The sequence below is a fragment of the Oribacterium sp. NK2B42 genome (assembly GCF_000424445.1).
In the GTDB taxonomy this organism is placed as follows: Bacteria; Bacillota; Clostridia; order Lachnospirales; family Lachnospiraceae; genus Oribacterium.
This window is the reverse complement of record NZ_AUJX01000004.1, coordinates 1-188,762: the sequence shown is the minus strand read 5'-3', so window position 1 is coordinate 188,762 and position 188,762 is coordinate 1. Positions and strand designations below refer to the sequence as shown.

Here is a 188,762-nt window from a genome sequence, read left to right as displayed (position 1 = left end):
TCCTGTTTTCCCATGACTGTTTCTCCTGAAAAAAGTATAGCAAAAAGCTCGATTTTACGCGAATTTCAAGGATTTGACATTCCGTCAAAATGACATGTGTATAAGCTTATGATTCGTCAGAAACCGAAAAAAATCGGACATGGATTTCCACATTTTCTGACATATGTACCAGAATAAACCGCGAATTGTGGATTACACAGATGATATAGGAGTTAATTTAAAAAATCCGAGAGGCTGTCCACAACAGCGTCTCGGATCCTTTGAAAAATATATTTTTAAATTCAGCGTTTTTAACAATATGAAATAGTAGGGGTGTGAACAGTAACACACAAAGCAGAGCGAAATAACTTCTTTTAAAAAGTGATTGACAAAACAGTCAATTATTTGTAGACTAAACGAGCATTAAAAATGCTTTGCACCTTTAGCTCAGTTGGTAGAGCAGCGGACTCTTAATCCGTTTGTCCAGGGTTCAAGTCCCTGAAGGTGCATTTTTTGTTACATTGTTTTAGAAGTCGTGTCTTGAAAGACATGACTTTTTTTGTATCGCATCACGGAGGAGACAGGGATGGAAAAGAAAAGCACGGTTCAGGATATGACCAGCGGCAACATAATAAAGCAGATAATATTCTTTGCCATGCCTTTGATGCTTGGAAATATATTTCAAATGCTTTATAACACCGTGGATTCCATAGTGGTGGGAAATTTTGTAGGTACCGAAGCGCTGGCAGCAGTCGGCGCCACAACCATGATAGTAAATATGCTGGTATTTTTCTTTAACGGTTTTGCAACCGGTGCCGGCGTTGTTATGGGTACCTATTTCGGTGCAAGGAATCTGGAAAGACTTCATTCCTCAGTGGAAACTACCATAGCCACAACATTTATACTCTCGGTGGTCTTTACCATAATAGGTGTTCTGGGAGTAACTCCCATGCTTCATTTCATGTCAACCCCGGAAGATGTAATGGGGGAAGCAACACTTTACCTGAGAGTTTATTTTGCCGGAATATCCGGACTTCTTATATATAACATAGGGAGCGGTATCCTGAGAGCGGTGGGAGATACCAAAAGGCCTTTGTATTTTCTTGTTTTGACCAGTATTATAAACACAATTCTGGATCTTCTTTTTGTAATTGTATTTAAAATGGGGATCATGGGAGTTGCTCTTGCAACCATCATAGCTCAGTTCATTTCTGCATTTTTAACCCTGAGATTACTGACAAAGACGGATGATATCTATAAGCTCACCTGGCATGACCTGAAGGTAGATATACCTATACTGAAGAAAATCATGCTGGTGGGACTTCCTGCAGGTATACAGTCAGTTATTACTGCATTTTCCAATGTTTTCGTCCAGGCTTATATCAACTTCTTCGGAGCAAGCTGCATGGCGGGATGGAGCTGCTATAACAAAATCGACCAGTTTATAATGCTTCCTATGCAGAGTATGGCCATGGCCTCCACCACCTTTGTAAGTCAGAACGTGGGAGCCGGAAAACTGAAGAGAGCAGATGAAGGTACCAACACAGCAGTCAGTATGAGTTTTGTGATCACCGGAGTTATAGCCACAGGAATCTTTGTTTTTGCATCACAGGCTGTAGGCATGTTCACTTCGGATAAAAGCGTTATAGATTATGGTGTTATGTTCCTTAGGACCAATGTTTACTTTCTGATGTTTAACTGTGTTAATCATGTGTTGGCCGGCGCCCTGAGAGGAAGAGGAGATTCAAAGGGACCCATGATGATCATGCTTGGAACATTTGTGGTTATCAGACAGATATATCTTTTTGTCGTAACTCATTTTGTTGCCAACACTCCCCGGATAGTAGCTCTTGGTTACCCGGTAGGCTGGGTATCCTGCTGTATTTTAGAGGTTGCATATTTCATAATAATCAGAAGAAAAAGGCTTAGAGAGCAGAATATTAAAAACTAACGGTATAAACACAAATTAAAATCTATATTTAATTGATTAATTTTAAGAAAAAGTCTTGCAATTTAAAAAATCTATAGTATAATTAGAATTGTAAAGAGGAGATGAGAAAAGAAAGGAACCAGAAAAAACGGTTCGCTTCTCTTTAAACTAAGATCCAACCTAGATTTTAGTTGGGCAAACCCGGAGAAATCCGGCGACGCAAAACTACAGGGGCCGAAAGGCCAGCCAGTTGCAATCTTCATGGAGCAGAGCTCCGAAGGTTAGTTCTCGAATCAGAATTAATTCAAGAAGGTTCTAGGTTAACTGGCACAGGGTACAAAACCCGGTGCCAATTTTTTTATCCCGATTCACTTAAATAGCAAACCCGGAGAAATCCGGCGACGCAAAGCTACAGGGACCGAAAGGTCAGCCAGCTGCACTTGAAAGGAAAAGAAAATGAGAAACCTTGTTAGAACAATATTCGTAGCAATCTTCTTCGCAGTAATGATGACACTTACATCTTTTGCACAGACTGACCTTGAGGCTCAGGCACTTGCAAAGGTTAATGAGATAAGAATGGCAAACGGACTTTCAGCAGTTCAGTACAGCGCATCACTTGAGACAACATCAGTAGTAAGAGCAAACGAGATCACAACTAAGTTCTCACACACAAGACCGGACGGAACAGACTGGTACACAGTAAATGCAGATCTTCAGTACGGCGAGAACCTTGCAGAAGGCTACAACACAGCAGACGACGTAGTTAACGCATGGATGGCATCACCTACACACAGAGCAAACATCTTAAAGCCTGATTTCACAACATGCGCAATCTCAACAACAACTCAGAACGGAAGAACATACTGGGCACAGGAATTCGGAATTTAATCTGATATAGAAGAAAAACATATAACAATAATTCTCATGATAAACATAATCCTACGCAAAAAAGACCCCGCCGGAAAAACCGGTGGGGTCTTTTTTGATATAAGTCTTTCATGTGCACCCTGTGCCTGCACAAAATCCAAATCCGCATTACCTGACAAGTGCGTGCTGTGCCTGCACGAAATTCAAATTCGCATTACCTGACAAGTAGTCGTTGTGCTTCATTTGTCAGAGCTTTCTTGTTTCAGGCAGGATACAGTCATAGCGTATTGCTTTTCCGGATAAAGAATAATCGGGCTTAACGCCTGCAAGAAAAGGACCCTTCAGAGGTCTTTTTATGATAATCTTATGAGGTTTTGTCTGAAGGGCAGCGTTAAACAGCTCGGTTTCATCCGAACAGGGACGTTCCAGCTGCTGAAGAAGCTGGAATTTCTTCTTTACCAGTGCGCTTTTTGTTCTGGCAGGAAACATTGGATCCAGAAGAACAGCATCAGGGGAATGATCCAGATGCTTCATTGCATCTATACTGCTTTCAATATGCAATTCCATGCGGGAAACTATTTCCTTCAGATCAGGATCCATTGCGGCACGGCGTAAGGAATCTTCAAGCAGGGAAGCTATGACCGGATCATATTCATAAAGGATAACCTTAAAGCCTGAGGCGGCAAGAAGCAGGGAATCCTCGCCCATACCTGCCGTTGCATCAATAATGACAGGTGTGTGGTCAAGACCCTTCATCTTGGCGCATTTCACAAGAAGCTCCCGCTCCAGGTTGCTCTTTTTTAATCTGGAAGCATTGTCGGTAAAATCACCTCGCAGGGAAAGATTTCCGTCCGTAAGTGATAATCCTGTTTCGTCCAGCTTTAAATACAGAGAACTATTCGGAGAAGCAGACTCAGGATGAGTCTCATTGGAGGCGTGCTTTGGATGATTATCTATAGAAGAAGGCTCATTATGATCCTCATTGGATTTCGGCATTTTAGAGTTATCTTCATATAAAAAGGCATCAAGCTCTGCTTTATCAAGTGTATAGGGAATCCGGAGCCTTTCGGACAGTATCCTTGCAGTATCAAGAAAAGCCTCAGATTCTGAATAGATCATCATTTTTGTTTCCATATATATTCCGTTCCGGGTGTAGAGCCGATCAGACTGACGTGTGTCAGATACATACGGCAAAAAACATGCATTTAAAGATGAGAATGATTTTCAACTGTTATAAGTTTAAGAAAAGATTGTATTTAAAGCAATCATATAATCATGAGTGATAAAAAGAGATAGGATTAATCAAAAATATGATGTATGTTATATTTGAATGAAAACAGGGGTTAAGTCAGGATTATTTTGAAAATCCGAAATGAAGCTCCGGTATTTAGAGGAAAATTTAAAAGGACCGGAGTTCCCGAAAGTGAGGAAAATTATGAAAAGAAAAATATCTGATGGAAGCATTAAACAAGTGATAAAGAGAGGCTCTGCAGCAGGACTCATCATGCTGCTTTTCGGAACAAGCATCGCCTGTGGAAAGAAACCAAAGGCTGAGGAAACTACTGCTGCGACTACTGCTGCTACCGAGGCTTCCACCGAAGCGGAAACTACCGAAGCAGCTAAAGACGAAAAAGAAATCACAGGAAAAGTAGTGGATGCCGCAATGCATTCTCTGGTACTTGAGGATAAGGATGGCAATACCTATGAGCTCAGCGAAGTGGACGGTGTAGACATTAGCATGCTCCAGGGGGGAGTTGAAGTCGGAATGGATGTTACCGTGGAGCTTGACAGCCATGGAGATGTTATATCCATAAGACCTGCCGGAACTGATCTTGTGGGTGAGACAGAGGAGGCTGAAAGCGAAGCAGCGGTCTCAAGTGATGAGGTTAAGCAGCTTCAGAGCGGAGTAAAGACTGTGGCAGACCTCAGCTATGACATTCAGAATGCCGGAGCCGTTAGCGGAGTTGTTATAGAAGTTTCCGGAGAAGACGGAACCATAGTGCAGACTGTTGAAGGTCCTGTTGAGTTCACTGTAAGCAAGGAAACCGATAAAAGTGCAGTAGGTGGGAAGGTTAATCCCGGTGACGGTGTCCGCGTATTCTTCAATGAAGACGGCGATGCACTTTCTCTGGAAAGTATGGATGTCTCCATAAACAATCCCGAGGCCGCAGTGGCAGCAGGTGAAGTAATACTTGATTTTGCGAATAATGATTTCAAGTCTTTTGCCGGAAAGGTACAGTATCCGATTCTTATTGACGGAAAGGAATACAAGGACGCAGAAGCTCTTGAAAAGGCTAAAGACAATATATGGACTCCCGGACTTATAAAAGCTGTGGTAACGGAGGATCTCCTTAAGACCGCGGCAAAGGATGCCGGCATATTTATAGGTAAGGATGACGGTCCTTATGTTCTTATAAATAATGACATGGTATTTGAGATATCCGGCATAGCTGTACGAAAGATCGTACAAAACTAAGATCTTGGTATCTGCAAAAAAACATGAACAAAATATAAGAATAAAAAGATTGTTAATTCTATAACGTCATAATAGTTTAAATGTATTAAGGATGTTATACTTAGCTCATCAGGCTGCATGAAAGTCAGGTTTCGTGCGGCTGCAAAGTCAAAACATTTTATTTTTCATTGGTCAGACATTTATAGTTTAACTGTTTTTTTACGATAGAACTGTATGTGGGCTATTTTCACGAACACTGTTATATAGCCTTTGATTGATGAGTATATGTATGTCTACACAGGAGGGTACGAATGGTAACAAATGATAAGGGGGCTATCGCGCTTAAACACGAAGTCATCGAAAGACTGTCCAGAGCCGCATGGGAGGACAGACTCGGCAGGGAAGCAGAGAATGAGACTATCATGGCTATTTCACCGGGGCCTCACTCAACATGGAGATGCTGTGTTTATAAAGAGAGGGAGATCCTGAGATGGCGTATCCGTCTCACAGAGAATCTTGATGCAAATCCTTATGCAACTGAGCCTAATCCAAACATTATCCAGGTTATAGATCCGGCTTGTGAGGAGTGTCCGCTTTCTTCCTATACAGTAACTGATAACTGCCGTTTGTGTTTAGGAAAGGCATGTCAGAACAGCTGTCGTTTTGGTGCCATCACCATGGGTGACCAGAGAGCACATATCGATCCCAACAAGTGTAAAGAGTGTGGTATGTGTGCCAATGCCTGCCCTTACGGAGCTATCGCTCACCTTGAGAGACCATGCCGTAAGCCCTGCCCTGTTAATGCAATTACCTATGATGAAAATGGCATTTGCAAGATAGATGACAAGAAGTGTATAAGATGCGGTCAGTGCATCCACAGCTGTCCTTTCGGAGCAATCGCATCAAAGCTTGATGTTCTCGATATCATAAAGGATATCAAGGAAGGCAAAGAGATTTATGCAATGTGTGCGCCTGCTATCGAAGGTCAGTTTGGTAAGGATATCACCATGGGCTCCATCAGAGAGGCACTTAAGAAGCTTGGCTTCACAGATATGGTTGAAGTTGGTCTCGGTGGAGATATGACTGCTGCATATGAGGCTGAGGAATGGTATGAGGCACGTCAGGAAGGAAAGAAGATGACAACCTCCTGCTGCCCAGCATTTATAAATATGCTGAGAATGCATTATCCTGATCAGTTTAAAGAGAATATGTCAGAGACAGTATCACCTATGTGTGCTATCTCCAGATATCTCAAGGCAACACATCCGGGATGCAAGACTGTATTTATCGGACCATGCATAGCCAAGAAGTCTGAGGCTCATGAGATGGGCATAAAGGATAATGCTGACTACGTACTTACCTTCGGTGAGATGCAGGCAATGATGAGATCAAAGAATGTTGAGATGGTGCCTGTAGTCGATCCATACCAGGAGTCTTCAATCTGGGGTAAGAGCTTCGCAAGCTCAGGCGGAGTTGCCAATGCTGTTCTTGAGTGTATGAGAGAGCGTAAGCAGGATTCAACAGGGATCCAGCTTCGTGCAGCAGCAGGCGGAAAAGAGTGTACAACCGCTCTTCAGCTCCTTAAGCTCGGAAAGCTTCCTGAAGACTTTATCGAAGGAATGGTTTGTGAAGGCGGCTGCGTAGGCGGACCTTCAAAGCACAAGACAGAGCTTGAGATAAGAAAGGCACGTCAGGATCTCCTTAACCAGGCGGATAATCGTAAGATCCTGGACAACCTTAAGAACTATCCTATGGACAAGTTCTCCATGATGAGAGGACCGATGAACGAGTTCAATTGTGATAAATAATCTGAAATCCAAAGATTGATACCAAAAAAGCCGGGAACCCCGTAATCAGCGGGTTTCCGGCTTTTTCGATTGTAGGTCGAGACCACGTGACACGCACTGCTTCAAGTTTTGCCGGCAGCAAAACTTAAAGCGTGCGGAACACAAAACCACCCGTTATGCGGGTGGTTGTTCAAGTTATATCCACCGGGGACGGTTCTCTCCGGCGAGAACCGTCCCTACCGGCGAGAACCGTCCCCGGTGGGGTTAGTTCGTATCTCAGAAAGGAAGCCTTAAGGATGGGACAGAGCTCAGGGCAGAATTGATGCTGTCAAGGTATGACTTAAGAGTCTCTATTGAATCGAAGAAGTCATCTATCTTCTGACTATAGTTGGAGTAATCGGCCTCCAGCTGTTCAACCATGCTATCCACTTTTTTCATGGTTTCTATGGCTGCATCAACCTCAGCTTTATAATCGATGACGATATTGTAAAGATAGAATCCTAAAATAACGAAAACTGCCACTGCCAGAAGCGTTATCACAAGAGTAGTGACCATCAGCTTGTGGTTCTGTTCAAGCTTTGCCATGATCTCGGCATTGGAGGGTTCTTTCTGAAACTCATTTAGTGAGTCCTGAAAATCCTTATAGGTATCATCGTTGTTGTCGGGATTTTCTTCATTAAAAGGGAGCATTTCTTTATCTCTTGGATCCATGATGGTATTTCTCCTGTGCTTAAATTTGTTTTCATTAATCTTTTTTACATATCGGGATTAAACCGATTTCTGAAAAGACATATTATAAATAAGTAGGATTATACCATATATAAGGTGATGTTTACACAGGTTTAAGGAAGGCAGGAATATGACAGGGGTATCGATGCTATTTAAAAAATTTAAGTACACACAAATTTTTTAAATAGCCATGTCGAAACAAACGACGTAATAGCGTCATGCGCTTTTATCTCCATTAGTCATAGTTTCAGAAACTACTTTTATTCGAAAATTTCTTTCATTGACTAAAGTTTAACCTTTAGGTATTATCAACAACAGCGAGAGGATAGTTAAAAGATTTTAATAAAAATTTTTTTTCTATCTGCTTGTAAATATCAACAAATAAAGAATTGAGATGTCGTTTTATCGACCAAAAGGAGAAAACATGGATTTCGAGAAAGTTAAGAGCATTATTGTTGACACACTTGCTTGTGACGAGGACAAGGTTACACCTGAGGCAAGATTCATTGAGGATCTTGAGGTAGATTCACTTTCACTCGTTGAACTTCACATGGCTCTTGAGGATGAGCTTGGACACTCAATCCCGGACGGTGAGATCGGAAAGCTTCAGACAGTCCAGGAGCTTGTAGATTACTGCAACAAATAATCAATTAAATCCGAAGAAATGATCTGCCTTCATCAGGTCAGGCAGGGGTCCTGCTCCTGCCGGGACTTATGAAGGCATGGATGTTTACTAATTAAAGCCAAAGCTCGTCTTTGGCTTTTTCAATGAAGTATGGAGGAATAAATGGAATCTCCAATTACAAAGATATACGAAATGTACAAGGACAGAGCCTTACGTAAAAAGGCTCTGGCGGACACCGTCGGACACAGCGGACTCAGGTTCAATTTCGGAAAAGATTCTCAGGATGCTAAATCCAAGAGTTCCGATAAGAAAACTGCTGCTCCCGAAAAAGGTGCAGAAGAAGTAAGAGACAAAAACGGTTTCCGTATTCCTGCGGTAATGATACCTTCAAGTTTTATTACCTGCAGATCCTGTGGAAGACGTGCTCTCAGAAAAAAGTGGGAAGACAGCTTCTTCGTTTGTCCTGAATGTGGAAAATATGCACCCATCGGAGCTTATTACAGATTAAGCCTCATTCTGGATAAAGGTTCTTTTGAAGAAATAGATACAGATATCAAGGCAGAAGACCCGCTGGATTTTCCGGGCTACAAAGAGAAGATTGAAAAGCAGGAAGAAAAAACAGGTTTAAACGAATCCGTTATTTCAGCAGTCGGAACCATTCAAGGTATCCGACTTGTAACAGTGGTTCTGGACAGCAGATTCTTTATGGGTTCAATGTCCCGTGCAGTGGGAGAAAAGGTTACCCGTGCCATAGAGTATGCAGACAGGGAAAAATTACCCTTAGTTATTTTCAGCGCAAGCGGCGGCGCCCGTATGCAGGAAGGGATTTACAGCCTGATGCAGATGGCCAAGACAACCTCAGCAGTTCAGACATTCAGTGAGCATGGCGGACTGTTTATCAGTTTCCTGACACATCCTACCACAGGCGGTGTAACAGCAAGCTTTGCCACACTTGGAGACATTACCCTGGCTGAACCCGGTGCGCTTATAGGATTTGCAGGTCCGAGAGTTATAGAGCAGACCATCAACCGTAAGCTGCCTAAGGGGTTCCAGCGTGCCGAATATCTTGAGAATCACGGCTTTGTGGACAGAATAGTAGAAAGATATGAAATGAGAGATGTACTCACGGATATACTGAAACTACATATGGATTCCGGAAAATTTCAGTCAAGAACAGATATAGCTTCGGAGAAATAAGGATGATAAAAGAGATAATACAGGAAACAGAACAGATTGAGGAAAAGATCAATGCTCTCTCTGAAAATGATGAATTGTTGGAACAGAACGCTGAAGAGATACGCGAGCTTGATAAAACAAGAAATGATCTTCTTTCAAAGTGCACAGATTTAAGTGCCGCTGACAGAGTGTATCTTGCAAGACATCCCAAGCGTCCTCACATAAAGGATTTTATCGAAAATCTATTTACCGATTTCTTTGAGCAGAAGGGAGATCATTTATATGATGAGGATCTTTCCATCTATGGTGGCATCGCCCGTTACAAAGGCTGTCCTGTAACAGTACTTGGACATCAGAAGGGCAGGACCATGGAAGAAAATCTTGCCTATAATTTCGGAATGCCAAGACCGGAAGGTTACAGAAAAGCTCTTCGTTTAATGCAGCAGGCAGAGAAGTTTGGACGTCCAATCATTACCTTTATCGATACTCCGGGTGCTTATCCGGGTCTTGAGGCTGAGGAGCATGGTCAGGGTGAAGCCATTGCCAGAAACCTTGCAGCCATGAGCAGCTTCCATGTACCGGTTATTTCCATAGTTACAGGTGAGGGAAATTCCGGCGGAGCTCTCGCCATCGGTGTTGCCAACAAGATCCTTATGCTGGAGAATGCAGTTTACTCAGTTCTCAGCCCCGAGGGATTCGCTTCTATTTTATGGAAGGATGCCGGACGTCACGAAGAAGCCTGCGAAGTAATGAAGCTTACAGCCCGTGACTTAAGAAAGACAGGTGTTGCGGATCATGTTATCCCTGAGCCTCTTGGAGGTGCACAGGAGGATCCGGAGAGACTTTATGCGAGTCTTGACATCGTTCTTGAGAAGACATTTACAGACCTGCTCAAACTGTCACCTGAAGAAGTTAGAAAGCAGAGACAGGAAAAGTACAGGAACATATAAAGAAGTGTAGCGTACACAGTTTAATATCAGGAGTATAGTTTTGAAGGGAATAAAAATCATCGGCCTGGGAGGAGCACTTCCAAGCAATACAGTCACAAACGATGCTCTGGGAGAGATCATGGATACATCGGATGCCTGGATATATCCCAGAACAGGAATCCATGAAAGAAAATTCTGCACGGAAGATGAAAGTGCATTGACACTTGCCATAGAAGCAGGAAGAAAAGCCATTGAAGATTCAGGAATACGGAAAGAATCCATAGGGGCCGTAATAGTTGCGTCCATGTCACCGGATCTTGCTACTCCCAGCATGGCAGCTCTTATACAGAGAGAGCTGGAGCTTCCGGAGGTACCTGCACTTGATCTCAATGCTGCCTGCAGCGGATTTATATATGCGCTGGAAGTTGCAAGAGGTCTTTTATCAGCCGGTCTCGATGTATGTGATATCTATCCTGATAAAAAAGAAGAGAGAGAGTCACGGAAGGCATCACAAAAGTGTGCCCTGGTAATAGGAACCGAACAGCTTTCAAGGCTTGTATCTATGGAAGACAGAACAACAGCCATTCTTTTCGGAGACGGTGCCGGTGCTGCGGTTATAGCATTGGACAGCGGGGAAGATGAGAATCTCTATGTGAGCCTTCTCGGTTCAAGAGGTTCCGGAGTCATAGAGGCACCCTCAATTTATACAGGGGCCTACGAGCAGAAGCTTAGAAAGAGTACTTCTGAGGATGGTCAGGAAAAGCCAAAGATCGATCACATGCTTATGGATGGTAAGGACGTATTTGTATTTGCCTGCGATATCATACCAAAGATCATAAACGGACTTCTGGATAAGACAGGACTGAGTCTTGAAGACGTGGACCATGTAGTTTGCCATCAGGCGAACGCAAGAATCATACGACATGTTATCAGAGCCATGCATGCTCCTGATGAGAAGTTCTTTATGAATATGGAAACTCTCGGAAATATCAGTGCAGCCTCAATCCCTATCGCTCTTTACGATATGAAGAACAAGGGACTGCTGCATGAAGGAGACAGGATGATCCTGGCCGGCTTTGGCGGCGGACTCACCTGGGGCGGATGTGTAATAAATTACAGATAAAGCATTAAACAAAACAATCAACAAAAACAGAGAAGGTATATCATGAAGTTATTAAATGAAATTTTAGGAACCCGTTACCCGGTTATTCAAGGTGGTATGGCAAATATCGCAACAGGACGTTTTGCGGCAGCCTGTGCCAATGCCGGCGCCGTAGGACTTATCGGAACAGGCGGAATCAGAACAGCAGACGAGCTTAGAAATGAGATCCGCACAGCCCGTGAGCTTGCACCGGAGACAGCAGACGGATATAAGCCGGTTATAGGTGTTAACCTGATGCTTATGAATCCTTCAACAGATGATTTTGTAAAGGTTTGTATCGAGGAAAAGATTCCTTTGGTTACAACAGGTGCGGGAAATCCCGGAAAATATATGGAGGATTTTAAGGCAGCAGGCATAAAGGTAATCCCTGTAATAGGTGCGCCTGTACTTGCACAGCACGTTGAGAGACTCGGAGCTGATGCTGTTATCGCAGAAGGTACTGAGAGCGGCGGTCACGTTGGTGAGATGACAACCATGACACTTGTTCCTCAGACAGTTGATGCTGTAAATATTCCTGTAATCGCAGCAGGCGGAATTGCAGATAACCGTCAGTTCAGAGCTGCCATGGCTCTCGGAGCCTGCGGTGTTCAGGTCGGTACTGTTCTTCTGGCATCACCTGAGTGTCCTATACATGATAACTATAAGGCAGCTCTTCTTAAGGCAAAGGGTACAGATGCCATCGTTACAGGCCGTATAGGCGGAACTCCTGTAAGAGTACTTAAGAATCAGATGACAGTTGAGTACTTAAAGCAGGAAAAGGCCGGAGCAGACAAGATGGAGCTTGAGAAGTACACACTCGGATCATTACGCCGTGCCGTATTTGAAGGTGACGTAAAGACCGGTTCTCTTATGTCAGGACAGGCCTGCGGACAGCTTAAGGAGATCCGTCCTTTGGCAGAAATACTTAAGGATTTGACACAGATGTAAATAGAGCATAGAGCCATCAGGCTCTGAGGCATCTGTTTTAAGACTAAAAGGAGAGTCAAACGGGCAGGAAAACTGTCCCGCTGACCCGGAGGAGAGAAATAAATGAAGACAGCATTTTTATATGCAGGACAGGGAAGCCAGCATGCCGGTATGGGTGCAGACCTTTACCGGGACTATCCTGAGTTCCGCAGAATATTTGATGGAGTTTCAGAGAAATTACAGAATCAGAATCCGGATGATAAGAACTATGATCTTTGTCGTCTTTGTTTTGAAGATCCTGATGGAGTGATCAATGAAACCAGATACACACAGCCGGCTATGGTAGCATTTGCCTGCGGTGTAACAGAAATACTTAAGGTTCATGGCATCCGTCCTGACTATGCTGCCGGGCTTTCCCTCGGTGAGTACTCTGCACTGGAGGCTGCCGAAGTCATGGATGCCGATACAGCGGTTGATATGGTGGCATATCGCGGAAAGAAGATGGCAGAAGCAAGCGAAGGTGTGGATTGCGGAATGACAGCCGTGCTTGGAATGGCGGAAGCTGACCTTGAGGAATGCTGTGAGAAGGTCAGAACAGAAACCGGAAAGGTTGTTTCCATCTGTAACTACAACTGTCCGGGACAGATCGTTATAGGCGGAGAGACAGAGGCTGTTGATAAGGTAACCGAGCTTGCAAAGGGTTATGACAAGGTTCGCTGCATTCCTCTCAAGGTATCAGGACCTTTCCACACAAGCTTTATGTCAAGTGCCGGAGATGCACTTCAGGAGTATTTCAAAAATATCCGTATGAACCGTCCTAAATGCACTGTTATGTTCAATTACCTTGGCGGTGAATCAGAGGCAGTTACCGAAGCCATAAACTCAACAACTGCAACAACCGCAGCAGCATTCCGTAAGGAAATTCCCGAGCTTCTTGTAATGCAGGTTCAGAAGCCTGTACGTATGGAAGCTATAATCAGAAATTTGTTTGAAAAGGGCGTTACGGATTTTGTTGAGATTGGTCCCGGACATACACTTGGCGGTTTTGTAAAGAAGGTTGCCAAGGATATGGAAATTAAGGATTTCAACATTTGCTCAGTGGAAACCTCTGAGGAAGTAGAAAAGCTTATTGCAGATAAAGAGAGTGTATGATGAATAATTTAAAGGATAAGACAGCTATAGTTACAGGTGCTTCAAGAGGTATCGGAAGAGCCATCGCTTTGGAGCTTGCCGGAAGAGGCTGTAACGTTGTTGTAAATTTCGCAGGTAATGAGGCAGCTGCCCTCGAAACAGTAAAGATGTGCGAGGAGGCAGGAGTAAAAGCCGTAGCCATGAAGGGAGATGTTTCCGATGAGGCAGCGGTTAACGAGATCGTTACTGCAGCACAGGAGCAGTTCGGAAGCATTGACATCCTGGTAAACAACGCAGGTATCACAAGAGACAATCTGATGCTTCGGATGAGTGCCGATGATTTTGATGAGGTTATCTCAAAGAATCTTCGCGGAGCCTTCCTTATGACAAAGTATGCCGGAAAGATCATGCTGAAGCAGAGATCCGGACGCATCGTAAATATCTCATCAATCGTAGGATTACATGGAAATGCCGGTCAGGCCAACTACTCGGCATCAAAGGCAGGAATCATCGGTCTTACAAAGACAACTGCCCTTGAGTATGCAAGCCGCGGTATTACGGCCAATGTTATCGCCCCAGGCTTCATCGATACGGATATGACAAAAGCATTACCGGATAAGGTAAAGGAATCAATGCTTACACGTATACCCGCCGGAAAGTTCGGTGAGCCTGAGGATATCGCAAAAGCCGTAGCCTTCCTTGCATCAGATGATGCCCGCTACATCACCGCCCAGGTGCTGGGTGTTGATGGGGGTATGGGAGCGTAGGAGTTTTGCATCGGCAAAACTCCGGAGCGAACTGGCCAGAGCGGAGCTCTGGTCCCGAAGGGATCAGAAACGGTCTACCCAAGACCGTTTCTGACCGGCGGAGCGCCAGCGGGTACGGCCAAGTAGAATATTTCACGAAGCAAATATAAATACAGAATGGAGTATGTCATGGAGAATAAGCGAAGAGTAGTTATAACAGGAGTAGGAACCGTAAACCCCACAGGAAATACTGTGGCAGAGTCATGGGATAATATCCGTCATGGAGTATGCGGAATCGCACCTATAACACATTTCGATACAACAGATTTCGTAGTAAAGCTTGCAGGAGAAGTAAAGGATTTTGACCCTTCACAGGTTATAGATCGCCGTGAACAGAAACATTTATCACGTTTCACTCAGTTCGCACTTATCGCTGCAGAAGAAGCAATTTTACAGAGCGGCATAAAGGATACCAATGAGTATGATGTATCCAGAATCGGTGTAATCATCTCTTCAGGTATCGGTGCACTTGATACCATCGAAGTAGAGCATAGCAGAGGTTTAAACCATGGCTATGAGAGAGTTTCACCTTTCTTTATCCCTATGTCCATTTCCAACATGGCAGCAGCCAATGTGGCCATACGCCACGGTTTCAAGGGAATGTGTACCTGTCCTGTAACAGCCTGTGCCGGTGGATCAAATGCCATCGGAGACGCCTTCCACAGAATAAGAGACGGATATGAGGATGTTATGGTTGCCGGTGGAACAGAGGCAAGTATTTCTCAGCTTGGAATAGGCGGATTCAGCAGCATGAGAGCCCTCAGCCAGGCAACAGATCCAAATCGTGCAAGTATTCCCTTTGATGCTGAAAGAGGCGGTTTCGTAATGGGAGAAGGCTCGGGAGTCCTTGTAATGGAGGAAAGAGAGCATGCATTAAACAGAGGGGCAAAGATACTTGCAGAGATCGTTGGATATGGTGCCAACTGTGATGCATTCCATATCACAAGCCCGAATCCGGAAGGAGAAGGCGGCGCAGAGTGTATGCGTCTTGCCATAAAGGATGCCGGAATTGATGCTTCGGAAATCTCTTATATCAATGCTCACGGTACCTCAACTCATCTTAACGATTCCTGCGAAACCAAGGCTATCAAGGCTGTATTTGGAGAGAATGCATACAAGATTCCTGTTTCTTCAACAAAATCCATGACAGGTCATCTTCTCGGAGGAGCAGGCGGAGTTGAAGCTGTATTCTGTGTAAAGGCTCTCGAAGAAGGATTCATTCCTGCAACAATTAACTACAAGACACCGGATCCGGAGTGTGACCTGGATATAGTTCCTAACGAGGGAAGAAATGCAGACCTTAAGTATGCATTAAGCAACTCACTCGGATTTGGCGGACACAATGCCTGCATCATTTTTGCAAAAGCTTAAGGCAGACTGAGAGTGTCAGGAGGAAATATGGCAGAAGAATTAAAAGCTGAGGAAAGAAAGCCTCAGGAATTAGGCATCGAAGAAATAAAGGATATAATACCTCACAGATATCCCTTCTTACTTATAGATCATGTTAATGATTATGAACCGGGAAAATTTGCTGATGCCACAAAATGTGTCACAGTAAATGAACCGTTTTTCCAGGGACATTTTCCTGAGTATCCTGTTATGCCGGGAGTGCTCATAATCGAGGCATTGGCCCAGACCGGAGCAGTAGCCCTTTTAAGTATTCCTGAAAACCGGGGAAAGATAGCCCTTTTCGGAGGTATCAAAAATGCACGTTTCAAGCGCCAGGTAAGACCCGGTGACGTACTGGAACTTCATTGTGAACTTACCAGGATGCACGGACCTGTGGGAATAGGTACCGCAAAGGCAACTGTTGGCGGCAAGGTAGCTGTAGTGGCTGAGCTTACATTTGCAATTAAGTGAGATTGTTATGAAAAGAAGCCTGACGGATTCTTTTGAACCGCTCTAATTTTGTATAAATATTTGTTATATTAAGGTGATTTGATATGCTTAGCAAGACGGTAGAAGAACTATATAATCGATTCAGAGTGCATTTTTATATTCAGGTATTTTCAAAAGGAAACACTTTGGATGATAACCTTACGTCAGTAGAGGCCTTCAGTCTGGAATGCATAAAGGCTCTTGGTGAGCCAACTGTGGCAGAATTTGCTAAAATGATGGGGATTTCTGCACCCAATGCCGCCTATAAGGTAAATGCCCTGGTGCAAAAGGGTTACATCGAAAAGGTTCAGTCTCAATCTGATCACAGAGAATACTTTTTGAGAACAACATCAAAACTTAATGAATACAATAAGAACAGCTATGAGTTTCTTAAGAAGCTGGTTGAAAGATGTGAAAGCAGATTTTCCAAGGAAGACATTGAAAAGTTCGATAATATGCTGGGAACCATCATTGAAGAAATGGTTCCGGAAGTAGACCCAAGTCACTTTAAGAAGAGCGACAGAAAATAGATTGATATTTTGATCGTAAGACCGTTTGGAACATTATGTTTCGGACGGTCTTTTTTCGTGATAATGCAGTCACCCTGAACCCGGAAGGATTTTTTTCGGGCTTGGATACCGTATGAGTCCGGTATCAGTACATATGTTACAAAAGAACCTTATTATAATATTTCAAAATTACTAATTGACATCCCAAGATAAACAGAATATATTAAATGTAAGCGCTTACAGAAACGACAAGAGCTTTATTTCAGGAACATGTAAGCTTTTACATCAAATTATAAATTATTTATCTGAAAGGGGATAAGTTCAAATGGAAAAATTAAACTATCAGGTACTTGAGAAATCCGGCTATCAGGGTTACATCCTTAAGGATGCACCGGTTAAGGTTATGCAGTTCGGAGAAGGAAACTTCCTCAGAGCATTTGTTGACTATTTCTTTGATATGTCCAATGAAAAGGTCGGCTGGAACGGCAAGGTGACTCTTGTACAGCCTATCGCCTCAGGTCTTACTGAACTTATCAATGAGCAGGAGGGTCTTTACACCCTTTATCTTCGCGGATCGGAGAATGGTCAGAAGGTAAATAACAAGAGAGTTATCTCTGTATGTAAGGATGCTGTCAACCCTTATACAAAGGAAGGCTTTGAGGCACTTCTTGAGCTTGCCAAGTCAGATGATCTTGAATATGTAGTATCAAATACAACAGAGGCAGGAATCGTTTACGATGCAGATACAAAGTTTGATCAGGAGCCTCCCGTATCCTTCCCCGGAAAGATGACAAGGATCCTCTTTGAGAGATTCAAGGCCGGAAAGGGCGGACTTGTGGTTCTTTCCTGCGAGCTTATCGACAATAACGGTCAGGAGCTCAAGAAGATCGTTAACCGTCACATCGATGAGTGGAATCTCGGAGAAGATTTCAAGAAGTGGGTAAATGACGAGGTACTTTTCTGCTCAACACTTGTTGACAGAATCGTTCCGGGCCGTATGCGTGATCCTAAGGAAGTTGAGGAGATCGAGAAGGAGAATGGCTACACAGATCCTCTTACAGATGTAGGTGAGGTATTCGGTGTCTGGTACATCGAAGGACCTAAGGAGCTTGAGGACAAGCTTCCGTTTAAGAAGGCCGGTGTAAATGTTCACGTTGTTCCTGAGGTTGCTCCATACAAGAAGAGAAAGGTTCGCATCCTTAACGGTGCACACACAGGTTTCGTACTTGGTGCTTATCTTGCAGGCTTTGACATCGTTCGTGACTGTATGCATGATGATGTGGTTAAGAACTATATGAACAAGATGCTTCAGGAGGAGATCATTCCTATCCTTCCTCTCGATAAGGAGGATTGCGAGAAATTTGCGGCAGCTGTTGAAGACAGATTCAATAACCCATTTGTAGATCACCAACTCATGAGCATTTCTCTTAACTCAACTTCAAAGTGGAAGGCAAGAAATATGCCGTCATTCCTTGAGTATGTTGAGAAGTTCGGAAAGCTTCCTGAGGTTCTTGCAATGAGCTTTGCAGCTTACATCGCTTTCTACAGCAATGAAGTACAGCGTCGTGAAGAGGATGGACTCGTATGCAAGCGTCCTGCAGGAAACGAGTACAAGATCCAGGATGACAAGGAAGTTCTCGATTTCTACGAAGCACACAAGGCAGATGATGTGAAGACACTTGTTCACGCAGTTATGTCCAATGTTGACTTCTGGGGACAGGATCTTACAGCAGTTAAGGACTTCGAAGAGACAACAGTTAAGAATCTTACTCTTATAAGAGAGCAGGGTGCCAAGGCTGCATACGCATCAGTACTGTAAAAGAAATTATCGGATGCGATCTTTTAAGGATCATCCTGAGAAGATGCGCCAGGATTTTAAATAAGTGATTTATACGACGTCAGTCTTTTGTGAAATGACATTTGCGAAAAGACTGACGTTTTTTAGAACAGGAGATATGAAATGTCAAAAGCAAAGGTAGTTCATATAAATGCAGAAGACAATGTTGTGGTTGCCATCGCTCCCATCAGTAAGGGCATGGAGATACAGGTTGATGACATTGACATAACTGCAGCTGAAGATATCCCTCAGGGACATAAGGTGGCTGTTAAGCCTATTAAAAAGGATGAGCAGGTCATTAAGTACGGTGTTTCCATTGGCCATGCAACTAAAGATATTGAGACAGGACAGTGGGTACATACTCATGATATGGCAACCAACTTAAGCGGTGAGGTGGTTTATACTTATAACCCCGCTGTACCGGAGAAAAAAGAAATGCCTGTTGAGACCTTTGAAGGTTTCGTTCGTCCTGACGGAAAAGTCGGAACACGTAATGAAATCTGGATCATTCCCACTGTAGGGTGCGTTAATGATGTGGCAAAGCACCTTGTGGAGATGAATCAGGATATTGTTAAAGGCTCCATAGAGGGGCTTTATACCTATACACATCCTTTCGGATGTTCTCAGACAGGCGGAGATCATGCCCAGACTCGTAAGGTGCTTGCAGACCTTGTACGTCACCCCAATGCGGGAGCTGTACTTGTACTTTCCCTTGGATGTGAGAATCTCACACATGAGCAGTTCCTTAAGGAGCTTGGTGAGTATGACCCCGAGAGAGTAAAGTTCCTTACCTGCCAGGAGGTTGAGGACGAATTTGAGGCAGGATCAGAGCTTTTACATGAGCTTGCGGAGTATGCAGGTAAGTTTAAGAGAGAGACTGTAGGTATAGATAAGCTTGTACTTGGTATGAAGTGCGGCGGATCGGATGGTCTTTCCGGCATAACTGCGAACCCGACTGTAGGAAGAGTATCCGATATGATCGTTGCTCAGGGCGGAACCACAATTCTTACAGAGGTGCCTGAGATGTTCGGGGCAGAGAGTATGCTCATGGACAGATGCATTAACAAAGAAGTCTTTGAGAAGGCATCAAATATGCTTAATGGCTTCAAGGATTACTTTATAAGCCATAATGAGGTGGTTTACGATAATCCGTCTCCCGGTAACAAGGAGGGTGGAATAACCACACTTGAGGATAAATCCTGCGGATGTGTACAGAAGGGCGGAAAGGCAGCGATTTCAGATGTTCTTTCCTATGCTGAACCGGTACATACCAAGGGACTTAACCTTCTTTACGGTCCGGGCAATGATCTTGTTTCCAGTACAAATCTTACTGCAGCAGGATGTACAGTTATCCTTTTTACAACAGGAAGAGGAACACCATTTGGAGCACCTGCACCGGTTGCCAAGATTGCTACAAATGACAGGCTTGCGGAAAAGAAAAAGAACTGGATAGATTTCAATGCAGGACCTGTGGCTTCAGAAGGTGAGTCAGTGGATGATGCCGGAAGAAGATTGTTTGACTTTGTTAAAGAGATTGCCTCAGGAAAACAGACTCAGGCGGAAAAGCATGGCTTCAGAGAGATATCTATATTTAAGGATGGGGTAGTCCTGTAAGAACCATTCACTGTGGGTTTGGTTCTGTAAAATAGAAAAGAGAACCTGAAACGGCAAAACCGTTTCGGGTTCTCTTTTATTATGCACAAATATTATAAATGATGTTCTTATCACAGTTGATCTGAACCACCTGACTGATGTCGATGGTACCGTTAGAGATCATTCCAAGAAAAGTATTTACAGAAGTGTTTGTCATCTCGATATCAAGATGGGAATTAACACGGTAAACGCTGATCTGATGATCTCCGTTAAGATGTGATAGAACTGAATGAATTCTATCCATATTATCCCCTCCTTATTCAGTTTTCAAAGTGCTGAATATGTTCCGGATGCAACCGGAATTATTGTGCAAACTCTATATACAGGTGAAAATTATAGCACATTATTCCAAAATGTCATAAAAAAATTTAAAAGTAAATAGATAATGCACAATGTATTATAGGATACACGAATTACGCATGACATTAAGAACAAAAAATCAGCGGGAGCCAAATGATGTTTTATTTAAAAAATTTAAATTATTGAGAGGCAAGGTAATTGTAAAATTAAATTCAAAATTATTTCATTGCAATTTAAGAATGAAGGTGTTATCATCGTGCAAACCGATTGACAGACAGCAGAGTGTAAGTATTTACTGAGATTTTAAGTGATTATTTGGGATTAGTTTTTATTTTTGCAGATTTCAGGAGGAAAAAGCGATGAGTGAATTAAACATTATGATTCCAAATCGTGAGGCAGTAGGAGATTTCGTAGCATTAACATCAAAGCTTCCATACGAGATGGATCTTGTTCAGGGGTCAAAAATCGTTGATGCAAAATCAGTACTTGGAATAATTTATATGGGCCTTGGAAAGGTTTTGAACCTTAAGGTCAGAACAGAGAATCTTGCGGATGCAAGGGTTTCTCTCAAGGACTATATTGTTGAGTGATCCGCTTAAATCGTTAAAAGCGCTCGGATTGGGAGAATTCCCGGTTCGGGCGTTTTTTGTATCCCTGCTCCATGATAAATTATGTTAATATAAAAACCGAGGTGTAAGGAAATGCAGATAGAAATACAGAGATGTAACAGAAAATCGGTGGTGATCACAGTCAACAGTAAGGCAGAAGTGATCATTAAAGCTCCATATAATACAACTAATGCTGAGATACAAGAGATTTTGCAAAAAAGGGCAAAATGGATCAAGGATCATGTGGATAAAGTCAGGAAAGAAAGAGAGCGGGCAAAGAGCGTTGAACCGCTCAGTAACGAAGAACTAAGCAAATTGGGAGACAAGGCTGTGGAGTACATACCAAAACGTGTGGAATACTTCGCACCCAAGGTTGGAGTTCAGTATGGCCGCATAACCATAAGGAACCAAAAGTCCAGATGGGGAAGCTGCAGCTCCAAAGGTAATCTGAATTTTAACTGCCTTCTTATGCTGACACCTCCGGAGATAATAGATTACGTAGTGGTACATGAGTTATGTCACAGAAAAGAAATGAATCATTCCTTTCAGTTCTGGGCACTTGTTGAAAAGGTTTTACCTGATTACAGGGAAAGACGAAAATGGCTTGATGAAAATGGCGGAGTGATAATCGGACGTATGGAATAAAAAAGGCACTGCAGAATCGCTTTGTTTAATGGATGCAAAACAATTCCGCAGTGCCTTTTAGTACCGAAAAAGTGCAGTTGTCAGGGGAGTGATCAGCTCTGACATCTGCATTTGTTTATATGTCCGGGATTTTCAATCCCGAAGGCCGTGAGGCTCTTTATTTTTTAGGATATTTTTTTCTTGAGCGGCTGTTTAAAAGCATATCTCTTCGTATCTTCTGTGCCTTTGAAAGATCTCTTGTATGCTTGAGCATCCGGGATCTTCGTCTGTTATTGGCATATTTTTCTCGTAGTTCAAACAGGAAGTAAACGAGAAAGATAATTCCTGCAATGAGAGCGATAGACCCGAGTATCAGCAGCAGTTGTTTGATGGGTTTGGATATTTCCAGGCGTCCGTCCTCGTTGTTTATCACTATAGGCGCATGTTTTTCCTGAGCCTCAGGATGTTCGGTTCCTGAGTTGGAAACCGCATCGGATTCATTACTGGTTATACTGATGGTTTCAGGAATTGTTTCTTCCTGCAGTTTCACAGCTCCTGTTTCTGAAGCTTCTTCTGCCAGCTGCCTGCTGAGTTTGGTCTTCAGAGAATTATCGCTTAATTTGATATATGCTTTTCCTACTTCCCTGTCGCCGTAACTATAGTCGATACGTGCGAAAGAACCATCACTTTTTTCTTCGTCACTAAGATCATAGGTAAGAGTATCCGTAACAGCATCGATGTTATCCCCTTTAGGGACTGTTATATGATATGAAGGAGAGATATCGAAGCCTATTGAGTCTATAAGCTGAATGCCATAAACCTTCATATTGCTGGAGAGCTTGTTCAGATTCTTATCATTGCTCCTGGCACTTATGGAATAGAAATTATCATAGCCAAAATCAAAGAGTTTTTTGGTATCTGAGTACTGTGCACTATGACCGTTAAGTATCACAGCGATAAGAGTCATGCCGTCTCTTTCACATGCCGTAACCAGGGTATTACCTGCCAATGTTGTATAGCCGGTCTTTCCTGCGAAAACTCCGGGATAGTAGTCCGAATAGCTTTTTCTCATCATATGATGGTGGGCGTAAACGGTATTCTCGCTGTCATCAACATTGGGATATTTTGTTATGGGTGCATGTGTATAGGCCTGGGTTGCATCAATGCTTCGGAAGGTATCATTTTTGATGGCATACTGCATGATCTTTGCATAATCGTAAGCGCAGGTATAATGCTCCGGATCGTTAAGTCCCGATGGATTGACAAAGTGAGAATTAACACATCCAAGCTCCGCGGCTTTTTCATTCATCAGATCTGCAAATTTTTCATTGGTTTTTGAAATATATTCGGCCAAAGCATTGGCACAGTCATTTGCTGAATGAAGCAGGAGGCCGTAAAGACAGTCACGCACAGAAAGCTTGTCACCCGGAACCGCACCGATGATGGTTGAATTGGGTTCCAGATTCGTATTTACCGCTGCATAGGAAAAGGTGACCTTGTCTTCCAGATTATCACAATTCTCAAGTACCAGGATCGCTGTAAGAACCTTTGTTATGGAAGCCGGATAATAGGCGGTGGTTGCATTCTTTTCATAAAGTACGGCACCGGAATCGGCATCAATCAGGATTGCACCGTCTGATACGATATCAAAGTCAGCCTGAGGCCATCCTTCGGCATAGCACCTTGAGGTGATAATGAAGACGGAGGCAAGGGTCATCAAAACCTGCTTACACAGCTTATTTTTGTTTATAAAGGATTTAATCTTTTGTATCATTTGCTTCTTTCACAGCCTTTTTCAGGACTACGGATGCTTTATAGAGATCTCCGTCAATGCTTATAACAAGCTCTCCGTTCATAAGCTTTGTCAGGCTCTTTGCTATGGAGAGTCCGAGACCCGAACCCTCGGTTGTACGGCTTACATCGCCTCTTACAAATCTCTCCGTGAGTTCTTCGGGAGAAATGTTAAGTGGTCTTGAGGAAATGTTTTTTATGGTGCAGGTTGCTGTATCCGAATCATCATCCTCGGTGATATCCACGTAAACTCTCGATTCACGAAGAGCATATTTACAGCAGTTATTTAAGAGATTCTCGATAACTCTCCAAAGATGTCTTCCGTCGGCAGAGATCATAACAGGATGCTCCGGGTAATTGAGTATCACTTCAAGCTTTGCGGCATGGGTCTTGTCTTCAAATTCTCCAAGTGCCTGTTCAACTATTTCGTTGTAATTGATATCCGCAAAGTCTATCTTGACATTTCCGGAGCTTGCCTTACTTGCTTCAACCAGATCCTCCGTCAGGGTTTTAAGTCTGGTGGATTTCTGGTCAAGAACCTTTATATACTCCTGAACTCTCGGGTTATCTATTTCCTCACGTTTAAGCAGGTCTACATAGCTTATTATGGAAGTCAGAGGTGTTTTCAGGTCATGGGAAACATTGGTGATAAGGTCTGCCTTTAAACGTTCGGACTTAACCTGCTCATCAACTGCATGACTCAGACCCGTTGCTATGTGCCAGGCATAAAAATCAATTGACAGAATGATGAGAAGTATCGCAAGGGCAAGCAGTAAAGCATTGAGACTTGCCATTTTATAGAAACGGACGAAAAGGAAAATTATCATTGCAAATGCCAAAAGGTTCGGCAGAACAAACAAGAGATAGCTGAAGAGCCTGGAGGTGGTTTTCTCGGCACTGAAGATGTAATGCCCGAAAAGATCACATATCTTTTTCAGCAACGATGATTTCCACAAGCGCTCTGCTTTATAATTTCTTATTAGCGAAAACAGCATCGGAACAAACACGATGTACTTCAGGAGAAAGCTTAATGCCGATGTCCAGAAATCCCAGTTGTTCAGAACACCGATAACATTTTCCAAAGACTCAAGAAACTGCGGCGATACCATTTCTGCGATAAAGCCCCAGATAAAGAATGCTGAAACAATTATCTCTGTGGGACAGTGATCAATCTTATAAAGATGGATCTTTTTATCTGCTTTGTCCTCGCTTTGTCCGGTTTTAAGGGCAAGATATACAAGAGATGAAATCGCCGCTATAGAGGACAGTGAAAGCACCAGGAGTCCTGATATACTTGAAATCCTTCGGCTGTTATAAATCTCTGCATTTTCTTTCAGGATATCATCATTGGGAAATGAGGTATCTATGCCAACAGAATAGTGGTATTGTGAGCTTTCTGACTGAAATGGATTTCTGGCCTGTAAAAGCGGGATAAGGTTTTGGGGAATGTTTCTGAAGCTTGTGGATACCTGGAGTGAGTTGGAATCCGCATAAGCAAAACTCGGCAGGGAACGTATATCATCTTCAGTCCGTTCGGTATCGTTTGTGAAAACCACTTCCTTACCCTTTGAGGTATACCGGATATTAAAGAAGAAGTTGGTTGCACTTTTATCGAACTCATTTTTTACCGCATAGTACCTGGCCAGATATGTTAATGCTTCTTCCGCGAGAGCTCCGAGAGACATCTGACCGTCTGTGGGGCTGGTTTGTTTATAATTGGGAAGATAAGCACGATATTGAACTATTATCTGATGATTGAGTTCATCATCTTCCTTTGATATGGTTCTGGATCCGTCATTTTTGAGACGATTCCAGGAATCAAAATAATAGCCCATGGATCTGGCATACTGTATGAGATAATCGAGGGAGTAGGATACATTCTGTCCCTGTATGTCAGCCTGAGCTATGATGAGACCAAGGTCCAGCTTTCCGTTTTTTTCAAAAATATCCGTGAGCTGAACATAGTCGAAAACATCCGTCATCATCTCATTTACCTGAGACTCGTAGGAGACGCTCTTAATATAATCCGGCTGACGTACATACTCCAGGGCTGATCCCTCCGCAGCACCGAAGGTTAAGACACCGATGCTGCAGATTATAAGGATTATCGAGACAAAATTAATTATTGTAAGGATGATTCGTTTCATGATTTGGCAGAGTCCTGTTTTTCGATTTTATAGCCTACACCCCAAACTACCTTAAGATATCTCGGTTCACGGGGATTTATCTCGATTTTTTCACGTATATGACGTATATGGACAGCTACAGTATTGTCTGCACCGATTGCTTCCTCATTCCAGATGGAAGTATAGATGTCATCAATAGAGAAAACCTTGCCGGCATTCTTTACCAGGAGAAGAAGGATGTTATATTCGATAGGTGTCAGCTTTACGGCATTGCCATCAACGGTAACCTCCTTTGTATCGTCATTCATCATGAGACCTCCGCAGGCATAAATGTTTCCGTTGTCAGCCTCTCCGATGTTTCCGAGCTGGGTATATCTGCGGAGCTGTGACTTTACTCTGGCAATAAGCTCAAGAGGGTTATAAGGTTTGGTGAGATAGTCATCTGCCCCCACATTAAGACCGAGGATCTTGTCATTGTCCTCACCCTTTGCGGAAAGCATGATGATAGGTATGGAACTGGTCTCCCTTATTTTTAAAACGGTATGAACTCCGTCAAGACCAGGCATCATTACGTCGATGATGAGAAGATCCACCCTGTGCTGTTCCATGATCTCCAGAACATCATAGCCGTCATAAGCTTTGAGGACGTTGAATCCTTCTCCGGTAAGATAGATGGAAATGGCTTCGACGATCTGCTTGTCGTCGTCGCATACAAGAATTGTCTGCATATAAAAACCTCCTGTTGGTAGGTGAAGTAGGTATCTGTAGATACTAATAAACTACATTATTATACATTATTGGTCTATTCAATGCAAAGAAAGTCAGAAGAAACTACCCGGGATTTTACGGGATTTTTAATCCCGGGAGCAACGATTCTTTGAAATCCAGCGGGGACGGTTCTCGCCGGAGAGAACCGTCCCCGCTGGATAACTCTGAAATATAAAAAGCTTCCGGCGAACCGGAAGCTTTCAATCGTTATAAAGAATTATGCTTCAGAGGCAACAGGCTGAACAAACTGCTTGTTAAGGTATGCATCGCGGCCATTGTAATCTATCATGATCCATTCGTCTCCGGCATCACCCTTATAAGTTACCTGAACGCCTGCGTCAAGAACATCCAGAACCTCACAATCTGTATTGGGCTCTGTACGAACCTTTACACCTGTGGTTGTTACCCAGACAGATGCAGCTGCTTCAGTCTCGGGAGCTGCAGTTTCCTCGGGAATAGCCTCAGCGGCAGCTGTTGTTTCCATAACTGCTTCTGTTGTTGCAGCAGGAGTTGTCTCGATTGTGGACTTATCGGAACCTCCCATTATTATCTTTATAAGGATAATAAGAAGTATGATACATGCGATAGGAATAGCAAACTTCATGATATTGTACATATCAAGAGAGCTGCTTCTTCTCTTAACTCTGCGTGAAGGCCTTCCGTCTCTGCCCGGAGACATCCGTCTTTCCTGATTTCTTGTGACACGTTCACTGTCACGAAGCGGTCTTGTGGGACGTGAAGTACGTTTCTGGGATGAGCCTCTTCCTGCGGAGCTGTTTGACAGAGGAATGTCTACATTACCAATGTTACTTACGAAGGAAGGTGTGCTTCCGGTGGATGTGCCGGATAAATCTTCGGGATTCCGGAAATTACTTTCCACTGCTGTTTCATCAAAGGCATCTGCATTATCTTTCGGGGCATCACCATATTCATCGGAAGCCTGTGCAGCCTCTCTTATGTTCTGGGTGTAGGAAGGAACAGACTGTCTGGAATCGGAAGCCGAATCCATGTAAACAGCAAGTTCATCACGGATGAGAGAAAAGGAATCATTGGCAGCCTGTGATGAGGCTTCACCGGATTCCGCACGCTCTCCATATAAACGTATGGTGTGATAGTTGTTTCTTGTTTCTTCGGAAATAAGATGATTGTTATAAAGCTGATCTATGTCGTTTTCAAGATTGTTGGATACCAGAACGGCTTTATCGATCTGTAAACGAACCAGAGTTTTAAGGATGCTCTTATCGAGGATCATAGCCTCGGAATACTGTCCATTCAGGATACTCTGCTGAGCCTTGTTAAGATCACTTCTTATATTGCCCCAAATACTGGTTTCTCTCGGTGTTGGCATAAAAACCTCCTTAACGGAAATTAAATCATATCTAGTATACTCAATTTCAAAAGTCACTTCAAGGGAAGCGGGTACAGACTTGATGAAAAAAAGAATCTATGTTAAACATAGTAAAAATATAAAATGAAAGGTATTTAAGATGAGATTAAGACATATAACGGGATCTGAAGATTTTGTGGCAAATTCGGAGTATGTAACACATGATCCGGAGCAGAATAAAGGAAAGTGGAAAGAGTATTTTGGAAACGATAATCCCATAAGGATCGAGATAGGAATGGGAAAAGGACAGTTTATCGAAAAGATGGCTGCAGAAAACAGGGATGTTAATTTTATAGGTATAGAAAGATATGACACAGTAATATTGAAAGCAATAAAAAAGAGGGAAGCTCTTGAGAGTGAAGGCGTAAAGCTTGATAATCTCACATTTATCTCAATTGATGCCAGGATGCTGGCAGAGGTTTTTGCTCCCGGTGAGGTAGACAGGATTTATCTTAATTTTTCAGACCCGTGGCCTAAGGACAGACAGGCTAACCGGCGTTTGACAAGCCCTGTTTTTATGAAGATATATAAGGAGTTCCTCAAGACAGACGGTCAGCTTGAATTTAAAACAGATAACATGGGACTCTTTGACTATTCTCTTTTATCTATTCCCGAATCGGGCTGGAAGCTTACTGCTGTAACGAGAAATCTTCATAATGACTCAACTATGAACGAAGGAAATATCATGACTGAGTACGAAGAGAAGTTTTCGGCAAAGGGTAATCCTATATATAAACTCATAGCTGTACAGTGATTTGAAAAGAAACGGTTCAGACGGTGGGCCATGGGGACTGTTACAACCGAACAAAAAAAACAGGATGAAAAAATTTTAAAAAGTTGTTGACAAGAACCGGCTGATTGTGTACTATAAACAAGCGCTCAAAAAGAGCGCAGTAAACATGCACCTTTAGCTCAGTTGGTAGAGCAGCGGACTCTTAATCCGTTTGTCCAGGGTTCAAGTCCCTGAAGGTGCATTTTTTGTTGCTTAAAACATATAGTGTCAGTATAAGGAAGCCGGAGCCCGTGAGGACTTCGGTTTTCTTTTTTGAGGTTATCCACCGGGGACGGTTCTCGCGGTTGAGAACCGTCCCCGGTGGATTTCTTTTGATTCTTATTGTTTTGTAAGAATAAAGTAACATGAATTTAGAATGCTGATGTTATAATCATATAGTTTAAGAAGTAGGATGATACAAAACTGCCCATAATTAATAATAGTGTGAGATACGCGCAAGGATTTTTCTTTTGGGTGAGTCACTACAGAAAGGAAATTTATGTTCAATCGCAGTTTTTTAAGGCTTACATCACTGGCATTGGCAGCAAGTATGCTGGTTATGACAGGATGTGAACAGCAGATAAGTGAATCTGTTATTGCAGAAAATGAATCGGAGATAGTGGTTACAACAGCACCGGAAACCGAGGCTGTTGAATATGTGGCTGCATTGGGAATCAATTCCAATGTATTGCCCTCTATAGCGGGAGTAACAGTAGACGATGCAGCTGAAGATCTGGCACCGGTTAACCTTACGGTCGGAGTCATTAACTCAGTTGTAAGGGATCTCCAGCAGAGACTCATGGATCTCGGATATATGGATCCCGATGAACCCACAACCTATTATGGTGATGCAACATCTCTTGCAGTACAGTATTTCCAGAGACAGGCCGGGATGGCTATGGATGGAATCTGCGGTGTGGAGACCTGGGATGCGATCATGTCTGACAGCGCTCCGCATTATGCATTAAAACTCGGTTTTCAGGGTAATGACGTAACTCATGCCCAGTACCGTTTATATAACCTCGGTTATCTCTACAATGCTTCCGATATAAACGGAACCTACGATGAAAAAACCATGGAGGCTGTAAAGAAATTACAGGAGATGAACGGACTTACCGTAGACGGCATTTACGGAACCAGCACATACAACCTGTTATATTCAGATGAAGTAAAGGCCAATATTGTTGCCTTGGGTGAGCAGTCCGAACTTGTTAAAAAGTATCAGCAGATTTTGATAAATCTCGGTTATCTTGAGGGTGAGGCAGACGGTAACTTCGGTCTGGGAACACAGAATGCCATCAAAGCATTCCAGTCAAGAAATGACCAGGTTGTGGACGGATATCTCGGTCCCGATACAAGAGCCGCTTTGGATGATCCCAATGCTATTCCATTTGCTATGCGTCTCGGAGAACAGTCCGATTCAGTTAAGGAATTGCAGGAATATCTGGTTAAGTACGGATATCTTGATTCGGATAAGGCTACAGGTTACTTTGGTGAACTTACAAAAACAGCGGTTGCCAATTTCCAGAGCAAGAACGGACTTACTGCAGACGGACTTGCGGGAGCCAAGACCATATCACTTCTTCACAGCGGAAATGTAAAGAAGAATACAAAGCAAAGCAGCACTTCACAGAGCTCCACAGGAAATACCGGAAACACGGCTGCAACTGTTCCTGCAAATACAGGAACCTCAGCTCCTGTTTCGATACCTCAGACTTCATATGTAGGAAACGGTGGAGCAACAGTTTCAGGCTCAGCGGCCAACCTCATTGCTATAGCATCCTCCAAGATCGGATGTCCTTATGTATGGGGAGCAAAGGGACCTAACAGCTTTGACTGTTCAGGATTCGTATACTGGTGTCTGAATCAGGCCGGTGTAGGTGTTTCCTACATGACATCCTCAGGATGGAGAAATCCCGGAAGATTTAAGCAGGTATCTTATAACGAGCTTCAGGCAGGAGACATAATTGTAGTTTCAGGCCACGTTGGTATCGTAGCCGGAGGCGGAACAATCATCGATGCTTCATCTTCAAACGGACGTGTAGTTCACAGAAATCTAGGAGCATGGTGGGCAAATCACTTTATCTGCGGCTGGAGAATCTTCAGCTGACAGGTAAATAACCGCTGAGTGCTTAGATATAACAAACATATAACACGAAAGGTCAGAAAGGCCGGTTTTTATTACGCTATACTGACTTAAAGACCCCGGTCACATCAGAAAAGATAATTCTGATGTGACCGGGGTCTTATTTTTTATTGTAAAAACTGTTGCTGCTAATGTCTGCTTATTTAAAATCGCTTCTTGAGAGTTGATGCTGCGTATCAATCTTACAGAAAATTGATACAGGATTTGAGCGGCTTTGGAATTACTGTTCTTTTTCAGGGGAGTAGGAGTGGAGAAGCTCCCTTCTGTTGGATTCACGGACAAAGGTTTCTATAAGCCTTATGGCAGCCGAAGAAAGGTTTCGGGAGCTGTCTATGGCAAGACAAAAAGTCCTTTCGGGAATGGGCTCCAATAAAGGAATCCTGTATACGAGTTTTCTCTCCAGTGCATCCGCGGCAAGAGCTTCAGGATAGAATCCGATTCCCAGATCGTTTTCCACCATGGGAAGGATCTGATCTGTGGATGAAGCTTCAAACTCAGGCTGAAAAGTAAGCTGATGATTCAGAAAATACTGTACATATAATTCTCTTGTTCCGGTATCACGTCCGACACTGATGAGGGGATAGGTGCTGAGCTCTCTCAGAGACATGGGTTTTTCTGATAGGTGCTTCAGAGATGGACCAACGATAGGTATCTCCCTGAAATTAAATAAAGGTTCCATAGTCAGAGGGGCACGAATGGTAAGAGGAGTGGTAATAAGTGCAAAATCCGCAATGCCATTCTGAAGAGATACTATGGCCTTGGGTGTGGCATGATTTGATATGCGAATGTTTATATCCGGAAATTTGGTTTTAAAATCTCTAAGTACTGGAAGCAGAACTATCCTGAGGGCATTCTCCGATGCCGCTATGGTTACCTGTCCGCATTCAAGATTGACATCTTTATTCAATTCCTTTTCGGCCTCATCTATCTGTTCAAATGCTATGGACACATGTTCAAAAAGCTTCTGGCCATTGGGGGTAAGTGTTATACCGCGTTTACCTCTTTGCATAAGCTTACATCCCAGGTTTTCTTCAAGATTATTCATGGCTCTGCTGACATTGGGCTGGTTTGAGCCAAGCATCCTTGCAGCCCTTGTAAAGCTTTTGTAGGTACCTACAAAGTAAAAGATTCTGTAGTAATCAAAAGAAATCATAATATTCTCCGATATTTTGCCGAACAAAGTAGAGTACAGGGTCGTGCTACAATTATGACGAAAAAATAATCATTCCGAACAAATATATATATAAAAACAAAATCGAAATACAGCTCTGTTTATGATGTAAAAGAAACAATTATTATAAAAAGATATATAAAATTATATAACAAAATTTACAATACATGTCAAATTGATATAGATGACATGCAAAAAATGCGGATTGAATATTAAAAATCCGGGAATATAATAAAAACCCGTGAGTGAAGTGAGTTAGTAAACATGTAAAAAATGTTTTACATCACATTTTTCACATGAACACAATAATAGAAATGGAGGTAGTCAAATGGAGCATTTTACCGAAGAACTCCAGGAACAGCTGCAGGTTTCTACAGTATTCAGTATCGGAGGAATCGGAGTTGCGGAATCAACGGTTGTAACATGGATCATCATGGCGATACTGGTCGGATTGTCAGTTTACCTCGGATCTGATCTGAAAGTCAGAAATCCGGGTAAGAAACAGCAGCTGGCAGAAATCATTGTTTCCTGGTTTGACAATTTCACGGGAGAGCTTCTGGGTGAACACGGAAAACAGTACAGTACCATAATTTCCGTTATCCTTATTTACATTGGAGTATCCAATCTAATTGGTCTTTTTGGCCTGAAGCCGCCGACAAAGGATCTCAATGTAACAGTGGGACTTTCTGTCATAAGCATCTTCCTCATAGAGATCGCGGGATTCAGAAGAAAGGGTGCCAAAGGCTGGATAAAGCATTTTTCAGAGCCTGTGGCCATTGTCACTCCTATCAATATTCTGGAGCTGGTTATCAGACCCCTGTCTCTTTGCATGAGATTGTTTGGTAATGTCCTCGGTGCGTTCATCATCATGGAGCTTATAAAGATGGTGGTTCCCGTAGGTGTTCCTGCGATCTTCAGCCTTTACTTTGATATATTTGACGGTCTTATCCAGGCCTATGTATTTGTTTTCCTGACATCTCTTTATATCCAGGATGCAACGGAATAAAGCTTCGGGAACAAAGGATGATATTTAAAACCATAAATCAGCTTATGGCAGCTTAGGTTCAGACCACAGTCCATGAGCAAAAAATATTTTTAACATTAAAGGAGAAAAAATATGAGCATGACAGCAATTGGTGTAGGTTTAGCAGCACTTGCCTGCCTGGGAGCAGGACTTTCAATCGGTATCGCAACAGGTAAAGCAGCAGAGGCTATTGCAAGACAGCCTGAAGCAGACGGAAAGATCATGAGAATCCTTCTTCTCGGATGTGCTCTTGCGGAGGCAACAGCTATTTACGGTTTCGTACTTGGTATCCTTTGCATTTTCTTCCTTAAATGATCATTCCGGAATTTCAAAATCATAATTCAAGATCATCAGGAGAGAAAGTATGTTAAGAGTAGATATCAACTTATTATTTACAGTCATTAATCTGTTGGTACTCGTCTATCTCATGAAAAAGTTTCTGTTCAAACCTGTTCGTGAGGTTATGGAGAAGCGTCAGGCAGAGATAGAAGAGTCCTATAAGAAGGCTGAACAGGTAAATGAAGATGCCAAGCATCTGAAAGAAAAATATGAGGAAAGCCTCGGAAATATCGAAGAAGAGCGAAAGAATACTATCAATAAAGCAAAAATCGATGCTTCAAAGGAATATGATGAGATAGTAAACAATGCAAACAAGAAGGCTGATAAGATTATAGCCGAAGCCAAGATCCAGGCAGAGAAGGAAGCAGAGACAAAGCAGCGTGAGATGCAGCAGCAGATGGCAGTTCTTGTTGCCGAAGCCGCTTACAAGATCGCAGCTTCCCAGGACAGCGAGGCTAATGACAGAAAGCTTTTCGATCAGTTCATAAACGGAGACAGTAATACAGTTAAACCAAGTAATCAGGAGGCATAATCGTGAGTCAGAATGCCAGAGAAATCGCAGAACGTCTGATTCAGTCACAGGTATCGGAAAGTGTAATGAGTTCAACCTCAAGAATTTTCAAGGTACTTCCCCAGACGGCTTCTCAGCTGAGTGATCCTACGATTCCCATTGAAAAGCGTTACGAGGTTATCGATAGTGTATTTCCTACAGAAGTAAGAAAGACTCTTAAGAGCCTCTGTGATGACAATGATCTGAAGAAATGGGATGAAATAGCCAAGCAGTACACAAATATACGTACTAGCAATGAAAGACAGATCCATGTACAGCTGAGATATGTGACCAGACCTTCTGAAAAACAGCTTATGGATATCCAAAAGTTTGTTTTTGATAAATATAATACCCATCACTTTGATTTTGATCTATGTGAGGATAAGAGCCTGGGCGGCGGATTTATCCTGGAAGTTGGAAATGATCAGTATGACTGGTCAACCATCGGAAGACGAAACCAGTTCCTGGAGCAGTTAAAAAATACCCGCTCGGAGTTAACCAGTGACGCCGACATCATTACCATACTTCAGCAGAGTGTAGGCAACTTCGACCTTAAGGCTGAAAAGAAGGAAATAGGCTTCATCGAGAGCATCGGTGACGGCATTGCCATAATGAATGGTCTTGACCATGCCATGTACGGCGAAGTTATCACCTTTGATAACGGAACCAAAGGTATGGTTCAGAATATCGAGAGAGACAGAATAGGCGTTATCCTGTTCGGAGACGAATCCGGGCTTTCGGAAGGAAGCAGAGGTATACGTACAGGACGAATGGCAGGTATCTCGGTTTCCGATGAGTACCTCGGAAGAGTTGTCAATGCTCTCGGAGAGCCTATTGACGGACTTGGTCCGGTAAACGGATCAGAATTCCGTGCCATCGAGCAGCCGGCCCCCGGAATCATTGACCGTTCACCGGTTAATGAACCTATGCAGACAGGAATCCTCGCCATAGATTCAATGTTTCCTATAGGAAGAGGCCAGCGTGAGCTTATTATCGGCGACCGCCAGACAGGAAAGACCTCTATTGCTATAGATACCATTCTTAATCAGCATGACAAAAACTGCATATGCATTTATGTAGCCATCGGCCAGAAGGAATCAACCGTAGCAGCTTTGGTTGAGACCTTAAAGAAGCATGAGGCTATGAGTTACACCTGTGTGGTAGCTGCTACAGCAGCAGATCCCGCACCGCTCCAGTATATAGCTCCCTACGCTGCTACATCACTGGCTGAATACTTTATGTATAAGGGTCAGGATGTTCTCATCGTATATGATGATCTTTCAAAGCATGCGGTTGCTTACAGAGCGCTTTCACTGCTTCTCGGGAGATCACCGGGACGTGAGGCATATCCGGGTGATGTATTCTATCTTCATTCAAGACTTTTGGAGCGCTCCTGCCACCTGAACAGTAAGCTTGGAGGCGGATCCATAACAGCTCTTCCTATCATAGAGACCATGGACGGTGATGTGTCTGCATACATTCCTACGAATGTTATTTCCATTACCGACGGACAGATATTCCTAGAGTCAAACCTTTTCTTTGAGGGTCAGAGACCTGCGGTGAATGTCGGACTTTCAGTATCCCGTGTGGGTGGAGCTGCCCAGACCAAGGCCATGAAGAAATCTTCAGGCTCTTTACGTATAGACCTTGCCCAGTTTAGAGAAATGGCTGTTTTCACCCAGTTCTCTTCGGATCTTGATCAGAACACAAAGGACCTTCTTACACAGGGTAATGTTTTGATGGAGCTTTTAAAGCAGCCATTATGCAATCCTTTGTCCCTGAGCGATCAGGTGATAACACTTGTGGTTGCTCTTAATCATAGCATGATGAGCATTGAGAAAAAGAAGGTCAAGGAGTTCCAGGGTAAGATGCTTTCATATTTTGCCCAGAGATATCCGGAGATAGGTAAGAATATCGAGATTTCCAAAATGATCGGAGAGGATGAAAAAAATCAGATCCTCACTGTGGCTGATGAATTCCTGAAGCTGTGGAAAGATAATGATGGAAATGTTGAGATTTCCGTAGAGAAATAATGTGGTTAAGCTGAGCTATACTTAAAAGGTATAGCTCATTTAGAATTATTGTATAGAGGAGTTAATTGTGGCAACAACAAGAGAACTGCGAGACAGAATCTCAAGCATCGATAATACTTTAAAGATCACAAATGCCATGTATCTTATCTCCAGTACCAAGCTGCGTAAAGCCAAGATAGAATTACAGCAGACTGAACCGTACTTCTACACACTTCAGACAATGATCCAGCGAATACTCAGGCATCTTCCTGAAGGCTTCACGCATCCCTATCTTGATCTGAGAGAGGATCTGAGAGAGCGATTCGATCCAAAGCATTACCGTACTGCCATAATATGTGTTACAGCAGATAAGGGACTTGCGGGAGCGTATAATCATAATGTGATCAAACGTACGGAGGAATTGCTTAAGGAACGGCCCGATCACAGATTATATATCGTAGGTGAGATGGGGAGAGTTTATTTCAGACAGGCCGGTGTGGATATAGAAGAGCATTTTCATTATACAGCTCAGAACCCTACATTGCATCGTGCACGTGTTATCACAGGTCGTATGCTAGATCTTTTTCAACAGGACAGGATAGATTCTGTTTACATAGTGTACACAAGAATGAAGAACTCTTTGGAGATGATCACAGAAACAGAGCAGTTGTTACCGATAGATAAGATCAATGGCGGTGCTTTGACTACTACCATACCTATGGTGGCCGGAATGGAGGAGTTCAGACTCAGACCTACTCCTAAGGCTATTATCGATAATGTAATCCCTGATTATATCAACGGTTTCATATATAGCGCTCTGGTTGAATCCTTCTGTTCTGAGCAGAATGCACGTATGACAGCTATGGACGCAGCCAACAGAAGCGGTAACAAGCTGAAGCAGGAACTTAGCATCCAGTATAACAGATCACGTCAGGCAGCTATCACCCAGGAGATTACAGAAATTGCTGCAGGTGCAAGAGCTCAAAAGATGCATTAGTATAGCATAATTTAAGAGGAGATATATATGCAGACAGGAAAAATTGTGCAGGTCATGGGACCGGTGGTGGATGTTTTGTTTGAGACCGGCTCTGTTCCCGAGATAAAGACTGCACTTATTGTAGATAATCATGGTACAAAATGTACCATGGAGGTTGCTCAGCAGCTTGGGCACAGTACAGTCAGGTGCATCATGCTTACTGCCAGCGAAGGCCTTGAAAGGGATATGGAAGTTATCGATACCGGAAAGGGAATTACGGTTCCGGTAGGAGAAAAAACTCTGGGAAGACTTTTCAATGTGCTTGGTGATGCTATAGACGGAAAGGAAGATCCTGAAACGGAAGAACGTTGGGAAATCCATAGAAAACCGCCTAAGTTTGAGGACCAGAATCCGGCACAAGAGATACTTGAGACCGGTATCAAAGTTATAGATCTTATTGCTCCCTATGCAAAAGGTGGAAAGATCGGACTTTTTGGAGGTGCCGGTGTAGGAAAAACAGTCCTTATACAGGAGCTCATAAGAAACATTGCTACTGAGCACGGTGGGTACTCCATATTTACAGGTGTAGGAGAACGTTCCCGTGAAGGAAACGATCTTTACAGTGAGATGACGGAAAGCGGAGTTATCAAAAATACAGCCCTCGTATTTGGACAGATGAATGAGGCCCCGGGTGCAAGAATGAGAGTTGCGGAGACCGGTCTCACCATGGCTGAGTATTTCCGTGATGTACAGCATAAGGATGTGCTTCTGTTTATTGATAACATATTCAGATTCGTACAGGCTGGTTCTGAAGTATCATCGCTTCTTGGCCGTATGCCTTCAGCGGTAGGATATCAGCCGACTCTTGCAACTGAGATGGGTCAGTTACAGGAAAGGATCGCATCAACAAAGAGCGGATCGGTCACATCGGTTCAGGCGGTATATGTACCTGCAGATGACCTGACAGACCCTGCTCCGGCAACAACATTTGCTCATCTTGATGCGACCACCGTACTTAGCCGTAAGGTAGTTGAACAGGGTATCTATCCGGCTGTAGATCCTCTTGAGTCATCATCAAGAATACTGACAGAGGATATAGTAGGTAAGGAACACTATGATACAGCGCAGAGTGTATTACGTATCCTCCAGAAATACAAAGAACTTCAGGATATCATCGCGATTCTCGGTATGGAAGAACTTTCAGAGGAAGATAAGATGACTGTATACCGTGCCAGAAAGATAAGAAACTTCCTTAGCCAGCCTTTCTTCGTAGGCGAACAGTTTACGGGTGTACCCGGAAGATATGTTCCGCTTCAGGAGACTGTCAGAGGATTCAAGGCCATAATCAACGGAGAAATGGATGAATATCCTGAGAATGCATTTTTTAATGTAGGTACTATCGATGATGTAAAGAAAAAGGCAGATGATATCGCGAGTGCCGAAAGTAAAAAGCTTTAAACATATAACATGATAGTGGTTAACAGTAAAATGTGAGGTTTATAGAATGGCAGATACACCAAGCTTCAGCTTAAAGGTAATAGCGTCCAATAAAGTCTTTTATGATGCTCAGGCAGAATATCTGCAGATAATCACGCTGACCGGTTCACGCGGGATCATGGCACATCACGCACCGTGTATAGTTGCAGTAGAAACCGGGCAGATGAGTATACTAAAGCCGGACGGAGAAAGAATTACGGTGGTAGTGAGCGGAGGAATCTGCTCAGTTGCCAATAACCGTGTAACTGTGCTTGTTGATACATGCGAGACTGCCGAAGAGATAGACATAAGAAGAGCAGAGGAAGCAAAAGAAAGAGCATTGGAACAGCTCAGACAGAAGCAGTCAGTCGGAGAATATAAGATGACACAGTCATCACTCGCAAGAGCCCTTACCCGACTTGAGTTTTCAAGCCATAAAAAGCACTATATTTGATGGATTAATAAGCAAAAAGCAGACTTATGGCATTTACGCTCATAGGTCTGTTTTTTTATCCGGCAAAAAAAGAAATGGCATTGGAGAGCATGAGAATATAAAATAAAAGAAGGATTACAGTGGATACAGAGTATTTATATGCATTAGATGGTTGGATTGTCGGGTATTGCAGATTATATTTTAAGCACAGACATTCAGAGAGAGGAGTTCCGGATGAATACAGCTGAAGAATTAAAAATTGGTTTTATTGGTTTTGGGAATATGGCGGGAGCAATAGCTGAAGGACTTATCAATTCAGGCTTTGCGGCCGAAAACTGCTATGCAGCAGCAGGTCACTTTGACAGGCTTAAGGAAAAGTGTGAGAAAATGGGCGGAATTAACCCTGTTGAAGATATATCGGATCTTATCGATGCTTCTGATATAATCTTTATCGCAGTGAAACCTGCTAAGATAAAAGAGGTTATCACACCTGTAAGAGCTCAGCTTTCTTTAAGCGGCAAGGTTATAGTGTCTGTTGTATGGGGATATAATTATGACCGATACTTTGATGAAGAGGTTCTCGTTAAGGGGACTCATGTCATATGTTCCTGCCCCAATACTCCGGTTGCCATAAATAAGGGGATTTTTGTTGTGGAGAATAAGAATTCCCTTTCAGAGGAAGAGTTTGAAAGCGTAAACGAACTTCTGGGAAGGATAGGCCTGGTTATTCCGGTAGAGACAAAGCTTCTGGGCATTTCCGGTACTGTCTGCGGATGCGGTCCTGCCTTTACGGATATGTTCATAGAATCACTTTCAGATGCAGCGGTAATGTACGGAATACCGAGAAAAACAGCTTATCAGATGGTGTCAAGGATGATAGAGGGTACCTCTGCACTGCAGCTCCACAGCGGAAAGCATCCCGGAGAGATGAAGGATGAAGTTTGTTCACCGGGCGGATCAACCATAAAGGGTGTTGCGGCCCTGGAGGAACATGGATTCAGGGGAGCTGTGATAGATGCCGTAAAGACAATACAGGGATGAACCTCTAAAATTATAAAAAACTTGTCAGTATTAAGTAAAAAGTGTATTATATAGAAAAATTGTTGGCATGGATTTTTGACGTTAGGTCATAGATGCCGGTTGAAACATTAATATAGAAGAGGTTTCAGGGAGACAGTATAGAGATGATGAATCCAAAAACAAAGAAAACCATATCAGCGGTTATTGTCATTGCTCTTGTATTTGCAATGGTGCTGACAATGGTTCTTCCTTATATTTTGAAATAAGAAAGAGAAATGCGAGGCGGCAGTCCATTGCGGACTGCCGCTTCTTTTATAGTGATAAGTCCGCCACATCACAGGCGCTTCATAACAGGTTCCTGTAGAAGCTGCCTCGATACAGGTGACGGTCTGCGAAGAATCGGGAAGGGATCTTCCTGATCTATTATGGTGACAGTATGGAACAAAGTATAATGCCGGGGCAGGATCTTGTTTTAGTAGGCGAGATAGGTACCCATGGGGCTGAGAAGCTTTTGGAATTGTATCCGGAAGAAATAAATAAAAGATTTTCAAGCTTCTATCTTTCCGAAGAAAAAAGAAAGCTCTCGGATCAGAAAGCTGTAATGGAGCAGTGGTATCATGCCGCCCGGGAGGCGCGAGCGGAGGAGGCTTCGGCAGATCCCGTTGAGTATGCCATGCCGGATTACAGGAAGATTTACGGAGTAACTGAAATACGAAAGGTTGAAAAGGGCGGAATACTTAAAGCATTGTGGGATTTTTGTGAGGCGGCTGCATTGGACCCGGAAACCGGAAGAAAAAAGGGATACGGGCTTGGATGTGAATTTAGATACGACAGCATACCTGTAAGCCAGTTTACCATGGAGATATGTGAGTTATTCGATGTTTTGCCATACAGACTTTGGTCCCGGGACTGTTTCCTCATGACCATGGAAAAGGGAGATCACTTTTGCCGTGATTTTCTGGAGATGCAGTTAAGAGCATCAAAAAAGCTGGCGGACGAGACATTTTTAAAGGGGTCAAGAGTGGGTTTTGACAGTGAACAGCATGCGAGAACCACGGAACCTGTAAAAGCATCTGTTTTCGGAAGGATAACAAAGGAAAAGAAGCGCATAAGGGTAGACGGTACAGAGATCGGATATCTGACAAGGGAAAGCTATGAAGAGCTTGACAGATTCCTTAAACAGTGACCGGTGGAAGTGACATTCCGGTTGCCGGTAAGGGTTCGGAGGATAAGATCGCGTTACCTTAATAGAGTCTTAAGTTGAATGAACAGTTACAGGATATTAAAATTAAAATAATGTTATAGGGAAGTTTAAAAAATGTAAGGAGTAAATCATGAGAGAAAAAATCTTAACCATCATAGAAAAGAATTCCCGACTTACAGTCAAGGATATCGCAAGTATCCTGGGTGAGTCTGACGCCAAGGTTGCCGCAGAGATAGAGGCAATGGAAAATGAACATATTATTTGCGGATATCATACTCTTATAAACTGGGACAAAACTCAGGATGAGAGAGTTGATGCTCTTATAGAAGTAAAGGTAACACCTCAGCGCGGACTTGGATTTGACTCCATAGCACAGCGCATCTATCAGTATGATGAGGTTGATGCGGTTTATCTTATGTCAGGTTCCTTTGATTTTACCGTGCTTATAAGCGGAAAAACCATGAAGGAGGTCGCTTCCTTCGTATCCAGCAAGCTTTCTCCCATGGATTCCGTGCTTTCCACAGCTACACATTTTGTACTTAAGAAATATAAAGATCATGGCACCGTTATAGAACAGCCAAGAGTTGACGAGAGAATGAAGGTATCACCATGAGAAATCCATTGAACAGTAAGATCACAGGGATTCAGCCCAGTGGTATAAGAAAATTTTTTGATATAGTTTCGGAGATGAAGGATGCCATATCCCTCGGAGTCGGTGAGCCTGATTTTGACACTCCCTGGCATATAAGAGAAGAGGGTATACATTCTCTCGAGAGAGGAAGAACCTTTTATACCTCCAATTCAGGCCTTAAGGAACTGAGAGATGAGATCACCAGGTATATAAAAAGAAAGTACAATGTGGACTATAATCCGGTGACAGAGACCCTGGTAACTGTAGGCGGATCAGAGGCCATAGATATGGCTCTCAGGGTAATGCTGGATCCCGGGGATGAAGTGCTGGTACCTCAGCCCAGTTACGTATCCTACGTTCCCTGCACCATTATGGCAGGCGGAACACCTGTGCCTATAGAGCTTGAGGAAAAGGATGAGTTCAGACTGACACCGGAGAAGCTTCAGGAAAAGATCACGCCGAAGACAAAGGTGCTGGTACTCCCCTTCCCCAACAATCCTACGGGAGCAATTATGGAGAAGGAGGATCTCGAGAAGATCATACCTATCATCGAAGAGCACGACCTCTTTGTTATTACGGATGAAATCTACAGTGAACTAAGCTACAAGGGAACTCCCTCCAGCATCATCGAGTTTCCGGGAATGCGTGAGAGAACTGTTTATATCAACGGTTTCTCCAAGGCTTATGCTATGACCGGATGGAGACTTGGATACTGCTGCGGACCTCAGATCATAATGCAGCAGATTCTCAAACTTCATCAGTTCGCTATCATGTGCGCTCCCACAACTTCACAGTATGCTGCTACTGAAGCCCTGAAAAACGGTGACGATGATGTAGCCAAGATGAGAGAGTCGTATAATGAGAGAAGAAGATATCTGGTGACACGTTTGAGAGAGATGGGCATGGAGTGTTTTGAGCCTTATGGGGCTTTCTATGTATTTCCGTCCATCAAACGCTTTAATATGAGTTCGGAGGAATTTGCAACGAGACTTCTTCAAGAAGAAAAGGTGGCTCTCGTTCCAGGTACCGCCTTCGGGGATTGCGGCGAAGGATTTTTGCGTATATCCTATGCATATTCGCTTCAGGATCTGAAGAAGGCTCTGGACAGGATAGAAAAATTTGTTAGCAGACTGAAATAAACAGATAATCCCCGGGGATTCTTTTGAGGTACTCAAAACTATATGGCTTACATGGTAAATTTTTGGTAGTAACGAAAGAATCCTTTATCGACTGATGACCATTGCGGAATTTTTTTTACATACGGAGGAAATATGGCCTGGTACGATAGTGCAATTTTTTATCATATGTATCCCCTTGGTATGGTGGGAGCCGAAAAAGTGAATGATGGCGGAAAAGTGAAACGCCGCTTTGATCAGCTTACGGCTTTTATCCCCTATCTTAAGGTACTTGGATGTGACGCCATATACATTGGCCCGCTCTTTGAGTCAGGAAGTCATGGGTATGACACCACTGATTACAAAACCGTAGACCGTAGACTGGGTACCAATGAAGACTTTCGGAAATTTGTGGATACGGCCCATAATTACGGCATCCACGTAATAGTTGATACAGTTTTTAATCACACAGGCAGAGACTTTTTTGCATTTAAAGATATAAGGGAAAAGGGACCGGACAGTCAGTATAAGGACTGGTACAAAGGCATCAATTTCGGAGGTCGTTCACCGAGAGGTGATAATTTCGGCTATTCCGCATGGCGCGGGGCATGGGAGCTTCCGGAGCTTAACTTCAACAATGAGCATATGCGAAAATATCTCATAGAAGTGGTACAGTATTGGGTAGATACCTTTGATATCGACGGATTGAGGCTTGACTGTGCTGATGTTCTGGATATCAACTTCCAAAAGTCCTTAAGATACTTCACGACCCAGATGAAGCCGGATTTCTGGCTTATGGGTGAGGTTATACATGGGGAGTATCCAAGATGGGTTAATGCTGAAACCCTGCATTCAGTCACAAACTATGAGCTTCATAAATCCATTTACAGCGGTTTCAACAGCCATAACTTTTTTGAGATTGCCCATAATCTCAATCGGAATATGAATATTGCGAGGGATCTGTATCTGTTCCTTGAGAATCATGATGTGGACAGGATCGCTTCAAAGCTTGAGAATAAAGATAACCTTAAGCCCTGTTACATGGCTCTTTTTACCATGCCGGGCAAGCCTTCAATCTACTATGGCGGTGAATTCGGACTTGAAGGCAGGAAGAAGGACGGTTGTGATGACAGTCCTCTGAGACCTTCCATCAATATTGACGAAATGAAGCCCAACAGCTTTACTTCCTTTGTCGCCAAGCTTGCGGAAATACACGGTAAGAATTCAGAGCTTCACATGGGACAGTATAAAGAGCTTTATCTCCAATGTAAGCAATGGGCATATGCCCGCGTAGATACTAACAGTGCGGTGATAACGGCATTAAACAATGCAGAAGAACCGGCTGTATTCTATGTAAGCCTGCCAGTGAAGGGTAATGTTGCCTTTGATCTTATTACGGAAGAAGAGATTGAGATCGAGCAGGATGACAGGATCATGATAAATCTTGAACCGAATTCGGGAAAGATTATAAAAATAAAATGAGATAAATGATTTTTTTAATGGAGGAAAAGAATGTCAGCTAGGTCATCAAGAAGAAAAAAAATAACTAAACCTAAGGTGGAAAAAAGTAACGTAGCGATAAAAAACACACCTGTGACCGCAGTTTCCGTTGATGCACCAAAAACCAAGAGGCAGAATATGGAAGAATTGGATCCCGTATTTTTAACGCAGTTAGACCGTTATCTTTTTGGAGAAGGCAGAAATTACAAGATTTATCAGAAGATGGGAGCACATCCTGCTGTACTCAACGGAAAGAAGGGAATGCATTTTGCTGTCTGGGCACCTCATGCCAAGGCTGTAGCCATCGTTTGCGACAGAAACGGATGGGATGTGGAAGCGAATTATATGCTTCCCCTGGAAGACAGCGGAATATATGAAGGCTTTATAGAAAACATGGGTTATGATGAGCTCTACAAATTCGCCATACATACCCAGAGAGGCGAAATATTATATAAAGCCGATCCCTATGCTTTTTCTGCAGAATACAGACCCGGAACCGCTTCAAAGACTGCTGATGTAGCCGGTTATCCATGGGGGGATGGTGAGTGGCTCAGCAAAAGAGCTGCAACTCCTACATTTGCACAGCCTATGGCCATTTACGAATGTCATATAGGTTCATGGCGTAAGAAAGACCGGGAAGAGAAGAACGGTTTCTATAATTACAGAGAGGCAGCAGATGAGCTTGCACAGTATTGTAATGATATGGGATACACCCATGTGGAGCTTATGGGAATAGCCGAGCATCCTCTGGACGCAAGCTGGGGTTATCAGGTTACAGGTTATTATGCACCTACCAGCAGATACGGTTCCCCCAAGGATTTTATGTACATGGTGGATCATCTGCACCAGAAGGGAATCGGAGTCATTCTTGACTGGGTTCCGGCACACTTCCCGAAGGATGCCCAGGGACTTGCGGATTTTGACGGTACCCCTACCTATGAATATCCGGATCCACGTATGGGAGAGCATCCTGACTGGGGCACAAAGATATTTAACTACAGCAAGAATGAGGTAAAGAATTTCCTGATCGGAAACGCTCTTTACTGGTATGACGAGTACCATATAGACGGACTCCGTGTGGATGCGGTTGCATCGATGTTATATCTTGACTATGGACGTAAGGATGGTCAGTGGTGTCCGAACAAGTTTGGAGGCAACGGAAATCTGGATGCCATGGAGTTCTTCAAGCATCTCAATTCCGTAATACGCGGCAGAAAAGACGGAACCATGATCATCGCAGAGGAGTCCACAGCCTGGCCGAAGGTAACAACTCCTCCCGAGGATGATGGTCTGGGATTTACCTATAAGTGGAATATGGGCTGGATGCATGACTTCCTTGATTACATGAAGCTGGATCCCTTATTCCGTAAGGGTGCACATAACCTTATGACCTTCGGTATGAGCTATGCCACTGCCGAAAAATTCATTCTTGTACTTTCACATGATGAGGTAGTGCATCTTAAGTGCTCCATGATAAACAAGATGCCCGGAATCTATGAGGACAAGTTCAGGAATCTGAAGTGCGGCTATCTGTTCATGTTTGGCCATGCCGGAAAGAAGCTTCTTTTCATGGGACAGGACTTTGCCCAGCTTCATGAGTGGAATGAGAATGTGGCTTTGGACTGGTATCTCATGGATGAACCATGGCATAAGAATGTACATGAATTTATGAGGGATCTCCTTCATATGTACAGAAAATATCCTGCTTTGTGGGAGCTTGATGACAGCTGGCAGGGATTTGAGTGGATCAATGCCGATGATAATGACAGATCCATTTTCAGCTTTATACGAAAGGACAAGACCGGAAAGAACAGCCTTCTCTTCGTTATCAATATGACTCCTATGGAAAGAAAGGACTACATGGTAGGAGCACCTGTAAAGACCAAATATACTTTGATCCTGGATGAAAACGGAAATACAAGAGCGGATGCAAAGAATGTTTATCTTGCAGAAAAAGGAGAATGTGACGGTAAACCATTCCGTATCAAATATTCATTACCGGCCTACGGATGCGCAGTATTCAGGTTCAATTATTGATAATAAAAAATTTGTTATTTTTTTAACGATTTTTGTTTCCTTTTGGAAAGCACTGTAGTATGATAGGTTTATCCAAAGAACGGATGGACATTTTTAGAACGACAGTGAATACATAAGGGTTATATGTAAAGGAGACAGGAACATGGCAAGAGAGTTATTATCACAAAAAGCAACTCAGAGTGTTTATCGCGACGGAGATAAAATCTTAAAGATATTTGCCAAAGATTTTGACAAGTCTGAAGTTTTCCATGAGGCATTTATCAATACTCGTGTTGAGAATATTGACGGGATAAACGTACCAAAGATAATCGGCATCAGAGTTGAAGATGGACAGTGGATCATCGAAAAAGAGTACATTGAAGGAAAGACTCTTCAGCAGCTTATGGATGAAAATCCGGACAAGCTTGACGAGTATATTGGAAAGATGGTAGACCTTCAGCTTCTTATTTTCACAAAGAAGGCACCTCTTCTCCAGAAGCTGAGAGACAAGCTGACCTATCAGATTAATGGATTAAACACCATTGATTCAAGCACAAGATATGAGCTTCTTACAAGACTTGAGTCTATGCCAAAGCACTTTAAGCTTGTGCATGGAGATTTCAGACCTTCAAACATCATCGTTAAGGATGACGGAAGTATGTATCTTATCGACTGGGTACATGCTTCACAGGGTAATGCAAGTGCGGATGTTGCAAGAACTTATATCATTTTGTACCTTAAGAATAAGGATGCAGCTGAGAAGTATTATGCTGATTTCTGTGCAAAGACAAATACAGATAAGAGCTATGTACATAAGTGGCTGCCTATCGTTGCAGCAGCAAATCTTACCAAGAACAGACCTGAGGAGAAAGAGATTCTCGAAAGCTGGCTTAACGTTGCAGATTTGATGTAAACAAAGTATGATGAAACCGTCGCCCCGGGGCGACGGTTTTTTAGTAAGCATGAAGATAGTGTTGACATAGGTAATGTACAGGACGGATACATGCTATGTGATTTGGGATTATTACAGGAGTTATCATGGAAACTACATTCAGCAGAACCGAGTTACTTCTAGGGAAAGAGGCTGTGGAAAGGCTTAAAAATAAAAGAGTGATAGTGTTTGGTGTAGGAGGCGTCGGGGGATATGTATGTGAAGTTCTGGCCAGAACCGGGGTAGGCAGCATTGACTTGGTGGATAATGACACAGTTAATGAATCCAATATCAACCGTCAGATCATAGCCACGAGAAAAACCATCGGAAGATATAAAGTTGATGTAATGGCAGAAAGGATCAACGACATAAATCCCGAGTGCAGAGTTAACGCACACAGGATGTTTTTTCTTCCCGAAAACAGTCATGAATTTGATTTTCGGGAATATGACTATGTTGTGGATGCTGTAGATACCGTTACAGCCAAGATACAGATAATAGCAGCCTGTAATGAAGCCGGGACTCCGGTGCTTAGCAGTATGGGGGCGGGAAATAAACTGGATCCTACAAAATTCCAGGTTGCTGACATTTATAAAACCTCCATAGATCCTCTGGCCAGAGTTATGCGTCATGAACTTAAAAAAAGAGGTATAAAGAAGCTTAAAGTCGTTTTCTCCACTGAATTACCTGTAAAACCGAAGGGAAATGTGGAAAAATCGCCTGAGGAGTCGGAAACTTCCGCTTATCACGATGTTGCTTCCGGAGCTTTCAAAAAGGCACCCCCCGGATCTGTGGCATTTGTACCATCTGTTGCAGGAATGATAATTGGTGGAGAAGTTATAAAGGATCTTATAAAAGACTGGTAAAAATCTCCGGGAATTATTAAAATAAAGAAAGAAATTTATTTATGCGTTGGCGAGGTGATTTTATGAAGAGATGGTATAGCGTAGAGAGGGTTGTATTACTTATAAAACAGGAAGAATTTCCATCCATATATCCCAGATACGTAAAAAGTAACATAAAGTATATCCAGGGTGAGTGGTTAAAGGATATGAGAGATCCCAACACACCCAGTGTTACCATGGAGCAATTTGTTAACCGGGAGATTGTTGGTTCAGTCAAATGGATAAGAGGCGAGTTCGCCGGAGGTAAGGGGGATGATGAATCCCAGTTTTTTGATCTTTATGCTGTTGACGGAAACAAGGAAGGGGTCAGCATAGTGTTTACTCCTTTTATTACCGTTGATGGCTTCGGAAATACAGGCTTTAACAATAAAAGAATAAAGACTGATCTTTCAGAAATGGAAAAGGTTTACTATATTCTTCCTAACAGACCGGAATTCAGTGATATGATAGGTGCTATTTCCGGAAAGGCTTATTCTGCCATTGCTATTAATCAGGAGTTCAGAAAAAAGCTTGGTAATTATCTTCCGGATGACTTTGCATTGGAAAAACATATCGGAATACTGAATTATACCTACGAAAGAGATCTGGATGCAGAAGAAAAAGCGGCAGAGAAAGCAGCGGAAGCCGGGGATAAGGAAGCAGCAGAGTAATACTGCGGATTTATAACTTCACATCACTATTTGTTCTGCCGTTTGATGGTGGAATGGAGATTAGTGTGAAAAATACTTTTCATCACTATTTGTGCCGTCGACCAAAGGCGGCGGAATGGGTATTAATATGTATTATGCAATTTGAGCCTCATCGGGCATTTTATGCATAATGAGGTCAATTGCAATCATGAGAGACAGGCCGGCTTCTAAAGCCAGGATCAGAGGGAGAGTTTTTCTAAAGATAAAAGCACCTTTCAGGAACCAGACCAGAGAGGGAATCGCGATCATAAGAAGAACAGAAAGCAAAATCTTTCCCCTCAGAGAATGATCCCCGGATTTAGAATCAAGCCTGTCTTTTATTGTTGCTTCATTCTGTAAAGCTTCGGTTTTTCTGCTTTCCTTTGACTTATGGATCTGCGGGAATGTAAAAATACCGAACAGCTTTGAATCCTCAGGTTCTGCCAGATTACGAACCTCCACATTTTGAGAAAGGTCATTAACAGGGTAGTTATTCTTGTCGTAATCTGAAGGGAAGGAAATACTGCCAGCACCGGTTTCGGGATACGGGGAGGCAGAAGACAGGGACATTATGCCGGAAGATATTCCGGGGACCGCCTCTTCCTTTTCGCTCTTGAGCTGAGCCTTCAGCTTCAAAAATTCTATATCTTCACTTGCTTCAGTACTGTCCATAAGAGCTTCAGAAGGAGCCTTACTGTTATTGTTCAGGATTATTCCGGCATCCACAGGTCTGAAAATTCCATCCCGGGAAATGAGACCCGGCTGCTTTTTTGTATTATCGGCAGAAACATTATTCAGCTCCTTCTCTTTTTCAATGTTTGTGCGCACGATTCGCATGAGGTCAGTTAATTGATAGAATTCCTTGCCTGTTTCCTGAAATAAGGAATAGCCGATGATGACGGCTCTGTCATCTTCATAATCAATATGCTTTAAAACATAGGTGAGAAGCTCTGTAAGTTCATCCCTGAAAACATTGTTATATGTCGGAATCAGCGTAAAAAGCCACTTGTTGCTGTCCGGATTGTAGAAAACGGAAGATGAGGAAAGAAATACGGAGTTTTCAGAGATCATATACTCTTCCAGGGAAGAAAGAAAATCATTGAGACATTCCATAAAGACCGAGATGTCCTGATGAGATAATGCTTTTGTATCGAAAAGCCTGTTCATGGGTTCAAGACCGGTGACATTGTAGCTTAAGATCGTACCTTCCGGTGAATGTTCATAAACCAAAGGTAAAGCACCGGGTACAGGGGTTTCCTTTAAAAGCTTTGTTTCATATGCTTCCGGTGATATATCCATATTCCTGATGTTCATAAAGCTATGTGTAAGTGAATGTTCAAAACTGATGTTGTTTTCCATGATTAGGACTCTCCTTCTTCTGCAGGATCGATGTCCTGCTCAAATATACTGATTTCCCGAATGAAATTTTCCGGTTTAAATATTTTTTCACCATCCGGTTTATGGCTGTCCAATTCCTCTTCGATGGCAGTTCTTGTGAAGTTGTTGATCTTTGATTGAAGGTGGACGGCTCCGTTTATCAAAGTGGCTATAACTAAAAAAGTAAAGCTTAGTACATAGGTGGCTTCAATTGTGTTCATAGTAACTCCGGGTTAGAGATTAAAGGTTAAGATTCATAAGAATTGGATAAAGCCCCGGCAGCATAAGGGGTATAAGGGGCAGTGACATATGTTGAAGATCCCTGTTTTTGATTTTTCCGTAAATCAGCATCACAGCACTTAAAACAAATGCCGAAAGAAAGCCGCTGATAAAGATGAAAAGTACGGATCTTACATTGATATAAAGTGCTGAAATGGTCATAAATACAGCATCTCCTATCCCGAGAGCTCCTCTTGAAACGAGACTGACAAAAAGCAACAGAAGACCCGGGATAAATCTTATGACAAGGTCATTCAATAAAGAGATGTCAAAAGCTGTTTTGGTAAAAATATTATGATACAGGAATAAAGGGAATCCTGTGAGGATAAAAATGAGATGTATCATATTCGGCACAGCTCTGTATCTGAGATCAAATACACAGGCCAGAAAAAAATAAAACAGAAATATAAAAAAACAGACTTTAGATAGAATAATAGTATTTAACATAGGGATTTTAACCGCAGCGGACGCAGCCATGTTTGCCCATAGCCTCTGCTTCGGATTTTTTAAAGGGTTGAATGTAACTTGATAAGGTTTTACAGGTGGGAGTACTGTGATAGCTTCTGGCCCCGCTGGTATAGTAAACAACTGACATTCTTGTATTTGGTCTGCAGGAGGCGCAGGGAGAAAATCGTCCACCGAACTTCGTGCGAAGGGTTTTCATTTCTTCCCCGGAAGCCTTATGTATCTCATGGGTTATATAGGTACAGTCCATGGTAGTATGATAAACATCGCTTTCCTTTGTACTTACATAAACCGTGATATCATCCTTTATTCCGGTGTTTCCGTTATCCTCCATCCAGCGGTTGCCGTCAGCACCTATCCAGGCTCTCCGGCTGCTTACTACCTGCTGCTCAATGCTGTTCAGTCCAAAAACCGAAAAAGGCAGTAAAGCATCATAATCAGCCACATACTTGATGTTTTTATCGGTTACCTCAGAATCCTTCAGCATATCGATATGCGCCATTCCGGGCTGCTCTATCTGGTGACCAAGAGCCAGAGCGGAAAGGGTGGTTTCAAAGCTGCTTACCATATCTTTATCCAGCTTCAGGGTTCCTTCTTTTCTTTTGTAGTATTCAATGTATTTTTCCTGAGCCACCATGCGGGAATTCTCTTCAAGGATCACAAGAGCATTACGCTGGTGGTTCAGGATCAACATGGGTGTCATGAGGACAACGCAGGCAAAAATGAGCAGTGTTAATGAGAGAGTTGCCTCCACCGTATATGAAGAACGGCATGACGAATGAAGAAAAGTATTAAGTTGTGTGATGTATTTGTTTTTATTTTTATTTTCTGATTGCGTTTGTTCGTACTTGGAGTTTTGAAATAAGCGCAATTTAGGTTTAAATACTTTCATGGTCATGTCGGGCTCACTTAATGTGTATCATTTTTATATTTGTAATAGGTCGAAACCCTGAAAGAGTAATCTTTTTCGGGAACATTTCCTGCTATGAGATTTAAAACTCCGATACCGTACATAACGTGTCTCGTGTCCGGCTGGAGGTCAATTTCCAGAGCATATAAACATTCGTCTATGGAAAAAGTGGATTCCGGATCCTTACCTATTGTTCGAAGATTTTTTTCTATCCGGCTAAGCATCCTTTTGTTGATCTGAGTCTGATCCATGATGCCCTGTCCAAGCAGAAAGGTTCTTAAGTAATCTCTGTAGGAAAGGCCTTTTTTTGCTGCATTGTCTGCTTCAATGGATCTGCTGCTTCCGAAATCCAGTAAACCGCCTATATCCATGGACCAGGTTTCCGAATTATGAAAAACAGGCACGCGTCCGTTTGAGAGCAATGTCTTTACGTCTTTTATAGACTGGGCAAGAGCCCAGACTCCAAGAACAAAGAAGGTGAAAACCGATATAAGGGCAGGGTTTGCGGTTACACACAAAAAGGAAGTAACAAACGCCCTGGCTTCATTTCTTTTGGCGGTATCCGTGTAGAGATATATGAGATTAAGCCCTTCTCTTAAGGTGACAAGCTTTGTGACAAATTCCGATAAATTATCATAGTCACTTTCCTTACCCTGAAGAAGGTACTCAAGCTCCAGACCTGTATTTCCGCTTGGGGGAAGAGACTTTTTATCCTGGGTACCCTGATGATAGTAGTTGAAATACTTCAGTGCATATTCTCCAATAAGAGCTATTTCCACCGGATTGGCTGTGGAATCCGTCATAAAATGTGGATTACTGTCATTGACTTTTGCTTTTGATGGAATTGCCTGACCATCGGGAAGCACCATGGACAGCAGATTACCCTCTATAAAGGTGATGATATTGTCGAGAAGCTGCTTGTTATGGCTGTTTATCTCCGATACCTCGCCGTTATAGGTCACAAGTGGAAAACTGTTCCAGTCTGATGCGGCACTGCTGTAGAAAGCGCTTATCTCGTCATCAAAATCCTCTTCCTCTTCATCCTCCTCGTCACATTCAGCCATTGCTTCCTGAAGCCAGTCTTCAAATTCTATTACTTCGTTTTCCACACGGTCAGCTTCGCTCCGAAGCTCAAGAGTCTTTGCAGGCATGGCTTCTATTTCGGATCTTACGGTTCCGGTTCCCGAAACATAGCTTTCGTATTCGGAAATCTCCGCATCTATGGCGGCGATGCCCTCTTCGGAAAGGGATGACTTACGGGATTCAAAGTCGCTCCTTAGTTCAGAGACTCTTAAAGCGAGAAGATCCGCTGCGTCTCTGTAATCGGAAACCGCTGAGTCTATTTTGTCAAGGGATCTCATAAAGCTGTCTTTCGAACTGTAGAACCCGTCAGGGGATTCATTACTCAAATCTGACCATGCATCATAGTGACAGGCCTTGGAGCTTTTGGCTGTGGCGTCAACATTAAAAATAGCATCCTCCACCGCCTTTAAATCCTTGGAATCAAGAGCATATTTCTTTTGGAGCTCCCTTATTTCAGAGGTTTCGGAGGTACGCTTAAAGATATTCTGCATTTCCTCCGAAAGATCGGCTTCGTTTTTCTCCGAACCTGCAAAACGGATCAGAGAATCAACCATTCCGTACTTCATGTATTCAAGAATTTCTTCCTGAAAACAGGTATCCTCGGTGATATGAAGATGATCGCTGAGGTCAATGTTTTCCTCCTTCAGATTTCCGGGAAAAAGATTATGGGCACTTCTGTATGGTTCGGAAAAATCAAAGAACTCTTCTATGAGATCTCCGTCTGTCCGGTACTGAAGACCGAGCAGACGATAGTTTTCCCATAGTCCCCGATGGTACTGTGAGAAAAGAGACTCCATGGAGGCATCTGCCGCAACCTGCCAGTAGAACCGTTCTCCGACAGTTCTGCAGGATTCTGTTATCGTCAGCAGTAAGGCGGCGATCATGGTGAAACTCAGTGCCATAAAGATGGTCACTGATGATTTTGAACTGCCTGTGGTTTTTAATGGTCGGAGCCACGCGGAACTGAATGCCGTAAAAGAATCCGTAAGGCTCCTTTCTTTGGTACTTCCGTTAAACATTAATAAACGCTTTGAGCAGAGCTGTCGATCTGATCGAAGATGTTGGTGAGGAGGTCATTGATTCTTCCCTTGAATACAAGAACAAGGGCGATCAACACTACCAGAATCAACACCATTTCGATGGTTCCGATTCCGGATTCTCCGTTTATAACGTAATCCATATGGGATCTTACGGCTCTCTTTGCCTTCTGATTGCAGCAGAAAACAGAGAATTGAAGTCTTCTGAAAAAATCCATAAGCTTTCTTGCCAGATCCTCAAGGGGACCGAAGGGGCCGAAAGCAAAAACAGATAAGGGTGAAAAAAGCATAGATGTTGTTGTGATATTCATTTTGATTCTCCTTCCGAGGATATTTCCTCGTTTAATGATTTTTAAGTGGCACTTTTGTGCCCGCGGTTAATGATTTGTCCGGATTATCCCGGACGGGAAAAAAAGGGATTGCCGGTCCTTTCAGATTAGGACCATGTTTTATGGTTGAACGGATATTACTCCGAAAAAAAGGGGTTTAAAATGTGAAGGTGAAGCATTATCTTATGGCTGTGAGAGCCGGAACGATAACTATGACCATCACTATGCCAAGCAGCAGGAACAAAGGAAGCAGCAGTTTGGTGCCGGCCTCTTCTCCCAGACGTTTGGCTGTGGTTTTCCGCTGCTCGAAAGCATCATTCATTTCGAGCTCCAGCATGGCTCTGAGATTTTTTGTTCCATTACGGCGGTTCTGCTCGATAAGAGATACAAGCTTTGTATAAGACTTGAGATTTATGCGTCGCCCAAGGTCTAGATAAACCTCGGATTCCGGCATATTTCTGTTGAACTGAAAACATAGGGTTCTGAGCTCCCGGTAAAGAGGCCGATCCGGTTTCAGCTTCCTCTGAACCAGATTGTCATAGCCTTTGGAAATGGTTATAAAGGCATTTTTTATGGTGAGCCCGGCTCCGGTATAGACCATGAGCTTCGATACGAGATCGGAATAATCAAGCATGAGAAGAATCTCTTTTTTCTTTTTTTCTTCCTTTGCAAGAGAACCCTGACGAAGATATAAAGCCATGGCGGCTATCACACCGAGAAGAGGCATAAAAAGATAGGTTTGATCTGAAGGCTCATGATAGCTTAGGGCTCTTCCCTCGTGTTCTGTGGGAAGAGTCAGGGAATCATCACCAAGAGCGGACATATCAGCTGCATTTATCTTTTCCTTAAGGCTTCTCAGAAGAAGCTCATATTCACTGAATTCGGGAGGGATGACATTAACATAGATCTTGTAGGGCTCGGAGTGATACTTGATCTTAGTGTAGTCTTTTGCGGTATCATCCAGGGAAGATTTCTCCTCCGGGACTATATAGGTACTCATGATAAGTGAAAGGTAGCCTGTAACAACCTCACCTTCAGGTATGCTGTCATTATGCACCTGACCGTTATCGTCGATAAGATGTCTGTATTTTCTGTAGGATTCCTGATCCTCCGTTTCCGGATAAAAATCCCATGAAAGATCGACACCTCTGTCTTTAAGCTTCGTTAAAAGGTTTAGATCACGACTTACAGCCGCAAGACTCTCACCCTCATCCTTTATGATTATGCCTTCGATATTTTCGACGATATCCTGAAATACCAGATCGGCTTCCTCCTTACTGTAACGCCTGGGACTTACCTTTATATCCAGGGACACGTCCGAGTCATCACGTAAACCGGAGACCTCCAAAGTGAGATTTCTGTCACTGCTTCCATAGCTGTTTCTTTCTATGAGGTTCCCGCCGGTGATAATGTTTCCGGACTGGGAACTCAGAAAAACCAGAACACTGAGGAGCAGCGATACGCCTATGCAAAGCATCTGTTCCTTCAGCAGCTTCCGTGGGATTTTACCGAGCTTTAATGAAAGCTGTTTTATCCTGTTTTCAAAAGAGGTAATAAATGTATTTTTAGCTTTCATTTGTTACACCTCTATATCCATAATGCGGTTTGCAAGATAAACTGCAAGACAATACAAAAGAAGACATACAGTCATGGTTACGCGGCCGAGAGTCTGGGTGTAAAGAGACCTGAAGAAGTCCGGGGAAGAAAAATTCATATAGATTATGATGACGAAAGGAATGAGATTCATTACCTTCTGTTCATACTGCTTTGACGCATTCAGAGTTTTGATATCCTCCATTATCTGAACCTTATCCCTTATGATACCGGAGGTATGTGCGATGATCTGCACAAGGTTTCCGCCGTTCTTTTTCGCGGCGATGAAGATCTCTGCGAAATTGGATACATCATCCAGTCCAGAACGGTAAGCAAAATCCGAAAGCATCTCCTCCAAAGGTTTGTTGAGATCCATACCCTTTGTGAAATGTTCAAATTCTCTCACTATGAGAGCGTCCTCGGAGTACATATGCTTAAGCTCCGGAACCGAAACCCTGAAGGCATTTTCCGTTGAATAACCTGCACTAAGGAATGAGGACAATGTAGATAAGGCCTCTTTAAACTGATCAAGCAATTGCTGGCGCCTTTTTTCCACCAAAGTTTTTCTGATTAGAAAAGGGTAAATGAGGCATACCGGAAGTGCTGCCAGAAATACAGTCCTGCTTTGGTAAAATGTATAGCTCACCAGTGCATCGGCTGCCACCGCTGTAAGAACATGCCGGAGATATTCCGGTATGGTGAAGCTGTAATCATTGTAATTTATTAATGAGTTTGTCTGTTTGTTTAAGGGCCGAAAGCTTCTGAAGCTTTTCACCGTCGAATTTATAAAGCGGGTTAAGGACGATTTCTCCGTTTTCAACTCCAAGTACCTCCGATATTTCTAAAACACGTCTTTTCCTGTCATTTGTCCTGCCCAGGTGAATGACTACATCTATGGCAGAAGCTATCATATTTCTTATGGCGGGAAGAGGCAGATCTGCAGCCTGAAGTATCATGACTTCCATACGTTTCAGCATGTCTTTTGCAGAATTTGCGTGACCCGTGCTTATGGAGCCGTCATGTCCCGTGTTCATGGCATTGAGCATATCCAGGGCCTCACCGCCTCTGACCTCACCGACGATGATACGGTTTGGAGACATTCGGAGAGAGGCCTTTATAAGGTCCGCCATACTGACCTGTCCTTCACCTTCGGAATTTGCATTTCTGGTTTCCATGGAAACAAGATTATGAACATTCCGGATCTGGAGCTCCGCGGAATCCTCGATGGTGATAACTCTTTCCTCAGCCGGTATGTACTGGCTTAAGGCATTAAGGAAGGTGGTCTTTCCACTGTTGGTACCGCCCGAGATAAAGATGTTGTAGCCGGCTCTGGTAAGATCCTTAACAAAGGCTGCAGCTTCTTCCGACAGGGATTTATAGCTTATAAGCTTATCCATGGTGATGGGCTCCGGGAATTTACGAATGGTAAGAGTGGGTCCCTTTAATGCTATGGGCGGGAGAACCACGTGGACTCTGGAGCCGTCTGAAAGACGGGCGTCAACGATGGGGTTTGAAGTATTAACGGTACGGTTAACCTTACTAACTATGGACTGAATGACTTCTTCAAGCTGATCCTCGGATTCAAAGCTTCTGTTCCACTTTTCCTGATGACCGAAACGTTCGATAAAGATTTCCCGGTGGGAATTGATCATGATCTCTGTTATGGTCGGATCATCCAAAAGCTCTGAAAGAACATCCAGACGCCGGAAGCTGTTAAAGATGGCAGAACGGAGATAGAGTCTGTTTTTGAGACTTATGTCATTTCGTGACAGTAACAGTTCATCGATCCTTCCGTAGAGCTCTTCATCCTGAAGGTTCTGCTCGTTTTTAAGATCCGAAAGAATCTCCTGTTTTAGTTCTTTTTTTATTTCATTTAAAGTGTTCATGTTTATTCATATATATAATTCTGTACTACAGCCTTTGCGAAATTAATAAGAGGGTCTGAGGGATTCTCCATGGCATCAATATAAGAGATGTCCCGATCTGTTTCCGGAACCACGATTTTTGATATGTGACTGAGAGCTTCCGGAGCCAGGTTTTTTGAGAGATAGTTTTCGAGCTTTGTTATCTTGGAGTTTCCCTTAATGTCATCTGTTACCGGCATAAAGGTCCAGTCGCAAAGCGGCAGCAGACCCTCAATACGGCTTAAAATGCTGTCGGTATCAAGTATGATGGCATCCCTTCCTGAAACAGTTCTCAGGTGTTCAATGAATCCGACTATTTCCTGGGGAGTGAGAGTGGTTATGTCTTCCGGTGTCCTTACGGGAAGGATGGAGTCCATCTGAGCATCATGAAGTATGAGCTCCTGAAGCCGATCCCCCGTAAGCTTCCCCTCTTTATAAAAGTACATTGCCTCAGACAAGGTGCCACGGCACATAACGTCATCATCGGCCAAATGATGAGAAGAAACCTCCTCAAGAGTCAGATACAGAGGTTTCATATCCTTTTGCAATACCCTGGTAAGAGCAAGTGCAAAACGGGTTTTTCCGGAACGCCCGATGGGACTGTATATAAGGTAGAGCTTTGAATGTCTGCCTGATGCTTTCCTTTTGGAAGCCGCAGTATTATGTCCGTAAAAGGTCATGATCTCACGAAGAATGTTTTCGCCGGACTGATACTTATATATCCGGTACTTTCCGTCAGAACCGGAATGATGTACTTCGGCATCCCCGGATTCAACCGGTGTCTCAGAAAGCTTAATGATGGATTTTGCAGGTATCTGATATAAAAGGTCAGGTTCCGAAACCAGGGATCTTCCCGTTTCAAAGGAATACTTCCTGTCATAAGAATCTCCCGAACCATCATGGACGGAGGCAAAAGCAGATCCTGAATAGGTCTTGGCTCCGGAAATTCCGGAATTGTAGCTTTTGGCTTCGCTTCCAACCAGCAATTCTATGGGATGGTCCTGGGAAAAGTTCCTAAGATCATGATAATTATCGAAAGAATAAACCGTAAACGGACAGTTGGAATGGTTGGAAGCAAATTTTCTGAACCTGTCACAGTAGGTTTTATCTTCATCAAAGAAAGCAAGAATATGATGCATAAAAACTCCTTATCTTTAGTATGTTCACTCCTAAGTCCACAAGGGACTCCGGAGTGAAGTAGTGATCAGTCCCGGAATTGCACCGAGAAAAACAGGGATCGCGAGGGGAAGAGTACCTCTTTCCGGGAGCCTCAGGCAGATTTCAAAAATCCTGAAATCTATAAGAAGGCACTTAAGCTCCGGAAAGAGAAACTTTAGCTTTTGTTTGTAGGGGTGATAAAAAGCTGTAGGGATCTTTGTGGGCATAAAAAAGCATTTAGGGGTAATGTTTACTTTTTTACATATAGAAGATGCGAAAACTGTTTCAGCTTTGCTGATCAGAATAAATGCAAGTGCCAGGATGAGACCGGGTAGTAACAAATGAAGACCTTCATAAAAACCGGTCCAAGAGATGATAAGAGCGATTAGTTTGGCGTCTCCTGCGCCTGCATTGGTCATAGCGGTGAGAACGGACAGGATCAGAACTGAGACCAGAAAAGTTACAAGAAAGCTGAGTGAGTATGAAAGGTTGAAAGTACCTGTCATATGAAGAAAAGAGATACACCGGAAATTGAGAAATAATCCGAGTAAAAGATACATACCTGTAAAAGTATTTGGTATGCGCCGGTCATAAAGATCGGTGAGTGCTGAACCGTAAAGGAACTGCAGAAGAACCAGATGAGATACTGTCATGTTGCCTCCGTATGAATTTGTGTGCTCAGTATATGACCGATCTTCAGATATGCCTATAGTCTAAATTGTGACAAGGTCTGAAAAGAGACTATGTGTTCTTGAAAAACGGAGCAAAAAAGTGAAAAAGAATGCTTTATAAATAACGGAAAAGGCAGGCAAATGTATAAAAAGTAAAATCTATGGTGAAAATGCACAAAACAAACAGTTTATAAACTTACTAAAAAAAGTCTAAAATTAGCACTCGACACTTGAAAGTGCTAACAATCGAGATATAATCATTACTATAAAAGGGAGACAGAGAGAATCGGATTTTATCCGGGGAACCCTGACCGGAACCAAAGTAAAAGACATTAACAAAGAAAAGGGTTTTTAAGGAGCCGGATAGATCTGTATCTGTATGTCAGAAATAAACGGCGAAAAACAAGCGTTTATAGGAGGATATTATGAATATTAACAAGTTTACACAGAAATCAGTTGAAGCCATAAATAAGTGTCAGGATATCATTACAGAGTATGGAAACCAGTATGTGGAGCAGGTGCATCTTCTGTACAGCCTTATAACTATAGATGATAGTCTCATCGCCCAGCTTCTTAAAAGAATGGGAGTTTCCGTGGATGGCTTTAAGTCATCCCTTGAAGCTGAAATCTCAAAGCTTCCCAAGGTATCCGGAAACGGTCAGATGTATATGTCACAGGCTGCAAACCTCGCTCTTACAAGGGCTGAAGACCATATGAAATCTATGGGAGATGATTATGTTGCGGTAGAGCACATCTTCCTGTCCATAATCAAGGAAGCGGATCCTACGGTTAAGAAGCTCCTTAAGGAATATGACATCACAAAGGATAAGTTCCTGAAGGCACTTTCGGAAGTAAGAGGAAATCAGAGAGTAACCACAGATAATCCTGAGAGCACCTATGATACCTTAAATAAGTATGGCTATGAAATGGTACAGAGCGCAAAGGACCAGAAGATTGACCCCATAATCGGAAGAGATGAGGAGATCAGAAACATTATCCGTATCCTCAGCAGAAAGACCAAGAACAACCCGGTTCTCATCGGTGAGCCCGGTGTAGGTAAAACCGCAGTTGTTGAAGGCCTTGCCCAGAGGATAGCTGCCGGTGAGGTACCTGAAAGTCTTAAAGATAAAAAGATATTTGCCCTTAACATGGGTTCCCTTGTGGCAGGTGCAAAGTACAGAGGAGAGTTTGAGGAGAGACTGAAGGCAGTTCTTGATGAAGTTAAGCAGTCCGACGGGCAGATACTTATGTTCATTGATGAGCTTCACACCATAGTAGGCGCCGGAAAAACCGATGGTGCCATGGATGCCGGAAACCTTCTTAAGCCTATGCTTGCAAGAGGTGAGCTCCACTGTATCGGTGCCACAACTCTTAATGAATACCATAAATATATAGAAAAAGATGCAGCCCTCGAGAGACGTTTCCAGCCGGTAATGATAGACGAGCCAACTGTAGAGGATACTATCTATATTTTAAGAGGTATTCAGGACAGCTATGAAAGATATCATGGCGTATCAATTACGGACAATGCTCTGGTGGCGGCGGCAATGCTTTCCGACAGATATATCTCCGACAGATTCCTTCCCGACAAGGCCATTGACCTTGTGGATGAAGCCTGCTCCATGGTAAAGACCCAGATGGAGTCAATGCCTGAGGAAATGGCTGCCATGAAGAGCCATATCACCCAGCTTAAGATGGAACAAAGCTCACTTAAAAAGGAGGATGACAAGCTTTCAAAGGAAAGAGTTCAGGAGATAGAAAAGGAGCTTGCTGAGCTTCAGGAGGAGTTTGACGCAAAATCCGCCCAGTGGGAAAACGAAAAGAACTCCGTCGGAAACCTTCAGCAGCTTCGTGAAAAGAGAGACCAGATACGTAAAGAAATCGAAAAGCTTATGCAGACAGGCGATTATGAAAAAGCTTCAATGCTTAAGTATCAGGATCTGGCGCAGGTTGAAAAACAGCTTTCAGATGCAGAGAACAGCGTCCACAATGAGGACAAGGCTCTCCTTCAGGAAACGGTAACCGAAGAAGAAATCGGAAAGATCGTAAGCCGCTGGACAGGAATCCCTGTATCAAAGCTTAATGAATCCGAGAGAAGCAAGGTTCTTCACCTTGATGAAGAGATCCACAAGAGACTCATAGGTCAGGATGAAGCCGTTGAAAAGGTGGTGGAAGCCATCCAGCGTTCAAAGGCCGGCATAAAGGATCCGGGAAGACCTATAGGTTCCTTCCTCTTTATGGGACCTACAGGTGTAGGTAAGACAGAGCTTGCAAAAGCATTGGCCCAGAACCTTTTTGACGACGAAAATGCCATGGTTCGAATCGACATGTCAGAGTACATGGAGAAATATTCCGTTTCCAGACTCATCGGTGCGGCTCCCGGATACGTTGGCTATGAAGAAGGCGGTCAGCTCACTGAAGCCGTTCGCCGTAAGCCCTACTCGGTAGTCCTTTTCGATGAGATAGAAAAGGCACATCCCGATGTCTTCAACATCCTTCTCCAGGTACTGGATGACGGACGTATCACAGACAGCCAGGGCAAGACCGTTGACTTCAAAAACACCATAATCATACTTACAAGCAACCTCGGTGCCCAGTATCTTCTCGATGGCATAGACTCAAACGGAAACATCACGGAAGCCGCCAGAAAGAACGTTAACGACGAACTCCGGAGAGCCTTCCGCCCCGAGTTTCTGAACCGTCTTGATGAGATCATAATGTTTAAGCCTCTCAGCAAGGACAACATCGGCCACATCACAGACCTCATGATAAAGTCCATCAACAAGAGACTCGAAGACAGACAGATCTCCATCGAGCTCACAGATTCTGCCAAGGAATACGTCGCAGACTACGGCTACGAACCACAGTTCGGTGCCCGTCCTCTCCGCCGTTTCATCCAGAAAAACGTCGAAACACTGGTAGCCCGCGCCATCCTCGAAGACCAAGTTCAGGAAGGCGACAAAATAGTAATAGACCAGCATCTCGGCAAACTTTCTACAGAAATAAAGCACTCTTAAATAAAACACTTCTACCCCCAAAAGCTATCGGATTTCCTCTGGAAATTCGATAGTCTTTTTTTGATGATAACTGTAAGGCCAGTGATGAGTAAGGTCAGAGCATGGGGGCAGCCGGTTAAAAACGTTGAGCGAGGACGAGAAAAATCAGAAACAGCCCCCTTAGCGGCTCTTGGTTCCCTTTTCCTTAGCCCCCTCGCCAAGTCAGAGTTTTCATAAGAGAAAATCTCTGACATTGGCGAGGGCCTAGAGCCGCTTAGGGGGCTGTTTCAGATTTTTCCGCCGCAGCGACCCGTTTTTAACCGGCTGCCCCCATGCTCTGACCGCCCCATTCCTCCGAATTGTATGATAAAGTTAAAAAATTTTTGAGACATCCAGCCACTTAGGGTGTAAAATAGAAAAAGTATGAATGAAAGGAGATCGTGGCATGAAGAAAATGAGTGAAATCAGGATCAACGGCGGAGATGAAAGCACCGAAGAAGCATTGAACGCAGTTGATAAATACATCAGAAGCAGAGCACTGGAAAACAAAAAGGCCATTCACTTGAGACTTGTTTGTGAAGAAACCTTAGGTATGGTGCGTGCCATGACCGGAGACTTTGAGGCCCTGTTCTGGATAGAAGAAGAAAACGGAGAATTCAGGGTAAGACTTCAGGCAGAAACCATCATGGACAAAGGAAAAAAGGAAGCATTGCTCTCCGTTTCCACAAGCCATGAAAACGCAGCGGCAAAAGGCTTTATGGGAAAAATAAGCGATATCATCCAAAACGGACTTTTGAGTTTTGATGAAAGCGCAAAGCTTCAGCAGGAGTACGGCGTAGGATATGATTTTATGTCCATGGGACTCATGGGAGAGTACCCCGCAGCAGGAGTCCCCATGATGTGGTCACTTGAGAACTACAGAGGTACGATTCAGGACTCTGAGGGAGAAGAAATGGAAGATGCCAGTGACGAACTGGAAAAGTCTATAGTTGCAAGTCTTGCAAAAGATGTTATAGTTGGTGTAAAGAATGATCATGTTGATCTGACTATAATATGTAAATAATTAAAACTATAAAAACAGAAAAGGAAGAAATAGTATGTTTAACATCACAAAGAAAAAAGAGGACAGCAAATTAGATCTCGTACTTGAGGGACGCCTTGATACAACAACAGCACCTCAGCTTGAGCAGGAGATCAATGCAGAAATCCAGGACGTAACTGAGCTTACATTTGACTTTGCAGCACTTGAGTATATCTCCAGTGCCGGACTTCGTGTTCTTCTTTCAGCTCAGAAGAAGATGAATAAGCAGGGAAAAATGGTTATCAGAAATGTTTCCGAGGAAATCGATGAGATATTCAATGTAACAGGTTTTTCAGACATTCTGACCATTGAATAAACCCTGTGATATACTCAAAAAATCACAGAGTATTTCAGGAGACAGTAATGAAGCTTAATAAAATAAGAAACACTGCCATTGCCGTTATGGCTCTTTCAATTTCTATGAGTATGACAGGTCTTTCCGACTGGCAGTATACTTTGTATGGTCCCATAGCCGTTTGGACCGATACAGCAACCGGAGTGCAGACCACTGTTTATGCAGGACAGCCGGCTCCCGACGGAACACCTGCTCCAAATCTTACTCTTACAACACAGGCAGTGACAAAAACTGATACGGCTGCAGCCATAGAGGCAGCCAATGCGGCTGCAGATGCAGCAAAAGCGGCAAGGGGAGGCAATACCACCAGTGAAAGTACTGCTGCTCTTAATGCAGCGGCAACCGCAGCAGCCAATATCGGTATGAACACCAATATGGTAACTGTTGTGGATCACGTTATTTCCAACAGTAAGGCAAGCTCCCTTACCAACAGCCAGCTTCCTACGATACAGACCTCTGATCAGACACTGGCAAACTCCACCGGAATAGCTGATGGAACCTATGTCGGTCCCGGAAACAGCGTAACAGCAAAGATATCCGGAACTCAGGGCGTACAGACCGGAACCTACAGCTACAGAGTCAGCGAAGGTCATCTGGTAACCAATGCAGCAAGCCCGGAAGTAGGAAAGTCACTTTCCACGGGAACTACAGCGGCAGCAAACACAAGCACTAAAGCTGCCACAACCCAGAATACAACATCCTCCGCACCGGCAACCACTAACAGCTCAGCCGTTGGTTACAACGGAACACTTCCATCCACCGGCAGCAGTAACATAGCTACATACCAGACACCGGGAGCCTAGAGCCGCTTAGTGGGCTGTTTAAGTTTTTTCTGCCGTAGCGACCCGTTTTAAAATGGATGTCCTCCGGATCTGGACTGCATATGTCTAGTCCGAACTGTGACCGGTGTGGCAAAACATGAAGAAATATGTTATTATATTCTCCAAATGTGCATACGCACATCTGGAGAATTTTTTTTATGGCAGATAATGAAATAAAAAACACAAGCGAAAAAGCCGGTGATAATGAAAGTATGGTGGACAGCGACTTTGTCATAGACGTAAAGGATGTGACAAAGATCTACAGGCTCTACGATCAGCCTATAGACAGACTTAAAGAGGCTGTCAGCCTGACCCATAAGAATTATCATCGTGATTTTTATGCTCTTAATCATATAAATTTCAAGGTCGGTAAAGGTGAGTCTGTGGGAATCATCGGAACAAACGGTTCCGGTAAATCCACTATCCTTAAGATCATAACCGGAGTCCTTACCCCGTCAGATGGTGAGGTGAACATAAAGGGTATAATATGTGCCCTTCTTGAGCTTGGTGCCGGGTTTAATCCGGATTATACCGGTATTGAGAATGTCTACATGAACGGAACCATGATGGGCTTCACAAAGGAGCAGATGGATGAGAAGCTTCAGGAAATCCTGGACTTTGCAGATATCGGGGACTTTGTGAACCAGCCTGTAAAAAGCTATTCCAGCGGTATGTTCGTAAGACTTGCTTTCGCCATGTATGTGGCCATGGATCCTGAGATACTCATTGTGGATGAGGCTCTGTCCGTAGGAGATGTTTTCTTCCAGGCCAAGTGCTATCACCGCATGGATGAGCTTCGCAGGAACGGAACCACCATTCTGATGGTTACTCATGATCTCGGATCCGTAATGAAATACTGTGACAGAGTTGTCCTTATAAATAAAGGTGAAAAAATCGCTGAGGGAAAGCCCGGAGAAATGGTGGATCTTTATAAAAAGATCCTTGCAGGAAGATTTACGGAAGAGGATAAAAAGAATATTGAGAAGAAACGGGATGCAGAGGCCGCTGTTTCTTTTATAGAGGGTCAGGATTTCGGAGTGGACAGCATTGGCGGAGCCGCTATGAGGGATGCGGAAGAATCATTCGGACCGGAAGAAGGTCGTAACGATCCAAAGGATGATATCCATCATAACAACGGACATCTGATGCAGGATGAACTTAATCTGAACCCTAATCTTCAGCATTATGGTGACGGAAGAGCTTCAATTTATGATCTCGGAATCCTTGATCAAAGAGGCAAGGTGACAAACGTTATAGTTAAGGGGGAGACCTTCTCCATAAAGGAAAAGATACGTTTCAATGCGCCTTTGGAAGCTCCGATTTTTACATTCACAATAAAAGACAAGAGGGGTGCGGATCTGACAGGCACCAATACAATGATCGAGGAGTGCAGCATAGATCCCGTAAAGGAAGGGGACGAATATGTCTGCACCTTCACACAGCGGATGACGCTGCAGGGAGGCGAGTACCTTCTAAGCATGTCCTGCACAGGTTTTGAGCAGGGAGAGCACGTAGTCTATGACAGAAAATATGATGTAGCATCCATTACGGTGCTCTCAAACAAAAACACAGTCGGTGTTTACGACATGGAGTCGAAGGTGACTCTGGAAAGGCATAACAAACAATGAGTTTCACACACCATATGACCAATTTGATAGAGTGGTTCTATTTTGACGATATGACCACAGGCATGGAGAGAGATGCCTCAGTTCTGGTACTGGGAGACAAGGAGTATACTGCTCCCTTCAGAGAACTTCTTGAAAAGAGAGTCCGTAATGTCTCAAGAAGACTTGATGAGACGGTATATGATTACATTATCATACCTGTTCTCACAGAAAGAGTACTTAAGATATTCAAGGGTGATCTCGAAGGTATGTTCAGGTCTCTCTCCGGCACCTGGCTTAAAGAGGGTGGCTGCATCATGCTTGGTATGCAGAATGCCCTGGACATCGACCGTCTCTCCTCCGGAGAAAAAGATGGAGACACCGTATATATGCGCTGGTCAGAGGTTAAGTCGCTTCGGGAAAGGTTAAAGGAGAGTGAGCCCGATTCAAAGGAGTGGATGTATTATCCCGTTCCCGAATTAAAGATGCCCCTTAATTTCTATACTGATGAGCGTTTGCCGGGACCCTCTGACGAAACCGAGAAGATAGGTCTTCTGGTAAAGGAAAACGAATTCCAGGAGTTCGCGCCTTCTTACTTCTACATTTTCCAGCCCCGGGGTTCACACAAAAGCCGGGCGAAGGATTACAGAAAGTATCGCCCCATATACATTAAATACAATTCAAGCCGTAAGCCGGAGTACGCCATAAAGACACTTATTTATAAGGACAGCAGGGATATAAAGCATGTGGCAAAGTCAGGCATTACACCTGAAGCCAATGCTCACATCGATTCTCTGACAGCAAAGGCTAAGGAGCAGCGTGAGGTTAATCCTACGCTGGAGGTACTAAAGGCTGAGGAGACAAGTCATGCTCTGGGAGATTTCCAGCGATTAAGCTACCAGATTTATCCCTATCTTGAAGGAAAGAATCTCGGAAGACTCCTTGCGGATCTCATAAAAGACGGAGTTGCTCCGGTAAAGGAGCTTGTGGAATCCGTTGATATGGTTATAGGCAAGAGAGACGGTGAGATAAAACCGGCAAATCTCGACTGCCTCTTTGATAATGTTATCATGGTTAACGGTAAGCCCACCCTCATAGACTGTGAGTGGGTACTGACCGAGGCTGTGGATGTAAGATTTTTACAGTTCAGAATACTTTATTACTGGTATCTTTCCTACAGAAATGAGCTCAGTTATGATGATCTCTTCGGATTTATGCGTAACTTTGGATTCACTACGCCGGAATGCAATGAGCTTCTTGATAAAGAGCAGGAATTCCAGGTTTATGTCCACGGAGACGGCCGGGACAGCAATATCAATGCTTACTACGAGAACAAGGTGACTGTCCACAGATTCAATGAGCTTAAGGGAAGACTTGCGGTAGCAGAGAATGACCTTATAGTACTAGGTCAGAGAAACGAAGAGAATAAGATCGCTCTTAAAAAGGAGCGTGAGGTTAACCGGCTGACTGCTGTTCACGTAGCGAACCTTACAAAGGTCATCGAGATCCATGAGAGAGACATTGAAACTCTCATAAAAGAACGGGAATACTATAGACTTCGTATGGGAATCAGGGGAAAGCTGTCTCAAAAGATAAGCAATGCCTATAACAGAAGATTCCCGGTGGGCTCCCGCAAACGTAAGGTGCTTTACTATATCGGGCAGAGCTTCAGACACCCGGTTAAAACATTACCGCTGTTTTTCACTGCGGAGGGCAAGAACCGTATAAGAGGCGACTTCAATATAGGATCTGCCTACAGTGAGTACGGAAAGGTAAGCTTTGAAAAAACAGATACTCCTCTGGTAAGCATCGTTATACCCTGCTACAACCAGATTAACTATACTTATCAGTGTCTCATAAGCATCAAGGAAAACACGGATTTTCAGAAGACTCCTTACGAGGTCATCATAGCAGATGACGTGTCAACGGATGCCACAAGAGAGATCGGTTTTTATGCAGACAATCTGGTTATCGCAAGAAACCGTGAGAATATGGGCTTCCTTAAGAACTGTAACCAGGCAGCCGAGATTGCCAAAGGTAAGTACATTTTCTTCCTTAACAATGATACCAAGGTTAATGCAGGCTGGCTTGATTCGTTGGTTTCGCTTATAGAAAGCGATGATTCCATCGGTATGGTGGGCTCCAAACTGGTATATCCCGACGGACGTCTCCAGGAGGCCGGCGGCATAATCTGGTCAGACGGCTCAGGCTGGAATTACGGAAGACTCCAGGATCCGGAGGAGCCGGAATACAATTATGTAAAGGAAGTTGACTACATTTCCGGTGCAGCCATCATGATCCGTACCGATCTCTGGAAGGAAATCGGCGGATTTGATGAGAGATTCGCTCCGGCTTATTATGAGGATACGGACCTTGCTTTTGAAGTGCGTAAGCATGGAAAGAAGGTTGTGTTCCAGCCGAAATCCGTTATCACTCACTTTGAGGGAGTGTCCAACGGAACGGATACCCAGGATACTTCGGGACTTAAGCATTATCAGGTTGTTAACCAGGAGAAGTTTAAGGAGAAGTGGGCTGAGGAACTGAAAAACCAGTCTGTTAATGATGGAAATCCCAATCCTTTTGCTGCCCGTGAAAGAGGACAGAACAGTAAGTATATCCTGGTGGTGGATCACTATGTGCCTACCTGGGATAAGGATGCGGGCTCCAAGCTTGACTATCAGTATATGAAGCTTTTCAAGAGCGTTGGCTACAAGGTTAAATTCCTCGGAGACAATTTTGCTCATGAAGAGCCTTACACTTCAGAGCTTCAGCAGATGGGCATCGAGGTACTGTACGGAAATACCATGCAGGCCGGCATCTGGGAGTGGATAGATAAGAATAAGAAGTTCCTTAATATCGCATATCTCAACAGACCGCACATTGCAACGAAATATATTGATTATTTCCGTGATAACACCGATGTAAAGGTTATCTACTTCGGTCATGACCTTCATTCTCTCCGTCTCATGAGAGAGTATGAGCTTAATCATGACGAGAATACCAGGGAGGATGCAGAGTACTGGCACAACATCGAGTATGGTGTTATGCGTAAGGCTGACGCAAGCTACTTCCCGTCAGAGGTTGAGGCTGAGATCGTGCGTAAAGAGGATCCTACCATCAATGTCAAAGGCATTACCGCCTATGTATATGATGAGCCGGCGGTGCTGGATGAGGATTATGCAAACAAGCAGGGACTTCTGTTTGTGGGTGGTTTCGGACATCCGCCAAACAAGGATGGTCTTCTCTGGTTTGCAAACGAGATCCTTCCGAAAATCAGAGCCCGTATTCCGGATGTAGTGCTTAATGTTGCCGGATCAAAGGCTGATGAAGAGGTGCTCGCTCTTAACAACCGTCCGGATATCAATGTTCTCGGCTTTGTTACCATCGAACAGCTGGATGAGCTTTACCGTAAGAACCGGGTTGTAGTGGTACCTCTCCGTTACGGAGCAGGTGTAAAGGGCAAGGTTGTCGAAGCTCTTCATGCAGGGGCTGCAGTGGTTACCACCTCCTGCGGAGCAGAGGGAATACCTGAGGCAGAAACCGCTCTCCACATTCAGGACACTGAAGATGGCTTTGCCGAAGATGTTATAAAGCTTTATAACAACAGCTATGATATTGAGAATATGTCCAGGAGGGCAGTACAGTTCATAAAGGATTATTACTCCCCTGAGGGAGCATGGAACAAGATCCGTGATGATTTTGAATCAGATTACAGGAAGTGAGAAGCTTTTGGATCAGATTTAAGGCTTCGTGACAGATATTAAAGAAAAACGGTATCTGTGGGAGGATACAGAGTGTGAAAAAGTATAAGCATTGCTTTGCGGTAGCTGCATATGGTGAATCCGAATATCTTCCTTACCTTCTTAACTCTCTGAAAAACCAGAGTGTGGAGAGTAAGGTTATCATCTGCACCTCCACTCCCAATAAGTTTATCACTGAATGCAGTGCCAGGTTCGGGTATCCCGTTTATGTAAGAAACGGGCATCACGGACTTAAGGAAGACTGGAATTTTGCATATGAAGAGGGGAGCCGTCTGGCTCCTCTCGTAACCATAGCCCACCAGGATGACCTGTATTTTCCGGACTATACCAAAGCTCTTTTAAATGCTTACCATGTATTTCCGGATATGTCTCTTTTCTGCTGCCGTTACGATACTATAGACGGCGAGGGAAATACTATCCCCGGAACTTCGGAGTGGGTAAAGAGAATCCTCAGATGGCGCTTAAGGGATCATTGTAAAGCCCATAAGAAAGGTGTAAAGCTGTCAGCATTAAAATACGGAAACGGCATAGGTTGCCCAACCTGCACCTACAATGTTTCCTACTGTCCTGCGCCTCTTTTCAGAAACGATTATAAGTTTGTGATAGACTGGGAGACTCTGGTAAGACTTGCAAAAGAGCCGGGAAGGTTCATAGTTATCGAGAAATCCCTTATGGCTTACCGCATCCATCCGGGAGCTGAGACCATGCGTAATATCGAGAACCATAACCGTGAGCTGGAGGAAGAGGAGATGTTCAAAAAGCTGCATCCTGCACCCATAGCGGCATTACTCATGCATTTCTATAAGAAAGCATACGGAGCATATGAAAATAAAAAAGATAACTAAACAACAAGTGCGAATGGTGCTTCCTGCACTTTTTGCACTTATTTTAATTGGCTTGTTTGTGAACCGTAACATTCAGATAAGGGGACTCTACGGAGATGATCTTTATCTCTGGTCCTATTACGGAGAGGAAAACTTCTGGGAGTACACCTTCCCTATGAAAACAAAGGGTAATTTCAGGCCTTTTTACTGGGCTCTCAGTTACCTTGAGTTTGTCATCGTGGGGCGGCATGTAAACTACTATGCCTTGTTCAATACGGTGATAAACATAGCTGTAGCCTTTATGATATATTTCTTTTCCCTGGGATTCACAAAGACCTTAAAGCTTAAAGGGAGGGAAATGGCAGCGGGACAGCTGGTATCGTTTTTTACTGCGGCCATGTATCTCTGTTCCCATTTTGCCGGATACCAGATAGGACAGGTTCTGGGACTTCTGGAGACTATGGCCCTCAGCCTTGCACTTTCCATACTTTACCTTCTTTACAGGTTTTCGGAGAGTGGACAGAGTATTTATTATGGACTTGCCTGCATTTGCTATTTTCTTGTGTTGTTCACCCACGAGAGGTTCCTGGCATTGTTTCCGCTGTTTTATCTTTCACTGCTCTTAAACAGAATTCGGGTAAAAAGCAGAAGTACAGGGAGCGTCTCGAAAAACAAGCTTTATAGTGATGAAAGTTTAAATGAGAAAGGTTTTGAGAAACAGCAAACATCCGTAGCTTTTGGAAATATGGATTTTGGAGAAGCAAAAGAACTGAAGGGATCAAAATCAGGTTCAGGAAAAAAATCTAATTCAGATGATGTTCTGAAAGCAGCCATTCCTCTTCTTGAAGTTATGTTTTTCTTCGGAATCAGGCGGATCATCGCCGGGCAGGCGATGCCGGTGGGTACGGCGGGAACAAAGGTTTCCGAAACCTTCGAGCTCGGACAGGCATTTATGTATGCCCTGCAGCAGGTGCAGTACATCTTCGGAGTTAATGCGGGGGCAGCTTATCTCTGCGGAATCAATTGGAGGGAAATGTCTCTGTGGGCGCACTTACTCGTATACGGAAGCTGGATCGTACTCTTTGTTATGATTTTTTACTACATAAGCGAGATTATAAAAACAAAGGATCCGCTATATGATATTTTACAAAACCTGTTGTTCATAAGCTTCATAGCCTTATGTATCGGCTGCAGCTCCATAACCGTAAGACTCGAAACACGGTGGATTTATGTAAGCTACACTGCAGCACTTCTCTATATTTGTTATATGTTCGGGAAGCTGGCAGAGGCAAAAACCGCGAAATCAGGCCGTTCCCAGGCAGTGGACAACCCGGAAGCCCATGTGGATAACCGCTCCCGACGGAGGAAAACAGAGAATTTTCCGGCCGGTAATGTTATATGTTTTGCGGTAATGTTTATTCTCTACTGTGGTCTCATGATCCCGGTGGAGCAGCTTTACAGAAGTAATTTCAGAAATATATTCTTCTTCACCGAGCTTGACAGAGTGAACTCTCTTGCGGATCAGACCATAGGAAAGTATCAGAATTTTCTGGGAGTCCGTCAGACCTATATTTTTTACAATAATTATGGTATGACTGATTTTTACGGGGAGTATTTCTATAAACCCTACGATCCGGAGAAAACCGGTCAGGGATCGGAAGTACATTTTATCAATGATGTGTCAGAGCTTCCGGAGCATGCAAGCTATGATAATTCCGTTATACTGCTTGAAAGCTCAGATCAAAGGGAATATATAGATATAACAGATCAGATATTCGGAAAGGCAGATTGGGATGCCATCACACAAAAGGGATAGCATAAAATTAAATTACGGTTCAGAGGGAAAAGCCCTTAACTACCATGAGGCAGTGAATGAAGCGAGGACACAAAGCCCTGTCTATAAAGTATGGAGCAGCACAGTGATGCTCCTCCCGTTTTTGGGGACAGTCTTTCTTTTATGGTATATAAAAGGAGCATCCATCGATGTGGTGTACTCTGATTATATTAGGCTTATAAACAGCTATCTCCCGGATACTCTGGCAAGAGAAAGCTTTATGGTGCCGGACATACTTACCCGTATCCCGGTCACCTACCTGATAAGATGGTTTAATGTCACCTTTTTATCTTATTCTGTGGACTTTGACAGAGTGCTGGGCATATTGGGAGTGCTCCTTATGATGATTTCCGTGAACCTCTATATTAGAAGAACGCGGCTCAATGTGTTTTCCGTACTTGCACTTATGGCAGTGGGCTTCAGCCTTAACAAGTGGGAGCTTCTCCTTAATGGTTCGGGCTACCCACATTTCCTGAGCTACGGACTCTTCTTTTATAACTACTATATTCTGGAAAGAGTTTTTACAGGTACCAAAAAGAAATATGACGATGTGCTTCTGACTGTGCTTCCCTATATAGCACTTCTGGTTTCGGGCCCCTATATTGTACAGTATTGTGCAGCCCTTATTACAGCAGCTTTCTACATGCTTATGATAAAAAACCGGAATGTGGACAGAAGCCGTATCCCTATATATGTTATAACCACAGCCATACCGGTGCTGATGTTTCTGTGGAGCAATTCCATGGCAAGATATGAATACGCAGGAGCAGCTGATGTGACACTTATGGAAGTGCTGACAGAGCAGACCGGATTCACGGTTCACTTTATACTTAACGGTTTTGCATCTGAAGTGATGGATGGTTCATGTCTTGAGTCAATGCTGGGACTCGGAGCCATAGACTACAGTGAGATATATCTCACCGGTGCACTTGTGGTTGCAACCTATTTAATAGCATTTATACTGTTCTTCAGGAAAGGCATTTACAGAAAAACAGTATTTCCCCTTATACTTATGGTCAGCGGACTTAGCAGCCATGCACTGGTATTTTTATCGAGGTATATTTTTCTTACAGAAATTTATGCCTGGCAGAGCAGATATTCGCTCCAGTATATGCCGGGAGTCCTTGGGCTCATAATGATCTATGGCCTTCTGTTTACGGACTGGTATGAAAAATATCTTATATACAGGCATAAAGAGAAAAGACTGGAGCCCGGAAGCAGAAAGAGACGGAGAAGTAATCCCGGAATCCTTTCGCTTGTGTCCCTGTTTTTTGCATTGGCAATCCCGGTTTTGTTTATAGCAGGAACCCTTGTCACCAACAGGGTAGAGATAAACAATATGCCCTATAGGAAGATATACTTTGAATCCATAAGGGAAGCTGCATTAAATGCTGACGATTACACCGATGATGAACTTAATGCGATTTTTGAGTATAATCATGGTGCCAATAAGGTTAGACACGCCATATCCGTTCTTCAGGATAATAAGCTTAATGTCTTTAGTGGGAGATAGAAAATGAAAGTATTGATTTTAGCAGGTGGATTCGGAACACGTATTTCAGAGGAATCACATTTAAAGCCAAAGCCCATGATAGAGATAGGCGAGATGCCCATACTCTGGCATATCATGAAATACTATTCAAGCTACGGCTATAATGATTTCATCATACTGGCGGGCTATAAGCAGTATGTCATAAAAGAGTTTTTTGCGAATTACTTCCTGCATAACTCGGATGTCACCTTTGATCTCAGTAATAACAGTATGGAAGTCCATAACAACATGAATGAGCCCTGGAAGGTTACCATAGTTGATACGGGACTCAATACCATGACCGGAGGACGTATCAAGAGAGTGCAGAAGTATGTGGGGGATGAGCCCTTCATGCTTACCTATGGTGACGGAGTGTCCGATGTAGACATTAGCGCTCTTGAAAAGTTCCATAGAAGCCACGGAAAGATCGCAACCATTACTACAGTATCTCTCGCCCAGCAGAAGGGCGTTCTGGATATAGATGACAACAACAGGATAAAGTCCTTCAGGGAAAAACAGAATGAAGACGGAGCCATCATAAACGGAGGTTTCATGATCTTTAATCCAAAGGTCTTTGATTATCTGACCGGTGACAAATGTGTCCTTGAGCGGGAGCCAATGCATAAGCTTGCAGCTGATGGAGAGCTTATGAGCTTCTATCACCCGGGCTTCTGGCAGTGCATGGATACCCAGAGAGAAAAGAAGCTCCTTGAAACCCTTTGGGAAGAGGACAGAGCTCCCTGGAAAAGATGGAAGTAAAACATCCCGAATTGTATTGCTGGTTCGTCGATAGCGATATACCGGCTTCGCATACCGGAAACCCATAAGCGGGTAGGGTAAAAACCCCTATTTGATTCAGGGTGAGCTGTGAGTATTGAAGGGTCCCAAATTTCCCCGGGATTTATGAGATCGCTTTGGAGAAGAATAAATGTCGAAATTTACAGAATTAAAAAACTATTACAGCGGAAAAAGGGTGCTGGTCACCGGGCATACCGGGTTTAAGGGCAGCTGGCTGTCCCTGATGCTGAGGATGCTTGGTGCAGAGGTCTGCGGCTATGCATTGGAGCCCCCTACCGAGCCATCCCTTTTCAGGATACTCGGTCTCGAAAAAATTATGGCCTCTGAGACCGGAGATATCAGGGATTATCAGCATTTAAGCTCCTTCTTTGAGAAGGTAAAACCTCAGGTGGTTCTTCACCTTGCGGCCCAGCCCATAGTGAGAACTTCCTATGAGATACCGAGAGAAACCTATGAGATAAATGTTATGGGTACCGTCAACATACTTGAGTGTGTGAGAAAAAGCCGTGAATTTGGGGATGACAGGGTAAAGACCTTCCTGAATGTCACCACCGATAAGGTTTATGAAAACAGCGACCTCATGGATCATCCATTTAAGGAAGAAGAAAAGCTTGACGGTTACGATCCCTACAGTAATTCAAAGTCCTGTTCCGAGCTTGTGACCCACAGCTACACAAAATCATTTTTCGGTGATAAGGATCCGGTTACCCCTATCTCCACAGCCCGTGCCGGTAATGTTATCGGCGGAGGTGATTTTGCAAGAGACCGTATCATCCCCGACTGCGTAAGAGATACAGTTTCGGGAAACAGCATTCATGTGAGAAATCCCTACAGCACGAGACCCTATCAGCATGTCCTGGAGCCCCTTTACGTATACCTGCTCATCGCCATGAGACAGGCTGAGAACCCGGAGGTTTCCGATTGTTATAATGTTGGTCCCGACGAGTCGGATGCCATCACAACAGGAAATTTGGCGGATAAATTTGTGGCCTCCTGGGGTGAGGGCGCAAGGTGGCATACAGAAGCAGAGAGCAACGCTCCCCACGAAGCATCATTCCTGATGCTTGATACCGGGAAGATCAAGAAGACCTTGGGCTGGGCTCCCGTATGGCACGTGGATGAAGCTGTCCGTGAAACCGTTAAGTGGTACCGGGCATGGCATGACAAAGAGGACATGCTGAAATATACTGAAGAGCAGATTAAAGGATTTCTGGCGGATTAATAAAATTATTAACTTGATTCATGATTTCATAAAATATGCTATATGATATTGCATTATCTATGATCATTTGAAAAGAAAAAAGTCGGAATGAGACTAACACGAATTTAAAGCCTGAATCAGGTAAATATAACATTTAGAAAGAGAATTATTATGGAAAAAACAGAGCAGCAGGCAAGACAGGAGATACTGGATCTTGTATCTGAATATGCAAAAAAATATAAAGTACCGGCAAAGCCCTATGAGGAGGGGGACCGAATCCCTTACGCAAGCCGTGTATATGATGACAAAGAAATGGTTAACCTTGTGGACAGTGCTTTGGAGTTCTGGCTCACGGCAGGAAGATTCACGGATAAGTTTGAGCATGAATTCGGAAAGTACCTGGGAGTTAAGTATGTGAGTCTCGTGAACTCCGGTTCCAGTGCCAATCTTCTCGCCTTCAGTACATTAACAAGTCCTCTTCTTAAGGAGAGACAGGTGAGACGCGGAGATGAAGTCATCACAGTTGCGGCGGGATTCCCCACAACCGTAACCCCTGTAATCCAGTACGGGGCAGTGCCTGTTTTTGTGGACGTGACATTACCCACCTGTGACATAGATGTTACAAAGCTTGAGGATGCCTTAAGCAAAAAAACCAAAGCGGTTATGATAGCCCACACTCTGGGAAATCCTTTTAATCTAAAGGCTGTAAAGGAATTTTGTGATAAGCATGATCTCTGGCTTGTGGAGGACAACTGCGATGCACTGGGCTCCACCTACACAATTGACGGAGAGACAAAGCTTACCGGCACCATCGGTGATATCGGAACCTCCAGCTTCTACCCTCCTCATCATATGACAATGGGTGAGGGCGGAGCCTGCTACACCAACAACCCGCTGCTTCATCGTATCATGAGAAGCATCAGAGACTGGGGAAGAGACTGCTGGTGTGCGCCCGGAAAGGACAATACCTGCGGCCATCGTTTCGACGGACAGTACGGCGAGCTTCCAAAGGGATATGACCATAAGTACGTTTACTCTCATTTCGGATATAACCTGAAGGCAACAGACATGCAGGCTGCTGTGGGAGTTGCACAGCTTGAAAAGTTCCCGGGATTTGTTGAGAAGAGAAAGCATAATTTTACTTATTTAAAGGAGCTTCTCATAAAGGGCGGTGCTGAAGAAAAGCTGATACTTCCTGAGGCAGAGCCGGATTCGGATCCAAGCTGGTTCGGTTTCCTTATGACCTGTAAAGAAGGTGTTGAAAGAGAGCAGGTTGTGAGATATGTGGAGGATCACGGGGTTCAGACCAGAATGCTTTTTGCGGGAAATCTCATAAAGCATCCATGCTTTGATGAAATGAGAAAAACCGGCGAAGGATACCGCGTTGTTGGAAGCCTGGAAATTACAGACAGGATCATGAAGGATACCTTCTGGGTAGGCTTATATCCCGGTATGACTGACGAAAAGCTCAGCTACATGGCAAAAATCCTGCTGGAAGCATTAAGATAAAGTTTGAAAGTAAAGCTTCTTACTTTATTGGTGAGTCAGGTGCGGATCCGGATAAATCCGGTTTATGCCTGACTCATGGGAGTAATAATGGAAAACACTAGTAAAAATACTGACTTTGAATTTGACCTCGAAAAAATCCATAAGGCAAATCTTGAAATATTAAAAGCAGTAAGAGAAATCTGCATAAGACATAACATTACCTATCTTATCGATTCCGGGACCCTTCTGGGAGCTGTAAGACACCGAGGCTTCATTCCCTGGGATGATGATGTGGATCTCTGCTTCAGACGGGAGGAGTTTGAAAAGTTCAAGGTTATAGCAAATCTTGAGCTTCCGAAAAACATGGAACTGATAATGCCGGATGAGTACCGGAAAGGTGAAGCCTTCTACGATTTCGTCCCCAGGGTAATATATAAGAATTCCCGCAGGCACTCAGAGGATGACGCGGATATGGAGTTTTACGAAGGAAAGCTTAATCACCTTTGGGTGGATCTTTTCATTATCGACAGACTGCCCAAGGGAAAGCTTTCATCTAAGCTTATGCGTTTAAAGCAGCAGATATTTTTCGGTATGGGCATGGCCCACAGACGAAAGCTTGACTGGTCAAAATACAAAGGTTTCCAGAAACTTGAGGTATCGGTACTTGTCGGTCTTGGGAAACTGGTTCCCATGAAGACCATATTCAGGTGGCAGGATAACAGCGCAGGAAAATACACAGAGCTTTATAAAAAGGATAAAAATGTTTCTGCCGGAGAATCCTTTTTCTCAAACTATCAGCCGGATTTTCAGTACTGCGTGGTGAAGGACAGCTGGGAGGAACCGGTTTCCTTTGAATTTGAAGGTGAAAGATTTACAGGTCCCAGAGAGTGGGACAAGGTTCTCAAAATGCTTTACGGAAATTATATGAAGCTTCCGCCTGTTGAGAAGCGTCAGCCCTCCCACAGCGGAAGAGAGCTTGAGATACTATAGGAGATACAATGAAACTGCTTAGCATCGTCGTTTCCGCCTACAATGAAGAGGCAGGAGTAAAGGAATTCTACAGAGTCACAAAGGAATATGGTGAGAAGCTCCGTGAAAAGGGCTGGAATTACGAGTTTATATTTGTAAATGACGGCTCAAAGGACAGAACCGGTGAGATACTTTCGGAGCTGGCTGATACCGACAAAGAGCACATTAAGCTTATAAGCTTTTCCAGAAATTTCGGTCATGAAGCGGCGATGATAGCAGGTCTTGACTATGCATCGGGAGACGGACTGGTGTTTATGGATGCAGATCTTCAGCATCCCCCTGAATATCTCGATGCCATAACGCGGGCTTTTGATGATGGATACCAGGTTATCTCAATGGTAAGAACCAGCAATGAAACAGCGGGACTTATCAAAAAGATAACCTCCGGAGGCTTTTACTGGCTCATCAATAAGCTGTCTGATATCTATCTTGAACCGAATGCTTCGGATTTCTTTGCCATCACAAGTACGGTTCAGAAGGTACTTATGAAAAACTACCGGGAGAAGGTAAGATTCCTTCGTGGCTATGTACAGAATGTGGGATTCAGAAAAACCACCATAGAGTATAAGGCGGCTCCGAGAATTGCGGGAAAGAGTCATTATTCCATAAAAAAGCTCTTTACCTTTGCCATGAATACTATCATGTGCTTTTCCAATGTTCCGCTGAAGCTCGGCATCTTCGCAGGCTTAAGCAGCGGATTCCTGGGGCTTGTACTTCTTATATATACCCTGTGCACCCATGACGGGGCACCATCCGGATATGCCACAATTGTTGTTCTTCTGTGCTTTATGTTTGCGGTTCTTTTTATAGTAATCGGCATCATCGGAGAGTATATAGCCGTGCTTTTCGAAGAGCTTAAAGACAGGCCTCTGTACATTATCGAAGATAAGAAGAATTTTCAAGATTAAAAGAAGAATAATCTATTCTTTCAAAAGATGTTGCTTGTTATTATTTAAACAACAAATCGCGGTGAACACCGCAAAACACAACAAAATCTAGGAGGATTGGATTATTATGAAGAAAGCACTTAGCTTACTTACAGTATCAGCAATGGCAGTATCAATGCTTGCAGGTTGTGGATCATCTAACACAGCAGCTACAACAGCAGCAGCTACAACAGCAGCCGCAACAGAGGCAGCAGCTCCTGCAGAGACAACAGCAGCCGCAACAGAGGCAGCCGCAGCCGCAACAGAGGCAGCTACAGAGGCCGCAGCAGAAGCCGGCTCAGCAGACCTTGCTGACAAGAAGGTTGGTGTATGTATCTATCAGTTCTCTGATAACTTCATGACACTCTTCAGAAATGAGTTACAGTCATATCTCGAGTCTCTCGGATTCAAACCTGAGAATATTTCTATCGTAGACGGTGCTAATGACCAGGCTACTCAGACAAACCAGATCCAGAACTTCATCACATCAGGTGTAGACGTTCTCATCATCAACCCTGTTAACTCTTCATCAGCAGCTACAATCACAGATATGGTAACTGAGGCTAACATTCCTCTCGTTTACATCAACCGTGAGCCGGATGCTCAGGAAGAGGAAAGATGGAAGACAGAGAACATGAACGTAACATACGTTGGATGTGATGCCCGTCAGTCAGGTACAATGCAGGGCGAGATCGTATTAGATCTTGAGAACAAGGGCGATATCAACGGCGATGGTAAGGTTTCTTACATCATGATCGAGGGTGACCCTGAGAACGTTGATGCTCAGTACAGAACAGAGTTCTCAGTTAAGGCTCTTACAGATGCAGGTGTTGAGGTTGAGTGCCTCGATGATCAGGTAGGTAACTGGGATCAGGCTCAGGCACAGTCACTTGTAGCTAACTCTCTTGCACAGCACGGCAAGGATATCGAAGTTGTATTCTGTAACAACGACGCTATGGCTCTTGGTGCTCTTCAGGCTATCGAGGCAGCAGGCGAGACAGTTGGAACAGATGTATACCTTCTTGGTGTAGATGCTCTTCAGGAGGCTTGCGACAACGTTAAGTCCGGAAAGCAGACAGGTACAGTATTTAACGATCACATCTCACAGTCTCACTCAGCAGCAGATGCAGCTGTAAGATATCTCACAGGTGAGGGCAATGAGCACTACATCGGATGCGATTACGTTAAGGTTACAACTGCAAATGTAGATGACATCCTTGCATCTCTTGGCTAATTCATAAGGAATCAGACAAATTAAATCAGAAACATCAAAAGAGTGCGGGTGCGACATCGCACCTGTACTCTTTCTTTAACATCAGATTAGGTGTATAATAAAGGTTTTGTTTTGACCGATGCACCTGGGCAGCGAATGGGAGAAGATTCTCCATCCTGCACGATAAAGAAAATTTACTGGAGGACAAAATGGCGGAGTATAAGCTGGAACTTAGAGGAGTATCTAAGTCATTTCCAGGTGTAAAAGCGCTGGATAAAGTCAATCTTGCTGTTCGTCCGGGTTCGGTTCTCGCTCTCATGGGTGAAAACGGTGCCGGAAAGTCCACACTTATGAAGTGTCTTTTCGGAATTTACCACATGGACGAAGGTGAGATATATCTGGATGGAAAGAAAGTAGTTATCGATAACCCTGATGAGGCTGCAAAGCGTGGCATAGCCATGGTGCATCAGGAGCTTCAGCCCATACCGGCCAGAAGCATCGGTGAAAACATGTATCTGGGACGTTTCCCGTTAAAAGAGTATGGTCCCATCAAGATTATAGACCACAAGACCATGTACGACGAGACAGAAAAGTGGTTGAAGGAACTTGGTCTTGAATATAATCCGAGGGCTCTTCTCAGCACCCTGTCCATCGGACAGATGCAGCTGGTTGAGATCGCAAAGGCGGTTTCCCACGAAGCAAAGGTTATCATTTTCGATGAGCCTACATCTTCTCTTTCCGATAATGAGGTAGAATTCCTCTTCAAGATCATGAACCAGCTTCGTGACAGAGGCGTTGCCATGATCTATATCTCCCATAAGATGGATGAGATCAAGAGAATAGCAGATGATATCCAGGTAATGCGAGACGGAACCTATGTCGGTACCTGGCCCGCAGCAGAGTTGTCAACAGAAGATATCATTTCCAAGATGGTAGGACGTGAGCTTACCCAGATCTATCCTGAGCATGACCATGAGATAGGTGAGGTTATTCTTGAAGCAGAGCATTTAAGCTCCATACATGAGAAATCCTTCAGAGATTGTACCTTCAATGTACGAAAGGGAGAGATCCTTGGATTCGGAGGACTTGTAGGAGCCCAGAGAACAGAGCTTATGGAAGGTCTCTTCGGAATCAGACATCTGGCAGAAGGAACCATAAAGATCCATGGAAAAGAAGTTAAGATAACAAAATCAAAGGACGCCATGGACGCAAAGCTTGGAATGATCACGGAAGATCGTCGTGGAAACGGTATTTTCGGATGCCTTTCCATCAAGGATAACGTAGGTATTTCTATCTACAACAAACACCTGAAGGGTGGTTTTGTTCTGGATCATCCGACAATTAATAAGATAGTTGATGATAGCATCACACAGCTTTCTATAAAAACACCAAGCATGAATCAGCACATCGCTAACCTTTCGGGTGGAAATCAGCAGAAGGTTATAGTTTCAAGATGGCTTGCAAACGATCCTGACATCCTTATCATGGATGAGCCTACAAGAGGTATAGATATCGGAGCCAAGCATGAGATTTATGAAATTATGGAAAACCTTGCAAAGCAGGGTAAGGCCATCATCATGATCTCTTCCGAAATGCCTGAACTTCTCGGTATGGCGGATCGGGTTTATGTTATGTGTAACGGAAAAATCACAGGAGAGATAGATCAGAGAGAAGAAATGACACAGGAAAATGTCATGAGATATGCAACACAGTTCTGATCGATTAAAGATTTAAAGGGGAAAGAAAAATGCAAAAAACACAGAAACAGAAAATCATAGATTTTCTTATCAATAACGGTGTTATCATCGTAATGTTCATCCTCGTTATTTATACAGGACTTACAACCAATAACTTCCTGACAAAAAATAACTTTATGAACCTTCTTGCCAATATGTCATACAGACTGGTTATCGCTCTTGGTATCTCAGGTGCAGTTATCACCGGCGGATGCGATCTCTCCGGTGGACGTATGGTTGGATTTGGTGCCTGTATCGCAGGTACACTTTTACAGAAGGTAGAGTACGGCGGACGTTTCTTCAAGGAAGGCTTCATGGCAAGCATCACACCGCTTAACCCGTTTGTGGTTCTTATCCTTGTTATGATCATCTGCGGCTGCTTTGGTGCCGTAACCGGATGGTTTATCGCATTCCTTCATGTGCCTCCATTCATTTCAACACTTGCAATGATGGAAATCATCTATGGCCTTGGTCTTATCTATACAGGAGCTACACCTCTCGGCGGATATATCGAAGGATACACAAACTTCGCTAAGCCCGGTCTCCTTGGTATCAACTGGCTGGTTTGGATGGCACTTTTGATGGCAGGTATCACCTGGTTCATTTACAACATGACCCGTCACGGAAAGTACATGTATGCCATCGGCGGAAACAAGCAGGCAGCAGAGGTTGCCGGTGTTCCTGTAAAGCTTACAATGATTCTTATCTATGCCAAGGCGTCAGCATTCTTCGCAATGGCAGGTTTCATGCTCGGAGCAAAGGCAGGCGGTGCTTCTATCAATACCGGTCTTTCATATGAGATGGAAGGTATCGCAGCCTGTGCACTTGGCGGTGTATCCGTAACAGGTGGACGTGGTAAGGTTTCATCTGCTATCATCGGTGTTGCCGTACTTGAGCTTTTGAAGGTTGCTCTCCAGTTCCTCGGAGTAGATGCAAACTCTCAGTACATCGCCATCGGTATCGTTATCTTCGTAGCTATTTCTCTCGATATCAGAAAGTACGTTCAGAAGAAGTAATTGAGCGAAATAATTCAATCGATTATAATGGGGTCTGTGGTTTTTCCACAGACCCTTTTTGATATCGCAGACTACCGGAAAAAGTCTTCTTTCAGGACCCGTGATCCGGAGGACAGGTACAGAAAATATAATATCTCTATCTGATATAAAAGAACAAAAGGAGAAAATAATGGGATTTTCAAATATTGCATTTTCAGGCATGGTACTTCTGACAGAAACTCAGAGTCCGGTTACCGTGTTTTTTGCCCAGCATGGCATACAGGTGGTGCTTGCGGTAATGACGATTTACTATGCTGTGAAGCTTTTGGTTTTTAAGGATGTGGATTCCGTAAGACCGAAGGAGTGGAAAAAGCTTAAAGAAGAAAATGTTGAGCCCTATGCAAGGGAAGCGGGAATCCTTGCACTGGGATTCGCTGCCTGCCTTATCTTTATGGAGATAGTCTCTATGTATGATGGGTTCATGGCTTTACTTTTTATGATACTTGCCGTTTCTCTGATGTTTTTCAGATTCAAGAAGATTGAAGAGAAGTACGGAGAAAAGAATCCAAAATAAAGATTCCAAAATAAGAAGCTTAGACAAACAGGATTTCATGAATAAAAGAAATAACTTTAGACGTAGCTATAAGGAGCAGTGAATTTGAAGAATTATTCGGTAATGCTGGTAGATGACGAAGAGGATGTTATCAATGTCATAATCCATAAGATAGATTGGGAAGCCCTGGGCTTTTCGGTACAGGGATATGCTCATAACGGTCTTGAAGCCCTGGAGATGGCGGAAGAGGAACAGCCGGATGTGGTCATGACAGACATAAAGATGCCCTATATGGACGGATTGGAGCTTGCCAAAAGACTTAAGCAGCAGTATCCAACCATAAAGATCATCATTTTTTCCGGCTTTGATGAATTTGAATATGCAAAGGAAGCCATCAGGCTTGAAGCTGAAGAGTATATACTTAAGCCCATCGATGCAACAGAGCTGAGCGAGGTCTTTAAGCGCATAAAATCCGCCCTTGATAAAGAGTTTGATGAAAAGCAGAACATCAACATGCTTAAAACCTACTATCAGGAAAGTCTTCCCATACTTCAGGAGAATTTTTATACCTCCCTTATCGAAGGCCGTGTGGCAGAGGAAAACCTTTTGAGAGACATGATGGATTATCAGGTAAGTCTGGATGGTCCGGTTTATGATGTTGTCATACTTCATAACAGCATTTCCCTTGCGCCCGAAGGAATTAACCCCGTGCTTATCACCATGTCAGTAAGAAAGCTTTGGGAAGAGCAGATGGAAGAAAGATGGAAGGCAAAGTTTTTTTCCTACCTCGGAAACATTGTGATCATTGTTCAGATGGAAAGAGAGAGCGATGTTACTCAGCTAACGGATGCCTGCCAGGTCCTTTGCAGACTCAGTAAGCGTGTGTCCAATGCTACCATAACCGCCGGTATCGGCAAGCCTGTTTCAGGTATAATGTCTCTGCCGAAGGCCTACGAAGGAGCCAGAGAGGCCATCTCCTATAGAGTCATCTATGGAAGAGGCCAGGCCATAAACATTTCCGAGATAGCTCCCGAAAGAAACAAGACCCCGGATAACCTGAAGGCTGAGCCTGTGGATCAGAAGCTTTATGCTGTATTTAAGGCAATCAAAATGGATTCCGTGGATAATCTTGATATGGAAGTGGAAAGGTATATTTCGGAAGAAATGCCGGTGAATCCTTCCATACAGGATTACAGATTCTTTGTTATGGATATGGTGTCCGAAATATATCGCTTTATCAAGTCCAATCATATCGATACAACAGAGATCTTTGAAAGGGATGAGGATCCTTATGAAAAGGTTCAACACATGGATAAGCAGGAGCTTACAGAATGGCTCAGGTCTGTTACTCATGAAATAAGGGAGATACTTCGCACAAGCCGTCAGGATACAACAAAGGGCTTCGTGTCAAAGGCCATTGATTATGTAAGGGATAATTACAGCAATAAGGACCTTACTGTAGAAAGCATGTGTTCCTACCTTGGCATCAGCTCAGCGTATTTTTCCACGGTATTTAAGAAGGAGACGGGAAAAACCTTTATAAACTATCTTACTGACATGCGTATGGAAATGGCTGTGCGTATGCTTTTGGATGAGAATGAGAAAACCTATGTTATAGCTGAGGCTGTGGGCTACAGTGACCCGAACTATTTCAGTTATGCATTCAAAAAGAAGTTTGGCGTTTCGCCATCAAGATATAAATCTCAGCAAAATGGATGATCAGGGAAATAAAAAGGAATTGAATAAGGCTTCAGGGGTAGAAAAGATTGTTGAAGCAAGAGAGTCCGGAGAGGAGCTTCTGAACAAAATGGTTTCCGAGGTTAATGAAAGAATCAGGAAATATTTGCCCCACACCATACAGAGTACCATTCTTATGGCTTTTACGGTGGTATCCTTTACCCTTCTTTTGATCCTCGGGTTAATGCTGTACACCCTGTTTGCCCGCCGTATGAGAAGCGGTACCATAGAGGCCACGCAGCAGCTCATGGAGCAGTCGGTTGTAAACCTTGAGGACTATCTTGTGAGTATGCGGCGTATCTCTGATGCCATGTACTATGATGTCATCAAAAATGCTGATTTTGAAAGAGATTCGGTTGATAATGAGATGAATATCATATATGAGGCTCACAAGGATAATCTGGTGAGTCTTTCCTTGTTTATGCAGGATGGCACCCTGGTTTCGGCATCCCCCATCTCAAGCCTAAAGACCGATCTTCAGGTAACAACCCAGAAGTGGTTCACCTCGGCCTTTGATAAAATGGAGAACCTTCATTTCTCAACCCCTCATGTGGAAAACCTGTTTCTGGATCCCGCTTACAAGTACAGCTGGGTCATATCCCTTAGCCGGGTGGTGGAGCTTACCGAAAACGGAAGCCCGTCTCTCGGAGTCCTTCTGGTAGATATGAACTACTCCACCATCAAGCAGATGATGGAGCGTATCAATACGGACAGCACCGGTCAGTATATCTATCTTACGGATTCCAGCGGAAATATCATATATCATCCGAAGCAGATGCAGATAAACTATGAGATCATCAAAGAGAATAATGTCAACAATGCCCATTATGCGGATGGTATACATGATGAGATCTTCGGGGGTGAAAAAAGACAGGTCATAGTTGACAGCATTTCCTATACGGGCTGGAAAATGATAGCTGTACTTCCGGAAAAAGCTTACCAGATAGACATCAGCAATATGCGTTTACTGGTAATACTTCTTATAGCCTGCGGACTTCTCATCATGATCTTCATAAACAAAATGATCTCAAGCCTCATCTCAAGACCTCTTAATCTTCTGAACAGATCCATAAGAAATATGGAAAACGGAGATATTTATCCTGAAGATATTTATGTTGGGGGAACCCGGGAGGTTGAGCATCTGGGAAAGACTCTGAGACATTCCCTGGGACGTATCAATCAGCTTATGGATGATATCGTTATAGAGCAGGAGGAAAAACGAAAGACTGAGATGGACGCCCTCCAGTCTCAGATAAATCCACACTTTCTTTACAATACCCTGGATTCCATTGTATGGATGATAGAGGGTGAGAAAAATAAAGATGCAGTGTTCATGGTGACACAGCTTGCCAGCCTCTTCAGAATAAGTCTCAGCAGGGGAAAAAACATCATTCCTGTGGAGCAGGAGATACGCCACGCAGAGAACTATATGAATATTCAGAAGGTAAGGTATAAGAATAATTTCAAGGTGACCTTCGACGTTCAGGAGGAGGTGAAAAAATTTGCAACCGTAAAGCTTATCATTCAGCCCATCCTGGAAAATGCCATATATTACGGAGTTGGTGATATGGATCCTGATGATGAGGGAGAGATAAAAATCATTGCAAAATTTGAGCCTTATGGTGATGACATGGCCATATCGAAGGGGATCGATGATATATCGAAAAAACCGGATGAAACAAATTTGCGAAATTCCGGCAGGGTTGGTGAAGCCGGAATGGAGAATGATATTTCAATGGGAGATATTTACATTGAGGTGAGAGATAACGGATTTGGTATGCCTCCGGAGGTTCTGGAAAATCTCCTAAACGATCAGGAAGGGGTAAAACGTGCTCCAAAGCACGGATCCGGGGTAGGACTTGTTAATGTTCATAAGAGAATCAAGCTCAGATTCGGTGAGCAGTATGGTTTAAAGGTGGAATCGGAACCCGACGAGGGAACCTGCATTACCATACACCTTCCGGCGGTACTGTTTAATGAGGAAAATCAGAAGCTGCTGGAAAGCGGACATTATAAATCCCTGAGAAATAAATCTGTCCATGGTTTTTAATCCCGGGAGCCATGCGGCTTCGGGCAGTTCAAAAGAATCCGTAAGGATTCTATCTTTAAACAGGTAATGGTTAGAAATAATGAACGAAGATAAAGAATTTCTGCTGCCTGTGGTGGTGGCGACCCTTATAGTTATTATGTTCTGCCTTGTTATGCTCACAAAGGGCATAAACTCGGAGAACTATAAGATTTCCGTGATAGTCAGCAACTCCTCCGAAGGAAGATGGGTACCTTTTAAGGCAGGTCTTGAACAGGCTGCAAAGGATAACGGCATCGAGCTTGACTATGTGTATACAGATTATATAGACAATATCCAGGAAGAAGCATCCATGATCAATTCAAGGATCTCTCAGGGAGCTGACGGTGTCATAGTGGAATTCTGCCTTAGTGAGGGAATACATGAAATGGTTTCTTCCATAAGTGCCAGGGTACCGGTTGAATTTGTGGTTACAAACGTTGACGCGGATGTGGATGTCAGAGGCAATCATGCAACCGTTGCCCCCAACAATTATGCCGTGGGAAGAGCCATAGGTAATGAGCTTGCCATAGATTTAAAGGGCAGGACAGAAGAGGGAAGAGTTAAAATAGGAATAGTTTCAGGTAATCAGAAACAGTCCGGGATGCAGCAGAGGCTCCGGGGATTTATGGATGCAACGGAGAATCTTGATCCGGAGATAGTCTGGAGTGTTTCAGAATCCCGTTACACCAGCGAGGATTTGGAAAAGGCGGATACAAAAAATCCGGCAGAGATAATCGTATGCCTTGATAATAACAGCATGGAGAAAGCGGTAGATTACTGCACAAAGGGAGATTCGGGTGACAAAAGGCTCTACGGATCGGGGTGCAGCGAAAAGCTTGTGTACTATATCGATTCCGGGCTGATCGACTCCATGATACTTACCAACGATTTCAGTATGGGGTATCAAAGCCTGTCAGACCTTGCATTAAAGCTTCAGAACCGAACCTCGGTTCTTGAGGACAGGGAGATCGGTTTCGGTGTTGTGAACAAAGAGAATCTTTTCGGAGAGGATAACCAGCAGATACTGTTCCCTATAGTCCGTTGAAATCAAAGACCGGGGTTGGATGACTGAAAAAAAGCATTGTTGCTCCTTTGTGAATATAGAGCCCGTTAGATATGCAGCTGTGTAAGATTAAGGCTCTAAAAAGCTTCGTTAATAGATGGGAGGTTGTTATTCCGATGTTCAGGAAGAAGCGTATAAAAAAGCAAATCATAATGCTTATGGCGGTGGCACTCCTGACTCTGCCGGGTTGCGGAGTCGGAGCTGTGCCTGAAAAGCCGGACAATGAAATAAAGATCGGCATCACAGTTTATGACAGGTATGATACCTTTATCGCTGAGATCCTCAAGGATCTGAATGAAGATGTCCTTTCGGCAAGGGCCGAAGCAGGGCAGGAGATAACATTGGAAATATATAACTCTTCCCAGAGCCAGTCCGCACAGGATGATCAGGTTGAGGAAATGATAAAACACGGCTGCGATGTTATATGTGTAAATCTTGTTGACCGCACGGCACCTTCCAATATCATAGATGCGGCAAGAAATGCCGATATCCCCATAGTATTCTTTAACCGGGAGCTGGTGGATGAGGATATGCTGAGGTGGAATAAGCTCTATTATGTGGGGGCGGATGCATTTGAATCCGGAATCATGCAGGGAGAGCTGGCGGTTGACATTATAAAGAACGAAAACGTTGACAGAAACAATGACGGCGAGATCCAGTACGTTATCCTGGAAGGCGAGGCAGGTCATCAGGACGCCATAGTCCGCTCAGAGAACTGTGTAAACCGGATACGGGAGCTGGGAGTGAAGCTTGATAAGCTGGGATATGCCATTGCCAACTGGAATCGGGCTCAGGCTTCAAACCAGATGGAAAAGCTTATAAAAAACCATGGAGATAAAATAGAGTTTGTATTCGCCAATAATGACGATATGGCCCTTGGGGTTATAGATGCCTATAATGTTTCGGATATTCCCGAGTACAAGTGGCCCTATGTCATAGGTATAGACGGAACGGAACCGGGAAGAGCAGCCGTTAAGGAAGGCAGCATGGCTGCAACGGTCTATAATGATGCCCGTGGTCAGGCCGACGCCATCTTTAACCTTTCGAAAAGACTTGCTGCCGGTGAGAACCTCGAAGGTCTGGGACTTCAGGGAGACAAATATATCAGACTCCCATATCAGAAGATCACAAAGGAAAATGTTGACGACTTTGATTAGTCGGAGAACCTGGTGGGACGGAGTTAGTGTTTCATTTTTTAAAAATGAACCACTAACTCCGTCCCACGGTCCATTTTCGGATGATTTTTGTAAGAAAAACAAACTTGACGAATAGGGACTCTGATGCTATCATGTTCAAAACTTAGGAAAGGGCGTATAAAAATGAACAAGAAATCTTCTTTTGACAAAAACAGAATAGACTGGTTTATAACATTGGTTCCGTTCCTTCTTATCGGAATGATGTGCGTGTTCTTCTTTGTGGTGCCTCAGGAGTCCAATGTCATCATTAACAATATAAGAAGTTTTCTTGGTGACAGCTTCGGAGTTTATTATCTTTTCATAGGACTTGCCTTTGCGGTGATATCCATCTATATCGCCTGCTCGGATATAGGAAATATAGTACTGGGTGAGCAGGATGAGAAGCCCAAATACAGCTTTTTTGTCTGGGGCTCAATGATGTTCACCTGTGGTCTTGCGGCAGATATACTGTTTTATTCGCTCTGTGAGTGGATACTTTACTGGGTGGATCCTCATACTAAAGAAATGGGTGACCTTATGGACTGGTCAAGTACCTTTACACTTTTCCACTGGGGTCCCATCCCCTGGGCTTTCTATCTGGTACTTGCCGTGTCCTTTGGTTTTATGCTTCATGTACGTAAGCGTAAGAGACAGAAATATTCAGAAGCATGCAGATCATTGCTCGGAAGCTATACTGACAGATTACCGGGAAAGCTCATCGATCTTCTCGCGGTATTTGCCCTCCTTGCGGGAACAGCAACAACCTTTTCCGTTGCCACTCCGTTACTCAGTCAGGTTATAAAATCACTTACAGGCCTTAATATCTCGGAAAGATCCATAACCATATTCATACTTGTTGTGACCTGTATCATCTACACCTACTCGGTAATGAAAGGAATGCTTGGCATATCGATACTTGCCAATGTCTGCACCTACCTTTTTTATGGCCTGCTGGTTTACGTTCTTCTCTTCGGAGGTCAGAGCAAATTCATCATCGAGACAGGATTTGCGGCAATGGGAAGACTTACCCAGAACTTTATAGGTCTTTCAACCTACACGGATCCACTCAGGACCACAGGTTTTGCCGAAAACTGGACCATTTTCTACTGGGCTTACTGGATGGTATGGTGCGTTGCGGCTCCCTTCTTTATCGGAAGCATCTCAAGAGGACGGACAGTCCGCCAGACAATTCTCGGTGGATATGTTTTCGGAATGGGCAGTACCTTTGTGAGCTTTATAATACTCGGAAACTACGGGCTGGGACTTCAGGTAACGGGAAAGCTTGATTCTGTGGCTGTCTATGAAGCAACCGGTGACCTTTACATCACTATCATAGAAATACTTAAGCAGCTTCCGTTGTCAGCTTTGGTAATGGTGGTTCTGGTTGTGGCCATGATAGCATTTTACGCAACCTCCTTTGACTCCATAACTCTTGTAGCCGCACAGTACAGCTACAAAGATCTGAAGGAAGATGAAGAACCAAAGGATATCATCAAAGCCTTCTGGTCGGTAATGCTGATACTTCTTCCGGTTGCACTGGTGTTTTCGGAAAGCTCCATGGCCAATATACAGTCGGTAAGTATCATTGCGGCATTCCCCATAGGACTTGTGATCGTACTCATAACTGCAGCATTTATGAAAGATGCAAGAGTATTTATAAGGGAACTCAGAGGAGAATGCGTAGAGCCGGTGGAAACTACCGAACAGACAGTGCCCACTGAGAAAGCATTTGCACAAAAGGATGATGACGATTTATCAGATGAGAAAATTGAAGAAATCATCGGTAACTGGGAATATATCTATGGTGATAGATAAATATATGTGATAGAATGCTCGTGTTGCGACCACCGCGGCACGGGTTTTTTATGGTAAGTTTAATAGGAGAAGGATTATGCTTCAGGGCTTTTTTAATTACGATAATCCCATCTGGCGCTTCGTCGGAAGACTGGGAGATATGATATTACTTAATATACTGTGGATTTTATGTTCACTCCCCATAGTAACCATAGGGGCATCAACAACAGCATTGTATTACTGTACATTAAAGATAGTGAGAAACGAGGATGACGGAGACATTAAAATGTTTTTCAGATCCTTCAAGCTGAATTTCAAGCAGGCCACAATCATATGGATTCCAATGCTTCTGCTCATCATGCTTCTTGTCTTTGACTTTAACTTCTTCGGAAGTGTTCTTGCCGGTGCAGGAGTCACAAGAATACTGCTGCAGGGAATCACCATAGCCATGATGGTCATCTGGATATTTGTATTCACCTATGTATGGCCCCTCCTCAGCAGATTTGACAACACTGTAAAAAACACCGTCACAAATGCAGCCTACATGTCCATACGATACCTGGGATCCACCCTGTCAATGCTGATTAGTGATGTCATCATCATCGCCATCGGCTACGTGGCTCTCTTCTACATGGCCTGGATAACCGCCTTCATGGTACTTATGGGCTACCCACTCCTCGCCTGGATAAATTCCACCATGCTTGACCACATCTTCGAAAAATACATGCCGAAACAAGATCCCTCGAGGGATAAAGAAGTCCGCCCCATCCTACAGGACCTGAACCTCGACGGCACCCTGAAAGAAGGTTCTTCTTCTGAAACAGAACGTGATTTGGAGAATTTAAAAAACAAGGATGAATAGTAGAGTAGAGCGGTCGGGCATCCATTTAAAATCGTAAAGCCGAGCCGCCTCGATTTTAAATGGATGCCCGACCGCTCGACCGGATTACATCGTTCATATCCCGTTCACAATTGTTTACAAATTATTCAAAAGATTAACATAGTTTGTTCATTGATGATTTTTATAGTAAAGACATGATAACGAAATGGGTTATCAATAGTTAATAAGATTTTTTTCATAATACTCGGGCAGGGACCAATGGTCACCTGCCCTCCTCCCTTTTATAGAAAAAATAAAACGTCATGAAGTTCATATCCCGATCCTTGGCGGTCGGGTGAGACTTTATGACGTTTTTTATTTTATTTTTAATTTATTTTATTGTTGCCGGACTGTCTTCCGTTTTTAAATAGACAGGGGCTGCAACAGGGGCAAAATCTGAGAAAGTTACGACAGGATCCGTAAAGGATGTCGCATCCTGCTTTCTATATTCCCTGGGAGATAAACCGAAAGACTTGTGAAAGGCATCCTTAAAATAGTTGGCATCACTAAAGCCGTTATTGAGGGCAACCTCCGTAATGGTATGATCCGTATGGGCAAGCTCGATGGCAGCCTTATTGAGACGGATAAAGGTAAGATATTCATGTACTCCGATACCGGTGTCTTCCTTAAACTTTCTTGAGAGATAATTCGGACTGAAACCGCTGGCCTCCGCAATATCATTAAGGCTTATCTTTTGATTGTAATTTTTCTTGATGAAAGTGGCAGCCAGGCTAAGCTGACGGTTAGTTGTATGGAGTTCATCCAAAAGACTTGTGTCTATATCTGTGGAGAATCTCCTGATGATAACCAGAAGCTGTATGAGGCATAGTGAGAGCATGGCAGGACTCACTCTTTCATCGTTGAAACGCTGTTCCGCCTCCATGTTCTGTATAAGCTGCTCCACATGCACCTGATACATGGCCGGTATCTGCAAAATATAGGTATTTTTCTCAGCAAGAGTATCGTATATAAACTGCATATTTGGGAAAAATACATCCTTTTCACGGAACAATACCAAGGTGCGCACTGACTGCTGTTTCGAAGTGTAGTGCACGCTGTGTGGGGTATTGGGCGGTATGATAAGAACGCTTCCCGGAACCAGATTATAGAAGTGGGATTTTATAAAAAAATTGCAGCTTCCCTTATTGAGATAAAACAGCTCATAATGATTATGTACATGAGGCTCGTTCATCTCGAAGCTCCGGTCTCTTGACTTGGTGTCGATAAAAATTCTGTTAATTGAATACCCTATAATAGCCATTTCAAACCTCGAAATAATTGGATAACTATATTATAGTGCTTAGTATTACAAATTGATAATATCAAAAAGAAACTTGGATAAGATAATTTTTCAGTATTTTAATGCATTTTAAACAAAAAATTAATTGAATCATTTTCTAAAATAGAATAAGATATTAAAGGACTTCAATGAGTCTAACTATTCTATACTCTATACTATCAGGATTGAGACCCGATTACCCCTCACTCAAGTCGGGCCTCTCAAAATCCTGAGAATCAGGTTCTATTCCTATGGACTGAAATCATTATAGTGGTTTTGGTTCTTTTTTTTGTGTGTGTCCCACGGTGGATACTTGTTTCCATATAACTTATAAAACTAAATAAAGTTCCGAGATAAATAATAAGTGACCCTTATTTTGGCATGGGTTTAGGTTTAAAGCTTAACAGGGAGCGAAACTATATGAAAAAATATTTATTCGGAATCATGTTTGTACTGTCAGCTGCATCGATGCTTTCCGCTTGTGGCCTCAAAGATGAGGTGGTGGAAAAAGCTTTTAATGTTGACATGAAAGAGCTTAACAATATCGCTGAAGATAATGCTGCGGAAAAGGAAGAGGCTGCGGCAGCCGGTCAGCAGAAAACTCTTAAACTGTTTAACGGTAAAGGTGAGGTTGATGCTCAGATCAAAGAACTCGCCCAAAAATATAAAGCAGAAACAGGTGTGAATGTAGAAGTTGAGTCCGCACAAAGCGGAGTAGATGTCCAGGCAACATTAAAAGCTTATTATCTTTCAGATAAGATGCCGGATATCTTCGTGTGCGAGTCTTCCGGCTTTGCAAACTGGGAAGGTCTTCTTGTGGATCTCAGCGACCAGGCCTGGGCGAAGGATACAGAGGCGGAGTATGTTGACAAGAACTACGGAACCATTGGATTCCCATATGCCACAGAAGCAATAGGGCTCATTTATAATGCAGACCTTCTTTCGAAGGCCGGAATAGACCCGGAAACTCTTACCGGTCCGGAGCTTATGGAGAAAGCATTTGAAACACTGGACAGTAAAAAGGATCAGCTGGGGCTTACTGCGGTTGTGGGTTACTGTGCGGAAGATGAAAATCTAAGCTGGTCAACCGGAAACCACATATTCGGAAACTATATCGATGCAGGTCTCGACAGATCCGACACCACCTATATCGATAAGATCAACAATGAACATGCCATAGACCGTAACAGATTCCTGAAATTTGCGGAATTTATTGAGCTCCTTCAGAAATACAGTGATCCGGATCTCCTGGTTACCGGAACCTATGATGATCAGGTAAAGAATTTTGCTTCCGGTAAATATGCATTTGTTACCCAGGGTTCCTGGATCGGAGCCGTTATGACGGGAAATGATGCCGCAGAATATAATAAGGCAGGAAATTTCAAGGTAGGAATGCTTCCGTATGTTTTTGACAAGGGAGTTGACACGATACTTACGAATCCTCCTTCCTGGTGGGCAGTTCTGAAGGAAGGCAATGCAGAGGAAGCAAAGGCATTCCTACAGTGGTGCGCAGGAGACTCAGGCCAAAAGATACTGGTGGAGAATGCCGGATTTGTGAGTCCTTTCACATCCTGCAAGTATGTGGCATCGGATCCTTTTGCACCGGTAGTATCCGCATATATTGCTTCCGGAAAGACTTCAAACTGGCACTGGATGGATATGAAGGAAGGTATTGCAGCCAATGCGTTCGGAAAGATATTTAATGAGTATGCCCGTGGAGAAATGGATGCCGAAGGCTTTACTTCACAGATAGCAAGAGCTGTCAAGAGTTACTATGAGGGATGAACGGAGGAACAAAATGGATAACTTTATGGTGGCTAAAAAAGCCGGAGTCAGAGGAAAAGAACTAAAAGTAAGAAAGCATCCTTTGTTTTTCTGCACTGTAATGTTTCAGATAAGTGCTATAAACATCATAATGCTTATAGCATTTATGCTTGTGATGCGGATGCTCATAGGACAGATGCAGCAGCAGACCCTGAACAGCAGGTCAATGTCTCAGTATGTACTGTCCCTGAGCACAGAGGAAGCAGAGCTTAAATCGGATGTCATGTCCCTGTATGATCAGGCCATAGGCTACGTATCGGCAAAAGCCGATGAGACCCGTGTGGCGCTGCTTCCGGAGATACAGTCTACAAGAAAGACCATAGAAGAAGACATCAGCGAGCTTAAAAAGCAGCTTGATGCAGATTCCCAGGCAGAAGCATTAGCCTCCCTTCAGGAGATACAGAAGCAGTATGACCGGCTTAATGTAATGATCGATGAGTCTGTGGCAGAGATCGATCAGGGAAACCGGGATACAGCCTATGACATACTTTTTAACAGGGCGGAGCTCCAGAAGGTGGCTATATTCCACGCCTGCAAGGTTATCGATGAAGCCGTTACAGCTGAGGCTGACAAGAGTAATGTGGAAATGATGCTGATGCTGAAAAACGGAATTGAGGCAGCTATCAAGGGTACAGGACTTTTTATCCTCCTTATAGTATTTAACTTCTTTCTCAACTATTTCGGTATAGTGAAGAAGATAAAGAGTATCTCAAGAGAAGTCAGCGATATCATAGGAAAGATAGAAAAGGGTGAAGGGGATCTGACCACAAGAATCTACACCAGAAGTGCATCGGAACTTGTTTATATCATCAATGGTATAAACCTCTTCATAGAGACTCTGCAGAATGTCATGAAGGAGGTTAAGTCCGGTGTTGAGGTACTTAATTCTTCCACCGAGACCGTCACACAGAAGCTCAACAAGTCAAACGGAAATGTACAGAGTACCTCCGCTGCCATGGAAGAGCTCAGTGCCAGCATGCAGTCGGTATCGGAGATGGTATCTTCTATCAATAACCAGGTAATGGAGGTAAAGGCATCAACGGATGAGATAAACCGCGAGGCAACCGGCGGAAGAGAAACCGCTTCAGGTATCAAGCTGGAAGCTGATGAGATAAAGCAGCATGTTACGGAGAGAAAGCAGGGTATGAGCATGAAGGTCAGCGAACTCAGCGAGGTGCTTGCAAAGTCTCTTGAAGATTCAAAGAAGGTTAAGGAGATCGATACCCTTACCAAGAACATACTTGATATTGCGGAAAAGACCAACCTTATCGCTGTTAATGCTTCCATCGAGGCAGCCCGTGCCGGACAGGCAGGAAAGAGCTTTGCGGTAGTTGCTTCCGAGGTCAGCAATCTTGCGGCCAACTCCAAGAAGACTGCCAATGACATCCAGAGTATAAGTAAGGATGTTACAAACGCGGTTGAGGAGCTTGCCGATAATGCCCGGATGGTACTGGATTTCATCAAGACTGATGTAACAAAGGATTACGACAGCTTCGTTGAGACCGGAAATAAGTACGAAAATACGGCAGATACCATGAATACAATGCTTATCACATTTAAGGATAAGGCTGATTATCTTAATGGAATAATGTCGGATATGGCAAATTCCGTATCTTCCATCACAAATTCCGTATCCGAGAGCTCACAGGCCATCACCCTTTCCGCTCAGAATACCATGGAGATCGTAGGCGATATGAGTGGAATCTCAGAGGCTATGGATCACAATGTTGAAGTAACAGGAAAACTTAATGCCGCAACCAGAAAGTTTGTTGAGGTATAACAGTTCAACCCCGTCCCCCTGGCCCACCGGCTGAACTGTTGCGTTGAGGTATAAAATTTTTGAAAAATTAGCACAAGACATCTTGAAGATTTCAGAAGTCTTGTGCTATACTTCTAATTGTTTTTGAAAGCGCTTACAAAATATAAGCGTGTCGCAGATAAAATGAGTTTAACAAGCTGATGAACAGTATGATTTTCATTTTAAAATGGAGGAAGATATGGATTTAAATTTAAGACCGGCAAATGAGTGTACATTTGATGCAGCTTCTTTGGGAGAGGTTATGCTCCGTCTTGATCCGGGCGAAGGCAGGATCAGAACAGCAAGATCCTTCCGTGCATGGGAAGGCGGCGGAGAGTACAATGTTATCCGCGGACTTCGCAAGTGTTTCGGACTTAAGACTGCAGTTATCACAGCTCTTGCAGACAATGAGGTAGGTCACCTTGTAGAGGATTTCATGATGCAGGGCGGTGTTGATACATCACTTGTTAAGTGGATGGATACAGACGGAATCGGCAGAGTTTGCAGAAATGGACTTAACTTCACAGAGAGAGGATTCGGTATCCGTGGAGCAAAGGGTTGCTCAGACAGAGCAAATACCGCTATCTCAAAGGCAAAGCCTGAAGATTTCGATTTTGACTATATCTTTGGCGAGCTCGGTGTTCGCTGGCTCCATACAGGCGGAATCTATGCAGCTCTTTCAGAGCAGGCTTCAGAGACTGTTATCGCAGCCATCAAGACAGCAAAGAAGTACGGCACAATGGTTTCTTATGATCTTAACTACCGTCCTTCAATGTGGTCAGCTATCGGCGGACAGGCAAAGGCTCAGGAAGTAAACAAAGAGATCGCAAAGTATGTTGATGTTATGATCGGTAACGAGGAAGACTTCACAGCCTGCCTTGGCTTCAAGATCGAGGGACAGGATGAGTCTCTTAAGGAGCTTAATGTTGACGGCTACAAGAAGATGATCAACGAGGCTGTTAAGACATATCCTAACTTCAAGGCTGTTGCCACAACACTTCGTACTGTTCATACTGCAACAGTTAATGACTGGTCAGCTCTTTGCTGGGCAAACGGTGAGATCTACAAGGCAGCTGATTACAAGGGTCTTGAGATCATGGACCGTGTAGGTGGAGGAGACTCCTTCGCTTCAGGACTTATCTACGGACTTATGACAACCGGTGATGCAGAGAAGGCTGTTAACTACGGTGCAGCTCACGGCGCTCTTGCCATGACAACTCCGGGTGATACCACAATGGCTACAAAGAAGGAAGTTGAAGCCGTTATGGGTGGTGCAGGAGCTCGTGTACAGAGATAATGTTCTTTTAAATTTACTGACTCGATAAACTCTTTTCTATAAATAACCTAAAACAGGAACGGCAGGCTGAAGGGCCTGCCGTTCTTGTATAAATATTTGGACTTGTGATTTAAGCCAAATGAATTATACTAAATTTCGGTAATACAATTCGGACGCGAGGATCCAAAATTAAATATGGAGGGTAAAGATGGCAGATTTTAAACCGGTCAAGGAAGGTAAAGTACGTGAGATATATGATCTCGGTGACAAGCTTATCATGGTGGCTACCGACAGAATTTCAGCATTTGACGTGATTCTTCATAACCAGATCACGGATAAGGGAAGAGTTCTTACTCAGATGTCAAAGTTCTGGTTCGATCTCACAAAGGATGTTATTCCAAACGATCTGATCTCAGTTGATAACAAGGATATGCCGGAGTATTTTCAGAAGCCTGAATTTGATGGCAGAGCAACACTTTGCAAGAAGCTTGAGATGATCCCTATCGAGTGTATCGTGCGCGGATACATCACAGGATCAGGATGGGAGAACTACAAGAAGGACGGCACCATCTGCGGATTAAAGCTTCCTGAGGGACTGGTTGAGTGCCAGAAGCTTCCCGAGCCGCTTTACACACCTTCAACAAAGGCTGATCTCGGAGACCACGATGAGAATATCAACTTCGAGCAGTCCATAGAAGTCCTTGAAAAGGCATTCCCCGGAAAGGGAAAAGAGATTGCCACAAAGATCAAGGATGCCACACTTGCAGTTTATAAAAAGTGTGCAGACTACGCTCTTTCAAAGGGAATCATCATTGCTGATACAAAGTTTGAGTTCGGTCTCGATGAGAATGGCGAGGTTGTTCTCGCTGACGAGGTTCTCACACCTGACAGCTCAAGATTCTGGAGACTTGATCAGTATAAGGAAGGTCAGGGACAGTCATCCTTTGATAAGCAGTTTGTTCGTAACTGGCTAAAAGCAAATCCTGATAACAATGCTACCCTCCCTCAGGATATTGTTGATAAGACAGTTGACCTCTACAAGGAAGCATATACCATGCTTACAGGTAAGACTCTGTAAAAGAATTGTAACAAGAACAGCCGGTGGATCATGGGGACGGATGTTCTTCTGTAAAGTATCTAAATAAATACAAAGAGCGGTACAGGAGATGTCTTGTGCCGCTCTTTTTCTGTATGGTAAAATCACGTAAATATAGTTAGTTTGAATATTAATTTAACAGTATTCTCCAACTTTTTGTGCATTATTGTATACAAGATATGGGTTAAGGGGAATGATTTATAAAGAGGTCGGTCATAAGGGCATAGTATGTCAGGGATAAAAGACCGGGGTTTAAAGGAGAGATACCATGAGTTCAAAAGATGATATCGATTTAAAGAAAAAAGGCTCTGAGCACAGTGGATATACGGAAGATGTAGACATTCCTGGCCTGGATTCCGACGGAAGCAGTCTTAAAAAGGAAGACTACGCCATTAAGCCCATGATACAGGAGTTAATGGAAATACATGTCCGTACCGAAGGAAAGGACATAGATGAAGAAGAGCATAAGAAGAGAGAGTATTTCAACAAAATAGTTGAAAAGGCTGCGGGAGAAACAAAAATAGATGAGGATAGACCGGTAAAGGAAGCGGAAGGCTCAATCCTCTATCGTATCTGGTCCATGGTAAATAAGGAGAGTCCCGCACCGGAAGATCACGTTGAGAAAAAGGTTGAGTACATTGAGCTTTTCTATGATCTGATATTTGTATACAGCCTGAGAACCATCAATGCCATGTTCCATAGCTATGAAGAATCCTTCCCGCCTGCGGAAGCCATACTGACATTTATATTCCTTACCGCGGTAGTCATGCAGATCTGGATGTTCACCACCATGTTTTTCAACAGATACGGAAGGAAGGCACTGAGAGATTACATCAGTATTTTGACCAACATGTACCTTCTGTACTACATGGCCAGCGGTTCCAACCTTCACTTTCTTGATCATTATAATCGCTACCACATTGCCTGGGCACTGATAATGCTGAATATTGCCTACAGAAGCTGGGATAAGCTGCGATTTGCTCCGAGACTGGATGAAATCGATAAGGAAATCCTCAGGAATAATGTTACCATCCTGACCTTTGAGTTTGCACTGATCATTATTTCAATCCCGGTTTATCATTTGACGGGAATAGTGATTTCACCGATTGCGCTGATAGTAGGATACATCGGAAAGCTAAAGGAGCACACGGCTTATGACAAAAGACCCTGTGATTTCCCTCATTTTGCGGAAAGAAACCTGCTGCTGGTCATCCTGACCTTCGGAGAAATGATCATCGGTATCTCCGGCTTCTTTAAGGAAGAAACCGGCATCTGGTTCAATGTTTCCTCCTTCCTTGTAGTCATAGGCATGTTCCTGAGCTACGGTTTCTTTTATGACAACGTCCTTGACCATCATAAAAGGACCTCTGGTCTTGGCTTCCTGGTAATCCATGTCATCATGATCCTGGCCATCAACTCCACCACCATTGCCCTTGAACTGATGTCAAGACCTCTGGTGCCACTGTTTCCGAAGACCATATGGATGGTCATCACCATGACCATCTACTACATCTGCATTCTTTCCATAGAGAGGTATGCAAAGGAACATTTTAAGTTTGGATTTGATTCCATGGCGAAGATATTCCTGATTCTTGCGGCATACACCGGGTTGATGCTTATATTCGGATATAATCAGGCTGTAGGTGCACTTACAACAGTAGTATTTGTATTCGGCATCTTCTTCCTGTTCCTGAGAAGACATCATATACGTCTCAGGGAAATGAAGGTCGGCGGATATATCGAATAAATTCTATCGATAAAACAGTTGAGTTGTAAGGATTTAAATGATAAAATAACAACGTACATTTGTTTGAAAAATAAAGGCTTGGTTTTTAATGAAGATTATACATTGCGCGGATCTGCATCTGGACAGCAGATTAAATACACATTTGGATGAAAAGCGGGCACAGGAGCGGAGACAGGAGCTCCTGGGTACGTGGCTCAGGCTCCTTGAATACGCCTCAAAGCAGCAGGTTTCAGCCATTCTTATATCCGGCGATATGTTCGATACGGCAGCTGTCAGCGGGACAACTGCCAATGCTGTCATCGGAAGCATCAGAAACCACCCTGAAATAGTGTTCTTCTATCTTAAAGGAAATCACGACACAGATACATTTTTGAACCGGGCGGAAACATTACCGGAAAACCTCTATACCTTCAATGATTCCTGGCGGATGTTCAGACTGTCCGGGAATATAGTCGTATCCGGAAGAGAGCTCAGTACAAGCTTTGGGGGAGCACAGCTTCCCGAGAACTGGGCGGCCAGAACCCTGAACCTAAAGGAAGAAGACTTCAATATAGTCATGCTCCATGGTCAGGTTATGACGGGATACAATACCGGAAAACAGACGGAAACAGAAGAAGAGATATATGTTTCGGATTACGCGGAGCATAATATAGATTATATGGCTCTCGGACATATACACAGGTTCAGCGAAGGCCGGATCGACGGAAGAGGCATGTGGTGTTACCCAGGCTGCCTGGAAGGACGGGGGTTTGATGAGTGTTCAAAGCATGGCTTCATACTTCTTGATATAAATGAAGAGACCCATGAACTTAAGCGCCAGATCATCGATATAAGTAAAAGACATCTCTGGCTGGTGCCTGTGGATATAACGGGACTGGAAACCTCCATTGATATAGTAAACAGAACAAAGGCTCAGCTTTCATTACTTGGAGGTGTACCCACTTCTTCAGAGGAAATCAGGAATATAGATGACGATACGGTAAAAGGAATCCTTGAGGAAGCAGGCGGCGGCCGCCTGAAACCTGAAGATATGGTAAGGGTTATCTTTAAGGGAGAGCTTGATATCACAGCCGAAAAAAACATGAGCTTCATAAAAAATCAGCTTGAGTCCATGTTCTATTATATAGAAACAGAAGATGAGAGCCGGCGCACTGTCGACTACCGGATATTTGAGAATGACAGATCCCTTAAGGGAGAATTCATAAGATCCGTTCGTGAAGATACAGAGCTCGGAGATGAGTTAAAGGCCGAGATCATAGAATGCGGCATAAAGCTGCTGATGGGGAATTAAGGAAGCTCAGGATTTGACAGAGACCGGATGTTGTCAGAGAAGATGCGTCCGGTGTTTATGAGAAATTTAAATGTAGTGTCAGTCCTTCGGGAACAGGACCCGAAAAGGTTGAGGTTTCCGCGTATAGGAAAAAATAAATGAAACTAATCAGTGCAAAAATAGAAAATTTCGGGAAGCTCCGGGACCGGAGTATAGATTTTAGTGAAGGTCTCAATGTTTTCCTGAGGGAGAATGGCTTCGGGAAGACAACATTGGCCTCCTTCATAAGAGTTATGTTTTACGGACTCTCCGGCGACAGAAAATCCCAGGACGAGGATAATGACCGTAAGAAGTTCAGCCCCTGGCAGGGAGGCACCTTCGGAGGAGAACTGGTATTTGAACTATCGGAAGGAAGAAGCTATCGTATAGTGCGGACCTTCGGAGAAAGAAAGGCTCAGGATACCTTTACGTTGTATGATGCCGAAACAAACCTCCCGTCAACGGACTTCAGTGAAAATATCGGTGAAGAGATACTGAAGATCGATGAAAGATCCTTCAGAAGAACCGTTTTCATAGGGCAGCAGGAGCTGGAAACCGGCATGACCTCCCAGATCAATGCAAAGATCGGTAATGTTTCCGAAGACCCGGAAGACATGAACCGCTACGAAACGGTCATGGAATCCATAAAGGATGAGGTAAATAACCTTTCCCCCAACAGAAGAACCGGAGCCATCTTCAAAAAAAGAATGGAGCTGGAGGTCCTTCAGTCTGAATTTAAAAACAAGGAAGCCCTGGAGAAGGAACTTACCGGCAGTGCGGAGCGGCTAAAAATTCTCGGAGATGAACAGAGAACCAGAGCAAAAAACATAGAGATACTAAACAGCCGTGCCATGTCCCTCAGTCAGTATCAGGATACACTTAAAGACAAAATGAAATATGAAGACCTCATAGAGGATATTTCAGAATGCGAAAAGAGACTGATGGAGATACAGAGAAGACATTTCGGGGCTGAAGCCGACACCCTTACTCCGGAAGAAAGAAGTTCCCGGCTTAATCACGACATGAGGGAGTTGGATGTCCGATTCCGGAACGGTGTACCGGGAGAAACTGAGCTAAGAGGAATCGAAAAAAGGATTTCACGTATACAGTTCCTCCATGAAAAGCTTGACCTTATGGAGCAGGCCGGCCTCCGGGCACGTGGAAAAGGCTATGGCGGAGAGATTTCAAATCTGACCGGAATCATGGTATATATCCTTTCGGTGATCCTGATCATCATCGGAGCCTACATGATATTCACGGATCTCAGCCTCGTGATAGGAGCATGCATACTGGCAGCAGGACTATCCATGCTGATCATAATGCTTATCTCCCGGGCAGTCTCCGGAAACAGCGGCCATAAAAGCTCAGGTGGAAAAGAGAGACACCGCCAGACTATAGACGAAGTTTACGAAGAGATAGACAAACTGACCTCTGAAGTAGTTATGTATCTCAAGAGATATTACCCAAAAGCTGACTTTTCGGATCCCGACAATGTTGATTTCGAAGCCTTCGGAAGTCTGGGAAACGATATCCTGAGATACAGCAGATTATGTGATTTAAAAGGCTTTGCCGAAGAACTGGCTTTAAAGAGACGGGAGAAAGCAGAATTTGAACAGACACATGATATAGAGAAACTAAGAAATGCCATGAGACCCGGAGAAGATGGTGAAAGCTTTGAAACCCTTAGCCGTAAGCTTCAGGAAACCACAGAGGAATACAATGAAGCAGTTGAAACCATCAACAGATTAAAGCTGCATTCACAGAACATAGAAAAAGAACTTGAAAAGGTTTATGAAAAGGAAAGACAGTATGTTCTCGGCCTGGATGAACTCCGGGAGCTGGAACAAAGGTACAACCTTCTGATACTGACAAGAGACCATATAGAAGAAGCCCATAACAATTTCACAAAAGAATATATGGCGCCCCTTATGTCTGCCTTTGAAAAGTTTTACCGTATCCTCATCAATACCAACGGTCTCAGAGAAATACCATATCGCATGGATGCCCATTTTAACGTGAATTTCATAGCAGACGGTCGTGAGCACAGCACCCAGCTCCTCTCCGCTGGCTTCCGCAACATGGTGGAACTTGCCCGTAGAATGGCCTTCATTGAAGCCATGTATCAAAAAGAAAAACCCTTCATCCTACTGGATGATCCCTTCGTAAACCTGGACGATTACAAAATCCCCGGCGCAATGCAATTCCTCGATGAAATCGCCCGGTCCTACCAGGTAATTTACTTCACTTGTCATGAAAGCAGACAATAAAAAGCAAAAACTCAACAGGTATAGATAGAACAGAGTCAGAGGACATCAATTTAAAAACTTTGAGAAAGTACATGAAAAATCCAGAATTGGAGACCTTAGAGCCGGCGGGCATCCATCTAAAAACGTTGAGCTGTGACGAGAAAAATCAAAATCGGACTCCTTAGAGGCTCTTGATCCCTTTTCCTTAGCCCCCTCGCCAAGTCTGAGTTTTCATAAAAGTAAACTCAGACATTGGCGAGGGTCTAGAGCCTCTTAGGAGTCTGATTTTAGATTTTTCTCTTCACAGCGACTCGTTTTTAGATGGATGCCCGCCGGTTCGTAGGTCTCCAATTCTGGATTTTCTTCACAGCGACCCGTTTTTAAATTGATGTCCTCTGACTCGTCACTTCTTCCGCTGCTTTTTGCTTTCCGCCTCTGCTTCCCACTCAAGGTTCTGGGAAACCGTAGACTCCTGATTGTCGATATGCTCCTTCATGAGAGTCTTGGCACGGATGATGTCACGGATCCTGATAGCCTCAAGAATCTTCTCATGCTCATTGATGAGAGTACCCCTCTGAGCTTCATCCTTGATGTATTCAAGACGATATCTGTACATCTGCTCACGAAGATTATTGATCATCTGAACAAGCTTATCATTGCGGGTAGCCTTGTAAATAATGTCGTGATAGGCCTCATCAGCCTCCGCAATCTCCATTTCAGAGCCATTATTCTCAACAACCTTTTTGAAACGGTCCTCCGCATCTGCAAGCTCCTTTAATTCCTCGTCATTGATACGCTGACAGGCTAAATCTGTGGCAAGCTCCTCAAGAGCCCCGCGAACCTCAAGAACATCCTGTAAACTCTTGTGGGAAATCTTGGCAACCTCGGCACCACGTCTCGGAATCATGATAACAAGACCCTCAAGCTCCAGCTTACGAATCGCCTCTCTTATGGGTGTGCGGGAAACCCCAAGCTTTTCCGCAAGCTGAATCTCCATAAGACGCTCACCGGGCTTCAGTTCCCCCTTAAGAATTGCCTGTCTCAAAGTATTGAAAACGAGATCTCTGAGAGGAAGATACTCGTTCATGTTAACTGTGAATTCACTCATCAAGGTTTTGTCCTCCAATATTTAATAGGTTAGATTATCTCCGGAATAAAAAAATCGTCATATCAGCGCCATGGCTCCGTAAGATAGACCTGCTTGGCGAGATTTCTGTATTTTCCGAATCTCAAAGCTTCATAGCATTTTTTGGCTTCGGCAACATCACTGAAAATACCGAATACCGTAGGACCTGAGCCGGACATGATCGCATTTACGGCTCCAAGCTCCTTCATGGCATCTTTTATAAGCTCTATTTCCGGGTACTTTTTGCACGTAACTGTCTCCAGGATATTTCCCATATTTACGGCAACTTCATTAACATCCTGCTTTTCAAGGGCGGCTATCACGGAATCAACGTCCGGATGTGCTTCTTTAGGCAGGTCATTAACATGAAGATTCTGATATACAAACTTAGTTGATACGGAAATCGCCGGTTTCGCAAGCACTATGGGGCAGGACGGCAGCTTCCTGAGAGGAGTCAGTATTTCGCCTATTCCCTCTGATAAGGCAGTACCTCTTGTAAGGCAGAAAGGTACATCCGCTCCAAGCTTAACTCCACGTAACATAAGATCTTCTGTGGATAATCTCAGATTAAAGAGCTTGTTCATTCCGTAAAGAACAGAAGCCGCATCGGTTGATCCTCCCGCCATTCCGGCAGAAACGGGAATCACCTTTTTAAGCTGCATGGAAACTCCCTCTTTGATATCGAACTCGTCAATGATCATCTTAGCCGCGCGATACATGAGATTGTTTTCATTGACAGGCAAAAAAGAAAGATTTGTTGTGAGCTTTATGTCGGGCTCCTTTGTTTTTTGCATGTCTATATTGTCATGGAGCTTTACGGTCTGCATGATCATTCTTACGTCATGATATCCATCCTCTCTTTGCCGCAAAACGTCCAAAGACAGGTTGATCTTTCCGTAGGCCTGCAGTTTAACACTGTCCATAAATTAAATCTCCGAAATTCATATATAAATCGTTCTTTGTATACAATACTCCATTATTGTAATGCAAATATGTCGTTTAAGCAAGGAGTTGTGTACTTGGATTAATACAATATTCTAAAAATAATATAAAAAAGCAATATAGTTTTTATGAAAAAGTAAAATAATGCAGAATAAATAATTGACAGAATGACACCTTGTCACTATACTCAGGTATCACGAGGTGACATATTGTCACTATTAATGACAGTCCTTCATGCTTTCGCATCATGCCTGATATTCAAATAAAGCGGGAGACAGTCAGAAGGGAAATAATGCACCCTGCTATGGTTGCATCGGAATGAGTGTAAAAAGAAATCGGAGGATATAAGTGTCAACGGAAAGGTTTGAAAAGTTGTCGAAAGACAAACGGCAGCGAATCCTGGATGCGGCAAGAGAAGAATTCGCCAGAGTTCCCTACGAGGAAGCATCCATTAATCAGATAATCAAAAATGCAGGTATCTCCAGAGGCAGTTTCTATACCTATTTTGAGGACAAGAAAGATCTTCTTAAATATATACTTAAGGACGAAGGAGAAAAAAACAGTCATTTTATGAGAGAGATAGTGCTGGAAAACCGGGGTGACTTCTGGAAATCCATTAGAGAATACACCTTAAGGGTTGCGGGATACATGAAAAAAGGTTCCATACAGCAGAGTATCAACATTTTCACCCAAAGCAATATGATGAGGCGTCTTGTGGACTGGGTGGAAGTTGATCTTCAGAACAGGGAAGAAACCGAGAAGGAACAGCTGGACTGGATGATGGAGCATCTGGATCTGAGCCTTTTGGATGTAAGAGGGAGTAAGGAAAGACTGGCTGCCATACTTAAGTCGGCACACATTATTTCCTTCATGGCGCTGTTTAACATGCTTATACATCCTGACAAGGATGAAGACATTATCCTTCAGGAATTCAATACACAGCTTGATATTTTGAGATACGGAGCAGGCAGGGAGGTTCAGAAACTTACCGAAGCTTCCTGATCAAAGAAAGAATTTTGAAACATAGACAAAACAGTCAGATCGGTAATTGACTTAAATAATATTTCCATAATAAAGATTGGAGAACAGTATGAAAAAACCGGTAGCTATATTAATCGTTGTTGGAATAATAGGCGTTATTGGCTGGGCAATCGCAGCCAGGATCATGAAGCCGAAGGAGGAGATCCAGACAAAGGAACTTCCGGCGGTTACCATATCAAACGCCACCCTTGGTTCTATCAAACATGATACTTCCATAATGGGAAAGATCCAGCCTTCCGATACTTACAGCGTATCTCCGAAGGTTTCCGGCGAGATCATTGAAATCTACGTACAGAACGGAGACATCGTAAAGCAGGGAGATCCAATTGCAAAGATCGATAACCAGAAGGCAATAGATTCCGCAAAGGCAAGTCTTGAAGCTGCCAATGCCTCTGTCCGTGCAGCTCAGCAGCAGGCCGACACAGCAATGGATGCATTAAACCGTATGACACCGCTCTATCAGGCAGGTGATGTGGCGCCCCAGACCTTTAAGTCAACACAGAATTCCGCCAATGCTGCCCAGGCTCAGGTTGCTTCCGCAAAGGCTCAGGCAGAGTCTGCAAAGCTGAACTATGACACCCAGGTTGAGTACTCAACTGTTACGGCTCCCTCCGATGGAACCATACAGAACCAGAACATGACATTAAACGGAACTGTTTCGCAGTCATCGGTGCTCTGTGTCATAACAGGCTCCGGTCAGAGAAAGGTTACCTTCAGCGTAACCGAGGAAATACTTAATAACCTTTTCATGGGGCAGAAGGTGACTGTTGAAAAGAACAGCTCCGAATATGAGGGAAGCATAACCAAAATGAGCAGACTGGTAGATAACTCCACAGGTCTTTTTGCGGTTGAGGCTGATCTCAAAAATGCTGAAGCCCTTGCAGACGGTGTTGCCGCAAAGGTAAAGCTTACATCGGCAACAGCTGAAAATGCAATGATCATCCCGGCGGACTATGTTTACTATTCAGCAGGAAATCCTTATGTATACGTATATAAGGACGGAGTAGCTAAAAGAGCCTTCATCACTCTGGGGATCACCAATGAATCAGAGTACCAGGTACTGGACGGCATCACAACCACTGATAAGCTGGTTTCCAGCTGGACAGAAGATATCTATGACGGAGCCAGCGTTCGTATCATAGATGAAAATGGAAATATAGCAGCTAACTGATATCAGGAAGGAGCATGATAATGCAAAAAATAACCGAATTTGTCATCAGAAGACCGGTTACCACCCTCCTGGTAGTTATCAGTCTCATATTTTTCGGCATAATGTCCCTTATTAATCAAAAGATGGAGCTTATGTCAAACATCGATGTTCCGGTAATCATCATCACCACAACCTTTAATGGAGCGTCTCCTGAAGATATCGATGAGCTTATATCAACCCCTATAGAAGAGGGAGTTTCAGTTCTTTCAGATGTAAAAACTGTTCAGTCCAGATCCTCGGAAAACTATGGTTTCACCATAGTCCAGTATGAGTATGGTACTAATATAGACAAGGCTTATGATGAGCTGAAAAAGAAAATAGACCGGGTAAAGGTGGATTTTCCGGAGGGTGCCAAGGATCCTGATGTCCTTACCATGAATATCAACGAGCAGCCCTCCCTCAGCCTTTCTATAGAGAATCCTGCTCAGGATAATATGTATAACTATGTTGAAAATGATATTTCTCCTGAATTTGAAAGCCTTGGAACTGTAGCCAGTGTATCCCTTTCCGGCGGACAAAAGCAGTATGTAAGCATTGAGATAAAGCCGGATAAGCTCAGGCAGTATAACCTCAGCATGTCTACCGTGGCATCTACCGTTGCAGCGGCGGATTTCTCGATGCCTGCCGGAACTACTTACGTAGGAACACAGAAGCTTTCTGTTTCCACAGGTGAAACCTATGATATGGTAAAAGCACTTGAGAGCATCCCCATCACAACAGGAAATGGAAATACGGTATATCTCAGTGATATTGCAAGGATAAACTTAAGCCTGAAGGATAGGGAAGCTATCGGAAGATACAATGGACAGGATACCATCATGCTGGATCTCACCAAGAAACAGAGTGAGTCTGCGGTTTCCATGTCTAATCAGGCTAAAAATCTTATCAAAGAGCTGGAATCAAGAGATGAGAACCTGAAAATCCGTATAATCGATGATGATGCCGACAGCATCAGGAGCTCTCTTACCTCCGTTTTTGAGACCATGGTCGCAGCCGTTATCATCTCCATGATCATAATCATTTTGTTCTTTGGAGATCTGAAGGCTTCTCTTATTGTAGGAACTTCCATCCCTCTGTCCATTCTTACTGCGCTTGTATCCATGTGGGCAATGGGATATTCCCTTAATATGGTAACTATGTCAGCCCTGGTTCTCGGTGTAGGTATGATGGTTGATAACTCCATCGTTGTACTTGAAGCCTGCTTCAGGGCCATGGATAAGTATAGTACAGTAGGTTTAAAAACAAGACAGACTGCAGCCATTGAGTCTATACAAACTGTAGGTGAGTCGGTTCTTGGTTCAACTCTTACTACCTGCGTGGTTTTCCTTCCGCTTGGTTTCATGAAGGGACTCATGGGACAGTTCTTCGGACCCCTGGGTTTTACCATCGTGTTCTGTATGCTTTCATCCCTTATTTCGGCGGTTTCAATTGTGCCTCTCTGCTTTGTTATGTATAGGCCGAAGGAGAATAATCATGCTCCGGTACATAATATTATACAGAGAATGCAGGTAGCCTATCGCGTTATAATCGATAAGTTCCTTAACCATAGAGTTTTGGTGCTTATCATTTCAATAGCCATTTTCATCGCTTCACTGGGATTATTGAAATACATCAAGGTTGAGATGATGCCGGCAACCGATAACGGTAAGCTGACCATCACCCTGAAAACAAGATCCGGTCTCAAGATAGATGAGATAGATAAGATGCTGCATCAGATAGAGGATGTGGTTTCTCAGGATCCCGATACCAAAAGCTACAGAGTATCCTCAGGCGGTTCAGGCATCCAGTCCATGTATTACGGAAGCAGTTCTAACGTCAATGTGGAGCTTATCAAGAACAGGAGCATGAAGACAAAGGATAAGGCAACCTACTATAGGAAGCTTTTCGACGGTTTTCCGGATGCGGTGGTTTCTGTAAAGGCCGATAATTCCATGTCCAGCATGTCGACGGCAAAGGATACCTATGAAGTCATCATCCAGTCTTCAAACTACAAAAATCTGAAACAGGCCTCCAAGGAAATAGTGGAAGAGCTTCAGACAAGGAATGATGTTACGTCAGTACACTCGTCTCTGGAGAATGCGGCTCCCCTTGTCAAGATCCATGTGGATCCTATAAAGGCTAACGCAGAAGGCCTGACACCGCAGACCGTCGGAAATCTGCTTTACAATATGGTTTCCGGTAAAAAAGCCATGACCATGCGTATAGACGGACAGAACACCGATGTCACGGTTGAATATCCTAAGGATGAGTTTGATGATGTTGAAAAGATCAAGGATGTATTCCTGACAACTCCGAAAGGTGCGGAGGTACAGCTTAAGGATATCAGTGATGTTGTATTTGAGGATTCACCTGCTTCAATTTCAAGAGAAAACAAAAAGTATAGGGCAACCATAACAGCAAACTATACCACTAATGCAGACAACGGTTCCAGAATGCGTATCAATAAGGAGGTTATCTCCAAGTATCTTACGAATGGTGTTACTATGGCCATAAATTCTTCCGATCAGTCACAGCAGGAAGAGTTTGCGTCCTTTGGAGGAGCGCTGGTTATCGCGGTTTTCCTTATCTGGGTAGTAATGGCAGCGCAGTTCGAGTCCATGAGATTCTCATTCATGGTCATGACTACACTTCCTCTTGCCCTTATCGGTTCCTTTGCACTTTTGTGGCTGACGGATGCATCAATTTCCATGGTATCCCTCCTTGGATTTATGATGCTGGTAGGTACGGTTGTTAACAACGGTATCCTTTATGTAGACACCGTAAACCAGTACAGGATGGGTATGCCGAGGCGTCGTGCCCTTATAGAAGCCGGTGCAACGAGACTGAGACCTATCCTTATGACAACCCTCACCACTGTTCTTTCCATGATACCTATGGCTTTGGGTATCGGTGATAACGGTGAAATGATGAGAGGTCTTGCAATAGTAGATATAGGCGGTCTTACGGCTTCCACCATCCTGGCTCTCCTGGTACTTCCTATTTACTACACCGTAATGGATAAGAAGAAAAAGAATGTAGATATGGAGGTTCCGAGCGCAGGATACATGGAAGGTAAGAATCCGGCGGAATACTACCAGAAGAAAGCAGCGGCGGAATGGGAACGCTACGGCACACCTGACGATGACCCTACAGGTGATGAAGATTTGGAAGAGAAGCTGGAAGATAAAGGTGATTTTACCGAAGGCTTCCCGGACTGATTTGAAAAAGCACTGTTTCCACCATTGGTTTTAAGAATGGTACAGATTTTTAAAGAAAATGATGCTGCGATTCAAAAATCGGGCAGGAAACATTGATTCAGAAATGAAAATATCCCGGAAAAGCAGCTTTTTCGGGATATTTTTGAAGAGGAGATTTTAAATGAAACTGAGTGGAAAAAAACTGGCTGTAGTCCTGGTGGGGGTAATGCTTATGGAGTCAATTGCTCCGGCTGCGATGACAGCATTGGCAGCCCCAAAGGCTAAGGTTGACAAGGCCCCCAAGCAGACCTCCTACGAAAGGGAAAGATCTGAGGAAGAATGGGCTAAGTTAAGAGATAACGTGCTGACCTGGGATGAGATAAGAGATCTTGTGCATGAATACAATCCTACCGTTTCTTCCTTATGGATAAACTACAGGGACAATGACAACGGCGGAACCTATGACCTTACCTACGATGATGTTATCAACAACATAGAGACTACTTACTCGAATTCAATCGGAATCAGTGACGCACAGGATGCTTCTGCCGAGCTTACAAGAAAAACTGCACTTGCAAGCGTTGATACAACAATTCAGAATTCCGATAGAGAGATAGTTACAAAAGGCTATCAGAAAACCGAGGTTCAGACAGCCGAAGCCATTAAGCAGAAGATAATCGGCATTTATACCTCAGAGCTTAACTCAAAGCTTTATGAAATCACTGTTAATAATGATAAGAACCTTCTTGAACAGGCACAGCGTAAGCTCCAGGTCGGAACCGGAACCGAGCTTGATGTTCTTAAGGCAGAGAAGACTCTGAAGGATGATGAAACAGCACTTCAGAAGGCATTATCCGACCAGATAAAGAACAAACAGACAGTACTTGTAAACCTTGGCTGGAGGTATGATGCGGAGCCCCTTATCTGTGCGGTTCCGGAAGTTACGGATGAAATGGTTAATTCCATCAACCTTCAGGAAGACATCTCCAAGGCCTACGGAAACAGCTACGTCCTCGCCATAGACGAGAAGAAGCTTGCATTGGCAGAAGGGGACGGTACCGCCAGCAGCGCTACCATTACTCTGAGCAGCGATCAGAACCAGGTGCAGTCAGACATGACTTCAGTTTATAATTCACTCCTGACAGCCCAGAACGAACTTCTGAAGCAGCAGCTGGATGAGATGAACCTGACAGAGACCCTGAATCAGGTGACAAGAGGCTACGCTACCGGCTCCAACAGTGCAAGAGAGCTTGAGAAAGCACAGTTTAATCTGGAAGCCTCCAAATTAAACACTGAGCTTAAGAAGTATGCACTTCAGTCAGCTTACTTTACTTACATATCTTACAGAGACGGTCTCGCCGGAACCGGAACCAACCAGACATCATAAAAAGCTGAGTTGACATATGTGGTGACCTTTAATCTCCTAAGATAGATAGGGGATGTTGAAAGGTAATATTGTCCTATTTCATTGAGCCGATTTGATTCAAGTTTATGTGACAGATGCAAAAAGGCTTCTATAGAGGTGAATTTATGAAGAGAAACAATATTGGGTTTGCAGCAGGCATTGCGTTGACTCTGGTTATGATGTCCTGCAATGCAACATTGGCGGCATCAGACCCTAAGCCCGGAACCAGAACCCTGGTGCCGGTGCATGACCCATATACCGAGCAGCAGAGTCTCACCGGAGTGGACTCCCAGGGACGCCCCAACGGTATGGACGACGACACCTGGGCAAGACTTCAGGACGATGTCATCGATTACGATGAGATTGTAAATCTGGTGGAGTACAGAAGCGTAGTTGCACAGCAGCAGTATGCCGCCATAGACAATATTGCCGTTGACATGAACACCATAGTGGACAGTCTGACCGGCTCCATAGAGGATTTAAACGGCGTTATAGCTGATCTTAAAGACAAAAAAAACAACACAAGCAATGCAGCCGAAAAGGAAGCCTATGATCAGTCCATAAAGATGGTCAGTGCTATGATCAGCAGCAGTAAATCCACAGACACCCTGCATGTGGCAAAATCCAGCGCCGAAAGCGGTCTGACAAGCACCGTAAACAAGATAAAAATGAATATGCATGGCAGCAAAGTATCCGTTATTACCGGCATGAACGCGGCATTTATCGGATATCAGTCACTTGCCGAACTTGAAAAAATGTATCAGAAGCAGGTGGACATGTACCAGACAGTTTATGATGCAACACTCAGGTCCCGGGCTGTCGGCATGGCTACGGATCTTCAGGTGAAAAAAGCTGAGGCCGATCTCAAATCCTTCACGATAAAACTTAACAAGAATAAGGAAAATATGCGGAGCATACGAGATAAGATGGCCCTGATCCTCGGCTGGAATTCCTCCAACTGTGCCAATGTCTCCATCGGTGCCATGCCCCCTTACGATCAGGGATACATCTACACCAGAAATCTGGATAACGACATAGCCGAGGCCCGACTTCATAACGTTGCCTATGGTACAGCCCAGAGCACAGAAGACAAAAACATCACAGGCTACACAAAAACAGACATCAGCCGAAACGAAGCCCGTGAAAACCTCAATGTCTCCATGTCCGACCTCTACAACACCGTTATCAAAGCAGAAGCCGATAATGCAGCCGCCCAGGCAGGTTATGCCCTCGCGGCCAGACAAAAAGGCCAGGCCGAAAGAAGCTACGCCGTAGGAACAGTCGGAAACAGCGAGTACTCCGCCGCCCTGGTCCAGTACATCGCCTCCGAAGCAAAGGCCAACATGTCCCAAATCACCGCCTCCGCCGCCGTCCTAAATTACCAGGCCGCCCTGAAAGGTTTTGTGTGATCTTTTTAAAATGCGAAATAATATTTCCATAAACCCATCGGGATGGTTCTCGTCTTCGAGAATCATCTTCGGTGGGGTTATAATAGCTTATCGGGATGCATCAGGGAATTAGTAAAAGTAAATTGCAAAAAAATGCAAGGGATGGGTGCCTAGGCTTGCGAGTTGAAAGAACAGCCTGACCGGAATGTCCGTGAACGACACACGTAAGTGTGATCGGGCACGGACATTCCGGTCAGGCTGTTCTTTCAATCTCGTGGGCCGGCACACGTCCCTTGCATTTTTTTGCTCATAGCCTAGAGTAAACTACATATAGTCTGAATTTAGAGTATATTATTGAGCAAAACCTTGTGTTATACTCCTTGACATCGAATCTAAATAAGATTAAAATACAAAATAACACAAAACATATGTTTTACGGAGGGCAAACATGGCAAAGACCACAAAAACCCCGGTTAACTTTAACCAGGATCACGAAGAAAAATTAAAAGCACTGGATGTTGCTTTAACACAGATAGAGAAGAATTTCGGAAAAGGCTCCATTATGAAGCTTGGAGATTCAGCAGCGAACCTCAATATAGAAACAGTACCTACCGGATCCCTTTCTCTTGATATAGCTCTGGGAGCCGGCGGATTCCCTAAAGGAAGGATCATAGAGATCTACGGACCTGAATCCTCAGGTAAGACAACACTTGCACTTCATGCAGTGTCGGAAGTACAGAAGAGAGGCGGAATTGCAGGCTTCATCGATGCAGAGCATGCTCTGGATCCGAAGTATGCCCAGGATATCGGAGTAGATATTGATAACCTTTATATTTCACAGCCAGATTCAGGAGAACAGGCCCTTGAGATTGCCGAGACCATGGTAAGATCAGGCGCCATGGACATCCTTGTAATCGACTCGGTAGCAGCACTTGTACCAAAGGCAGAGATAGACGGAGAGATGGGAGATTCCCACGTGGGCCTTCAGGCAAGACTCATGTCCCAGGCATTACGTAAGCTTACCTCAATTATCGCAAAATCAAACTGCATACTTATATTTATCAACCAGCTCCGTGAGAAGGTCGGAGTTATGTTCGGAAGTCCAGAGACCACTACCGGAGGCCGTGCTCTTAAGTTCTATGCATCTGTAAGACTTGATATCAGAAGAGTTGAGACCCTGAAGCAGAACGGTGATGCGGCAGGTAACCGTGTAAGAGTAAAGGTAGTTAAGAACAAGATTGCTCCGCCGTTTAAACAGTGCGAGTTTGATATCATGTTTGGCGAAGGTATTTCAAAGTCAGGAGATGTACTTGACCTTGCGGTTGAAGAAAACATCGTAGAAAAGTCAGGCGCATGGTTTGCCTATAACGGTGAAAAGATAGGACAGGGCCGTGAGAACGCCAAGGAATATCTTAAGGCAAATCCGGCAATCATGGCAGAGGTTGAAGGCAAGGTTCGTGAGAAGTACGGACTTCCGAAGGATGAATTCGCCGAGGCAGAAGCCGCAAAGGCAGCTTCGGAGTCGGAGGATGAAGCATAAGACTGAAATTCAATAAGGATGTTCTACGCCGTTATGCTGAGAAAGATTATGTTGATGTGAAATACCGATTCTTAACCGGCCGATATTTTTGATAAATATAACAGTCGAAACAGCTTAAACAGATGAGATTTTAAAGTGAAAACAATAGACGATTTATTGAAAGAGCATGGTGAGGAAGTGTCGGGTTACAATCTTGATCCCGGCAAGATGTCCGAACATGATAAGCTTTTAAACCGATGCAAGGAACGCAGTCTCTACCTTATAGAGCAGGCTGCAAAAACCGAATCAAAGCTCAGAGACAAACTGGTTAAATCCGGAAGGTACAGTGAAGATATCATAGAAGAGACCATAGACTTCCTGAAAAAATACGATTATATAAATGATCTGAGATTTGCAAAGCAATTGATAAAGCATTATTCTGGTTCAAAATCCCTGCGGGAAATAGAACAGAAGCTTTATCAGAGAGGCGTGAATCAAAAAGACTTAAAGGAAGCTTTGGCTGAATTCAAAGATGATGAAGAACTGTCGGAAGACTCTGAAATGAGAGCAGTTAAAGCTGCCATCAATAAAAAGTGCAAAGATCCTTCCCTATTGGATGCAGAACAGAAAAGAAAACTTTACGCATCTCTCATGAGAAAAGGATTCTCCTATTCCACAGTAAGAAAAGCACTTTCAATAGAAGAAGATTATTGACCTAAAGGGGAACGCCGATATCGGTGTTCCCCTTTTTTAGGATTACACAAAGATTATAAATTATTTTTTAGAATTAAATTGTTGACAATTTAATATTGGTTGTGTACAATCTAATCACAAGTTAACAATAGTTTTTAACCAAATGAAATTCATATAATATAACGGAGGTAACAAATATGGCAGCACAGGCAATTAATGTAGCAGAGTTTGATGAGAAGGTACTTAAGAGTGATGTTCCGGTACTGGTGGATTTTTGGGCAAGCTGGTGCGGACCCTGCAAGATGCTCTCACCCATCATCGCTGAGATCGCTGATTCCGCAGACGGCTTCAAGGTTATGAGTGTGGATGCCGATGAAAATCCGGAGCTTCTTGACAGATACGGTATCAGATCCATTCCTACACTTATTGTTTTTAAGAACGGTGAAATCTATAAGCAGTCAGTAGGATTTGTTCCTAAGGAACAGGTTCTTGAGCTTCTGAAGTAATATATATTGAGAGGAATAGTTTTATGGTAGATGTAATAATAATCGGAGCCGGTACAGCGGGACTTTCCGCAGCAATCTATACCGTAAGAGCCGGAAAAAGTGCATTGGTGCTTGAAGCCTCATCCTACGGAGGACAGATAATCAATACTCCGGACATCGAAAACTATCCGGGAATAGCACATATTTCAGGATTTGATTTTGCAACAGGACTTTACAATCAGGCAAAGGATCTGGGTGCAGACATCAGATTTGAAAGGGTAACAGGGATAATAACCGAAGGCAATGTCAAAAAGGTCATTACCTCACAAAATGAATATGAGTGTAAAGCTGTAATCCTCGCCACAGGAGCAAAGAACCGTCCTCTGGGACTTCCCAATGAGCAGGAACTTGTGGGAAAAGGTGTTTCATACTGCGCAACCTGCGACGGAATGTTCTATAGAAATAAAGTGGTAGCTGTAAACGGCGGCGGAAACACCGCCCTTGAGGATGCACAGTTCCTTTCCAATTACTGTGAGAAGGTATATGTGATCCACAGAAGAGATAAATTCCGCGCGGATCAGAAGGAAGTTGAACGTTTAAAAGCAAAAGATAACGTAGAGTTCGTTCTGGACAGCACCATCACAAAGCTTAATGAAGATGCATCAGGTCTCGTATCACTTGAAGTGACAAATAAAAATACAGGTGATACAAGAACCATAGAAGTTTCAGGGCTGTTCGTAGCCATAGGTCAGGCTCCCGACAATACAGCATTTGAAAATGTGGCTTCCCTTGACGAAAAAGGCTATATAAAAGCCGGCGAAGACCTGAAAACCGGCACTGAAGGCATCTTCACAGCCGGAGATTGCCGGACCAAAACTGTGAGACAGCTTACAACCGCAGCTTCAGATGGTGCGGTGGCAGCATTGGCAGCATGCGGATATATTGATGCAATGTAATTTTTTATTCATTGTTAATCCTAATTCTTTATAAATATCTGAAAGGAGATAATTATGGCTAATATTTATGAAATCAAGGTTCTTGATAAAGAAAAGAATGAAACAACACTTGAGGAGTACAAGGGCAAGGTAATGCTTATTGTTAATACAGCTACTGAGTGTGGATTTACACCACATTATGAGCAGCTTCAGTCTATGTATGATAAGTATAAGGATAAGGGACTGGTTATACTGGACTTCCCCTGCGATCAGTTTGGACATCAGGCACCGGGAACCGAGCAGGAGATAGCAAAGTTCTGCTCAAGCAGATTTGGTGTAAAGTTCCCAATGTTTGCAAAAATCGATGTAAACGGCGAAAATGAGACAGAGCTCTTTAAGTATCTCAAGTCACAGCAGGGCTTCAAGGGACTTGGGGAAGGAAAAACGGCGGAATTCATGAAGGATTTTATCGGAAAGCAGCATCCTGATTATGAAAGCACACCGGATATAAAGTGGAATTTCACAAAGTTCCTGATCGACAGAGAGGGTAATGTAGTGGATCGTTTCGAGCCTACCATGGATATGGCTCTGGTTGAAGAAAAGGTAGCCGCAATTCTCTGAAGAAAAGACGTTTAAAAATTTTATTGGCTTTGTGCTACAATAAGGAAACTGATAGACAGGCCATCATGGCAGAGTGCTAAATGAATCATTTATCCGGAGGTTAAAATGTCAGATAAATATGAATCTCTGAAAATTGAGAACCAGCTTTGTTTCCCGCTTTACGTATGCGCGAAAGAACTGGTCAGAAGATATACACCCTTTTTGGAGAAGATCGATCTTACATACACTCAGTATATAGCTATGATGGTTCTGTGGGAGAAAAAAAGAGTCAATGTTAAAGAACTGGGCGAATGCCTTTACCTTGACTCCGGCACCCTGACTCCCCTTCTTAAACGCCTTGAAGCAAAAGGTCTCATAAAAAGAGAACGCTGCCACGAAGACGAAAGATCTCTTGATGTCACCATCACAGAAAAGGGAGTTCAGCTTAGAGAAGAAGCCCTTGAAGTCCCTAAAGAAATGGGCAGCTGCATAAAACTCACAAAAGAAGAAGCCGGCACCCTCTACCACCTCCTCTACAGAACACTGGAATGTGTCGAAAACTCAAAAGACCATACTAAAAATAAAAAGTAAAAAACAAACCAGGACAGAGCCGGAGGTCATCCATTTTGATCGCTAACTCAGGCAGAGAAAAATCAAAGCAGGCCACGTAGAGTTGGTGGGCATCCATCTATAAACGTTGAGCTGAGACGAGAAAAATAAAAATCGGACCCCTTAGAGGCGCTTGATCCCTTTTCCTTAGCCCCCCTCGCCAAGTCAGAGTTTTCATAAGAGAAAATCTCTGACATTGGCGAGGGTCTAGAGCCTCTTAGGGGTCCGATTTTATATTTTTCCGTCGAAGCGACTCGTTTTTAGATGGATGCCCACCAGCTCGTAGTGGCCTGCTTTGATTTTTCGACCGAAAAACCTCACTTCAAAATGGATACCCTCCGGTTCTGTCCGTCCGTTATACTAATTGTCTATTTGACAGTGACTTCTATTTTATATAAAATGTAATAGTTAAGTTAATGTTTATATTGAAACCAATATAATTTTATATATAAATGGAATTTGACAGAGTAAAAACCGACATAAAGTTTTTGCTTTTTCACATATCTGTTTGTACATTAACAACAAAATAGTGAAGGAGGTACACAAAGTGTCCCCATTAGGAATTGCTATTCTTTTGGTTGTTGCTGCCATCATCGTAGGTGCTATTATGTTCGCAGCCGGACAGAACAAAGCAAAATCCGACTACGAAAAAACCGTCGGATCCGCTGAACAGAAGTCCAGAGAGATTATAGATGATGCTATAAGAACAGCCGAGAATAAAAAGAGAGAAGCCCTTCTCGAAACAAAAGAAGAGGCATTAAAGGCAAAGAACGACCTTGATAAGGAAATCAAGGACAGACGTAAAGAGGTATCCGACCTCGAGCACAGAATGCTGAAGAGAGATGAAGCTTCCGAGAAGAAAGCTGCAAGTCTTGAGCAGAAAGAGCAGGAGCTTCAGAAGCGTCAGGACAAGATCAGCAAAAGAGAAACAGAAGTTGAAGAACTTCATAACCAGAAGGTTACCGAGCTTGAGAGAATTTCAGGACTCACAAGAGACCAGGCCAAGACAGAACTTTTGAAATCACTTGAGGAAGATACAAAGCACGATTATGCCATGATGATCCGTGAGATGGACAATCAGGCAAAAGAAGATGCCGAGAAAAACGCACGCAATTATATCGTTGATGCGATACAGAGATGCGCTGCTGACCAGGTTACCGAGTCAACGGTATCCGTAGTACAGCTTCCGAATGATGAAATGAAGGGCCGTATCATTGGACGTGAAGGAAGAAATATCCGAACACTGGAACAGCTTACAGGTGTTGAGCTTATTGTAGATGATACACCGGAAGCGGTTGTTCTTTCCGGATTTGATCCTATCCGTCGTGAAGTGGCAAGGATAGCCCTTGAGAAGCTTATAGTTGATGGACGTATCCATCCTGCAAGAATTGAAGAGGTAGTTGAAAAAGCCCAGAAGGAAGTTGATGAGACTATCCGTGAGGAAGGAGATGCCGCAATACTTGAAGTTGGTGTTCATGGCATCCATCCCGAGCTGGTTAAGCTCCTCGGACGTATGAAGTTCAGAACCTCTTACGGACAGAACGCTCTCAGACATTCAGTGGAAGTCGCCCAGATTTCGGGACTTCTTGCTGAAGAGCTCGGACTCGATGTACGTATGGCAAAGAGGGCCGGTCTTCTTCATGATATAGGAAAAGCCATTGACCACGATGTGGAAGGTACACACGTACAGCTTGGTGTAGAGCTTTGCAAGAAGCATCATGAGCCGGAGATTGTCATTAACACTGTGGCATCACACCACGGCGGTACAGAGCCTACATCACTCATTGCCTGCGTAGTTGCTGCTGCCGATGCTATTTCTGCGGCAAGACCGGGTGCCAGACGTAAGTCGCTTGAGACCTATACCAACAGACTTAAGGAGCTTGAGGATATAACCAATTCATACAAGGGTGTTGAAAAGTCCTTTGCGGTTCAGGCCGGAAGAGAAGTCCGTATCATGGTTGTACCTGATCAGGTATCAGATGATGATATGACTATCATGGCACACGATATGGCTAAGCAGATCCAGGATCAGATGCAGTATCCGGGTGTCATCAAGGTTAATAGCATTCGTGAGTCAAGAGCTGTAGATTACGCTAAGTAAATTAGTCAAATGAATAATAACGAGCAAAATATTGAAAAAAAGTCTGAGGTTTCCGCTCCCGTAAAGAGCAGGAAACCTCGCAGAAGACATCTTATAAGAAAAATATTTAAACGCATGTTTGTAGGTCTGCTTGCCATTTTGGCAATAGCAGGCCTTTCTGCGTATTTTTTGGTGATTCTGCCGGAGTATGAATCACTTAAAGTCACCGCCTATGACAAGCTGGCCTCTGTGGATGTTACAGACATGACCCGGCTTTCGGATACTCAGGTGTTTGACACCAACGGAAAGCTTCTGGGTATAGTTAATGCAGGCCATTTCGAATATGTGGAGATCAATGACATTTCCATAAATCTTCAGAATGCCTACGTTGCCCATGAGGATAAGAATTTCAAGATACATCATGGTGTAGACTGGAGTGCTGTCCTGAGAGCCGGAATAGAGCTGGTTCGTAATAAGGGCGTCATAACCCAGGGTGGTTCCACCATCACCCAGCAGGTGGTTAAAAATACCTACCTCACTTCCGAAAGAACCTTCACCAGAAAGTTTGTGGAGATACTTCTTGCCCGGGAACTGGAAAAGATGTACACCAAGGCCGATATCATGGAGTTTTACTGCAACACAAACTTCTATGGAAACAGCTGCTATGGTGTTGAGGCTGCAAGCCGCTACTATTTCGGAAAAGCCGCAAAGGATCTGAATATAGTGGAGGCGGCAACATTGGCAGGAATCTCCAATGCTCCTTCAATTTATGAGCCTATAGGACATCCCGAAGCCTGTCTCGAGAAGAGAAACCAGGTGCTTAAATCCATGAGAGAGCAGGGGTACATTACCGCTGAAGAGTATAAAGCATTTGTAGCATCTGACCTGGATGTTACAGCAGATAAACAAAAGCAGACGGATGAGGATTACCTCACTTCCTATGCGCTTCATTGTGCGGCTCTTACCCTTATGGATATCAACCACTTCAGCTTCGAGTATATGTGGGACAGCGAAGAGGAGCAGCAGGAATACGAAAAGAAATACAGCGAGTCCTATGAGTATTACACAAATCTCATAAGATCCGGCGGCTATGATATCTATACTTCCCTGAATCCCGATATCCAGGGAAAGGTTCAGACTGAGCTTGATGAAAAACTTTCAAGCTTTACGGAACTCCAGAACAACGGAAAGTATGCACTTCAGGGTGCAGCAGCAGTTGTTGACAACAGAACCGGCTATGTGGTGGCTGTAGTGGGAGGCAGAGGAACAGAGGATAAGTTTAACAGAGCTTATCTCAGTGCCCGTCAGCCGGGATCTGCCATCAAGCCGCTTCTTGATTATGCACCTGCCCTTGATTCGGGAGAATACAGTCCGGCTACTCTTATAGATGATCACAGAATAGAGAACGGACCTTCCAACTCCGGCGGAAGCTACAGAGGTGTGCTCACCCTGAGGGAAGCCCTGAACAGATCCTTAAATACCGTTGCATGGCAGATACTTGAAGACATCGGAACAAAATTTGGCATAAGCTATCTTTCAAAGATGCACTTCATGCAGATGAGTTGGATAGATGGCACAACAAAGGCGGTTTCAATCGGTGGCTTCACCTATGGTGTAAGAATCGTGGATATGGCCAAGGGCTACAGCACTCTTGCAAATATGGGTCAGTACAATGACAACACCTGTATTCTCAAGATAGTCCATGAAAAAGAAGGAGACCTGACAAAGGATTATAAATCAACAGGAACAAAGGTATTCAGAGAAGATACTGCGTGGATGATGACCGATATGCTGAAGGGTACCATTGAACAGCCTTTCGGAACAGGCTACGGACTTAATCTTGCCAACGGTCAGATCGCTGCAGGAAAGACCGGTACCACCAATGAATCAAAGGATACATGGTTCTGCGGATACACGAGATACTACACTATGGCAGTCTGGGTAGGTTACGACACTCCGAGGGCCATGCCGGGAGTATACGGATCCACCTACGCGGGACGAATCTGGCAAAATGCCATGAATGTTCTTCACGAGGGACTTGAACCTGCAGACTGGACACAGCCCGCAACCGTAGATCTGAAAGTAAATGAAAATGGAATTACTGATTATGTTTCCACAACAGCGGAAGTGAGAGCACAGCAGGCTCTTCACGAAAAGGAACAGCTGAGGAACTATGAAGAGGCAGAGACATTGGTAGAAAATTACGAGAGGCTTGTGGCCAATACCGTTGATGATGTACTCACAGCCCGTAAATACTATGAAGAAGTGAAGCCTTTGGTTGATTCTCTCGATGATAATGAAAAACGCGCAGAGCTTCTCAAGAGACTGGAAACCAGAAAGCCATATTTTGATGAGATAGAGGAAAGCTGGGAGCAGGTTATAGAACGTGCACTTCAGCAAAGTGAAGAAGAATCCAGCAGAGAGCAGCAGAGAGCCGAAAGTGAGGCTGAGAGCTCAAGATCAGAGGAAGAAAAGCGCATCAATAAAGAGTCATTCCTAAGCGCCCTTACAGAACTTGAAGAGCTTGAATACAGGGATGAAAATACGGAAAACCTCATAACAGAAACTATAATGAGACTTCAGTATTGCAATACTTATGAAGAAGCCTCCATGTACGCAAAGGAGCTGCAGAATGCTATCAAGAGAGCAAGAAAGCTTCCTTTATATGGCGAATATGCTGAGGAAGAAGAGTCCCGGGAGGAATCGGAAAAAACCAGGATAAAGGATCTTCAGGAGTCACTTGAGCATCTCGATGAGACAAACGCCACTGCGTATTATGTTGAACCCTCAGCTTCGGAAACCTTCCCGGATGCTCCCGTACCTGTCTTTGGCTAATGTTAAGTACAATCACATAAGTTTATGTCAAACCATTGCCTTTTTGGCTATGGTTTGATAAAAACATTTTCAGAGGGTGCCGGTATAATCGGTGCTTTCTTATCAAGATACAGGGTTTATACATGAGAAGGTATGCTGATGAAAACAGCGTGCTGAGCTCTTAAATGAGGAGACCCCGGCAGGCTCTCGCCTAACCGGGGTAATTATGAAAAATCTAATTTGGAAAATCAACCAATGTTAAAAGAAACATAAAAACAAACTTCATGTTTATGACTAGAAATATAGTATTGAATTATGAATAATTTATGAACATTTATTAAAAAATCCTGTATACAACATTATATTTATGATTTACATATGAAAAAATAACAAAAATCATTTTGAATCAATAAATCGGGAGGGTACATGACTAAGGGAAAGAGAAATATTCCACATAATACAGAACGTGAAGTTCTGGTTACCGGCCACAGAAACCCGGATACGGATTCCATCTGTGCGGCCATTGCCTATGCAAGATTAAAAAACAAGATCACAAAAACAGAGAAATATGTCCCCTGCAGAGCAGGTGAGCCTTCGAGAGAGACTCAGTTTGTCCTTGATCATTTCAAGGTTGAGAAGCCGAGACTCATAACAACCGTTAAAACACAGGTGACGGATATCGAGTACCGTAAGACCCCGGGAGTAACCAGGGATATGTCCCTGAAAAAAGCCTGGACCATGATGAACGAGGGAAATGTCGTAACACTTCCCGTTGTTACCTCCAGGAATTCCCTTGAGGGTGTCATAACCATCGGAGACATCGCGAAATCTTATTTCAATGTATACGACAGCCATATTATCTCAAAAGCTCACACAAAGTTTTCCAATATAGAAGACACCCTGGAAGCAACCACTGTAACCGGTGATGTTTCAAGATGCTGTGAAAAGGGCAAGGTTATCATCGCAGCCGCAAATCCCGAGATGATGTCCTACTATATAGAAAAGCACGATATCGTTATCCTCGGAAACCGTGCGGAGAACCAGCTTTCAGCCATGGATAACGGAGCAGACTGTATCATCATCTGTGAGGGTGCCAATGTTTCCCCCACCATAAAGAGCCTGGCCGAAGCAAACGGCATGATCATCATGGTAACAAGCTATGATGCCTATACCGCGGCAAGACTTATCAACCAGTCAATGCCTATAAGCTACTTTATGACAAAAGACAATCTGATAACCTTTACAGAAGATGATTTCGTGGATGAGCTGAGAGAGATCATGGCTTCCAAGAGACATCGTGACTTCCCTATCCTTTCAAAGGACGGAAATTATCTCGGTATGGTATCCCGCAGAAACCTCCTCGGAAATCGCGGAAAGCAGGTTATCCTTGTTGACCACAATGAACCGGGACAGGCTGTTGAAGGCATCGAGGCGGCAGACATTCTGGAGATCATCGACCACCACAAGATCGCAACGGTTCAGACCATGACACCGGTTTATTTCAGAAACCAGCCTCTGGGATGCTGTTCAACCATCATCACTCAGATGTATAAGGAGAATAACATTGAAATCGACAAGCAGACTGCAGGTCTTCTTATGTCGGCAATCATTTCCGATACTCTCCTTTTCAGATCACCTACCTGCACTCCCCTTGACGAACAGACAGGAAGAGAGCTTGCAAAGATTGCCGGAGTTGACATTGAGAAGTATGCCTTCTCCATGTTCTCTGCAGGATCCAACCTGAAGGGCAAGACCATTCAGGAGATCTTCTATCAGGATTTCAAGCATTTCTCAGCGGGAAAGGTTGAATTTGGTGTAAGTCAGGTTACCAGTCTTAATAAGGAAGAGCTTGATCAGTTCAAGGACGGACTTGAGGAATTTGCAATCAATGCTCTTAAAGCTGAAAAGCTTGACATGAGTTTCATCATGCTCACCAATATCCTTGACAAGAGTACAGATCTTCTTGCGGTTGGCACGGGAGCAGGACAGCTTGTGGAGAATGCCTTCGGCTATACACCGGAAAGAAGACCGGGTAAGAATAAGAACGATAAGTCAGACGATTCCTGGTCTGTGGTTCTTCCGGGAGTTGTTTCCAGAAAGAAACAGCTGGTACCGGCACTTACATTATTTGCAGAACAGCTTTGATATTATGAATTATGACCCTGTGCCCTGAGCGCAGGGTTTTTCAGTAAAGTTCAGCGATGGACCATGGGGACGGAGTTAGTGGTTCATTTTGTCAAAAAATGAACCACTAACTCCGTCCCCATGGTCCGCCGCTGAACTTTAAAATTCTCAAAAAGAGGAGAATATAGCAATGAATATTACCATGATCGGAATGCCCTCCTGTGGCAAATCAACCATAGGAGTTATGCTTGCAAAGCTGGCAGCCATGGGATTTCTGGACGTAGACATTATGATCCAGGAAAAAACCGGAAAGAAATTGAAAGACATTATTGCGGAAGCCGGTCAGGACGGATTTCTGAAGGTGGAAGGTGATATCGCATCCTCCATAGATGTACAAAACACCATTATCGCACCGGGGGGCTCTATCTGCTATGAAGAGGAAGCTATGAAGCATCTTAAGGAAATAAGTAAGATAGTGTATCTCAAGATTTCCTGTGAAGATATGGAGCAGAGGATAGGAGATGTTACGGACCGCGGAGTTGCCATGCCGGAAGGCTTCACCCTCAGGGATTTATTCGATGAGAGGGCACCGCTTTATGAAAAGTATGCAGATGTCATCATTGATGAGAAGGGCAAGACCCCTGCGGAGATAGTCCGGGAAATAAAGAACTGGACAGAACAGATCGAAAAGAACATATAACGAAGTTCATGTGACGACGGAGGGTCAGCTTTTGGAAAAACAGCAAAAAAAACATCTGGTAATAGGAATTCTGGCGCATGTAGATGCCGGAAAGACGACATTGTCCGAAAGTATCCTTTACGAGTGCGGAAAGATCAGAGCCCTTGGCCGGGTTGATAACGGCAATGCTTATCTGGATACCGACGATATGGAAAAGGAAAGGGGCATCACCATCTTTTCAAAGATGGCAACCTTCGACCTTAAGGATATATCGGTATCCCTTCTGGATACTCCGGGCCATGTGGATTTTTCGGCGGAAATGGAGAAGACCCTTTCTGTCCTTGACTATGCCATACTTGTAGTTAATGGTGCCGACGGAGTTCAGGGACATACAGAGACCTTGTGGAAGCTTCTTCAAAGATACGGCGTTCCGGTCTTTATCTTTGTGAACAAAATGGATCAGCCGGGAACCGACAAGGATAAGCTTCTTGAGGATCTGAAAAAGCATTTCGGAGCGGCCGCAGTGGATTTCACGGAGGCCGGAAAGTATTCCATGTCGGAGGAGCTGAAGGAAAACATTGCCATGTGCGATGACCGGATCATGGAAAAGTATCTGGAAAAGAGTGAGCTGGATCCAAAGGATGTAAGGAACCTGATCTGGGACAGAAAGCTTTTCCCGGTATATTTCGGTTCCGCCCTTAAGAATTTCGGAGTGAAGGAATTTCTCGAAGGCATCCATACCTTTACGGAGATTCCCATGTACCCAAGCGTCTTCGGAGGCAAGGTTTTCAAGATCGCAAAGGATGATTCCGACAGACGACTTACCTATATAAAGATAACCGGAGGAGAAATAAAAGTAAGAGACGAGCTCCTGCCCGGAGAAAAGGTTTCGGAGATCCGTATCTACAGCGGGGAGAAGTATGTTAATGCAGACACCGCGGAGGCAGGCATGGTATGCACACTTCTCGGAATCTCGGGGCTTAAGACCGGGGACTCTGTGGGATGTGAACCCAAGGGAAAGGATCCATCACTAAAGCCGGTGCTGGACTATAAGGTGGAATCCCCTGATGTGGATGACCTTGAATTATACAGAAAGCTTGACACACTGGCAGACGAATTTCCCGAGCTTCATATCAGCTGGGACAAGAATCTCAAGGAAATACACGTTCATCTCATGGGTGAGGTGCAGATAGAGATCATTAAAAAAGTTGTGAAGGAGCGCCTGGGAGTTGAGCTCCTGTTTGGAGAAAGCAGGATACTTTATCTTGAAACAATAGACGATGCGGTGGAGGGAGTCGGACACTTTGAGCCGCTGAGACATTATGCCGAAGTTCACATACTGATGGAGCCTCTTCCCAGGGGAAGCGGTCTCAAGTTCAGATCTGACTGCAAAACAGATGACCTGGCCATCAACTGGCAGAGACTTGTGCTGACCCATCTCCGGGAAAAGGAACATGCGGGAGTGCTCACGGGAAGTCCGGTAACAGACATTAGATTTACGCTGGTTGCCGGAAAGGCTCACCTTAAGCACACCGAGGGCGGAGATTTCAGAGAGGCTACCTACAGAGCAGTGAGACAGGGACTTATGAAGGCGGTCAATGTCCTTCTGGAACCCTACTATGCCTTTACGCTGGAGCTTCCCCAGGAATATGTGGGCAGAGCCATGACGGATCTTTCCAATATGAACGGACATTTTGATCCCCCGGAGATAAACGGTGATACTTCAATCATCACGGGCACGGCTCCGGTTTCGGCCATGAGGGATTATCACAAAGAGGTTATGGTCTATACCAAAGGAAGAGGCCATCTTTTCCTTCGCTTCAGCGGCTATGACAGATGCCATAATGCGGAAGAAGTTATACAGAAGAGAGGCTATAACCCGGAGGAAGACATTCTGAATCCAAGCTCATCTGTGTTCTGCGCCCACGGCTCCGGTTTCATAGTGCCCTTCGACCAGGTGGAAAGCTACATGCATGTGGAGTCACCTTTGAAGCTTGAGGGTGAAGTTGAGAAGAGAGATTTCGAAGCGGATGTTGCGAAGCTTCAGAGAAGTGCCGAAGCAAAGTCGGACGACAAAAAATATAAAACCGGCGGACACTACATCGGGGATCAGGAGCTTGAGGATATATTCGTAAGGACCTTCGGACCCATCAAGAACCGTGCGAAGGAGGTTAATATCTCCAGCGCCCGCACCATAAGAGCCAAAGAGAAGGAAGAAAACAAGGCAGCAAACCGTAGAGACCTGAAGGCTCCGGAAAAGAAAAAGGAATATCTTCTGGTGGACGGCTACAACATCATATTTGCCTGGGATGAGCTTAATGAACTCGCCCGGTCAAATCTTGACGCCGCGAGAGGCAAGCTTCAGGATATACTGTCAAACTATGCCGGCTACACCGGAAAGGAAGTAATAGTTGTTTTCGATGCTTACCGGGTGCAGGGACATCAGGTGGAACAGACTAAGTATCACAATATCTATGTGGTATTCACAAGAGAAGCCATGACCGCCGACGAATATATAGAGGAAGAGACTCATGAGCTTAAGAAGCAGTATTCGGTTACCGTTGCAACCTCCGACAAGGTGGTTCAGGTCATAACCTGGGGAGCGGGGGCAGTGCTCCTCAGCGCCCGGAACCTAAAGGATGATGTGGACAGAGTGGTAAATACCGTGCGGAAAGAGCATCTCAATGACTCTGCCCCGGGAATCCGCATTGGCACAAGGCTGGAGATACCGAAAACTAATGAGTGATATTTAAACACGGAACGTAGGGCACCAAGGCTGTAAAAAGTTCATCAGGCTCCGTCCGATTCACGTTAAGACAGATTTTTTTCAATATTAATTGGATGCTCACCGTTTCGGACGGCCTCACTTGCGTTATAATTGACACGATGATATAATCTCTGAGTTAAATCGGACACGTATGACAGCGTAAAAGGCATTGTCCCCTTACGCTTTAGATAAGAAGGTATTTAAATGTATCAGATAAAATTTGACAAACCTGTACATGTACACTTTATAGGAATAGGCGGTATCTCCATGAGCGGTCTTGCGGAGATTCTGCTTTCAAGGCATTTTACAATTTCCGGATCTGACAGCAAGGAATCAGAGCTTACAAAGAAGCTTGTATCAGAAGGCGCTGTAGTCAATTATCCGCAGAAAGCCGAGAACATAACAAAGGATATCGATGTTGTAGTTTATACAGCTGCCATTCATCCGGATAATCCTGAGTTTGCGGCAGCCGTAGAGGCAGGGATACCCATGCTCACAAGAGCCCAGCTTCTAGGCGAACTCATGCGTAATTACAAGCAGGCCATCAACATCTCCGGAACCCATGGAAAGACCACAACAACTTCCATGATAACCGAGATACTTCTGGAGGCAGACGTGGATCCTACCGTAACTGTAGGCGGCATCCTCAAGGATATAGGCGGCAACATCAGAGTCGGAGGACAGGATACCTTCGTTGTGGAGGCCTGTGAGTATACAAACTCCTTCCTTTCCTTCTTCCCGACTATTGAGATCATTCTCAATGTTGAAGCAGACCATCTCGACTTCTTCAAGGACATAGATGACATCAGACACAGCTTCAGGCTCTTTGCCGAAAAGCTTCCTGAGGACGGACTTCTGGTTATAAACTCTGATATTAAGCATTTTGATTATTTTACCGAGGGACTCAAGTGTAAATGCATCACCTACGGACATGACAAGAGTTCCGACTATACAGCCAACTTCATAAGCTATGACAAGCTTGCTCATCCTACTTATACCTTATTCTATAAGGGAGAAGAGATTGCAAAGGTGGAGCTTGGAGTTACAGGAGAGCACAATATCTATAACTCAATGGCAGCCATTGCGGTATGCCGGGAGCTTGGTATCGAAATGGATGCGATCTTAAAAGGTCTTAAGCGCTTCACAGGTACAGACCGCCGCTTCCAGAAAAAGGGAACAGTCAACGGTTTCACAATAATCGATGACTATGCTCATCATCCTCAGGAGATAGCGGCAACCATAGAGGCAGCCAAGAAATATCCTCACAGAAAACTCTGGATCGCCTTCCAGCCTCACACCTACAGCAGAACTGCGGCATTACTTGATGATTTTGCCGGAGCTCTCAGCCAGGCGGACGAGATAGTGCTTGCTGACATTTACGCGGCAAGAGAGAAGAATACCATAGGCATAAGTTCTGATGATCTCAGAAAGCATATGCTTGAGCAGAACACCAATGTTTATTACATCCCGGAATTTCAGGACATTGAGAAATTCCTCCTTGAAAAAGTTAAGGAGGGAGATGTTCTCATAACCATGGGTGCCGGCAATATCTATGAGGTTGGAGAAGACCTCCTGAAGCTGCCCGGTGCTGTTATAGAGAAGTGATAGTATAATAATGAAGACCTGTGCCGGTACCGGCACGGGTCTTTTTTAATATCAACTATAATTACATCAAAATCAATTATAAAATAGTAAAAATGCTTAAAATTTAATATAAAAATGACCGTTCAGAAGTCAAAATAAGCGATTTTGAAAATAAAAATAATTTTTACTCCACACGAATCAATGGAAATCCACCGCCAAATTGTGGATAAACCCTGATTGTATTTAATAAATACATCTTTTTGGGGGATTGACATTTGAAAAGCCTCGAATTTTGCACATTGGAGAGAGGTTATAAACAAAATAAAAAAATAAGTGGATACTTGACAATTCAGTAGTGCACATTATCCACACCAATGTGGACAATTTTGGTGGATAAAGTTGTGGACTAGGCTTATTGAAGCACTAATTTTAGTATGCTAATATCAGTTCACCGAAGGGGAGAAACGTGAGATCGCAGCCGGGCAGTAGGGAAGATGGCTGCATTATCAGATCCATAATACTCTTCATTTACATTTGGGGGTTAATGAGATGGGCACGAGTATAGTAGATAATCTTGCAGTTCATGTAACATGCATATCGGATGATTTTCTGGATAAGTATCTTGGAACTGCAAACGGAGATTACATAAAAGTTTATTTGTTTATGCTTAGACACAGAGGAGAGCAGTTCTCAAAGGAGCAGGCTGCAGATGCTCTGAATCTCACCGATAAGGATATTGAGCGTGCGTTGAGATATTGGGAAAAGCAGGGCGTATTTGAAAGTTCTTCAGGATCACTTCAGGATCAGGAACGGGAGGACGAGGCAGAGCATAAAGTTGTCAGAAGAAAGAAAGCGAAAAAGGCTTCCATAACCGAGGAAGATTTTTTGGAAGCTGAAGAAAAGATGGAGACTCTTCAGGGCACGGTTGATGATGTAGAGACTGATGAAGAGTTCAACAGCATCTTATATTTTGCGAGACAGATGCTTCCTACACTGCCGAGCGTTCGCCAGGTTGGAGCTCTGAAGTTTATGTACAAAGAGCTGAAGATGTCTTCAGATGTTATAGAATTTCTTATAGAGTATTGTGCAAGTGCCAAAAAGACCACATATCAGTATATGCAGGCAGTTGCCATAAACTGGCATGAGCAGGGTGTTGTTACGGTCACACAGGCAACAGAACTTGTAAAATCCATAGAGGACGGTAAGAACAAGAAAAAGGTATCCGGATCTGCATCAAAAGCTTCCGGAAAATCAAACAAATTTATCAATCTTGAGCAGCGAGAGATTGATTACGATAGCATAGTAAACTTAAGAACACTAAACAGGATGAAGAATGTCACTAACTAATGCACAGTACAACAAAATAATGCGGGTTTATGACGATCGGCGGATGGAAAACAACAGAAAGCTCGAAAACCGCCGAAAGACAGCGTACGAAAAACTTCCGGAGCTTAAGACTCTGGAAGATTTTGTACGTTCGGAGTCTATAAAGACCTTCCATCTTATGAGAGACGGTCAGAAAGAAAAAATCGCTGTTTTGAAATCTCTCATAAGCGATGCGTCAAACCGTAAAAAGGAAGTGCTTGTAAAGAATGGTTACCCGGCAGACTATCTGGAAATGCAGTATTTTTGTCCTGACTGTAAGGATACAGGATTTATAAACGGTAAGAAGTGTCACTGTTTTATAGAGATGCAGATGAAATATCTCTATCAGCAGTCCAATATAGATCAGATAGTAAAAACCCAGAATTTTGACTATTTCGATCTTAACAGATATGACGACAGAGTTCCTATCCTTGCTGACGGAAAAACCAACCGGGAATATATGGCCGAGAACAGAAAGCTTCTTCTTCAGTGGGTGGAGGATTTCGATAAAAACCATGGAAACCTGATGTTTACGGGAAATACCGGAACCGGAAAGACCTTCCTTATAAACTGTGTGGCAAAAGCCCTTATGGACAGCTTCCATTCAGTGATATATCTGACAAGCACGGATCTTTTCGACAGCTTTTCCAAAGCTATGAAGGGTGATGATGAGGAGCAGCAGGATATGCAGGAAGCAATCCTCAATTGCGACCTTCTGGTCATAGATGATCTTGGTACAGAACTAAATAACAGCTATACATCTTCAAAACTGTTTTATGTACTAAATCATCGCATGGTTTTTCGTAAATCTGTCATCATTTCTACCAATCTTAGCCTCAATACCATAAGGGATTCGTACTCGGAAAGGGTATCTTCCCGCATAATTTCCGACTATTTGATCATCCCGCTGTACGGTAATGACCAAAGACTGTATTGACAGCTTTTGATACATGAAGTAATTTATCTAATGTTTATGTGTGGGGTTATGTATAAAAATCCATAATTTGCCGACATATATTAAAGACATGTGTTAATATGAACAATGTTTGCATGTTTTTGAAGGTTTGTTAAGGGACAGTTCTCATTAGGAGGAGAAAAGAAATGCCAGATTCCAGAACTTCAGAGTTTATTGAGCGTATTCCTGTTGGTCCGCTTGCACTTATGCCGCTTGATTCCATCATGCCACTTGGAAAGGCTGTTGATGGCTACTTATCAAGATGGCGTGGACAGCGTGAGAGTGAGCATAAGGAAACCATTGCTTTCAGCGGATATCAGAAGGATAGTTACATTGTTAAGTCAAAGGTTTCTAGATTTGGCTCAGGAGAGGGGAAAGCCAATGTTTTGGAGACTGTCAGAGGTGTTGACCTTTACCTTATGGTAGATGTTATGAATTTTTCTCAGACCTACAGTCTTTTCGGTCAGGTAAACCATATGTCACCGGACGATCATTATGCGGATCTCAAGAGAGTGATAGCTGCCACCACAGGAAAGGCAAAGAGGATCAATGTTATCATGCCGTTTATGTATGAGTCACGTCAGCATAAGCGTAACGGACGTGAATCCCTTGATTGTGCTATCATGCTCCAGGAGCTCCATGAGATGGGAGTTGAGAACTTCCTGACCTTCGATGCACATGATCCAAGAGTAATGAATGCTATCCCCAGAGACAGCTTCGATAACATTTCCTGCTCTTACCAGTTTATAAAATCCATACTTAACAGTATAGATGATCTTGATATCGACAAGGATCATATGATGATCATTTCCCCGGATGAAGGCGGAATGAGCAGAGCTATCTACTATGCCAATGTTCTGGGAATCGACATGGGTATGTTCTATAAGCGCCGTGATTACGCACAGGTAGTTAACGGACGTAATCCGATAGTTGCCCACGAGTTCCTTGGTACCAATGTTGAAGGCAAGGACGTATTCATCATAGATGATATGATCTCCTCCGGTGAATCATTGATCGATACAGCCAAGGAGCTTAAAGAGAGAAAGGCAAAGCGTGTATTTGCATGCTGTACCTTCGGACTCTTTACCTCAGGCTTCAATAAGTTTGATCAGGCCTATGCAAGCGGCACTTTAAACGGTGTTTATACTACAAACCTTATTTATCAGCAGCCTGAGCTTCTCACAAAGCCATGGTATCACAGTGTAGATAGGGCAAAGTATATCGCGCTTATCATTGACAGCCTCAATCATGATATGTCCATATCAACGATTCTTGACACTTCAACAAGAATCAATCAGAAGGTTGCAGCATATAAAGAGCATCGTGCAGGTGTGAATAAGCAGATGGAGCTCCCCCTCTGATCTGATGGTTAATATTGATATTTCCTGCATCAGATGATTCGTTAGTTTACTTTAACGGTAGTAATGAAGGGTCGCCCATTCCCGGGCGGCCCTTTTTAGTACTATCAACTATCTTTAATCCCGGGAGCCAGGCGGATTTGAATGGTCTGTAACAATTCACTGTGATGCTTTCTATAACAAGGAGCCGATTGGATCTGCATCTGTATGTCAGATATTAAAGCTCCCAAAAGCACGTTAATAGAGGAGAAATCTTGGAAAAAACCTACTTTTCTAATAAAGTTTACATATATACATTCATAATGGGTATCCTTGTAGTGCTTATCCATTCGGTAAATTTTGCTGACGATAACACTATACTCCTCACCATGATCCAGTCGGCAGATTATAACAACATTGATCTTTCGGGCCTGACGGGAATCCCGGCTCATGTTGAGAATTTTTTGTCCAATGCTGTGGGCCAGGCAGCAGTACCGGGATTTTTCCTGGTTTCCGGCTATCTGTTTTTCAGGGGACTCAAAGACCTTAAGGATATAGGAAATAAATGGAAAAAACGCTTCATGTCACTTGTGATACCCTACGGTGCATGGAATATTTTCTACTATATAATATATGTGCTTCTGGGGAAGGAAAGGTTTAGTCTGACAGGGCTCCACAGAGCTGTGGCTGAATACAGCTGCAATCCGGTGTTCTGGTATGTCTTTCAGCTTATATTGCTGACGGTACTTGTACCACTGTTCTTTATTTTATTAAGAAACAGAATCCTGACCTTTGGTTCAATGCTTTTATATACCATTTTGGTAGTAAACGGAGTGGACTTCCCATTGATAAATGAAGATGCCCTGTACTACTTTTTTTTCGGAGCCCTTACCGCAAGATGGTTTAAAGAAAGCTTTGAGACCCAGAGCACAGGAAAGAAGATCTGCGGACTGGGTTTGATCACAGCTTCATGGCTCACCCAGGTTTTCACCACAGTAGGGATGCAGATGTTTGTTATAGCACCGGTGGATTTTCATAAAATGGGGATTCTTCAGTATTTATATGTCGGTGGTGAGATATCGAAGATGATGGGGGTACTGATATCCCGGTGGCCTAAGCATTGGCTTGTCCTCATCCTGTCTTCGGGCGGACAGGTGCTGATAAATGTGGTCCGGAGACTCCTTCTCTGCTATGGAATCTGGTTTATACTGCCACTCAGGCTTCCCACGGCAAAGGATTTCATGAAGAACAGCTTCTTTTTATATGCCATACATTATCCGATTGCCAGAATCGGTATATATATGTTAGAGTACATGAACGCTGGTTACCATAGAAAAGAGGAGCAGGCTTTAAGGCTCCTTATGTATCTCGTAACACCGGTCATTTGCGTTTCGGCCGCTTACATGATGAAAAAAATGCTCAGGAGGAAAACTCCTTTTATATGGAAGATATTCAGTGGAGGTAGATGATAATGTTTATTGCGGATCATTGGAAAGATTATGAAGTTATAGATACAAGTTCCGGAGATAAGCTGGAGAGATGGGGTAAGTATATCCTTCGGAGACCCGATCCCCAGGTAATCTGGCATACCCCCTTTAAAAATCCGAACTGGAAGAAGCTGAATGGGCACTATCATCGTTCCGAAAGAGGCGGCGGAGAATGGGAGTTCTTTGATCTCCCGAAGCAGTGGAAGATCTCCTATGTATTGGGAGGAACCGCAGCGCGCCCTTCAAATTTTGATGAGAAGAATAAAGAAACCTACAGACCGGTGGCACCGGTGTATGAAAATCTTGAAAAGCTGCCGGAAAAGAGCAGAACATTAACCTTCCACTTAAAGCCCTTTGCCTTCAAGCATACGGGACTTTTCCCGGAGCAGGCGGCAAACTGGGACTGGTTTTCCAATGAGATCCTCGGTGAAGTCAACAGACGTAAGGCCCAGGGATCGGAAGAGCCTGTAAAGGTGTTAAATCTCTTTGCCTACACAGGGGGAGCAACATTGGCAGCAGCCGCAGCAGGCGCACATGTTACCCATGTGGATGCCTCAAAGGGTATGGTTCAGTGGGCAAAGGAGAATGCCGATGCCTCGGGACTCTCACAGGCCCCCATCAGATGGCTTGTTGATGACTGTACAAAGTTCGTTGAAAGAGAAATCCGCCGCGGCAATAAATATGACGCCATCATTATGGACCCCCCATCCTACGGAAGAGGACCTAAGGGCGAGATATGGAAGATAGAGGATGCGGTTTATCAGCTTATAGAGTTATCTTCCAGGCTTCTTACCGACAAGAGCCTTTTCTTCCTTATAAATTCATACACCACCGGACTTCAGCCTGCGGTTATGAGCTATATGCTGGGAGTTATCATTAAAAATAAATTCGGCGGAGAGATACATTCTGAAGAAGTAGGACTTCCGGTGACCGAAAACGGACTGGTGCTTCCCTGCGGGTGCTCAGGCAGGTGGGTCAGAAATACGAAATAATTATTGTAAATGCGCACTTCCCGGAACCTGTTGATGTAAGATAATCGTAATTAAATCACGCCGATTATTAATGGAATATAAATTGCAATTAATATCCCTGAAAGCTATTATTAAATCAAGAAAAGATAACTTGTGGAGAAGACAGGTTTTTGAGAGTGATGACTCTGAAAGAGACAGCTTTCGGAGGATCATCAGGAGGGTGTTATATGTTAAGAAGAAAAATTGCAAAACTTGCATTGACGACCGGAGTGTTGGCCGCGATTTCTGCCATCCATGTTATGGCTGCAGGCTGGACAACAAACGCAAAAGGCGATCAGGTATATGTTCAGGATACAGGAAATGTTGTTACCAATTCTTGGATAAAGGCCAATGACGGCGGATCTGTTATATGGTATTACGCTACACAGGACGGAACCTTACGTAAGGGTGGCTGGCAGACAGTAAACGGCAATAAGTATTATTTCGATGAAAACGGTGTTATGCAGACCGGATGGATCGATGAGTACAAGTATTATTGTGATCCTAACTCAGGTGCCGCAGTGACAGGCTGGAAGTATATTCCTATTCCTGATGATTTCGCATATTACTATTCGGATAATGCGAATTTTTCCGCAGGCTCCTATGCATGGTTCTTCTTTAACACAAGTAATGCACAGAAGTATTTTGCTGAAGGTGAGAATGTTACCGTAAAGACCATAAACGGTATAAAGTACGGTTTTGATGAGAATGGTGTTATGCAGCTTGGCTGGGCCAAGGTTAAGGATACATCACCTGAGATCGCAGGCTACATGTTCTTTGCTGAAAAGACAGACGGAAACTTCAAGCAGGGACAGCAGATATCCGGAACCTGGTACACAACAGTAGGTCCTCTTGAGTCATCTGGTTCAGGCTCCTTCGATAAGGATCTCGCAACAGGAGACGTTGAGTATTTCTACTTCAAGCCGTCAGGATATGTTGCGGCAGGAAACAGCAATGCTTATCAGGTTTGTACAGTAAACAACAAGAGATATCTGTTTAATGAAAAAGGAAATCCGGTATACGGAATGCAGCTCGGATGTACAGAAAATGACAGCACTACTCACTATTACTATTGCGGATCAAGCAAGTCTGACTGTTCTGTAAAGACCGGAAGATTCTCCATGACAGAGGCTGATGGCGACCGTATCACCTTCTATGCACAGACAAACGGAAGAGGATATACAGGCGTAAAGGACGGTTACCTCTACTACAACGGTAAGCTTCAGTGTGCAGATTCCGACAGCAAGTATATGGTCTGCAACGTTGAAGGAAAGGATTACGTAATATCAACCAGCGGTTCTGTTCAGAAGAACAAGAAGAACCTCAAGGATTCAGACGGCAACAAGGTTTCAACTAACGGAGACGGAACCCTTAAGCAAAATATCGAAGGAAGCTTTGCGGTATTGGAAGCAACTTCACCTGACATTGATGATATAGATTAAAATAAACATTATATTTAAGAAGAAACCCGGTTGTGATCCCGGGTTTCTTTTTTGATATATTCGCGATTTGAAAGTGACAGTTTAGCCGACTGACTGACCATTCATGCTCCGACCGATGGGGTATAAATGTTACGAGATAAAAACAAAGAAAACAAAAAAATAGTTGCAAATAGAGAACACCGGTGTTAATATATGACACGCACGGCAGGGTGTGAACCTGCCGGCGGTACATTAATAAAGATACGCACGGCTCAGTGGAAATGTATCGGATTTTATACATTTTTTCGAAATTACCGCTTGAATTATAGAAAAGCGTGTGTTATCTTAGTATTCGCTGTGACATGATAGCGATGAAATGAAGATTGCTTATATGGACGAAAGCCAAGATCCGTACAGCATTATCTGAAAAGATCCAGTGAACCTGCGGGTTCCGCCTGAGAGCTGATACGGCAACCAAGTATAAGGCATATAAGAGAACTTCATGGAGCGAATGTCTAGTTTAGAAACTGACGGCAGGTCACTGTACTACAATTTAATCCATTACACAGCAAATGGATTTTGATGCAGAGAAACTTTCATCTCACGATTGTTTCGCATGCAGTTAATGTACAGTCACCGACTTATCGTCAAATAACCGATAGGAGGCGACTTTTTTTATGGCAAGTCAAGTAATGAGAATCACACTCAAGGCTTATGACCACACACTTGTGGACGAATCAGCTGCAAAGATTGTGGAGAACTGCAAGAAGACAGGTTCACAGGTTTCCGGACCGGTACCACTTCCTACAAAGAAGGAAGTTGTTACTATCCTTCGTGCTGTACATAAGTACAAGGATTCACGTGAGCAGTTCGAGCAGAGAACTCACAAGAGACTTATCGACGTAATCAGTCCTAACCAGAAGACAATGGATGCTCTTCAGAGACTCGAGATGCCTGCAGGCGTTTACGTTGATATCAAAATGAAGAACAAGTAATGATTCTAGAATGAGTCTGAGACATCGGGCTCCGCTGTAGAAAGGAGAAACAATGAAGAAAGCTATTTTAGCGACAAAAGTAGGAATGACACAGATCTGGAACGAAGATGGCGTGTTGATTCCAGTAACTGTACTTCAGGCTGGTCCTTGTGTTGTAACACAGGTTAAGACAGTAGAGAATGACGGTTACGCAGCAGTACAGGTAGGCTTCCAGGACAAGAGAGAGAAGCTTGTCAACAAGCCACAGAAGGGTCAGTTCGATAAGGCTGGCGTTTCCTGCAAGAGATTCCTCAGAGAGTTCAGATTTGAGGATGCTGAGAACTACAATGTAAAAGATGAGATTAAGGCAGACATCTTTGCTGAGGGTGACAAGGTAGACGTTACCGCTATTTCAAAGGGTAAGGGATTCGAGTCAGCTATCAGAAAGTATGGTCAGCACAGAGGACCTATGGGTCACGGTTCCAAGTTCCACCGTCACCAGGGTTCTAACGGTACATCTGCAACACCTTCAAGAGTACTTCCTGGTAAGGCAATGCCTTCACACATGGGTGCTGTAAAGGTTACAACACAGAACCTTACAATCGTTAAGGTTGATGCAGAGAACAACCTGCTTCTTATCAAGGGAGCTGTACCGGGACCTAAGAAGGCACTTATTACTGTTAAAGAAGCAGTAAAGGCCTGAGACGAAAGAAAGGAGGAACATATAGATGGCTAACGTATCAGTATTTGATATGCAGGGTAAGGAAGTTGGCAAGATGGATCTCAATGATTCCGTTTTCGGAGTTGAGGTTAACGAGCACCTTCTTCACCTCGCAGTTGTTGCTCAGCTTGCTAACAAGCGTCAGGGCACACAGAAAGCATTAACTCGTTCTGAAGTTTCAGGAGGCGGAAGAAAGCCTTGGAGACAGAAGGGCACAGGACATGCAAGACAGGGTTCTATCAGAGCACCGCAGTGGAAGGGCGGCGGAGTAGTATTCGCACCTACACCACGTGACTATACAACAACAATGAACAAGAAGGAAAAGAGAGCAGCTCTTAAGTCTGCACTTTCCAACGCAGTAGCTGAGAACAAGCTTATCATTGTTGACGATATCAAGCTTGCAGAGATTAAGACAAAGAACTTCCAGGCTATGCTTGATGCCTTCAAGGTAAACAAGGCATTCGTTCTTCTTGATTCAAATGACAAGAATGTTATTCTTTCAGCAAGAAATATCCAGGACGTTAAGACAGCCGGCGTAAACGAGCTCAATGTTTATGACGTTCTTAAGTATCAGACAGTAGTTGCTACAAAGGCAGCTGTTGAAAAGATTCAGGAGGTATACGCATAATGGCAGACATTAAGTATTATGACGTTATTCTTCGCCCGGTTATCACAGAGAAGTCAATGGGCGAGATGGCATCCAAGAAGTATACATTCCTTGTTAATCCACTTGTAACTAAGACTCAGGTTAAGGAAGCCGTTGAGAAGATGTTCGAAGGAACAAAGGTTAAGGCAGTTAACACAATGAACGCTGACGGCAAGACAAAGAGAAGAGGCCTCAAGTTCGGTAAGACAGCCAAGACAAAGAAGGCTATCGTTACACTTACAGAAGATTCAAAGGAAATCGAGATTTTCAAGGGCCTTTGATAAGGATTAACAATTAGACACAGTCACGTGAAAAATTCTCTATTATACGTGACATTATAAAAGGAGAAAACAAGTCATGGGTATAAAGACATATAAACCTTATACACCTTCGAGAAGAAACATGACCGGTTCAGACTTTTCCGAGATCACAAAGAAGACTCCTGAGAGATCACTTCTTTCAACAGTTAAGGAAAATGCCGGCAGAAACAATCAAGGTAAGATCACTGTTCGTCATCAGGGTGGCGGAAACAGACAGAAATACAGAATCATTGATTTCAAGAGAAACAGCAAGGATGGTATCCCTGCAAAGGTAATCGGAATCGAGTATGATCCTAACAGAACAGCAAACATCGCTCTTATCGCCTATGCTGATGGAACAAAGGCATATATCCTTGCTCCTAACGGTCTTACAGACGGCATGAAGGTTATGAGCGGTCCTGATGCTGAGGCAAGAGTAGGTAACTGCCTTCCTCTTTCAAAGATCCCTGTAGGTACAAACGTACACGCTATCGAGCTTCTTCCCGGTAAGGGCGCACGTATGGTGCGTTCAGCAGGAAACGCTGCTCAGCTTATGGCAAAAGAAGGAAAGTATGCAACACTCAGACTTCCTTCAGGCGAGATGAGAATGGTTCCTATCGAGTGCCGTGCAACAATCGGTGTTGTAGGTAACGGAGATCACAACCTCATCAATATCGGTAAGGCCGGAAGAAAGAGACACATGGGATGGCGTCCAACAGTTCGTGGTTCTGTTATGAACCCTAACGATCACCCTCACGGTGGTGGAGAAGGAAGAGCTCCAGTCGGAAGACCGGGTCCTTGCACTCCTTGGGGCAAGCCGGCACTTGGACTTAAGACACGTAACAAGAAGAAGGCTTCTAATAAGCTTATTATCAGAAGACGCGATGGTAGAGCCATCAAATAATTGAGGAGGAGAGAAAAATATGGCACGTTCAATTAAAAAAGGACCATTCATCGATGCTTCACTTAAGAAGGCAGTTGATGCAATGAACGCTTCCGGAAACAAGTCAGTTATCAAGACTTGGTCTCGTCGTTCCACAATCTTCCCATCTTTTGTTGGTCACACGATTGCGGTACATGATGGAAGAAAGCACGTTCCTGTATATGTAACAGAGGACATGGTTGGTCATAAGCTTGGTGAGTTCGTTGTAACAAGAACTTTCCACGGCCACAGCGGTAACGAGAAGAGAGCTTAAATCTCGCGCATATTTGAAAGGAGGACATTTTAACAATGTCAAAAGGTCATAGATCTCAGATTAAGAGAGAGAGAAATGCAAATACTGTAAAGAGACCTTCAGCTACTCTTTCATATGCAAGAGTATCAGTTCAGAAGGCATGCTTCGTTCTTGATGCCATCAGAGGCAAGAATCTCGAAGAAGCACTCGGTATTGTTTCGTACAACCCCAGATATGCTTCTACATTAGTTAAGAAGCTTCTTGAGTCTGCAGCAGCCAATGCAGAGAATAACAACAACATGAACAGAGACAATCTTTATGTTGCTGAGTGCTATGCAGGTGCAGCTCCTACAATGAAGAGAATTCATCCAAGAGCACAGGGCAGAGCTTACAGAATTTTAAAGAGAAACTCACACATTACAGTAGTTTTGGACGAGAGAAAGTAAAAGGAGGCATATAAATGGGACAGAAAGTCAATCCGCACGGCATAAGAGTCGGCGTTATTAAAGATTGGGATTCCAAGTGGTATGCTGACAAGAAGAACTTTGGCGATACACTTGTTGAGGACTACAATATCAGAAAATTCCTGAAGAAGAGACTTTATTCTGCAGGTGTTTCCAAGATCGAGATCGAGAGAGCTGCAAACGACAAGGTTCGTGTAGTTATCTTTACAGCAAAGCCTGGTTTCGTAATCGGTAAGGGCGGCGCAGAGATCGAGAAGGTTAGAAAAGACGTTCAGAAGCTTACATCAAAGAATGTAAACATCGATATCAAGGAGATCAAGAGACCTGACCGTGATGCTCAGCTTGTTGCAGAGAACATCGCTCAGTCACTTGAGAACCGTGTATCTTTCAGAAGAGCTATGAAGCAGGCTATGCAGAGAACCATGAAGTCTGGTGTTCTTGGTATCAAGGCATCAGTTGGTGGACGTCTCGGCGGTGCTGATATCGCTCGTCGTGAGTTCTATTCTGAGGGAACTATTCCTCTTCAGACTTTAAGAGCTGACATCGACTATGGTTTTGCAGAGGCAGACACAACTTATGGTAAGCTCGGTGTTAAGGTTTGGGTTTACAAGGGAGAGGTTCTTCCTGCCAAGAAAAACAAGGAAGGGAGCGATAAGTAATTATGTTAATGCCAAAGAGAACGAAGTATCGTAAGCAGATTCGTGGAAACATGAAGGGCAAAGCAACCAGAGGCAACAAGATTGCTTATGGTGAGTATGGTATCATCGCTACTGAGCCTTGCTGGATCAAATCAAACCAGATCGAGGCAGCCAGAGTTGCTCTTACAAGATACATTAAGCGTGGTGGTCAGGTTTGGATCAAGATCTTCCCTGACAAGCCAATCACAGCTAAGCCTCTCGGAGTCAGAATGGGTTCCGGAAAGGGTGCTGTAGAATATTGGGTAGCAGTAGTTAAGCCAGGTAGAGTAATGTTCGAAATCGCTGGCGTACCTGAGGAGACTGCAAGAGAGGCTCTTAGACTTGCGTCACACAAGCTTCCTTGCAATTGCAAGATCGTTTCCAAGGCCGAACTGGAAGGCGGTGATAACTAATGAAGAAGAAAACCTACTTAGATGAGTTAAAGGCAAAGTCAACAGAGCAGCTTAATGCTGACCTTGTTTCAGCCAAGAAGGAACTCTTTAACCTGAGATTCCAGAACGCTACAAATCAGCTTGATAATACAGCAAGAATAACAGAGGTTCGTAAGAACATCGCGCGTATTCAGACAGTTATCACAGAGAAAGCTAAAGCGTGAGAAAGGAGAGCACAACAATGGAGAGAAATCTTAGAAAGACACGTACCGGTAAGGTCGTTAGTGCAAAGATGGACAAGACCATCGTTATCGCTATCGAAGATCACGTTAAGCACCCGGTAATCGGAAAGATCGTTAAGAGAACTGTTAAGATCTACGCTCATGACGAGAACAACGAGGCTGGTGTAGGCGATACAGTTAAGGTTATGGCTACAAGACCACTGTCAAAGACCAAGAGATGGAGACTGACAGAGATCATCGAGAAGGCTAAGTAATCAGGAGCAAGGAAGGAGCATTATATGATTCAGCAGGAAACAAGACTTAGAGTTGCTGATAACACAGGTGCAAGAGAACTCCTTTGCATCCGCGTTATGGGTGGCTCAACCAGAAGATATGCTGCAGTCGGAGATATAATCGTAGCATCTGTTAAGGATGCAATCCCTGGCGGACAGGTAAAGAAGGGTGATGTTGTTAAGGCTGTTGTTGTTAGAACAGTAGACGACATTCGCCGTAAAGATGGTAGCTACATCAAGTTCGATGAGAATGCAGCTGTTATTCTCAAGGACGATGGAACACCAAAGGGAACTCGTATTTTTGGACCGGTAGCTAGAGAGCTTCGTGATCATGGTTACATGAAGATCGTTTCACTCGCTCCGGAAGTACTGTAAGGAGGTTACCAGATGCGTAGAATTAAGAAAGACGATATGGTACAGATCATTGCCGGTAAGGACAATGGCAAGCAGGGCAAGGTACTTTCTTTTGACCCCGCAACCAACAAGGTAGTCGTTGAAGGCTGCAATATGGTAACCAAGCACCAGAAGCCATCTCAGGGAAATCCTCAGGGTGGTATCCTTCACAAGGAAGCAGCTATCGACGCTTCTAACGTTATGCTTGTAGTTGATGGACAGCCTACACGTGTTGGCTTCGAGATCAAGGACGGCAAGAAGGTAAGAGTTGCTAAGAAAACTGGTAAGGTTATCGACTAAGAGAAAGGAGGAATTTCAAAATGGCTAGATTAAAGGATCTTTACAATAGCGAGATCAAGGATGCTATGGCTAAGAAGTTCGGTTACAAGAATGTAAACGAGATTCCTAAGCTTGATAAGATCGTTATCAACATGGGAGTTGGAGAAGCTAAGGAAAATTCCAAGGTTCTCGACAGCGCAGTTCGTGATCTTGAGATCATTACAGGACAGCACGCTGTAACAACTAAAGCAAAGAAGTCAGTCGCAAACTTCAAGATCAGAGAGGGTCAGGCTATCGGATGCAAGGTTACTCTTCGTGGTGAGAAGATGTATGAGTTTGCTGACAGACTTATCAATCTTGCGCTTCCTCGAGTAAGAGACTTCAGAGGCGTAAATCCTAATGCATTTGATGGCAGAGGAAACTATGCACTTGGACTCAAGGAGCAGCTCATTTTCCCTGAGATCGAGTTCGATAAGGTTGACAAGGTTAGAGGTATGGACGTTATCTTCGTAACAACAGCTAAGACTGACGAAGAGGCTAGAGAACTTCTCAGACTTTTCAACATGCCGTTCGCAAAGTAATCGGAGGGAAATATGGCTAAGTTATCAATGAAGTTAAAGCAGCAGAAGGCACCTAAGTTCTCAACAAGAGCTTACACAAGATGCAAGATCTGCGGAAGACCACACAGTGTACTCAAGAAGTATGGCATCTGCCGTATCTGCTTCCGTGAGTTAGCATACAAGGGTGAGATTCCAGGAGTTAAGAAGGCTTCTTGGTAAGTCCTTAACTTCAATTTAGAGCCGATGGCAATGTTTTGGAGAATTCCAAAATGTTGTCAAAGGTGATAATTTCTGGATTGTATTCAAAGAAATACAAAAATATTTCTAAAAGATACGCCAGACCGGGTTGAAACCCGGAAAGAAATGGTTATAATGTAAATGTTGCGCCACAGGAAGTACTGTTCACACAGTACCATTTGGTTAAGCATCATATCTTTATGATAGGATGGACTGACCGAGTGAGAACACCCTGGAGACGTGGCATTTGCTTTGTCCGGATTTATTCCGGATATATAACAAAATTATTTTAATACTATTTGAGAAAGGATATCCGTAAAAATGAGTATGAGTGATCCAATCGCAGATATGCTTACAAGAATTCGTAACGCAAATACTGCAAAGCATGACACAGTAACCATCCCATCATCAAAGATGAAAGTAGCTATCGCTGACATCCTTGTAAATGAAGGTTACATCAAGAAGTATGAGCTGGTTGATGGCGGTAAGTTTAAGGACATCAAGGTAACTCTTAAGTACGGCGCTACAAAGAACGAAAAGATCATCAGCGGCATTCGTAGAATTTCCAAGCCAGGTCTTCGTGTATACGCTGGCAAGGAGAATATGCCATCTGTTCTTGGCGGACTTGGTATTGCAATTGTTTCTACAAATCAGGGCATCATGACCGATCGTGAAGCAAGAGCAAAGGGCGTTGGCGGAGAAGTTCTTGCATTTGTATGGTAATTGACCATTCAGATAAAAGAGCATCAAAGCAAGTAACTGTAAACATCTGAAAACTGTTTAATAACAGAGAATTTAAGAGAGAGGAGACATAGTATGTCACGTATCGGAAAATTACCGGTAGTTATCCCAGCAGGCGTTACTGTTGAGATCAAGGACAACAACCTCGTAACCGTTAAGGGACCTAAGGGAACTCTTGAGAAGGCATTCGCTAGAGAGCTTACTCTTGAGCAGAACAACGGTGAAGTTGTTGTTAAGAGACCTAATGATAATAAGAAAGAGAAGTCCCTTCACGGACTTACAAGAGCACTTCTCCAGAACATGGTAGACGGTGTTACTAACGGATTTGAGAAGAAGCTCGAGATCAACGGTGTTGGTTACAGAGCAGCTAAGCAGGGTAAGACTCTTACACTTACACTTGGCTATTCTCATCCTGTAACTATGGAAGATCCTGAGGGCGTTGAGACAGTTCTCGAGGGTACAAACACAATCTTCGTAAAGGGTATTGACAAGGAGAAAGTTGGTCAGTACGCAGCTGAGATCCGCAGCAAGAGAGGACCGGAGCCATATAAGGGCAAGGGTATCAAGTATGCTGCAGAGGTTATCAGACGTAAGGTTGGTAAGACTGGTAAGAAATAATTAGGAGGAAAGTGAAATGGTAAGTAAGAGAAATAAGGCTGAACTTCGCCAGAAGAAGCACCAGAGACTTAGAAACCGTTTATCTGGTACTCCAGAGAGACCACGTCTTTCTGTATTCAGATCTGACAAGCACATGTATGCACAGGTTATCGATGATGTTGCAGGCAACACTCTTTGCGCTGCTTCAACACTTGATAAGGATGCAAAGTTAGAAATTACAAATAACATTGAGGCTGCTCAGTATGTTGGTAAGGCAATTGCTGAGAAGGCTATGGCTAAGGGAATTAAGACTGTTGTATTTGACAGAGGTGGTTTCCTTTATCACGGTAAGGTTCAGGCTCTTGCAGATGCTGCCAGAGAAGCCGGCCTTGAATTCTAATCGAGAGGAGAACAAGCAAGATGAAGCGTGAAAGAATTGATGCAAATCAGTTAGAATTAAACGACAACGTCGTTGCCATCAAGCGTGTTGCGAAAACTGTAAAGGGTGGTCGTACCGTTAGATTCTCAGCTCTCGTAGTAGTTGGAGATGGCAATGGCCATGTAGGTTGTGGTATCGGTAAGGCAGTTGAGGTTCCTGAGGCTATCCGTAAGGCACGTGAGGCTGCTTGCAAGTCTATCGTTACAATTCCTGTAACAGAAGAGAAGTCTGTACCACATGATTATGTAGGTAAGTTTGGAAGTGCAACAGTACTTCTTAAGAAGGCACCTGAAGGAACCGGTATCATCGCTGGTGGTCCTGCACGTTCAGTTCTTGAGCTTGCCGGTATCAGAAATATCCGTACAAAGTCTTTAGGTTCAAACAATAAGACAAATGTCGTTCTTGCTACAATCACAGGTCTTACTTCAATGAAGACACCTGAGGAGTTTGCTGCACTTCGCGGTAAAACTGTAGCTGAGATCACAGGTTGATCAGGGAGGGTAAAGTAATGGCAGATAAGAAGTTAAAGATTACACTTGTAAAGTCTCCAATCGGTGCTATCCCTAAGCAGAGAGCAACCGTTCAGGCTCTTGGTCTTCGTAAGATTCGTCAGACAGTAGAGCTTCAGGACAATGGCGCTACAAGAGGTATGATTCAGAGAGTTAACCATCTTGTAAAAGTTGAAGAAATCTAAGGAGGCATACAATGGAGTTAGCTAATTTAAAGCCGGCTGACGGCGCTAAGCAGTCAAAGAATTTCAGACGTGGCCGTGGCCATGGTTCAGGAAATGGCAAGACAGCCGGTAAGGGCCATAAGGGTCAGAAGGCAAGATCAGGAGCACCAAGACCAGGATTCGAAGGTGGTCAGATGCCTTTATTCAGACGTATTCCTAAGAGAGGATTCAAGGATCCTAACTCTAAGGTTATCACAGGAATCAACCTTTCTGTTCTTGAGACAAAGTTCAACGATGGTGAGGAAGTTACAATTGAGGCTCTTCTTAACAAGGGAATCATTAAGAAGATTAACGATGGTGTTAAGGTTCTTGGAAATGGTGAACTTACAAAGAAGCTCAATGTTAAGTTAACAGCTTTCTCTGCATCAGCAAAGGAAAAGATTGAAGCTTTAGGCGGAACCTGTGAGGTAATCTAATGTTCAAATCAATACTAAATGCATTTAAGGTAAAGGATTTAAGAGATAGACTTTTATTCGTTTTCCTTATGCTCGTAGTAATTAGGTTTGGATCGAATCTTCCTATTCCGGGTGTAAACTCAGGATATTTTGCCGAGCTTTTCAAAAGCATGGCTGATAATGATGCATTTGGTTGGTTTAATACGATGACCGGTGGCTCTTTCGAGCAGCTGTCGGTCTTCGCATTGTCAATCACACCGTATATTACTTCATCCATCATCATCCAGCTCCTCACAGTTGCAATTCCTGCACTTGAAGAGTTACAGAAGGATGGTGAAGAGGGAAGAAAGAAGCTCACTGAGTACACAAGATATGTGACTATCGGACTTGCTCTTATTGAGTCAACTGCGATGGCCGTAGGATTCGGTGGACAGGGGCTTCTCATCGGTTACGCTGATGCGAGCATGTTGAGAAAGATTGCAGATGTTGCTATTGCGGTAATTACAATGACAACAGGATCTGCACTTCTCATGTGGATTGGTGAACAGATAACTGATAAGGGAATCGGTAACGGTATTTCACTGGTTCTTCTTTTTAATATCCTTTCATCTATTCCTACTGATTTTCAGACTTTGTATGTTAGATTCATACAGGGGAAAAATGTTGCGACAATGGTTGTAGCAGCTATCATTATTGCTGCATGCATCATTGCTCTTGTAGCTTTTACAGTCGTTTTGACTGATGCTGAACGTAAGATTCCGGTTCAGTACAGCCGTAGAGTACAGGGCAGAGGTCTTGTAGGAGGTCAGTCTTCATCAATTCCTCTTAAGGTAAATACGGCCAGCGTTATGCCGGTTATCTTTGCAAGTTCACTTATGACCATGCCTGTTGTTATCGGACAGGTTCTGAAGGTAGATTACGGCACAGTATGGGGCAAGATCCTTATGGGCCTTAATTCCGGTTCATGGTGTAATCCTGATGCGCCTATCTACAGCATTGGTTTGATAGTTTATATTGCACTTCTGTATTTCTTCGCTTATTTCTACACTTCCATTTCTTTCAATCCTTTGGAAGTGGCAAATAACATGAAGAAGCAGGGTGGATTTATTCCGGGTATTCGTCCGGGTAAGCCTACCAGCGATTATCTTGATAATATTCTTAAATATATCATTTTTATCGGTGCAACCGGCCTTGCAATCGTTGCAATAGTTCCGATCTTTGTTTCGGGAGTATTCAATGTGGGTCGTATATCTTTTGCGGGTACTTCGCTTATCATCATAATCGGAGTTGTGCTTGAGACACTTAAGGCTATTGAATCACAGATGGTTGTAAGAAATTACAAGGGATTTTTAAACGACTGATCATAACAAAAGCCTCCTCAGGACTATTTTCCGGGGAGGCTAAAAGTGTTTATACTCGTAAACGCCATTAAATGTTGATCTCATTGAACTAAAATGCGTTTACTCGTTATACAATAAACGTATTTGAAGACATTTACGTTAACATGTATATTATATGGAGGCCTCATATGAAGATCGTTATGTTAGGAGCGCCCGGTGCGGGCAAAGGCACACAGGCAATTAAAATCGCAGATAAGTTTGGCATTCCTCATATTTCAACCGGAGACATTTTCAGAGCCAATATTAAAGGCGGAACTGAACTCGGTATGAAAGCTAAGTCATATATGGACAAGGGACAGCTGGTTCCTGATGAAGTTACTATCGGTATGCTTTTAGACAGAATTGCCGAGGATGATTGCAAGGATGGCTATGTACTTGATGGCTTCCCACGTACCATCCCTCAGGCAGAAAGTCTTACAAAGGCACTTGCCGATAAGGGAGACAAGATCGATTTTGCTCTGGATATAAATGTACCTGATGAAGCAATTCTTACACGTATGTCAGGAAGAAGAGCCTGCCCTAAATGCGGTGCAACCTATCATATCGTATATGCAGCTCCTCAGAAGGAAAACATTTGCGATAAGTGCGGAAGCGAACTTATCATCCGTTCAGATGATAAACCTGAGACTGTTCAGGATCGTTTAAATGTTTACCATAAGCAGACTGAGCCACTTATTTCTTATTATAAGAATGAAGGCGTTTTCTGTGAGGTTGACGGTACCAAAGAGCTTCAGGAAGTATTTAACGATGTAGTTAAGGTTCTTGAGAACAAATAATGTTTTTGATAGATCATAAGTTTCTAAGTTTGAGTCGGAAAGAAGTATTAAATGATAGAAATCAAATCAAAACGAGAAATAGAATTGATGAGAGAAGCCGGAAAGATTCTCGGCGAAATGCATAACAGAGTCGGAGAGAAGATTAAGCCCGGCATAAGCACCGGAGAGCTTGACGAGTATGCAGAAAAGATCATGCGTAAGCTTGGAGGTTTCCCAAGCATGAAGGGTCTGTATGATTTCCCCGGATGTTGCTGCATTTCCGTAAATGAAGAAGTAATTCATGGCATTCCGGACAGACGCCGCATTCTCAAAGAAGGCGATATTGTTTCCATTGATACCTGCACAAGTTTTCACGGTTACAATTCAGATGCAACCAGAACCTGGGCAGTGGGTAATGTTTCCGATGATGCGAAGAAAATTATGAAGGTCTGCTACGATGCATTCTGGAAGGGTGCAGAGCAGGCGGTGGAAGGAAATCATTTAAATGATATCTGTTCCACCATCGGGAATTACGTTGAATCACAGGGGTGCGGAGTCATAACAGATTATTGTGGACACGGCATCGGAAGTGAGATACATATGGATCCCGAGGTTCCAAACTATGATCTCCATAGAAAAGGACCAAAGTTATGTGCAGGTATGGTACTTGCAGTAGAGCCCATGATAACACTGGGTTCACCGGAAGTGCATACAGGCTCGAATGGCTGGTCGGTTATTCCGGATGACGGAAGCCTTTCATGCCACTATGAAAATACGATTCTTATTACAGAGAATGGACCTGAGATCCTAAGTCTGGTTAATTGATAAGAAGAAATTATTAAATAATGAAGAGGAGAACTGAATGTCAAAATCAGATGTAATTGAGATTACTGGTAAAGTAATTGAAAAACTTCCGAATGCAATGTTCCAGGTAGAACTTGAGAATGGTCATCAGGTACTTGCACACATTTCCGGAAAGCTTCGTATGAATTACATTAGAATTCTTCCGGGTGACAAGGTAACAATTGAGTTATCACCATATGACCTTTCAAAGGGCAGGATCATCTGGAGAGACAAATAAAGCTGTATAAGTAATTCTTACAATTAAATTAAAAAAGCACTTTACAATTAAAGAGGCTTTTGTTAGAATAATACGGCAACTTTGTTCGAATTCGTTATTAGAAAGGGGAATTACTATGAAGGTAAGATCATCAGTAAAGCCTATCTGCGAGAAATGCAAAGTCATTAAGCGTAAAGGCTCTATCAGAATTATCTGCGAAAACCCTAAGCACAAGCAGAGACAAGGTTAATTTTAACAGGAGGAAACAAAAATGGCTCGTATTGCAGGTGTCGATTTACCTAGAGAGAAGCGTATTGAGATTGGTCTGACATATATTTATGGTATCGGACAGTCTTCAGCTGATAAGATTCTCAAGGCAACAGGCGTTAACCCTGACACACGTGTTAAGGATCTCACTGACGACGAAGTAAAGGTACTCGCAAACTATATTGCAGAGAACCAGACAGTGGAAGGTGATCTCAGAAGAGCAGTTGCTCTTGACATCAAGAGACTTCAGGAGATTGGCTGCTTCCGCGGAATCCGTCACAGAAAGGGACTTCCGGTTAGAGGTCAGAAGACAAAGACCAATGCCAGAACACGTAAGGGACCACGTAAGACTGTAGCTAACAAGAAGAAGTAATTTTGCTTCAGCTTGTAGGTAAAAACAAGTCCGGATCAGAAATGATCCAAATCTGATGAAAATCAGAAGTAACTATTGTGATCTTCATGTTTTAAATACAGGAAGACTAGTAAAGGAAAGTAGGTTAGTTTTAATATGGCTTCAGGTAAGAGAGTAACAAAGAAGCGCGTAAAGAAAAACGTTGAACGCGGACAGGCACATATTCAGGCATCTTTCAACAACACTATCGTTACACTGACAGATGCAGAAGGTAACGCTCTTTCATGGGCAAGTGCCGGTGGTCTTGGATTCAAAGGTTCAAGAAAATCTACTCCATATGCAGCTCAGATGGCTGCTGAAACTGCTGTTAAGGCAGCTTTAGTACACGGCTTAAAGTATGTGGATGTTAGCGTAAAGGGACCAGGATCAGGACGTGAGGCAGCTATTCGTGCACTTCAGGCTAATGGTCTTGAGGTAACATCTATCAAGGATGTAACACCGGTTCCACATAACGGATGCCGTCCACCAAAGCGCAGGAGAGTATAATCTTTTTTGGATTATCTTTAGGCAAAACTTAAAAGACATAGGCCGCAGTATGTATAAAATAGCGGCAGATCTGTCCGAAGAAGTCTACGGATGTAAAGGACGTATCACTTGATTTTAGATGATATTAATAAGGAGAAAGAATTATGGCAGTTGATAAAACTCCCGTACTTAAAAGATGCAGGTCACTTGGACTTGACCCTGTATTTTTAGGAATTGATAAGAAGTCTAACAGACAGCTTAGAAATGCTCGTCGTAAGATGTCAGAGTATGGCACTCAGCTCCGTGAGAAGCAGAAGGCTAAGTTCATCTATGGCGTTCTTGAGAAGCCTTTCAGAAATTACTATGCTAAGGCAAACAAGATGAAGGGACAGACAGGTACAAACCTTATGGTTCTCCTTGAGTCTCGCCTTGATAACGTAATCTTCAGAATGGGTCTTGCACGTACTCGTCGTGAGGCACGTCAGGTTGTTGGACACAGACTTATCACTGTTAACGGCAAGGTTGTAAATATACCTTCATACCTTGTATCAGCCGGCGATGTTGTAGCTGTTAAGGAGAACAAGAAGTCTCTTCAGAGATTCAAGGATATCCTTGAGGTTACAAACGGTCGTTTAGTACCGGCTTGGCTTGATGCTGATCAGGAAAATCTTAAGGCTACTGTAAAGCAGCTTCCTTCAAGAGAGGAAATCGATGTTCCTGTAAACGAGATGCTTATCGTCGAGTTGTATTCAAAATAATTAGCCTGCAATAAAGGAGGCATTGCATGTTCGATTTTGAGAAACCAAACATTGAGATTGTTGAGATTTCAGATGATAAGAAGTACGGCAGATTTGTTTGCGAACCTTTGGAAAGAGGTTACGGAACAACTCTGGGCAATGCTTTGAAACGAATTATGCTTTCTGCATTACCTGGTACTGCGGTATCTCAGGTTAAAATCATTGGTGCCGATAAGGAAAGTGATACTATTCCAGGTGTCAAGGATACCCTGACTGAGGTTATCATGAACCTTAAGAGTCTTGAAATTAAGAACACATCGTCCTCCGATGACCCGAAGATCTTATATCTTAACTTTGATGGTGAAGGTGTAGCTACTGCATCTGACATACAGCTTACAGAAGGTATCGAGATTCTCAATCCGGATCAGAAGATTGCAACCACAGATGGTACTGCGAATTTTGAGATGGAAATCACAGTTACTTCGGGCAGAGGCTATGTAGGTGCCGATAGAACAAAGACAAATGATCTTCCAACAGGAGTGATAGATGTTGATGCTATCTATACACCTGTTGAGCGTGTAAATATGTCAATCAACAATACCCGTGTAGGCAATATGACCGATTACGACAAGCTTACACTTGACGTATTTACCAACGGAACAATGAGTCCGGACGATGCTGTATCTGATGCAGCTAAGTTCCTTTCAGAGCATTTATCATTCTTCGTAGAGCTTTCTCAGGATGCTCAGACAGCTGAGGTTATGGTTGAGAAGCCTGACGATGAGAAGGAAAAAGTGCTCGAGATGAATATTGACGAACTTGAGCTTTCAGTTCGTTCCTATAACTGCCTTAAGAGAGCAGGAATCAATACTGTTCAGGAGCTTTGCTCAAAGACTCCTGAGGATATGATGAAGGTTAGAAACCTTGGTCGTAAGTCTCTTGAGGAAGTATTACAAAAACTTAAGGAATTAAATCTTAGCCTTACAATAAGAGAAGAGTAATCTTCTCTTATTGTATGAGCTCTGTGAAAGGCCACAGATGCTGAGATGAATTTACCGGTAAGACTAAAAAGCACGGTGGAGGAAATATAAAATGGCAAAGTACAGAAAGTTAGGAAGAGAGTCAAGACAGAGACAGGCTATGCTTCGTGCTCTTACAACATCTCTTTTCCACAATGGAAGAATTTTTACAACAGAGGCACGTGCTAAGGAAGTACGTAAGCAGGCTGAGAAGCTTATCGCTCTTGCAGTAAAGGAGAAGGATAACTTCGAGGAAGTTACTGTTAAGGCTAAGGTTGCTCGTAAGGATGCTGACGGAAAGCGCGTTAAGGAAGTTGTTGACGGTAAGAAGGTTACAGTTTATGACGAAGTAGAGAAGACAATCAAGAAGGATAAGCCTTCAAGACTTGCTGCTCGTCGTCAGATCCTTGCATACCTTTACCCTGTAACTGAGGTACCTAAGGAGAAGGCAGGACAGAAGAAGAACACAAAGAAGGTTGATCTTGCTGCAAAGCTTTTCGACGAGTACGGTGCAAAGTATGCTACACGTAACGGTGGTTATACACGTATCGTTAAGGTTGGTCTCAGAAAGGGTGACGCAGCTATGGAAGTTCTCCTTGAGCTGGTATAATCTTTCAGATTAAATAATAATTGATATAAAAAAGAATCGTCTTCTGACGATTCTTTTTTTGTGCTTTATTGTCCATCGGGGACAGTTCTGTCCGGCGAGAACCGTCCCTGATGGTATTGTGTGAAAATAAGCCTCTTGATTGTTATATAAACGTAATAAGTATATTTAATTTTAAATGGTATACTTAGCGTGTAGAATTCTATATTTTTTTGGAGGGGACTATTCCCGAAATGAGTGGAGTGGGTATGAAATATAAAAGTATGGTAAAGAAAAGTTTGTGTGCTGTTTTGATCGCAACCATATTTATCATGAATTTTGCTTTTTTGATATCGGCAAAGGATCGTAATGTCAGAATTACGAGTGTCAGAATAAAAGTTGAAGATTATCTCAGACATAGTGAATATGATACTTCTTCCTCAGGATTACCCTCAATATCGGAGAATGATTTTACGGTACCGGATAATGGAGAGTATGATATTGACAATGTTGCCTGGTACGGGGACAGTGCCTATGGTGTTTCCATGACTCCTTATGTTGAAATATATCTCACTGCAAACGAAAAAGAACGTAACAATGATAATTATACATATTATTATTTCAGTGGAACCTATGACAGCTCTAATGTACATATAACCGGCGGATCTTTTGTTTCGGCAAGACTCGAAGGAAACTACGGTTTGAGAGTTATAATCTCCCTTAACGGTATAAAAGGAACTTATGATGCACCAACAGCTCCGGTTTGGAGTTCCTATGTATTGGGTAAAGCAACCTGGACACCTCCTTCTATATCTTCGGGATATTATAGAGTTAATGTATATAGGGACAGTACAAAAGTAACCTCTATTATAACGGATCAGACCAGTATAAATCTGTATCCTTATATGACAAGAGTTGCAGCATATTACTTTGAAGTGGCTACGGTTCCTTATACTAACGCTCAACTTTCAAGTGGAAAAGAGTCTGAAAAGATTGCTTCGGAATTCCTTAACATCTCACAGGAGCAGGTATCTGACGGAACAGGCCAGTATCCGAATTCAACTTATATATTAAATTCAAATACTGGTTCAAATTATGTCAATGCAACTACCGGTGTGGCAGGATACAGCAACAACATTGGTAATCTGTCAACTTCTGTCCAGAACGGAAATTATGATTATAACAATTCCGGTGCCGTATTTACAGTTTATAACTCATCAACAGGCCAGATGACGACATTACCGGGGCACAGCACAGAAGTGGTAAATAATGCTGTAAATACGTACAATTCTTCAGGCAGTACTTATACCACAGGCTCCTGGTACAAACAAGGAAATAACTGGTATTTCAAGACCTCTCAGGGCACGCTGGTTGCAAATGATTGGCTCATCTGGAAAAATACCTACTACAGATTTGATTCTGAAGGCAGGATGGTCACAGGCTTCTATAACAAAGATGACTACAGGACCTATTACCTTTCACCAAACGGAGACATGAAGACCGGATGGGTTAAGATAAACAATGCCTGGTACTACTTCAATCCTCAGACCGGAGAGAACTATGGTCTTATGTACAGAAACAACCTGGTAACCATCGGTGAAAAGAGCTATTTCTTTGATGCAGAAGGCAGGATGGTAACAGGCTGGGTTATGATCAAGGACGGATATGAAAATGAGCAGTACTATTATTTCTATCCTCAGAAGAGTGCAAGTGACAATGACTACGGCCAGATGGCAAGAGGCACCACTGTACTTGGAAGCTACCAGTTAGCCGACGACGGACATTGGATTCACTAATTTATATTAATGTATTAATGGCAGGCCATTTACGGTCTGCCATTGTATTTTATGCCTATTTTTAATATACTAAACTCGCTGAAAACTATATTTTTTGAAATGGTTGACTGCTATCGGTCAACAAGTCTGGGTGAATAAATTGAAAATCATTGAAGCGATCAATCTGGTTTATAACTACATACGAACCGATGAAAATGATAAGGTTGTGGAAAGTACCAGAGCCCTTGACGGGGTTAATGTTTCCATTGATGCAGGAGATTTTGTGTGTGTTCTGGGCCACAACGGTTCCGGCAAGTCAACATTGGCAAAACTCATCAATGGACTGAATCTGCCGTCTGAGGGTACACTTTTAGTCAGCTCTAAAGATACAAGAAATGAACAGGAGCTTTGGGATATCAGAAAAGAGACCGGAATGGTTTTCCAGAATCCCGATAACCAGATCATTGCCTCGGTGGTGGAAGAGGACGTAGGTTTCGGACCTGAAAACATCGGAATTCCCACAGAGGAAATCTGGAAAAGGGTAAATACTGCCCTTGAGGCGGTGGGAATGACAGCCTACAGGATGAAATCACCCAACAGACTCAGCGGCGGGCAGAAGCAAAGAGTGGCAATAGCCGGAACTATGGCAATGATCCCGAAAACCATAGTGCTTGATGAGCCCACAGCCATGCTGGACCCCACAGGACGTGCGGAAGTAATCAGAACCATAAAAGAGCTCAACAAAACTCAGGGAGTGACAATCATACTGATCACCCACTATATGGAAGAAACGGTGGATGCAGACAGAATCATCGTCATGAACCAGGGCAAAATCGTAATGGACGGCACCCCAAAAGAGGTGTTCAAGAATGTTGAAGAGCTTAAGGCTATCCGCATGGATGTGCCGGAGGTCACCGAGCTTGCCTGGAAATTACAGAAGGCCGGAATGCCGGTACCGGATTCGGTTCTTACCAGAAAAGAGCTTGTCAGCTGCCTTCAGAAGTGCCTGCCGAAGCAGGTGGATTTTGAGCCAAACTTCGTAAAACGTAAGCCCCTTCATATAGATATAACAGACCCTGTAATCAGAGTCCGTCACCTGGATCATGTATATCAAAAGGGGACGGCCATGGAGAGTTATGCCCTTAAGGATGTGTCCTTCGATGTTCAGCGGGGTTCCATAGTTGGTTTTATCGGCCACACAGGTTCCGGCAAGTCAACATTAACACAGCATCTCAACGGGCTGTTGAAGGCCACAGAGGGCGTGATAGAGGTAAACTTCAGGGACAATGCTGACCTCATAAAAACCGGCAATAATTCTAAAAACGTATATAAAGGCTCCGAGCCTGTTTCAAATGTGAAAAACAACCCCGAAAATTCCGGTAATGAAGAGAAAAAGGATGGGGCTAATGCCGACACCTTAAAGGGAACCTCCCTCAATGACTCGAATGAATCAGGTCAGGGTACAGGATTTATCAATATTTATGATACCAACTTCAACATGAAGCAGCTCAGATTCAAGATCGGACTGGTTTTTCAGTACCCCGAGTATCAGCTTTTTGAAGTTGATGTTATAACTGACGTAATGTTTGGACCGAAAAATCAGGGGCTCAGTGAGGATGAAGCCAGAAAGAGAGCGGAAGAAGCCCTTAAGATGGTGGGGCTTGACAGCAAATTCTGGAAAAAATCGCCCTTTGAACTGAGCGGCGGTCAGAAGAGAAGAGTTGCCATAGCGGGAGTTCTGGCTATGCATCCGGAAGTTCTGATTCTGGATGAGCCTACTGCGGGACTCGACCCTGCCGGAAGAGATGATCTTTTCAAGCAGATAAGGGAGCTTCATGATAAGGTGGGCATGACCATCATTCTGGTTTCACACTCCATGGATGACGTGGCGAGATACACTGACCAGGTCATCGTTCTGGATCACGGTGAGCTTAAGATGGCGGGAACACCTGAGGAAATATTCAAGAGATATAAGGAGCTGGAAGGCATGGGACTGGGCGCTCCGCAGATGACATATCTTATTCATGATTTAAAGGACGTAGGCATTCGCTTTGAAGATCGTCCGGATACTGTGTCAGAAATGGCGGACTGTATCATTGATCTATGGAAACGATATAATGAATCAATTAAATCGAATAAAAACGATGCTTCCGGAAAGGAGGCAGAAAGATGATCAGAGAAATAACTTTGGGACAATATTATCCTGTTGACTCTGTTATCCATAGACTTGATCCTCGAGTCAAGCTGCTGGGAACACTGGTATTCCTGATTGCTCTCTTTGTGGTGGACAGCTGGACAATGTATGCGGTGGCAGCTGTGGTGCTGGGAATACTCATTAAACTAAGCAATGTTCCCTTCAAGTTCATGACAAAGGGACTTAAGAACATCCTGATCCTGCTTCTCATTTCCGTGAGCTTCAATCTGTTTCTGACACCTGGAGAGCCGCTCTTCCAGCTTGGAATACTGAAAATTTCAAAGGAAGGTCTGACCATCGCCCTGAAAATGGGTATAAGACTGATCCTCCTTGTTATGGGTTCATCACTTATGACCCTCACAACAACGCCCAACCAGCTTACAGACGGAATGGAAAAGGGCCTCCGGGGCTTCAAGAAGATAGGCGTGCCTGTGCATGAGATTTCAATGATGATGTCCATTGCACTCAGATTTATTCCTATTCTTATAGAAGAAACCGACAAGATCATGAAGGCTCAGCAGGCAAGAGGTGCGGATTTCGAATCGGGAAACATCATTCAGCGTGCAAAAGCCATGGTTCCTATTCTGGTACCGCTTTTCATCGGAGCCTTCAGAAGAGCCAATGATCTCGCCATGGCCATGGAAGCAAGATGCTACCGCGGCGGCGAGGGCAGAACCAAGATGAAGCCTCTGAAATATGAGGGAAGAGACAGAATTGCATACTTCCTGATGTTTCTGTATTTCGCGGGGGCGGTAGGATCGAGATTTGTTACTCTGATTTGATCAGAGCCGGGTTTTTATTATATAACCGTAATCGGAATAGATGGTTTGATCATTACCGGTATTCGAATAAGTTAAAAAAGCTTTGGGTTCGTGGCTTCAGGATGAAAAAATCAAAGAAGATTGGAATAAGAGAGTGAGTTATTGGTTTTTAAGGATGAGTGAGTTTTCAATTTAGCATGAAACGACGTATCAAATTAACAATCGCATATGACGGGACCGGTTACAAAGGCTGGCAGATCCAGAATCCTACGAAGGAAAAGCCCGAAGGTGATAAGCCTACTATTCAGGGGATGCTCACATTGGGAATAGGGAATTTGCTGAGGCGGAGCTCAGGTAAAGACCCTTCTTCTGCCTCCGGTATGCTTTCCCAGGGGGAAGGAAATTCACCGGAGGACGACAGCATTCAGCTTATAGGCGCAAGCCGCACGGACAGCGGAGTGCATGCTATGGGTAATGTTGCCGTATTTGACACAGACTCCACCATCCCTACGGAGAACTTCCCCTCTGCTATCAACAGTTTTCTGCCGGAAGACATAAGAGTGGTTAAAGCAGAGGAAGTGCCGGCGGAGTTTAATCCGAGATTCGAGCCCCATGAAAAGGTATACGAATACAAAGTGGACAATTCTCCTATCCCTTCGCCGATGGGAAGGCTTTATGCCTATAACTTCACCTATGCCTTAGACATTGAAAAAATGCAGCAGGCTGCGGAGTATCTCTGCGGAGTTCATGATTTTACAAGCTTTGTGAATCCGGACAGTCAGGTCTTTGAACACGGGGGAGATGCGGTAAGAGAGATTTACAGCATTGAAATCTTTTCTGATAGGGGAAGAAAGAGTCCGGAAGCTGTAGATTCAGCCAACAGCTCAGGGGAATTTGAGACCTCGGATTTGTTCAGCAACCAGGAACAGATCTGTGAAGCTGTAGATTCAGCCAACTGCTCAGGGGAATTTGAAAACCCGGATTTGGTCAACAACCAAGAAAAGATCTGTGAAGCTGTAGAGTTACCCAACGTCTCGAGACAGGTTCGGATTGACGTGAACTTATCCAAGGTTTCGAGAAAGGTCCGGGAAGAAGATGCGAGTCTTATCACCTTCAGGATCAGAGGAAACGGATTTCTGTATCATATGATTCGTATTATTGTCGGAACTCTGCTGCAGGTGGGAAACGGCAAGAGAGAACCTGAGGACATCATGAACATCCTTGAAGAAAAAGACAGGACCAAAGCAGGCCCGACGGTGCCGGCAAAGGGATTATGTCTGGTGGAACTCAGGTATTGATGAAGCTAAATCATGAAAAGGCTGACATTTGTTCAGGAAGGAAAAAGTCATGAAATATAACAACATCAAGGGTTTTATATTCGACATGGACGGCACCATGTTTGACACGGAAAAGGTTTATCACCATTTCTGGAAGGTAGCATCGAAGGAGCGAGGCTATACCATGACCGACGAGATGATCAACAAGATGCGCGGAGCCTCCATGGAAAACATCGGAAAGATGTTCAATGAAGTTAACCCCGACTTTGACTACTGGGAGGAAAGAGGCTACAGAAAGAAATATATCGATCAGTATTTTATCGATAATGATATCCCCAAGAAGCCCGGGCTGGACGAGCTTTTTGACTGGCTAATGCAGAAGGGCTACAGGATAGCATTGGGCTCATCTTCACTAAAGCCGGTGGTTATGCATTATCTTGATAAAACCGGTTACACCGAAAAGTTTGATTACATCTGTTCGGGGGAAATGATAACCCACGGAAAGCCTGCACCGGACATCTATCTTCAGTGCGCGGAGAGGATCGGACTTAAGCCGGAGGAGTGCATCGTAGTGGAAGATGCCCCCAACGGTATCCATGCCGGATATGACGCAGGCTGCAAGGTTTTCGGAATCAAAGACATGAGCGAGCTTGATGATGTCAGGGATTTGCTGGATGAAGAGCCGGAGACATTGGCAGAAATTATAGAAATTATGGAAAAGGACTAAAAACAATTTTATACGTAACAGTTTAGTCGGTGGGCCAGGGGGACTGTTATTTTTATACTAATTTTATATTTCGAAATGCTGTCAACCGTATTGACAGCCTGAGGGATTGCAAATATAATACGTATTGCTGTTCGTTTACAGGCATATTGCGCTCGAAGATGGGCAGTTAACTATTCACAGCAGGGTCGAAAGCATCGGCCCGGGCTACATTAAATACTGAAATCAGTCTCAGAGTGGACCACTTGCGCCGAAAGAAGTTCTTCTTAATTAAGAAGAAACCTCGCATTTAACCCGATGCGGCGGCCGACAGAAGTTCTGTTTTGGACAGAGACCAGAGTAAGTAGCCTTATAACAGGAGGTTGTTATGAATTCATACGTAGCTACAGCTTCTACTATTGCACAGGACAGAAAGTGGTATGTAGTAGATGCAGAGGGTAAGACACTTGGACGTCTTGCATCAGAGGTTGCTAAGGTTCTTCGCGGAAAGAACAAGCCAACTTACACACCGTTCCTTGATTGCGGAGATTACGTAATCATCGTTAATGCTGACAAGATCACCGTAACAGGTAAGAAGCTTGAGCAGAAGATTTATCGCACACATTCAAAGTATGTTGGTTCAATGCGTGAGACAACTCTTCGTGATCTCAAGGCTAAGAAGCCTGAGAAGGTTATCGAGTATGCAGTAAAGGGTATGCTTCCTCACGGACCATTAGGCAGACAGATGTATAAGAAGCTTTTCGTATACGCTGGCGCAGATCACAAGCACCAGGCACAGAAGCCTGTTGAGCTTACATTCTAAGGGAGGATATCAAGATGGCAACAAACAGAAATTACGGAACAGGTAGAAGAAAGTCTTCTGTTGCAAGAGTTTATATCATGCCTGGTACAGGAAAGATCACAATCAACAAGAGAAGCCTTGACGAGTACTTCGGTCTTGGTACACTGAAGCTTATTGTTAACCAGCCACTCGTTCTTACACAGAACGTAGGCAAGCTTGACATCCTTGTTAATGTATGTGGTGGTGGTACTACAGGTCAGGCTGGTGCTATCCGTCACGGTATCTCAAGAGCACTTTGCGAGATGGATGCTGAGTACAGACCTGTTCTCAAGAAGGCAGGACTTCTTACAAGAGATCCGAGAATGAAAGAGAGAAAGAAGTACGGTCTCAAGTCCGCACGTCGTGCTCCTCAGTTCTCAAAGAGATAATCTTCGAAGAATCGAAAAGAATTCACAAACCTCAGAAACCTCGTGTTTCTGGGGTTTTTCTTTACTCAGAAACGCTGTGGGATGGTATGAAAATCAAGAAATTTTAGACGGTAATAAGCAAGTAATAAGCAGGTAAGAAGCAAAATTCGTATTTGCTTCAAATCTGATTTTTTTTATTAACAACTTAATTCTTAATTATTTGCGTTTGATGAGATTCTCATTGTAATTTTATAAGATTTGGAATATACTGATAGTGACAGAACCCAACACGCCTCTCAACGATGCGGACCACGTTGGGTCTTTTAATTTTTGGGAGAAAAATAATGAGTGAACTTAAGCAGCATCAACCGCCAATGACGATAGATGAACAAATTGAAAACTTAAAATCACTTTTTGTGTAAATAAAATAGAGGATTTAATAAATAAATATGAAAAAGTGGAAGTGAAAACAATGGGATTTCCTGAAAATTGGAAAGAGTTGTTGACTCAGACCCAAGCTTGAAAATATTTGGTATGTTAGGCATGACCAATTACAGCAATTGACGAAGTATTGAATGTTTAAAATGATATCGATTATAGAACCGCGGTAATCTGTTAATGCAGGTGGCTGCGGTTTTTAAATATGTAAGCTTATATAAAACCTACCAGAGGTCACCTTAATTTCTTTACTGTTATGCCGATATAAGAAAAGAGAAGGTGACCAATCATTTTATAATAAGTACTTCGTAACAGTTTAGGCTAATATCGGTACAAAACTATGGTTATAGGAATATGTGATGATGAAAAGAATACAAGAGATCTTATTGAACGATATATAAGGACTGACGATGAGTATAGCATCATAAATCATTTTCAGACCGGTGAAGAAGTTCTCGGATATTATAAGCAGGGCGGAAATCTGGATGTTTTATACTTAGATATAGATTTAAAATGCTCGCCTGATGGAATGAAAGTAGCGGAAGATCTAAAGAAAAAGCATATAGAAGAAGGCAGAGGAGCTTCTGAGACACCATTTATTATTTTTGTTACGGGATTACCTGAGCGTATGCCGGAAGCATTTGGCGTGAGAGCATTCCAATTCATTGTTAAACCGATAGAAGAAAAGCAATTTAAGTTTGTGTTTGAGCAGGTACAGAAAGCTGTTTCACAAACAGCAGAAAAACGGAAATTTAAATTTCTGACAGTGAATTCAAGCGGTACAACGAAGACAATTAACTTAACGGATATTGTCTATATAGAAAGCATAGGAAGAAAACTAAGCATTCATTTAGTAAAAACTGTTGTTGAGATATATGGAAAATTTGAGGATGTCATGGGTAAGCTTGATGAGACATTTATATTGGTTCATAGAAGCTTTATTGTTAATATGAGATACATTTCAGATTATACAAGGAAAGATATCAGAATGATCAGTGGTGACCTCATTCCATTGTCCAAATATAAGTGCAGACATTTTGTGGACGGTTATGCAGACTTTTTGGAGAGTGAAATATGCTGAGTGCGGATGTCAAAGTAAATCTATTGTATGCAGCGTCACAAATCACTGGAATTATATGCAGGGCGTTCTTTTTTGTTATGCTTTGGAATACCTTTGTGCCATTGTGTTCCGATGGTATCCATATAGGAAGTTTTCGTGCAGAATCGTTGATAAAACCCTCCTTTGCAGGGAATATCCCTGTAAAAACTTTGCAATATAAAAATGATTGTGGAAATAATGAAAATTCTTTAAAAGCGAGATTTAATAATTTTAATGCACCTATTAAGCTATTTATTTTGATTTCCTTTATGGAAATAGCTCGCTGGTTTACGAATGAGGACGGATGGCCTTTCGAAATCATTATTTTATCAGGCATAGCATTATCCTTTATGTTTGTATATAAAAGAGAATATATAAAAGAAACCATTTTTACGCTTGTTTTGTATCTCAACCTACGATATCTTTCATGGTTTTTTGTTAATTCATTTATGAATGAGTTAATAAAAAGAGTGATGACGAGTGCTGGACCGGGAAGAGGTTCAACTATTAGTCCTATATCAACAATAGGGGTTCTTTTCTTTGTGGCAGAAGCATTATATTGTCTCGTGCTTTTTGGGGAAATACTGCCTTTCATAAAAAGTATACAGCAATATGAAAAAATGAGCTTTACAGAGCTTTGTTATCTGTCCGTAATGAACATTGCCGGAATAATATTGACAAAGATAATGCTCGGCATTGCAGTAGTTAAAACTACTGAAGGAGACATTGTATTGCTGGATATGTATCCTTATCTGGTGTATCTTTTGCCGGCAATTGCACTGTTTTTGTACCTTGGGGAATTGTGTGCGGTAATTATTTGGAAACAATATAACCAGTACCGACAAAAGAGTGAAATGGTGTTTGCCGGAAACGTAGAAAGGGAGTCAATACAAAGGAGGTTGGAGGATACCGAACGATATTACGAGCAAGTCAGGAAGGCACGCCATGAAATGGCCAATCATTTGACCACAATCAGGGGACTTGCTGAACAGGGACTTATTTTAGATATGAAACAATATATCTCGGAAATAGATGATACCATTCAATCTGTGAAAATGAGATATTTTACAGGAAATCCTGTTACAGATGTTGTCATAAACGATAAATACCGGAAGGCAAAGGAAAAAGGGGTTTTGTTTTCATCAGTTTTTTCCTTTGATGAGTCCTGGGGAATAGCGGTCTACGATTTATCCATAGTGTTATCCAATATTTTGGATAATGCTTTAAAAGCTGCAGAAGAATCAGCAGATGATTCAAAATATGTTAGTATAAAAACTGTGGATAAGGAAAATGTTGTCCTTATAGTTTGTGAAAACGGCTTTGATAAATCGACACATACAGAAAGAAATGCGGATGATTTTTGGCATGGAATAGGACTTAAGAATGTGGCTGATATAGCTGAGCGGTATGATGGAACTATGAGAATAACGGAGGATGGAGATAAATTTAAGATAACTGTTATGCTTAAAAAAAGGTGTCCTTCTGATACATAGAATTGACCTTTCGTTACATAAGGGTTATTAGCGTAATCATTAATCCGATGTAAGTATTGAGACCTAAAGTATCAAATATTCTATGAGAGCTTGAAGTACAAATATTCGGTAAGTTGAAAATGAATGAGAATATCACAGAAACTTGAAAGAGAGGTGTGAATGCTATGAAGGTTAATGCAGTTGGTATGAACACGCTACCTGAACAGGAGAGATATATCAGGGCACAAAAGGCCGATGATGTGAAACCTGAAAATCAGAAAGATGACGAAAAGCCGGATAAACCAGTTACAGGTGCGGAATATCCTAAGAATTATGATGAGTATATTCCATCGGATTATGCAAAAAATGCAATGAAACCTGATAAGGAAAATGGGGATGATAAGAAGGCGGAATCGCCGGAAAATCATAAAGCTGGATCACCAAAGTCGGGAAAATCACCAGAGGCGCCGAAAGAAACAGAAACTAGCGAGACTACAACTTTAAGTACAGATAAGGTAGACAGAGAGATAGAAAAGCTGAAAGCTAAAAAAACCAGCCTGGAGCAGGAATTACGTACTGCTGATGAATCCCGGAGAGATAAAATTGAAAAAGAGCTAAAGCAGGTAGATGCAGAACTCTCAAGGAAGGATAATGAAGAATACAGAAAAAGACATGCAGTTAAGATATGATGAGGATTCCTTCAACATATTGAGAATAACAAGCAGGATTTAATGAAACAGATAACAATCCTGCCGTCACCGGGAGCCCTGGGTCGCTCTCGGTAAGAAACAGGGAATAAGCAAATACTTCTGAAAATGGCGTAATTTCAAGCTTTTCCCCATACACTCAGTTCTCAAAGAGATAATCGTTTCACAACGTATTACGTCTTTGGACAATCAAATACGACTTATTACACCTCAGGACAACTGCCCTCGGGTGTTTTTGTTATGTCCTCATGTTGTTAAGTAGTTGGCTAGTAAAGCGCAATAATGATTGTATTATCTCTATTTGATAATGCAATGGATTTCGTGAGAAAAAACTCAAAAAAAGGATGGAGAAAGGACAAAGATCAAAGGATAGAATTACCGGATTATCCTGAACGAGCTGTAGAAGAAGGGTTAGTTAATGCGCTTATTCATAGAAGCTACCTACAGACAGGGGCACATAGCCAGATTGATATTTATGATGATCGAATGGTTATTAGCAACCCTGGGGGAATGTATGATGGTTCGGAAGTGCAATTACTTGACTTGAGACATGTTCCTTCTAAGCTTAGAAATCCAATACTGGCGGATGTATTTGGACGCTTACGTTTAATGGAGAGAAGAGGAAGCGGGTTTAAGAAGATTCTTGATGCATATGAATCTGAAGAAAGGTATACAGATAGTTTAAAACCTGAGTTTTATACTGATGGTTACAATTTCTTTCTTACTTTATGGAATTTGAATTATGCTTATGATAAAGCGCAAAATAAAGCGCAAGTTAAAGCGCAAAGTGCTTTGATGTTATCGTCAAGAATAGAAAATAGAGCTTGAAAAAACAGTAAAATATAGTATTATAACCTTAACAGAGTTGCCAGGTGCGAATAACACTTGGGACCAAGCCGAGCGTTGAGCTTGGCTTTTTTACTTTATGGAGAATATATGGATTTAAAGAAACCATACACAATAGATGAACAGATAAAAAAGCTAAAAGATCATGGAGTAGTAATATCTGATGAGGCATTTGCAAGAAATGTACTTCAGAAAGTCAGCTATTATAGACTTTCGGGATATATGTTGCAATATAGACTGTCAACTGATAGTCATGAGATGATTAAAGGTATTCGTTTTGAAGATATTTACACGGTTTATTGCTTTGACGAAGAAATCAGATCATTGCTTAGGCAGTACATTGAAAAAGCTGAATTCTTCTACAAAGATTTGATAGGAAATAAATTTGCGGAGCTAAAATGTCAGACACCACCATATGATCAGCATTATGATGTGAAGAACTATTACGATAAAGTTGGAATTACAAAGACATTGCAGAATTTCACTAAAGAGAAGTCATATTATAAAGACAGCGCAATAGTTAAGCACCATTTCAATAAATATGCTGATAAGATGCCGGTATGGGTTATACTTGAGCTGATGACCTGTTCAAGTGTTTCTCTGTTCTATCATGCATTGTATTTATCGGATAAGAATGTTATAGCATCTGAGGTTGGCATAAGCACAGCAACGCTTGAGAATCACCTACATGCCCTATCTGTGCTCAGAAATAAATGTTCTCATGGTGTGCGTTTGTATAATTCTACGATGAATCCTCCGGTAAAGTTCAATAAAAGTTTTTTGAGGAATAACCCGGCAATAAGGAATGATTCTCTGTTTGCGTATATACTTATGCTGATTAAGAGGTTACCTTCTGATGATGAAAGAAAGCAATTTAGAGATAAGCTTAATCGTATAGTAAAGAAATATGAGAAGGATATAGATCTTAACCTTATAGGATTTCCCAAAAGCTATAGGGAACTTATGTATATAAAGAATTTGAAGAATATTACTTAAAGTTGCCACCAACCGCATACAGTAGCCCTGAGCTTTCTACCGTACGCAGCAGGATAAACAGCAACTTATACTGTAAATGCCTAAAACAAGGCATTTAGGGCAGTGAAATAGTTCTCAAAGAGATAATCTTCGAAGAATCGAAAAGAATTCACAACCCCCGGAAACTGATGTGTTTCCGGGGTTTTTTATTTGGGAAAATTAATGAACTTACCGTTCACTGCAGAAAATCAACCATTTACTACATTGGCAGATGACTATATCGGTTTATAGTAGATAATATATAAATAGTATGCTTTCGGGAGGGCGTAAGATATCCGGAGGATGTCTGATCTGTGCCGGCCGGAGTTGATCGGAGACAGACATGAGAATTGCTATTTGTGATGATGAAAAAAGAATATGTGACATACTTGCTGAGAAAGTTGCAAAAATCTGTCCGGAGGCAGAGATTATTATATTCACTTCCGGAGAAGAGCTATTGGCTGCCGATAAACTCCCGGATATTCTATTACTTGATATCTGGATGCCTGAGATGAGCGGAATGGATGTGGCAAAGACATTGAGAGACAGAGATTGGAGAAAGATACTGATCTTTGTAACCGGTGAAGAAAGTCAGGTGTTTAGTTCATTTGATCTGCATCCATTTCATTTTCTTGTGAAACCTTTTGCAGATGAAAAGCTTAATGAAGTACTTGATGATGCCATGAAAGAACTGGAACGATGCGGGGATTTGTCGGGGAATCATGACAAGTATATTGAAATTCAGTCAGGGACCTCGCATATCCGCATAAATCTGTCAAGGCTCGTATATGCAGAGGTGTATGACCGGAAAACAATACTTCATATGAAGGATGAAAACATAGAATACTATGGACAGTTATCGGCACTTGAAAGCCTTGTAGGAAGTGGCTTCTATCGTATACACAGATCATATCTTGTAAACATGAAGTATGTGGAGCGATATGACAGGACAACACTGATAACGTGCAGAGGAGATAATGTTCCTATTGCAAGAAGGGAGTATGAAGGATTTATCAGAGCCTATATGGAGTATTGCAGATGTTGTTAAACTACCTATGCGGAAGTTAAAAAATAAAATAGAATCGGGAACTACTATATTGCGTCATGATAAATTAAAATCGGGACTAAATAAATGAGATAGTGTGAAAAATACTTTTCATCACTATTTGTGCCGCCGACCAAAGGCGGCGGAATGGGTATTAATATGAATTACGTGTCGGAAATATCGACAAATAGTAACATTTCAGCCAGTGGACCAAGGGGACGGAGTTAGTGGTCCACCGGCTGAAATGTTCCACAAAATGTGTATATACATTAAGGAGAAGCAATTCATGGCGTTAGACATGATGAGAGCAATTGGTGATACTGCGGTAGTTACCACTAATCTATTTATAAGTGCATTGCTTGTGATGCGTTTTTATATTCCATACATGAGGAAGAAATCAGGGGCTGTGATCATAGGTATAGCCTACTTCATAATCATGTTAATCATATATTTAATCCCATACCCCATGTCAGGTCTTACGGCATATCCTTTGGGGATGATAACTGTTTTAACAATATCTATTCTTGTTGAAAAGAAAAATATCACACAGAAATGCTTTCTGGTTTTGACCATATATATGTTTCTGTGGATATCCAGTGAAATGTCATTGTTGCCATGGAAAGGCATTAGCAGGATAACGTTTATGAATCCACAAGTAAGCGATGGCATGCAGCAGTTTGTGCTCTATTATGTCGCGGTAACGCTATTGTATGTTATTCAGAATGTACTCAGGTATCTTGAAATCATAATATCTGAAAAAGTCTATTACAGAAAAAATGAACATATGTCATGGCGTGAGTTCATTCTGTTTGTGACACCCTACGTTGCAATAATTGCAGGATATTGGATCTTCTCATTTTTATCTGATGCATATTTTAATACTGTTAAAGAACATGTATCCGACAGATACCCTATATATGACGGACTGCGTGGGCTATTCGGATTTATTGCGTTCCTGGCAACTATCTCAGTTATTTACTCATATCAAAAGATAAAGCAGTCACGGGACGATCAACTGCAGAACGCACTTGTATCAAAACAGGTGGAAGAACTGTCAGTTCATGTGCATTCGATTGAAAAGCTGTACGCTGAAATCCGCGGAATAAAGCATGATATCAACGATCATATCATGGTTTTGTGGAATCTTTTGGAAAAAGGGGATAATGCCTCGGCCGTTACCTATCTTAAAGAATGGCATGATGGTTTTCCGGCTATGGATATTAATGCCGGAACGGGCAATCCTGTCACGGACATTGTTATCTCTGAAAAGAGACGCGAAGCCGAGGAATCAGGTATCGGTTTCATTGAAGAGTTCCGTTATCCCACAACTGGCAAGGTTGAAGCGATAGATATAGCTGTAATACTCAACAATGCTTTGGCAAATGCTGTCAGAGCATCAAAAGAATGCTCCGGTTCTACGATAGAAGTAAAATCCATGAAGAACAACAATGCTTACCTGATACAGGTAAAGAATACCTTTTCGGGAGAATTGTCCTTGAATCCGGATACAGGGCTGCCTGAAACCTCAAAGGATGATATAGAAAGCCATGGATACGGACTTAAGAATATAAAACGGATCACAGAAAAATACTACGGAACCATTCAACTGGAGCAGAAAGAAGACAGTGTGATTTTTACTGCCATGTTGATGATACCGGAATGATAAATAACGTTTCCTTGGTTAAAGCGAACTTCTGTAAACAACAGAAAATCGAATGATCGTGCGGAATATAGGCTATCATGAAATGATGAAAATTATTTCGTGGTAGCCTTTACCATTTACATCAGAAAATCTACCGTTCACTTCATTGGGGTTAATATATGGCCCTGATGTTCGAAGAAAAGAGTAGAGAGGTATAACTATCAATTCATAATCATATGAAAAGGATGTCAGGATTAAAGATTGATAGCTTTTGGTTTTCCAAAGACCTAGTTTGAAACAATCATGATTTCAAATGGACGTTGTTCACTGCAAAGGAGGGCAGGAATATGGCAATGGATATAAATGGTGTATATGGTAACTACGCAGGAGCATATACCAATCAAAAGAATACAAATCGAACAAGTAATTCGAAAGTTGTAAATAAATCCGGGAAGTCAACCGGTCAGATATCATCCGTTGAGAATGAAAATGGTTCTAACAACATAAGGAAAACAGCGGCGGATGAATTGAAATATCTCAGTAAAAAATATGATGGCTACTCTTTTGCCGCGGCGAATTTTCAGCCTGGAATGAGATATGGTTCCAACAAAACAACCAATGTGGCAATCTCTCCCGAATTTTTAAAGAAGATGGCGAATGATCCGGAGCTTGAAAAGCAATATGAAAAAGAAATTGCTAATATGCAGGCACTGGATGAACAAGCACGACAAAGAATAGAGGGAAGTGGTGCTACGCTTGTTGCCCGGGGATGGGCCATAGATAAGGACGGAGGCATTAGCTGCTGGTCAATAAGTAAGCATGATGACAGACGTTCAAAGATAACATCACCGAATGAATTTGGAACTAAACTCCGGCAGCAAAAGGCAGAAAAGAAAAAAACTGAAGAAAAGGTTGCGGAAAAGAAAAAAGAAAAAGCAGAGCAAAAAGAGGCTTTGGAAGAAAAGTTAAAAGCGGCACGGGAAGAAAAGGCGGCTCTGAAAGAGAAGATAGATAGTGCCAATAAGAAGATTCTGGGAGATAAGTACAAAGGATCTGAAATGTATGATATCACGAAGGATATTCTTTCCGGAGAAACAGCAAAAGGCTTGAAGAATGATATGGTTGGTTTTAATTTTGACAAGAAGTTATAAATGCTAAAAAAGGAAGGGAGCCGGACTAATCCGACTCCTTTCAAGTATGCATCCGCAAATGCATACCCCAATTACTATTTGCAAGCATAAAGTAAATGATAAAAAAATCAATGCTTAGATGAAGTTTTTCAAAGTAGTCATTCAGGATGCAAGATCAGGTCTTATAACCATAGATGCAACATTCTGATTAACAGATCGCCTATATTCATGGCTGATAGTGAACACGCAATCCTAAGGATGGGGTTAAAAAGGGGTTAAATGCTTCGGTATAGTCATATCCCTTTTATCGATATCGTGAACATTTGTTTAGCAAAGTTTAATAATTGATAACGCTGGGTTTCTTGAGCAGGAAAGGCCTCTGGTGCTACAATATAGAGTAACAGACGAGGTGTTCTGTGTTCCGGGGTAAATCCCCTTTTTATCATAGTGCTTATTATTTGTTATGGGGGTATTCGATATGACTTTACAAGCACAGTCAATATACGATGATACCGTTGATTTGCTAAAATCATTAGACGAGAGCCAACTAAGGGCAATTCACTCAGTTATTGTGGAATTGACAGTCGCACGGGAGAAATGGCATAGCCCATTAGGGATAAAAACAGAAGAAGAGCTATGGAATCATATCGATCATTCACTGACACAGGCAAAAGCAGGTCAGGGACGAGATGCAGATGATGTAATAGAGGACCTGATGAAGGAGTACGGTCAGTGAAACAGTACAAAATAATTGTAACTCCTGATGCAGAAGAAGATTTAAGGAAATATGTTGCACATCTTCGTGATGTAAAGAGGAATCCCCAGGCAGTTAAGAGTGTACTGGCAGATTTTAGGGATACTAAGAAAAGCTTGAAGAATGTAGCGGGAAGCATTAAAGAACCCGATAGCGAGAAGCTAAAAGAACCGCAGTTATCTGTACAAGCAGATAGCTGCGGCTTTTCTGTTCAAACGAATATTTCACAGCAAAAATCCCGTAATTCACTACATAATAATGAAAAGCAGGACACATTATGGCTATATAATAATAGTTCATTCTATTATGAAAGGAATTCGGAAATGAATATAGCTGTATGTGATGACGACATAAATATCAGAAACCAATTAGCTGATCTGATAAGGAAACAATATGCAGATGCGAAAATCAGTTTCTTTAAGGGAAGCGAGGAACTGCTTTCCTGTGGAGATTTTTTCAATATTTATTTTCTTGATATTGAAATGGGAGATGTATCCGGGATAGAGCTTGCGAAGCGTATCCGTGAGAGACAGGAAGATCATGAAAGGAGTATTCGAGAGAGTCAGGGGGGTTCGGGAAAAAGTATCCGCGAAGGACATGCAGATTCAGGGAACTGTATCCACACAAGACAGTCAAACTATGGGAACCAAAGCATAATTATATTCGTTACAGCCTACAGAGAGTATATGGAAGAAGCCTTCGATGTAAATGCCTTTCATTATCTTGTGAAGCCGATTAAGGAAAACAAGTTTTCGGAGGTGTTTCAACGGGCGCTTAAAGAGTCTCGGTATTCTGACGAACAAAGAAATAAATATGTGATCATTAAAGAAGGGGAAAATAGGAAAAAAATCCTGTTTTCCGAAATTCAGTATATCGAAAGCAATGACAGAAAGGTGGTTTTCCATACAGACAGTGGACTCGCAGAAACCTATGCTAGAATGTACGATCTTGAAAAGGAATTGGGTGATACTTTCTTTAGGTGCCACAGGTGCTATCTTGTAAACTTTGAAAAGGTGTCGGCCTATTCCATGAACAACATTCAGGTGCTTAACGGCGAAAGCATTATTCTTGCCGAAAAGAAGTATACGGATTTCGTCAAAGCGTATCTTCGCTACGCCAAAAACGGAGGTATCGTGAATGTTTGATATTCTGACTGTCACCCTAACCCTTCCGATATACGTGGCAGATGCGATTTTCAGCAGTCTATACGGAGCTGCATTTTTGAAACCGAGATACAATGCTTACTGTCGTTTCCGAGAGCTCCGGGCTGCTCCAGGTATGAAACAGGTAATAAGCAAAAACATAAAGCTTCCGTCATCGGAAGATGACGAACTAAAGGGCTCGGGACTTCTTAGACCGAAACACTCCGGGAGGCTAATGCTTATTCTCTGGATAATCATATATCTTTCGTCAGAAGCTGTACTGTATAAATTGGCAGAAACCCAAACAGTCATGCTCCGAACTATGCTGGATCTTGCTTTACTGGGCATACTTGAGCTCATCTTCTTTGAGCAAGATTTCAAAAGGCAGATGTTTGCCGCCATAAGCTTTACCGCCGGAAAAGAGTTGATCAGAAATATCGGAAGTGTCGGTTATTACCTGATCTCCCACGCCACTTGGAGCATGTTTGAGAGCATGGTTCTCCAATCCGAAAACTTAACTATGGAGAAAGCGGATATGTTTCTGAACATCTATCTTTTCGTTCAAAGCCTGGTCTCCGTAGCCATATATGTGGGGCTAATGTTTACATATCTGAAAGTCCTGAGCGGGAAATATATCCACAAAGGCTATGAGCCAAGCCTTAGGGAGAGTGTATTTTTGATACTCCCCTGCATTACCGGACTTGGGGTGTCCATGACTTTGCGGGTAATAATACTGAAAATTAATGAAAGATTATCTCTGCTGATTTACGACAAGGTTCCGGAGGTTCTCATATGGATCATAGTCATTTGTTTTCTGCTTCTTGGCTCTATCATTGCCGCCATGATGCTGTTTCAGTACCTAATAGAACGTAATGAGGAGAGACGGAAGCAGGCCATCCTTGAAAAACAGGTGGAGCAGCTTCACAGGGAAATCGAGGATGTTGAAAATATATATTCTGATCTGCGGGGACTGAAGCATGATATGAGGAATCACCTGAACAATATCATGCAGTATGTTAAGAACACTGGAAATGATATGTCGGAGATTGACGGGTATATCGGCGAGCTTGAGGATTCAGTAAATAAACTGGATTTTTCATCAAAGAGTGGAAATCCCATCACGGACATCATTCTATATCAAAGGATGCAGGAAGCGAAGAGGAGCGGAATAACCTTCGAAGTAGATTTTGTAGCACCAGACCTCGGGAACATAAAGACGGATTATGTGACGCCTGGTTCCGGGCAAATAGAGGCAGGTTTTGTTGCTCCAAACTCCGGACGTATAGACATTTACGACATAGCAGTCATTCTGGATAATGCCTTGGACAATGCCTTTGAAGCTTGCCGGAAGGTGGAGGGCGCAAGAGAAATTTCTCTTAAGTCCTATATGAAAGGAACCCTGTACTTTATTGAGATTGAAAATGTATTTGACGGGCAGGTGACCTTTGATAAGGATACCGGACTTCCCGTGACGAGTAAAGCAGATAAACATTTGCATGGGATTGGTATGTCAAATATCCAAAAATGCGCAAGAAAATATATGGGGGATATAGACATTGAGATAAAAAGCGAAAGAGAAAGCCATAGGTTTATTTTGACGGTTATGATGAATACCAGGTGCGCAAGGTAGTGACCGTTGACTGAGATGCTCGAAGTTGGAACGACGGTCATTCCCTCAATAATATAGGATGCAGGATTGGCGGAAGTATTTTCCTAAGTCGTGGCCGGAAACAATAAATCAGGTAATTGACTGCAAGAAAAGTGGTGTTCACTGCAATTGTATTATATTTGGTTTTTGACCTCCGAAGTAAAGATTAGATGAAGGAGGTTTGAAATGGTCGTAGAGATTAACGATACGTATGGAAAATATGTCGGCAATAATGTAAATCCAAAGATAATAAAACGAGGAAAGAATTCCGGAATCAGACGAGATACAGAAATAGGAGACAGATCCGGAGAGTCAGTAGTTGAAGTATTGCTAAACCAGAAAGATACCTTGGAGATTTCTGAACAGGGAAGGACAGCTTTAAAAGCAAACCTGGAAGCAGATGATGCGAAATCCGATTCGATATTTTATATGGACAAAGATCCGTCATTCGACACGGTCGGTGATCTGACATCGGATACAGTTAAAGATCTGATATTTGATACAGTTGATGATCTTTCAAAATACCTTTATGAGAACTTTAACATTGTAAAACAGGGCATGGCGGAAATCCCATCAAAATATCTGAGAGATTGTCTCACGGATCCGGACAAACGTCAGTCTCTGTTTAAAAATTTAAAGGCAGCAGATGAATCTCTTGAAGAAAAACAGGGGGAAGTAGGATTCCAAAGCATGAAGATAAAAATCGATGATGATGGAGAAGTCACAACGGAATCCACCGGTAAATCCGTGTCTGTCAACGAACAAAAGCGAAGGAGACAGATTGCAGCAGCTGCTACCAGAGGTGACATGCAGGCAATCATCGCCTTACTTGAACAGGATCTTCAGGAGGTGGAAGCAGGACTTGAAGAAAATGCCTGCGACGAAAGAGAAGTAGAAAAAGTTAAGGCACTTCTATCGGAGGCAAAGCAGAAGATGTCATCCCTTCCTGACCGTGAACCCACACCGGAAGAACAAGCTATTATGATGATGAATACGTTGATGTGAAAACATAAAAGGGAGTCGGATTAATCTGACTCCCTTTTGAATTGGGAAAGCTCCTCTTTTGAAAGAATAGGATTATCTTCATCGAATACATATTCAGTTTTTTCCGCCTCTTTCAGCATATTTAACTGTTCATTTGTTAGTTTTGCGGATACATTTATTGTTTTTCTGATATCAGCCATGTCGTTAATTTATGGAGAAGATTTTCTCTCAATTGCCATCTAAAAAGGTAGAGACACTGATTATTCTTGGATCAGTAACTGATGATTCAAGAAAGTCTTTGTCTCCGGTAAGAAACAGATCCGCTCCTTCGTTAAGAGCAGCGCGTAAAATAGGGCGATCCTTTTCGTCTCTTATAAGACTTTCATCTTCCAGTATGTTTTCAGGCGTTTGTACCACTTTGATAGTTTGTAATGCAGAAAAAAGGAATGCTTCTAATTCCACCATTTTGTTCGGGAATTTCTCACGAAACTTTCTACGAAGTTCATCTACCACGTAGTCGCAAGTGACAGGCTGATAAGGTTCAACCATGGCTTTGTAAAGTGCCTTTGCTGCACGTCCCTCAGGAAATAGTGCAGCAGAAATAAAGATGTTGGTGTCTATCATCACTTTCATTGCTGATTTTCCTCACGCCTTGACTTGGTAATCCATTCAGCAATTTCTTCTTCTGACTGGAAGTCTGTTAATGCAGCTTCACCTTTCATTTGTTCCTGAAGCCGCATCAGGGCATATACTGCTGAATTCACAACGCGCACACTATTACCTTCTACAATAAATGTCACTCTGTCTCCGGTATTGATTCCTAATGCCTCTCTGACATTCTTTGGGATGGTTACCTGACCTTTGGACATTACTCTCGCATCATTAACAAAATTTGCATCTGTCATATAATTAATCCTCCTAAAAGTAGGGAAGTAGGGAAATCCTACATATATTGTATATTTTTAATTTCTGTTTTTCAATACACGAGAATACACATATCTATGTGCAAAAAAATGCAACCCGAATCTGCTTTACTATTCATAACCCGTTAGAAAATTGTTATGATAGGAGCAGTAAAAATGAGGTTTCGCAAAATGACTACAGTTAACAATCTATTCAATCAATTGCCTAACGGCTTCTTTAATCTGTTGGCCAGCAACAGTAATAATCAAATCTACGCTGACTGCCTGGAACTTATCTTCCGTGAATATGAACGGGAAGTTTCCTACCGTATACCCAGAGACCGTATCCGTGATGCCATAGCGATCTATATTGCGGAGAACCATATAAAAGCACTGGACGACAGCGAAGATGCTGAACCTAAAGAGAATAATGCTTCAAGGCGTGAGAAAACCACCAGACAGAACAGAAGTGAAATGTTTAAAGCTCAAAGTAAAACCTTAAACACAACATCCGAAATGCTTAGGGCTCAAAGTGAGACTTTAAACTCAACACCCAAAGGCCGTGGTAAAACCAGGCAGCAGGAGCCAAATGACCAGTCCCCCAACGACATCGCAAGCCGAATCATTTACAAGTTCCTGGACTCAAATATAGGCTGGCTTGAAGAAGAAATAGATGATGTAACCTACGAACGCCAGATAATCATGACCGAACAGGGCGTCTTACTTGCAGAATTCCTGATGAACCTGAAACGTCCGGAAAAGGCTGAGTTTGCAAGCTATATCTTTGATATCTATAATACCCTTAATAATAAGGAACAGTGGCAGGACAATCCCTATGCCTTTGCGTTGAAATCGGTTTACAGAAATGCCAAAGCCCTGGCGAAATCTTTAAAACGACTTTCTACCTATATGAAGAAATACATCGAGCAGATGGTGCATGAGGAAACATTGGAAAGCCTGACGAATAATCTTCTGGAATATTCCACCGGAAATTTCATTCATGAATATGCCCGCCTTACAAAGCAGTCAAACATTCACCTTTACAGGCAGAGCATCAATAAGAAGCTCAGGCAGCTAAGAACCAATAAAGAGCTGTTCGAGCTGCTTGTAATAGGATGCTTTGATGAGGAGGAGCTGTCCAATGAAGGTGAAGCGGAAGAATTTGTCATTGACCTGATAGACAACACAAACCGTTTTCTGAATCAGGATTATGACGAGATCCTGAGAGACATCAAAAATAAGATAACCCTTTACCTTGACATAGCGATAGGAAGAGCACGATTTATACAGAATAAAGAAGCAGATGCCAGGGGAAAAGTCGAGCAGGTTTTGAAATATATTGCAACTGAGATGGAGTCTCTCGGCATGAAGGAAGAAATCCCCGAAGAGATGACCTTGTTGTTCGCCATGGATTCCCAGGAATTCATGGATCTCCAGTCCCTGAGATACCCTCGAAAGGCCCAGCCCATACGAAAAGCCACAGTTGACCTGTATGAGGAAATGACGGAAGAAGACAGGGAAAGAGCCAGAATGCTGCAGGAGCGGGAAGCCTACAATCCATACGCCAGGGAACTTATGAAGCAGTATATCGAGCAGCAGCTTCAGGGACGCACAACCATGACAAGTGATGAGCTGCCTCTCAGCAGCAGGAGAGACGTTCTGGCAGCAGTTTCGGCAGCGGCCTATGGCGATCAGAACGGCTATGACATTATCATGGATCAGGAACCGGAGTATGAAGACAAGGGCGAATTTGTTCTCAGGAAGTTCACAATAAAGAAAAAGGGCTAATGTTTAGTCCGGTCAGATAGGCATCCACATGTCAGTGATGAGCGGTGAAGAACATGTGCCTATAGATGAGTAATAAAGAAGTGAACTAGTCAGACCGGCATCCGTTTATCGGATATGAAGGGCTGAAAACACGTATTAAGGAAGTAGAAGGGAAAACTGCAATGGAAATGCATGAATATTGGGAGGAGTTTACCGGCGGTGAGAAGGATCAGTTTCAGAGAGCTGCCAGGAGGCTTTTAAGGACAACCTTTATCGTCCGGGATAAGGACGAGGACAGCAAAAAGCTCTATTATTTTGTATCCAATCAAAGAGAGGCTCTGAGCCTGTACCTTGGCTATATCGGTTTTGATCTCATTGTCGACAGAGAAAACGGCGTGATAATGCTTAGGAACCTGGATGAAGGCGGCGAGTTTGGGCGCGTCGGCTCCAACAGGCTGATGCTCAGAAAGGTAGACAGCCTGCTGCTTTGTGCCATCTGGACCATATATGACGACAAGATTCATTCGGGAACCATGTCACGAAAGATATTTATATCGGTAATGGATCTGAATTTCACTCTGGAGAAATTCGGAGTGAAGGATGTCATCGATAAGACTACCATGAGCGATAGTCTCAAGCTTTTTAAGAAATATAACCTTCTGGATGTTGTGGGAAAAGTCGGAGACCCGGATTGCCGTATAGCTTTGTTCCCGTCGCTTCTTTACTGCATGAACGATGACGAGTTTGAGATGTTCCTGAAAAATGCAACGAACAGAATGCTTCAGAGGAAATCAGGATTCAACAGCGAGGACGATGAAGATATGGATGAGGAGATTTAGGGATGGAAGAACAAATGTTACTAAACAGAAAAACCGCCTCCAGGCTTTTACTCATAAACTGGTCAAGATTTCAGAGGGAGATCATAAGACTTGAGGGCTCAACTCTCATTACCGGTATCAATGGTTCAGGTAAATCCACAATCCTTGATGCCATGACATTTCTCCTGACCGGCAATACCAAGTTCAATACTGCAGCAAAGGATCGTGACAGAAGCGTTCTTGCATATGTGCGCGGTGACACAAGAAGTAAGGGAGACACCCGTTATCTTCGCGGAAAGGATGCGGTCATAAGCTATATAGTCATGGAGTTCTGGTCCCCTGTGGACGAACAGTATCAGCTTTGCGGTGTGGTGATGGAATCCCCCAATCCTTCGGAATGCAAGCTCCAGAACTGGTTTGTCATAAGAGATGCCCGGATTGAGGATGTGAATTTCTGCGAGGTTAAGGACGGACATCTTTATGTGACTCCCAAAAACGAACTCCGCGTCCACGGAAAGCTAATAAAGGCTTCCGAGTTTAAAAGAAAAGAAGAAGGAACAAGCCAATTGCTTCGAACCCTGGGACTCCGCTCTGATGTACATACCTACAGGCAGAAGATTCTGAAAATGATGGCATTCAACCCGGAGAACAATATTGACAAGTTCATCCAGGACTGCGTTTTTGACGCCGGAAACATTCAGTCACTTGCCAATCTCAAGGAGCAGAGGCAGAAATTCGAAGAGATAAAAGCCCTTTATGAGCGTTTGAGCCAGGGTAAAAAGAAGCTGGAAGAGCTTGAAAAGGTTGTGCAGGAATATGAAGAGAAGCTTCGCAGGTATAATGTCCGCAGGATGATGTTCAGATATCAGGATACCGTGGATATAAGGGAGCAGCAGGAGGAGAGTATCCGGAGAGCTGATTTTTTAAGGAAGCAGCTGAAGGATCTGGAAGCCAAGTATGAAATCGCCCTCCGTGATTACAATGCAGCCAACGAGCGTCTCACCATCTGCAGGAGTAACCAGGACTTCCAGAACATGCAGTCACAGCTTAGCGGACTGGAGCATCAGATTGAGAATATGAGCCGGGATCTCAGTGATCTCGAGAAGGATATAGCAACCCTCGCAAAGCTTGAGGAGCAGATCGTGGCACTTCTTAACTGGGCATTGCCGGAGCTTAATGAGGAAGACAGAAGGGTGGGAACAGCATTTTCCGACCCCAAGATTGCAGCGGACCGGAAGCTTTCTGTTTTTTTCTCGCTGAAAACACAGCTTAATGCAGAAAAAGAAAAGATTTCAGAGAACCTTGTTCATGTCGGAGACGCGGTCAAAGCATTACAGGACGAGAAGATAGAACTTGCGAAAACCATTCGTCAGCTCGAAAACAATGTGATGACTTATCCAAAGGAAGCGGAGGCTGCCAAAGCAGAAATTAAGAAAGCATTTGCAGAAGACGGAATCGATACAGATGTCCGTTTCCTTGCCGAGCTTGTTTCAGAAGTGAAGGAGCCAAAATGGCGCAGAGCAATAGAAACCTTCCTGGGCAGAAAACGCTTTTTCATCATAGTGGATGGGAAATACTGTCACCGTGCCATGGAGGTACTGCACAATTCCAAAAACTACTCCGCCACAGTTGTGATTACCGACAAGCTCCCGGATACGGAGGCGCAGGAGGGGTCCGCTGCCGGTATTCTCACTGTGCCTAATGTTTACGCCAGAAGGTATGTGAACTACCTTTTGAACGGAATACATCTCTGTAAAGATCTCGAAGAGCTTCATAACTATCCTAAAGGTGGTCTCATGGAGGACGGCGGTCTTGCGAAGAGCTATGCATTTTCCAACATGGACATCCGAAAAACAAAGATATATTTCGGCCAGGACGCTGTAAAACTGCAGCTGAAGGAAGCGAAGAAACAGGAGGAACAGCTCCGGGAAGAGCTTGGGCATAAGGAAGAGGAGCTTAAAGTCCTGAGGGAGCATAAGGACGAACTGGAAAAGCTTGATCTCAACGAAGACCACTATAAGATGAATGCACCTTTGCTCCATGCTGAACAGTCAGAGAAAAAGCGTGAGCTTGAAAAGTCCCTCAGCGACCTTAAGAACAACCCTGACTTCCTGGCGATCCTTCAGGAGCAGGAGGCTGCGCAGAAAGCGGTTGAGACTGCAGACGGCATCAGACAAAAGGCGCTTCAGGACATTAGCATCAATAAAAATGAAACTGCACACGAGGAAAAGAACCAGTTCGAGCTTTCAGGTAAGCTGAAGGTTGCGGAAAACCTGTACCTGGAGCTGGAGCGTGAGCATTTTGAGCTGAAGAAAGAAATGCTGTCCGAGTATGAAAAGCTCAGGGAGAGAAACCGCGAAAAGTCCGGCGATAGAAACGGACATTCCATCGTGGTGACAGAAAAGCGCCTTAACGAGCTTAGAAACGAAGTTGAGAATACTCTGGTTAAAAACATGGAGGACATCCAGATAGCCTATTGCCGTATCGCCGGTGGAGACATGAACAGAAGAGGTCCCGCATTTATCGTGTATTATCGCGGCCTTTACCAGGATCTTGCCAATGTTCAGATCGAAAGAGCTTCGGAAAGCTTTCAGGAACAGAAAGGCAAGCTGGAAAGCGCCTTCATGAATGACTTCGTGGCGGAGATCAGGGAAAAGATTACCGCCGCAAAAGAGGAAATGGAAAACATTAACCGGGAACTCAGGAAGATTCCATTCGGAAATGATACCTATAAATTTATCATGAAGGAAAAGCCCGACAGACAGGTATTTTTCCGGATTTCCGAAAAGCTCAATGCCTACATGGATAACCCGGAGGTTTACATGAATTCCCTTCGAAACGATGAGGAAATGGAACGGGATATCAAGGAATTTATGGACCTGATCCTTGACAGTGAAGATGAGTCCGAGTACACGGATTACAGAAATTATTTCACCTATGATATGGAGATAACCAGCCGCCAGGGCAAGGAGGAAATGCAGGCGGAGCTGTCACAGAAGCAGGGCTCTGCCAGCAACGGAGAAAAGCAGACACCGTACTTTATCATTCTGGCAGCTTCACTTCTCCAGTGTTATCCAAAGGACAAATGCTGCATGCGGCTTGGCTTTATCGACGAGGCATTCTCGGCATTATCAAAGGAAAGAATCGAGAAGATGGTACAGTATTTTGAGGAAAATAACTTTCAGATAATCTATGCGGCACCGCCGGAGAAGATCGCAAGCATTGGCTCATATATTCATTCCACAGTGAGCCTGGTGGAGTCGGGACGGTATACTCATGTGGTTGAAGGGCTTGTGAAGGTGTCGTGAGAAATGGCACTTAAATCTTATTCCGCGGTGAGTCTGGTGGAGTCGGGAAGATATACACATGTGGCTGAGGGACTTGTGAAGGTATCGTGATGCAGAAAAAAGAATTAACGAAGTATCAGAGGAAGGTGCTGAGCCTTCTTCTGAACAAATATGAAAGAAGTAAAACCTATTCCGGGGAAAATAAAGTCAATCAGTCATTTGTTATCCGCCCGGATGCTGTCTTCCGCGAGTACTACAGCGATTTTGCAGACCCGGGGGAACTACGGAATTTTCACCAGGAAATGGAAGAGCTGGAACATTTTCCGGGGGCAGGTGAGGTGCAGCTTGTTTCCCTCACATGGAAGACTGGAGAGATACAGTCCATCAAGGCCAATGTCGAGTCGATGCCTCTTTACTACAGTGTCCTCGGGAGTGAAAGCAAAGATCAGCTCAGGGAGGCAGAAAAGGAATTCTACAGAGGCTGGCTCGGCGCACACCCGATAATTGATATCTTTGTGACTGAGCAGCTGGAACGCCTGGAATCCGGGAAAAAGGCATCTCTGGACGGGCACAGCTCCATTGACCGGGAGACAGCGGACAAAGTACTTAAGCTGGTAGAAGCTGTAATGACAAATGAAAAGGATATCCTGGAGCGGGAGCTTTCCATCATGGTGCTGTCTGACAGCAAGACATTTGAAAAGCAATACCGCACCCGGGTGTGCAGGTTTTTGATCCGATATGACAAAAGATGGGAGAATGAAACCTGGGATGAGATAGAGGACGAACGGGAGAAACAGCAAATAATCCTTGAAGAATATCAGGTCTTTGCAAATCCCTCCTATGTTTATCTGAAGGGCGATGGAGATCTGTGGTTTGAAGGTTCCGGAGAAAAGATGCATCTAAACTGTGAGCATGCTCAGGGGCTTTCGGAAACTCTGCGATTTGAAGGATACGGCGAGAAACTACATTTGAGTTGTGAGCACCCCCTGGCCCTTTCATCGGAGACACTACGAAAGCTTAAAAGGATTAAAATCTATGGTGAAAGGATTATAACAGTTGAAAATCTCACATCCTTCAACAGATTGCCTGCGAGAAATGATAGTTTCTATATTTATCTAAGTGGATACCATAACACGGTAAAACAGAAGCTTTTACAGAAGATATACAAAGATCAGGAAGATGAGAGGTATAAGAATTCTCATAAGATAAACAATGATCAGGAAGCCGAGAAGCAACTGCATAAAAAAAATGCGGAACGAGAAACGGAGAAGCAACCTCAGAAAATATATCAGGATCACGAATGCGAAAAGCAGTGGCTCCATTTCGGAGATATCGATCCCGACGGCTTTTACATTCTCGAAAGCCTGCGAAGAGGAACCGGCATAGACATTAGCCCACTTTGGATGGGAATTGATGAACTAAAAACCTATGCTGATTACGGAAAGCCCCTTGAAGAAAACGACAGGACAAAGGCGAAAAATCTCTTGTCTTATGGCAAATACACAGATGTTATAAGCTATATGTTGGAAAACAACCTGAAATTGGAGCAGGAAATCATCAGCTGGATGAGACGGGAACTGCATTGATGAATTTTCGTCTGTGATACAATCATTAACCCTCCAAATAATGAAATCGCATATTATGAGCCTGATTCAGTAAGATTTACACATTTTATGAGCCACATTTGCGCCATTACCCACATTTCATTAAAAGGAAGCAAAAAAGTTATATAGGCACTTTTTGCTTCCTTGCTCAGGTTAACTTCATAGTACTTATTTCCAAGCTCTTTCAAAACATTTCTGACAACATATGTTTTCCCCACCTTCAAAAAAACAACACAAAACAACGAATAAATGACAAAAATACGGCGAAACACATAACAATTTTGACAAAAATACATTTCGCAATCAACTTCTGATTAAAGCGGTGCAAAAATCAAGGACATTTTTTAGCCAATTTTTGCCCTTTGATGGAACCGGAATTGACAGCGATGGAATAAAAATAGACACCAATGGAATATATTCAGACAGTCCGGACTTAAAGTAGACACTTCCAGATTATGAAATTTAACTGAATTTTAATTAAAGTTCATTGACCGGGAACGGTCCAAGTGTTAGGGTTGTGCGATGTAAAAACAAAGACTGTTTTAATAAAGAAGACTATTTTAAAAAATATGTAATTAGATATTGGTACGATAGCTCGGTTTTTAGGAGCTGATTAAATCTGCTTTTGTATGTCAGAAATAAACGGCTAAAATTACTTTTACATAGGAGAAATCTCTAAGTAATTTGAAACACTGACATTAGTGATTAAATGTGTTTAAATATACTCATGGAGGGCATTATTATGAACACTTCTAATATTACTAATTACAAGCCAAAAGATTTTGCTGAATTATTAGGAGTTTCCGTCAAAACGTTACAACGTTGGGACAGGGAAGGTACTCTAAAAGCAAATCGTACTCCAACTGATAGGCGTTATTACACTTATGACCAATATCTTCAGTTTAAGGGTATAAATACAGAGGACGATAATCGCCAAACTGTTATTTATGCCAGAGTGTCTACAAGAAATCAAAGGGATGATTTACAGAATCAAGTATCATTTTTACGACAGTTCTGTAATGCTAAAGGAATTATCGTAGACCAATGTATTGAAGATTATGGAAGTGGGCTAAATTACAACCGTAAAAAATGGAATCAGTTATTAGAAGAAGTAATGGAACAAAAAATCAAAACTATCATAGTTACACATAAGGATAGA

170 protein-coding genes, 2 tRNA genes and 2 riboswitches are annotated in these 188,762 nt (G+C 43.2%); of the genes, 147 read left to right on the top strand and 25 right to left on the bottom strand.

From position 1 onward, the window contains the following. Positions 1 to 415: 415 nt before the first annotated feature. The 3 genes from G625_RS0102110 (at position 416) to G625_RS0102100 (ending at position 2,797) form a co-directional block, all read left to right on the top strand. Positions 416 to 488: transfer RNA gene (locus tag G625_RS0102110), tRNA-Lys, on the top strand. 77 nt (positions 489 to 565) lie between these two features. Beyond that, positions 566 to 1,930, top strand: a complete 1,365-nt coding sequence (locus tag G625_RS0102105; RefSeq protein ID WP_029199806.1) for an MATE family efflux transporter — start codon at positions 566 to 568, stop codon at positions 1,928 to 1,930. A gap of 163 nt (positions 1,931 to 2,093) precedes the next feature. Beyond that, a riboswitch (cyclic di-GMP riboswitch) is annotated at positions 2,094 to 2,167 on the top strand. Between the two features lie 110 nt (positions 2,168 to 2,277). Then, a riboswitch (cyclic di-GMP riboswitch) is annotated at positions 2,278 to 2,351 on the top strand. A gap of 14 nt (positions 2,352 to 2,365) precedes the next feature. Then, positions 2,366 to 2,797: a CAP domain-containing protein gene (locus tag G625_RS0102100; protein ID WP_029199805.1), complete on the top strand. Its 432-nt coding sequence runs from the start codon at positions 2,366 to 2,368 to the stop codon at positions 2,795 to 2,797. 225 nt (positions 2,798 to 3,022) lie between these two features. Here G625_RS0102100 and G625_RS17940 read toward each other — a convergent pair whose 3' ends face one another. Beyond that, positions 3,023 to 3,910 (bottom strand): class I SAM-dependent methyltransferase, encoded by an 888-nt coding sequence (locus tag G625_RS17940; RefSeq protein ID WP_242826575.1) that lies wholly within the window; start codon positions 3,908 to 3,910, stop codon positions 3,023 to 3,025. Between the two features lie 301 nt (positions 3,911 to 4,211). On the opposite strand from G625_RS17940, the gene G625_RS0102090 reads away from it, so the two are divergent. Both G625_RS0102090 and G625_RS0102085 read left to right on the top strand, forming a co-directional pair. After that, the gene (locus G625_RS0102090) at positions 4,212 to 5,252 is read left to right on the top strand and encodes a hypothetical protein (RefSeq protein WP_156884994.1); all 1,041 of its coding nucleotides are present in this window, start codon (positions 4,212 to 4,214) and stop codon (positions 5,250 to 5,252) included. 290 nt (positions 5,253 to 5,542) lie between these two features. After that, the gene (locus G625_RS0102085; protein WP_029199803.1) at positions 5,543 to 7,039 is read left to right on the top strand and encodes a 4Fe-4S dicluster domain-containing protein; all 1,497 of its coding nucleotides are present in this window, start codon (positions 5,543 to 5,545) and stop codon (positions 7,037 to 7,039) included. Positions 7,040 to 7,294: 255 nt separating this feature from the next. On the opposite strand, the gene G625_RS0102080 is transcribed toward G625_RS0102085, so the two are convergent. Next, positions 7,295 to 7,729, bottom strand: a complete 435-nt coding sequence (locus tag G625_RS0102080) for a hypothetical protein (protein ID WP_029199802.1) — start codon at positions 7,727 to 7,729, stop codon at positions 7,295 to 7,297. 442 nt (positions 7,730 to 8,171) lie between these two features. Here G625_RS0102080 and acpP point away from each other — a divergent pair, with 442 nt between their 5' ends. The 12 genes from acpP to G625_RS0102020 all read left to right on the top strand — a co-directional run bounded on the left by acpP (position 8,172) and on the right by G625_RS0102020 (position 20,320). Next, positions 8,172 to 8,393 carry an acyl carrier protein gene (gene acpP, locus G625_RS0102075; RefSeq protein WP_029199801.1) on the top strand — a complete coding sequence of 74 codons (222 nt, stop codon included), beginning with the start codon at positions 8,172 to 8,174 and terminating at the stop codon, positions 8,391 to 8,393. A gap of 141 nt (positions 8,394 to 8,534) precedes the next feature. Then, complete coding sequence (gene accD / locus G625_RS17935; RefSeq protein ID WP_044931238.1) at positions 8,535 to 9,569, top strand: acetyl-CoA carboxylase, carboxyltransferase subunit beta; 1,035 nt, start codon at positions 8,535 to 8,537, stop codon at positions 9,567 to 9,569. A 2-nt stretch (positions 9,570 to 9,571) separates the two neighbouring features. After that, complete coding sequence (locus G625_RS0102065; RefSeq protein ID WP_029199800.1) at positions 9,572 to 10,498, top strand: acetyl-CoA carboxylase carboxyltransferase subunit alpha; 927 nt, start codon at positions 9,572 to 9,574, stop codon at positions 10,496 to 10,498. 40 nt (positions 10,499 to 10,538) lie between these two features. Continuing rightward, positions 10,539 to 11,600 (top strand): 3-oxoacyl-ACP synthase III family protein, encoded by a 1,062-nt coding sequence (locus tag G625_RS0102060; RefSeq protein ID WP_029199799.1) that lies wholly within the window; start codon positions 10,539 to 10,541, stop codon positions 11,598 to 11,600. 42 nt (positions 11,601 to 11,642) lie between these two features. Beyond that, a complete protein-coding gene (locus tag G625_RS0102055) occupies positions 11,643 to 12,566 on the top strand; it encodes a nitronate monooxygenase (RefSeq protein WP_029199798.1) in 924 nt (307 codons plus the stop codon). 102 nt (positions 12,567 to 12,668) lie between these two features. Beyond that, the gene (locus G625_RS0102050; protein ID WP_029199797.1) at positions 12,669 to 13,697 is read left to right on the top strand and encodes an ACP S-malonyltransferase; all 1,029 of its coding nucleotides are present in this window, start codon (positions 12,669 to 12,671) and stop codon (positions 13,695 to 13,697) included. Next, positions 13,694 to 14,443 carry a 3-oxoacyl-[acyl-carrier-protein] reductase gene (gene fabG / locus G625_RS0102045; RefSeq protein WP_330364939.1) on the top strand — a complete coding sequence of 250 codons (750 nt, stop codon included), beginning with the start codon at positions 13,694 to 13,696 and terminating at the stop codon, positions 14,441 to 14,443. Before G625_RS0102050 ends, fabG begins: the two co-directional genes overlap by 4 nt. A 168-nt stretch (positions 14,444 to 14,611) precedes the next feature. Further along, a complete protein-coding gene (gene fabF, locus G625_RS0102040; RefSeq protein ID WP_029199795.1) occupies positions 14,612 to 15,853 on the top strand; it encodes a beta-ketoacyl-ACP synthase II in 1,242 nt (413 codons plus the stop codon). A gap of 27 nt (positions 15,854 to 15,880) precedes the next feature. Continuing rightward, on the top strand, positions 15,881 to 16,342 hold the full coding sequence (gene fabZ / locus G625_RS0102035; RefSeq protein ID WP_044931236.1) for a 3-hydroxyacyl-ACP dehydratase FabZ: 462 nt from the start codon (positions 15,881 to 15,883) through the stop codon (positions 16,340 to 16,342). An 83-nt stretch (positions 16,343 to 16,425) separates the two neighbouring features. Next, positions 16,426 to 16,890 carry a MarR family winged helix-turn-helix transcriptional regulator gene (locus G625_RS0102030; protein ID WP_029199793.1) on the top strand — a complete coding sequence of 155 codons (465 nt, stop codon included), beginning with the start codon at positions 16,426 to 16,428 and terminating at the stop codon, positions 16,888 to 16,890. Between the two features lie 304 nt (positions 16,891 to 17,194). Beyond that, positions 17,195 to 18,688: a tagaturonate reductase gene (locus G625_RS0102025; RefSeq protein WP_029199792.1), complete on the top strand. Its 1,494-nt coding sequence runs from the start codon at positions 17,195 to 17,197 to the stop codon at positions 18,686 to 18,688. Between the two features lie 141 nt (positions 18,689 to 18,829). Beyond that, the gene (locus tag G625_RS0102020) at positions 18,830 to 20,320 is read left to right on the top strand and encodes a UxaA family hydrolase (protein ID WP_029199791.1); all 1,491 of its coding nucleotides are present in this window, start codon (positions 18,830 to 18,832) and stop codon (positions 20,318 to 20,320) included. 79 nt (positions 20,321 to 20,399) lie between these two features. On the opposite strand, the gene G625_RS0102015 is transcribed toward G625_RS0102020, so the two are convergent. Further along, positions 20,400 to 20,603 carry a hypothetical protein gene (locus G625_RS0102015; protein WP_029199790.1) on the bottom strand — a complete coding sequence of 68 codons (204 nt, stop codon included), beginning with the start codon at positions 20,601 to 20,603 and terminating at the stop codon, positions 20,400 to 20,402. 415 nt (positions 20,604 to 21,018) lie between these two features. On the opposite strand from G625_RS0102015, the gene G625_RS0102010 reads away from it, so the two are divergent. Together G625_RS0102010 and G625_RS0102005 are read left to right on the top strand one after the other, a co-directional pair. Next, complete coding sequence (locus G625_RS0102010) at positions 21,019 to 21,249, top strand: HPr family phosphocarrier protein (RefSeq protein WP_029199789.1); 231 nt, start codon at positions 21,019 to 21,021, stop codon at positions 21,247 to 21,249. A gap of 111 nt (positions 21,250 to 21,360) precedes the next feature. Continuing rightward, positions 21,361 to 21,912 carry a M48 family metallopeptidase gene (locus G625_RS0102005; RefSeq protein WP_029199788.1) on the top strand — a complete coding sequence of 184 codons (552 nt, stop codon included), beginning with the start codon at positions 21,361 to 21,363 and terminating at the stop codon, positions 21,910 to 21,912. Positions 21,913 to 22,069: 157 nt separating this feature from the next. On the opposite strand, the gene G625_RS0102000 is transcribed toward G625_RS0102005, so the two are convergent. The 4 genes from G625_RS0102000 to G625_RS17925 form a co-directional block, all read right to left on the bottom strand. Next, positions 22,070 to 23,608 carry a D-alanyl-D-alanine carboxypeptidase family protein gene (locus tag G625_RS0102000; RefSeq protein WP_242826574.1) on the bottom strand — a complete coding sequence of 513 codons (1,539 nt, stop codon included), beginning with the start codon at positions 23,606 to 23,608 and terminating at the stop codon, positions 22,070 to 22,072. A 40-nt stretch (positions 23,609 to 23,648) separates the two neighbouring features. After that, positions 23,649 to 25,829, bottom strand: coding sequence for a sensor histidine kinase (locus G625_RS17930; RefSeq protein ID WP_044931233.1), 2,181 nt, complete (start codon positions 25,827 to 25,829; stop codon positions 23,649 to 23,651). Beyond that, positions 25,826 to 26,536, bottom strand: coding sequence for a response regulator transcription factor (locus G625_RS0101990; RefSeq protein ID WP_029199786.1), 711 nt, complete (start codon positions 26,534 to 26,536; stop codon positions 25,826 to 25,828). The genes G625_RS17930 and G625_RS0101990 overlap by 4 nt, the downstream gene beginning before the upstream one ends. 257 nt (positions 26,537 to 26,793) lie before the next feature. Continuing rightward, positions 26,794 to 27,924 (bottom strand): SH3 domain-containing protein, encoded by a 1,131-nt coding sequence (locus tag G625_RS17925; RefSeq protein ID WP_049895584.1) that lies wholly within the window; start codon positions 27,922 to 27,924, stop codon positions 26,794 to 26,796. 139 nt (positions 27,925 to 28,063) lie between these two features. Between G625_RS17925 and trmB the strand changes: the two genes are divergently transcribed. The 3 genes from trmB to G625_RS0101970 all read left to right on the top strand — a co-directional run bounded on the left by trmB (position 28,064) and on the right by G625_RS0101970 (position 30,845). Then, positions 28,064 to 28,717: a tRNA (guanosine(46)-N7)-methyltransferase TrmB gene (gene trmB / locus G625_RS0101980; RefSeq protein ID WP_029199785.1), complete on the top strand. Its 654-nt coding sequence runs from the start codon at positions 28,064 to 28,066 to the stop codon at positions 28,715 to 28,717. A 147-nt stretch (positions 28,718 to 28,864) separates the two neighbouring features. Continuing rightward, positions 28,865 to 28,937 (top strand) — tRNA-Lys (locus G625_RS0101975). A 297-nt stretch (positions 28,938 to 29,234) separates the two neighbouring features. After that, positions 29,235 to 30,845 (top strand): C40 family peptidase, encoded by a 1,611-nt coding sequence (locus tag G625_RS0101970; RefSeq protein WP_029199784.1) that lies wholly within the window; start codon positions 29,235 to 29,237, stop codon positions 30,843 to 30,845. 256 nt (positions 30,846 to 31,101) lie between these two features. Here G625_RS0101970 and G625_RS17920 read toward each other — a convergent pair whose 3' ends face one another. Beyond that, the gene (locus G625_RS17920; RefSeq protein WP_044931229.1) at positions 31,102 to 32,034 is read right to left on the bottom strand and encodes a LysR family transcriptional regulator; all 933 of its coding nucleotides are present in this window, start codon (positions 32,032 to 32,034) and stop codon (positions 31,102 to 31,104) included. Between the two features lie 346 nt (positions 32,035 to 32,380). Between G625_RS17920 and G625_RS0101960 the strand changes: the two genes are divergently transcribed. The 16 genes from G625_RS0101960 to G625_RS0101880 all read left to right on the top strand — a co-directional run bounded on the left by G625_RS0101960 (position 32,381) and on the right by G625_RS0101880 (position 48,834). Next, positions 32,381 to 33,058, top strand: coding sequence for a F0F1 ATP synthase subunit A (locus G625_RS0101960; RefSeq protein WP_029199783.1), 678 nt, complete (start codon positions 32,381 to 32,383; stop codon positions 33,056 to 33,058). Positions 33,059 to 33,175: 117 nt separating this feature from the next. Beyond that, complete coding sequence (gene atpE, locus G625_RS0101955) at positions 33,176 to 33,391, top strand: ATP synthase F0 subunit C (RefSeq protein WP_029199782.1); 216 nt, start codon at positions 33,176 to 33,178, stop codon at positions 33,389 to 33,391. 49 nt (positions 33,392 to 33,440) lie between these two features. Then, positions 33,441 to 33,947, top strand: a complete 507-nt coding sequence (gene atpF, locus G625_RS0101950; RefSeq protein ID WP_029199781.1) for a F0F1 ATP synthase subunit B — start codon at positions 33,441 to 33,443, stop codon at positions 33,945 to 33,947. A gap of 2 nt (positions 33,948 to 33,949) precedes the next feature. After that, the gene (gene atpA / locus G625_RS0101945) at positions 33,950 to 35,998 is read left to right on the top strand and encodes a F0F1 ATP synthase subunit alpha (RefSeq protein ID WP_029199780.1); all 2,049 of its coding nucleotides are present in this window, start codon (positions 33,950 to 33,952) and stop codon (positions 35,996 to 35,998) included. Between the two features lie 67 nt (positions 35,999 to 36,065). Beyond that, entirely contained in the window at positions 36,066 to 36,974 is a 909-nt protein-coding gene (gene atpG / locus G625_RS0101940) for an ATP synthase F1 subunit gamma (protein WP_029199779.1), read from the top strand. Between the two features lie 27 nt (positions 36,975 to 37,001). Beyond that, complete coding sequence (atpD, locus tag G625_RS0101935; RefSeq protein WP_029199778.1) at positions 37,002 to 38,411, top strand: F0F1 ATP synthase subunit beta; 1,410 nt, start codon at positions 37,002 to 37,004, stop codon at positions 38,409 to 38,411. A 46-nt stretch (positions 38,412 to 38,457) separates the two neighbouring features. Continuing rightward, positions 38,458 to 38,883, top strand: coding sequence for an ATP synthase F1 subunit epsilon (atpC, locus tag G625_RS0101930; protein WP_029199777.1), 426 nt, complete (start codon positions 38,458 to 38,460; stop codon positions 38,881 to 38,883). Between the two features lie 213 nt (positions 38,884 to 39,096). Continuing rightward, a complete protein-coding gene (proC, locus tag G625_RS0101925) occupies positions 39,097 to 39,903 on the top strand; it encodes a pyrroline-5-carboxylate reductase (RefSeq protein WP_029199776.1) in 807 nt (268 codons plus the stop codon). A gap of 415 nt (positions 39,904 to 40,318) precedes the next feature. Then, the gene (locus tag G625_RS0101915) at positions 40,319 to 41,068 is read left to right on the top strand and encodes a hypothetical protein (RefSeq protein ID WP_156884993.1); all 750 of its coding nucleotides are present in this window, start codon (positions 40,319 to 40,321) and stop codon (positions 41,066 to 41,068) included. A 148-nt stretch (positions 41,069 to 41,216) separates the two neighbouring features. Then, positions 41,217 to 41,699 (top strand): Lrp/AsnC family transcriptional regulator, encoded by a 483-nt coding sequence (locus G625_RS0101910; protein ID WP_029199774.1) that lies wholly within the window; start codon positions 41,217 to 41,219, stop codon positions 41,697 to 41,699. Then, positions 41,696 to 42,856 (top strand): pyridoxal phosphate-dependent aminotransferase, encoded by a 1,161-nt coding sequence (locus tag G625_RS0101905; protein ID WP_029199773.1) that lies wholly within the window; start codon positions 41,696 to 41,698, stop codon positions 42,854 to 42,856. Before G625_RS0101910 ends, G625_RS0101905 begins: the two co-directional genes overlap by 4 nt. Positions 42,857 to 42,988: 132 nt before the next feature. After that, a complete protein-coding gene (locus G625_RS0101900) occupies positions 42,989 to 44,314 on the top strand; it encodes an alpha-amylase family glycosyl hydrolase (RefSeq protein ID WP_029199772.1) in 1,326 nt (441 codons plus the stop codon). 156 nt (positions 44,315 to 44,470) lie between these two features. After that, positions 44,471 to 46,369, top strand: coding sequence for a 1,4-alpha-glucan branching protein GlgB (gene glgB, locus G625_RS0101895; RefSeq protein ID WP_029199771.1), 1,899 nt, complete (start codon positions 44,471 to 44,473; stop codon positions 46,367 to 46,369). 142 nt (positions 46,370 to 46,511) lie between these two features. Next, entirely contained in the window at positions 46,512 to 47,261 is a 750-nt protein-coding gene (locus tag G625_RS0101890; protein WP_029199770.1) for a phosphotransferase, read from the top strand. Between the two features lie 125 nt (positions 47,262 to 47,386). Then, positions 47,387 to 48,145, top strand: coding sequence for a tRNA threonylcarbamoyladenosine dehydratase (locus G625_RS0101885; protein ID WP_029199769.1), 759 nt, complete (start codon positions 47,387 to 47,389; stop codon positions 48,143 to 48,145). A gap of 62 nt (positions 48,146 to 48,207) precedes the next feature. Then, positions 48,208 to 48,834, top strand: coding sequence for a hypothetical protein (locus G625_RS0101880; RefSeq protein ID WP_029199768.1), 627 nt, complete (start codon positions 48,208 to 48,210; stop codon positions 48,832 to 48,834). Positions 48,835 to 48,966: 132 nt separating this feature from the next. On the opposite strand, the gene G625_RS0101875 is transcribed toward G625_RS0101880, so the two are convergent. From G625_RS0101875 to G625_RS0101825, 11 genes are all read right to left on the bottom strand, one after another. Then, complete coding sequence (locus G625_RS0101875) at positions 48,967 to 50,211, bottom strand: DUF6382 domain-containing protein (RefSeq protein ID WP_029199767.1); 1,245 nt, start codon at positions 50,209 to 50,211, stop codon at positions 48,967 to 48,969. A gap of 2 nt (positions 50,212 to 50,213) precedes the next feature. Then, positions 50,214 to 50,450 (bottom strand): hypothetical protein, encoded by a 237-nt coding sequence (locus G625_RS0101870; protein WP_029199766.1) that lies wholly within the window; start codon positions 50,448 to 50,450, stop codon positions 50,214 to 50,216. A gap of 19 nt (positions 50,451 to 50,469) precedes the next feature. Continuing rightward, a complete protein-coding gene (locus G625_RS0101865; protein ID WP_198014817.1) occupies positions 50,470 to 50,955 on the bottom strand; it encodes a prepilin peptidase in 486 nt (161 codons plus the stop codon). Between the two features lie 7 nt (positions 50,956 to 50,962). Then, entirely contained in the window at positions 50,963 to 51,676 is a 714-nt protein-coding gene (locus tag G625_RS0101860; protein WP_198014815.1) for a hypothetical protein, read from the bottom strand. Positions 51,677 to 51,882: 206 nt separating this feature from the next. Then, entirely contained in the window at positions 51,883 to 53,985 is a 2,103-nt protein-coding gene (locus G625_RS0101855; RefSeq protein ID WP_049895581.1) for a DUF5702 domain-containing protein, read from the bottom strand. Next, positions 53,985 to 54,314, bottom strand: a complete 330-nt coding sequence (locus tag G625_RS23590) for a CRISPR-associated endonuclease Cas2 (RefSeq protein ID WP_044931222.1) — start codon at positions 54,312 to 54,314, stop codon at positions 53,985 to 53,987. The genes G625_RS0101855 and G625_RS23590 overlap by 1 nt, the downstream gene beginning before the upstream one ends. Positions 54,315 to 54,510: 196 nt before the next feature. Continuing rightward, entirely contained in the window at positions 54,511 to 55,908 is a 1,398-nt protein-coding gene (locus tag G625_RS0101845) for a hypothetical protein (RefSeq protein WP_049895579.1), read from the bottom strand. A 3-nt stretch (positions 55,909 to 55,911) separates the two neighbouring features. Continuing rightward, positions 55,912 to 56,460 carry a type II secretion system F family protein gene (locus tag G625_RS0101840; protein ID WP_242826573.1) on the bottom strand — a complete coding sequence of 183 codons (549 nt, stop codon included), beginning with the start codon at positions 56,458 to 56,460 and terminating at the stop codon, positions 55,912 to 55,914. Between the two features lie 175 nt (positions 56,461 to 56,635). After that, complete coding sequence (locus G625_RS0101835) at positions 56,636 to 57,811, bottom strand: CpaF family protein (RefSeq protein ID WP_029199760.1); 1,176 nt, start codon at positions 57,809 to 57,811, stop codon at positions 56,636 to 56,638. 2 nt (positions 57,812 to 57,813) lie between these two features. Then, positions 57,814 to 58,968, bottom strand: a complete 1,155-nt coding sequence (locus G625_RS0101830) for a hypothetical protein (protein ID WP_029199759.1) — start codon at positions 58,966 to 58,968, stop codon at positions 57,814 to 57,816. A gap of 30 nt (positions 58,969 to 58,998) precedes the next feature. Further along, positions 58,999 to 59,640 (bottom strand): prepilin peptidase, encoded by a 642-nt coding sequence (locus tag G625_RS0101825; RefSeq protein ID WP_029199758.1) that lies wholly within the window; start codon positions 59,638 to 59,640, stop codon positions 58,999 to 59,001. Between the two features lie 443 nt (positions 59,641 to 60,083). Between G625_RS0101825 and clpB the strand changes: the two genes are divergently transcribed. The 24 genes from clpB (at position 60,084) to G625_RS0101700 (ending at position 93,103) form a co-directional block, all read left to right on the top strand. Continuing rightward, the gene (gene clpB / locus G625_RS0101820; RefSeq protein ID WP_029199757.1) at positions 60,084 to 62,675 is read left to right on the top strand and encodes an ATP-dependent chaperone ClpB; all 2,592 of its coding nucleotides are present in this window, start codon (positions 60,084 to 60,086) and stop codon (positions 62,673 to 62,675) included. Between the two features lie 424 nt (positions 62,676 to 63,099). Then, entirely contained in the window at positions 63,100 to 63,717 is a 618-nt protein-coding gene (locus tag G625_RS0101815) for a hypothetical protein (protein ID WP_029199756.1), read from the top strand. 34 nt (positions 63,718 to 63,751) lie between these two features. Beyond that, on the top strand, positions 63,752 to 64,051 hold the full coding sequence (locus G625_RS0101810) for an STAS domain-containing protein (protein ID WP_029199755.1): 300 nt from the start codon (positions 63,752 to 63,754) through the stop codon (positions 64,049 to 64,051). A 47-nt stretch (positions 64,052 to 64,098) separates the two neighbouring features. Then, positions 64,099 to 64,893 carry a hypothetical protein gene (locus G625_RS0101805; protein WP_029199754.1) on the top strand — a complete coding sequence of 265 codons (795 nt, stop codon included), beginning with the start codon at positions 64,099 to 64,101 and terminating at the stop codon, positions 64,891 to 64,893. A 230-nt stretch (positions 64,894 to 65,123) separates the two neighbouring features. Then, complete coding sequence (locus tag G625_RS0101800) at positions 65,124 to 66,539, top strand: ABC transporter ATP-binding protein (protein WP_044931273.1); 1,416 nt, start codon at positions 65,124 to 65,126, stop codon at positions 66,537 to 66,539. 14 nt (positions 66,540 to 66,553) lie between these two features. Beyond that, positions 66,554 to 70,237 carry a glycosyltransferase gene (locus G625_RS0101795; RefSeq protein WP_242826572.1) on the top strand — a complete coding sequence of 1,228 codons (3,684 nt, stop codon included), beginning with the start codon at positions 66,554 to 66,556 and terminating at the stop codon, positions 70,235 to 70,237. Positions 70,238 to 70,311: 74 nt separating this feature from the next. Beyond that, positions 70,312 to 71,121, top strand: coding sequence for a glycosyltransferase family 2 protein (locus G625_RS0101790; RefSeq protein WP_044931215.1), 810 nt, complete (start codon positions 70,312 to 70,314; stop codon positions 71,119 to 71,121). Next, positions 71,099 to 72,916 (top strand): hypothetical protein, encoded by a 1,818-nt coding sequence (locus G625_RS0101785; protein ID WP_156884991.1) that lies wholly within the window; start codon positions 71,099 to 71,101, stop codon positions 72,914 to 72,916. Before G625_RS0101790 ends, G625_RS0101785 begins: the two co-directional genes overlap by 23 nt. Then, positions 72,894 to 74,447 carry a hypothetical protein gene (locus G625_RS0101780; protein ID WP_049895577.1) on the top strand — a complete coding sequence of 518 codons (1,554 nt, stop codon included), beginning with the start codon at positions 72,894 to 72,896 and terminating at the stop codon, positions 74,445 to 74,447. Before G625_RS0101785 ends, G625_RS0101780 begins: the two co-directional genes overlap by 23 nt. 3 nt (positions 74,448 to 74,450) lie before the next feature. Then, positions 74,451 to 75,224 (top strand): glucose-1-phosphate cytidylyltransferase, encoded by a 774-nt coding sequence (rfbF, locus tag G625_RS0101775; RefSeq protein ID WP_029199748.1) that lies wholly within the window; start codon positions 74,451 to 74,453, stop codon positions 75,222 to 75,224. Between the two features lie 169 nt (positions 75,225 to 75,393). Further along, positions 75,394 to 76,485, top strand: a complete 1,092-nt coding sequence (gene rfbG / locus G625_RS0101770) for a CDP-glucose 4,6-dehydratase (RefSeq protein WP_029199747.1) — start codon at positions 75,394 to 75,396, stop codon at positions 76,483 to 76,485. A gap of 144 nt (positions 76,486 to 76,629) precedes the next feature. After that, the gene (gene rfbH, locus G625_RS0101765; protein WP_029199746.1) at positions 76,630 to 77,973 is read left to right on the top strand and encodes a lipopolysaccharide biosynthesis protein RfbH; all 1,344 of its coding nucleotides are present in this window, start codon (positions 76,630 to 76,632) and stop codon (positions 77,971 to 77,973) included. An 87-nt stretch (positions 77,974 to 78,060) separates the two neighbouring features. Beyond that, a complete protein-coding gene (locus G625_RS0101760) occupies positions 78,061 to 78,942 on the top strand; it encodes a LicD family protein (RefSeq protein WP_029199745.1) in 882 nt (293 codons plus the stop codon). An 8-nt stretch (positions 78,943 to 78,950) separates the two neighbouring features. Next, positions 78,951 to 79,889 carry a glycosyltransferase family 2 protein gene (locus G625_RS0101755; RefSeq protein ID WP_029199744.1) on the top strand — a complete coding sequence of 313 codons (939 nt, stop codon included), beginning with the start codon at positions 78,951 to 78,953 and terminating at the stop codon, positions 79,887 to 79,889. 106 nt (positions 79,890 to 79,995) lie between these two features. Next, entirely contained in the window at positions 79,996 to 81,141 is a 1,146-nt protein-coding gene (locus tag G625_RS0101750; RefSeq protein WP_044931208.1) for a galactose ABC transporter substrate-binding protein, read from the top strand. Between the two features lie 188 nt (positions 81,142 to 81,329). Beyond that, the gene (locus tag G625_RS0101745; protein WP_029199742.1) at positions 81,330 to 82,838 is read left to right on the top strand and encodes a sugar ABC transporter ATP-binding protein; all 1,509 of its coding nucleotides are present in this window, start codon (positions 81,330 to 81,332) and stop codon (positions 82,836 to 82,838) included. 29 nt (positions 82,839 to 82,867) lie between these two features. After that, the gene (locus G625_RS0101740) at positions 82,868 to 83,872 is read left to right on the top strand and encodes an ABC transporter permease subunit (RefSeq protein ID WP_029199741.1); all 1,005 of its coding nucleotides are present in this window, start codon (positions 82,868 to 82,870) and stop codon (positions 83,870 to 83,872) included. Between the two features lie 169 nt (positions 83,873 to 84,041). Then, positions 84,042 to 84,425: a hypothetical protein gene (locus G625_RS0101730; RefSeq protein ID WP_049895575.1), complete on the top strand. Its 384-nt coding sequence runs from the start codon at positions 84,042 to 84,044 to the stop codon at positions 84,423 to 84,425. Between the two features lie 78 nt (positions 84,426 to 84,503). After that, positions 84,504 to 86,123 carry a response regulator gene (locus G625_RS0101725; protein ID WP_334290747.1) on the top strand — a complete coding sequence of 540 codons (1,620 nt, stop codon included), beginning with the start codon at positions 84,504 to 84,506 and terminating at the stop codon, positions 86,121 to 86,123. Next, positions 86,116 to 88,191 carry a cache domain-containing sensor histidine kinase gene (locus G625_RS0101720; RefSeq protein WP_198014813.1) on the top strand — a complete coding sequence of 692 codons (2,076 nt, stop codon included), beginning with the start codon at positions 86,116 to 86,118 and terminating at the stop codon, positions 88,189 to 88,191. Before G625_RS0101725 ends, G625_RS0101720 begins: the two co-directional genes overlap by 8 nt. A gap of 79 nt (positions 88,192 to 88,270) precedes the next feature. Beyond that, positions 88,271 to 89,254 (top strand): sugar ABC transporter substrate-binding protein, encoded by a 984-nt coding sequence (locus tag G625_RS0101715; protein ID WP_029199737.1) that lies wholly within the window; start codon positions 88,271 to 88,273, stop codon positions 89,252 to 89,254. 134 nt (positions 89,255 to 89,388) lie between these two features. Then, complete coding sequence (locus G625_RS0101710; RefSeq protein WP_029199736.1) at positions 89,389 to 90,429, top strand: galactose ABC transporter substrate-binding protein; 1,041 nt, start codon at positions 89,389 to 89,391, stop codon at positions 90,427 to 90,429. A gap of 162 nt (positions 90,430 to 90,591) precedes the next feature. Continuing rightward, positions 90,592 to 92,262, top strand: coding sequence for a BCCT family transporter (locus G625_RS17910; RefSeq protein ID WP_084152713.1), 1,671 nt, complete (start codon positions 90,592 to 90,594; stop codon positions 92,260 to 92,262). 76 nt (positions 92,263 to 92,338) lie between these two features. Then, positions 92,339 to 93,103, top strand: coding sequence for a YesL family protein (locus G625_RS0101700; protein ID WP_029199735.1), 765 nt, complete (start codon positions 92,339 to 92,341; stop codon positions 93,101 to 93,103). 349 nt (positions 93,104 to 93,452) lie between these two features. On the opposite strand, the gene G625_RS0101695 is transcribed toward G625_RS0101700, so the two are convergent. Next, entirely contained in the window at positions 93,453 to 94,382 is a 930-nt protein-coding gene (locus G625_RS0101695) for an AraC family transcriptional regulator (RefSeq protein WP_029199734.1), read from the bottom strand. Positions 94,383 to 94,820: 438 nt separating this feature from the next. Between G625_RS0101695 and G625_RS0101690 the strand changes: the two genes are divergently transcribed. The 7 genes from G625_RS0101690 to G625_RS0101660 all read left to right on the top strand — a co-directional run bounded on the left by G625_RS0101690 (position 94,821) and on the right by G625_RS0101660 (position 105,717). After that, entirely contained in the window at positions 94,821 to 96,185 is a 1,365-nt protein-coding gene (locus G625_RS0101690) for an ABC transporter substrate-binding protein (RefSeq protein ID WP_029199733.1), read from the top strand. Positions 96,186 to 96,198: 13 nt separating this feature from the next. After that, positions 96,199 to 98,004, top strand: coding sequence for a methyl-accepting chemotaxis protein (locus tag G625_RS0101685; protein ID WP_029199732.1), 1,806 nt, complete (start codon positions 96,199 to 96,201; stop codon positions 98,002 to 98,004). Positions 98,005 to 98,221: 217 nt separating this feature from the next. After that, positions 98,222 to 99,319, top strand: a complete 1,098-nt coding sequence (locus G625_RS0101680; protein WP_029199731.1) for a sugar kinase — start codon at positions 98,222 to 98,224, stop codon at positions 99,317 to 99,319. Between the two features lie 187 nt (positions 99,320 to 99,506). Continuing rightward, on the top strand, positions 99,507 to 100,376 hold the full coding sequence (locus G625_RS0101675; RefSeq protein WP_029199730.1) for a phosphoribosylaminoimidazolesuccinocarboxamide synthase: 870 nt from the start codon (positions 99,507 to 99,509) through the stop codon (positions 100,374 to 100,376). 286 nt (positions 100,377 to 100,662) lie between these two features. Continuing rightward, positions 100,663 to 102,141 carry a low temperature requirement protein A gene (locus G625_RS0101670; protein ID WP_029199729.1) on the top strand — a complete coding sequence of 493 codons (1,479 nt, stop codon included), beginning with the start codon at positions 100,663 to 100,665 and terminating at the stop codon, positions 102,139 to 102,141. A gap of 88 nt (positions 102,142 to 102,229) precedes the next feature. After that, a complete protein-coding gene (locus tag G625_RS0101665) occupies positions 102,230 to 103,432 on the top strand; it encodes a metallophosphoesterase family protein (RefSeq protein ID WP_029199728.1) in 1,203 nt (400 codons plus the stop codon). A 137-nt stretch (positions 103,433 to 103,569) separates the two neighbouring features. Next, positions 103,570 to 105,717 (top strand): ATP-binding protein, encoded by a 2,148-nt coding sequence (locus G625_RS0101660; protein ID WP_029199727.1) that lies wholly within the window; start codon positions 103,570 to 103,572, stop codon positions 105,715 to 105,717. A gap of 382 nt (positions 105,718 to 106,099) precedes the next feature. On the opposite strand, the gene G625_RS0101655 is transcribed toward G625_RS0101660, so the two are convergent. Both G625_RS0101655 and ispE read right to left on the bottom strand, forming a co-directional pair. Next, positions 106,100 to 106,807, bottom strand: coding sequence for a GntR family transcriptional regulator (locus tag G625_RS0101655; RefSeq protein ID WP_029199726.1), 708 nt, complete (start codon positions 106,805 to 106,807; stop codon positions 106,100 to 106,102). A 59-nt stretch (positions 106,808 to 106,866) separates the two neighbouring features. After that, a complete protein-coding gene (ispE, locus tag G625_RS0101650; protein ID WP_029199725.1) occupies positions 106,867 to 107,745 on the bottom strand; it encodes a 4-(cytidine 5'-diphospho)-2-C-methyl-D-erythritol kinase in 879 nt (292 codons plus the stop codon). Between the two features lie 367 nt (positions 107,746 to 108,112). Here ispE and G625_RS20865 point away from each other — a divergent pair, with 367 nt between their 5' ends. From G625_RS20865 to G625_RS20855, 73 genes are all read left to right on the top strand, one after another. Continuing rightward, positions 108,113 to 108,766 carry a TetR/AcrR family transcriptional regulator gene (locus G625_RS20865; protein ID WP_049895573.1) on the top strand — a complete coding sequence of 218 codons (654 nt, stop codon included), beginning with the start codon at positions 108,113 to 108,115 and terminating at the stop codon, positions 108,764 to 108,766. An 88-nt stretch (positions 108,767 to 108,854) separates the two neighbouring features. After that, positions 108,855 to 109,976, top strand: a complete 1,122-nt coding sequence (locus G625_RS17900; RefSeq protein WP_049895571.1) for an efflux RND transporter periplasmic adaptor subunit — start codon at positions 108,855 to 108,857, stop codon at positions 109,974 to 109,976. Positions 109,977 to 109,996: 20 nt separating this feature from the next. Next, on the top strand, positions 109,997 to 113,212 hold the full coding sequence (locus G625_RS17895; RefSeq protein ID WP_084152717.1) for an efflux RND transporter permease subunit: 3,216 nt from the start codon (positions 109,997 to 109,999) through the stop codon (positions 113,210 to 113,212). A 160-nt stretch (positions 113,213 to 113,372) separates the two neighbouring features. Further along, a complete protein-coding gene (locus G625_RS0101630; RefSeq protein WP_029199724.1) occupies positions 113,373 to 114,578 on the top strand; it encodes a hypothetical protein in 1,206 nt (401 codons plus the stop codon). 143 nt (positions 114,579 to 114,721) lie between these two features. Then, positions 114,722 to 116,005, top strand: a complete 1,284-nt coding sequence (locus G625_RS0101625; protein WP_029199723.1) for a hypothetical protein — start codon at positions 114,722 to 114,724, stop codon at positions 116,003 to 116,005. Positions 116,006 to 116,432: 427 nt separating this feature from the next. Continuing rightward, positions 116,433 to 117,524: a recombinase RecA gene (recA, locus tag G625_RS0101620; RefSeq protein ID WP_029199722.1), complete on the top strand. Its 1,092-nt coding sequence runs from the start codon at positions 116,433 to 116,435 to the stop codon at positions 117,522 to 117,524. Between the two features lie 135 nt (positions 117,525 to 117,659). Then, complete coding sequence (locus G625_RS0101615; RefSeq protein ID WP_049895568.1) at positions 117,660 to 118,217, top strand: regulatory protein RecX; 558 nt, start codon at positions 117,660 to 117,662, stop codon at positions 118,215 to 118,217. A 176-nt stretch (positions 118,218 to 118,393) separates the two neighbouring features. Continuing rightward, on the top strand, positions 118,394 to 118,702 hold the full coding sequence (gene trxA / locus G625_RS0101610) for a thioredoxin (RefSeq protein WP_029199720.1): 309 nt from the start codon (positions 118,394 to 118,396) through the stop codon (positions 118,700 to 118,702). A 23-nt stretch (positions 118,703 to 118,725) separates the two neighbouring features. After that, positions 118,726 to 119,637: a thioredoxin-disulfide reductase gene (trxB, locus tag G625_RS0101605; RefSeq protein WP_029199719.1), complete on the top strand. Its 912-nt coding sequence runs from the start codon at positions 118,726 to 118,728 to the stop codon at positions 119,635 to 119,637. A 54-nt stretch (positions 119,638 to 119,691) separates the two neighbouring features. Continuing rightward, positions 119,692 to 120,237 carry a glutathione peroxidase gene (locus G625_RS0101600; RefSeq protein ID WP_044931200.1) on the top strand — a complete coding sequence of 182 codons (546 nt, stop codon included), beginning with the start codon at positions 119,692 to 119,694 and terminating at the stop codon, positions 120,235 to 120,237. 105 nt (positions 120,238 to 120,342) lie between these two features. Next, positions 120,343 to 120,807 (top strand): MarR family winged helix-turn-helix transcriptional regulator, encoded by a 465-nt coding sequence (locus G625_RS0101595; RefSeq protein WP_029199717.1) that lies wholly within the window; start codon positions 120,343 to 120,345, stop codon positions 120,805 to 120,807. 625 nt (positions 120,808 to 121,432) lie between these two features. After that, on the top strand, positions 121,433 to 122,926 hold the full coding sequence (rny, locus tag G625_RS0101590) for a ribonuclease Y (protein ID WP_442852563.1): 1,494 nt from the start codon (positions 121,433 to 121,435) through the stop codon (positions 122,924 to 122,926). 9 nt (positions 122,927 to 122,935) lie between these two features. Further along, the gene (locus G625_RS17890; RefSeq protein ID WP_049895565.1) at positions 122,936 to 125,740 is read left to right on the top strand and encodes a transglycosylase domain-containing protein; all 2,805 of its coding nucleotides are present in this window, start codon (positions 122,936 to 122,938) and stop codon (positions 125,738 to 125,740) included. Positions 125,741 to 126,145: 405 nt separating this feature from the next. Continuing rightward, complete coding sequence (locus G625_RS0101580; RefSeq protein ID WP_044931197.1) at positions 126,146 to 127,864, top strand: putative manganese-dependent inorganic diphosphatase; 1,719 nt, start codon at positions 126,146 to 126,148, stop codon at positions 127,862 to 127,864. Positions 127,865 to 128,033: 169 nt separating this feature from the next. Beyond that, on the top strand, positions 128,034 to 128,543 hold the full coding sequence (locus G625_RS0101575; RefSeq protein ID WP_029199714.1) for a shikimate kinase: 510 nt from the start codon (positions 128,034 to 128,036) through the stop codon (positions 128,541 to 128,543). Positions 128,544 to 128,574: 31 nt separating this feature from the next. Next, the gene (locus G625_RS0101570) at positions 128,575 to 131,268 is read left to right on the top strand and encodes a translation factor GTPase family protein (protein WP_029199713.1); all 2,694 of its coding nucleotides are present in this window, start codon (positions 128,575 to 128,577) and stop codon (positions 131,266 to 131,268) included. Positions 131,269 to 131,493: 225 nt separating this feature from the next. Beyond that, a complete protein-coding gene (gene murC / locus G625_RS0101565; RefSeq protein ID WP_029199712.1) occupies positions 131,494 to 132,894 on the top strand; it encodes a UDP-N-acetylmuramate--L-alanine ligase in 1,401 nt (466 codons plus the stop codon). A gap of 528 nt (positions 132,895 to 133,422) precedes the next feature. Continuing rightward, positions 133,423 to 134,220 carry a DnaD domain-containing protein gene (locus G625_RS0101560; RefSeq protein ID WP_029199711.1) on the top strand — a complete coding sequence of 266 codons (798 nt, stop codon included), beginning with the start codon at positions 133,423 to 133,425 and terminating at the stop codon, positions 134,218 to 134,220. After that, positions 134,207 to 135,175, top strand: a complete 969-nt coding sequence (locus tag G625_RS0101555; RefSeq protein WP_029199710.1) for an ATP-binding protein — start codon at positions 134,207 to 134,209, stop codon at positions 135,173 to 135,175. The genes G625_RS0101560 and G625_RS0101555 overlap by 14 nt, the downstream gene beginning before the upstream one ends. 164 nt (positions 135,176 to 135,339) lie before the next feature. Continuing rightward, positions 135,340 to 136,554 (top strand): ribose-phosphate pyrophosphokinase, encoded by a 1,215-nt coding sequence (locus G625_RS0101550; RefSeq protein ID WP_029199709.1) that lies wholly within the window; start codon positions 135,340 to 135,342, stop codon positions 136,552 to 136,554. 251 nt (positions 136,555 to 136,805) lie between these two features. Beyond that, positions 136,806 to 137,999, top strand: coding sequence for an acyltransferase family protein (locus tag G625_RS0101545; protein ID WP_029199708.1), 1,194 nt, complete (start codon positions 136,806 to 136,808; stop codon positions 137,997 to 137,999). A gap of 2 nt (positions 138,000 to 138,001) precedes the next feature. Then, complete coding sequence (locus G625_RS0101540; protein ID WP_029199707.1) at positions 138,002 to 139,009, top strand: class I SAM-dependent methyltransferase; 1,008 nt, start codon at positions 138,002 to 138,004, stop codon at positions 139,007 to 139,009. Positions 139,010 to 139,215: 206 nt separating this feature from the next. Next, positions 139,216 to 140,469: a hypothetical protein gene (locus G625_RS0101535; RefSeq protein WP_029199706.1), complete on the top strand. Its 1,254-nt coding sequence runs from the start codon at positions 139,216 to 139,218 to the stop codon at positions 140,467 to 140,469. Between the two features lie 656 nt (positions 140,470 to 141,125). After that, entirely contained in the window at positions 141,126 to 141,443 is a 318-nt protein-coding gene (gene rpsJ, locus G625_RS0101530; RefSeq protein WP_029199705.1) for a 30S ribosomal protein S10, read from the top strand. Positions 141,444 to 141,495: 52 nt separating this feature from the next. Further along, entirely contained in the window at positions 141,496 to 142,125 is a 630-nt protein-coding gene (gene rplC / locus G625_RS0101525; RefSeq protein WP_029199704.1) for a 50S ribosomal protein L3, read from the top strand. Between the two features lie 25 nt (positions 142,126 to 142,150). Beyond that, the gene (gene rplD / locus G625_RS0101520) at positions 142,151 to 142,771 is read left to right on the top strand and encodes a 50S ribosomal protein L4 (RefSeq protein WP_029199703.1); all 621 of its coding nucleotides are present in this window, start codon (positions 142,151 to 142,153) and stop codon (positions 142,769 to 142,771) included. Then, positions 142,771 to 143,070: a 50S ribosomal protein L23 gene (gene rplW, locus G625_RS0101515; RefSeq protein ID WP_029199702.1), complete on the top strand. Its 300-nt coding sequence runs from the start codon at positions 142,771 to 142,773 to the stop codon at positions 143,068 to 143,070. The genes rplD and rplW overlap by 1 nt, the downstream gene beginning before the upstream one ends. A gap of 76 nt (positions 143,071 to 143,146) precedes the next feature. Continuing rightward, positions 143,147 to 143,992 (top strand): 50S ribosomal protein L2, encoded by an 846-nt coding sequence (rplB, locus tag G625_RS0101510; protein WP_029199701.1) that lies wholly within the window; start codon positions 143,147 to 143,149, stop codon positions 143,990 to 143,992. 19 nt (positions 143,993 to 144,011) lie between these two features. Then, complete coding sequence (gene rpsS / locus G625_RS0101505) at positions 144,012 to 144,284, top strand: 30S ribosomal protein S19 (RefSeq protein ID WP_029199700.1); 273 nt, start codon at positions 144,012 to 144,014, stop codon at positions 144,282 to 144,284. A 35-nt stretch (positions 144,285 to 144,319) separates the two neighbouring features. Continuing rightward, complete coding sequence (gene rplV / locus G625_RS0101500) at positions 144,320 to 144,709, top strand: 50S ribosomal protein L22 (RefSeq protein WP_029199699.1); 390 nt, start codon at positions 144,320 to 144,322, stop codon at positions 144,707 to 144,709. Positions 144,710 to 144,723: 14 nt separating this feature from the next. Then, positions 144,724 to 145,386: a 30S ribosomal protein S3 gene (gene rpsC / locus G625_RS0101495; protein ID WP_029199698.1), complete on the top strand. Its 663-nt coding sequence runs from the start codon at positions 144,724 to 144,726 to the stop codon at positions 145,384 to 145,386. A 2-nt stretch (positions 145,387 to 145,388) separates the two neighbouring features. Next, entirely contained in the window at positions 145,389 to 145,817 is a 429-nt protein-coding gene (rplP, locus tag G625_RS0101490; protein ID WP_029199697.1) for a 50S ribosomal protein L16, read from the top strand. Beyond that, positions 145,817 to 146,020: a 50S ribosomal protein L29 gene (gene rpmC / locus G625_RS0101485; protein ID WP_029199696.1), complete on the top strand. Its 204-nt coding sequence runs from the start codon at positions 145,817 to 145,819 to the stop codon at positions 146,018 to 146,020. The genes rplP and rpmC overlap by 1 nt, the downstream gene beginning before the upstream one ends. Before the next feature lie 17 nt (positions 146,021 to 146,037). After that, a complete protein-coding gene (rpsQ, locus tag G625_RS0101480) occupies positions 146,038 to 146,292 on the top strand; it encodes a 30S ribosomal protein S17 (RefSeq protein WP_029199695.1) in 255 nt (84 codons plus the stop codon). 24 nt (positions 146,293 to 146,316) lie between these two features. Next, on the top strand, positions 146,317 to 146,685 hold the full coding sequence (gene rplN / locus G625_RS0101475) for a 50S ribosomal protein L14 (RefSeq protein ID WP_029199694.1): 369 nt from the start codon (positions 146,317 to 146,319) through the stop codon (positions 146,683 to 146,685). Positions 146,686 to 146,697: 12 nt separating this feature from the next. Continuing rightward, positions 146,698 to 147,003 (top strand): 50S ribosomal protein L24, encoded by a 306-nt coding sequence (gene rplX / locus G625_RS0101470; protein ID WP_029199693.1) that lies wholly within the window; start codon positions 146,698 to 146,700, stop codon positions 147,001 to 147,003. A 20-nt stretch (positions 147,004 to 147,023) separates the two neighbouring features. Next, positions 147,024 to 147,563 (top strand): 50S ribosomal protein L5, encoded by a 540-nt coding sequence (gene rplE, locus G625_RS0101465; protein ID WP_029199692.1) that lies wholly within the window; start codon positions 147,024 to 147,026, stop codon positions 147,561 to 147,563. A 12-nt stretch (positions 147,564 to 147,575) separates the two neighbouring features. After that, entirely contained in the window at positions 147,576 to 147,761 is a 186-nt protein-coding gene (locus tag G625_RS0101460) for a type Z 30S ribosomal protein S14 (RefSeq protein ID WP_029199691.1), read from the top strand. A 339-nt stretch (positions 147,762 to 148,100) separates the two neighbouring features. Continuing rightward, positions 148,101 to 148,502 (top strand): 30S ribosomal protein S8, encoded by a 402-nt coding sequence (gene rpsH / locus G625_RS0101455; protein ID WP_029199690.1) that lies wholly within the window; start codon positions 148,101 to 148,103, stop codon positions 148,500 to 148,502. A 93-nt stretch (positions 148,503 to 148,595) separates the two neighbouring features. Continuing rightward, positions 148,596 to 149,138 carry a 50S ribosomal protein L6 gene (rplF, locus tag G625_RS0101450; protein ID WP_029199689.1) on the top strand — a complete coding sequence of 181 codons (543 nt, stop codon included), beginning with the start codon at positions 148,596 to 148,598 and terminating at the stop codon, positions 149,136 to 149,138. A gap of 16 nt (positions 149,139 to 149,154) precedes the next feature. Next, positions 149,155 to 149,517 carry a 50S ribosomal protein L18 gene (rplR, locus tag G625_RS0101445; RefSeq protein WP_029199688.1) on the top strand — a complete coding sequence of 121 codons (363 nt, stop codon included), beginning with the start codon at positions 149,155 to 149,157 and terminating at the stop codon, positions 149,515 to 149,517. A 20-nt stretch (positions 149,518 to 149,537) separates the two neighbouring features. Next, complete coding sequence (gene rpsE / locus G625_RS0101440) at positions 149,538 to 150,047, top strand: 30S ribosomal protein S5 (protein WP_029199687.1); 510 nt, start codon at positions 149,538 to 149,540, stop codon at positions 150,045 to 150,047. Between the two features lie 17 nt (positions 150,048 to 150,064). Further along, positions 150,065 to 150,250: a 50S ribosomal protein L30 gene (gene rpmD / locus G625_RS0101435; RefSeq protein WP_029199686.1), complete on the top strand. Its 186-nt coding sequence runs from the start codon at positions 150,065 to 150,067 to the stop codon at positions 150,248 to 150,250. 11 nt (positions 150,251 to 150,261) lie between these two features. Then, the gene (rplO, locus tag G625_RS0101430) at positions 150,262 to 150,705 is read left to right on the top strand and encodes a 50S ribosomal protein L15 (RefSeq protein ID WP_029199685.1); all 444 of its coding nucleotides are present in this window, start codon (positions 150,262 to 150,264) and stop codon (positions 150,703 to 150,705) included. After that, complete coding sequence (gene secY / locus G625_RS0101425; protein WP_029199684.1) at positions 150,705 to 152,045, top strand: preprotein translocase subunit SecY; 1,341 nt, start codon at positions 150,705 to 150,707, stop codon at positions 152,043 to 152,045. Before rplO ends, secY begins: the two co-directional genes overlap by 1 nt. Positions 152,046 to 152,212: 167 nt before the next feature. Further along, complete coding sequence (locus G625_RS0101420) at positions 152,213 to 152,860, top strand: adenylate kinase (RefSeq protein ID WP_029199683.1); 648 nt, start codon at positions 152,213 to 152,215, stop codon at positions 152,858 to 152,860. A 51-nt stretch (positions 152,861 to 152,911) separates the two neighbouring features. Then, complete coding sequence (map, locus tag G625_RS0101415; RefSeq protein ID WP_029199682.1) at positions 152,912 to 153,664, top strand: type I methionyl aminopeptidase; 753 nt, start codon at positions 152,912 to 152,914, stop codon at positions 153,662 to 153,664. A gap of 37 nt (positions 153,665 to 153,701) precedes the next feature. Beyond that, positions 153,702 to 153,920, top strand: a complete 219-nt coding sequence (infA, locus tag G625_RS0101410) for a translation initiation factor IF-1 (RefSeq protein WP_007157657.1) — start codon at positions 153,702 to 153,704, stop codon at positions 153,918 to 153,920. Positions 153,921 to 154,035: 115 nt separating this feature from the next. Next, positions 154,036 to 154,149: a 50S ribosomal protein L36 gene (rpmJ, locus tag G625_RS0101405; protein ID WP_003022746.1), complete on the top strand. Its 114-nt coding sequence runs from the start codon at positions 154,036 to 154,038 to the stop codon at positions 154,147 to 154,149. A 21-nt stretch (positions 154,150 to 154,170) separates the two neighbouring features. Further along, positions 154,171 to 154,539 (top strand): 30S ribosomal protein S13, encoded by a 369-nt coding sequence (gene rpsM, locus G625_RS0101400; protein WP_029199681.1) that lies wholly within the window; start codon positions 154,171 to 154,173, stop codon positions 154,537 to 154,539. A gap of 135 nt (positions 154,540 to 154,674) precedes the next feature. After that, positions 154,675 to 155,064: a 30S ribosomal protein S11 gene (rpsK, locus tag G625_RS0101395; RefSeq protein ID WP_029199680.1), complete on the top strand. Its 390-nt coding sequence runs from the start codon at positions 154,675 to 154,677 to the stop codon at positions 155,062 to 155,064. Between the two features lie 143 nt (positions 155,065 to 155,207). Then, positions 155,208 to 155,801, top strand: coding sequence for a 30S ribosomal protein S4 (gene rpsD, locus G625_RS0101390; protein ID WP_029199679.1), 594 nt, complete (start codon positions 155,208 to 155,210; stop codon positions 155,799 to 155,801). 26 nt (positions 155,802 to 155,827) lie between these two features. After that, a complete protein-coding gene (locus tag G625_RS0101385; protein ID WP_029199678.1) occupies positions 155,828 to 156,781 on the top strand; it encodes a DNA-directed RNA polymerase subunit alpha in 954 nt (317 codons plus the stop codon). A gap of 91 nt (positions 156,782 to 156,872) precedes the next feature. Next, the gene (locus G625_RS23395; RefSeq protein ID WP_029199677.1) at positions 156,873 to 157,409 is read left to right on the top strand and encodes a bL17 family ribosomal protein; all 537 of its coding nucleotides are present in this window, start codon (positions 156,873 to 156,875) and stop codon (positions 157,407 to 157,409) included. Positions 157,410 to 157,654: 245 nt separating this feature from the next. Continuing rightward, positions 157,655 to 159,181, top strand: coding sequence for a hypothetical protein (locus G625_RS0101375; protein WP_198014811.1), 1,527 nt, complete (start codon positions 157,655 to 157,657; stop codon positions 159,179 to 159,181). Positions 159,182 to 159,320: 139 nt separating this feature from the next. Next, positions 159,321 to 161,333, top strand: a complete 2,013-nt coding sequence (locus tag G625_RS17885) for an energy-coupling factor transporter ATPase (protein ID WP_044931190.1) — start codon at positions 159,321 to 159,323, stop codon at positions 161,331 to 161,333. Further along, complete coding sequence (locus G625_RS0101365; protein ID WP_029199675.1) at positions 161,330 to 162,136, top strand: energy-coupling factor transporter transmembrane component T family protein; 807 nt, start codon at positions 161,330 to 161,332, stop codon at positions 162,134 to 162,136. The genes G625_RS17885 and G625_RS0101365 overlap by 4 nt, the downstream gene beginning before the upstream one ends. Positions 162,137 to 162,312: 176 nt before the next feature. Next, positions 162,313 to 163,413, top strand: a complete 1,101-nt coding sequence (locus G625_RS20860) for a tRNA pseudouridine synthase A (RefSeq protein WP_029199674.1) — start codon at positions 162,313 to 162,315, stop codon at positions 163,411 to 163,413. Between the two features lie 49 nt (positions 163,414 to 163,462). Next, a complete protein-coding gene (locus tag G625_RS0101355; protein WP_029199673.1) occupies positions 163,463 to 164,119 on the top strand; it encodes an HAD family hydrolase in 657 nt (218 codons plus the stop codon). A gap of 364 nt (positions 164,120 to 164,483) precedes the next feature. Next, on the top strand, positions 164,484 to 164,918 hold the full coding sequence (gene rplM / locus G625_RS0101350) for a 50S ribosomal protein L13 (RefSeq protein WP_029199672.1): 435 nt from the start codon (positions 164,484 to 164,486) through the stop codon (positions 164,916 to 164,918). Positions 164,919 to 164,932: 14 nt separating this feature from the next. Then, positions 164,933 to 165,325 carry a 30S ribosomal protein S9 gene (rpsI, locus tag G625_RS0101345; RefSeq protein WP_029199671.1) on the top strand — a complete coding sequence of 131 codons (393 nt, stop codon included), beginning with the start codon at positions 164,933 to 164,935 and terminating at the stop codon, positions 165,323 to 165,325. 757 nt (positions 165,326 to 166,082) lie between these two features. Further along, positions 166,083 to 166,823: a LytR/AlgR family response regulator transcription factor gene (locus G625_RS0101340; protein WP_029199670.1), complete on the top strand. Its 741-nt coding sequence runs from the start codon at positions 166,083 to 166,085 to the stop codon at positions 166,821 to 166,823. Then, positions 166,817 to 168,334, top strand: coding sequence for a sensor histidine kinase (locus G625_RS0101335; protein ID WP_029199669.1), 1,518 nt, complete (start codon positions 166,817 to 166,819; stop codon positions 168,332 to 168,334). Before G625_RS0101340 ends, G625_RS0101335 begins: the two co-directional genes overlap by 7 nt. Before the next feature lie 164 nt (positions 168,335 to 168,498). Beyond that, the gene (locus G625_RS17875; RefSeq protein WP_049895558.1) at positions 168,499 to 169,002 is read left to right on the top strand and encodes a hypothetical protein; all 504 of its coding nucleotides are present in this window, start codon (positions 168,499 to 168,501) and stop codon (positions 169,000 to 169,002) included. 300 nt (positions 169,003 to 169,302) lie between these two features. Then, a complete protein-coding gene (locus tag G625_RS0101325; RefSeq protein ID WP_029199668.1) occupies positions 169,303 to 169,848 on the top strand; it encodes an ATP-binding protein in 546 nt (181 codons plus the stop codon). Positions 169,849 to 169,956: 108 nt separating this feature from the next. Further along, entirely contained in the window at positions 169,957 to 170,862 is a 906-nt protein-coding gene (locus G625_RS0101320; RefSeq protein WP_029199667.1) for an Abi family protein, read from the top strand. Positions 170,863 to 171,223: 361 nt separating this feature from the next. After that, on the top strand, positions 171,224 to 171,928 hold the full coding sequence (locus tag G625_RS0101315) for a LytR/AlgR family response regulator transcription factor (protein ID WP_029199666.1): 705 nt from the start codon (positions 171,224 to 171,226) through the stop codon (positions 171,926 to 171,928). 283 nt (positions 171,929 to 172,211) lie between these two features. Then, positions 172,212 to 173,588 carry a sensor histidine kinase gene (locus G625_RS0101310; RefSeq protein ID WP_029199665.1) on the top strand — a complete coding sequence of 459 codons (1,377 nt, stop codon included), beginning with the start codon at positions 172,212 to 172,214 and terminating at the stop codon, positions 173,586 to 173,588. Between the two features lie 326 nt (positions 173,589 to 173,914). After that, positions 173,915 to 174,718 carry a DUF6033 family protein gene (locus G625_RS22680; protein ID WP_198014809.1) on the top strand — a complete coding sequence of 268 codons (804 nt, stop codon included), beginning with the start codon at positions 173,915 to 173,917 and terminating at the stop codon, positions 174,716 to 174,718. Between the two features lie 457 nt (positions 174,719 to 175,175). After that, positions 175,176 to 175,433 carry a hypothetical protein gene (locus G625_RS0101300; RefSeq protein ID WP_029199664.1) on the top strand — a complete coding sequence of 86 codons (258 nt, stop codon included), beginning with the start codon at positions 175,176 to 175,178 and terminating at the stop codon, positions 175,431 to 175,433. Continuing rightward, positions 175,430 to 176,596, top strand: coding sequence for a LytR/AlgR family response regulator transcription factor (locus G625_RS0101295; RefSeq protein WP_242826571.1), 1,167 nt, complete (start codon positions 175,430 to 175,432; stop codon positions 176,594 to 176,596). The genes G625_RS0101300 and G625_RS0101295 overlap by 4 nt, the downstream gene beginning before the upstream one ends. Further along, the gene (locus G625_RS0101290; protein ID WP_049895556.1) at positions 176,589 to 178,223 is read left to right on the top strand and encodes a sensor histidine kinase; all 1,635 of its coding nucleotides are present in this window, start codon (positions 176,589 to 176,591) and stop codon (positions 178,221 to 178,223) included. The genes G625_RS0101295 and G625_RS0101290 overlap by 8 nt, the downstream gene beginning before the upstream one ends. 204 nt (positions 178,224 to 178,427) lie before the next feature. Further along, entirely contained in the window at positions 178,428 to 179,246 is an 819-nt protein-coding gene (locus G625_RS20855) for a hypothetical protein (protein ID WP_049895555.1), read from the top strand. A gap of 20 nt (positions 179,247 to 179,266) precedes the next feature. Here G625_RS20855 and G625_RS22675 read toward each other — a convergent pair whose 3' ends face one another. From G625_RS22675 to G625_RS0101270, 3 genes are read right to left on the bottom strand one after another with little or no spacing between them, the layout of a single operon-like run. Then, positions 179,267 to 179,425, bottom strand: coding sequence for a hypothetical protein (locus tag G625_RS22675; protein ID WP_044931240.1), 159 nt, complete (start codon positions 179,423 to 179,425; stop codon positions 179,267 to 179,269). Positions 179,426 to 179,453: 28 nt separating this feature from the next. Beyond that, positions 179,454 to 179,858 carry a putative toxin-antitoxin system toxin component, PIN family gene (locus tag G625_RS0101275; RefSeq protein ID WP_029199661.1) on the bottom strand — a complete coding sequence of 135 codons (405 nt, stop codon included), beginning with the start codon at positions 179,856 to 179,858 and terminating at the stop codon, positions 179,454 to 179,456. Then, entirely contained in the window at positions 179,855 to 180,130 is a 276-nt protein-coding gene (locus G625_RS0101270) for an AbrB/MazE/SpoVT family DNA-binding domain-containing protein (RefSeq protein WP_029199660.1), read from the bottom strand. Before G625_RS0101270 ends, G625_RS0101275 begins: the two co-directional genes overlap by 4 nt. A 174-nt stretch (positions 180,131 to 180,304) precedes the next feature. Between G625_RS0101270 and G625_RS0101265 the strand changes: the two genes are divergently transcribed. The 5 genes from G625_RS0101265 to G625_RS0101235 form a co-directional block, all read left to right on the top strand. After that, on the top strand, positions 180,305 to 181,915 hold the full coding sequence (locus G625_RS0101265; RefSeq protein WP_198014807.1) for a Wadjet anti-phage system protein JetA family protein: 1,611 nt from the start codon (positions 180,305 to 180,307) through the stop codon (positions 181,913 to 181,915). Positions 181,916 to 182,076: 161 nt separating this feature from the next. Continuing rightward, entirely contained in the window at positions 182,077 to 182,733 is a 657-nt protein-coding gene (locus G625_RS0101260) for a DUF4194 domain-containing protein (protein WP_029199658.1), read from the top strand. Positions 182,734 to 182,735: 2 nt separating this feature from the next. Continuing rightward, positions 182,736 to 186,020, top strand: coding sequence for an ATP-binding protein (locus tag G625_RS0101255; protein ID WP_029199657.1), 3,285 nt, complete (start codon positions 182,736 to 182,738; stop codon positions 186,018 to 186,020). Between the two features lie 89 nt (positions 186,021 to 186,109). Continuing rightward, positions 186,110 to 187,585 (top strand): Wadjet anti-phage system protein JetD domain-containing protein, encoded by a 1,476-nt coding sequence (locus G625_RS0101245; protein WP_029199656.1) that lies wholly within the window; start codon positions 186,110 to 186,112, stop codon positions 187,583 to 187,585. A gap of 775 nt (positions 187,586 to 188,360) precedes the next feature. Then, positions 188,361 to 188,762: IS607 family transposase (locus tag G625_RS0101235; protein ID WP_242826576.1), on the top strand; the 402-nt coding region annotated here is incomplete at its 3' end.

Coding starts and splice junctions, on each gene's coding strand:
- G625_RS0101540 (WP_029199707.1), top strand. CDS start 138,002: ATGTTTATTGCGGATCATTGGAAAGATTATGAAGTTATAGATACAAGT.
- G625_RS0101695 (WP_029199734.1), bottom strand. CDS start 94,382: ATGGCTATTATAGGGTATTCAATTAACAGAATTTTTATCGACACCAAG.
- G625_RS22675 (WP_044931240.1), bottom strand. CDS start 179,425: ATGGCTGATATCAGAAAAACAATAAATGTATCCGCAAAACTAACAAAT.
- rplD (WP_029199703.1), top strand. CDS start 142,151: ATGGCTAACGTATCAGTATTTGATATGCAGGGTAAGGAAGTTGGCAAG.
- fabG (WP_330364939.1), top strand. CDS start 13,694: ATGATGAATAATTTAAAGGATAAGACAGCTATAGTTACAGGTGCTTCA.
- G625_RS0101740 (WP_029199741.1), top strand. CDS start 82,868: ATGCAAAAAACACAGAAACAGAAAATCATAGATTTTCTTATCAATAAC.
- G625_RS0101320 (WP_029199667.1), top strand. CDS start 169,957: ATGGATTTAAAGAAACCATACACAATAGATGAACAGATAAAAAAGCTA.
- G625_RS0101875 (WP_029199767.1), bottom strand. CDS start 50,211: ATGGAAAACAACATCAGTTTTGAACATTCACTTACACATAGCTTTATG.
- rplE (WP_029199692.1), top strand. CDS start 147,024: ATGGCTAGATTAAAGGATCTTTACAATAGCGAGATCAAGGATGCTATG.
- fabF (WP_029199795.1), top strand. CDS start 14,612: ATGGAGAATAAGCGAAGAGTAGTTATAACAGGAGTAGGAACCGTAAAC.
- G625_RS0101825 (WP_029199758.1), bottom strand. CDS start 59,640: ATGACAGTATCTCATCTGGTTCTTCTGCAGTTCCTTTACGGTTCAGCA.
- G625_RS0102100 (WP_029199805.1), top strand. CDS start 2,366: ATGAGAAACCTTGTTAGAACAATATTCGTAGCAATCTTCTTCGCAGTA.
- G625_RS0101780 (WP_049895577.1), top strand. CDS start 72,894: ATGCCATCACACAAAAGGGATAGCATAAAATTAAATTACGGTTCAGAG.
- G625_RS0101625 (WP_029199723.1), top strand. CDS start 114,722: ATGAAGAGAAACAATATTGGGTTTGCAGCAGGCATTGCGTTGACTCTG.
- rpmJ (WP_003022746.1), top strand. CDS start 154,036: ATGAAGGTAAGATCATCAGTAAAGCCTATCTGCGAGAAATGCAAAGTC.
- rpsD (WP_029199679.1), top strand. CDS start 155,208: ATGGCAGTTGATAAAACTCCCGTACTTAAAAGATGCAGGTCACTTGGA.
- G625_RS17930 (WP_044931233.1), bottom strand. CDS start 25,829: ATGAAACGAATCATCCTTACAATAATTAATTTTGTCTCGATAATCCTT.
- G625_RS23395 (WP_029199677.1), top strand. CDS start 156,873: ATGGCAAAGTACAGAAAGTTAGGAAGAGAGTCAAGACAGAGACAGGCT.
- G625_RS0101805 (WP_029199754.1), top strand. CDS start 64,099: ATGAAGCTTAATAAAATAAGAAACACTGCCATTGCCGTTATGGCTCTT.
- rplR (WP_029199688.1), top strand. CDS start 149,155: ATGGTAAGTAAGAGAAATAAGGCTGAACTTCGCCAGAAGAAGCACCAG.
- G625_RS17920 (WP_044931229.1), bottom strand. CDS start 32,034: ATGATTTCTTTTGATTACTACAGAATCTTTTACTTTGTAGGTACCTAC.
- rplW (WP_029199702.1), top strand. CDS start 142,771: ATGGCAGACATTAAGTATTATGACGTTATTCTTCGCCCGGTTATCACA.
- proC (WP_029199776.1), top strand. CDS start 39,097: ATGAATACAGCTGAAGAATTAAAAATTGGTTTTATTGGTTTTGGGAAT.
- G625_RS0101890 (WP_029199770.1), top strand. CDS start 46,512: ATGGCAAGAGAGTTATTATCACAAAAAGCAACTCAGAGTGTTTATCGC.
- G625_RS17875 (WP_049895558.1), top strand. CDS start 168,499: ATGAAGGTTAATGCAGTTGGTATGAACACGCTACCTGAACAGGAGAGA.
- rpsI (WP_029199671.1), top strand. CDS start 164,933: ATGGCAACAAACAGAAATTACGGAACAGGTAGAAGAAAGTCTTCTGTT.
- rpsS (WP_029199700.1), top strand. CDS start 144,012: ATGGCACGTTCAATTAAAAAAGGACCATTCATCGATGCTTCACTTAAG.
- G625_RS0101575 (WP_029199714.1), top strand. CDS start 128,034: ATGAATATTACCATGATCGGAATGCCCTCCTGTGGCAAATCAACCATA.
- infA (WP_007157657.1), top strand. CDS start 153,702: ATGTCAAAATCAGATGTAATTGAGATTACTGGTAAAGTAATTGAAAAA.
- G625_RS0101785 (WP_156884991.1), top strand. CDS start 71,099: ATGAAAATAAAAAAGATAACTAAACAACAAGTGCGAATGGTGCTTCCT.
- G625_RS0101750 (WP_044931208.1), top strand. CDS start 79,996: ATGAAGAAAGCACTTAGCTTACTTACAGTATCAGCAATGGCAGTATCA.
- G625_RS0101885 (WP_029199769.1), top strand. CDS start 47,387: ATGGAAACTACATTCAGCAGAACCGAGTTACTTCTAGGGAAAGAGGCT.
- G625_RS0101760 (WP_029199745.1), top strand. CDS start 78,061: ATGGAAAACACTAGTAAAAATACTGACTTTGAATTTGACCTCGAAAAA.
- G625_RS0101315 (WP_029199666.1), top strand. CDS start 171,224: ATGAGAATTGCTATTTGTGATGATGAAAAAAGAATATGTGACATACTT.
- G625_RS0101835 (WP_029199760.1), bottom strand. CDS start 57,811: ATGAACACTTTAAATGAAATAAAAAAAGAACTAAAACAGGAGATTCTT.
- G625_RS17890 (WP_049895565.1), top strand. CDS start 122,936: ATGAATAATAACGAGCAAAATATTGAAAAAAAGTCTGAGGTTTCCGCT.
- rplB (WP_029199701.1), top strand. CDS start 143,147: ATGGGTATAAAGACATATAAACCTTATACACCTTCGAGAAGAAACATG.
- G625_RS0102005 (WP_029199788.1), top strand. CDS start 21,361: ATGCAGATAGAAATACAGAGATGTAACAGAAAATCGGTGGTGATCACA.
- G625_RS0101420 (WP_029199683.1), top strand. CDS start 152,213: ATGAAGATCGTTATGTTAGGAGCGCCCGGTGCGGGCAAAGGCACACAG.
- rpsK (WP_029199680.1), top strand. CDS start 154,675: ATGGCTTCAGGTAAGAGAGTAACAAAGAAGCGCGTAAAGAAAAACGTT.
- G625_RS23590 (WP_044931222.1), bottom strand. CDS start 54,314: ATGAATATCACAACAACATCTATGCTTTTTTCACCCTTATCTGTTTTT.
- murC (WP_029199712.1), top strand. CDS start 131,494: ATGTATCAGATAAAATTTGACAAACCTGTACATGTACACTTTATAGGA.
- G625_RS0101355 (WP_029199673.1), top strand. CDS start 163,463: ATGAAATATAACAACATCAAGGGTTTTATATTCGACATGGACGGCACC.
- G625_RS0101745 (WP_029199742.1), top strand. CDS start 81,330: ATGGCGGAGTATAAGCTGGAACTTAGAGGAGTATCTAAGTCATTTCCA.
- G625_RS0101710 (WP_029199736.1), top strand. CDS start 89,389: ATGTTCAGGAAGAAGCGTATAAAAAAGCAAATCATAATGCTTATGGCG.
- G625_RS0101660 (WP_029199727.1), top strand. CDS start 103,570: ATGAAACTAATCAGTGCAAAAATAGAAAATTTCGGGAAGCTCCGGGAC.
- G625_RS0101245 (WP_029199656.1), top strand. CDS start 186,110: ATGCAGAAAAAAGAATTAACGAAGTATCAGAGGAAGGTGCTGAGCCTT.
- recA (WP_029199722.1), top strand. CDS start 116,433: ATGGCAAAGACCACAAAAACCCCGGTTAACTTTAACCAGGATCACGAA.
- G625_RS20855 (WP_049895555.1), top strand. CDS start 178,428: ATGGTCGTAGAGATTAACGATACGTATGGAAAATATGTCGGCAATAAT.
- G625_RS17895 (WP_084152717.1), top strand. CDS start 109,997: ATGCAAAAAATAACCGAATTTGTCATCAGAAGACCGGTTACCACCCTC.
- rpmC (WP_029199696.1), top strand. CDS start 145,817: ATGAAGAAGAAAACCTACTTAGATGAGTTAAAGGCAAAGTCAACAGAG.
- atpD (WP_029199778.1), top strand. CDS start 37,002: ATGCAGACAGGAAAAATTGTGCAGGTCATGGGACCGGTGGTGGATGTT.
- G625_RS0101670 (WP_029199729.1), top strand. CDS start 100,663: ATGAGTTCAAAAGATGATATCGATTTAAAGAAAAAAGGCTCTGAGCAC.
- G625_RS17925 (WP_049895584.1), bottom strand. CDS start 27,924: ATGCCAACACCGAGAGAAACCAGTATTTGGGGCAATATAAGAAGTGAT.
- rplP (WP_029199697.1), top strand. CDS start 145,389: ATGTTAATGCCAAAGAGAACGAAGTATCGTAAGCAGATTCGTGGAAAC.
- G625_RS0101300 (WP_029199664.1), top strand. CDS start 175,176: ATGACTTTACAAGCACAGTCAATATACGATGATACCGTTGATTTGCTA.
- G625_RS0101720 (WP_198014813.1), top strand. CDS start 86,116: ATGGATGATCAGGGAAATAAAAAGGAATTGAATAAGGCTTCAGGGGTA.
- G625_RS0102000 (WP_242826574.1), bottom strand. CDS start 23,608: ATGACCCTTGCCTCCGTCTTCATTATCACCTCAAGGTGCTATGCCGAA.
- G625_RS0101675 (WP_029199730.1), top strand. CDS start 99,507: ATGGCAGATTTTAAACCGGTCAAGGAAGGTAAAGTACGTGAGATATAT.
- fabZ (WP_044931236.1), top strand. CDS start 15,881: ATGGCAGAAGAATTAAAAGCTGAGGAAAGAAAGCCTCAGGAATTAGGC.
- G625_RS20860 (WP_029199674.1), top strand. CDS start 162,313: ATGAAACGACGTATCAAATTAACAATCGCATATGACGGGACCGGTTAC.
- trxA (WP_029199720.1), top strand. CDS start 118,394: ATGGCAGCACAGGCAATTAATGTAGCAGAGTTTGATGAGAAGGTACTT.
- rfbF (WP_029199748.1), top strand. CDS start 74,451: ATGAAAGTATTGATTTTAGCAGGTGGATTCGGAACACGTATTTCAGAG.
- G625_RS0102090 (WP_156884994.1), top strand. CDS start 4,212: ATGAAAAGAAAAATATCTGATGGAAGCATTAAACAAGTGATAAAGAGA.
- G625_RS0102080 (WP_029199802.1), bottom strand. CDS start 7,729: ATGGATCCAAGAGATAAAGAAATGCTCCCTTTTAATGAAGAAAATCCC.
- G625_RS0101680 (WP_029199731.1), top strand. CDS start 98,222: ATGGATTTAAATTTAAGACCGGCAAATGAGTGTACATTTGATGCAGCT.
- G625_RS0101335 (WP_029199669.1), top strand. CDS start 166,817: ATGCTGAGTGCGGATGTCAAAGTAAATCTATTGTATGCAGCGTCACAA.
- G625_RS0101915 (WP_156884993.1), top strand. CDS start 40,319: ATGGAACAAAGTATAATGCCGGGGCAGGATCTTGTTTTAGTAGGCGAG.
- map (WP_029199682.1), top strand. CDS start 152,912: ATGATAGAAATCAAATCAAAACGAGAAATAGAATTGATGAGAGAAGCC.
- G625_RS0101860 (WP_198014815.1), bottom strand. CDS start 51,676: ATGACACCCATGTTGATCCTGAACCACCAGCGTAATGCTCTTGTGATC.
- G625_RS0101535 (WP_029199706.1), top strand. CDS start 139,216: ATGTTAAGAAGAAAAATTGCAAAACTTGCATTGACGACCGGAGTGTTG.
- rplO (WP_029199685.1), top strand. CDS start 150,262: ATGGAGTTAGCTAATTTAAAGCCGGCTGACGGCGCTAAGCAGTCAAAG.
- G625_RS0101795 (WP_242826572.1), top strand. CDS start 66,554: ATGACCAATTTGATAGAGTGGTTCTATTTTGACGATATGACCACAGGC.
- rpsJ (WP_029199705.1), top strand. CDS start 141,126: ATGGCAAGTCAAGTAATGAGAATCACACTCAAGGCTTATGACCACACA.
- G625_RS0102025 (WP_029199792.1), top strand. CDS start 17,195: ATGGAAAAATTAAACTATCAGGTACTTGAGAAATCCGGCTATCAGGGT.
- G625_RS0101460 (WP_029199691.1), top strand. CDS start 147,576: ATGGCTAAGTTATCAATGAAGTTAAAGCAGCAGAAGGCACCTAAGTTC.
- G625_RS0101265 (WP_198014807.1), top strand. CDS start 180,305: ATGAGGTTTCGCAAAATGACTACAGTTAACAATCTATTCAATCAATTG.
- clpB (WP_029199757.1), top strand. CDS start 60,084: ATGAATATTAACAAGTTTACACAGAAATCAGTTGAAGCCATAAATAAG.
- G625_RS0101855 (WP_049895581.1), bottom strand. CDS start 53,985: ATGTTTAACGGAAGTACCAAAGAAAGGAGCCTTACGGATTCTTTTACG.
- G625_RS0101730 (WP_049895575.1), top strand. CDS start 84,042: ATGGGATTTTCAAATATTGCATTTTCAGGCATGGTACTTCTGACAGAA.
- G625_RS0101580 (WP_044931197.1), top strand. CDS start 126,146: ATGACTAAGGGAAAGAGAAATATTCCACATAATACAGAACGTGAAGTT.
- G625_RS0101290 (WP_049895556.1), top strand. CDS start 176,589: ATGTTTGATATTCTGACTGTCACCCTAACCCTTCCGATATACGTGGCA.
- G625_RS0101755 (WP_029199744.1), top strand. CDS start 78,951: ATGAAACTGCTTAGCATCGTCGTTTCCGCCTACAATGAAGAGGCAGGA.
- G625_RS0101560 (WP_029199711.1), top strand. CDS start 133,423: ATGGGCACGAGTATAGTAGATAATCTTGCAGTTCATGTAACATGCATA.
- accD (WP_044931238.1), top strand. CDS start 8,535: ATGGAATCTCCAATTACAAAGATATACGAAATGTACAAGGACAGAGCC.
- G625_RS0101665 (WP_029199728.1), top strand. CDS start 102,230: ATGAAGATTATACATTGCGCGGATCTGCATCTGGACAGCAGATTAAAT.
- trmB (WP_029199785.1), top strand. CDS start 28,064: ATGAGATTAAGACATATAACGGGATCTGAAGATTTTGTGGCAAATTCG.
- G625_RS0101325 (WP_029199668.1), top strand. CDS start 169,303: ATGATTGTATTATCTCTATTTGATAATGCAATGGATTTCGTGAGAAAA.
- G625_RS0101910 (WP_029199774.1), top strand. CDS start 41,217: ATGAGAGAAAAAATCTTAACCATCATAGAAAAGAATTCCCGACTTACA.
- G625_RS0102030 (WP_029199793.1), top strand. CDS start 16,426: ATGCTTAGCAAGACGGTAGAAGAACTATATAATCGATTCAGAGTGCAT.
- rplC (WP_029199704.1), top strand. CDS start 141,496: ATGAAGAAAGCTATTTTAGCGACAAAAGTAGGAATGACACAGATCTGG.
- acpP (WP_029199801.1), top strand. CDS start 8,172: ATGGATTTCGAGAAAGTTAAGAGCATTATTGTTGACACACTTGCTTGT.
- G625_RS0102105 (WP_029199806.1), top strand. CDS start 566: ATGGAAAAGAAAAGCACGGTTCAGGATATGACCAGCGGCAACATAATA.
- rplV (WP_029199699.1), top strand. CDS start 144,320: ATGTCAAAAGGTCATAGATCTCAGATTAAGAGAGAGAGAAATGCAAAT.
- G625_RS0101990 (WP_029199786.1), bottom strand. CDS start 26,536: ATGCAGACAATTCTTGTATGCGACGACGACAAGCAGATCGTCGAAGCC.
- atpC (WP_029199777.1), top strand. CDS start 38,458: ATGGCAGATACACCAAGCTTCAGCTTAAAGGTAATAGCGTCCAATAAA.
- G625_RS0101550 (WP_029199709.1), top strand. CDS start 135,340: ATGCCAGATTCCAGAACTTCAGAGTTTATTGAGCGTATTCCTGTTGGT.
- G625_RS0101865 (WP_198014817.1), bottom strand. CDS start 50,955: ATGTTAAATACTATTATTCTATCTAAAGTCTGTTTTTTTATATTTCTG.
- G625_RS0102085 (WP_029199803.1), top strand. CDS start 5,543: ATGGTAACAAATGATAAGGGGGCTATCGCGCTTAAACACGAAGTCATC.
- G625_RS0102015 (WP_029199790.1), bottom strand. CDS start 20,603: ATGGATAGAATTCATTCAGTTCTATCACATCTTAACGGAGATCATCAG.
- G625_RS0102050 (WP_029199797.1), top strand. CDS start 12,669: ATGAAGACAGCATTTTTATATGCAGGACAGGGAAGCCAGCATGCCGGT.
- G625_RS0101365 (WP_029199675.1), top strand. CDS start 161,330: ATGATCAGAGAAATAACTTTGGGACAATATTATCCTGTTGACTCTGTT.
- rpsE (WP_029199687.1), top strand. CDS start 149,538: ATGAAGCGTGAAAGAATTGATGCAAATCAGTTAGAATTAAACGACAAC.
- atpF (WP_029199781.1), top strand. CDS start 33,441: ATGTTAAGAGTAGATATCAACTTATTATTTACAGTCATTAATCTGTTG.
- atpE (WP_029199782.1), top strand. CDS start 33,176: ATGACAGCAATTGGTGTAGGTTTAGCAGCACTTGCCTGCCTGGGAGCA.
- G625_RS0102055 (WP_029199798.1), top strand. CDS start 11,643: ATGAAGTTATTAAATGAAATTTTAGGAACCCGTTACCCGGTTATTCAA.
- G625_RS0101845 (WP_049895579.1), bottom strand. CDS start 55,908: ATGAAAGCTAAAAATACATTTATTACCTCTTTTGAAAACAGGATAAAA.
- G625_RS0101310 (WP_029199665.1), top strand. CDS start 172,212: ATGGCGTTAGACATGATGAGAGCAATTGGTGATACTGCGGTAGTTACC.
- G625_RS0101270 (WP_029199660.1), bottom strand. CDS start 180,130: ATGACAGATGCAAATTTTGTTAATGATGCGAGAGTAATGTCCAAAGGT.
- G625_RS0101630 (WP_029199724.1), top strand. CDS start 113,373: ATGAAACTGAGTGGAAAAAAACTGGCTGTAGTCCTGGTGGGGGTAATG.
- rpmD (WP_029199686.1), top strand. CDS start 150,065: ATGGCAGATAAGAAGTTAAAGATTACACTTGTAAAGTCTCCAATCGGT.
- G625_RS17940 (WP_242826575.1), bottom strand. CDS start 3,910: ATGGAAACAAAAATGATGATCTATTCAGAATCTGAGGCTTTTCTTGAT.
- G625_RS0101260 (WP_029199658.1), top strand. CDS start 182,077: ATGGAAATGCATGAATATTGGGAGGAGTTTACCGGCGGTGAGAAGGAT.
- rplM (WP_029199672.1), top strand. CDS start 164,484: ATGAATTCATACGTAGCTACAGCTTCTACTATTGCACAGGACAGAAAG.
- rpsH (WP_029199690.1), top strand. CDS start 148,101: ATGAGTATGAGTGATCCAATCGCAGATATGCTTACAAGAATTCGTAAC.
- G625_RS0101555 (WP_029199710.1), top strand. CDS start 134,207: ATGTCACTAACTAATGCACAGTACAACAAAATAATGCGGGTTTATGAC.
- G625_RS0101900 (WP_029199772.1), top strand. CDS start 42,989: ATGGCCTGGTACGATAGTGCAATTTTTTATCATATGTATCCCCTTGGT.
- G625_RS0101870 (WP_029199766.1), bottom strand. CDS start 50,450: ATGAACACAATTGAAGCCACCTATGTACTAAGCTTTACTTTTTTAGTT.
- rpsM (WP_029199681.1), top strand. CDS start 154,171: ATGGCTCGTATTGCAGGTGTCGATTTACCTAGAGAGAAGCGTATTGAG.
- G625_RS0101715 (WP_029199737.1), top strand. CDS start 88,271: ATGAACGAAGATAAAGAATTTCTGCTGCCTGTGGTGGTGGCGACCCTT.
- secY (WP_029199684.1), top strand. CDS start 150,705: ATGTTCAAATCAATACTAAATGCATTTAAGGTAAAGGATTTAAGAGAT.
- G625_RS0101375 (WP_198014811.1), top strand. CDS start 157,655: ATGAAATATAAAAGTATGGTAAAGAAAAGTTTGTGTGCTGTTTTGATC.
- G625_RS0101255 (WP_029199657.1), top strand. CDS start 182,736: ATGGAAGAACAAATGTTACTAAACAGAAAAACCGCCTCCAGGCTTTTA.
- G625_RS0102020 (WP_029199791.1), top strand. CDS start 18,830: ATGTCAAAAGCAAAGGTAGTTCATATAAATGCAGAAGACAATGTTGTG.
- G625_RS0101595 (WP_029199717.1), top strand. CDS start 120,343: ATGTCAGATAAATATGAATCTCTGAAAATTGAGAACCAGCTTTGTTTC.
- G625_RS0101385 (WP_029199678.1), top strand. CDS start 155,828: ATGTTCGATTTTGAGAAACCAAACATTGAGATTGTTGAGATTTCAGAT.
- G625_RS0101700 (WP_029199735.1), top strand. CDS start 92,339: ATGCTTCAGGGCTTTTTTAATTACGATAATCCCATCTGGCGCTTCGTC.
- G625_RS0101690 (WP_029199733.1), top strand. CDS start 94,821: ATGAAAAAATATTTATTCGGAATCATGTTTGTACTGTCAGCTGCATCG.
- rfbG (WP_029199747.1), top strand. CDS start 75,394: ATGTCGAAATTTACAGAATTAAAAAACTATTACAGCGGAAAAAGGGTG.
- G625_RS0101815 (WP_029199756.1), top strand. CDS start 63,100: ATGAAGAAAATGAGTGAAATCAGGATCAACGGCGGAGATGAAAGCACC.
- G625_RS0101275 (WP_029199661.1), bottom strand. CDS start 179,858: ATGAAAGTGATGATAGACACCAACATCTTTATTTCTGCTGCACTATTT.
- G625_RS0101685 (WP_029199732.1), top strand. CDS start 96,199: ATGGATAACTTTATGGTGGCTAAAAAAGCCGGAGTCAGAGGAAAAGAA.
- G625_RS0101960 (WP_029199783.1), top strand. CDS start 32,381: ATGGAGCATTTTACCGAAGAACTCCAGGAACAGCTGCAGGTTTCTACA.
- G625_RS17900 (WP_049895571.1), top strand. CDS start 108,855: ATGAAAAAACCGGTAGCTATATTAATCGTTGTTGGAATAATAGGCGTT.
- G625_RS0101970 (WP_029199784.1), top strand. CDS start 29,235: ATGTTCAATCGCAGTTTTTTAAGGCTTACATCACTGGCATTGGCAGCA.
- G625_RS0102065 (WP_029199800.1), top strand. CDS start 9,572: ATGATAAAAGAGATAATACAGGAAACAGAACAGATTGAGGAAAAGATC.
- rplN (WP_029199694.1), top strand. CDS start 146,317: ATGATTCAGCAGGAAACAAGACTTAGAGTTGCTGATAACACAGGTGCA.
- ispE (WP_029199725.1), bottom strand. CDS start 107,745: ATGGACAGTGTTAAACTGCAGGCCTACGGAAAGATCAACCTGTCTTTG.
- G625_RS0101905 (WP_029199773.1), top strand. CDS start 41,696: ATGAGAAATCCATTGAACAGTAAGATCACAGGGATTCAGCCCAGTGGT.
- G625_RS0101600 (WP_044931200.1), top strand. CDS start 119,692: ATGGCTAATATTTATGAAATCAAGGTTCTTGATAAAGAAAAGAATGAA.
- rplX (WP_029199693.1), top strand. CDS start 146,698: ATGCGTAGAATTAAGAAAGACGATATGGTACAGATCATTGCCGGTAAG.
- G625_RS22680 (WP_198014809.1), top strand. CDS start 173,915: ATGGCAATGGATATAAATGGTGTATATGGTAACTACGCAGGAGCATAT.
- G625_RS0101810 (WP_029199755.1), top strand. CDS start 63,752: ATGTTTAACATCACAAAGAAAAAAGAGGACAGCAAATTAGATCTCGTA.
- G625_RS17910 (WP_084152713.1), top strand. CDS start 90,592: ATGAACAAGAAATCTTCTTTTGACAAAAACAGAATAGACTGGTTTATA.
- G625_RS0101880 (WP_029199768.1), top strand. CDS start 48,208: ATGAAGAGATGGTATAGCGTAGAGAGGGTTGTATTACTTATAAAACAG.
- rpsC (WP_029199698.1), top strand. CDS start 144,724: ATGGGACAGAAAGTCAATCCGCACGGCATAAGAGTCGGCGTTATTAAA.
- rpsQ (WP_029199695.1), top strand. CDS start 146,038: ATGGAGAGAAATCTTAGAAAGACACGTACCGGTAAGGTCGTTAGTGCA.
- G625_RS0102010 (WP_029199789.1), top strand. CDS start 21,019: ATGAGTGAATTAAACATTATGATTCCAAATCGTGAGGCAGTAGGAGAT.
- G625_RS0101340 (WP_029199670.1), top strand. CDS start 166,083: ATGGTTATAGGAATATGTGATGATGAAAAGAATACAAGAGATCTTATT.
- rny (WP_442852563.1), top strand. CDS start 121,433: ATGTTCGCAGCCGGACAGAACAAAGCAAAATCCGACTACGAAAAAACC.
- G625_RS0101800 (WP_044931273.1), top strand. CDS start 65,124: ATGGTGGACAGCGACTTTGTCATAGACGTAAAGGATGTGACAAAGATC.
- G625_RS0101830 (WP_029199759.1), bottom strand. CDS start 58,968: ATGCATCATATTCTTGCTTTCTTTGATGAAGATAAAACCTACTGTGAC.
- trxB (WP_029199719.1), top strand. CDS start 118,726: ATGGTAGATGTAATAATAATCGGAGCCGGTACAGCGGGACTTTCCGCA.
- glgB (WP_029199771.1), top strand. CDS start 44,471: ATGGAAGAATTGGATCCCGTATTTTTAACGCAGTTAGACCGTTATCTT.
- rplF (WP_029199689.1), top strand. CDS start 148,596: ATGTCACGTATCGGAAAATTACCGGTAGTTATCCCAGCAGGCGTTACT.